197 protein-coding genes, 1 tRNA gene, 1 other RNA gene, 1 riboswitch and 1 other annotated feature (2 of these 201 running past the window's edge) are annotated in these 230,686 nt (G+C 28.8%); of the genes, 163 read left to right on the top strand and 36 right to left on the bottom strand.

Annotation, left to right across the window (positions count from 1 at the left end):
• Positions 1-883: the 3' portion of an RluA family pseudouridine synthase gene (locus tag GOM42_RS11715; protein ID WP_003455017.1), read on the top strand. 14 nt of this gene lie to the left of the window's left edge; 883 of the gene's 897 nt are visible here — the last part of the coding sequence; its start codon lies off the left edge, out of view; the stop codon is at positions 881-883.
• Positions 884-914: 31 nt separating this feature from the next.
• On the opposite strand, the gene GOM42_RS11710 is transcribed toward GOM42_RS11715, so the two are convergent.
• A complete protein-coding gene (locus GOM42_RS11710; RefSeq protein ID WP_003455081.1) occupies positions 915-2,249 on the bottom strand; it encodes a D-alanyl-D-alanine carboxypeptidase family protein in 1,335 nt (444 codons plus the stop codon).
• A 195-nt stretch (positions 2,250-2,444) separates the two neighbouring features.
• Between GOM42_RS11710 and GOM42_RS11705 the strand changes: the two genes are divergently transcribed.
• From GOM42_RS11705 to GOM42_RS11670, 8 genes are all read left to right on the top strand, one after another.
• Positions 2,445-3,209, top strand: a complete 765-nt coding sequence (locus GOM42_RS11705) for a ComEA family DNA-binding protein (protein ID WP_003454885.1) — start codon at positions 2,445-2,447, stop codon at positions 3,207-3,209.
• 44 nt (positions 3,210-3,253) lie between these two features.
• A complete protein-coding gene (gene selD, locus GOM42_RS11700; protein ID WP_011591056.1) occupies positions 3,254-4,285 on the top strand; it encodes a selenide, water dikinase SelD in 1,032 nt (343 codons plus the stop codon).
• 16 nt (positions 4,286-4,301) lie between these two features.
• Positions 4,302-5,690 (top strand): L-seryl-tRNA(Sec) selenium transferase, encoded by a 1,389-nt coding sequence (selA, locus tag GOM42_RS11695; RefSeq protein WP_003455025.1) that lies wholly within the window; start codon positions 4,302-4,304, stop codon positions 5,688-5,690.
• Positions 5,691-7,598, top strand: a complete 1,908-nt coding sequence (selB, locus tag GOM42_RS11690) for a selenocysteine-specific translation elongation factor (protein WP_003454944.1) — start codon at positions 5,691-5,693, stop codon at positions 7,596-7,598.
• Positions 7,599-7,784: 186 nt separating this feature from the next.
• On the top strand, positions 7,785-8,234 hold the full coding sequence (locus GOM42_RS11685; RefSeq protein ID WP_003454831.1) for an RDD family protein: 450 nt from the start codon (positions 7,785-7,787) through the stop codon (positions 8,232-8,234).
• A 27-nt stretch (positions 8,235-8,261) separates the two neighbouring features.
• Entirely contained in the window at positions 8,262-9,617 is a 1,356-nt protein-coding gene (rlmD, locus tag GOM42_RS11680) for a 23S rRNA (uracil(1939)-C(5))-methyltransferase RlmD (protein ID WP_110034814.1), read from the top strand.
• Positions 9,618-10,074: 457 nt separating this feature from the next.
• Positions 10,075-11,685 (top strand): S8 family peptidase, encoded by a 1,611-nt coding sequence (locus GOM42_RS11675; protein WP_110034815.1) that lies wholly within the window; start codon positions 10,075-10,077, stop codon positions 11,683-11,685.
• A gap of 1 nt (position 11,686) precedes the next feature.
• Positions 11,687-13,441, top strand: a complete 1,755-nt coding sequence (locus tag GOM42_RS11670; protein ID WP_252597660.1) for a S8 family peptidase — start codon at positions 11,687-11,689, stop codon at positions 13,439-13,441.
• Between the two features lie 124 nt (positions 13,442-13,565).
• On the opposite strand, the gene GOM42_RS11665 is transcribed toward GOM42_RS11670, so the two are convergent.
• Positions 13,566-14,987 (bottom strand): MFS transporter, encoded by a 1,422-nt coding sequence (locus GOM42_RS11665; RefSeq protein WP_110077256.1) that lies wholly within the window; start codon positions 14,985-14,987, stop codon positions 13,566-13,568.
• Between the two features lie 287 nt (positions 14,988-15,274).
• On the opposite strand from GOM42_RS11665, the gene GOM42_RS11660 reads away from it, so the two are divergent.
• From GOM42_RS11660 to GOM42_RS11635, 6 genes are all read left to right on the top strand, one after another.
• Entirely contained in the window at positions 15,275-15,724 is a 450-nt protein-coding gene (locus GOM42_RS11660) for a GNAT family N-acetyltransferase (protein ID WP_003473286.1), read from the top strand.
• 243 nt (positions 15,725-15,967) lie between these two features.
• On the top strand, positions 15,968-16,972 hold the full coding sequence (locus GOM42_RS11655) for a hypothetical protein (protein ID WP_243447917.1): 1,005 nt from the start codon (positions 15,968-15,970) through the stop codon (positions 16,970-16,972).
• 12 nt (positions 16,973-16,984) lie between these two features.
• Positions 16,985-20,230, top strand: coding sequence for a hemoblobin-interacting domain-containing protein (locus GOM42_RS11650; protein ID WP_110077252.1), 3,246 nt, complete (start codon positions 16,985-16,987; stop codon positions 20,228-20,230).
• A 170-nt stretch (positions 20,231-20,400) separates the two neighbouring features.
• Complete coding sequence (locus GOM42_RS11645) at positions 20,401-21,432, top strand: FAD:protein FMN transferase (RefSeq protein WP_110077251.1); 1,032 nt, start codon at positions 20,401-20,403, stop codon at positions 21,430-21,432.
• Positions 21,433-21,807 (top strand): NusG domain II-containing protein, encoded by a 375-nt coding sequence (locus tag GOM42_RS11640; RefSeq protein ID WP_003454934.1) that lies wholly within the window; start codon positions 21,433-21,435, stop codon positions 21,805-21,807. It begins immediately after the preceding gene.
• A gap of 17 nt (positions 21,808-21,824) precedes the next feature.
• Positions 21,825-22,340, top strand: coding sequence for a Gx transporter family protein (locus GOM42_RS11635; RefSeq protein WP_003482066.1), 516 nt, complete (start codon positions 21,825-21,827; stop codon positions 22,338-22,340).
• A gap of 204 nt (positions 22,341-22,544) precedes the next feature.
• On the opposite strand, the gene GOM42_RS11630 is transcribed toward GOM42_RS11635, so the two are convergent.
• On the bottom strand, positions 22,545-23,405 hold the full coding sequence (locus GOM42_RS11630; protein WP_087326442.1) for a 50S ribosomal protein L11 methyltransferase: 861 nt from the start codon (positions 23,403-23,405) through the stop codon (positions 22,545-22,547).
• Between the two features lie 262 nt (positions 23,406-23,667).
• Here GOM42_RS11630 and GOM42_RS11625 point away from each other — a divergent pair, with 262 nt between their 5' ends.
• From GOM42_RS11625 to GOM42_RS11590, 8 genes are all read left to right on the top strand, one after another.
• Positions 23,668-25,425, top strand: a complete 1,758-nt coding sequence (locus GOM42_RS11625) for a DEAD/DEAH box helicase (RefSeq protein ID WP_252597659.1) — start codon at positions 23,668-23,670, stop codon at positions 25,423-25,425.
• A gap of 11 nt (positions 25,426-25,436) precedes the next feature.
• Positions 25,437-25,727 carry a DUF503 domain-containing protein gene (locus tag GOM42_RS11620; protein WP_110077250.1) on the top strand — a complete coding sequence of 97 codons (291 nt, stop codon included), beginning with the start codon at positions 25,437-25,439 and terminating at the stop codon, positions 25,725-25,727.
• A gap of 132 nt (positions 25,728-25,859) precedes the next feature.
• Positions 25,860-26,255 (top strand): hypothetical protein, encoded by a 396-nt coding sequence (locus GOM42_RS11615; protein WP_003451775.1) that lies wholly within the window; start codon positions 25,860-25,862, stop codon positions 26,253-26,255.
• Between the two features lie 202 nt (positions 26,256-26,457).
• Positions 26,458-27,156, top strand: coding sequence for a response regulator transcription factor (locus tag GOM42_RS11610; RefSeq protein WP_011591050.1), 699 nt, complete (start codon positions 26,458-26,460; stop codon positions 27,154-27,156).
• Positions 27,146-28,594, top strand: a complete 1,449-nt coding sequence (locus GOM42_RS11605) for a HAMP domain-containing sensor histidine kinase (RefSeq protein WP_110077249.1) — start codon at positions 27,146-27,148, stop codon at positions 28,592-28,594. The genes GOM42_RS11610 and GOM42_RS11605 overlap by 11 nt, the downstream gene beginning before the upstream one ends.
• A 116-nt stretch (positions 28,595-28,710) precedes the next feature.
• Complete coding sequence (locus GOM42_RS11600; RefSeq protein WP_110077248.1) at positions 28,711-29,967, top strand: hypothetical protein; 1,257 nt, start codon at positions 28,711-28,713, stop codon at positions 29,965-29,967.
• Positions 29,968-29,985: 18 nt separating this feature from the next.
• A complete protein-coding gene (locus tag GOM42_RS11595) occupies positions 29,986-30,807 on the top strand; it encodes a hypothetical protein (protein WP_011591047.1) in 822 nt (273 codons plus the stop codon).
• Positions 30,808-31,313: 506 nt separating this feature from the next.
• Entirely contained in the window at positions 31,314-31,730 is a 417-nt protein-coding gene (locus tag GOM42_RS11590; protein WP_110077247.1) for a DUF86 domain-containing protein, read from the top strand.
• A 132-nt stretch (positions 31,731-31,862) separates the two neighbouring features.
• On the opposite strand, the gene GOM42_RS11585 is transcribed toward GOM42_RS11590, so the two are convergent.
• A complete protein-coding gene (locus GOM42_RS11585) occupies positions 31,863-32,642 on the bottom strand; it encodes an EFR1 family ferrodoxin (RefSeq protein ID WP_110077246.1) in 780 nt (259 codons plus the stop codon).
• Positions 32,643-32,814: 172 nt separating this feature from the next.
• On the opposite strand from GOM42_RS11585, the gene GOM42_RS11580 reads away from it, so the two are divergent.
• Complete coding sequence (locus GOM42_RS11580; RefSeq protein WP_003455090.1) at positions 32,815-34,323, top strand: ABC transporter permease subunit; 1,509 nt, start codon at positions 32,815-32,817, stop codon at positions 34,321-34,323.
• An 18-nt stretch (positions 34,324-34,341) separates the two neighbouring features.
• Complete coding sequence (locus GOM42_RS11575) at positions 34,342-35,079, top strand: amino acid ABC transporter ATP-binding protein (protein WP_003451387.1); 738 nt, start codon at positions 34,342-34,344, stop codon at positions 35,077-35,079.
• A gap of 46 nt (positions 35,080-35,125) precedes the next feature.
• On the opposite strand, the gene GOM42_RS11570 is transcribed toward GOM42_RS11575, so the two are convergent.
• The 3 genes from GOM42_RS11570 to GOM42_RS11560 all read right to left on the bottom strand — a co-directional run bounded on the left by GOM42_RS11570 (position 35,126) and on the right by GOM42_RS11560 (position 38,075).
• Entirely contained in the window at positions 35,126-35,431 is a 306-nt protein-coding gene (locus tag GOM42_RS11570) for a helix-turn-helix transcriptional regulator (protein ID WP_003451687.1), read from the bottom strand.
• Positions 35,432-35,794: 363 nt separating this feature from the next.
• A complete protein-coding gene (locus GOM42_RS11565) occupies positions 35,795-37,132 on the bottom strand; it encodes a peptidoglycan bridge formation glycyltransferase FemA/FemB family protein (protein ID WP_003471016.1) in 1,338 nt (445 codons plus the stop codon).
• A 265-nt stretch (positions 37,133-37,397) separates the two neighbouring features.
• Positions 37,398-38,075 (bottom strand): DUF624 domain-containing protein, encoded by a 678-nt coding sequence (locus tag GOM42_RS11560; RefSeq protein WP_003451348.1) that lies wholly within the window; start codon positions 38,073-38,075, stop codon positions 37,398-37,400.
• 221 nt (positions 38,076-38,296) lie between these two features.
• Here GOM42_RS11560 and GOM42_RS11555 point away from each other — a divergent pair, with 221 nt between their 5' ends.
• The 9 genes from GOM42_RS11555 (at position 38,297) to GOM42_RS11515 (ending at position 49,946) form a co-directional block, all read left to right on the top strand.
• Positions 38,297-40,033 (top strand): sensor histidine kinase, encoded by a 1,737-nt coding sequence (locus GOM42_RS11555; RefSeq protein ID WP_151233565.1) that lies wholly within the window; start codon positions 38,297-38,299, stop codon positions 40,031-40,033.
• A 4-nt stretch (positions 40,034-40,037) separates the two neighbouring features.
• The gene (locus tag GOM42_RS11550; RefSeq protein ID WP_003451481.1) at positions 40,038-41,561 is read left to right on the top strand and encodes a response regulator transcription factor; all 1,524 of its coding nucleotides are present in this window, start codon (positions 40,038-40,040) and stop codon (positions 41,559-41,561) included.
• Between the two features lie 339 nt (positions 41,562-41,900).
• Complete coding sequence (locus tag GOM42_RS11545; protein WP_061415896.1) at positions 41,901-42,392, top strand: MogA/MoaB family molybdenum cofactor biosynthesis protein; 492 nt, start codon at positions 41,901-41,903, stop codon at positions 42,390-42,392.
• Entirely contained in the window at positions 42,377-43,147 is a 771-nt protein-coding gene (gene modA, locus GOM42_RS11540) for a molybdate ABC transporter substrate-binding protein (RefSeq protein ID WP_110077244.1), read from the top strand. Before GOM42_RS11545 ends, modA begins: the two co-directional genes overlap by 16 nt.
• Positions 43,148-43,150: 3 nt before the next feature.
• A complete protein-coding gene (gene modB, locus GOM42_RS11535) occupies positions 43,151-43,807 on the top strand; it encodes a molybdate ABC transporter permease subunit (RefSeq protein ID WP_003455194.1) in 657 nt (218 codons plus the stop codon).
• A 38-nt stretch (positions 43,808-43,845) separates the two neighbouring features.
• Positions 43,846-44,322, top strand: a complete 477-nt coding sequence (gene moaC, locus GOM42_RS11530; protein ID WP_003470675.1) for a cyclic pyranopterin monophosphate synthase MoaC — start codon at positions 43,846-43,848, stop codon at positions 44,320-44,322.
• A gap of 229 nt (positions 44,323-44,551) precedes the next feature.
• On the top strand, positions 44,552-45,520 hold the full coding sequence (locus tag GOM42_RS11525) for an ABC transporter permease subunit (protein WP_003451252.1): 969 nt from the start codon (positions 44,552-44,554) through the stop codon (positions 45,518-45,520).
• Positions 45,521-45,537: 17 nt separating this feature from the next.
• Positions 45,538-46,494, top strand: coding sequence for a carbohydrate ABC transporter permease (locus tag GOM42_RS11520; protein ID WP_003451608.1), 957 nt, complete (start codon positions 45,538-45,540; stop codon positions 46,492-46,494).
• A gap of 317 nt (positions 46,495-46,811) precedes the next feature.
• The gene (locus GOM42_RS11515; protein WP_197908061.1) at positions 46,812-49,946 is read left to right on the top strand and encodes an alpha-mannosidase; all 3,135 of its coding nucleotides are present in this window, start codon (positions 46,812-46,814) and stop codon (positions 49,944-49,946) included.
• Positions 49,947-50,013: 67 nt separating this feature from the next.
• Here GOM42_RS11515 and GOM42_RS11510 read toward each other — a convergent pair whose 3' ends face one another.
• On the bottom strand, positions 50,014-50,508 hold the full coding sequence (locus tag GOM42_RS11510; protein ID WP_110077243.1) for a DUF308 domain-containing protein: 495 nt from the start codon (positions 50,506-50,508) through the stop codon (positions 50,014-50,016).
• Between the two features lie 384 nt (positions 50,509-50,892).
• On the opposite strand from GOM42_RS11510, the gene GOM42_RS11505 reads away from it, so the two are divergent.
• The 5 genes from GOM42_RS11505 (at position 50,893) to fabV (ending at position 58,908) form a co-directional block, all read left to right on the top strand.
• Positions 50,893-52,341: an ABC transporter substrate-binding protein gene (locus GOM42_RS11505; RefSeq protein WP_110077242.1), complete on the top strand. Its 1,449-nt coding sequence runs from the start codon at positions 50,893-50,895 to the stop codon at positions 52,339-52,341.
• Positions 52,342-52,481: 140 nt separating this feature from the next.
• Positions 52,482-53,375, top strand: a complete 894-nt coding sequence (locus GOM42_RS11500) for an ROK family protein (protein WP_110077241.1) — start codon at positions 52,482-52,484, stop codon at positions 53,373-53,375.
• Positions 53,376-53,423: 48 nt separating this feature from the next.
• A complete protein-coding gene (locus GOM42_RS11495; protein WP_252597658.1) occupies positions 53,424-55,664 on the top strand; it encodes a glycoside hydrolase family 31 protein in 2,241 nt (746 codons plus the stop codon).
• Positions 55,665-56,010: 346 nt separating this feature from the next.
• Complete coding sequence (locus GOM42_RS11490) at positions 56,011-57,501, top strand: amino acid permease (RefSeq protein ID WP_003451678.1); 1,491 nt, start codon at positions 56,011-56,013, stop codon at positions 57,499-57,501.
• Positions 57,502-57,738: 237 nt separating this feature from the next.
• Complete coding sequence (gene fabV, locus GOM42_RS11485; protein ID WP_078234091.1) at positions 57,739-58,908, top strand: enoyl-ACP reductase FabV; 1,170 nt, start codon at positions 57,739-57,741, stop codon at positions 58,906-58,908.
• A 169-nt stretch (positions 58,909-59,077) separates the two neighbouring features.
• Here fabV and ytaF read toward each other — a convergent pair whose 3' ends face one another.
• On the bottom strand, positions 59,078-59,701 hold the full coding sequence (ytaF, locus tag GOM42_RS11480; protein WP_110003021.1) for a sporulation membrane protein YtaF: 624 nt from the start codon (positions 59,699-59,701) through the stop codon (positions 59,078-59,080).
• A gap of 69 nt (positions 59,702-59,770) precedes the next feature.
• Positions 59,771-61,009 (bottom strand): UV DNA damage repair endonuclease UvsE, encoded by a 1,239-nt coding sequence (gene uvsE, locus GOM42_RS11475; protein ID WP_110077239.1) that lies wholly within the window; start codon positions 61,007-61,009, stop codon positions 59,771-59,773.
• A gap of 850 nt (positions 61,010-61,859) precedes the next feature.
• Between uvsE and GOM42_RS11470 the strand changes: the two genes are divergently transcribed.
• The 7 genes from GOM42_RS11470 to recJ all read left to right on the top strand — a co-directional run bounded on the left by GOM42_RS11470 (position 61,860) and on the right by recJ (position 73,266).
• Positions 61,860-63,260, top strand: a complete 1,401-nt coding sequence (locus GOM42_RS11470) for a glycosyltransferase family 2 protein (RefSeq protein WP_003451106.1) — start codon at positions 61,860-61,862, stop codon at positions 63,258-63,260.
• A 245-nt stretch (positions 63,261-63,505) separates the two neighbouring features.
• Positions 63,506-64,576, top strand: a complete 1,071-nt coding sequence (mnmH, locus tag GOM42_RS11465) for a tRNA 2-selenouridine(34) synthase MnmH (RefSeq protein WP_003454987.1) — start codon at positions 63,506-63,508, stop codon at positions 64,574-64,576.
• Complete coding sequence (locus GOM42_RS11460; RefSeq protein WP_003451434.1) at positions 64,566-66,512, top strand: DNA topoisomerase IV subunit B; 1,947 nt, start codon at positions 64,566-64,568, stop codon at positions 66,510-66,512. The genes mnmH and GOM42_RS11460 overlap by 11 nt, the downstream gene beginning before the upstream one ends.
• A 13-nt stretch (positions 66,513-66,525) precedes the next feature.
• Entirely contained in the window at positions 66,526-69,465 is a 2,940-nt protein-coding gene (locus GOM42_RS11455) for a DNA topoisomerase IV subunit A (RefSeq protein ID WP_110077238.1), read from the top strand.
• An 11-nt stretch (positions 69,466-69,476) separates the two neighbouring features.
• Positions 69,477-70,052 (top strand): DJ-1 family glyoxalase III, encoded by a 576-nt coding sequence (locus GOM42_RS11450; RefSeq protein WP_004457853.1) that lies wholly within the window; start codon positions 69,477-69,479, stop codon positions 70,050-70,052.
• A 212-nt stretch (positions 70,053-70,264) separates the two neighbouring features.
• The gene (locus GOM42_RS11445; protein ID WP_011591041.1) at positions 70,265-71,476 is read left to right on the top strand and encodes a pitrilysin family protein; all 1,212 of its coding nucleotides are present in this window, start codon (positions 70,265-70,267) and stop codon (positions 71,474-71,476) included.
• 11 nt (positions 71,477-71,487) lie between these two features.
• On the top strand, positions 71,488-73,266 hold the full coding sequence (gene recJ / locus GOM42_RS11440) for a single-stranded-DNA-specific exonuclease RecJ (RefSeq protein ID WP_011591040.1): 1,779 nt from the start codon (positions 71,488-71,490) through the stop codon (positions 73,264-73,266).
• A 120-nt stretch (positions 73,267-73,386) separates the two neighbouring features.
• On the opposite strand, the gene GOM42_RS11435 is transcribed toward recJ, so the two are convergent.
• Entirely contained in the window at positions 73,387-73,566 is a 180-nt protein-coding gene (locus tag GOM42_RS11435; protein ID WP_003451068.1) for an alpha/beta-type small acid-soluble spore protein, read from the bottom strand.
• Positions 73,567-73,750: 184 nt separating this feature from the next.
• Between GOM42_RS11435 and GOM42_RS11430 the strand changes: the two genes are divergently transcribed.
• The 8 genes from GOM42_RS11430 (at position 73,751) to GOM42_RS11395 (ending at position 85,660) form a co-directional block, all read left to right on the top strand.
• Complete coding sequence (locus GOM42_RS11430) at positions 73,751-74,824, top strand: undecaprenyldiphospho-muramoylpentapeptide beta-N-acetylglucosaminyltransferase (RefSeq protein WP_003451085.1); 1,074 nt, start codon at positions 73,751-73,753, stop codon at positions 74,822-74,824.
• 206 nt (positions 74,825-75,030) lie between these two features.
• Positions 75,031-75,456 (top strand): flavodoxin, encoded by a 426-nt coding sequence (locus GOM42_RS11425; RefSeq protein WP_003451301.1) that lies wholly within the window; start codon positions 75,031-75,033, stop codon positions 75,454-75,456.
• A 110-nt stretch (positions 75,457-75,566) separates the two neighbouring features.
• On the top strand, positions 75,567-79,076 hold the full coding sequence (gene nifJ / locus GOM42_RS11420; protein ID WP_025647475.1) for a pyruvate:ferredoxin (flavodoxin) oxidoreductase: 3,510 nt from the start codon (positions 75,567-75,569) through the stop codon (positions 79,074-79,076).
• Positions 79,077-79,777: 701 nt separating this feature from the next.
• A complete protein-coding gene (gene gadC / locus GOM42_RS11415; protein ID WP_003454789.1) occupies positions 79,778-81,196 on the top strand; it encodes a glutamate:gamma-aminobutyrate antiporter in 1,419 nt (472 codons plus the stop codon).
• Between the two features lie 119 nt (positions 81,197-81,315).
• Positions 81,316-82,371 carry a DUF2776 domain-containing protein gene (locus GOM42_RS11410; protein ID WP_011591039.1) on the top strand — a complete coding sequence of 352 codons (1,056 nt, stop codon included), beginning with the start codon at positions 81,316-81,318 and terminating at the stop codon, positions 82,369-82,371.
• A gap of 585 nt (positions 82,372-82,956) precedes the next feature.
• Positions 82,957-84,351: a glutamate decarboxylase gene (locus GOM42_RS11405; protein ID WP_003455061.1), complete on the top strand. Its 1,395-nt coding sequence runs from the start codon at positions 82,957-82,959 to the stop codon at positions 84,349-84,351.
• Positions 84,352-84,560: 209 nt separating this feature from the next.
• On the top strand, positions 84,561-84,935 hold the full coding sequence (locus GOM42_RS11400; RefSeq protein ID WP_003451221.1) for a DUF1292 domain-containing protein: 375 nt from the start codon (positions 84,561-84,563) through the stop codon (positions 84,933-84,935).
• 83 nt (positions 84,936-85,018) lie between these two features.
• Positions 85,019-85,660 (top strand): HAD-IB family hydrolase, encoded by a 642-nt coding sequence (locus GOM42_RS11395; protein WP_003454832.1) that lies wholly within the window; start codon positions 85,019-85,021, stop codon positions 85,658-85,660.
• 42 nt (positions 85,661-85,702) lie between these two features.
• Here the strand turns inward: GOM42_RS11395 and GOM42_RS11390 are convergent, their stop codons facing one another.
• Positions 85,703-87,352, bottom strand: coding sequence for a putative manganese-dependent inorganic diphosphatase (locus GOM42_RS11390; protein ID WP_003451432.1), 1,650 nt, complete (start codon positions 87,350-87,352; stop codon positions 85,703-85,705).
• Positions 87,353-87,596: 244 nt separating this feature from the next.
• On the opposite strand from GOM42_RS11390, the gene GOM42_RS11385 reads away from it, so the two are divergent.
• Complete coding sequence (locus GOM42_RS11385; RefSeq protein ID WP_057231911.1) at positions 87,597-90,146, top strand: calcium-translocating P-type ATPase, PMCA-type; 2,550 nt, start codon at positions 87,597-87,599, stop codon at positions 90,144-90,146.
• A 197-nt stretch (positions 90,147-90,343) separates the two neighbouring features.
• On the opposite strand, the gene GOM42_RS11380 is transcribed toward GOM42_RS11385, so the two are convergent.
• Positions 90,344-90,751 (bottom strand): hypothetical protein, encoded by a 408-nt coding sequence (locus tag GOM42_RS11380; RefSeq protein WP_003451377.1) that lies wholly within the window; start codon positions 90,749-90,751, stop codon positions 90,344-90,346.
• A 256-nt stretch (positions 90,752-91,007) separates the two neighbouring features.
• On the opposite strand from GOM42_RS11380, the gene deoC reads away from it, so the two are divergent.
• The 10 genes from deoC to holA all read left to right on the top strand — a co-directional run bounded on the left by deoC (position 91,008) and on the right by holA (position 100,694).
• Positions 91,008-91,682 carry a deoxyribose-phosphate aldolase gene (gene deoC / locus GOM42_RS11375; protein WP_003470931.1) on the top strand — a complete coding sequence of 225 codons (675 nt, stop codon included), beginning with the start codon at positions 91,008-91,010 and terminating at the stop codon, positions 91,680-91,682.
• Between the two features lie 200 nt (positions 91,683-91,882).
• Positions 91,883-94,168 carry an AAA family ATPase gene (locus GOM42_RS11370; RefSeq protein WP_061415876.1) on the top strand — a complete coding sequence of 762 codons (2,286 nt, stop codon included), beginning with the start codon at positions 91,883-91,885 and terminating at the stop codon, positions 94,166-94,168.
• Between the two features lie 133 nt (positions 94,169-94,301).
• Positions 94,302-94,637: an anti-sigma F factor antagonist gene (gene spoIIAA / locus GOM42_RS11365; protein ID WP_003451156.1), complete on the top strand. Its 336-nt coding sequence runs from the start codon at positions 94,302-94,304 to the stop codon at positions 94,635-94,637.
• A gap of 13 nt (positions 94,638-94,650) precedes the next feature.
• Positions 94,651-95,073 (top strand): anti-sigma F factor, encoded by a 423-nt coding sequence (gene spoIIAB, locus GOM42_RS11360; protein ID WP_003451402.1) that lies wholly within the window; start codon positions 94,651-94,653, stop codon positions 95,071-95,073.
• A 17-nt stretch (positions 95,074-95,090) separates the two neighbouring features.
• The gene (gene sigF, locus GOM42_RS11355; RefSeq protein WP_003454713.1) at positions 95,091-95,846 is read left to right on the top strand and encodes an RNA polymerase sporulation sigma factor SigF; all 756 of its coding nucleotides are present in this window, start codon (positions 95,091-95,093) and stop codon (positions 95,844-95,846) included.
• Between the two features lie 137 nt (positions 95,847-95,983).
• Positions 95,984-96,451, top strand: coding sequence for a stage V sporulation protein AC (spoVAC, locus tag GOM42_RS11350; protein WP_003454910.1), 468 nt, complete (start codon positions 95,984-95,986; stop codon positions 96,449-96,451).
• A 5-nt stretch (positions 96,452-96,456) separates the two neighbouring features.
• Positions 96,457-97,476 carry a stage V sporulation protein AD gene (gene spoVAD, locus GOM42_RS11345; protein ID WP_110034829.1) on the top strand — a complete coding sequence of 340 codons (1,020 nt, stop codon included), beginning with the start codon at positions 96,457-96,459 and terminating at the stop codon, positions 97,474-97,476.
• 55 nt (positions 97,477-97,531) lie between these two features.
• Positions 97,532-97,897, top strand: coding sequence for a stage V sporulation protein AE (spoVAE, locus tag GOM42_RS11340; RefSeq protein WP_011010735.1), 366 nt, complete (start codon positions 97,532-97,534; stop codon positions 97,895-97,897).
• A 51-nt stretch (positions 97,898-97,948) separates the two neighbouring features.
• Positions 97,949-99,604: a ComEC/Rec2 family competence protein gene (locus GOM42_RS11335; RefSeq protein WP_003455178.1), complete on the top strand. Its 1,656-nt coding sequence runs from the start codon at positions 97,949-97,951 to the stop codon at positions 99,602-99,604.
• A 43-nt stretch (positions 99,605-99,647) separates the two neighbouring features.
• Positions 99,648-100,694 (top strand): DNA polymerase III subunit delta, encoded by a 1,047-nt coding sequence (gene holA, locus GOM42_RS11330; protein WP_003454914.1) that lies wholly within the window; start codon positions 99,648-99,650, stop codon positions 100,692-100,694.
• 95 nt (positions 100,695-100,789) lie between these two features.
• On the opposite strand, the gene rpsT is transcribed toward holA, so the two are convergent.
• Positions 100,790-101,053: a 30S ribosomal protein S20 gene (gene rpsT, locus GOM42_RS11325; protein WP_003451389.1), complete on the bottom strand. Its 264-nt coding sequence runs from the start codon at positions 101,051-101,053 to the stop codon at positions 100,790-100,792.
• Positions 101,054-101,248: 195 nt separating this feature from the next.
• On the opposite strand from rpsT, the gene gpr reads away from it, so the two are divergent.
• From gpr to ppdK, 31 genes are all read left to right on the top strand, one after another.
• Positions 101,249-102,226, top strand: a complete 978-nt coding sequence (gene gpr / locus GOM42_RS11320) for a GPR endopeptidase (RefSeq protein ID WP_003455049.1) — start codon at positions 101,249-101,251, stop codon at positions 102,224-102,226.
• A 148-nt stretch (positions 102,227-102,374) separates the two neighbouring features.
• The gene (locus GOM42_RS11315; protein WP_004457777.1) at positions 102,375-103,460 is read left to right on the top strand and encodes a stage II sporulation protein P; all 1,086 of its coding nucleotides are present in this window, start codon (positions 102,375-102,377) and stop codon (positions 103,458-103,460) included.
• A gap of 54 nt (positions 103,461-103,514) precedes the next feature.
• Positions 103,515-103,877 carry a hypothetical protein gene (locus GOM42_RS11310; protein WP_011591032.1) on the top strand — a complete coding sequence of 121 codons (363 nt, stop codon included), beginning with the start codon at positions 103,515-103,517 and terminating at the stop codon, positions 103,875-103,877.
• Between the two features lie 120 nt (positions 103,878-103,997).
• Positions 103,998-105,800, top strand: a complete 1,803-nt coding sequence (gene lepA, locus GOM42_RS11305) for a translation elongation factor 4 (RefSeq protein WP_003455062.1) — start codon at positions 103,998-104,000, stop codon at positions 105,798-105,800.
• A gap of 256 nt (positions 105,801-106,056) precedes the next feature.
• Complete coding sequence (locus tag GOM42_RS11300) at positions 106,057-106,326, top strand: hypothetical protein (RefSeq protein WP_011591031.1); 270 nt, start codon at positions 106,057-106,059, stop codon at positions 106,324-106,326.
• A gap of 269 nt (positions 106,327-106,595) precedes the next feature.
• On the top strand, positions 106,596-107,729 hold the full coding sequence (gene hemW, locus GOM42_RS11295; protein WP_011591030.1) for a radical SAM family heme chaperone HemW: 1,134 nt from the start codon (positions 106,596-106,598) through the stop codon (positions 107,727-107,729).
• A 196-nt stretch (positions 107,730-107,925) separates the two neighbouring features.
• On the top strand, positions 107,926-108,945 hold the full coding sequence (hrcA, locus tag GOM42_RS11290; protein ID WP_003470958.1) for a heat-inducible transcriptional repressor HrcA: 1,020 nt from the start codon (positions 107,926-107,928) through the stop codon (positions 108,943-108,945).
• 30 nt (positions 108,946-108,975) lie between these two features.
• Entirely contained in the window at positions 108,976-109,602 is a 627-nt protein-coding gene (gene grpE / locus GOM42_RS11285) for a nucleotide exchange factor GrpE (protein WP_003461874.1), read from the top strand.
• Positions 109,603-109,658: 56 nt separating this feature from the next.
• Positions 109,659-111,518, top strand: a complete 1,860-nt coding sequence (gene dnaK / locus GOM42_RS11280; protein ID WP_061428997.1) for a molecular chaperone DnaK — start codon at positions 109,659-109,661, stop codon at positions 111,516-111,518.
• Between the two features lie 113 nt (positions 111,519-111,631).
• Entirely contained in the window at positions 111,632-112,795 is a 1,164-nt protein-coding gene (dnaJ, locus tag GOM42_RS11275) for a molecular chaperone DnaJ (protein WP_110077237.1), read from the top strand.
• Positions 112,796-112,974: 179 nt separating this feature from the next.
• Positions 112,975-113,667 (top strand): ABC transporter ATP-binding protein, encoded by a 693-nt coding sequence (locus GOM42_RS11270; protein ID WP_003451321.1) that lies wholly within the window; start codon positions 112,975-112,977, stop codon positions 113,665-113,667.
• Positions 113,660-114,481: a hypothetical protein gene (locus GOM42_RS11265; protein ID WP_110077236.1), complete on the top strand. Its 822-nt coding sequence runs from the start codon at positions 113,660-113,662 to the stop codon at positions 114,479-114,481. The genes GOM42_RS11270 and GOM42_RS11265 overlap by 8 nt, the downstream gene beginning before the upstream one ends.
• Before the next feature lie 15 nt (positions 114,482-114,496).
• The gene (locus GOM42_RS11260) at positions 114,497-115,675 is read left to right on the top strand and encodes a hypothetical protein (protein ID WP_110077235.1); all 1,179 of its coding nucleotides are present in this window, start codon (positions 114,497-114,499) and stop codon (positions 115,673-115,675) included.
• 1 nt (position 115,676) lies between these two features.
• A complete protein-coding gene (locus tag GOM42_RS11255; RefSeq protein WP_003451353.1) occupies positions 115,677-116,033 on the top strand; it encodes a GntR family transcriptional regulator in 357 nt (118 codons plus the stop codon).
• 225 nt (positions 116,034-116,258) lie between these two features.
• Positions 116,259-117,200 carry a 50S ribosomal protein L11 methyltransferase gene (gene prmA / locus GOM42_RS11250; protein WP_003451530.1) on the top strand — a complete coding sequence of 314 codons (942 nt, stop codon included), beginning with the start codon at positions 116,259-116,261 and terminating at the stop codon, positions 117,198-117,200.
• A gap of 22 nt (positions 117,201-117,222) precedes the next feature.
• Positions 117,223-117,975, top strand: coding sequence for a 16S rRNA (uracil(1498)-N(3))-methyltransferase (locus GOM42_RS11245; protein ID WP_110077234.1), 753 nt, complete (start codon positions 117,223-117,225; stop codon positions 117,973-117,975).
• Entirely contained in the window at positions 117,975-119,279 is a 1,305-nt protein-coding gene (mtaB, locus tag GOM42_RS11240; RefSeq protein WP_110077233.1) for a tRNA (N(6)-L-threonylcarbamoyladenosine(37)-C(2))-methylthiotransferase MtaB, read from the top strand. Before GOM42_RS11245 ends, mtaB begins: the two co-directional genes overlap by 1 nt.
• Positions 119,280-119,347: 68 nt before the next feature.
• On the top strand, positions 119,348-119,692 hold the full coding sequence (locus tag GOM42_RS11235) for a histidine triad nucleotide-binding protein (RefSeq protein ID WP_110077232.1): 345 nt from the start codon (positions 119,348-119,350) through the stop codon (positions 119,690-119,692).
• Positions 119,693-119,811: 119 nt separating this feature from the next.
• Positions 119,812-119,988 (top strand): 30S ribosomal protein S21, encoded by a 177-nt coding sequence (gene rpsU, locus GOM42_RS11230; protein ID WP_003451446.1) that lies wholly within the window; start codon positions 119,812-119,814, stop codon positions 119,986-119,988.
• Between the two features lie 49 nt (positions 119,989-120,037).
• Positions 120,038-120,487, top strand: a complete 450-nt coding sequence (locus GOM42_RS11225; protein ID WP_003451322.1) for a GatB/YqeY domain-containing protein — start codon at positions 120,038-120,040, stop codon at positions 120,485-120,487.
• Between the two features lie 223 nt (positions 120,488-120,710).
• On the top strand, positions 120,711-120,992 hold the full coding sequence (gene yqfC / locus GOM42_RS11220) for a sporulation protein YqfC (protein ID WP_003451079.1): 282 nt from the start codon (positions 120,711-120,713) through the stop codon (positions 120,990-120,992).
• A gap of 1 nt (position 120,993) precedes the next feature.
• Positions 120,994-122,130 carry a sporulation protein YqfD gene (gene yqfD / locus GOM42_RS11215; protein WP_003478501.1) on the top strand — a complete coding sequence of 379 codons (1,137 nt, stop codon included), beginning with the start codon at positions 120,994-120,996 and terminating at the stop codon, positions 122,128-122,130.
• Between the two features lie 36 nt (positions 122,131-122,166).
• A complete protein-coding gene (locus tag GOM42_RS11210) occupies positions 122,167-124,221 on the top strand; it encodes an HDIG domain-containing metalloprotein (RefSeq protein ID WP_003482023.1) in 2,055 nt (684 codons plus the stop codon).
• Between the two features lies 1 nt (position 124,222).
• Positions 124,223-124,729 (top strand): rRNA maturation RNase YbeY, encoded by a 507-nt coding sequence (gene ybeY, locus GOM42_RS11205; protein WP_003455166.1) that lies wholly within the window; start codon positions 124,223-124,225, stop codon positions 124,727-124,729.
• A gap of 27 nt (positions 124,730-124,756) precedes the next feature.
• A complete protein-coding gene (locus tag GOM42_RS11200; protein ID WP_003455106.1) occupies positions 124,757-125,455 on the top strand; it encodes a diacylglycerol kinase in 699 nt (232 codons plus the stop codon).
• Positions 125,456-125,498: 43 nt separating this feature from the next.
• Positions 125,499-125,897: a cytidine deaminase gene (locus GOM42_RS11195; protein ID WP_003461827.1), complete on the top strand. Its 399-nt coding sequence runs from the start codon at positions 125,499-125,501 to the stop codon at positions 125,895-125,897.
• An 8-nt stretch (positions 125,898-125,905) separates the two neighbouring features.
• A complete protein-coding gene (gene era, locus GOM42_RS11190; protein WP_011591023.1) occupies positions 125,906-126,796 on the top strand; it encodes a GTPase Era in 891 nt (296 codons plus the stop codon).
• A gap of 21 nt (positions 126,797-126,817) precedes the next feature.
• Positions 126,818-127,549, top strand: a complete 732-nt coding sequence (gene recO, locus GOM42_RS11185) for a DNA repair protein RecO (protein ID WP_136002319.1) — start codon at positions 126,818-126,820, stop codon at positions 127,547-127,549.
• Positions 127,550-127,554: 5 nt separating this feature from the next.
• Complete coding sequence (locus GOM42_RS11180) at positions 127,555-128,181, top strand: DUF4342 domain-containing protein (protein ID WP_003451685.1); 627 nt, start codon at positions 127,555-127,557, stop codon at positions 128,179-128,181.
• 204 nt (positions 128,182-128,385) lie between these two features.
• Entirely contained in the window at positions 128,386-129,018 is a 633-nt protein-coding gene (locus tag GOM42_RS11175) for a CBS domain-containing protein (RefSeq protein ID WP_003451073.1), read from the top strand.
• Positions 129,019-129,118: 100 nt separating this feature from the next.
• A complete protein-coding gene (ppdK, locus tag GOM42_RS11170; RefSeq protein WP_003455045.1) occupies positions 129,119-131,749 on the top strand; it encodes a pyruvate, phosphate dikinase in 2,631 nt (876 codons plus the stop codon).
• A 51-nt stretch (positions 131,750-131,800) separates the two neighbouring features.
• Here the strand turns inward: ppdK and GOM42_RS11165 are convergent, their stop codons facing one another.
• The gene (locus GOM42_RS11165; RefSeq protein WP_110077231.1) at positions 131,801-132,880 is read right to left on the bottom strand and encodes a CotS family spore coat protein; all 1,080 of its coding nucleotides are present in this window, start codon (positions 132,878-132,880) and stop codon (positions 131,801-131,803) included.
• A gap of 204 nt (positions 132,881-133,084) precedes the next feature.
• Between GOM42_RS11165 and GOM42_RS11160 the strand changes: the two genes are divergently transcribed.
• The 13 genes from GOM42_RS11160 (at position 133,085) to GOM42_RS11100 (ending at position 145,993) form a co-directional block, all read left to right on the top strand.
• Entirely contained in the window at positions 133,085-134,113 is a 1,029-nt protein-coding gene (locus tag GOM42_RS11160) for a deoxyguanosinetriphosphate triphosphohydrolase (protein ID WP_011591022.1), read from the top strand.
• 168 nt (positions 134,114-134,281) lie between these two features.
• A complete protein-coding gene (gene dnaG, locus GOM42_RS11155; RefSeq protein ID WP_110034833.1) occupies positions 134,282-136,069 on the top strand; it encodes a DNA primase in 1,788 nt (595 codons plus the stop codon).
• Between the two features lie 26 nt (positions 136,070-136,095).
• A complete protein-coding gene (gene rpoD / locus GOM42_RS11150) occupies positions 136,096-137,196 on the top strand; it encodes an RNA polymerase sigma factor RpoD (protein WP_003451215.1) in 1,101 nt (366 codons plus the stop codon).
• Between the two features lie 234 nt (positions 137,197-137,430).
• A complete protein-coding gene (locus GOM42_RS11145) occupies positions 137,431-138,318 on the top strand; it encodes a PH domain-containing protein (RefSeq protein WP_003454720.1) in 888 nt (295 codons plus the stop codon).
• A 13-nt stretch (positions 138,319-138,331) separates the two neighbouring features.
• Positions 138,332-139,021 (top strand): class I SAM-dependent methyltransferase, encoded by a 690-nt coding sequence (locus GOM42_RS11140; protein WP_003455116.1) that lies wholly within the window; start codon positions 138,332-138,334, stop codon positions 139,019-139,021.
• Entirely contained in the window at positions 139,021-139,809 is a 789-nt protein-coding gene (locus GOM42_RS11135; RefSeq protein ID WP_003455195.1) for a Nif3-like dinuclear metal center hexameric protein, read from the top strand. Before GOM42_RS11140 ends, GOM42_RS11135 begins: the two co-directional genes overlap by 1 nt.
• Positions 139,810-139,948: 139 nt before the next feature.
• Positions 139,949-139,993: riboswitch (PreQ1 riboswitch) on the top strand.
• Between the two features lie 329 nt (positions 139,994-140,322).
• Positions 140,323-141,303 carry a nucleoside hydrolase gene (locus tag GOM42_RS11130; RefSeq protein ID WP_057231873.1) on the top strand — a complete coding sequence of 327 codons (981 nt, stop codon included), beginning with the start codon at positions 140,323-140,325 and terminating at the stop codon, positions 141,301-141,303.
• Positions 141,304-141,321: 18 nt separating this feature from the next.
• The gene (locus tag GOM42_RS11125; protein WP_003451567.1) at positions 141,322-141,879 is read left to right on the top strand and encodes an ECF transporter S component; all 558 of its coding nucleotides are present in this window, start codon (positions 141,322-141,324) and stop codon (positions 141,877-141,879) included.
• Between the two features lie 17 nt (positions 141,880-141,896).
• The gene (locus GOM42_RS11120; RefSeq protein WP_003455144.1) at positions 141,897-142,586 is read left to right on the top strand and encodes a radical SAM protein; all 690 of its coding nucleotides are present in this window, start codon (positions 141,897-141,899) and stop codon (positions 142,584-142,586) included.
• Positions 142,587-142,748: 162 nt separating this feature from the next.
• A complete protein-coding gene (locus tag GOM42_RS11115; protein ID WP_003478491.1) occupies positions 142,749-143,006 on the top strand; it encodes a hypothetical protein in 258 nt (85 codons plus the stop codon).
• Positions 143,007-143,053: 47 nt separating this feature from the next.
• Positions 143,054-143,400, top strand: an RNA gene (gene rnpB / locus GOM42_RS11110) — RNase P RNA component class A.
• 516 nt (positions 143,401-143,916) lie between these two features.
• Positions 143,917-144,927, top strand: a complete 1,011-nt coding sequence (locus GOM42_RS11105; protein ID WP_003454874.1) for a phosphodiester glycosidase family protein — start codon at positions 143,917-143,919, stop codon at positions 144,925-144,927.
• Between the two features lie 16 nt (positions 144,928-144,943).
• Positions 144,944-145,993 (top strand): hypothetical protein, encoded by a 1,050-nt coding sequence (locus GOM42_RS11100; protein WP_003455008.1) that lies wholly within the window; start codon positions 144,944-144,946, stop codon positions 145,991-145,993.
• A gap of 212 nt (positions 145,994-146,205) precedes the next feature.
• Here the strand turns inward: GOM42_RS11100 and GOM42_RS11095 are convergent, their stop codons facing one another.
• Entirely contained in the window at positions 146,206-147,441 is a 1,236-nt protein-coding gene (locus GOM42_RS11095) for an aminopeptidase (RefSeq protein ID WP_252597657.1), read from the bottom strand.
• A gap of 82 nt (positions 147,442-147,523) precedes the next feature.
• Positions 147,524-148,039 carry a hypothetical protein gene (locus tag GOM42_RS11090; RefSeq protein ID WP_003455181.1) on the bottom strand — a complete coding sequence of 172 codons (516 nt, stop codon included), beginning with the start codon at positions 148,037-148,039 and terminating at the stop codon, positions 147,524-147,526.
• Between the two features lie 238 nt (positions 148,040-148,277).
• On the opposite strand from GOM42_RS11090, the gene glsA reads away from it, so the two are divergent.
• The 14 genes from glsA to GOM42_RS11020 all read left to right on the top strand — a co-directional run bounded on the left by glsA (position 148,278) and on the right by GOM42_RS11020 (position 165,769).
• On the top strand, positions 148,278-149,195 hold the full coding sequence (gene glsA, locus GOM42_RS11085; protein WP_003451262.1) for a glutaminase A: 918 nt from the start codon (positions 148,278-148,280) through the stop codon (positions 149,193-149,195).
• Positions 149,196-149,551: 356 nt separating this feature from the next.
• Positions 149,552-152,152 carry a DNA polymerase I gene (gene polA / locus GOM42_RS11080; RefSeq protein WP_087325612.1) on the top strand — a complete coding sequence of 867 codons (2,601 nt, stop codon included), beginning with the start codon at positions 149,552-149,554 and terminating at the stop codon, positions 152,150-152,152.
• 16 nt (positions 152,153-152,168) lie between these two features.
• Positions 152,169-152,768, top strand: coding sequence for a dephospho-CoA kinase (gene coaE, locus GOM42_RS11075; protein WP_003455198.1), 600 nt, complete (start codon positions 152,169-152,171; stop codon positions 152,766-152,768).
• A gap of 9 nt (positions 152,769-152,777) precedes the next feature.
• Positions 152,778-153,323, top strand: a complete 546-nt coding sequence (locus tag GOM42_RS11070) for a lytic transglycosylase domain-containing protein (protein WP_110016122.1) — start codon at positions 152,778-152,780, stop codon at positions 153,321-153,323.
• Positions 153,324-153,374: 51 nt separating this feature from the next.
• Positions 153,375-154,490: a glycosyl hydrolase family 8 gene (locus tag GOM42_RS11065; protein ID WP_110016123.1), complete on the top strand. Its 1,116-nt coding sequence runs from the start codon at positions 153,375-153,377 to the stop codon at positions 154,488-154,490.
• 59 nt (positions 154,491-154,549) lie between these two features.
• A tRNA-Leu gene (locus GOM42_RS11060) sits at positions 154,550-154,635 on the top strand.
• Positions 154,636-154,775: 140 nt separating this feature from the next.
• Positions 154,776-155,372, top strand: a complete 597-nt coding sequence (locus GOM42_RS11055; protein WP_003451414.1) for a hypothetical protein — start codon at positions 154,776-154,778, stop codon at positions 155,370-155,372.
• A 122-nt stretch (positions 155,373-155,494) separates the two neighbouring features.
• A complete protein-coding gene (locus GOM42_RS11050; protein WP_025648141.1) occupies positions 155,495-156,415 on the top strand; it encodes an alpha/beta hydrolase in 921 nt (306 codons plus the stop codon).
• A gap of 120 nt (positions 156,416-156,535) precedes the next feature.
• Positions 156,536-157,471 (top strand): tetratricopeptide repeat protein, encoded by a 936-nt coding sequence (locus GOM42_RS11045; RefSeq protein WP_011010716.1) that lies wholly within the window; start codon positions 156,536-156,538, stop codon positions 157,469-157,471.
• Between the two features lie 120 nt (positions 157,472-157,591).
• Entirely contained in the window at positions 157,592-159,478 is a 1,887-nt protein-coding gene (locus GOM42_RS11040; protein WP_011010715.1) for a HAMP domain-containing sensor histidine kinase, read from the top strand.
• Complete coding sequence (locus tag GOM42_RS11035) at positions 159,468-161,504, top strand: HAMP domain-containing sensor histidine kinase (RefSeq protein WP_110077230.1); 2,037 nt, start codon at positions 159,468-159,470, stop codon at positions 161,502-161,504. The genes GOM42_RS11040 and GOM42_RS11035 overlap by 11 nt, the downstream gene beginning before the upstream one ends.
• 45 nt (positions 161,505-161,549) lie before the next feature.
• Positions 161,550-162,047, top strand: coding sequence for a TspO/MBR family protein (locus GOM42_RS11030; protein ID WP_060670921.1), 498 nt, complete (start codon positions 161,550-161,552; stop codon positions 162,045-162,047).
• 162 nt (positions 162,048-162,209) lie between these two features.
• Positions 162,210-163,367, top strand: coding sequence for an amidohydrolase (locus GOM42_RS11025; RefSeq protein WP_060670920.1), 1,158 nt, complete (start codon positions 162,210-162,212; stop codon positions 163,365-163,367).
• A gap of 239 nt (positions 163,368-163,606) precedes the next feature.
• Positions 163,607-165,769: a type IA DNA topoisomerase gene (locus tag GOM42_RS11020; RefSeq protein WP_110016125.1), complete on the top strand. Its 2,163-nt coding sequence runs from the start codon at positions 163,607-163,609 to the stop codon at positions 165,767-165,769.
• A 68-nt stretch (positions 165,770-165,837) separates the two neighbouring features.
• Here GOM42_RS11020 and GOM42_RS11015 read toward each other — a convergent pair whose 3' ends face one another.
• From GOM42_RS11015 to asnA, 5 genes are all read right to left on the bottom strand, one after another.
• Positions 165,838-166,293, bottom strand: a complete 456-nt coding sequence (locus GOM42_RS11015) for a hypothetical protein (RefSeq protein ID WP_003451736.1) — start codon at positions 166,291-166,293, stop codon at positions 165,838-165,840.
• Positions 166,294-166,390: 97 nt separating this feature from the next.
• Positions 166,391-167,101 carry an LrgB family protein gene (locus tag GOM42_RS11010; RefSeq protein ID WP_003470678.1) on the bottom strand — a complete coding sequence of 237 codons (711 nt, stop codon included), beginning with the start codon at positions 167,099-167,101 and terminating at the stop codon, positions 166,391-166,393.
• On the bottom strand, positions 167,094-167,471 hold the full coding sequence (locus GOM42_RS11005) for a CidA/LrgA family protein (RefSeq protein WP_003451739.1): 378 nt from the start codon (positions 167,469-167,471) through the stop codon (positions 167,094-167,096). Before GOM42_RS11005 ends, GOM42_RS11010 begins: the two co-directional genes overlap by 8 nt.
• A 111-nt stretch (positions 167,472-167,582) precedes the next feature.
• The gene (locus tag GOM42_RS11000) at positions 167,583-168,401 is read right to left on the bottom strand and encodes a hypothetical protein (protein WP_003461934.1); all 819 of its coding nucleotides are present in this window, start codon (positions 168,399-168,401) and stop codon (positions 167,583-167,585) included.
• Between the two features lie 125 nt (positions 168,402-168,526).
• Entirely contained in the window at positions 168,527-169,537 is a 1,011-nt protein-coding gene (gene asnA, locus GOM42_RS10995; protein WP_003470951.1) for an aspartate--ammonia ligase, read from the bottom strand.
• A gap of 187 nt (positions 169,538-169,724) precedes the next feature.
• Positions 169,725-169,984 (bottom strand) — a binding site (T-box leader).
• Positions 169,985-170,126: 142 nt separating this feature from the next.
• On the opposite strand from asnA, the gene ppaX reads away from it, so the two are divergent.
• Positions 170,127-170,771, top strand: a complete 645-nt coding sequence (gene ppaX / locus GOM42_RS10990) for a pyrophosphatase PpaX (RefSeq protein ID WP_003467087.1) — start codon at positions 170,127-170,129, stop codon at positions 170,769-170,771.
• A gap of 54 nt (positions 170,772-170,825) precedes the next feature.
• Here ppaX and GOM42_RS10985 read toward each other — a convergent pair whose 3' ends face one another.
• On the bottom strand, positions 170,826-172,097 hold the full coding sequence (locus GOM42_RS10985; protein WP_003473714.1) for a D-alanyl-D-alanine carboxypeptidase family protein: 1,272 nt from the start codon (positions 172,095-172,097) through the stop codon (positions 170,826-170,828).
• A 178-nt stretch (positions 172,098-172,275) separates the two neighbouring features.
• On the opposite strand from GOM42_RS10985, the gene GOM42_RS10980 reads away from it, so the two are divergent.
• Together GOM42_RS10980 and GOM42_RS10975 are read left to right on the top strand one after the other, a co-directional pair.
• Positions 172,276-172,842 carry a hypothetical protein gene (locus GOM42_RS10980; RefSeq protein WP_003454815.1) on the top strand — a complete coding sequence of 189 codons (567 nt, stop codon included), beginning with the start codon at positions 172,276-172,278 and terminating at the stop codon, positions 172,840-172,842.
• Between the two features lie 169 nt (positions 172,843-173,011).
• Positions 173,012-173,167: a hypothetical protein gene (locus tag GOM42_RS10975; protein WP_164803959.1), complete on the top strand. Its 156-nt coding sequence runs from the start codon at positions 173,012-173,014 to the stop codon at positions 173,165-173,167.
• A 139-nt stretch (positions 173,168-173,306) separates the two neighbouring features.
• Here GOM42_RS10975 and GOM42_RS10970 read toward each other — a convergent pair whose 3' ends face one another.
• Positions 173,307-173,576 (bottom strand): acylphosphatase, encoded by a 270-nt coding sequence (locus GOM42_RS10970; protein ID WP_110077229.1) that lies wholly within the window; start codon positions 173,574-173,576, stop codon positions 173,307-173,309.
• Between the two features lie 95 nt (positions 173,577-173,671).
• On the opposite strand from GOM42_RS10970, the gene ndk reads away from it, so the two are divergent.
• On the top strand, positions 173,672-174,103 hold the full coding sequence (gene ndk / locus GOM42_RS10965; RefSeq protein ID WP_003451216.1) for a nucleoside-diphosphate kinase: 432 nt from the start codon (positions 173,672-173,674) through the stop codon (positions 174,101-174,103).
• A 254-nt stretch (positions 174,104-174,357) separates the two neighbouring features.
• On the opposite strand, the gene GOM42_RS10960 is transcribed toward ndk, so the two are convergent.
• The 5 genes from GOM42_RS10960 to GOM42_RS10940 are packed head-to-tail and all read right to left on the bottom strand — an operon-like array spanning position 174,358 to position 178,704.
• Positions 174,358-175,440 carry an ABC transporter substrate-binding protein gene (locus tag GOM42_RS10960; protein WP_060670918.1) on the bottom strand — a complete coding sequence of 361 codons (1,083 nt, stop codon included), beginning with the start codon at positions 175,438-175,440 and terminating at the stop codon, positions 174,358-174,360.
• A gap of 1 nt (position 175,441) precedes the next feature.
• A complete protein-coding gene (locus GOM42_RS10955; protein WP_003473666.1) occupies positions 175,442-176,242 on the bottom strand; it encodes an ABC transporter permease in 801 nt (266 codons plus the stop codon).
• Positions 176,236-177,081 carry an ABC transporter permease gene (locus GOM42_RS10950; protein ID WP_003461855.1) on the bottom strand — a complete coding sequence of 282 codons (846 nt, stop codon included), beginning with the start codon at positions 177,079-177,081 and terminating at the stop codon, positions 176,236-176,238. Before GOM42_RS10950 ends, GOM42_RS10955 begins: the two co-directional genes overlap by 7 nt.
• A gap of 2 nt (positions 177,082-177,083) precedes the next feature.
• Positions 177,084-178,133 carry a spermidine/putrescine ABC transporter ATP-binding protein gene (gene potA / locus GOM42_RS10945; protein ID WP_004457807.1) on the bottom strand — a complete coding sequence of 350 codons (1,050 nt, stop codon included), beginning with the start codon at positions 178,131-178,133 and terminating at the stop codon, positions 177,084-177,086.
• Between the two features lie 31 nt (positions 178,134-178,164).
• A complete protein-coding gene (locus GOM42_RS10940) occupies positions 178,165-178,704 on the bottom strand; it encodes an XRE family transcriptional regulator (RefSeq protein WP_003451138.1) in 540 nt (179 codons plus the stop codon).
• A 325-nt stretch (positions 178,705-179,029) separates the two neighbouring features.
• Here GOM42_RS10940 and GOM42_RS10935 point away from each other — a divergent pair, with 325 nt between their 5' ends.
• Together GOM42_RS10935 and GOM42_RS10930 are read left to right on the top strand one after the other, a co-directional pair.
• On the top strand, positions 179,030-180,106 hold the full coding sequence (locus GOM42_RS10935; protein WP_057231790.1) for a GNAT family N-acetyltransferase: 1,077 nt from the start codon (positions 179,030-179,032) through the stop codon (positions 180,104-180,106).
• A 47-nt stretch (positions 180,107-180,153) separates the two neighbouring features.
• Positions 180,154-180,546: a hypothetical protein gene (locus tag GOM42_RS10930; RefSeq protein ID WP_003470926.1), complete on the top strand. Its 393-nt coding sequence runs from the start codon at positions 180,154-180,156 to the stop codon at positions 180,544-180,546.
• 36 nt (positions 180,547-180,582) lie between these two features.
• Here the strand turns inward: GOM42_RS10930 and GOM42_RS10925 are convergent, their stop codons facing one another.
• Positions 180,583-181,983 carry an alanine/glycine:cation symporter family protein gene (locus GOM42_RS10925; protein WP_003451357.1) on the bottom strand — a complete coding sequence of 467 codons (1,401 nt, stop codon included), beginning with the start codon at positions 181,981-181,983 and terminating at the stop codon, positions 180,583-180,585.
• Between the two features lie 293 nt (positions 181,984-182,276).
• On the bottom strand, positions 182,277-184,769 hold the full coding sequence (locus GOM42_RS10920) for a PBP1A family penicillin-binding protein (protein ID WP_011591012.1): 2,493 nt from the start codon (positions 184,767-184,769) through the stop codon (positions 182,277-182,279).
• A 136-nt stretch (positions 184,770-184,905) separates the two neighbouring features.
• Between GOM42_RS10920 and yunB the strand changes: the two genes are divergently transcribed.
• The gene (gene yunB, locus GOM42_RS10915; RefSeq protein ID WP_011591011.1) at positions 184,906-185,595 is read left to right on the top strand and encodes a sporulation protein YunB; all 690 of its coding nucleotides are present in this window, start codon (positions 184,906-184,908) and stop codon (positions 185,593-185,595) included.
• Positions 185,596-185,628: 33 nt separating this feature from the next.
• Here the strand turns inward: yunB and hpt are convergent, their stop codons facing one another.
• Positions 185,629-186,153, bottom strand: a complete 525-nt coding sequence (gene hpt / locus GOM42_RS10910; protein WP_003451102.1) for a hypoxanthine phosphoribosyltransferase — start codon at positions 186,151-186,153, stop codon at positions 185,629-185,631.
• A gap of 106 nt (positions 186,154-186,259) precedes the next feature.
• Between hpt and hflX the strand changes: the two genes are divergently transcribed.
• The 29 genes from hflX to GOM42_RS10765 all read left to right on the top strand — a co-directional run bounded on the left by hflX (position 186,260) and on the right by GOM42_RS10765 (position 222,122).
• The gene (gene hflX, locus GOM42_RS10905; protein ID WP_110077228.1) at positions 186,260-188,074 is read left to right on the top strand and encodes a GTPase HflX; all 1,815 of its coding nucleotides are present in this window, start codon (positions 186,260-186,262) and stop codon (positions 188,072-188,074) included.
• A 111-nt stretch (positions 188,075-188,185) separates the two neighbouring features.
• A complete protein-coding gene (locus GOM42_RS10900; protein WP_011591010.1) occupies positions 188,186-188,659 on the top strand; it encodes a hypothetical protein in 474 nt (157 codons plus the stop codon).
• Positions 188,660-188,700: 41 nt separating this feature from the next.
• Entirely contained in the window at positions 188,701-189,603 is a 903-nt protein-coding gene (locus tag GOM42_RS10895; RefSeq protein WP_011591009.1) for a nucleotidyltransferase domain-containing protein, read from the top strand.
• Positions 189,604-189,617: 14 nt separating this feature from the next.
• A complete protein-coding gene (locus GOM42_RS10890) occupies positions 189,618-191,024 on the top strand; it encodes a PLP-dependent aminotransferase family protein (RefSeq protein ID WP_110016128.1) in 1,407 nt (468 codons plus the stop codon).
• A gap of 5 nt (positions 191,025-191,029) precedes the next feature.
• Positions 191,030-191,683, top strand: coding sequence for a YigZ family protein (locus GOM42_RS10885; RefSeq protein ID WP_003454954.1), 654 nt, complete (start codon positions 191,030-191,032; stop codon positions 191,681-191,683).
• Positions 191,684-191,808: 125 nt separating this feature from the next.
• Positions 191,809-192,546 carry a YebC/PmpR family DNA-binding transcriptional regulator gene (locus GOM42_RS10880; protein WP_003451771.1) on the top strand — a complete coding sequence of 246 codons (738 nt, stop codon included), beginning with the start codon at positions 191,809-191,811 and terminating at the stop codon, positions 192,544-192,546.
• Between the two features lie 426 nt (positions 192,547-192,972).
• Entirely contained in the window at positions 192,973-193,407 is a 435-nt protein-coding gene (locus GOM42_RS10875) for a globin domain-containing protein (RefSeq protein WP_003454969.1), read from the top strand.
• 474 nt (positions 193,408-193,881) lie between these two features.
• Entirely contained in the window at positions 193,882-194,880 is a 999-nt protein-coding gene (locus GOM42_RS10870) for a tyrosine-protein phosphatase (protein ID WP_003455155.1), read from the top strand.
• Positions 194,881-195,128: 248 nt separating this feature from the next.
• The gene (locus GOM42_RS10865; protein WP_252597656.1) at positions 195,129-198,776 is read left to right on the top strand and encodes a multifunctional 2',3'-cyclic-nucleotide 2'-phosphodiesterase/3'-nucleotidase/5'-nucleotidase; all 3,648 of its coding nucleotides are present in this window, start codon (positions 195,129-195,131) and stop codon (positions 198,774-198,776) included.
• A gap of 248 nt (positions 198,777-199,024) precedes the next feature.
• Entirely contained in the window at positions 199,025-202,552 is a 3,528-nt protein-coding gene (locus GOM42_RS10860) for a multifunctional 2',3'-cyclic-nucleotide 2'-phosphodiesterase/3'-nucleotidase/5'-nucleotidase (protein ID WP_003454851.1), read from the top strand.
• A 295-nt stretch (positions 202,553-202,847) separates the two neighbouring features.
• On the top strand, positions 202,848-203,441 hold the full coding sequence (locus GOM42_RS10855; protein ID WP_003454811.1) for a hypothetical protein: 594 nt from the start codon (positions 202,848-202,850) through the stop codon (positions 203,439-203,441).
• Between the two features lie 227 nt (positions 203,442-203,668).
• On the top strand, positions 203,669-204,274 hold the full coding sequence (ruvA, locus tag GOM42_RS10850; RefSeq protein ID WP_003451248.1) for a Holliday junction branch migration protein RuvA: 606 nt from the start codon (positions 203,669-203,671) through the stop codon (positions 204,272-204,274).
• A gap of 13 nt (positions 204,275-204,287) precedes the next feature.
• Positions 204,288-205,328: a Holliday junction branch migration DNA helicase RuvB gene (ruvB, locus tag GOM42_RS10845; protein WP_003451099.1), complete on the top strand. Its 1,041-nt coding sequence runs from the start codon at positions 204,288-204,290 to the stop codon at positions 205,326-205,328.
• A gap of 21 nt (positions 205,329-205,349) precedes the next feature.
• Positions 205,350-206,375 (top strand): tRNA preQ1(34) S-adenosylmethionine ribosyltransferase-isomerase QueA, encoded by a 1,026-nt coding sequence (queA, locus tag GOM42_RS10840; protein WP_003461896.1) that lies wholly within the window; start codon positions 205,350-205,352, stop codon positions 206,373-206,375.
• 23 nt (positions 206,376-206,398) lie between these two features.
• Positions 206,399-207,541 (top strand): tRNA guanosine(34) transglycosylase Tgt, encoded by a 1,143-nt coding sequence (tgt, locus tag GOM42_RS10835; protein WP_003451459.1) that lies wholly within the window; start codon positions 206,399-206,401, stop codon positions 207,539-207,541.
• Between the two features lie 38 nt (positions 207,542-207,579).
• Positions 207,580-207,849 (top strand): preprotein translocase subunit YajC, encoded by a 270-nt coding sequence (gene yajC / locus GOM42_RS10830; RefSeq protein WP_003468785.1) that lies wholly within the window; start codon positions 207,580-207,582, stop codon positions 207,847-207,849.
• Positions 207,850-208,044: 195 nt separating this feature from the next.
• Complete coding sequence (gene scfA, locus GOM42_RS10825) at positions 208,045-208,185, top strand: six-cysteine ranthipeptide SCIFF (protein ID WP_003451489.1); 141 nt, start codon at positions 208,045-208,047, stop codon at positions 208,183-208,185.
• Between the two features lie 69 nt (positions 208,186-208,254).
• A complete protein-coding gene (scfB, locus tag GOM42_RS10820) occupies positions 208,255-209,628 on the top strand; it encodes a thioether cross-link-forming SCIFF peptide maturase (protein ID WP_003451573.1) in 1,374 nt (457 codons plus the stop codon).
• Between the two features lie 97 nt (positions 209,629-209,725).
• Positions 209,726-210,985: a protein translocase subunit SecD gene (gene secD, locus GOM42_RS10815; protein WP_003468759.1), complete on the top strand. Its 1,260-nt coding sequence runs from the start codon at positions 209,726-209,728 to the stop codon at positions 210,983-210,985.
• Positions 210,978-211,847 carry a protein translocase subunit SecF gene (gene secF, locus GOM42_RS10810; protein WP_003451195.1) on the top strand — a complete coding sequence of 290 codons (870 nt, stop codon included), beginning with the start codon at positions 210,978-210,980 and terminating at the stop codon, positions 211,845-211,847. Before secD ends, secF begins: the two co-directional genes overlap by 8 nt.
• 199 nt (positions 211,848-212,046) lie before the next feature.
• On the top strand, positions 212,047-212,901 hold the full coding sequence (locus GOM42_RS10805) for a DHH family phosphoesterase (RefSeq protein WP_003451668.1): 855 nt from the start codon (positions 212,047-212,049) through the stop codon (positions 212,899-212,901).
• Between the two features lie 43 nt (positions 212,902-212,944).
• Entirely contained in the window at positions 212,945-213,463 is a 519-nt protein-coding gene (locus GOM42_RS10800; RefSeq protein ID WP_003451591.1) for an adenine phosphoribosyltransferase, read from the top strand.
• A 151-nt stretch (positions 213,464-213,614) separates the two neighbouring features.
• Positions 213,615-215,795: a bifunctional (p)ppGpp synthetase/guanosine-3',5'-bis(diphosphate) 3'-pyrophosphohydrolase gene (locus GOM42_RS10795; RefSeq protein WP_003468756.1), complete on the top strand. Its 2,181-nt coding sequence runs from the start codon at positions 213,615-213,617 to the stop codon at positions 215,793-215,795.
• Between the two features lie 14 nt (positions 215,796-215,809).
• A complete protein-coding gene (dtd, locus tag GOM42_RS10790; protein WP_003451157.1) occupies positions 215,810-216,259 on the top strand; it encodes a D-aminoacyl-tRNA deacylase in 450 nt (149 codons plus the stop codon).
• 159 nt (positions 216,260-216,418) lie between these two features.
• Positions 216,419-217,039: an MBL fold metallo-hydrolase gene (locus tag GOM42_RS10785; protein WP_003468751.1), complete on the top strand. Its 621-nt coding sequence runs from the start codon at positions 216,419-216,421 to the stop codon at positions 217,037-217,039.
• On the top strand, positions 217,029-218,471 hold the full coding sequence (locus GOM42_RS10780; RefSeq protein WP_011591001.1) for a coproporphyrinogen III oxidase: 1,443 nt from the start codon (positions 217,029-217,031) through the stop codon (positions 218,469-218,471). Before GOM42_RS10785 ends, GOM42_RS10780 begins: the two co-directional genes overlap by 11 nt.
• Before the next feature lie 31 nt (positions 218,472-218,502).
• Positions 218,503-219,750 carry a histidine--tRNA ligase gene (hisS, locus tag GOM42_RS10775; protein WP_003478447.1) on the top strand — a complete coding sequence of 416 codons (1,248 nt, stop codon included), beginning with the start codon at positions 218,503-218,505 and terminating at the stop codon, positions 219,748-219,750.
• A 20-nt stretch (positions 219,751-219,770) separates the two neighbouring features.
• Positions 219,771-221,564: an aspartate--tRNA ligase gene (gene aspS, locus GOM42_RS10770; protein ID WP_003451272.1), complete on the top strand. Its 1,794-nt coding sequence runs from the start codon at positions 219,771-219,773 to the stop codon at positions 221,562-221,564.
• A gap of 285 nt (positions 221,565-221,849) precedes the next feature.
• Entirely contained in the window at positions 221,850-222,122 is a 273-nt protein-coding gene (locus tag GOM42_RS10765; protein ID WP_003451077.1) for a metal-sensitive transcriptional regulator, read from the top strand.
• Between the two features lie 17 nt (positions 222,123-222,139).
• Here the strand turns inward: GOM42_RS10765 and GOM42_RS10760 are convergent, their stop codons facing one another.
• Together GOM42_RS10760 and GOM42_RS10755 are read right to left on the bottom strand one after the other, a co-directional pair.
• Complete coding sequence (locus GOM42_RS10760; protein WP_003451569.1) at positions 222,140-222,661, bottom strand: threonine/serine exporter family protein; 522 nt, start codon at positions 222,659-222,661, stop codon at positions 222,140-222,142.
• Positions 222,662-223,432, bottom strand: coding sequence for a threonine/serine exporter family protein (locus GOM42_RS10755; protein ID WP_003454759.1), 771 nt, complete (start codon positions 223,430-223,432; stop codon positions 222,662-222,664).
• 179 nt (positions 223,433-223,611) lie between these two features.
• Between GOM42_RS10755 and glyA the strand changes: the two genes are divergently transcribed.
• The 3 genes from glyA to GOM42_RS10740 all read left to right on the top strand — a co-directional run bounded on the left by glyA (position 223,612) and on the right by GOM42_RS10740 (position 226,906).
• Positions 223,612-224,844 carry a serine hydroxymethyltransferase gene (gene glyA, locus GOM42_RS10750; RefSeq protein ID WP_003468731.1) on the top strand — a complete coding sequence of 411 codons (1,233 nt, stop codon included), beginning with the start codon at positions 223,612-223,614 and terminating at the stop codon, positions 224,842-224,844.
• Positions 224,845-225,091: 247 nt separating this feature from the next.
• Positions 225,092-226,054, top strand: a complete 963-nt coding sequence (locus GOM42_RS10745) for a dipeptidase (RefSeq protein ID WP_078209949.1) — start codon at positions 225,092-225,094, stop codon at positions 226,052-226,054.
• 105 nt (positions 226,055-226,159) lie between these two features.
• Positions 226,160-226,906: an SDR family oxidoreductase gene (locus tag GOM42_RS10740; RefSeq protein ID WP_003468803.1), complete on the top strand. Its 747-nt coding sequence runs from the start codon at positions 226,160-226,162 to the stop codon at positions 226,904-226,906.
• Positions 226,907-227,158: 252 nt separating this feature from the next.
• Here GOM42_RS10740 and GOM42_RS10735 read toward each other — a convergent pair whose 3' ends face one another.
• Complete coding sequence (locus GOM42_RS10735; protein ID WP_003468780.1) at positions 227,159-228,682, bottom strand: HAMP domain-containing sensor histidine kinase; 1,524 nt, start codon at positions 228,680-228,682, stop codon at positions 227,159-227,161.
• Positions 228,682-229,353: a response regulator transcription factor gene (locus GOM42_RS10730; protein WP_003454882.1), complete on the bottom strand. Its 672-nt coding sequence runs from the start codon at positions 229,351-229,353 to the stop codon at positions 228,682-228,684. Before GOM42_RS10730 ends, GOM42_RS10735 begins: the two co-directional genes overlap by 1 nt.
• Before the next feature lie 94 nt (positions 229,354-229,447).
• Here GOM42_RS10730 and GOM42_RS10725 point away from each other — a divergent pair, with 94 nt between their 5' ends.
• On the top strand, positions 229,448-230,686 hold the 5' portion of the coding sequence (locus GOM42_RS10725) for a pitrilysin family protein (RefSeq protein WP_003451379.1). It continues 6 nt past the right edge of the window; only the first 1,239 of its 1,245 coding nucleotides appear in the window; it begins with the start codon at positions 229,448-229,450; its stop codon lies beyond the right edge, outside the window.

The following is a 230,686-nucleotide window of genomic DNA, read 5'->3' as shown; positions in this document are numbered from 1 at the left end:
AAGTAAAATAACTAAAGAGTATGATAAAAGAAAAATAAGAGAGTTTTTAAAAGAAGAGTTAGGATTATCTTCAAGATTAATAAGAAGTGCAGCCATAGACAAGAGAATTAAGGTAGATGGTGTTGCTGTAAAGATGAACTATGTTGTTAAAACTGGTGAAGAGATAAAAATCGAGCTTTCAAAAAAGGAATCTCAAAATATTGAACCAGAAAAAATGGATATAGAAATAGTTTATGAGGATAGTGACATATTAGTTTTAAATAAGAAACCTTTTATGGTTGTACATCCTACAAGAAGCCATCCTAATGGAACCTTAGCTAATGGTATATTATATTACTTTAAAGAGAGTAATCAAGATTGTATAGTTAGACTAGTTAGTAGATTAGATATGAATACTTCAGGACTTATAATCATAGGTAAAAATCAATATGCTCATATGGTTTTATCTAATGAAATGAAAACTGATAAATTTCAAAAAAGATATTTAGCTATAGTTCATGGAAATTTAGAAGAAAAAGAAGGAACTATCAATAGACCAATTTATAGACCAGCAGAGGATACTATAAAAAGGGTTGTAGATGAAAGAGGGCAAGAGAGCATAACTCACTACAAGGTTATAGAAAGTTATAAGGGTGCTGATTTAGTTGAATGTTTACTAGAAACAGGAAGAACACATCAGATAAGAGTGCATCTAAGCAGTTTAGGTCATCCTATATTTGGAGATTCTTTATATGGAACAGAGGATGAAGAGTTTATATCAAGACAGGCACTGCATGCTTATGGATTAGATTTTTATAGTCCAAAGACAAAGAAGCCTTTAAGCTTAAGGGCAGATCTTCCAGAGGATATGAAAGAGTTAATAAATAAATTAAAAAACAAGTAGTTTTAAGCATTGGCTTAAAACTACTTGTTTTTTAATTATAAAAATATGAATTACGTTTTTTTCTATTTCTTATTCTTTTTATAGTTGATATAAGTCTAATCATAAATAGTATTAAGATTATTAAAAATATTAAACCTATAACACCTAAAGCTATGTAAAATCCACTAAAACCCTTTAATTTAAACATAAGTTTTTCAAAACTTGTATAAGTTATATCATTACTATTTAAAAGATTTAAGGTTTTATAAGGAGTATTTCCAATCATAAGTGTTCCAGTAAAAGAATCAGTATCTTTTAATATGTCAGTACCCCTAGATATAGGTTTAGTTGCTTTTACTGAAAAGTCTATGTTTAAATTTTTCTTTATTTCATCTGTAGATAAGTTCTCTATTTCAGAGTTCTTAAATGTTTTATAAATATCTTCAGGAACTACTAAAGATAAGGTGTTCTTATCATCAATGTAATATTCTTTTACAACATCATTTTTAGAATATAATTTAACTAAAGAAAAATTATCAAAGCCATAATCTAAAAGATTTTTTGTATCTTCATAGTATTGATCCTTAGTGTCATAACCTAGTAGGGTAAGGATTAATTTTCTATCACCCCTTTTAGCTGCACAAGTAAATGTATGCCTTGATTTAGTTGTATATCCTGTTTTGTTACAAAAAATATCTTTATTATAATATGGGCTTGTTTGGTGAATAAGTTGATTATTATTATTTGCCCATATAGGTTCTCCACTTACAATGCTTTTAGGCATTTCATAAACTGTTTTTTTTGTAATTTCATCAATTATTGGATTTTTTGAAGCTACATTCATTATTAGAGCTAGATCATAAGGGGTAGTCATATGATCATCCTCAAAAAGTCCACTAGCATTAACAAAGTGAGTATTTTTAGCTCCTAATTCTTCTGCACGCTCATTCATAAGCTTTGCAAACTTTTCTTCAGAGCCAGAAATATGTTCAGCTAAAGCTACAGCAGCATCATTAGCTGATTGTATTAATAATGCATTAAGCAATTCTTCAACTGTATATTTATCTCCTTCTTGAAGACCAACACGGGTTCCTTCAGCTAAAGGAGGATTCTTTCCTATAGTAACAACATCATTTAAGTTAGCTTTTTCTACTGTAAGTAAAGCTGTCATAGTTTTAGTAGTAGATGCAGGAGCAAGTTTTTCATTAGCATTTTTTTCAGCTAAAACCTCCCCTGTAGTCCCATCCATAAGAACCATTCCTTCACCTTTAATTTCCGGTACATTACTTTCAGCAAAAACATTAGTACTTAAAATTAAAGAGAAGATAAAAGCCATAGATATTATAAAATTAAGTTTTATTTTTAAATTCTTAAACTTTATACTCATAGAGCCTCCAAAATTTTTAATTTTAATTGCAATAATTATTATAACAATAATAGAGTATATTTTCTATAAATTTGTATTAATTTGGTACTCAAAAATGGAGAAATTGTCAATAATGTTAAAGAAATATTAGAATTTATTGCTTTGAAACTTTAATTTTTTAATAAACCTTAAAGAATTATATAATATGGAGGGTTCATGAAGAGAAAAGAAAAAATTATAGGTAGTTTAATAATTGCTATAATAGCCATTTTGTTTTTATTTATTGGTTACTCAAAGACAAATGATAAAAAAATAAGTGATAGTGATATGGAAAAACTATTTTTAGATATAGAGGAATCAGAAGAGAATAATGAATTAGAAAAGTTTAATGAAAAAGAATCAGATTCGAAGAAAGAAGAGAGTAATAATATTAAAGAAGAAAAAGTTAGTGATATAGAAAGTGAAAAAGAAGAAAAAGAAACTAGCTTAGGTGAAGAAAAAATAGTTGTAGAGATTAAGGGCGAGGTAAAAAAGCCTAATGTCTATGAATTAAAAAATGGAAGTAGAATTTATGAGCTTATAGAAGAAGCAGGAGGACCAACTGATGAAGCAGATTTAAGTAATATAAATAGAGCTTTATATTTAAGTGACGGACAATGTATAGTGATTAAAAATATAAATGATGTTGAAAGTGAAGAGGCAAATTTAAATGAAAGTTTAAATACTGAAGTTGCTAATAGTATTCCTGCTAATTCATCAGGTGACAAAGGTGAGAAAAATGAAAGTTCAATTATAAATATAAATACTGCCTCTAAAGAAACACTTATGACCTTAAATGGAATAGGAGAAAGTAAGGCACAGGCCATAATAGATTATAGAGATGAAATTGGCGGATTTAAAAGTGTTGATGATATTACAAATGTAAGTGGTATAGGAGAAAAAACATTAGAGAAGATAAAAGATAAAATTTCTATAAAGTAATATGATATAATGAATATTATTATTTAGAAAAGAGGTGGAGTTTTATGATAGAAAAAAGACTAACTGAGCTATCAAAGACTTCTGGCTGAGCAGCCAAAATAGGGCCGGGGGCTCTTTCAGAAATTTTAAGTAAATTACCAAAGATGAATGATAAAAATTTGATTGTTGGAATAGATACATCTGATGATGCGGCAGTATATAAATTAAATGATGAAATGGCAACAATACAAACATTAGATTTCTTTACTCCAATAGTAGATGATCCATATACCTTTGGACAGATAGCTGCAGCAAACTCCTTAAGTGATGTTTATGCCATGGGAGGAAAGCCTATAGTGGCATTAAATATAGTTTGTTTTCCTAATTGCTTAAATATGAATATATTAGGTGAAATATTAAGAGGGGGAGCAGATAAGGTATTAGAGGCTGGAGCTGTAATAGTTGGAGGACATACCGTTCAAGATGATGAACCTAAATATGGTTTATCTGTTACAGGAATTGTTCACCCAGATAAAGTTCTTAAAAACTATGGATCAGAGACAGGTGATATTTTAATATTAACTAAACCAATTGGTCTTGGAATAATAAATACAGCTATTAAGGCTAAGATAGCTTCTAAGGAAGCTTATGAAAAAGCAGTAAAAGTAATGGCATATTTAAATAAGTATGCAGGTGAAATAATAACTGACTATAATATAACATCATGTACGGATATAACAGGATTTTCACTAATAGGGCATGCATATGAAATGGCAGAACCATCTAAAAAAACCTTTAGAATCTTTAAAGATGCAATTCCATTTATTAAAGAAGCTAAAGAATATGCTAGTATGGGATTAATACCAGCTGGGTGTTATGAGAATAAAAGATACTTAGAAGGAAAATATCTTCTAAATAATGTTGAAAGTTGGATGGAAGATATATTATTTGATCCTCAAACATCAGGTGGATTATTAATCAGTTGTAAAGAGAAAGATTACATAGACATACTAACTAGATTAGAAAAGTTAGAGGTAGAAAGTGCTGTTATAGGACGTGTTGAAGATTTCAATGATGCATATATAGTAGTAGAGTAATTTTTAGGAGGATAACATGACAAAAGAACTTCTTAGAGCTTTGCCTAAGATAGATGAAATACTTGGTATTTTTAATGAGGACTTTTTAAATGAAAATGGGAGAGAAACAGTTGTAAGTGCTTTAAGAGATATAATCAATGAAAATAGGAAAGCTATTCTAAATGAAGAGGTAGATTATGCCTTAACTAAGGAAGAAGCTAAGAGTAAATGTGAGCATAGATTACTTAAAAAAAGAGAAAGAAATTTAAAAAGGGTTATTAATGGAACAGGTGTTGTTATTCATACTAATTTAGGAAGATCTTTGTTAAGCAAAGAGGCCACTGAAGCAGTTGCTTTAGCCGCTTCAAGCTATAGCAATCTAGAGTATGATTTAGAAAAGGGAGAAAGAGGATCTAGATACTCCCTTATAGAAGGTATCATAAAAGATATTACAGGAGCTGAGGCAGCCTTAGTGGTAAATAATAATGCAGCGGCCATAATGCTTGTATTAAATTCTCTTTGTGAAAATAAAGAGGTAATTGTTTCTAGAGGGGAACTTGTAGAAATAGGGGGCTCTTTTAGAATTCCAGAAGTTATGAATTTTTCAAGAGCTAAGCTTGTAGAAGTGGGAACAACTAATAGAACACATTTATATGATTATGAGGATGCCATAACAGAAGAAACTGGAGCCTTTCTAAAAGTTCATAGCTCAAACTTTAAAATAGTAGGTTTTACTAAGAGTGTAAGTGCTAATGAGATATGTAACTTAGCAAGGGAAAAGGATATACCTGTAATAGAGGACATTGGAAGTGGTGTTTTAATTGATTTAAGCAAATATGGATTAGAAAAAGAGCCTACAGTAATAGAAAGTTTAGAAGATGGAGTAGATGTTGTAACATTTTCTGGAGATAAGATGCTTGGTGGAGCGCAGGCTGGGATTATTGTAGGTAAAAAGAAATTCATAGATAAAATAAAAAGGAATCAATTAACTAGAGCTCTAAGAGTTGATAAATTTACTTTAGCTGCTTTAGAAATTACTTTAAAACATTATTTAAATGAAAAAGAGGCAATTGAAAAAATACCAACTCTTCATATGATGACTTTAGATTTAAAGGAAATAAAAGAAAGAGCTAATAGACTTTATAAGAATTTAGAAAGATTAAATAAGTTCTATAAATTTTCTATAGAAGAAGGTGAATCAACAGTTGGTGGAGGTTCAATGCCAGATAGTAAATTAAGTACTTATTTACTTAGAATAGATTCAGATAGCATAAATGAAGTTAATTTAGAAAGAGAGCTAAGAGAATATAAAATACCTATAATAACTAGAGTTTATAAAGGGGCAGTTTATATAGATCTTAGAACAATCTTAGAAGATGATTATGAAGTCATATTTAATGCTTTAAAGGAAATAGGTGAAAAATAGATGAAACATGTGATTATAGGAACATCAGGGCATATAGATCATGGTAAAACAACTCTTATAAAGGCTTTAACAGGTAGGGAAACTGATAAGCTTGATGAAGAAAAGAAAAGAGGTATATCAATTAACTTAGGGTTTACTTTCTTTGATTTGCCTTCAGGAAAAAGAGCAGGCATAATAGATGTTCCAGGGCATGAAAAATTCATCAAAAATATGTTAGCAGGAGCTACATCACTAGATGTAGTTCTTCTAATTATTGCCCTAGATGAAGGAATAATGCCTCAAACAAAGGAACATTTAGAAATATTAGAACTTTTAGAAGTTAAAAAGTGTATAGTTGCTTTAACTAAAAGGGATTTAGTTGATGAAGAATGGGCAGAAATGATAAAAGAAGATATAAAGAATTATTTAAAATCAACTAGTTTTAAAGATGCAACCATGATAGAGGTTTCTTCTAAAACTAAAGAAGGAATTGATGAATTAATAACTGAGATAGATAGTGCAGTAGAAGAAATAGAGCAAAAGGATAAGGAAGGCCATTTTAGACTAGCTGTTGATAGAAGCTTTTCAGTAAGTGGATTTGGAACAGTAGCTACAGGAACTATATTAAGTGGAAGTGTAAAATTAGGCGATTTAGTCCAAATTAATCCAAGTGGAATAGAAGCTAGAGTTAGAAATATTCAAGTTCATGATGAGAATGTTGAAATGGGGGAAGCTGGTCAAAGATGTGCATTAAACTTATCAGGAGTTACTAAAGAGGAAGTAACTAGAGGAATGGTTGTGTGTACTTCTAATACCATTCAGCCATCTTACATGGTAGATTGTAAGTTTAGATACTTAAAGTCTAATGAAAAAAACTTAGTTAATAGACAGAGAGTAAGAATATATCATGGTACATCAGAGATATTTGGAAGAATAGTCCTACTTGATAAAGAAGAGGTAAAGCCTGGTGAAGAGGCATATATACAGTTAAGACTAGAAAGTGAAATATGTGCTCAAAAGGGTGATAACTTAGTTATAAGAAATTATTCTCCTATGACAACCTTAGGTGGAGGTAAAATAATAAATCCCGTAGCAAAAAAAGCTAAAAGGTTTAAAGAGGATTATTTAAATGAACTAAAGCTTATGGAAAAAGGAAGCATAGAGGACATAGTTGAAAATGTAGTACTATCTTTAAGTGAAACCTTCCCAAATTCACAAGAGGTTATAAAAGGATTAGGAAGAAATATAGAAAATATAGATTTTATATTGGAAAAGCTTTGTGAGGATAAGAAAATTATAGGAATAGATAATGGTAAATCAAAAGTATTTATTCATAATAAATTTTTCACTAAAAAGAGTGAAGAAATTTATGAAATTCTAAGAAGATTCCATGAAGAAAATCCATTAAAAGTAGGGATGAATAAAGAAGAACTTAGAAGTAAGAGTTTTTCAAATAAGATTAAGCAAAAAATATTCCAAAGTTTCTTAGAACTTATGAAGGAAAAAGAGATAATAAAGGAAGGGATTAATATAATTTCACTAAAGGATTTTGAGATAAAACTAACAAAAGCTCAAAAGGGGATTAGGGAAAAAATATTAAAAGCTTATTTAGAAAGTGGAATAGTTTCTCCAAAGATAAAAGAGCTCATTGAAGATAAAAAGTTAGAAAAGGAATATATAAAAATATATAACCTTTTAATTGAAGAGGGCACTTTAATTAAACTTCCAGAAGAGGTTGTAATGCACAAAGAGGTATTACAAGGTGTTAAAGAAAAAATAATAGAATGGCTAAATAAAAATGGTTCTATTACTTTAGGAGAAACTAAGGAGCTTTTAGGTGTTTCTAGAAAGTATTTAGTAGCAATTTTAGAGTATTTAGATAATGAAGAAATAACTAAAAGGGTAGAAGATAAGAGAGTTTTAAATTAAATAGAGAGTTCTAAAAGGGAAGTTTGGTCTTATAAGCTTCTCTTTCTTATATTCATAATTAAAATGTAATAGTTTTGCCATAATAATACACTATAATTAAATAGATTTGATTTACATAAGATAATAAATATAGTATATTTAATTAATGTATTTCAGAATAATATTTAATGCTTTTAGGAGGATATTATGGACGATAACAAATTCACTAAAGAGCAAGAAAATGCTTTAAAAAGTGATGAAACATCAGTAACAAATGAGAAAATGGACTCATATGAAAAAGAAGCAGCGGTATTAGAGAGTATATCATTAGATACCAATACTATGGCTATTGATGAGGAATTTATGAATAAACAAGATAAAGACAAAAAAGATATTGGTGAAAAAGGTGAGAAAGAGACTTCTTTCTTTAAAAGAATATTAGAAGGAATTATAGATCAAACAGTAGTATTATTATTATCTTTAGCAGCCTTCTTTATAGTAGATTTGCTAATGAGACCTTTTGGCTATAAGATATCTTTAGAAGGAAGAATTCCTTTTTATTTTGTAATATTTGTTATTATGAACATACTTTACAGAGCTATAATGGAAGGTAGAAAGTTCAAATTAACATTAGGTGAAAAAGTTTTTAGAAAATAAATAATTTATTAGTAAGGGAGACAACTAATGAGAAAAGGTAATGAAATAGAATTATTAGTAGAGGGAATAGAGTTCCCTGCTAAAGGATTCGGCTTTGTAGATGGATTAAAAGTTTATGCTAAAAATACTTTCCCAGGACAAAAAGTCTTTGGTAGAGTAACTAAAAAAAGAAAAGAGTATGCAGAAATTAGAGTTTCTGAAGTAAGAGAAAAAGCTAGTTATGAGGAAGACCAAAAGTGTCCACACTTTGGAGTATGTGGAGGATGTTCTTCTCAAACAATTCCTTATGAGAAACAATTAGAGCTTAAGGTTGAACAAGTTAAAGATTTATTTAAAGAGGCTGAGGTTCCAACAGGAGAGTTTTTAGGTATAGAAACTAGTCCAATTCAATGGGAATATAGAAATAAGATGGAATACACTTTTGGAGACGAAGAAAAAGGTGGAGAACTTACCCTTGGAATGCATATGAAGGGAAAATCTTTTGGAATAGTAAATGTTGATAAGTGTGTATTAGTTGATGAAGATTTTAGAAATATACTAGATACAACAGTTAAATATTTCAGAGAAAAAGGATTACCTTTCTATAAAATAATGCCTAGAACAGGGTATTTAAGATACCTAGTAGTAAGAAAAAGTGTTAAGACAGAAGAAATTCTTGTGAATTTAGTTACTACAACTCAAATAGATTTTGATTTAACAGAGTTTTCTGAGCTTATAAAAGGATTAAACTTAAAAGGAAAATTAAAATCAATAATACATACAGAAAGTGATGCTTTATCAGAGGCTGTTATACCAGAGAAAGTAAACATTCTATATGGTGATGATTTTATAACAGAAAATCTTTTAGGATTAAACTTTAAAATATCTCCATTCTCATTCTTCCAAACAAACTCACTAGGAGCTGAAAAGCTATATAGCATAGTGAGAGATTTTATGGGGGCTGCTGACAATAAAGTAGTATTTGATCTTTATTGCGGAACAGGAACAATAGGTCAAATAGCAGCAGGAAAAGCTTCTAAGGTTATTGGAATTGAACTTATAGAAGAGGCAGCTATGGCAGCTAATGAGAATGCAAAATTAAATGGATTAAATAATTGTAACTTTATAGCTGGAGATGTAGCTGAGGTTATAAAAACAGTTAAGGATAAACCAGATATAATAATTTTAGATCCACCAAGAAGTGGGGTACATCCAAAGGCATTAGACTACGTTATAAAATTTAATGCTCCACAAATAATATATGTTTCATGTAATCCAAAAACTCTAGTAACTGACTTAAAAGTTTTAGAAGCTAAGGGATATGAAATAGAAAAAACTTTACTTATGGATATGTTCCCTAACACTCCTCACGTAGAGACAGTTGTAAAATTAAATAAGAAATAAATTATTTTATAAGCATAAATAGAATGATTTGATAAATAAATTGCCACCAATTTAACTATATAAAAGTTCATTGGTGGCAATTTTTTGTTTGCAGAAATATTTTTATATAGTAATTTGAATTTAAAGTTTAATGTAAAATTTATAGGTTTTTTATAAAGGATTAGGCAGAGAGAAAAGAGTTATTTGTAACATTATTTAAATTATAGAGTAAATTAAAATAAGAGTTAATTTTAAGAGGTGAGGAGCCATAGAATCAGTACAATGTCCAAACTTTTTAAGTGAAGATTCTCCAGATTATTTAGTTGAATATAGAGGAAATTTAAAAGAAGAGTTAGAAAAAATTCCTTATGCATGTGGAGACGCGATTACTGATACCTTAGGTGTTGTTTCAACACCACCACAGTATTTAAAACAACTAAGAAAAGATGTTCCATCAATTCTTTATATACAGACAAGAGTGCCTTATGTTTTACAGGAGGTATCTCCACAAGAAACTGATAATATCTCCACAATTGTAAATAATCCTTATTTAGGACTTGATGGAAGCGGAGTCATAGTTGGAATAGTTGATACGGGAATAGATTATCTTAATAAGGAATTTATGAGAGAAGATGATACCTCTAGAATACTTACTATTTGGGACCAAAAGAGTACTAAAAAACCTAATGATTCAGTTTATGTAGGGTCCATATTTACTAATGAAGACATAAATAATGCTATTAAAAGTAAGGCAGATGGAGGAGATCCATATGATATTGTTGATAGTAGAGATGAGATAGGACATGGAACTAAACTAGCTAGCATAATAGGAGCCCGTGGATATAATAGGAATATTAAAGGTATTGCACCTAATTGTGATTTTGCTATTGTAAAACTATTAACTTCACTTAGCTATGAAAAAGCATTTAGAGAAAATGGAATAGAGGATGTTCCAGTTTATAATGAAGCTGAAATTATAGCTGGAATAGAATATCTTAAAAATTATGCATTTAGTCTTAAGAGACCACTAGTAATTTGTTTAGCAATAGGATGCACTGAAGCAAGTCATGATGGAAGAGGACTTTTTTCTAGATATTTAACTACAATTGGCTCAATAAGAGGAGTTGCTGTAGTTGCTGGAGTTGGAAATGAGGGAAGTGCACAAGGACATGCATCTGGAGTTATAGAACTTGAAAATAGTGTTGAAAAAGTTGAATTATCAATACCGAGAGAAATAAAAAATTTTAACTTAGCTTTCTGGATTCAAAGACCTAATATAGTATCCTTAAATATAAAATCTCCTAGTGGAGAAGAATCGTCATTTATAGATGCTAAAATTTCTCTAGAGAGATCATTTAAATTTATATTAACGGATACCAGTGTTAATATTAACTATTATGTTCCTGATACCTTTACAGGAAATGAACTTATTTATATAGATTTTAAAGATATTAAGCCTGGAATATGGACTTTTGAGTTAAGAGGAGATTATATAACTAATGGAAGATATGATGTATGGTTAGCTCCAAGCTCTTTATTGCCTGAAAATACAAAATTTCTTAGCCCTAATCCATTAAATACCCTTATGGTTCCATCTACTGCTAGATATATAATAAGTGTAGCCTATTATAATAGTCAAACTCAATCTTTATTAGCAGAGTCTGGAAAAGGTTTTAATATTAATGGATGGATAAATCCAGATATAACCACTGCAGGTAAGGATATTTTGACCATGTTTCCTGGGGGTAGAGTTGGAAGAATGTCAGGGAGTTCTCCAGCAACGGCAATAATTGTAGGGGTATGTGCCTTATTATTTCAATGGGGAATTATAAATGGAAATGATAGAACAATGAATTCTAGTAAGTTAAGAAGCTATTTAATATATGGTGCTACTAGAATTCCTGGGCAAACATATCCTAATGAATATACTGGATATGGATATTTAGATTTATATGAAATATTTAAAAATATAATAGCGGTTCCTTTAGCACCTTATAGAAGTGCTAAGGTTAATGAAGATTATACTGAGTATTATTGTGGAAGGATGTTAGTTAGCGTGCCTTCTGATTTTTATTATGGAGGGGAATAAAATGGAATTTAAGTCTTCAGCTCCAGAGAACGTATTTAATAATGAAAATTATTTAAATTATTTAGTTCAGTATCAAGGTGATATTATAGGAGAGTTTAGTGGTGAAGATGGAATATATGCAACCTTAATTAATAATAGATATGCCATAATAACTATTGATAAAAACTTACAGGAATATGAAAATGATATATCTATGATTAAATATAAAAAAGAAAATGGAAGAGATGTAGAAATAGATAGCATTACTTATATAAAAAATCCAGAAGGATATGTACTTCAGGAAATAAGCCCTTTAGAGGCAGCAAATGTTGAATATGTTCAAATACAATCATACTTTAATCTAACAGGTAGAGGGGTTATTGTTGGAATTTTAGATACTGGAATAGATTATTTAAACGAAGAGTTTATGGATTCAGATGGTAATACAAGAATTTTAGGAATTTGGGATCAAACAATTTCAAGTGAGAGTTCAAGTAATGATAATTTACCTTATGGAACTTTTTATTCAGAAGAAGATATAAATAGAGCAATAAGACTTAGTAGAGAAGGAGGAGATCCATATACAATAGTTCCATCAAAAGATGAAGTGGGTCATGGAACATCAATGGCAGGAATAATTGGATCATCAGGAAAAAATCCTAGGTTAAAGGGGGTTGCACCAGATTGTAAGTTCTTAGTTGTAAAGCTTGCACAGTCACTTTATTATAAAAAAGAGTATGAAATAAACATACCTATTTATAATATAACTGAGATATTTACAGGAATACAATATTTATATTCATATTTTTTAAAGGGATATCAAAGTATGATTATATATTTACCTTTGGGAACTAATAGAGGAAGTCATAAAGGAACAAGTATGTTAGAAGAATTTTTAGATTCTATATTGATAAATAGAGGAATTGCTTTAGTTACCGGTGCTGGAAATGAAGGAACTGCATTATTACACGGATCAGGAACTATAAAACCTGATGGTCAAGTAACTACCCATGAATTTAATATAGATGAAAATCAAAAAAAGATTATTATTGAAGTTTGGGTACAAATACCTAGTATTGCTTCCATAGAAATAGTTTCACCTACTGGAGGAACAACAGGAATAATTCAACCTTTTTTTGGAAAAGGAGATAGGTATGATTTTACAATTGAGCGTACTACAGTGTTAGTAAGTTATTATGTACCTGAAGAAATTTATGAAGATTCTCTCATATTAGTTATACTAGACAATGTTCAAGCTGGAACATGGAGTTTTAAATTTAGAGGGTTAAAGGAAATAGAGGGAAGATATGATATTTGGTTGCCTCCAAGGGGAGTAAGTAAAGCTACAACTAAGATGATACCTTCTGACCCATATGGAACAGTAACTGTCCCAGGTACTAGCTCATCAGTAATAACAGTAGCTGCATATAATCAATTAAATAATACACAGTTAAATTATTCAGGGAGAGGATTTCAGGATAATTATATTGATATAATAGATGTGGCAGCAGGAGGAGTAGATGCACTTACTGTTGCACCAGATAATAAGACAACTTTAGCAAATGGTACAAGTGTTGCAGCAGCTATAGTAGCTGGAATTTGTGTTTTACTTTTTCAATGGGGAATTGTTGAAGGAAATTATCCCTATATGTTCTCTCAAACTTTAAAAGCTTTTATTGCAAGAGGTACAAGAAAGAGAAAAGGGGATACTTATCCAAATCCAGAGTGGGGATATGGAATAGTTGATATATTTAATATGTTTAATCTTACTAATTAATTTACTTTATTATATAAAATATATTTTGAAAACTTATTATATTAGATTAGATAGGAAAAATAAAAAATACTCTGATTAAACTTATTCATAAATCATATGTTTAATCAGAGTATTTAATTTATAATTATTTTAAAGTTTCTTCTATACTATCATCTACAGAGGATACAGCTGTTTCGGCATCAGCTTCAATTACCTCAGAATCATTATTAGCTCTATTATATTTTTTAGTAAATACTATAAGAAGTAATATACTAGATATTAGATAAAGAGCACCTGCTATATAGTAAGCTTTTCCATAACCAGATTCTGTCTTTAATAAAGAATATCTTGTATAGATACCAGCTACAATTCCTATAAGTGAATTAACAACTAATATAAGTGAATTATAAGCTGAAACTAAATTTTTAGGAACAAAGGTTAATGGTAAAGAACTTTGTATTGGAGCAGAAACATTTGCTATACCAGATCTTAAAAATAGTATTATACCTACTATCATAGCAACATTACTTCCAAACATAGCACCGTTAGCCATTAATAACATAAGTGGTACACAAAGTATAGTAGTTGCGGCTATGGTTACTATTGAACCAAATTTTTTTTCTAGGTAAGGGGTACAGAAGTAACCGATTACCATAGATACTGTTTGGAATGTTATGATAGATGATACAGTACCTCTGCTTATATGTAAGAAATTATTTAAATAAATTGGGAAGAATGGTGTTACCAATAAAGCACCAAATCTTACTATTCCAAATATAAGAATCCATAAGATAACATATTTATTAGCGAATAATTTGAAGTCAAAGGCTTTTTCTCCTTTTCTAGCTTGAATTTCTTCAGGAGTTTCTCTATAATCTTCACTTTTTTCTTTTAAGAATAATAGAAAGACTGAAGCTATTACTGTTAAGGCTATTGCAATCCAAAGTACAAATTTATATGAATCTGAATATGCCATTAATTGAACAGAACTTAAGGCATCTTGATTTTCTGATAAAACAGAAGCATTACCATAAGAGACACCTAAAGATTTAGCAAATTTCCAAACAACAATTTTACCATTGAAAAATGTTAAAATTGATTGGCTAATAAGGTTACAGTACATAACTCTGGAGAACATTTTAGTTCTTTCTTTTCTAGGAGTATATGATGTAAACATTACAGGATAAATACAGTCAAACATTCCTAAACCAACATTGACAACTATATATGCAAAGGTTATGATTAAACCATTTTTGCTATATATACAAACCAATAAACCAACAACTGAAAGAATAGGTGCAAGTAATATTAATTTCTTGAATCCTACTTTATGAGTTAATAGTAAAAGCATTGCTATTATGAAGGTTCCAATTGATGCATAGGTAGGAAGTGCTTTAACTACATTAGGAACAGTGATGTTTAAATAAGATAAATAAGAGTCATTAGTTATTCCTGTGACAGCCCCCATGAAAATATAACATAATATAAACATTGCACAGTTATACTTCCATCTTTTGTCCCAGTTTTCATCTTTGCTTGTAATTAGATTAACTAAACCAGCTTCCATATAAATTCCCCCAATTTTATAAATTTGTTTAAATTTTCAATTTAATAATAACTCTTTATAGATAAAAAAATCAAAACAATAAAAAATACATTAAGAAAAAAATATATAGAATAATAATTAAAGTAATAATTGGATAAGTAAAAAATTAACATAAATAGAAAATTAATAAGTTTTTAAAATAAAATTAACATTTATTCGGAATTAATGTAAAAAATCGTTTTTTAAAGATAAATTTTAGTGTAATATATAAGAAAAGTAATATAGTTATAAACATGGGAGGAGAAGCTATGATAAAGAGTATTGATAATATAGAGTTGAAGAAGGATTTAGCATATAACTTAATAAGTGATTTTGAGAATGAAGTTTACAATAAAAATATTATTGAGAGAATTATAAAGAAAATAGAGCAAATTCCATTTTATGCATATATAGAAAAAGGGAAAGAAATAGGATTTCTTTCAATGAAATCTTTAACTGAGGAATCAGCAGATATTTATTTCATAAAAATGTTAGATGAATATAAAGAGAAGGGATTTGAGGAGGAGCTTATAAATAATGTAGCAACCTTTTACAAGGAAAAAGGTTATAAGCTTTTAAGAGTTAAGATATTAGCAGATGGTAAACATGATAAATTAATAAGTTTTTATAGGTCAGTTGGATTCTTCAAGTTAGAAGAAAGGGTAGAATCAGGAGATATAGAAAATAAAGTTTTGGTTATGATAAGACCCTTAATATAGAAATTACGAATAAGCGTAGATTAGCAATAGTGCTAATTTACGCTTATTTTTTTTGTTTATTAACATATAATTTCTAATAAGTTAAAAAACTTGACATATTTCCAAAGTGTAATATAATATTAATGAAAATCATTATCAATTAGGTAAAATTAAATTAGGGGGGAACAAATTAATTTTATAAAAATTTTAAGGGGGATAAACATGTCAAATAAAAATAAAATAATTATATGATTAGCCTCATTTTTGGTTTTAATTGCTGTAGGTTTTGCTGCTAAATCAAAAATGAATGTGAAAAATAATAGTGTTATGGAGGAAGCTGTTGTTTCTAGTGCCTCTGAGAATAGTGAAGAAGCTAATGAAAAAGATAAAGATATGACTAAAGAAGAAAATTCTAATGATGATACAACTAGCAGTGCATCTAAAAATGATGAAGATGTAAACGGTGATATTAAAAATAATACAGATAGTAATATAAAAGATGCCTTAAGTAGTGCATCAAGTAAGAATAATAGTAAATCAAAAATTTCAAGTCAAATAAATTCTAAAGGTATAACTTCAAGTAAAGATAAATCAAATGCAATAAGTAGTGCTTCAATAAAAACTAATACTTCTAAAAATAGATTTGAAGCTATAAGTCAAAGTCAACCTAGTTCTAGCAAAGTAAATAAAAATAATTCAAGTAAAGATGTAATAAGCAGTGCTTCTGTAAAGTCTAATAATTCTAGTAAAACAGATGGAGCTATAAATAAAGATCAGCTTATTTCTAAAAATTCAGATGAAAATAATGTGAAAAAAGATACAGTAAGTAGTGCTTCAGAAAATAATCATGGAACAAATTCAAAAGAAAATAACATAAATAATCAAGTGGTAAGTAAAGTAGAAAATAATAGTGGTAAGGATGCTATTAGTAGTGCCTCTAAAGAAGAAAAACATAATAGTATAAAGGATTTAATTAGTAACAATAGTACAAAATCAGGTTCTTTTATAGAAAAAGCTATAAATGAAAAATATACAAAATTAGTTGATTTAGGTTGGGTTAAGTATATAGTAGTTACTTTTAATCAAGGAACTATAAATGATTATGATTTATATGTTTTAGATAATGGAAATTACAAACCTATAAATCCAAGTAATGTTGATGACAGTGGAAAAATTGTTAAATGGGAAATAGATAAATTAGGCTACAATACAATAAAAGTTAAAAGTAAGAAAACTGGAGAAGAAGGAACTTATAAGTTTGTAAAGTAAGGGGTGAAGGTAATGAATAAGAAAAAACTAAGTATATTAACAGCTATTATAGCAATATCAGCGTGTTCAATTTCAAAAACAGCTAGTGCGGCACCAAGTAAAATATTAACGTTTACTAATATGCCTGTTTGGGATTATCATCAAAGAAATTATGATAAGCATGGAAATCTTAGAATTAGCACTGCAAAAACTACATTTAATTTAAATAATGAGGAAGAAAAGGCTAGTTACATTCCTATGTTTAAGGTGGATGAAGCTGAATTAAATTCACCAATAAATATTCAATGTGAATTAAAAACTGATGAACAAAAAGATTGGTTTGAAAAAATAAATAAAGTAACTCTTGAGGATGCAACAAAGAATCCAAGTTTAGAGAGAAACTTAGAATTTGAAAAGAGCGGAAATAAAATTATTATTAAGGGAAATCAAAAGGCTTTAGATAATAATAAATTACATACTATAAAAATATATTCAGAAGGAAAAGATTGGGCTTCAATTTCTGTTAACATAGTACAAGCTGAGCCAATTAAGGTTTTAGTATCTTATCCTATGAATCCTAGAACAGGAGAGGATGTAAGATTTAAGCTTGATAACTTTAACTATGCTATTTTAAATCCAGTTAATAGAGTATTTTTAACACATAACAATATTAGAAAAGAGCTAGTTAAGTTTAAGGATTATCATGTTATTTCAGAGTACCTTACAGTTTATGCTGAAAATGTAGATACTGAAGAAGGAAATCTTTTAGAGCCAGGCAAGTACACTTTAGAAATATATGCTGATGGATTTAAAAAAGCAGAGAAGGATTTTGAAGTAATTAAAAATGAAGTTATGGCATCAGAGAAAAATAATTCTAAGGATAATATTAAAATAAAACCTGTAACTTCAAAGATAACAAATAAAGAGATTAAGCCTTCATCTGTAGATACCCTAAGTAGTGCAAGTGTTGGCTCAAGTAAGGGAGCAGATAATTCTGGCTCTGAGGAAACATCAGGTGCAAGTATTATAATGCAAACAAATTTAATTTATAACCATGATTTACTTGCAAATGCTTTAATATTAAATGAATTAGGTCTTGGAACAGAGGAATCAGAGGGGATAGCTAAAAGATTTGAGTTGAATACTATTTCTTGGGATGCAGTAATGAATGAAGATGGAACTCACATAAATGATTTTAGAGATTATCTAAATGCCGTGAAGGATGCAGCTTTAAAAGGTGATTATCTAACTTATGATGAATACATAAAGAATGAAAATAGTAAGGAATATAAGAATAGACCATATAACGTAAAAGAAGTTTTAGAGGATAATCTTTTAGGTGATGCCCAAAACTTTAGAACTGTGCTTGGTTTAGAAACTCCAAGTTTAGAGGTTAAGAGTGCAGTTATGGATAAGGATTTAATTCTTGAAAGTAGTGATGCAAATTATTTAAAAAATATAAAATCCATAACAATAAATGGTGGCATAAAAGAATTAGATAAGAGTTTATACTCTATAAAGGACAATCAATTAATAATAAATAGTAAAGTTGTTAAAGGGGATAAAATAAAAATTTTAATTTCAGCTACTGGTTATAAGGATAAGGTTATTGAGATAAAACTTGAAAAAATCTTAGATGATATAAGCCTAAAATTAGAAAAAGAATATAAAACAGGGGAAGATGTAATAGTTACAGGTTTAAGTGAAGACTTTATTAAGAATATCAATAGTATAAAGTTAGATGGAAAACTTCTACTAACTAAAGAACAAGGGGGAAGTTCTGGAAATACATACTATGAAATTTCAGAGAATAAATTAACACTTAAATCAGGCTTATTTAAAGAAGATAAAAATTATAAGTTAGAAATAGACTCAAAATATTATGGTAAAAAGGAATTGGAATTTAACATTACAAAAGGTAATGAAAAAAGTAATGAAAAAACTGAGATTATAGAAGAGAAAAAAGAATTACCTAAAATAAGTGTAAAAATTGATAGCAAATCAACATTTATGAAGAAATATGATATTAAATTCTTAAATTCAGGAGAATGGATAAATAATATAATAGGTGTTTCTGTAAATGGAGTTGAATATAAGTCAGGTCTTGTATGGGGAGATTCAAAAGACCGTTATGCTGTATATAAAAGTGATAATAATATAGGAATAGGATATGAAGGCTTTAAACAAAATGAAGATAACATAATAAAAGTTAAAGCTAAGGGTTATAATGATTTTACTTTTATAATATCTAAGGATGGACAAATAGTATTAGATAAAGAAGAAAAAGAAAGTGCTAATATTGAAGAAAAATCAGACGTAGAAAAAGAGATAGATTTTACTAACAATATAAGCATAAGCAAAGAATCAATACTTATAAAGAAATATAATATTAAATTCTTAAATTCAGAAGAATGGTTAAAGAATATAACAGATATTTCAGTAAACGAAGTTCCATATAAATCAGGGCTTTCATGGTGGGAATCAAAAGAGCGTTATGCTATATATGAAGCTGATAAAACTTTAGCCATAGGATATGAAAGCTTCAATAATGAAGGGGAGAACATTATTAAGATTAAATCAAAGGGATATAAGGAATATGCATTTATTATTAAGGATGGAAAAATAACTTTAGTTCAGGATGAAAAGAAAGTTGAAAGTGAAGATACAAATAAAGAAGCAGTTAAAAATGAGGAAAGTAAAAAGGGAGAGAGTAAAGAAGAAATAAAAGAAAAAGAAGAAGCTCAAAAGGGAGAAAATAAAGAATCCTCAATAAACAAAGATGAAGCTAAAGAAGATGCTAAAGAAAAAGAGAATGGAAAAGTAGAAAATAAGGACGGAGATAAAGAAGAAGCCAAGGAAGTAGAAGAAAAAGTGGAAGTTAAAGAAGAGGATTCTAAGAAAGAAGCAGAGAAGCAAGACGTAGAAAAAGAAAATAAAGAAATTGAAGAAAATAAACAGTCTGCTGAGAAAGATTTCTCTGGTAATATTCCAACAATAACTAAAAGCTTTTTTGGTGATAAATACGATCTTAAGTTTTTAGGAGAGGATGAATGGCTTAAAAATGTAGAGAGTGTTTATATAAATGATGTTGAATATGAGAAAAAACCTTTAATCTGGGGAGATAGTGCAGGGCGTTACAATATATTAGAGAGCGATAGTACTATAGCCATAGGAATTGGTAATTTCAACAAAGATGAAAACATAATAAAGATTAAATCAAAAGGATATAAAGAATGTACATTTATAATAAAAGATGGAAAGATAAGCTTAGTTAAATAGAAATATTTTTGGAAGTTTAATAAAAATAGTTATGGTTATGAAGAAAAATAAACTTATTTAAAGATAAGTTTACTTAATTAGATTTAAAAGATGATTTTGCTTAATCAAAGTCATCTTTTAATCTAAATGTGTATTTAAATTTTAAGAGATATTTATTGGAGTCAAAATATATGTTGAAAAAGAGAGCAATTATTATTTTATTAGTTTCTATACTTTCTATGGGATTAATATCTTGTGATAATTCAAAAAGAGTGGAAAACAATAATAAAGAAGTTAATTCCTATGAAAAAACAGAAAAGATTTTAGGTACTGTAGTTAGTGGAATAGCATATGGAGATAATGCTAAGGAAGCCTTAGAAAAAGCTTTTAATAGAGCAAAGGACATTGAGAATATGATGTCAGTAAATATAGAGAATAGTGAGCTTAGCAAGGTAAATTCTGAAGCTTTTCATAAAAGTGTTAAGTTATCAGATGATTTATATTATGTCATAGAAAAATCTATATATTATGCCAATTTAACTGATGGAGCTTTGGATCCAACTATAGGACATGTAATTGATTCTTGGGGAATAGGAACAGAACATGCTAATATACCTGAAAAAACTTTAATTGATAAGTATAAAGATTTAAAAAACTATAAGAATATAGAATTAAATCCTCAAACTAAGGAAATAAGATTTTTAAATGAAAATATAAAATTAGATTTAGGAGCCATTGGAAAAGGATATGCTGGAGATGAAATGAGAAAAGTTTTAAGGGAAGAAGGAATAAATTCAGCATTACTTAATTTAGGGGGAAATGTTGTTGCCTTAGGAAATAAGATAAACAATGAAAATTGGAGCATAGGAATAAGAAATCCTAAGGAAGAGAATGAGATTTCAGCTTCTGTAAAAATTAATGATGAAGTTGTGGTAACATCAGGAAATTATGAAAGATATTTTATAAAAGATGGAGTTAGATATCATCATATATTAGATCCTAGCACTGCTTATCCAGCTGAAAAGGGACTTATAAGTTCAACAATAATCACTAAAAATGGAATAGATGCAGATGCCTTATCAACAGCTACTTATATTTTAGGGGCAGAAAAAGCTAAGAAACTTATTGAAGGATTAGATGGGGTAGAGGCATTATTTATAAAAGATAATATGGACTTCATAGAAACAAGCAACTTGGATAACAAAGGATTTAGGGGGATGTAAATGAATAAAAAAGTTCAAGTGGTAATAATTTTTACAATTTTATTGTTATCTACTTTGTTATGTTTTTTTATACATAATAAAAAGGTTAAAAATCCAGTAGCTAAGATATATAAAGATGGACAACTTATAAAATCTATTGATTTAAGTGAAGTAGAGAAGAGTTATGAAATTAAAATAGGGGATGAAGAGCATTATAATATTCTTCAAGTTAGTAAAACAGGAGTCAGGGTAATTGAGGCTACTTGTCATGATAAAGTTTGTATGGAGACTGGAGAAATACATGATTCTCTTTTGCCAATAGCTTGTCTTCCAAATAATTTAATAATAAAAATTGAAGGAGGAGAAGAAAATGAAGTGGATACAAAAACTTATTAAAGGAAAGGTGGATATTTATGAATAATATTAATAAAATAGTCAGATTATCAATATTAACCACCATTGCTTTAACTATATTTATGATAGAGCTTCACATTCCTCCTTTGGTACCAATACCTGGAGTTAAGCTTGGCTTGGCTAATATAATAACCTTGATAGTATTATATTTATATGGAATTAGAGAAGCTTCAACAGTTCTTATTATAAGAATACTTTTAGGAAGTATGTTTTCTGGACAAGTAGTAAGTTTATTATATAGTTTATCTGGTGGCTTAATGTGCTTATTAGTTATGATCCTTTTAATGAAAATAGTTGGGAAAGAGGGAATATGGTTTGTTAGTGTAGGTGGAGCAATAGCTCATAACATAGGACAAATTATTATAGCCATGATTCTTTTTCAAACAACAAGTGTATTATATTATTTACCAGTTTTAATTTTAAGTGGAGTAATAACAGGAGTATTTACAGGAATGTTAAGTAAATATATGATAACTAATAAAGTTATAAATAGATTAATATCAAATAGTTTGTAGTTTGTTTAGTACATATTTTTAGTAAAGAGGCTGTATCAAAATATAATAAAGCTTACAAACATATTTAGAGAATTACTAGGTTTCTCTTCATACTGTTTGTAAGCTTTATTAAAAGTTATTTGGATACACGCCCAATATAAAGTAAGATAGTAGATAATTTTCTGTAAAAGAAAAGATTATCTAATTTCCTTAATTTTAGTTATTTTATTTTGAGAATATTGCAGTACACCATTCATTTGTTTGGAATTTTTTATTTAATTTAAAGCCTTTATTCTCAACTTTTTCTTTAACCCAATCAAAGCTCCACTCAACTAAGCCTGAAACTAGAAGCTTTCCTGTCTTTTCTATGTGTTCTTCAATAAAATCCATAAACATTGCAGTTTCTTCTCCTCCAATATTTATAAATATCCAATCAAATTTTTCATCTAATTTATATTCTTCATGAAGAACATTTCCAACTACTACTTCTATATTTTCTAGTTCATTTAAAGAAGCGTTTAAAAGAACTTCATCTTCCACATCTCTTATATCTACAGCTACTATTTTTGAAGCACCTTTTACCCCAGCAGCTATAGAAAGTATTCCAGAACCTGTTCCTAAATCAAGAAGAGATTTTCCTTCAAAATCTTCTTCAACTATGAATTTTAATATGTCTTGAGTAGTTTCATGTAATCCAGTTCCAAAGGCACCTTGAGGAGTAAAGAAAATTTCTTTTTTATTTTCAAAGTTATCAGTTGGGGCACATAAAACCCATTGATCATTTAAATGAATTGGATCAATATAAAATTCTTCAAATTCATTTTTAACTTCATCTATTGAAGACGGTGTTTCTTTAAGTAATGAAGAAACTTGAGATTTAAAGTTTTCAAAGTCTTCTAAATTACCATCAAAGGCTACTTTTAAATCAACAATAACATTTTCCTTTTCTTTATAGCCATATCCAAACATATCTGTTGTTATGTCTAGTGGAGACTCATAATAAACATTAAATATATCATTGATTTGAAGTAATTCTATTTTTTCATCAACAAGTTCCTTTGGCATTTTATAAGTAATTATAAACATATATATGTATCTCCTTATATTAAGTTTTAATTATGTATAAGAAGATTATAGCATATTAGAATTAGTGAGGAGTTTTATTTAAGATTAAGCTTTCAATAAAATAAATATTTACTTTTATAAAGGGACTAATATTAAAATATATTTTGAAGAAAATAAGAAAAGGGAGAGAAAAATTTTAACTGTTTGAGATATTTATAGAAAAAGATTACAATGAAAATATATAGGTTAAATTATTATAGAATTTTAACTCGGAGGAATTTTAATGAAAAAAAATGCGGCTCAAAGGGAGTATAAAAAATTATCAGGTCAAATAAATCAAATAGAAAAAATAGTAAGACATTCAAAAGCAGGAGCACTTTTTGAACATGAATCAACCTTAAGAAAAAAAATATTACAATTAAAAGAGATGAAAGATCAAGGGTTAAAAGGATATGAATCTCTTTATGATAGATATGAAGAATTATTAGAAGAGGTAGGAAAGAGAATTCTAGAAAATTATAATAAGAAAAATGATACTAATTTTGATTTTTATGAAGTTTTAAGAAACAATTATAATGTATTTCTTAATTCAGGAATTATGACTCTTCTTGTAAAACATCATATTCCAGAGTTAATATCTAAGGAATTTGATGAGAAGTTTCCAGCAAATCCAAAGGATGAATATCTTCATACAAGAAGACTTAAAAGGAAGTTCTATCTGCATTTAGGAGAAACGAATACTGGAAAAACCTATACTGCTATGCAGAGACTTAAAGAGGTTAGAAAAGGTGTATATTTATCTCCTCTTAGAATTTTAGCTTTAGAGAACTTTGAAAGATTGAATAATGAGGGTGTTAAATGTAATCTTCTTACTGGAGAAGAAGAAATATTATTTGAAGATGCAACACATGTATCCTGTACCATAGAAAAAGCTAATATACATGAAAGATATGATGTGGCAGTTATAGATGAAATTCAAATGATAGATGATTCACAAAGAGGGTATGCGTGGACTAGAGCTTTACTTGGTTTATATTGTACTGAAATACATATATGTGGAGCCTTTAATGCTAAGAATATATTAAAAGAAATTATAGAAGATTGTGGAGATGACTATGAGATTATAGAATATCATAGAGATATTCCACTTATTGTAGAAGATGAAAGTTTTCATCCTAAAAATGTTCAAGAGGGAGATGCCTTAGTTTTATTTTCAAAGAAAAAAGTTCTTCAAATGGCTGAGCAATATTCACAGATGGGAATTAAATGCTCCATAATCTATGGAGATTTACCACCAGAGGTTAGAAAAAAACAGTATGAAGAATTTATAACGGGAAAAAATAAAATTTTAATAACAACTGATGCCATTGGAATGGGAGTTAATCTTCCTATAAAGAGAATTATTTTCTTATCAATAAGCAAATTTGATGGAGAACAAATGAGAGAGTTAACTTCTCAGGAGGTTAAACAAATTGCAGGAAGAGCAGGAAGAAAAGGCATATATGATACTGGATATGTAGCTACTTATAGAGATAATAAAGAATTTATTGAAGAGAGATTAGAGGAAGAGGATATTAGTATAAAAAGAGCAGTTTTAGGACCTTCAGATGCAATATTAGAAATTGATAATCTTCCTTTAAATGAAAAATTAGCTTTATGGAGTACAAAGAAATGTGAAGTTCCATACTACAGAAAAATGGATATAAGTGAATATTTAATAATATTAGAAAGATTAAAATCATATAAACTTCTTGAAGAAATTCAATGGGAGCTTTTAAAAATTCCTTTTGATATATCTAAAGATGACTTAATGAATCAATTTTTAAATTTTGTTGATCAGCTATTTATAAATGATCAAGAAGAACTATTTAAACCTCAATGTTACTCAGGAACTTTATATGACTTAGAAACTTATTATCAAATGGTAAATATGTATTATTCTTTTAGCAAGAGATTTAATTTGAATTTTGACTTAGAGTGGATTGAAAATGAAAGACTTACTGTAAGTGAAGAAATAAACAATATTCTTATGAGAATTTAATAGGTGATTTTATGAGAGTTTTAAATTTAAAAATAACTTTAAGAGCATCTTGGGTACATTCTTTAAAAGAAAAAAGAATGGTGGTTAAGAGTATAGTTCAAAGATTAAAAAATAAATTTAATGTTTCTGTAGGAGAGGTTCATGAGCAAGATATTCATCAGATTATAGTTATAGGAATTTCAGCAGTTTGCGGAGATCAAAAGCAAGTTGATTCAACCTTAGAGAATCTAATAGATTTTGTAGAAGAAAATACAGGTGCAGAAATTATAAACATAGAAAGTGATAATTATATATTTAAATAAAGTTAAGAAACTAAATTTCAAACTTATAATATATGCTGAAAATGGAAAAGTATATTCCAAAACTATATAAGTATAAGGCTTTTAGGTGAGGGGAAACTAAAATAAAATAAAAAAGAGTAGGAGGCGATTAGTATGAATCCATACGAAGCACCAGAAAATAACTATATTTTAGTTATGCCTGACGGAAGTGTAGTAGGCTTTGAAGAAAGTGATATGGCACAGGCATACATAAACAGATATTATCAAGAAAAAATCACTTCTTATTGTGATAAAGTAGATTATTCAGAATATGATATGACAGAGTGGAAATCAACAGAGAATATATGTACAGCTTTAGGAGCATATGAAGGTTTATGCATTTTATATAAGCTAGAAGACCTTATATGTAGTATTCAGCAATCATCAATATTTGAAGATGAAAAGAATGAATTAATAGCAAAATTAAGATGTAGAAATATAGATATAAATATAAATGATTATCAAATTGATGATATATTATCTAATATTGATGGAGTAATATATCAATAAAAGGATTAAAATTAAATTTAATAAAAGAGGCTTGTATCAAAAGCTAATAAAAAACTTACAAATAATATGAAGAGAATGCTTTTTAAGTTTTTTAAAATTTATTTGATACATGCCTTTTTTTTATTTTGGTAAAGAGTTGATAACAATTAAATTTGAAAAATATAGTAAAATTAATTTAACTATGTGGGTAGAGGAGAAAGAGATGGAAGAAAAGATTTTAATAATTGAGGATGAACCAGATATACAAAATATTTTAAGATACTCATTTATGAAAGAGGGATTTAAAGTTAGATGTGTTGATAAAGGAAGACAGGGTATAGATATATTTAAAGAGTTTAATCCTAGTTTAGTGATTTTAGATTTGATGTTACCTGATATTAGTGGATTTGATGTTTGTAGAGAGTTAAATAAATTAAATGCAAATATTATAATGCTTACAGCTAGAGATGATATTGTGGACAAGGTTCTAGGACTAGAGTTAGGAGCAGATGATTATATAACTAAACCTTTTGATATAAGAGAATGTGTAGCAAGAGTAAAGGTTGCATTAAGAAGAAAAGATAAATTTTTAAAGGAAAGCAATAAAAGTACAGTTAAAGATGAATTCATAATTGGCTCTATTAAAATAAAAAGGCAGTCAAGAAAGGTTTATTTAAATGAAGAAGAGATAAGATTGAAGCCAAAAGAAATAGAACTATTACTATATTTTTTAGATAATCCTAATATAGCCTTATCTAGAGATCAGATATTAGATGGGGTATGGGGAGATGAGTATTTTGGAGATTTTAGAACTGTTGATGTTCATGTAAGAAGATTAAGACAAAAGCTTAATAATGAGGAAATAATAGAAACTATTTTTGGATTAGGATATATGTTTAAAGGTGAAAAATATGAAAGTTAAACATAAATTCTCAGGAGGATTTTTAATAATATTTCTAATTGCCTTTATAATTTTAAATTGTTTTTTAGGTAAAGCTTTTATTAATTATCATGAAAATAAAATTAAAAATGAAATGGATTCTTTATATAAAAGTAGCTACAGTATTTTAAGGTTATATTTTCAAGTAAACAATTTGGAAGGAAACAAGGGGAATTTTAATAGATATATTCCTAAAATATCAAATGATATTAGTGAACAGGGAAAGTGTCAAATTGATGTTTTTAATGAAGATTTAGAAAAGGAATATAGTTATTATTTAGATGATTTTTCCTTTGATTACGAAAAGGATGGGGGCTATGATGTTTTAAAAGAAGCAAATAAGAATAAGGCTGCATTAAACATTTATAGAGATGAAAATGCTGTTAAAGCATACTTAGCTTTTCCAGTTTATGTTGATGAGAGTTTTTTAGGAAATATACTTTTAAGCAAGGATTATTCAAAGGAATATTTAGAGTTAAGAGATTTAATGAGCAATATAAAATTCATTGTTTCAATAACATTTTTACTTATATTAATTTTCACATACTTTCTTTTTGAGAGAATAATAAATCCTTTAAATTATATAAAAAATTCTTTTAAAAGAATTGGTGATGGTGACTTTAAAATAAACTTAAAAGTTAATTCAAAGGATGAAATAGGAGATTTAGCCTGTGGAGTAAATAAAATGGCAAATAAAATTGAGGAACAGATTGAAAAAATAAATGAAGAAAAGGAAAAGGTTTTAACATTAGAAAAAACTAGAACAGAGTTTTTTAATAATATTACTCATGAGTTAAAAACTCCATTAACTAATATTTCAGGATATGCTCAAATTATGAGTGAAGAAGATTTTCATGATAATGATTTTAGAAAATTTGCTTTAGATAGAATAAACAAGGAAAGCAAAAGAATGCATGAACTTATAGTGAGTTTGATTGAAATTTCTAAAAACAAAAGCGATATAGAAGGTGGAGAAATAGAAAATGTAAACCTAAAAACATTAATAGAGGATTTATGTGAAGATTTTAAAGTTAAGGGAGGTAAACAAGGGATATGCATTTCTAATAATTTAGAAGATATTGAGTTTATGTGTAGAGAAGATGAAATGAGAAGAATTATTATAAATCTTTTAGATAATGCCATAAAATATTCAATAAAGGATAGTGAAATAAAGATTAGTCTATTTAAAGATGAGGAAGAAAAATTTATAGAGATAGAGAATTTTAGTGATGAGATTAGTAGTGAGGGAGTAGAAAAAATATTTGAGCCATTTTATAGAGAGAATACTAAAAAATCTAGAGAGTTAGGGGGAAATGGTTTAGGACTTTATATATGCTCAGAGCTAGTAAAAAAATATGGAGGAGATATTTCATTTAATTATTCTAATGGTAAGGTAAAGGTTAGTATTATTTTTAAATAATTTATATATTTAATTTTGGAAATATTTTGGCAATAAGATTTAATTTTTTAGAAAAAACTCCTTTGTAAAATAAAAGCAAATAGTAATTTTATAAGAAGATTTTGAAAGGAGTATTTATGAAAAGGGGTAAAATTTTAATTTGGGTTTTAGCTGGGGTGGTTACTACAGGACTTTTAATAAGTTCCTTTATAAGTTATAAAAATACTAATAAGTATGGAGGAGATTTATATATACTATCTAATAATGCTGCTGAGGATTCTGAAAATAATAAAATAAAGGTTATTAAAGAGCATGATTTTAAATTAGAAGAAGGACTTTATGACTATGAAAGCTTATTAGTGAGGGATGAAAAACTTTATTTAGAAAGCAGAAATAGGGATGGAAAGCTCTTAAAAACAGAGGAAATTATTTTTGAAGGAAATAATTCTAAGAGGGTTGAAGTTGAAAAGTTAAAAGAAGCTCCAAATCTTAGAGATATTGAATTTATACTAGATAACTGTGAGTTTGAAGATTTAGGAAATGGCAATTGGAAGATTTTTAGTAAAGATTATGAAAAAGAAGAGGTAGTTAATATAGAGAAGTTTAATAAAAATAATTTTGCAGAAGAGACCTTAAAGGAATCAGAAGAATATTATGTTTTAGAAGATTATTTGATTTTTTTTATAAATAGAAGATTTGATTGGGGAGAAGGAATTTGGGATAAAGATGGAGATTATAAAGAAATAAGATGGTATGACTTTAACAATGAACTTTGGGATAGTATTGAAGTACCTAAAGAAGTTTATTTAGAGAGAAGTTTAATAGGTGTAGTAGATAATAAAGTTTTTATTTCAGGAAGTAATATGAAAGGTCAACAATTTCCAAGTAAAATATATTCTTTAGATTTAAAAGAAAAAGTTTTAAAAGATGAAGTTGATTTATTAGAAAAAGGGGAAGCTTACTATGATTTAGCTTTTTTAAATGATGAAAAAATTTTATTTCATTGTGGAAGTAGTGAGGGAGAAAAAGTTAAAATGATAGATTTAAGAAATAAAGTCACCACAGAATTATATAAATCTAATCTAGACGTAGAAAGATTCTTTTTATCTCAGAAAGTAGCTCCATTAGGAGATAAGATTTTTTATCTTTCTCAAAATGGAGGGAACATGGAGGTTAAGGTTTTAAAGATAGGGAATAACAAAACCATAGCTGAAGGAAAAGTTTATGATTATGAATATAATAAAGCTGCTCTTATAAAGGAGTATGGAGAGGATTATATTGATCCAACACCACAGATTTTATGGAATAATGATGGAAAATATTTAATTATAGGAGAAAAAGAAAAGGGAAGTATAAAAATATCAAATATAAAAGTTTTAGAATTAAGCCAGTAAAATTTGTGAGGGGATTTTATGAAAAAAAGAAAGGTTTTAGGTGGAGTTTTATTTAGTTTAGTACTAATAACATTAATTACTCTAATTATGTTTTTTAGAGAAAATATTATTAGTAAATTTGTAAATTCTGAAACCGTGAAAGAATTTACTAGTGAATGTAAGACTAAAAATGAATTGAATTTTAAAGCAGAAGATGAGGAATATTTTTCTTGCGAATTAGTTATTAATGATGAAAAATTATATCTACAAAAAAGAAATAATGATTATAAAATTGTAGACAAGTATGAAATAGTATTTGAAAAGGATGAAGTTAAAAAAATAAAGTGTAATAATTTAAAAGATGAAAGTATAAGAGATGAAAGTATAAAAGAGGATATAGATGAAAGTGAATATGTTAATGGCTATAAATATGAGGATTTAGGAAATGGAAAAGGGCAGTTTTTTGATTTAGCATATAATAAAAGGTTTAAAGTTGATTTAGACAAGTTTAATAAGGATGATATGGCTAAAAAAACTTATGGAGAATATAGTTATAGCAAGATAGTTAAAGATAAAATTTTCTTTTTTATTAGGAGAGATCCAGGAAAAATAAATTGGTTTTCAGAGGAGCATAGTAGATATAAGGAACTAAGATGGTATGATTTTAATGAGGAAATTTGGGAGAGTGTGAAGCTTTCAAAAAATCAACATGTTCAAAGTATTATAGGAATTGTAGATAATAAGATTTATTTAACTGGAACTGAAGAGTGGGGCAGTCAGTATCCAAGTAAAATCTATAGTGTAGATTTAAAGAAAAAGAAAGTAAAAGAAGAAATAAAATTAAAAGATTTATGTATATAAATTAATAAAAAGGACAATATAATAATGTAACGTGGAGGAGATAACTTAAAAATTTCTACCGAAAGTTACATTTAAAAAAATTTTAGTGTATGGCAAGGTAAGAATTATTTTTCTTACGGAAGTGGCGTAACTAAAATTTTAGAATATAAATCTTAATCAGAAGAGATAATTACTTTTACTGAACTAAGATTAGATATTCTAATAAAAAGCTCTTTGATATCTTATAGTAATCTTAGAGTTTTATCTTAAATAAAGGTATTAGGTAATTTAATTTACATGAGTTTGCTTAAGTTATTAGGTATTTTTATTTAAGAGAAGGGATAAGTTGTTTAATAACTTATCCCTTTTTACTTTTAAAGTTATTTTAAAATTAATACTCACTTAAAATAAATATAAATTAATAAAAATTTTTGTGATGAAAATTTAAATATTAATTACTTATAAAATAAATTTTAGGTTTATGATATATAATATATTTAACAAATACAAATGAGTAGGTGAAATACATGTCAGTAGATAAAAACAGAATAAATCAAGATTTAAAGTTTATTTGTGAAAATATTAAAAAGTTAGAAATATTAAATAGACTAGGAGAAGAGGCGTTTTTAAAAGATTTTAAAAATGTGGATAGTACAAAGTACTTATTAAGAAGTTCTATTGAAGCAGTTTTAGATTTATCAAACTATGCTGTTATTTCTAATGGATGGGATATGCCAGAGAATATAGAGAAAACTTTTAGAGTTCTTAGGGAAAAAAATATAATAAGAGATTTTGAATTTGAAGAGTATATGGAGCTTGTGAATTTAAAGGATAAACTTACCTTCATGTATGCTTCTATAGAAGATGAATTCATATTTAATGAGTTAAAAAAGACAATAATAAAGCTAAAAAATATAAAAAAATCCTTAGATAATTTAAAATAAAATTATATTTAAAATGAATATTGATTTCTAGACAGAGTTAGAGCTAAATTAATTTTTTATAGTTTTTATTCTTTATTAAGAAATTTTCTTACCCTTATCTAGAAATCAATATGAGCTTAAGAGATGTATTTCTTACTTTCTAAGAAGCTCAGAGGTTAATATATATGGATTTTTATATCTATTCTTCTTTTTAGTTTTATTTCCTATATTTATGCACTTATGAGGACAGTTATTTACACATCCCATACAATCACAACAATTTCCTTTCCATTTAGGGCCTTCATCTACAATTTCTATATTTTTATTTGGACAGATTTTAGCACAAATTCCACAAGCAGTACAAAATTCATTGGTGTTAAAATTCTTATCTTTATTTTTAAAACCATCTTTCCAAAGTTTATATAAAAGTAAATTAATTCTAGTATGTTTTTCCTTTAAGTCTTTAGATTCCCTATTTAGTATTGAAAGAGTAAAATTTTCTATTTTGAACCTGTTTGAATCAATTACTTTTTTGGCATCTTCTCCTACCTTAGGATTTCTACCCATTCTTACATAGTTTGAGTTAAGTAAAAACTTTTCCCCATTAGATAAACTTAAGTTCTTAGGATAAAGTAATTTATTTATCATAGAGAAGGTTATGCCTTTTCCGCCACCAGTACATTCAGCTGCAAAAATATATGAATCCTTATTTAATTGTAATTTAGAGATAAATTCACTTACCATAGGAGGAAGGCCAGAGGCATAAATAGGATATACAAAGCCTATGGTTTCTGCTTCATATCTAAACTCTTTTTTATAGAAAGCATCTACTATGGAGATTATTTCTGCATCCTTTAGATGTTTAGCTATTTCCTTAGCGGTGTAAAGTGAATTACCTGAGGTTGAAAAATAAAATATTAAATTTTTCTTCATATAATACCCATCCTTATTAAAAAATAATTCATTATATTCATTTTAATATTAAAAATACATAATTTCTATATAAAGGCTAAATATAATTAATACGAAATAAAAATCAAAGTTGACAATTTTGATGGGAATTAATATAATTGGAACTATATTAAAATGGAAAGAGGTTAAGCTAATGAAGAAAAAATTAATGTTATTATTTCTAACAATAAGTATTTTAATGATGGTATTAGTTGGTTGTAGCAATAATAGTAATAACATTCAAAAAAATAGCACTAATAAAGAAAAGATAACAGTAGCAACTTCAGGAACATATTATCCATTTACTTTTCTAGAGGGTGGAGAACTTAAGGGGTTTGAAGTTGATGTATGGAATGAAATAGGAAAGAGATTAGGGTATGATGTTGAGTTTAAAACAGCTTCTTTCAGCGGATTATTTGGAATGCTTGAAAGTGGAAAGGTTAATACAATAGCTAATCAAATAACTGTAACTCCAGAAAGAGAAGAAAAGTATTATTTCTCAGAGCCATATGTATATAGTGGGGCTCAAATAATAGTTAAAAAAGGCAATGATTCAATTAAATCCTTTGATGATTTAAAGGGCAAAAAGGTTGGAGTTGACCTTGGAAGTAACTATGAGAAAATAGTTAAAGATAAAGATGAAAATAATGAGATAAAAATATTAACTTATCAAAATACAGATGCTGCTTTCAATGAACTTTTACTTGGAAGAATAGATGCTGTAGTAATAGATAGGGTTTCAGCTATAGCTGCCATAAAAGAAAAAGATTTAAATTTACAGCTAGCTGGAGAACCAATAGATAAAATAGAAAATGCCTATCCTTTTGTTAAGGATGAAAAAGGCAAAGATTTATCAGAAAATGTTAATAAAGCTTTAGATGAAATGAAGAAAGATGGAACTCTTAAATCTATTTCTGAAAAATGGCTAGGAATGAATGTAAGTGTTCCTAATAACCAAGAAAATAGTAATAATATTATAGATAATAATAAAAATAATAGTATAGGTTTTGATTTTATGTATTCATTAGATTTAATACCTATGTTATTAAAGGCTATTAACGTAACAATATCTTTATCAGTATTCGGTATGATATTAGGATTAATAGTTGGTATAGCTCTTGCTATGATAAGGGTTTACAAAATTCCTGTACTAAAGCAAATAGCTGAGGTTTACATATCATTCTTTAGAGGAACACCTCTTTTAGTACAATTATTTTTACTTTATTTTGGTGTGCCACAGGTAATACCTTCACTTCAAAATATGAGTGCATTTACTGCAGCATTAATAGGTTTAGGACTTAATGCATCAGCTTACATAGCAGAAATATTAAGATCATCAATAGATGCCATAGATAAAGGGCAAATGGAAGCATGTCTATCATTAGGTATGACAAGGGCTCAAGCTTTAAAAAGAGTAGTTTTACCACAAGCATTTAGAATAGCAATACCTCCTTTAGGTAATATATTTGTAGATACAGTAAAAGGATCTTCATTAGCATTTACTTTAGGAGTTGTAGAATTATTAGCTAAGGCTCAAATGGAGGCGGCAGCTAGTTATAAATTCTTTGAAAGTTATGTGGTAGTTGCAATCATGTACTGGATAATCATAGGCTTCTTTAATTACCTACAAAAGATTTTAGAGAAAAAACTTTCAGTTTATTAAGAGGGGAGGAGAGAAGTCATGATAAAGGTTAAAAATCTTAAAAAGAGTTATAAAAATTTAGAAGTTTTAAAAGATGTTAACATGGAAGTTAAACAAGGTGAGGTAGTTGTTATAATAGGACCTTCAGGTTCAGGTAAGTCAACTTTCCTAAGATGTTTAAATTATTTAGAATCACCAGATAAGGGAGAAATCCAAGTTGGTCATGTGAAAGTAAATGCTGAAAAAATAAGTAAAAAAGAAATTAATGACTTAAGAAAACAATCAGCAATGGTATTTCAGCATTATAATTTATTCAACAACAAAACAGTTCTACAAAATGTTACGGAAGCATTGATTGTAGTAGAAAAAATGGATAAGAAAAAGGCAGAAGAAATTGCCTTAGAAAATTTAAAGAAGGTAGGTATGGTTGATAAAAAGGATAATTATCCAAATACCTTATCAGGAGGACAAAAACAAAGGGTTAGTATAGCGAGAGCTATGGCTATAAATCCCAATGTTACCCTTTTTGATGAACCTACATCAGCCTTAGATCCAGAATTGGTAGCAGAAGTATTAGCTGTTATAAAAGATTTAGCTAAGGAACATAAAACAATGATAATAGTTACCCATGAAATGAGTTTTGCAAGGGATGTAGCAGATAGAGTTGTATTTATGGATGGAGGAATAGTTTTAGAAGAAGGTACTCCAGAGGAAATTTTTAAAAATCCTAAAAATGAAAGAACAAAACAGTTTCTTGAAAGATTTATAGTTAATTAAAAAAACTATAGTGGTATAAGTTAATTTTCTATACCACTATAGTTTTTTATTTTATTTCTTTAAATAATTCAAATGCTTTACTTTTAGCTTCTTCTAATATCTCATTACCTTCTGATGTAATACTATAATATTTTCTTATCTTACCATCTATTAATCTATCTTTTCTTAGTAGTAAGCCATCTCTCTCCATATTATGAAGTATTGGATATAAAGTTCCTGGACTCATAGAATATCCATGTTCCCTAAGTTCTTCAATCATTTTTGATCCGAAAAAAGGTTCAACTTTTGCATGGTGTAATATATGGATATGTATAAAACCTAAAAATAATTTTCTTAAAACTTTTTCTTGCATGGGGTCATCTCCTATAACAAATAAATATATATATATAAATACGATATCGAAAATAGATTACTGTTAATGCTTTCTATTATATTATACTCCTTAATTCTTTCAAATCAAAAGATTAATATATGGTATTATGCTTAAAATTTAATGTAAAATGGTCTTGTAGTTTAATTAGATTATATAAAGTTAACTATAAGGAGTATTTGTTATAAATAGTTAAAATATTGATTAAAAGGTAGGGTTATACTAGGGAAAATAATGAAATTAGGAAATAAAAATTATTTAATTTTAAGTATGTATAGAAGCTTTTTTAGAGAAATTTTTTATATAAAGTTTTTAAATAAAAAAAGAATGCATAAGCATTCTTTTTTATTGTTTCTTATTCATTATAGCATTTCTTATTTTTTTGAATTGTGGGAAAGCTTTTTTATAAAGTGTGTATATTCCATTATCAACAACAATATCAAACTCTCCTATAAATTCTACGAAGTTTCCGTTAAATCCTTTTTTGAATTTATAAAGTCCATATAATGGATTTTCAGGATTTAAGTCTCCAGAAACACCTCTAAAGTCATATACATCACAACCTAGATCAATAGAGTCACAAATCATTGACCATTGCATAGCAAAGTTAGGCATTGTATCTCTTAATATATTTTCTGAAGCTCCGTAAAGATACCATGCTTTGTTTCCGTAGTATAAGTATATTGATCCTGAAAGATATATTTCTTGACCTTTGAAAGGTTCTATATCAGATATTTTCTTTTTAAATCCTTCTATTTGTCTTTCAGCTTCTTTAAGTCTCTTATCTTGGTCATTTAATTTCTTTTCAATTCTTGATTTCTTATCTTCATCAGTTTCAGCATCAAGCTTTACTTTAAGTTCTTCTATTTTGTTAATAGCCTTAGTTTTAGCTTCTTCTTGCTTGTTTAATTTTTCTGATAATCTGTTGAAGTCATTTTCGTAGCTATACTTAACCATGTATAATCTACAATGTGGATATAAGTAATCTATCATGTCCTTAAAATATTCTCTATGTCTTACTAAGAAGTTATCTCTCTTACCAGTTGTAACCATGATTTCATGGAATCTGTCTAATACATCTTCATTTAAAGTTTCTTTATCATAAACTTCAACTGATAATCCTCTTTCCTCAGCAACTTTTATATTATATCTAGTTTTACTAGAGAATTTTTTAAATACAGCCTTCTTAATATCCATTTTATTCCCTTCAGTTGGAAGTGGAAGTCTAAATACAAAGTTTGGTTGTATAGCTTCAAAGTTTTTACTATCTGTGTTTTTGTAACCTAAACTCTTAAGGAAGTTCTTTATTTCAGTACCTTCTGAAAGAGCCTCTTCATTTTCTTTTAAATGGATATCTGGATCTATTGTTATAAAGCTTATATTATTCTTTTTAGCAAACTCTCTTAGATATTCAGTAAATTCTATTAGTAATTTTTTATTGTTGTAGTCACATGTAAAACTTCTTGGAATATATCCCATATATTTATTTATGTATGGTGCTTTTCTTAAAAGTATAGTAGCTGTGATAACCATATTATTATCATTATCATATCCTGCTATAAATTTCTTCTTCCAATCTTTTTTTAATTCAGCCCAATAAGATGTTTGGAATATGTGACCCTTTCTATCAGATTCATTAAATTTATCAATTTCTGATGAATTTATTTCTACAAATTTATACAATTTAGTTTCCTCCTTAAACTTCATCAGTTCTAAACATATATATACATTAAGACATAATAAGTATATTGTAATATGAAATAATTTTCTGTTCAAGTGTAACATTGCTATTATACAGGAATATTAGGGCTTTATGTAAGCTTTGTAAAAAATAAAGATGCCATATCAAAAGCTAATAATAAAACTTACAGATGTATCAGGAAATTACTAGAGATTTCTTAATACTATTTGCAAGTTTTATTAAAAGTTATTTTGATATAGCATCTTTTTAAGCTTGTGAACTCTTGGTTTCTAAACTTTCTAAAAGATTTTTATTTAAAAACATTATTAAATAAGATACTATGCTTGCCATAAAAATTACTGTTGTTCCAGGACTAATTTCAAATAGCATAAGTGAAAATAAAAATATAACTATATTTCCAATAGAAACTACTGGTTTAGTAAAAGTTAAAATTACACTAGCTCTTAAAATATCCATTGAACTCATAGAGAATCTTGAGATTAATACAAAAATATATGTTGTAGTTAATAGTGTTAAGACCATTAATACTATAAATACGCAAGTAAGTGGTAAACTATAGTAAACAGTTGAAAATATTCTTAAGTTAAAACTTAAAAGGAATATTAAAAATAATTCTCCACACCACATTAAAGTAGATTGTTTCCAATTATATTTTAAACCCTTAATAAAGTCACTAAATAAATCTAAATCTTTATATTTCACTAATTTTCTCATGCAGTAAAGCAGTGCTGTAAAACTTGCTCCAAAAGGAATTAGAGAAACTAAAAATAAAGGTAAATATGTTGTTATATTACTAAGTCCTACAAATAAGAAGAACAAGATTACAGGTATATTTAATATAGAGAAAAATATATTAAGCATAAAAAACCAAAAGATATAATTAAAAAAAGTAAGTAGTTTTTCAAGATTAAAAAATTCACTCATTTTTATCACTCCATAAAATAATGTAATGGTTTAACTAATTTGTAATTATAGTTTAAGATAAGTAGAGGGTAAAAACAATTTAAATATGCATGAATTTTAAATGAAACCATAAAAAATACATAAAAACAATAAAATATCATAATTTGATAAGCTTTTCAGATAGGATAGAATATGATTTAATAAAAATTGACTAAGGTAATGTGGGTGAAGAGGGGAATTAAATGAAGTTTAGTAAGTCAAATCTTTATAAGAGACTGTTTATAACATATACAATAGTTATATTATCCGTAGTTAGTATTTTATGCATTTACTTCTTAAGTAAAACTTCTGAAGAGATTAAGAGAAATAATCTTTATTTAAATGATAAAATACTGCAAGATGTAAATGAAACCCTAGAGTATAATAGCAGCACATCGAGAAGAATAATGAATATGCTCTATGAAGATGACTTTAGGTTAAATGATGTTATAAAGTATTTAAATTCAGATTTAGTTGATTATATAAAAGGCAAATTAGATTACTATAGTGCAAGTGATAAACTTTATTATAATGGTATAGAAAGTTTTGTTAAGAGTTCATTTCAATTAAACAACTTTTTAAAAAGTATATCCTTTATAAGTTATTCTAGAAATGAAATATCAGTTTTTAATAGAAAGGGAGAAATAAAGACCTATCCTTTTAATTCAAATGAATTATTAGACAAAAAGGATATTGAATATGCAATCTACAATAAAAATGAGATTAGTATAATAAATGAAATAAGAGATGCAGCTTCTTTAAAGCCAGAAGGAATGCTTATGACTACTTACGATGTAGGGGTAATTAGTGATGTTATAAAAAAATATAAGGATACAAATTCAGAGGTTCTTATATTAAATAAAGAAGGAATGGTTTTATATGACTCAGAAAATAAATATGATTATGAGTATTATCCATACTTTGATAAGCTTAAAGTAGGGCGTCATGAGATTTTATTAGAAGATAGTTATTATGTAGATATATTACCAGATAACAATGGATTAATGTCTGTAGTGAGAATAAAAGTAAGCAATGCTACTAAAGTACCTCTTCTTTTTAAAGTTTCAGCATTCTTAGTTAGTTTATTCTTATTTATAATTGCAGAGTGTATTCTTTATATAAAATTTAAAAATTTAAGTAGTAGAATGGATTCTCTTGTTTTAGCCATGGAAAAGGTTGAAAAAGGAGATATAGATGTTCATATTCCTTTAAGTAAGGATAGAGATGAAATAACATTTATTGCAGATAATTTTAATAAAATGTGTGAAAAGTTAAATGATCATATAAGGAAGAGCTACTTAGCAGAATTACGCCAAAGAGAGGCTGAAATTGTAGCCCTTCAAAATCAAATTAATCCACATTTTCTTTATAATACACTAGAGTCAATAAGGATGAAGGCAATATGTAATGGAGATAAAGAAGTAGGGAAAATGCTTTATAGTTTAGCATTTTTATTTAGAAGCCAAGTAAAGGGAAATCTTATAGTTTCAATAGATCAGGAAATAAAATACTGTAATAAATATTTAGAGCTATTTAAGTTTAGATATGATGAGAAATTTAAGTTCAAAATAGAATGTGAAGAGGATTTATATGATAAGGGAATTGTTAAATTTACTCTTCAACCTTTAATTGAAAACTATTTTGTTCATGGTATAAGGTTAGAAAGAGATGATAATGAATTAAAGATATATATCTATAAACATTTAGAAGATATAGTTGTGGAAGTAATAGACAATGGTAGGGGAATTCCTAAGGAGAAATTAGATGATATAAATAGAAGAATTAGGGAATGCGATCATTCTGGTAAATCAATAGGGATGCTAAATGTTCATGAAAGGATTAAAATTAAATATGGGGAACCTTATGGGTTAACTGTTACTAGTGAGGAGAATAAGGGAACTAATATGATTTTAAAATTCCCGCTTAGAGAGGTGGAGTAGTAATATGTACAAGGTTATGCTAGCTGATGATGAGAATTTAATTTTACAAGGACTTGAGAATATAATTGAATGGGAAGAACTAGGGTTAGAAATTGTAAATAAGGCAAGTAATGGTCAAGAAGCCATAGATAAATTTAAGGAAAATCCAGTTGATATAGTGGTAACTGATATTAATATGCCACAGGTTACTGGATTGGAGTTATTAAAGGAATTAAAGAAAATTAATTCTGATGTTAAGTTTATAATATTAAGTGGATATGATGATTTTTCTTATGCTAAGAAAGCAATAGAATTAGGTGTTGAAAACTATATATTAAAGCCTATAGATGAAGAAGAATTAGAAAAAACTTTAAAAAATACAATAAATAAAATAAAACAAGAAAAAGAAGAAAATAAATCAAGTTTAGGAAAACATAATATTCTTATTAAACTTATAAAGGGTAAATTGGCTCAAGGTGAAATAGAGGAAAACAAAGAAGGCTTTTATATGAATTTAAATTCAGAAAGATATTCTCTATGTATTATAAACACTAGAAGTAGATATGATAGTGAGGAAATGTTACATAATATAGTTAATGTAATAAAGGAAAACACTCAAAATAACTTTGAGATAATATATACTTTAGATGAAGAACTTATTTTAATAAATTCTTGGGATGAAGCCTTAAGTAAAAAAGAGATTAAAAAATATTATGATAAGTTAAAAGAACAAATAATAAATGAATATGGAATAGATGTATTTTTAAGTGTTGGAGAACCTGTTTGTGATCTTTATAAAATTAGTTCAAGTTATAAGGAAGCAAATAATTTAAAAAAATATGTTCTTACCTTAGGATATAATAAGTGTATAACAACAGAGGATGTTAAGGATATAAATGAGAAGAATATAAACTTTAGTGAGGTTTTAGATAAATTAAATAAAAGAATAATTGCTAAAGATATAGAAGGGGCAGAAAAAATCATTGAGGAAACTGTTGAGGATAAAAAATTAAATCCGAGAAATATATATGATTTATCTGTAAAAATTCTATTTTTATTAGATGGTATTGTGGAAGAATTTAAAGTTGAAAAACAATATACAGGAAATAGCTTAGGAGAGGAAATAGTTGCTCTTTGTAGTGAAGATACAAGGGAAGATATTAAAACCTTATTATGCAGTGAAATTAGGGAAGTTATAGAACTTATGCACCCAACAACTATAAAATATAGCCCTGTAATTCAACAAATAATAAGTTATGTAAATGAAAACTATTATGAAGAGGTAAGCCTTAAGACCTTAGCTCAAAAATATCATATAAATACTTCTTATTTAGGTCAAGTATTTACAAAAGAAGTGGGATGTTCATTTTCTGAGTATTTAAATAAAACTAAAAATATGAAAGCTAAAGAGCTTATATTAAATACAAATATGAAGATAAATGATATAGCTAAAAAAGTAGGATATTTAGATACTAGTTATTTCTATAGAAAGTTTAAAAAGTACTATGGAGTTTGTCCATCAACCTTAAGAAATATAAAAAATTACTAATTATAAAGCTTGAGAATATTAAGCTGTATTCAAAGATAAATTTTGAGTACAGCTTTTTTTATGAAACTTTGTTAAAAAAATAATATTTAAAACAAGAATTAAGCAAATAATAATAAAGCGTAATATAATATTTAATTATAATTCTCCTTAAGTTTTATATATTGTGTGATAAAAATCACATTTTCCAAAGTTTTGGAATGATAAAATTTAAACAATTGAAGGAAGTTATTATATTAATAATTGTTTTAGGTAAATGTTGACTTCTAGCTATATATTTAGAAATCAACAATAGTTAAAATAGACTTTTTTATTAAATTTAAAAGGTAGGTGATTAAAAGTATGTATAAATTAGGAATAATAACTAGCAGTGATAAAGGATATTCAGGAGAAAGAAAGGATGAAAGTGGATTAGTAATAGCTCATATTGCAAAGGAAAAAGGATTTAAGGTAGAAAAGTATATAGTATTACCAGATGAAAGAGAAATGCTTAGAGATGAGATGATTAATATGGCCGATAATCTAGGGGTTGATCTTATACTTACAACTGGTGGTACTGGATTTAGTAAAAGAGATGTTACTCCAGAGGCAACTAAGGATGTTGTAGAAAAGGAAGCCTTAGGAATACCAGAAGCTATAAGAAGTTATAGTATGACAATAACTAAAAGAGCCATGCTTTCTAGAGCTACTGCAGGTATAAGAAAAGATACTCTTATTGTTAATATGCCTGGAAGTCCAAAAGCCTGTAGAGAAGTTATGGATTATATTTTAGATGATTTAAAACATGGAATAGATATTCTGAAGGGAGATGCTAGAGAATGCGCAAGAAAATAAGCCTATCTATAATAATGGCAATAGGAATGTTATCATTATTATTTGTAGGATGTACTAATAATAAGGAAGAGAAAACTTTAACAGTTAGCATTGCTGCAAGTCTTCAAAAGCCTATGGAAAAAATTGCTTCTAATTTTGAAAAGGAAAATGGAGTAAAAATTCAATATAATGTAGGTGGATCAGGAACCTTAAAAAAACAAATTAGTGATGGAGCTGATGTAGATTTATTCTTTTCAGCAAATACTAAATATGCCAAAGAACTTATAGATGAAGGCCTTGTAAATAAGGATGAATCCTATAAGATTTTAAATAACCAATTAGTTTTAATTGAAAACAATGATTATAATAAACCTATAAATTCTTTAGAGGATTTAAAAAATGTAGAGGGCAAAATTGCAATTGGTGAAATCTCAACAGTTCCAGCAGGACAGTATGCTAAAGAAAGTTTAGAAAAAGTAGGAGTTTATAAGGATATTGAGGATAAATTAGTTTTTGCTAGAAGTGTAACAAATGTTAAGACATATGTTGAAAATGGGGAAGATAATTTAGGGTTTGTATATAAGACAGATGCTTTAGATTTAAAAAATAGTAAAATAGTTTATGAGGTACCTAATGATTATCATAAACCTATAGAATATGAACTATGTTTATTAAAAAATAGTAAAAATAATAAAGAAGCAAAGAAGCTTATTGAGTACCTAAAAGGTGAAGAAAGTAAAAAGATATTTAATGAGTATGGTTTTGAGGTGAACTAAAAAATGATATGGGAAGCCTTATTAATATCCTTAAAAGTTGTATTAGTATCAGTGTTTTTAAGCTGTGTTTTAGGAATATTACTTGGCTATTTTATGGTGGAAAAAAATTTTAAGTTTAAATACATTATTGAAACAATAATAATATTTCCTATGTTTTTACCTCCTTCTGCTGTAGGATATTTAATTCTTTTAATATTAGGCAAGAAGGGAGTAATAGGTGAATTTCTATACAATAATTTTGATATGAGTATTATATTTACTTGGATAGGTGCCGTTATAGTAGGGATAGTTGTTTCAATACCTATTATGTATCAGAGTTTAAAGACATCCTTACTTAGTGTTAATGAGGATGTGAAAAATGCTGCTAGGGAAATGGGCGCAATAAACTTTAAACTTTATAGACTTATAAGTTTACCTCTTTCTAAAAAAGGATTATATACAGGTATTGTACTTAGTATAGCTAGAGTTTTTGGAGAATTTGGAGCTACTATTTTAGTTGCTGGGAATATTCAAGGAAAAACTCAAACAATACCTATGGCTATGTATTATGCCATTGAGAATGGTGATTCAGGTTTAGCAAATAAGATATTAATACTTATAGTTTTAATATCGGTGATTTTAACTTTTTCTTATAATAAAATAATTAAGAGAATAAAATAGAATTTTTAAAGTTTAGAGAAGAGGAGAGAGTAACATATATGGATAATAAACTTACTCATTTCGATAATAAAGGAAATGCAGTTATGGTAGATGTAAGCAATAAAAATGAAACTGAAAGAATAGCTATTGCAACAGGAACTGTAAAGGCATCAAGTGAAACTATAGAATTAATAAAATCAGGTCAAATAGGAAAGGGAGATGTTTTAGGTGTTGCTAGAGTTGCAGGTATAATGGCAATGAAAAATACTAGTAATTTAATACCTATGTGTCATCCTGTTATGATTACAGGATCTAGTATTGATTTTGAAATTGATTCTGAAAAAAATGAAATAAGGATAACAGCTACTTCAAAGGTAGTTCATAAAACAGGAGTTGAAATGGAGGCTCTTACAGGAGTATCTATTGCAGCCCTTACTATTTATGATATGTGCAAAGCTGTAGATAAAAGAATGGTTATAGGAGATATACACCTAGTAAAAAAACTAGGTGGAAAAAGTGGAGAATTTAATTTTTAAATTGTTTATGTGAAAAAGTGAGTTAGAGTTTAGCCTCTAACTCTTTTTTTTATTATAAATATAAGTATATAAATTATATATTTTATGGACTTTCTATTGTTATTAAACTTTTTTAATATTTGTAATTGAAATTTATACAGTAAAACTAAATATTTTCAACTTTTCCCAAAACACATAAAATGATAAGATTTTATTGTAAGAAACGTTTACAACAAAAGGGGGAAGAAGTGTGAAGAGTAAAGCTAAAAAGCTTCCAAAAGAGAAGCTTACAATGAAAGATAGAATGAAACGTTTTAGAAACAATAAAGAATTATTACTACTTACTATACCAGGGGCAATATGGTTTTTAGTATTTGCTTACTTACCAATGTTTGGAGTAATTGTAGCATTCAAAAGATGGAGAATCCATGGAGGCTTCTTTGAAAGTTTAATGAATAGTAAATGGGTTGGATTTGATAACTTTAAATTCCTATTCCAAAGTAGTGATGCTTGGCTAATAACTAAAAATACAGTTTTATACAATATTGTATTTATAATTTTAGGAATAGTACTTCCAGTAACATTAGCAATTTTATTAAATGAATTATTAAATAAAAAGTTAGCTAAGTTCTATCAAAGTAGTATGTTCTTACCTTATTTCTTATCATGGGTTGTTGTAAGTTATTGTTTATATGCATTCTTAAGCCCAGAAAAAGGATATGTTAATGGTATTTTACAATCTATGGGTGGAAAAGGAATTTCATGGTATACAGAGCCAAAATATTGGCCATTTATCATAATTTTCATGAGTCAATGGAAAGCAGTTGGATACGGAACAGTTGTTTATTTAGCTTCAATATGTGGTATAGATAAGAGTTACTATGAAGCAGCAATGATAGATGGAGCAAGTAAGTTCCAGCAAATAAAATATATAACAGTTCCATTATTAAAACCTGTAATGATCATAATGTTCATAACTTCAATTGGTGGTATGTTCAGAGGAGACTTAGGTCTATTCTATCAATTACCAAAGGATTCAGGTGCTTTATATCCAGTAACAAACGTAATCGATACTTATGTATATAGAGGTCTTATGAACTTAGGAGATATTGGTATGAGTTCTGCAGCAAGTTTATATCAATCATTTGTAGGATTAATACTTATAGTAACTTCTAACGCTATAGTAAGAAAAGTAGATGAAGAAAACGCATTCTTCTAAAAAAGGTGGTGTAATGTGTGTTAGAAACTATTAAACAAAAAAGACTTCAGAAAAAAGCTGAACCAAAAGAAGAAGTAAACAAGTTTAATGCTGTCTCAAAAAAGAGTAACTTTTTATTAAATGTTTTATTCGCAATATTAGCTTTCTTAGCAATAATGCCCTTCGTATTTGTTATAGCTATATCATTAACAAATGAGCAATCATTACAATTAAATGGATATAGATTCATACCAGAAGAGTGGAGCTTAGAAGCTTATAAATATATATTCTCATCTGGTAGCCAGATTTTAACATCATATGGGGTTACAATTACTGTTACAATTGTAGGTACTTTAATTGGACTAGCTATAATGTCAATGTATGGATATGCTTTATCAAGAAAGAGCTTTGCTTACAGAAAGTTCTTTACTAAAGTAATATTTGTACCAATGTTATTCTCAGGTGGTATGGTTGCTTCATACCTAGTAGTTACAAGATTTTTAGGATTAAAGAATACAATATGGGCTCTTATACTTCCAATGTGTGTAAGTTCATTCCATATAATTATTTTAAGAACATTCTTTAAGACATCAGTACCAGACGCTATTATAGAATCAGCTAAAATAGATGGAGCATCAGAGTGGAGATTATTCTTAAGAATAGTATTACCAATCTCTCTTCCTGGTATAGCAACAATAGGATTATTCTTAACTTTAGGATACTGGAATGACTGGTTCAACGCTATGTTATATATTGATGAACCAAACTTAATACCATTACAGTACTTATTAATAAGACTTGAAAACTCAATGGAGTTCTTAGCAAATAATGCAACATCACTTGGTGCAAATGCTATAGAAGCTACTAAGAGTATGCCAAAGGATACTGCTAAGATGGCTATAGTTGTTATTTCAACTTTACCAATTATATTTGCTTATCCATTCTTCCAAAGATACTTTGTAAATGGATTAACAATTGGAGCAGTTAAAGAGTAATTAAATAGAATGATATTTTAAAGGGTTGTATCAATAGCAACTTAAAATAAAACTTATAAATATATTTCGAGAATTATTGGATTTAGCTAAGAATTTATAGTCATTACTCCGAAGAATTTACTAAAGTTTCGAAACTTGCGATCCTTCGGACAGTCTCAACTTTTTAACGTAAACTCTTCTACGTAATGGCTTAAATTCTAAAGCTTATCCAAATATTCTCTTCATACTATTTATAAGTTTTATTATTTTAAGTTTTGATACAACCTTTTTGTTAAAGTTTGAGGTTTGTAGAAAATAAGGATAAGGAGAAAATTAGTATGAGATTTATATCAGAAAGAATAAGAAAGACTTATGAAGAAATAGGAAGACATGTTTATTCTAATACTTTAAACATAGATAATTATAAATTTATAGCAGGAAAGTATGATAATATAGATGAAATAAAAAATGCACCTGAAGAAGGATGGATAGATTTTAAAACAGGGGATCTTTGGGGAGAGGAAAGTCATGGATGGTTTAAAACTTCTGTTAAGGTTCCAGAGGAATTTGCAGGACAAACTATTGCTTTAAGCTTTCATACTTTTTTAGGAGATTGGGATAATACTACAAATCCACAGTTTATCCTTTATGTAAATGGAGAACATATTCAAGGGTTAGATGTAAATCATCAGGAAACAATATTAACTCATAATGCTGTGGCAGGAGAAGTTTATAATATAGACTTACATGCACATATAGGAAGAATTGAGGACAAAAAATCAACTTTACATGGTAAGCTAGTAACAATAGATGAAGAAGCTAGAAAATTATACTTTAATTTAAGTGTTCCTCACATAGTAGCAACTAAATTACATGAGGAAGATAAGAGAAGAATAGACATGTTAACTGTGTTAAATGACACAATAAACTTAATTGATTTAAGAAGACCATTTACAAAAGAGTACAATGAAAGCCTAAAAATTGCTAATAAATATATAGAAGAAAATTTCTATGATAAAATGTGTGGACATGAAGATATGGTAGCTACTTGTGTTGGTCATACTCATATAGATGTGGCTTGGCTTTGGACTGTAGCTCAAACAAGAGAAAAGGTTGCAAGAAGTTTCTCAACAGTATTAAAGCTTATGGAGGAATATCCAGAATACATATTCATGTCTTCTCAACCTCAACTTTATAAATTCTTAAAAGAAGATCATCCAAAGGTTTATGAGAAAGTTAAAGAAAAAGTAATAGAAGGGGTTTGGGAGCCAGAAGGAGCAATGTGGCTTGAAGCTGATTGTAATGTAACTTCAGGAGAATCCTTAATAAGACAAATATTACATGGAAAAAGATTCTTTAAAGAAGAATTTAATGTGGATAATGAAATACTTTGGCTTCCAGATGTTTTTGGATATTCAGCAGCACTTCCTCAAATATTAAAAAAATCTGATGTTAATTATTTTATGACAACTAAGATTTCATGGAATCAAATTAATAAAATGCCTTATGATACTTTTATGTGGAAAGGAATAGATGGAACAGAAATATTAACTCATTTTATAACTACAACTTACCCAGATCAAGATCCATTTAAGGAAACTATGACAACATACTGTGGAAATATTCATCCAGGTTCAATAATGGGAGCATGGAATAGATATCAGCAAAAAAATATAAATAATGATGTTTTAGTTGCCTTTGGATTTGGAGATGGTGGCGGTGGTGCTACTTATGAAATGCTTGAAAATGGAAAGAGACTTTCTAAGGGAATACCAGGAGCACCTAAGGTTAAAATAGGTAAGGCTAAGGATTACTTTAAGAAATTAGAGGAAACTGTAAAAGATAATAATAAACTTCCAAAGTGGGTTGGAGAATTATATCTTGAGTATCATAGAGGAACTTATACTTCAATGGGAAGAAATAAGAGAGATAATAGAGTATGTGAAAATCTATATACTTCAGCAGAGAAATTTAACTCAATGGCTATGTTGTTAGGAAAAAACTATCCTTTAGCTGATTTAAATGCTGCTTGGGAAACAATACTTTTAAATCAATTCCATGATATTTTACCAGGTTCATCAATTAAAGAGGTTTATGATGTAACTAAGGAAGAATATAAAGATTTAATTGAAAAAGGAAATAACTTTGTAGGTTCAGCTTTAGATAATATAACATCAGAAATAAACTTAAAGGAAAGAAGTGTTATTGTATTTAACTCTCTAGGATTTGAAAGAGATGATATAGCTACTTTTGATGTTCCAGAAGATATAGAAAATCCCGCTGTATTAGATGGAGAGGAAGAAATTATTTGTCAAAGAATAGATGATGGGGAAAAAGCAATTTTCTTTGCTAAAGGAATACCTGCAAATGGATATAAGAGCTTTAAAATAATAGAATCTACCAATAAAGAAGTAGAGTATGTATCTCTAAGTGAAAAAGAAGCTGAAAATGACTTCTTAAGAATTAAATTCAATGAAGAAGGAAATATAGTTTCATTATTTGATAAGAGAGCAGAAAGAGAAGTATTAAAAGAAGGAACTTTAGGAAATAGACTTCAAGCTTTTGAAGATAAGCCTATGGAATATAGCAACTGGGATATAGATATATACTACAAAGAAAAAATGTGGAATGTTGATGATGTTCAAAACATTGAAGTGGTGGAAGAAGGTCCAGTAAGAAGCACATTAAGAATTGAAAGAAAATTCTTAGAGTCTACTATAGTTCAAAATATTTATGTTTATAAAGATTTAGATAGAATAGATTTTAATTCATATGTTGATTGGAAAGAACATGAAGTATTATTAAAAACTTCATTCCCAATAGATTTAAATGCTACAGAGGCTACTTATGAAATTCAGTATGGTAATGTTAAGAGACCAACTCATAGTAATACATCATGGGATGAAGCTAGATTTGAAGTTTGTGGACAAAAATGGGCTGACCTTTCAGAGGGAGACTTTGGGGTATCCTTATTAAATAATTGTAAGTATGGTCATGATATACAAGATGGAGATATGAGACTTACTTTATTAAAATCAGGAACACATCCATGGACTGAAACAGATCAAGAGGAGCATTTCTTTACTTATTCTATTTATCCTCATATGGGTACATGGAAAGATGCTCATACAGTTCAAAAGGCTTATGAATTAAATCAACCTTTATATACAAAGGTTTGTGAAAAACATGAGGGAATATTAGAGGATACTTTAGGCTTAGTAAAAGTGAATAAAGATAATATAATGATTGAGGTTATTAAAAAAGCTGAAGATACAGATCATTTAATAATTAGGATGTATGAATTCTTTAATAGTAGAACTAAGGCTACTTTAGAATTCTCAAGGGAAATAGAAGAAGCCTTTGAATGTAACTTGATGGAGAGAAACTTAGAAGAAGCTAAATTTGAAGGAAAGAAAATAGAGTTTACTATAAATCCATTTGAAATAAAAACATTTAAGGTTAAATTAAAATAATAAAAAAAGAGGCTATATCAAATTGAAGTAAGTTCATTTTTGATATAGCCTCTTTCTATGTTTATTTTTATAGCTTAAAGCCTAAGTAAATTTCAAATACAGCGATTATAATAAAGTAAATACCTATTATAAATGGTGTAGCAATTAAGAATGAGATTGGCTCAAATAATATTAATAATCCTAATATTATTAATAATATAGAATAAAGTGTTGTAGCATTGAAACCAAAGCTTTTATAAGTAAACTCACCAACAAGCAAGAATATACCGTTAACTAATGCCCAAGAACCATAGAATATAACTAATACGTCAATACTTTCTAGTGGAACAAAACATAGCATTAAACCAAATAATACTGATATTATACCTGTAAAAATATATAAGCCTTTTCTTGAAGATTTAAAAGCTTTAATTATTGTAAATATACCTGAACCAATTATTAATATACCTGCTACTATTGTGAAATATAGTAATGAGTCCATTGGTTTAATAAAGAATAAGATACCTACAATTGCCATTAGAATTCCTTCTAATATACAAAATATTTGTGCACTTTTTCCCATTTAAATCACTCCTTAATTTTTTAAAAAGTTTGTTATATAGAAATTTAAGAAATATTACTATAAGTAAATAATAACATTTGTTTAAAAAATGTTCATATTTTAAATTTAACATATATTTTTTTATTGGCATATAAATTTGATACTTTTCAATTAAAGCAATAAAAAAAGTAATAATATTTCTGATGAAAAGGTATTTATTAGAAAAAATATGAAATGTTTTAGGGGAGATAATAAAGTATATAATTTTATTAAATTTATAAATAGAGAATGTCAAATAAATATAAAAAAACTCCACTATGAAAATGTTTAGATGGGCTATATAATAAACCTGTAAACGATATTAAGGGATTTGAAAAACAAAGGTTTAATAGGGAGGAAAACGTAATGTTAAAATTCAAGAAACTAATAGCTTTAACAGCTTGTGCAATGTTAACTACTTCAGTTGCATTAACTGGATGTGGAGCAGACAAAACAGCAAATGCTGGAGAGGGAGAAACAGTAAAACTTACTTGGTATACAATTGGACAAACACCAAAAGATTTAGACATGGTTCAAGAAAAAGCTAATGAATATTTAAAAGAAAAGATCAATGCTACTATTGATATGAAATTTATTGATTACGGTGATTACACTCAAAAAATGGGAGTTATAATAAATTCAGGAGAACCATATGACTTAGCATTTACTTGTTCATGGGCTAACCCATATCTAGAAAATGCTAGAAAAGGAGCTTTCTTAGAAATAGACGAATTATTAGAAACTAAAGGTAAAGAAATGAAGTCTGTTATAGATGAAAGATTCTGGGAAGGTGCTAAAATAGATGGTAAAACATATGCAGTTCCAAACCAAAAGGAAATAGGAGTTGCACCTATGTGGGTATTCACTAAGGAATATGTTGATAAATACAACATACCATATCAAGATATCCATACTTTAGAAGATTTAGAGCCATGGTTAAAAGTTATCCATGAAAATGAGCCAGATGTTACACCTTTATACATAACAAAAGGATTCTCAGCACCAGCTTACTTCGATCAATTAGTTGATCCAGTAGGAGTTGAGTACGGAGATGAAAGCTTAAAGATTAAAAATATGTTTGAAACAGATAAAATGAAGAGCGAATTAGAAACTTTACAAAAGTACTATGATGCTGGATATATAAATGCTGACTCAGCTACAGCTAAGGATGATAAAGCAGTTAAGAGATTTGTAACTAAAGCTGATGGACAACCATATGCTGAGGGATTATGGTCAAAGGATCTAGGATATGAAGTAGTTGCATCACCAATAATGGAAACTCATATTACTAATGGTTCAACTACAGGTTCAATGATAGCTATTTCTAAGACTTCAGAGCATCCAGAAAAAGCTATGGAATTCTTAAACTTATTAAACACTGACGTATATTTAAGAAACTTACTTAACTATGGTATAGAAGGTACTCACTATGAAAAAACTGGTGATACTCAAATAAAATTAACTGATAAAGCTAAAGACTACTCAGTTGGATACTATACTTTAGGTAACTTATTCATAACTTATACTTTAGATAACGAACCAGTTGATAAATGGAAAGAATTCGAAGCATTTAATGATGCATCAGTTGAATCACCTGCTTTAGGATTCAAATTCAACACTGAAAAAGTAAGTAATCAAATAGCTGCTATAAACAACGTTCTTGAAGAGTTTAAATCAACTATATACAGTGGATCAGTTAATGAAGCTGAATATTTAGATAAAATGAACAAGAAATTAAAAGAAGTTGGAATAGACGAAGTAATTTCAGAAATGCAAAGTCAAATAGATGCATGGAAAGCTGAGAATGGAAAATAATATAATTTAAAAATAAGTGTAAACTCTATGCCAAGCATAGAGTTTACTTTTATAAAAATATAAATAAAAAATTAGGAAAGTATTCTTACATAATCTAAGGAGTAGATTATAAGTATATGCATAGCGGGGGATGATTTTATATGAAAAAATATGTTGTTATTGATATAGGAGGCACAAGTATAAAACATGCTTTGATGACTGAAAGTGGAGATATTTTAGAAAAGGGAAGCATGAAAACTGAAGGGGATAATATAAATCTTTTTATTGAATCCATAGGAAAAGTTGTTGATTCATATAAAGAAAAAAATGAGGTTTTTGGATTAGCATGTAGTTCGCCAGGTGCCGTAGATGTTAAAACAGGATTTATAGGGGGAGGAAGTGCAATTCCGTGCATACATGGTCCAAATATAAAAGAGCTTTTAGAAAAAAGATGTGGTTTAAAAGTTTCTATAGAAAATGATGCAAATTGCGCTGGATTAGCAGAAGGATGGCTTGGATCAGCTAAAGGAGTAGAAAATTATGCATGTATTGTAATTGGCACAGGAATAGGTGGATGCATAGTTATAAATGGAAGAATTTTAAGAGGAAAGCATCTTCATGGGGGAGAATTTGGTTATATGTTTACTAGAGATAGTGAAGGATTAACAGATAGAATTTGGAGTGAAGTTTCCTCTACAAATGCTTTAGTTACAAGGGTATCTAAATTAAAAGGAATAGAAAAATCAGAACTTGATGGCAAGAAAGTTTTTGAAATGGCTGAAGATGGAGACGAGGAAGTTAATAAGGAAATAGAATCATGGTATATGGACCTTGCAAGAGGAATATACAATATTCAATATATAGTTGACCCTGAAAAAATTGTTATTGGTGGAGCTATAAGTGCTAGGGATGGATTTGATAAGAAAATAAATGAAAAACTTGCTTTACTAAAAAGTGATATAGCAACTTTAGATATAAGTGTTGAAAAATGCAAATTTCAAAATGATTCAAATTTAATAGGAGCATTATATAACTTTCTTTTTATTAGAAAATAAATCTTATTATTTAAAGAAAAATCATATAGATAAAAAGGAGAGAATATTATGACGCAATTAAATTACAGAGAGAACTTAAATATGAAATTTAAAGCTTATAATGGTGGATTAAGAGTTTTTAAAAATTATGAGATTAATGATAATAATATAAATATTTATTTTTCAAATATTAAAATAACTCTTACTATATTTGAAAATGATATAGTTAAAGTTTTTATTGGAGACAAATGCGAGGAAAGCATTTCAACTAATGGTGTAGTAGGTGATTTAGGAAAAGGTGAATTTATAGTAGAAGAGGATTCAAACTTTTTAGTTATAAAGGGAAAAAAGGTTTTAACCTTTGTAGATAAAAATACTACAGAGATAAGTTTTAGAGACTTAGAAGGAAATATAATAAATGAAGATTTTCAGCCGAGTTTTAAAGATGAGAAAGGAAATGTGTACATATCAAAGGTAAATGATTGTTTAGCATATTATGGACTTGGAGAAAAGGGTGGAGATTTAAATAAAAAGGGATGTTATACAGAAAATTTTAATACTGATGATCCAGAGACTGATGATGATTCCGTAACTTATTACAAGACAATTCATTTTTATGTTGCCTTAAAAGAAGAAGCTACCTATGGAATATTCTTTGATAATAGCTTTAGAAGTTATTTTGATATGGGAAAGGAAATGGGAGATAGGATTTTCTTTGGAGCAATAGGAGGACAAATTCAATATTACTTTATTCCAGGAGAAAATATTAAAGAGGTAGTTAAGAATTATACTGCTTTAACAGGGAGAATGGAGATGCCACCTCTTTGGAGCTTAGGATATCAACAATGTAGATTTAGTTATTTTAGCCAAGAGGAAGTAAGAGAGTTAGTAAAAACCTTTGAAGAAAAAGATATTCCATTAGATGTAGTTTATTTAGATATAGATTACATGGATGGATTTAGAGTTATGACTTTTAAAACTCCTAATTTTGATGATGCAGCTGGTCTTATTAGTGATTTAAAAGAAAAAGGAATAAGAACTATTACTATTATTGACCCTGGTGTTAAGGTGGATGAAGAGTACCCTGTATTTAAAAGAGGGAAAGAAGGGAATCATTTTACTAAGAAGCTAGATGGAGAAATATTTATTGGGGCAGTTTGGCCAGGTGATAGTGCTTTCCCTGACTTTTCAAATAATGATTGTAGAGAATGGTGGAAAAGTGAACTTAAAAAATTCATAAGTGAACATGGCATGGATGGAATTTGGAATGATATGAATGAACCTTGCGTGTTCAATAATGATCATAAAACAATGTTAGAAAGCTGTCTTCATAATAGTGATAATGGAGTTATAGAACATAAGGAGTTTCATAATAGATATGGCTTTGAAATGAGCAGATGTTCTAAGGAAGCGCAAGAAGAACTACATCCTAATGAAAGAGAATTTTCAATGACTAGAGCTACTTATGCTGGCGGGCAAAGATATTCATCAGTTTGGACTGGAGATAATATGAGCCTTTGGAGCCAAATGAGAATGTCAATATCAATGAATGCTAATTTGGGAATCAGTGGATTTTCTTTTGTTGGAAATGATGTTTCAGGTTTTGGATTAGATTCAAGTGAAGAATTATTTATAAGATGGATGGAAATGGGGCCATTTATTCCTATATTCAGAAATCACTCAAATATGTATACTAGAAGACAAGAACCATGGGCTTTTGGACCAAGAGCTGAAAAAATAGCAAAGAAATCTATTGAATTAAGATATGAGTTACTTCCATATATTTATGATTTATATTATATATCACATAAAGAAGGACTTCCTATATTTAGACCTATGATAATGGAATATGAGAAAGATATGAATCTTTTAAATATAAGAGAACAATTTATGTTAGGTGAAAATATGCTTGTTGCACCAGTATTATATGAAGGGGAAAGAAGCAAAACTATATATTTACCAAAGGGAAGTTGGTTTAATTATTTTACAATGGAGAAGTTACAGGGAGGAAAGTGGTATAAGCTTCCTTGTGAATTAGATGAAATTTTAGTTTTTGTTAAAGAAGGATCAATAATACCAACATATAATAAGAAATTTAGAAATGTTAAAGAAAGACCAAAGAATATACTTCTTAAGGTTTTTGGAGAGAATGCTAAGGGATTCCACTATAATGATGATGGACATACTATGGAATATTTAGAGGGAAAATATACTTATATGGACATAAAAGTTGTAGATGGAAAAGAAGAACTTAAGCTTATTAATAATGGATATAGTATAGAAGATATAGAAATTCAAATAATAAAATAATCTATAATAAATTATTTTTATATATACTCATGTTTATTTAGATAATAGGCATGAGTATTAATTTTTATTTTTTTGATAAAATTATTTTAATGTTAACATTTGAAATAAAAGTAAGTTATTGCAAGAAAATGGAAGTTGTGGAGAGTTAAATTTAGCAGATCTATCTTAATAAAGAAATTTCACTATATTGCTTTAATTTTAATAGGATGTTAAAATTAATGGGTAATATTTAACGTTAAAATAATTTATGACAAGTTTTCTATGAATTCTTTTAAAAATAGACAAGTATTTTTAAGAAAATTTATATGAAAGCTACTAAAATTTAATGATTAGGAGGGAAAAGTACATGGGTAATAGTAATGACGGAAAAAAACTTATGTGGTATAACCTTGGTTTAATGGCCTTTGTATCAGTTTGGGGCTTTGGTAACGTAGTAAATAACTTCGCAACTCAAGGGTTAACCGTAGTAACTTCATGGATATTAATAATAGCTTTATATTTCGTACCATATGCACTTATGGTTGGAGAATTAGGCTCAACTTTTAGAGATAGTAAAGGTGGAGTAAGTTCATGGATAGGTAAAACAATGGGACCTACATTAGCTTACTTAGCAGGTTGGACTTATTGGGTGGTACATGTGCCTTATTTAGCGCAAAAACCACAAGCAGTACTTGTTTCATTAGGATGGGCAGTATTCCAAGATGGAAGCACTATAAAAGGTATAGATTCTAAAATTATTCAATTAGTATGTTTAGTAGTATTTTTATTCTTTGTATGGATTGCTTCAAGAGGAGTAAATTCATTAGGGAAAATAGGTACAATAGCAGGAACAGCAATGTTTGTTATGTCTATTCTTTATATAATACTTATGTTAACAGCACCTGCTATTACAGGAACTTCTATAGCAAGTCCAAATATGACTTCTATAAAAACCTATATACCGAAATTTGATTTTGCCTATTTTACCACTATAGCTATGTTAGTATTCTCAGTTGGAGGAGCTGAAAAGATATCTCCATATGTTAATAACATGAAAGATTCTAAAAAAGGTTTCTCAAAAGGTATGATAGCCTTAGCTATAATGGTTGCAGTTACAGCACTTCTTGGATCAGTAGCAATGGGAATGATGTTTGATGCAAATAATGTTCCTGATGACTTAATGTTAAATGGTGCTTACTATGCATTCCAAAAGTTAGGTAACTATTATGGAATAGGAAATTCTTTATTAATATTATATGCATTAGCAAACTTTGCAGCTCAAGTTTCAGCATTAGTATTCTCAATAGATGCTCCATTAAAAGTTTTATTATCAGATACTGATGCAAGATATGTTCCAATAGCATTAACTAAGACTAATAAGAATGGGGCTCCAATAAACGGATATATAATGACTTCTATTTTAGTTGGAATATTAATAATAGTTCCAGCTTTAGGAATTGGAAACTTCAATGCTTTATTTACTTGGTTATTAAAATTAAATGCTGTTGTTATGCCAATGAGATATTTATGGGTATTCTTAGCTTACATAATGTTAAGAAAAGCTATAAAAGGAAAGTTCAAATCAGAGTACAAATTTGTTAAAAATGATAAATTTGCAATGTTAATAGGTACTTGGTGTTTTGTATTTACAGCATTTGCTTGTATCTTAGGTATGTTCCCAACAGATGTTAAAGCATTCTCAGGAGAATGGATTTTCAGAGTAGGAATGAATATTGGTACACCTTTAGTATTAATAGGATTAGGTTTAATCTTACCTAAGATAGCTAAGAGAACTAACGGACAAGCATACGAGGATGCAGTAAGAGAAGCTACAGCAACAAAGTTAGAACTTAATTAGTAAAAAAAGGCACTCTATAGAGTGTCTTTTTTTTATACAATTATATAATTATATTTGGTGATTTTATTAGATTAATTATAATGACAAAATATATGAAATATGATAATATGATAATTACAATATATTTTGATAATCAAACAAAATATTGTCAGAGATTAAAAAGAATAGATAAAGGGCTAAAGAAAATATGAGCCTTTAAAAATAATAAATGGAAAAGAAGAAGGGAGAGAAATCTTAATGATAGTAGAACCAAAGTTTAGAGGATTTATATGTACTACATCACATCCTACAGGTTGCAAAAAAAATGTTGAGAATCAAATAGAGTACGTAAAAGAAAATGGAAAGATAGAGGGAGCTAAAAGAGTACTTGTATTAGGGGCTTCCACTGGATATGGATTAGCAAGTGCTATTGTGGCTTCAGAAGCATGTGATGCGGAAGTTTTAGGTGTTTCATTTGAGAGAGAGGCAAAAGGGAAAAGAACAGCTTCAGCAGGTTGGTATAACATAGAATCATTAAAGAAATTTTCAGAAGGTGAAGGAAAGAAATTCATATCAGTAAATGGAGATGCTTTTTCTAATGAAGTTAAAAATGAAGTTATAGATTTAATAAAAGAAAATATGGGAAAAGTAGATTTAGTTATATATTCCTTAGCAGCTCCAAAGAGAAAGGATCCTGTTTCAGGAGAAGTTTATAGTTCTTGTTTAAAAACTGTAGGAGCTCCATTTACTAGTAAAACTTTAGATTTCCACACAGGAGAAATACAGGATATTACTATTAATCCAGCTACAGAGGAGGAAATAGAAGGTACTAGAAAAGTAATGGGTGGAGAAGACTGGATGCTATGGATTGAAGCATTAAAAGAAGCTGATGTTTTAGAAAAGGGCATTAAAACAATAGCTTATTCATATATTGGACCAGAAGTTACCTATCCAATATACAGAGAAGGAACTATAGGAAGAGCTAAAAATGATTTAGAAAAAACTGCAGGAGAGATAACTAAGGTTTTAAAATCATTAGATGGAGAAGGATATATATCTGTAAATAAAGCTTTAGTAACACAAGCTAGTTCAGCTATTCCAATAGTATCTTTATATATTTCAATTCTTTATAAAGTTATGAAAGAAAAAGGTACTCATGAGGGTTGCATTGAGCAAATATACAGAATGTTTAAAGAGCTTTACGAAGGAAACTTAAATTTAGACTCAGAAAATAGAATTAGAATAGATGATTTAGAGATGGCTGAGGATGTACAAAAGGCTATTGAAGAAATATGGCCACAAATAACTAGTGAGAATGTTTTTGAATTAAGTGATGCAGAAGATTTTAAAAAGGAATTTTTCAAGTTATTTGGATTTGGTTTAGAGGGAGTAGATTACTCAGAGGATGTTGATATAACAACAGTTTAATACAAAAATATTATTTAAATAATTTTAAAAAATATGAAAAGGTCATACTTTAGTTAATTTACTAGAGTAAGGCCTTTTATATTTTATTTAAAGTTAATTTATTTAAGAATTTATAGTTGCTTTTTGTATGGCAATGTATTTTTATATTTTGAATAAAACTTAATTGTATCTAAAAAATAATAAATAGTGATAATATAATGATTATTATTCCTGCAATTAAGTTACTGTTTTTTGAAATATTTTTACTTTTTATTGTTTTTGATAAATAGAAGCCTAAGGAGATAAATATCAATGAAATAATAAAGGTTGATATTGTTGTAAAGGCAATATTAAGTCCAGAGATGCTGGCACCTATTCCTAAACCAAAGTTGTTTAAAGCTAAGGCCAAGGATAAAGCTAGGGATTCTTTAAAATCAATATTACCAGACTTATCTTTATCTGCAACTTCTGGATTTTCTAATATAAAGGTGGGAGAGGAATTATTCTCACTATTATGTGAGGTTAGGATTTTTTTCTCTTTGAAATAAGAATATATAGAATAAAAACCTAATAAAAGAAGAACTAAACCACCTATAATATCTCCTAATTTAACAGGAATTAAATCCACTAAAAATTTTCCAAGTATCATTGAAATAAAAGTTCCTAAAGCAGATATGGATGCTATGACAAGGGTACTTGAAAAATTTATTTTTATGTCTTTTAAACCATATGCTAAAGAAACAACAAGTATATCTAAACTTGCAGCAATTACAAAAAGAAGTATACTTAAAAAGCTCACTTTTTCTGCCTCCAAAATTTTACTGTTAATTCCAATATATTTTATTAATATATAAATTGTGACAATTTTGGAGGGGTAGTAAGTTTAAGGCTGAGAAATATAATAAGATAATTCCTTAGGGGGAAACTCTATTTTTTTTACTAACTTTGTTAAATAAACTTTAGCTTTTTCATATTCTTTTTCATTAATGAGCTTTTTAAAATATAGGCTTTCCCTATTACTTATGTGATCTTTTAAAATATTAAAAGCTAGTTCTAAAGAGTATTTAAATCCTATTATATCTTTAGGAGATAGTAATAAGTTATCTAAATAATTATAAAATTCTATTAAACCTTTAGAAAAGGAGTTAAGATTTTTCTGAAAGTCTTTATCGTATTGAAGCAAAAGTAATTTATAATTTTCTATCTCTTCCCTATAAGCTTTAGAGTTTAATGTTTTATTTATTTCTTTTAAGGAGTTTATACACTTAATTGCAGAAACATCCTTATCCTTAACCTCTAACATTATGTCAGGAGAAAACTCTTTAACCTCCTCATAATATTCTAAAAAACTATTTATAGAAATTGAAGGAGAGTGGGACCCTTTCTTTTTAAAAATATCCTGCTCACTATAATGTACTTTCATATTTCCATCTAACTCTTTATTCCATGTTTTAATAATAAGTGAGTAAATTTTTTTTAAACTATAGGAATTATCCCCATAGCATATATTATGTAAATTATCAAATATAACAGGAATGTTTAATTTACTAGAAATATCTAATACATCATCTAGAGAAAAATTTCTCTCATCATTTTCTATGACTAATCGCTTTTTAGAAGAATCTGAAAGTTTCTTAAATCCCTTTAAAAAGTTTTCCTTTGCTAATTTTTTATCTCCATATACCCCTCCTATATGAAGTATTATTTTATTTTTATAATCTACATTTAAGGAGTCTAAAAACTCACAGTGATACTCAATATCCTTTATAGATTTGTATAATACATCCTCTTTAGGGGTGTTTATTACTGTATATTGACCAGGATGCATAGAAACTCTAATTTTATTATTTTTAATAAAAGTTCCTATGGTTTCTAATTCATATTTAAATTCTTTTTGCCAGCTTATATTATTTATTTCATGGGAACCTAAGGGGATAATGTCTGAGCCTATTCTAAATAAGTAAATATTATTTTTAATATTCCATTCTAATATTTTTTGTAAATCATCTAAATTTTGCTTTGTAATAGAAAGGAATTTATCCTTAGAAAAATCCTTTAGTAATATTCTACGATTTGTTCTAGCATTTGTAGTTATTGGAGTACAAGCATATCCTATTTTCATATATAATCAATCCTTTTCAAAATATTAATTATATATTTTGCATTTAAATAAAAAATAAAACAAAAAGTTTTAGAAACGTATTAACTTTTAAGTATTACTTTAATAATTAAATATAAAGAATTATTATAATATAGATAGTAAAATTATTCTAAATTAACAAAATATAAAACTACAGTAATCATTGCTTTTATTTATAAATTAATAAATTTGTAATAATTCATAAGGGGGTTATATGGCAAAATTATATTATGAAAAAAGATATATTTAGATTTAAGGATATATAAGAAGTTTGTAAATTTGGTTTATTGTAATTAAATATATAAATTTAAATTAAATCTAAAGGACAGTGATGTTAATGTAACTATAGGGTATATGAAAATCTTTGTAAAAGGTTTAAAAGATGGGGTGAAGTTTTAGACTTAGATTAATACACTGAAGAACATGACGATTATATGGTTAGTAAAACACTATTAATTAAATGCTAATAAGAAAGAAATTTAAAAATTTCTTAGGAAAATTCAAGAGGAACCTTTATTAAATAATGGTTGTTTACAATAAAAAGATTATTTCAAAAAATATGGAGCTAAATTTTTAGAGGTTTAAAACATATAAAATAGATGAATAGTAATATTTTAAGTTTTGGTGCAATTGATTCATAAAATATATTTTGTTTTATGAATCAATTGCTATGAAAATTTTACGATGATATTTATTCTAAATTGATGATTTTATTCCATTTATCATGTTTTTTTGATAATTTATTAAAAAATAACAAAAAAATATATTTTACAAAATATATAAACAACTGTTATAATGTCAGAGGTTAATTTAAATTATAGGAGTGGAATTTATGGAAAAGTATATATTTTGGGTAACAGCTATTTTTCAAATAGGCGTATTTGCTCTAATGCTATACTATTTATTCATAGCGTTATTTGGATTCTATAAGAAAAAAGATACAAAGACTTTTGAGCCTCAAAAGAAATTTGCAATGCTTGTAGCAGCCCATAATGAAGAAGTAGTTATAGAAAATCTAGTTGAAAGTTTAAAACATTTAGATTATCCAAAAGAATTATATGATATATTTGTTATTGCAGATAACTGTACTGATAATACTGCTAAGATTGCAAGAGCAGCAGGGGCAAATGTATTTGAAAGATTTAATAAAGAGAAGAGAGGTAAGGGTTTCGCATTAGAATGGATGTTTGATAAAATATTCAAAATGGATACTCATTACGATGGAATAGCAGTTTTTGATGCCGATAACTTAGTTGATAAGAATTTCTTAAAAGAAATGAACAATAAAATGTGTGAAGGATTTAAGGTTGTTCAAGGATATATAGATTCTAAGAATCCACAAGATTCATGGATAACAGAATCTTATGCCATAGCATTTACATCAGCTAATAGAATGCTTCAATTAGCTAAGAGTAATATAGGGCTATCAGCTCAAATAGGTGGAACAGGATTCGTTATAGATACTGCAACTCTTAAAAAGTTAGGATGGGGAGCTACTTGCTTAACAGAAGACTTAGAGTTTAGTTGTAAGCTTATATTAAATGGAGAAAAAGTAGGTTGGGCACATGATGCCATAATATATGATGAAAAACCATTAACTTTAAAAGCTTCATGGAACCAAAGAAAGAGATGGATGCAAGGATTTGCAGATGTTGCTACTAGATATGGAATGAAACTTTTAAAGAAATCTATAAAAGATAGAAGCTTAGTTGCTTTTGACTGTACTTTATATGTAATGCAACCATTTGTTACTTTAGCAACTGGATTAGCTGGTTTATTAACTTTTGTACAAATAAGAGCAGTAGATGGTCTTGGAATATTCGTTATAAGTTATTTATTTAATGCCACAGTATGGCAATTATTCTGTGTATTCCAATTCTTATTAACACCATTTGCTTTATTATTTGATAAAAAGATGAGCGGAAAGTTATTCGTAGTTTTAGGACTATATGCATGTAACGTATTTATACAACCATACTTAATAAATCAATTAGGTATATTAGACAATATAATGTTATTAACATTATTCAATGTGGCTTATATAGGAATATTCTTAATAGGAACATTATTATTCCTAGGAAAGAGAAATTTCCAAATATTCTATAGATATTTAATTTATCCATTATACATATTAACTTGGATACCAATAACAATCCAAGGTATAATCGATAAAGATAAAAAAGAATGGTCACATACTAAACACGTTAGACAAATCGGAATATACGAAGTTTAATTATTATAAGACATCCATTAATGGATGTCTTATATTTTTGCTGTAAAAATGATTACGAGAGTATAAAGTTGACAATATTATTAGAAGATATTTATTTAAATAAGGTAAGTTTTTGTATTTTAAAATCTTTTGATATAATTAATAATCGTGAAGTACTATAAAGATATGTTCGATGGGAACAAATGTTTGACAATGTATTTTTAAAGAATTATACTATTTTAGTAAATTGAAAGGATGATATATAAATGTTTGGATTAATAAGTTATGAGGAGATATATGGACATGAGGACGAGTATATCTTTATAGATGTTAGAAGCCAAAAGGAAGCCTTTGAAGAGCCTATGATAGGGTCTGTAAATATCCCAGTGCTTTTAAATGAAGAGAGAGATGTAGTCGGAACTTTATATGTTAGAGAAAGTGCAGAGGCTGCAAAAGAGCAAGGAATAGAATTCATCTCTAGAAGATTGCCTGAAATATTTAAACAAGTTCAAGAGCTTTATAGAAATAAGCATGGTAAAAAACTTGTTATTTTTTGTGCAAGAGGTGGAATGAGAAGTGGAAGTCTACATTCATTACTAAATAGTTTAGGAATAAATTGTTATAAATTAGAAGGCGGATATAAAGCATATAGAAGTTTTATAATAAATAAAATAGAAGAATTCTCAAAGGAAATTGATTTTATAGTATTATACGGAAATACTGGTGTAGGAAAAACAGAAATGCTATATAAATTAGAAGAAAAGGGATATGATGTTTTAGACTTAGAAGGATGCGCAAATCATAGAGGTTCAATTCTTGGAGGAGTTGGATTAGGTGATTGCAATACTCAAAAGAGATTTGATGCATTAGTTTATGATAAACTTAGACATAGAAATTCTAACATTGTATTTATTGAAGGAGAAAGTAAAAGAATAGGAAGAATTCTAATACCTGATCCTTTATTTGAAAAGATGTATGAAGGTGCAAAACTTAAAATAAGTGCAGATCCAGAGATTAGAGCAGAGAGATTAGTTAAGGAATATACTGCCTTTGAAAATGTAAATGAACAATTAGATGAAGCTTTAGGAGTTCTTAAAAAGCATATAAGTCAAGAAAGAGTGGAACAATATAAAGACTTAGTAGCCAAAGGTGACTATAAGAAAGTAGCCTTAGAACTTATGGAAAAATATTATGATCCTAGATATGGAACAAGTGCAAAGAAAAAAACATTTAGAAATGAATTAGAGATAAATGACATAGAAAATGAATTATTTAAATTAGAGGAAATATATAAAGAGATTTCAGAGGAATTAAGGGAGGATGTATATGAGCAATAAAAATAACAATTATGATGTTACCTCTTTAACTTCTTTAGAAAAGTTAGAACCAGTAAGAGTAAGACCAGGAATGTACATAGGTTCTACAGGAAGCAAGGGACTTCATCATTGTATATGGGAAATATTAGATAACTCTATAGACGAAATATCAAATGGATATGGAAATAAGGCTAAGGTTATTTTAAATAAAGATAAAAGTGTAACTGTAATAGATAATGGAAGAGGAATTCCTACGGGAATGCATCCAATAAAGAAAAAAACTGGTGTTGAAATGGTATTTACAGAGCTTCACACTGGTGGTAAGTTTAATAACCAAAACTATAAGACTTCTGGAGGACTTCATGGTGTTGGAGCAGCCGTTGTTAATGCCTTATCAAGATGGCTAGAAGTTGAAGTAAAACAAAATGGAAAAATATATAGACAAAGATTTGAATATGCTTATGACAAAGAGCTTAAAAAAGATATGCCAGGAACACCAGTAACTCCATTAGAAGTAGTAGGAGAATCTAAGGAAACTGGAACAAAGGTTACTTTTTTACCAGATAGAGAAGTATTTTCAACATCAGATTTTAAATTTGACATAATAGATGAAAGATTACAAGAATTAGCTTTCCAAAATAAAGGAATAAGATTAGAACTTATTGATAATAGAAAAGAAGAAAGCGTAAGTAAAGAATATTACTCTGAAAGAGGACTTTTAGACTTTATAGATTATTTAAATGAAAGTAAAACCCCTCTGCATCCAACTCCTGTTTTATTTGAAGGAGAAAAAGAAGTAAATAACATACAAATGTATGGAGAGATATGTCTTCAATTTACTGATTCAACAACAGAGAATATAGTTAGTTACGTAAATAATATTCCTACTACAGAAGCTGGTACTCATGAGACTGGTTTTAAAACAGGAATGACTCGTGCTTTTAAAGAATGGGCTAAAAAGCTTAACCTTATAAAAGAAAAAGATAAGGAATTTGAAGGTGATGATTTAAGAGAAGGTATGACAGCTATTGTCAGAATAAAAATCACAAATCCAGTCTTTGAAGGTCAAACAAAAACTAAGCTTGGAAATAATGAAGCTTACACAATGATGAATGATTTAGCTTACACTAAGTTTGGTCATTGGATAGAGGATAATAAAGAAGTTGCAACTATGATTATAAATAATGCCTTAGATGCAGCTGCTAGAAGAGAAAAAATTAAAAAGATTAATGATGCAGAGAGAAAGAAAATAGGAAAAGGAACAGCACCTTTAGCAGGAAAGGTTGCAGTATGCACATTAAAAAATAAAGAAGCTAATGAATTCATAGTAGTTGAGGGAGATTCAGCAGGTGGATCAGCTAAGCAAGCTAGAGATAGAAGATTCCAAACAATAATGCCTTCAAAAGGTAAAATAATGAATACAGAAAAACAAAAGTTAGAAAATGTTATAGCTTCTGAGGAATTAAAAATCTTTAACACTGCCATAGGTACAGGAATTTTAGATAATTATAATGAAGAAGATTTAAAATATGACAAAATAATAATAATGAGTGATGCTGACGTAGATGGATATCATATAAGAACTCTTTGGATGACATATATCTATAGATACATGAGACCTCTTATAGCTAATGGTCATCTTTATTTAGCACAACCACCTCTTTATAAAGTTGCTAAATCAGGTAAGGGTAAAGATAAGATTCTTTATGCTTATAGTGATGACGAATTAGAAGAAGTTAAAAAGAAGGTAGGAAAGGGAGCAACTATTCAAAGATTTAAAGGACTTGGAGAAATGAATCCAGACCAATTATGGGAGACAACTTTAAATCCAGAAACAAGAACTTTAGTACAAGTTACTATAGAAGATGCCGCTAAGGCTGAAAAAATGGTTTCTTTATTAATGGGTGATGTTGTTCAGCCTAGAAAGAACTATATGTATAAGTATGCTGAGTTCTAAAGGAGGAGATTAAATGGCTAAGAAGAATATTGAAATACCTAAGGATAATAATATTATTAGAATGCCTCTTGAAGAGGTTATGCCTGATAACTATTTACCTTATGCAGTAGAAGTTGCTAAGGATAGAGCACTTCCAGATGTAAGAGATGGATTAAAGCCTGTACACAGAAGAATTTTATATGGTGCATATATGTTAAAGGCTTTTCCAGATAAACCTTATTACAAATCAGCTAGAATAGTAGGGGATATACTAGGTAAATATCACCCACATGGAGATAGTTCAGTTTATGATGCCATGGTAATTCTAGCTCAAAATTTTAGTACAAGAGCTCCCCTTATTGATGGACACGGAAACTGGGGAAGTATAGATGGAGATGGAGCAGCGGCTATGAGATATACAGAGGCTAGACTTTCTAGTATATCTATGGAGATGCTTAGAGATATAGAAAAAAATGTAGTAGATATGGTTCCAAACTACTCAGATTCTGAAATGGAACCTAAGGTATTACCAGCTAGATATCCAAACCTTTTAGTAAATGGTACTTTTGGTATAGCAGTTGGACTTTCAACTAATATACCACCACATAATTTAAGAGAAGTTATAGATGGTACTTTAGCTTATATAGATAATAATGAAATTACTACTAGAGAATTAATGAATTATATAAAAGGGCCAGATCTTCCAACAGGAGGAGTTTTAATTGGTGAGAAAACTCTATTATCTGCTTATGAAACAGGTGAAGGAAAAGTAACTTTAAGAGCTAAGGCTAAAATTGAAACTTTAGAAAATGGAAGACTTGGAATAGTAATAACTGAATTCCCTTATAGAAGAAATAAGGCTAGAATACTTCAAACAATATCAGATATGACTGGTGACAAGAGACATGCTAAAGCTTTAGATGGAATAGTGGATATTAGGGATGAGTCAGATAGAACTGGTATAAGAGCCGTAATAGAATTTAAGAAGGCTGTAGATCACGATATGGCTGATAAGGTTCTTAAGTATCTTTATAAGAAAACTGATCTTCAAGGTAACATAAGCTTTAATATGGTTGCCTTAGCAGATGGAAAGCCAGAGACTATGGGATTAAAAACAATAATATCTCATTATGTAAACCATCAAAAGGATGTTGTTACAAGAAGAACAAAAAGAGAGTTAGAAGTAGCAGAAAAGAGATTCCACATAGTTGAAGGTTTCATAAAGGCTATAGGAATAATGGATGAAGTTATAGCTACAATTAGAGCTTCAAAATCAAAGAAAGATGCTCATGAGAATTTAGTTTCAAAATTTGGATTTACTGACTTACAGGCAGAGGCAATTCTAGAATTAATGCTTTATAGATTAACTGGATTAGAGATAAAAGTATTCCAAAAAGAGCATAAAGAGTTATCAAAGAAAATAAAGGCACTTAGAAAAATTTTAGAAAATGAGTCAGTTCTTTTAGGTGTTATAAAAGATGAATTAAAAGAAGTGGCTGAAGTTTATGGTGATGAAAGAAGAACTGCCTTAATAGAAGATGAAAGCGAAGCTAAGATAGATTTAGAAGAGTTAATAGTAGCAGAAGATGTTATGGTTACTCTATCAAATGAAGGATTTATAAAGAAGCTTCCTCTTAAGACTTATAATCGTTCAAATGTTGATGAAAATGAAATTGAATATAGAGAAGGAGATTATTTAAAATTCCTTATTAAATCAAATACTAAGGATACCTTAGCTATATTCACTGATAAGGGAACTGTTTATCAAATAAAATGTAATTCTGTAGCAGATAAGAAATGGAAAGATAAAGGAGAAAGACTTGAGGATTTAATAAGAGGATTAAGTTTAGAAGATGAAAAAATTATTGCTCTTGAATCAATTGAGAATTTCCTTCCAAACAAATGCTTTAAGTTTATAACTGCTAATGGATTAATAAAGAAGACTACTTTAGATAAATTTGTTACTGCTTACTCAAAGCTGATGGCTATAAAGCTTAAGAATGATGATTTATTAGCAAGTGTATCTTTAATAGATTCACAGGATGAAGAAAGATTTGTTGAAATTGAAACAACTAATGGATTAAACTTTGTTGTTTCAGAACCAGAATTAGAGTTTACAGATAGAAATATACTAGGAGTTCAATTGGTACCATTAAAGAGTGGTAATCAAATTAAGAGTATAAGATTTGTAGATAACTATGAATATAAAGAATTCATCATAGGAATAAATAAAAAGGGAAATATAAAAACTTTCAGCAATATGAATAGCAATTCTTATGAAAAGGTAAAGGTTAATTCCTTTAGAAATATAATTGCTTTCTCAAATAAAGGAAAGGTATTTAAATTCCCAGCATACTTACTTCAAAATACAGAAGAAAGTAATATTTCAGACTTAGTAGATGGATTTGAAAAGGATGAACTTATAATAAAAGTAGCACCTATAAATGAGTTTGGAAAAATAGGTGAAGATTTATTTGTTTACTTCTTCTCAAGAGAAGGATTAGTTAAAAAGACATCTTTAAGAGAGTTCTTAGGAGAATTTAATAATCAAATAGCTTATAAGTTTAAAACTCCAAAGGATGAATTAGTAAATGTAGATATAAATTTTGAAAATGCTACAGTAATCTTAGTAACTAAGAATGGTATGGGAATTAAATTTTTAGCTACAGCTATTAATCCAATGGGAAGAGTAGCTTCAGGGGTAACAGGAATAAGCTTAAAAGATGATAATAAGGTTATATTTGGTAAGGTTATACCACCATCTGAAGATATTGATGATAAAACTTTAGAGGCGTATAATGACTATAAAAAAGAATTAACTAGTAATTATGAAAAACTTATTTTAGAGTCTAAGCAAAAAGAAAAGGCTGAAGTCAATATTGAAGATATTAAACTACAAAATAGAGCAGGAAGAGGAAGTAGTTTAATGATTTTAGTATTGGAAGACTATATAAGGGACGTAATTATTAAGTAGGAGGTATGGTCATGAAAAAAGTATTAGTATTTTTAGCAGAAGGTTTTGAGACTATAGAAGCATTATCTGTTGTAGATGTTTGTAATAGGGCTAAGGTAACATGTCATGCATGTAGCCTTACAGAAAATAGAACTGTTAATAGTGCTCATGGAACAATGGTGCTTTGTGATAAATTAATATCAGATAATGATTTAGAAACTTATGATGCAATTGTACTTCCAGGTGGAATGCCAGGATCAACAAATCTTAGAGATAATGAGAAAGTACAATCATTAATAAAGAAATATAATAAAGAAAATAAAATTGTGGCTGCAATATGTGCAGCTCCAATAGCTTTAGCTAAGGCTGGAGTTATTGAAGGAAAGAAGGTTACAAGTTATCCAGGGTTTAAAGAGGAACTTGGAAATGTTAATTATGTAGAAGAGGACACAGTAGTTGTGGATGGAAACATAATAACTAGTAGAGGACCTGCAACTGCCTTAGTATTTGGATTAGAAATATTAAAAAAGTTAGGATATGAAAAAGAAGCAGAGGAAATAAGAGAGGGAATGCTTATTAACTTTTTCTTAGAAAAAGAAGGTAAGTAGAACTTTTATAATTTAAAGAGAGTTGTATCAAAATAACTTACAAATAAAATTTATAAACATATTTGGAAAATTACTTAGTTAATCTAAGAAGTTTATAGTAAATATTCCATTTATAAATTTTCTTTTGAGTTTTGATACGGCTCTTTTTTTTTTTACAAGCTTATTAGGTATGTTAAAATATAATAAGATTTAATATATTTGGAGGGAAATATATGCAAAAAATAGTTTTAAATAATGGTGTTAGATTATTATATAAATTTAAAGATATAGAACATACATCTTTTTGCATAAGCTTAGAGAGCGGAGCTAATGTAGAACATAAAGATGAAATAGGAATGGCACATGCCCTAGAGCATATTTTATTTAAAGGAAATGAGAAGCTTAAGGAAGATGAGATAAATGAAAAATTAGATGATTTATTTGGATTTAATAATGCTATGACTAATTTCCCTTATGTTATTTATTATGGAACTACTGCAAAGGAAGATTTTGAAGAAGGATTTTCTTTATATGCAGATATAGTTTTAAATTCAGATCTTCAGGAATTTGGTTTTTCAGAAGAATTAAATGTTATAAAACAAGAAAGTGATGAGTGGAAAGAAGATTTAGAGCAACATGTAGAGGACCTTGCTTTAATGAATGGCTTACCAGATGAAAGAATAGGAAACTTAATAATAGGAGAAAAAAATCATATAGAAGCTATAAGTTTTCAAGGGTTAAAAGATTTTTATGAAAGAAATTATCTAAGTGAAAATATGATTGTCTCAGTTGTTTCCTCTCTTTCTTTAGAAGAAGTAAAAGAGATTGTAGAGAAAAATTTTAATAGAGCAAAGAGAGGAAAAATATCTAAATATAATTTAGAAAGAAATATTAATTGTGGCATATTCTCTAAAAAGATAGAGGGAAATACTGGGGCAAAAATATGCTGTTTATTTGATATAAATGATTTAAGTATGGAAGAGGTAACTTTACTTAAGGTATTTAATCTTTGGTTTGGTGAAGGGGTAAGCTCCGTATTATACGATGAAATTAGAACTAAGAATGGACTAGCTTATGAAGTTTATAGTGAAGTTAAGTATGAAAAGGGAATAAGATTATTTAAAATTTATTTAGGAACCTCTAAGGAAAAGGAAGAAGAAGCCTTAGGACTTATTGAAAAGTGTATATCAAAGGCTATGGATATAGAAGATTATTTAAGTGAAGAGGGATTAAATAAACTAATAAAGAGATTTAAGCTTAAAAATTCATTAGATTTAGAAAAAAGTATAGTTCTTGCTAATAGAATGGCTATATATGAAACTATGTTTAATAGAGGAGAATATATTTTTGAAGAATTAAACTTAGTTGAAAACTTAAGTTTAAAAGATATGAAAAATTTAATTAAAAGAGTTTTAAAGAAATCCATTGTGCAAATAATTAACTAAGAGGTGATGGCGTGAGAGAGCAGTGGCTACTTAAACAAAGAAAAAGAGATGAAATAGAAAATTTAAAGGAAGAATTAAATATAGATTTATTAACATCTATCCTTTTAGTGAATAGAAATATAAAAGATGAAAAAGATGCACGTGAATTTTTATTTGGTGGAATTGAAAATTTAAATAACCCTTATCTTATGAAAGATATGGAGAAAGGGGTTAAAAGGGTAAAAGAAGCCATAGAAAAGGGAGATAAAATAACCATATATGGAGATTATGATTGCGACGGTGTATCAAGTACTTCAATTCTTTATAAAGGGTTAAAAAGATGCAATGCTAACTTTAATTATCATATTCCAGATAGGGAAGATGAAGGGTATGGTATGAACTCTAAGAGAGTTAAAATTTTAAAGGAAGAGGGCACTAAGGTTATTTTAACTTGTGACAATGGAATTGCAGCCTTTGAAGAAATAGATTTAGCTGAGAATTTAGGCATGGATGTAATATTAACAGATCATCATGATATTCCTTTAGTTAAAGATGAAAATGGAGAGATAAATAAAGAAGTTCCAAAGGCTTATGCTGTTATAAATCCTAAACAAGAAGACTGTAATTATCCATTTAAATCCCTATGTGGAGCAGGAATTGCCTTTAAATTTATATGTGCATTATATAAAGAACTAGGGATTCCACAGAAGGAAGCTTTAGAATTATTAGAGATTTGTGCAATTGCTACTGTGTGTGATGTAGTTGATCTATTAGGAGAAAATAGAATAATAGTAAAAAATGGCTTAGAAATGCTTAATAATACTAAAAATAAAGGATTAATAGCTTTAAAGAAATATACAGGTCTTGAAGGAAAGGAAATGGCACAATATCACTTAGGGTTTGTTATAGGCCCTTGTATAAATGCCACTGGAAGACTTGAAACAGCTGACTTATCTGTTGAATTGCTTTTAGCTGAAGATGATGAAAGGGCAGATACTTTAGCTAAGGAGCTTTTTGAGCTTAATCAAAGAAGACAGGAATTAACTAAAGACAGCGTTGATATGGTAATAAAGCAAATAGAAGATAATAATATGGAAAATGACAAGGTTATTTTAGTTTATAATCCTTATATACATGAAAGTATTGCTGGAATTGTAGCAGGGAGAATAAAAGAAAAATATAATGTTCCTACAATAATAATGACTAAAGGAAAAGATATGCCTAAGGGATCTGCAAGGTCTATAGAGGAATATAATATTTTTGAGGAATTATCAAAATGTAAAGAGCTTATAAGCAAATTTGGAGGACATCCAATGGCTGCTGGTTTATCTGTTGAAGAAAAAAACATACCTATATTAAGAAATATGTTATTAGAAAACTGTAAATTAACAGATTATGATATAATACCAAAGGTTAGAATAGATGTTAAATTACCTTTAGAAAGTTTAAATTATGGATTAGTAGATAGTTTAGATAAGTTAGAACCCTTTGGAAAAGGAAATTCTAGCCCGCTTTTTGGAGAGAAAGATGTTAAAGTAAGCAGAGTTTGGATAATGGGAAAAGAGCAGAATGTAATTAAGTTTAGATGTAAATTAAGAAATAGTTACAAAACCATAGATGCCATAGCCTTTGGAAATAAGGTTGAGGAATTTAAAGAAGATTTTGCTAATAAATATGGAGAAGAGGAATTATTAAGAGTATTAGATGGTGGAAATTGCAACTTTAGCGTTGATTTAATTTATTACCCAAATATAAATGAGTTTAATGGGAATAAATCTATTCAAGCTAATGTAAAATACTTTAGATTATAAAATTAAAGGAGCAATATTTTAAAATATTGCTCCAATGTTTTGTATATAATTAGGCATAAATTAATCATATACAATATTAATATTTAATTTTATTTAACAGTAGACTTTAATAGGTTCAGGTTAAATTCCTTTTTCGTATTGTTCTACCATTCTTTTAACCATTTCTCCACCAACGCTTCCGCATTGTTTAGAACTTAAATCTCCATTGTAATCTGAGAATGGTACTCCCATTTCAGCTGCTACTTCATTTTTGAATTTTGATAATCCGTTTTTTGCTTCTGGTACTAAATGTTGTGACATTTTTCATTCCTCCTTAGTTATTAATTGAGTTTGTATTACTATTAATTGAGTTTGCATTTATATATTGTGCAGAATAGAGTAAAATATGAGAGGGAATTATAGGAGTTATTACAAAAAAATATTTATAAAACCATAGTTTATTTAAAATATTATAAAATCACATTTTATTAAGGGAGTTGATTTTTTGAAAAAGTATAAAATAATTATGACTGGTGGAGGTTCTGCAGGTCATGTTACCCCAAATTTAGCTTTAGTTCCTAAATTAAAAGAGTTAGGGTTTGAAATAAAATATATAGGAAGTAAAAATGGTATAGAAAAAGAAATAATAACTAAGGAAAATATACCTTATTATTCAATATCATCAGGTAAGCTTAGAAGATATTTTGATATAAAAAACTTTACAGATCCTTTTAAAGTATTAAAAGGTGTTATGGATGCCTCAAGAATACTTTCAAAAGAAAAACCAGATGTTATATTTTCAAAGGGTGGATTTGTTACAGTACCTGTAGTAATAGCAGCCTCAATGAAAAAAATTCCTGTGGTATCTCATGAATCAGATTTAACCCCTGGATTAGCAAATAAAATAGCATCACCATTTTGTGATACCCTGTGTGTTACATTCCCAGAAAGTTTAAAATATATAAAGGATAATAAAGGGGAATTAACAGGAACTCCAATAAGAGAAGACCTTTTAAAGGGAGACAAAGAAAGAGGAAGAAAGTTCTGTAACTTCAAAGAAAATAAAAAAGTTCTTATGATAATTGGTGGTAGTTTAGGTTCAAAAGTTATAAATGAAAGCGTTAGAAAAATTTTAAATGAGATATTAAAAGAATATAATGTTATACATTTATGTGGAAAAGGAAACTTAGATGAATCATTAAAGAACTTAGATGGATATAGACAATATGAGTATATATCAGAGGAACTTCCAGATTTAATGGCTTTAGCAGATTTAGTTATATCTAGAGCAGGAGCAAATACAATATTTGAATTATTAGCTCTTAGAAAGTTAAATATATTAATACCTTTATCAGCTAATGCTTCAAGAGGAGATCAAGTTTTAAATGCTAATTCCTTTGAAAAGAGTGGATATTCTATGGTCATAAAAGAAGAAGAGCTTAATTCAGAATTATTATTAAAATCAATAAAGGATTTAGAAAAAAATAGAGAAAAGTACTTAAATTCCATGAAAATGAGCAAAATAGGCAATGGTGTTAATAATATCATAGATATAATAAAAAAATCGGCACATATGTAAATTTTTATAGTTAATTCTTAGCATATGGTAGAAGTTTTACAAGAATTAAGAATAAACTATAAAAATATGTTTCAAAATATCGGAATATGAAACTTGAAAAATTTCTGTCAAAGAGTATAATTATTAATGTCGAGTAAAATTAGTTTTGTATCAAATAATATTGGGCTTTAAGATAAAATATATTATCAAGTATAAGAGGTGTTTTTATGAGTAAAGTATCAGTAATATATTGGAGCAATGGTGGAAATGTTGAAGTATTAGCAAACACTATTGCAGATGAGTTAACAGATTTAGGAGCAGAGGTTTTAATAAAACATGTTTCAAACGCTAAAGTAGAAGATGTGCTAGAAGCCGATGCAGTAGCTTTAGGCAGCCCTTCAATGGATAATAATAGAATAGAACAATACGATATGGAACCATTTGTTAATCAATTCAAATTAACTCCAAATAACAACAAAAAAATGATCTTATTTGGATCATATGGTTGGGATAATGGAGAATTCATGGTTGAATGGGTTAAAAGAATGAAAGATTATGGATTCGACGTTGTTGGTAGCTTAGCTGTAAATGAATCACCAAACGATGATGAAATTAATTCAGCAAAAGAATTAGCAAAAAAATTAATAAAATAATACTTATGCTAATAAGTAATTTTAATTAATTACTTTAAATATATTATAATTTTTAAGATTTTAATTTATATATCTACAAAATTAATGAAAGAGAGGTCATCTCAATGGCAATGAGAAAAATGAAAACTATGGATGGTAACACAGCTGCCGCTTATATATCATATGCGTTCACTGATGTTGCAGCAATATTCCCTATCACTCCATCATCACCAATGGCAGAGTGGGTTGATGAAAACAGTGCAAGAGGATTAAAGAACATATTTGGTCAACCTGTAAAAGTAATGGAAATGCAATCAGAAGCAGGTGCTGCTGGAGCAGTTCACGGTTCATTACAAGCTGGAGCTTTAACTACTACTTACACAGCTTCACAAGGTTTATTATTAATGATACCAAACATGTACAAAATAGCTGGTGAATTATTACCATCAGTATTCCATGTATCAGCTAGAGCATTAGCTACTTCAGCATTAAACATCTTCGGTGATCACCAAGACGTTATGGCTGCAAGACAAACTGGATTCGCTATGTTAGCAGAAGGATCAGTTCAAGAGGTTATGGATTTATCAGCAGTTGCTCACTTAGCAGCTCTTAAAGCTAGAATACCTTTCGTAAACTTCTTCGATGGATTCAGAACATCACATGAAATACAAAAAGTTGAACTTTTACAATACGATGAATTAAAAGAATTAGTAGATATGGAAGCTGTAGAAGAGTTCAGAAGAAGAGCTCTTAACCCTAACAAGCCTGTTACAAGAGGTACAGCTCAAAACCCAGACATCTACTTCCAAGAAAGAGAAGCAGTAAACAAATTCTACGATGCAGTTCCAGAAATAGTTGAGAGCTACATGAAAGAAATCACTAAGTTAACTGGTAGAGAGTACAACTGTTTCGATTACTATGGAGCAGCAGATGCTGAAAGAGTTATCGTAGCTATGGGATCAGTTACTGACTTAATAGAAGAAACTGTAGACTACTTAAACGCTAAAGGAGAAAAAGTTGGTTTAATCAAAGTAAGATTATTCAGACCATTCTCAAATGAAAGATTAATAAAAGCAATGCCAAAAACTGTTAAAAAGGTTGCTGTTTTAGATAGAACTAAAGAACCAGGTGCTGCAGGAGAACCTCTATACTTAGAAGTTAAAAATGCATTCTACGGATTAGAAAATGCTCCTGTAATAGTTGGTGGTAGATTCGGATTAGGATCAAAAGATACTGTACCAGCTGATATCGTTGCTGTTTACGAAAACTTAAATAAAGAGGATGCTAAAAATGGATTCACTTTATCAATAGTTGATGACGTAACTAACACTTCATTAGAACCAGTTGGAGACATAGATACTACTCCAGAAGGAACTAAAGCTTGTAAGTTCTGGGGATTAGGATCAGACGGAACAGTTGGAGCTAACAAGAGTGCTATCAAAATCATCGGAGACCATACTGACATGTATGCTCAAGGATACTTTGCATATGACTCTAAAAAATCAGGTGGGGTTACAATTTCTCACTTAAGATTCGGTAAACAACCAATAAAATCACCTTACTTAATAAACAAAGCTGATTTCGTTGCTTGTCATAACCAATCATATGTTAACAAATACTTCGTTTTAGATGGATTAAAGAAAAACGGAACATTCTTATTAAACACTATCTGGACTCCAGAAGAAGTTGCTGAACATTTACCAGCAAGCTATAAGAGATTCTTAGCTGAAAACAACATTAAGTTCTATACTTTAAATGCTGTTAAGATAGCTCAAGAAGTTGGATTAGGTGGAAGAATCAACATGATCATGCAATCAGCATTCTTCAAACTAGCTAACATAATACCAGTAGAAGACGCAGTTAAATACTTAAAAGATGCTGTTGTAACTTCATACGGTAAAAAAGGTGAAAAAGTTGTTAACATGAACCACGCTGCTATAGACAAAGGAATCGACGCTATCGTTGAAATCACTGTTCCAGCTGAGTGGGCTAACGCTAAAGATGAAGTTGTTGAAGCTAAAGAAGTTCCAGCATTCATCAAAAACATTGTTGAACCAATGAACAGATTAGAAGGAGATAAACTTCCTGTATCAGCATTCAACGGAATGGAAGATGGTACTTTCGAACCAGGTACTGCTGCATACGAAAAGAGAGGAATCGGTATAAACATACCAGAATGGATAGCAGACAACTGTATCCAATGTAACCAATGTGCTTACGTTTGTCCTCATGCTACAATAAGACCATTCTTATTAACTGAGGAAGAAGCTAAAAATGCTCCTGCTTCAACTAAGTTAGTTGCTGCTAAAGCATTAAAAACTGAAGAGCCAATGCAATTCACTATGGCTGTAAGTACTTTAGACTGTACTGGATGTGGAAACTGTGCTCAAGTTTGTCCTGCTAAGGAAAAAGCTTTAGTTATGAAACCACAACATACTCAAGAAGATCAAATAGAAGCTTGGGATTACTGTGTAAATGATGTTGCACCTAAGAAAAACCCAATGAACAAAAACACAGTTAAAGGTAGCCAATTCGAGCAACCATTATTCGAGTTCTCAGGAGCTTGTGCTGGATGTGGAGAAACTCCATATGCTAAACTTATAACTCAATTATTCGGAGATAGAATGATGATAGCTAACGCTACTGGATGTTCATCAATCTGGGGTGGATCAGCTCCTTCAACTCCATACACAACTAACCACAATGGTCATGGACCAGCTTGGGCTAACTCATTATTCGAGGACAACGCTGAATTCGGATTAGGTATGTTCTTAGGAGTTAAAGCTATAAGAGAAAGATTAGTTGATCTTGCTGGAAAAGCAATTGAAGCTGGTGTTAAACCAGAAGCTAAAGAAGCTTTAGAAGCTTGGATAGCTGAAGTTGACAACGGAGAAGGAACTAGAGATAGAGCTGACGCTGTTGTAGCTGCATTACAAGGTGAAACTAACGAGTTCGCTAAAGAAATATTAAAAGATCAAGACTACTTAGCTAAGAGATCACAATGGATCTTCGGTGGAGACGGATGGGCTTACGACATCGGTTACGGTGGAGTTGACCACGTTTTAGCTAGTGGAGAAGATGTAAACATACTTGTTATGGATACAGAAATCTACTCAAATACTGGTGGTCAGGCTTCTAAATCAACTCCAACTGCTGCTATCGCTAAATTCGCTGCTGCAGGTAAGAGAACTAAGAAGAAAGATTTAGGAATGATGGCTATGAGCTATGGTTATGTATATGTTGCTCAAATAGCTATGGGTGCAGATAAGAACCAAACTCTTAAAGCTATAGCTGAAGCTGAAGCATACAAAGGACCATCATTAATAATAGCTTACGCTCCATGTATCAGCCACGGATTAAAAGCTGGTATGGGTAACTCTCAATTAGAAGAGAAGAGAGCTGTTGAATGCGGATACTGGGCTATGTATAGATTCAACCCAATGTTAAAAGAAACTGGTAAGAATCCATTCTCATTAGACTCTAAAGAACCAACTGGTGATTTCAGAGAATTCATAATGGGAGAAGTTAGATACGCTGCATTAGCAAAAGCATTCCCAGAAGCTGCTGAAGCTTTATTCGAAAAGACTGAAAGAGATGCTAAAGAAAGATTAGAAAACTACAAAAAACTTGCTGCAAACTAGTAAGTAGTAGATAACTAATTACGTTTAATATATATTGATTGAAGTATAAAGTAATATAAGAGTTAGAGTATTTATGCTCTAACTCTTATTTTTTTGTTTAAATTTATTTTCATATGATAAGTGTATTGGGGTTATATAATTAAGAAAGATAATTTATAAAGTAAAAATAATTAATAATCTATTTTTATAAAAGATAAAACTATAAATATCAATTTAAAATAAGAATTAAATATCTTTGTATAGATATGAATATTAATAATTTTGTATAGGGATAAATATTAATAATTTTTAAATATAAAATTATTATATGGTCAATTAGAAAAAATAAAATTTTAAATAAATAAATATTCTTTTTTATATTTATTCAATAAATTTTTAATAAAATGTTAATTAAATAACTCTCTTGATGATATTAAGTTAAAGAGGAAGAAAATAAAAGAAAATTGAAGTATTTTAGAGAAAAATAAAATTAATAGAATAAATTAATAATTAATACAGAAAAATGAAAGAATGAAACTTTTGAATAAATTGTTAACAAAGGTTATTATTTAAATATAGTTGGTAGCTATTATTCAAGACAAAAATTTAGAGCGTGATAAATTTTTGTCTTAGGTAATAGTTGTTAATTGTTAAAGCTTAAGTATTAAACTTAAGTTTCTAAAATTATAAATTAAACAATAACAACAGAGGAGGCGTTTATTATGCCAAGTAAATCAAGTGCAAATGCAAAAACACTTACTTTGTTTGGGTTCTTTGCTATGACAGCATCAATGGTAATGACAGTATATGAATACCCTACATTTGCAACATCAGGATTTCATTTAGTATTTTTCTTAATCGTAGGCGGACTTTTATGGTTCTTACCAGTTGCATTATGTGCAGCAGAAATGGCAACTGTAGATGGATGGGAAGAAGGCGGTATCTTTGCTTGGGTAGGTAATACTTTAGGTGAAAGATGGGGATTCGCAGCGATCTTCTTCCAATGGTTCCAAATAACAGTTGGATTTGTTACAATGATTTATTTTATATTAGGGGCTCTATCTTATGTGCTAAATTGGCCAGCATTAAATAGTAATCCATTAATAAAATTTATAGGTGTTTTAATCATATTCTGGGGATTAACTTTCTCACAATTTGGAGGAACTAAAAATACAGCTAAAATAGCTAAAGCAGGATTTGTTTTCGGAGTTGTAGTTCCAGCAATTATATTATTTATATTAGGTATAATGTACATAGCAAAAGGTAATCCAGTACACGTTGATTTAAGTGCACATGCTCTTATACCTGACTTTACAAAGGTAAATACATTAGTTGTATTCGTATCATTTATATTAGCATACATGGGAGTTGAAGCATCAGCATCACATGTTAATAAATTAGAAAATGCAAGCAAAAACTATCCATTAGCTATGTTTATACTTGTTGTATTAGCAATAGTTCTTAATACAGTAGGTGGTTTAACAGTAGCAGCAGTTATTCCTGCTGAGCAATTAAACTTAAGTGCTGGTGTTGTTCAAACATTCCATCAATTAGTAGTTGTAAACTTAGGTGAAAGTTTTGATTGGATAACAAGAATAGTAGCTTTACTATTAGCTTTAGGAGTTATGGCAGAAGTAAGTTCATGGGTTGTAGGTCCTTCAGAAGGTATGTATGCAGCAGCTAAAAAAGGATTATTACCTAAAAAATTAACTGAAGTTAATAATCATGAAGTTCCAGTTCCATTAGTATTAGTTCAAGGTTTAGTAGTTACTATATGGGCAGCTGTTTTAACATTTGGCGGTGGTGGAAATAACGTTTCATTCCTTACTGCAATATCATTAACAGTTGTTATATACTTAGTTGGATATTTATTATTCTTCATAGGATATATTATTTTAATATTAAAACATGGAGATTTAAAACGTGCTTATCATGTACCAGGTGGAAAAACATTTAAGATGATAGTAGCAATAGCAGGATTCGCTGTATCAGTATTTGCTTTAGTTATTTCATTCGTACCACCATCACAATTAACAGGAAAAAGTGTATCAGAATATTTAACTATACTATCAATAAGTTTCATAGTAACAGTTTTAATTCCATTTATAATTTATGCTTTACATGATAAATGGAATAAATAGCAGAAATAAATTAGAGTTATATTTGAAGTAGCCTAAAAGTATAGGCTACTTCAAACATTTTATAGAGAAATAATTAAAAGTTTTGAAATTTTAACTATGTAATAAAAGAGGTGAGAGGTATGAATTATTATATAAGCATATTATTTAGAGCCATACCATTATTAATGGGAATAATATGCCTTACTTATGGATCATACATATATACACTTGGAGATAAATTTGGCAATGGATATATAATAGCTAGTCATGTAATAATATTTTTTACTGCCATATGTATAGCTTTATTTACTACAGCAGCAACAATAATAAGACAATTAATAAATAAATATAATTCATTTTTTAAGTTTATTCTCCCTACCATTGGATATTTATGTGCAGCCATAAGCATGGTAGGAGGATTGTATTTTGCTTTAAACAATGGAGGAAATCCTGCATATTTTGTGGCTGGAAACATAGGCTTTGGTGTGGGACTGATATCATGTTGTGTATCTACAGTGGCATTATCATCAACAAAGTTTTTGCTTATACCAAGTAATAGTAAAAATTTAAAAGAAGGTGAAAAACCTAAGGGATGTTTTAGTAAAGAAATGTCCTATGTACTTATAGCTATTCCTATAATATGCACTTTAATAGGACTAATATTTTCATTTAATCTCTTAAGACATACAGATAAGGTACCTAGTTTGGTAGCTGGATTTGTACTATTTGGCATATCTTTAGTTTGTGGAAGTTTAATATCATTAGTAGCTAGTGTTTGTAGACAAATACAAAATACTTTTACTAGTAAGGAGCGTTGGAAATGGTCTATATTAGTTATTGTATTAGGAAGTATAAACCTTATATTAGGAGTATGTGTGCTTTTATTTAGTAAAAATCAAACTTTTATAGCACCGGGATATGTATTAATAGGTTTAGGGTTAGTATGCTATAGTATTTCAAGTAAGGTATTATTACTTGCTTCAGTGTGGAGAAGAAAGAGCAAGTTATCTAAGAGAATTCCTTTAATACCTGTTATAACAGCCTTAGCTTGTTTATTTTTATCAGCATATTTATCAGAGGCTGAATTAGTTAACATGGCATATTTTGTACCAGCCCATGTCATGGTTGGATTAGGAGCTATATGCTTCACATTATTCTCCATAGTGTCAATATTAGAGAGTGGTACATCAAATTAAATTTATGTATTTTATGGAAGTGAATTTTTAAGGATTCACTTCTTTTTTTATAAATATTTAATGAAAATAAAGGTTTATAAATATTGAATCTATTAAGGTGTTATTGAAAAGAAATTTTTTACTTAAATATTTAATAAAATGTTAATGAAATATAAATTTTAAAATATATTTTATATAAGGATATATTTAATCAACATTTTGTTATATATGCATTATTTTATTAAAATATGAAATAATAAGTTTGTTTGAAATAAAATAATTAAAAATATGGAGCTTATTTTAAGTATTTATTAATAAAAATCATTCTAAAATATTTTATAGAGAAAAAAAGAGGAAATTGAAGAAATTAAGAGCATTAGAGAGAAAATTTAAATGTTAATAAATAAATAATAAAATATTAACAAAATGTAACGAATTGACGAATTTAAATATTATACCAAAAGGTGTATTATATAAATAACTTGATGAGGTAGTCATTAAGGCAATATAGATAAAATGATTTATATAACTAAAAATTACTCTTAATTTCTTGAAAGTTATGAAGAGATTAAGAGTGGTTTTTAGCTAAATTAGGAGGTATTTAAAATGCTTTTTGGAAAAAATGAATTAGGTAGTCAATTTGAAACACCAATATTTGGTACTGTGGAAAGTAATGAATCTATTCCTAAATATGAATTAGCTAAAAAATCAATTGCACCTCAAGTTGCATATAGATTAATTAAGGATGACTTACTAGATGAAGGTAATGCTCGTCAAAACTTATGTACTTTCTGTCAAACTTACATGGATGATGAAGCTGTAAAATTAATGGCGGAAACATTAGAAAAAAATGCTATAGATAAATCAGAATATCCTCAAACAACTGATTTAGAAAATCGTTGTGTAAATATATTAGCAGATTTATGGCATGCACCAAAGGATGAAAGTTTCATGGGAACTTCAACAGTTGGATCATCAGAAGCTTGTATGCTTGGTGGTATGGCTATGAAATTTAGATGGAGAAATAGAGCTAAAGCTTTAGGTATGGATGTTACATCAAGAAAACCAAACTTAGTAATTTCTTCAGGATACCAAGTATGTTGGGAAAAATTCTGTGTTTACTGGGATATAGAAATGAGATTAGTTCCAATGGACGAAGAACATATGAGCATAAATGTAGATAAAGTTTTAGACTATGTTGATGATTATACAATTGGTGTAGTTGGAATACTAGGAATTACTTACACTGGTAAATATGATGATATTAAAGCATTAGATAAAAAACTTGAAGAGTATAATAAAACTGCAAAATTAACAGTTCCAATGCATATAGATGCTGCTTCAGGTGGTATGTTTGCTCCATTTATAGAACCAGAACTAGAGTGGGACTTCAGACTTAAAAACGTTGTTTCAATAAGTACATCAGGTCATAAATATGGACTAGTTTATCCTGGTATAGGTTGGGTATTATGGAGAGATAAAGAATACTTACCACAAGAATTAGTATTTGACGTAAGCTACTTAGGAGGAAAAATACCAACAATGGCAATTAACTTCTCAAGATCAGCTAGCCAAATTATAGGTCAATATTATAACTTCTTAAGATATGGATTTGAAGGATATAGACAAATACATCAAAGAACAAAAGATGTTGCTATGTTCTTAGCATCTGAACTTGAAAAAACTGGATTATTCCAAATATACAATAATGGTGAAAACTTACCAATAGTTTGTTATAAATTAAGAGATGATGTAAATGTTGATTGGACATTATATGATCTAGCAGATAGATTATTAATGAAAGGATGGCAAGTACCAGCTTACCCATTACCAGCAGACTTACAAGATACAATAATTCAAAGAATTGTTTGTCGTGCTGACCTTAGCCATAATTTAGCTGAATTATACTTAAGAGACTTAAAAGCAGCTATAGAAGATTTAAATAACGCAAGAGTTTTAAATCAAAAATCTAAAACAGGAGTACAAGGATTTACTCACTAGTATATAATAAAAAACTCTCCTTAAAGTAAAAACTTTAGGAGAGTTTTTTCTATTAAGAAGTATATTTACTAGAAATATTATTTTCTATTGATTATAATATTATATTATGTTAAGAATATAATTAAAGATTATAAAGAAAATGCTTTTATTATTTTGTATTTAAGGTTACAATTAATATAAAGTAAATTTTCCACAAGGGAGGAAAGATTATGTCAGATAAAGATTTAAACAAATGCTGCGGAGGTAACTGTGGTTGCGGAAGCGAAAAAGAAGAAAAGCATGAAGGATGCGGATGTGGTGGACACGGTCACGATCATGGACATGACCATCATGAAGGATGCGGATGCGGAGATGAACATTTAGAGCATTTCGTTGTAGATTTAGAAGATGAAGAAGGAAACACAATAACTTGTGATGTTATTGATGCTTTTGAATATAAAGATGAAGAGTACGTTTTAGTACAACATCCTGATGAATCAGTTTACCTATTCAAATCTCAAGGTGAAGAAGGAGAATTAGTTCTTCCTTCAGAAGAAGAGTTTGATGAAGTTGTTAAATTCTACGAAGAAAATGTAGCTGAATAATAAAAAAAAGATGATGTTTTACATCATCTTTTTTTTAGTTTATAATATTTTTTATAAATTTTATTTGAAGTGTGGTGTATGACATGGAGAAATTAGCTATATTTGATGTTGATTTTACTTTAACTAGTAAGGAAACTTTACTACAGTTATTTAAATTTTTAATAAAAGAAGATAAGAAAAACTTAAAATTTTTACCAAGGGCTGCTTTTTCAGGACTTATGTATGGATTAAAGTTTTATGATGAAAAAAAGGTTAAGCAATCATTTCTTAAATTTATAGATGGAGTAGAGGAGAAGGATTTAAAAATCCTTGTGAAAAAATATTATGATGAGGTTTTAAGTAAGATAATTTATAAAGATTCTATTGATATGATGAAAAAGTTAAAATCAGAAGGATATAAAATTTACTTAATATCAGCTTCGCCAGAATTTTATTTAAATGAACTTTATAATATAAAAGAAGTGGATGTTATAATAGGAACAAGGTTCTCATTTAATGAAGGAAAGTTTGAAAGAAAAATGGTAGGGGAGAACTGCAAAGGGGAAGAAAAGGTTAGAAGACTTAAGGAATACTTACAAGAAAATAATATAGAGGTAGATTATAAAAATTCATATATGTTTTCAGATTCCCTTTCAGATAAACCTTTATTAGATCTAGTAGGAAATGGCTACTTAATAAATTATAAGAAAAATAATAAGGATTATAAGATTTTAAATTGGAAATAAAAAGCAATCTCTATTTAGAGATTGCTTTTATCTTAATTAAAATTATTTACTAACTCTTGTTGTGATTATTTGAGTTAATGGTGGTACAACTTGTTTCTTTCTTGAAAGAACTCCAGGTAAGAAAGTAGTTGAGTCCTCTAATTTAACTTTGAATGCTTCTTCAGCTATTTCAGGACTTCTTCCAGCCACTAATATTTGTGAACCTTCATTTATTATGTCAGTAAGTAATAACATAATCATTTCTAATCCCATTGATTCAGCTTTTTGATTCATGTAATCTAACATTTCACCTTTTAAAGGCATGAATCCTTCTATGTCCATTGTGTTAACTTGAGCAACACCTACTTTAACACCTTCAATTGTGAAAGGTTTGAAGTCAGCGTTGAATATTTCTTCAATAGACTTTCCTTTTAATGAAGTACCAGCTTTAAACATTTCTTTAGCAAATGTTTCAGGAACTATTCCTGCTATTTCAGCAAGTTTTCTGCACATTTTCACGTCTTGTGGAGTACAAGTTGGTGATTTAAATAATAATGTGTCTGAAATTATAGCTCCACATAAAAGTCCAGCAGCTTCTCTTGATGGTCTGATTCCATTTTCGAAGAATCTCTTAGCAACTATTGTTGAAGTACTTCCAAGAGGTTCATTTCTGAAGTATATAGGGTTACCAGTTTGGATATCTGCAACTCTATGATGGTCTATGATTTCTAATACTTCAGCATCTTCTAAACCATGTACTGATTGACCTCTTTCGTTATGGTCAACTTGGATAACTTTTTTCTTATGAGTAGAAATTAAGTGGAATCTTGCAATTGAACCAACTACTTTGTTATTTTCATCTATTACAGGATAGTTACTGTATCTAGTTTCACTCATTGTTACTTTTACATCTTCAACTAAATCATCAGTAGATACAGCTACTAAGTTATCTTTAGTCATAACATAGTCTACTGGTAAACTTTGAACGATTAATCTTGATGCAGTGAATGAATCATGAGGAGTTGTAATAACAGTTATGTTATTTTTCTTAGCAAGTTCTATTATTTCTTTAGAAGGTGTATGTCCACCTGTTACTATTAATAAAGAAACTTTTAACTCTATTAATTCAGCTTGTATTTCAGCTCTATCTCCAGCTATAGCTATGTCGCCTTCGCTTATGAATTCTTTTAAAGATTCAGCTTGCATAGCAGCAACTACAACTTTTCCTGGGAATACTTTTCTTTCTTCATTTATGTTTTGAGCTTCAGCAGATAATGTATCTAATATGTTATCTAATGAAGTAGCACTTTTAGCAAGAATATTGCTATCCCAAATATCCATGTATGTTGCAGTTATGTTTGATGTTGATAACATTCCAAGTAAGTGGTTATTTCCATCAGCAACAGGGATTGATTTTAAGTTTTTATCTCTCATTATGTTCCAAGCCATTTTTAATGAAACTTCTGGAGCTAATGGAGCTATTTTATCCATTTCTAAATCTTCAACTTTTAGTTTAACTGTTTCTAAAAATTGAGGTGCTTCTACACCAAAATAATCAAGTATGTATTGAGTCTCTTGGCTAACATTTCCTAATCTAACTGGTATAGCAGGAGTGTCTTGAGTTTTGTTTTTAAATTCAGCATATGCTAAAGCAGCACATATTGAATCTGAATCAGGATTTTTATGTCCTGTAATGTATATAACATCCTTCATTTAGGTTGCCTCCTTTGTTATTCGAAATTTTTTAATTCATGAATATATTTTAATTCCTAAATTATGAAAAGTAAAGTTTAACAACACTCATTTTATCATAGTTTAATAGAATTTTCTATGAGGTAAAATTTAAGAATTATTCTTAATATAGGGTGTTACATAAGAAATTTTTTAGTTCTAAAAGCAAGTTGTTTAAACATATATTACAATAGATTGCTAGGAAAAGAAGGAGGAACAAGAAGTTATGCATGAGAAAGAACTCTTTAGAGGGTTAACAACTCAAGAAGCTAAACAACGAATAGAAAAATTTGGATTAAATGAAATAACAGAAAAGAAAAAGGTATCTGCTATAAAAATATTATTACAACAATTTAATGATTTTATAATATGGGTTTTAATTGGAGCTACTATTATATCAGGACTTATGGGAGATGTTGCAGATGCTATTACCATATTTGTTATTGTTGTAATAAACGGAATTTTAGGATTTGTACAGGAATTTAAGACGGAAAAATCTTTAGATGCATTAAAATCCTTAGCAGCACCTACTTGTAAGGTATTAAGAGATGGGAATATTAAGGTAATTAATGCTAATGAATTAACTATAGGGGATGTTGTAATATTAGAGGCTGGAGATAGAGTTCCTGCTGATGGAGAAATCTTTGAGTGTACAAACTTTATGATTGATGAGTCATTACTTACTGGAGAATCAGTTGGAGTTAACAAAACAAATAATTCTAAAGAAGCTTCTTTAATTTACATGGGGACTAAAGTATTAAAAGGTAAAGGAAGATTTAGAGTAACAGCTATAGGTATGAGTACAAAAATGGGGTCTATAGCAGATATGTTACAGGACATAGAAGAGGAAAAATCTCCTCTTAAAGAGAGATTGGATGGATTAGGGAAAATTTTACTTGTATTATGTTTAGCTATATGTGCTTTAGTTACTATATTAGGTATTATAAGAGGAAATGATTTAACAGAAATGTTTTTGCTAGGTGTTAGTTTAGCCGTAGCGGCTATACCAGAAGGATTGGCGGCTATAGTAACAGTTTCTTTAGCTTTAGGAGTTTCTAGAATGTTAAAAAGAAATGCCTTAGTAAAGAAATTACCAGCTGTTGAAACACTAGGATGTACCTCAGTTATATGTAGTGATAAGACTGGTACCTTAACTCAGAATAAGATGACTGTTAAAGAAATTTTTGTAGATGGAAAGCATTGTAGATTAGATGTGGATAAAATTCCAAATTCACCTATTTTAATGAAAGCCTTTGTTTATTGTAATGATTGTAATTATGACTTTTCAAAGGATAAGTTAGATGATGTATTAAATGGTGATCCTACAGAAACAGCCTTAATAAAGGCATATTTTAATAATGTAGATGTATTAAAAAATACAGTATCTAATGTAAATAGAGTTTTTGATATACCTTTTGATTCAAGCAGAAAAATGATGTCAGTTATAGTTAAGGAGAATGGAAGAGAGGCTTGTTATGTAAAAGGTGCTCCAGAAAGACTTATAAATAAATGTAGATATATACATGAAGAAGGAAGAGTTAAATTACTAACTTCTCAAAAGAAACAACAAATATTAAATGTTGTGGAGAATATGAGTAATAGGGCACTAAGATGTATAGGAGGAGCATATAGAGTAGATAATTTAACTAGAAGTGAAAGTCTTGAAAATGAACTTATATTCCTTGGAATTGCAGGGATAATAGATCCACCTAGACCAGAGGTTAAGGACTCAGTTATAAAATGTAGATTAGCAGGAATAACTCCTGTAATGATAACTGGTGACCATAAAAACACTGCTTTTGCCATAGGAAAAGATTTAAATATTGCTAAGTCTCAGGATCAAGTAATAACTGGAGAAGAATTAGACAAATTAGATGATAAAGAACTTAAAAAGAGAGTTAATAAGCTGAGAATATTTGCTAGGGTTACTCCTAATCATAAGCTTAGAATAGTTAAGGCATTTAAGCAAAATGGAAATATAGTTGCTATGACTGGAGATGGAGTAAATGATGCTCCAGCTATAAAAGAAGCTGATATTGGGGTTGCTATGGGAATTTCAGGCACTGATGTTACAAAGGAAGCTTCATCAATGATTTTAATGGATGATAACTTTGAAACCATAGTATCAGCAGTAGAAGAGGGAAGAATAATATATGATAATATAAGAAAATTCATAAGATATTTATTGTCATGTAATTTAGGAGAGGTTTTAACAATGTTTTTAGCTACCATATTCTATCTTCCAACTCCTATGTTACCTATACAAATACTTTTTGTAAATTTAGCTACAGATGGACTACCAGCAATAGCCTTAGGAGTAGATCCTGCTGATAAGGATATAATGAATCAACAGCCTAGAAGTAAGAAAGAAGGTATATTTGCTAGGGGACTTACTGAGAAAATTTTAGTAAGAGGATGTTTAATTGGAATATGTACCTTACTAACCTTTATTGTTGGTGGATTATATGGAATGGATTTAAGTACATGTAGAACTATGGCTTTATCAACATTAGTTATGTCTCAATTATTACATGTTTTTGAATGTAGATCAGAAAGACATTCAATTTTTGAAATAAAATTATTTACTAATATGTACTTGGTAGGTGCAGTAGCAATATCAATACTTATGTTATTAAGTATTATTTACATTCCTTTCTTTAGTGGAATATTCCATACCACAGTACTAGGTATAAATCATTGGTTAATAGTTTTATTCTTCTCAACAATAATATTCTTTATAAATAGCTTATACTTATTTATAAAAGTAAAGAAATAAATTTAATGAGATATATAAATTATTATTTTTTTAATATAAAAATGGTGTGTATCAAAATAATTTTTTATAAAACTTACAAAAAATATGAAGAGAATATCTAGATAAGCTTTAGAATTTAAATTATTAGCGAAATCTAGTAATTTTCAGAATATGTTTGTAAGCTTTAAATAAAAAAAGCTGTATTAATATACAGCTTTTTATCTTTGTTTAAATTGTTGTTGTCTAGCTTTCTTTAATTGTGAATGGTCTACAGGTACTAAATCTTGTTTAGTAGTTAAGTTAAGTATGTTATTTAGAGCAATATACTCTTTTTCATTTTCCTTATTTGATTTAAGTCCTTGAACTATAACATTATTTCCTTTTTTCACACTTATGAAAGTAGGTTTTTTAAACCAACGATTCTTCTTATATACGCATTTTATTATTTGCTTACTTCTCTCAGGTTTAACTATTAAAGTAACAACTAATTTGTGGAATATCCAAAGAATAGTTTTTTCTTCGATTTTTTCAGAAATTACGCTTCCTTGAAATTGAGCCATTCTATCGCCGTATTTTTCAAGATAAGAATCAGTGTAATATTTAGATAATTTTTCTTTGAAACCCATAATTATAACTCCTTTTAAGTTGACGAATTTACATTTATTATTACTATAAATACATATTATATGATAGATAGTATTATAACATAATATTAAATATATTAAAATACTTTGATAGTGTCCAAAAGCCCATAGAATAAGAATTTTATATAAACATGTAGTGTTAAATTTATTCAATGTAAATATTTAAATTATAGACTTATTAGAATTTATATTCTATAATTAGATATGTAATGAAAATGTTATCTTAGGAGGAAGTATTATGGATAAACAACAATTAGCAAAAATGATAGACCACACTATATTAAAACCAGAAGCTGATAAGGCATCAATAGAAAAGCTTTGCAAAGAAGCTTTAGAATACAATTTTGCTTCAGTTTGCATAAACCCTACTAATGTAGAATTAGCAGCTAAACTTTTAAAAGGCAGCGAAGTAAAGGTTTGTACAGTAATAGGTTTCCCTTTAGGAGCAAACACTATGGAAGTTAAAGCTTTTGAAACTAAAGATGCAATAGCAAAAGGTGCAGACGAAGTTGATATGGTTATAAACATAGGAAGATTAAAAGATAAAGATTATGAATATGTAGAGAAAGATATAAAAGCTGTTGTAGATGCGGCTGATAAGAAAGCGCTTACAAAAGTTATAATAGAAACTTGTCTTTTAACTGAAGAAGAAAAAGTTAAAGCTTGTGAATTAGCTAAAAAAGCAGGAGCAGATTTCGTTAAAACATCAACTGGATTCTCAACAGGTGGAGCAACTCCAGAAGATATTAAATTAATGAGAGAAACTGTAGGACCAGAAATGGGAGTTAAAGCATCAGGTGGAGTAAGATCAATAGAAGATGCTGAAGCTGTAATCAAAAATGGTGCTACTAGAATAGGAGCATCAGCTTCAATAGCTATATGTGAAGGAAAAGTTTCAGATTCAACATATTAATATATAACTAAATTAAATAAGATATTTACTTAGTAAAGCCTATAGAAAAATTTCTATAGGCTTTTTTGTCGAAGAAAAAAATAAATAAAAAATAGAAAATGATGGCTAATTTTAAAGTTATAGAATATTAATATAATAAAGTACTTATAAAGAGGAGGTTACTCTATTAAAGCTAAGATTAGTTTTATGAGTGAATTTTTATGAGAAGAGAGTTAACTCCAAAAGAAGTAATTTATAATGAAGATTTTACTAGTGGGATAGGTGAGAAAGAATCCTATGGTAATGAGTATCAAGGGGTTTTTAAGAAAATTGATGAAGCATTAAGCATAAATAAAGAAGGATTTAATGTTTACCTAATTGATGAATTTTCAAAACAAAAGCTTAAAGACATAATGGTACATCTAGAAGATAAAATGAAAAGTAGAGGTAAGCCTAAGGATATATGTTATGTTACCTTAGAAGATATTAGGGTTCCTAAGGTTATATTTCTAGAAAATGGAATGGGAGAAAAGTTAGATGAAACTTTAGAATATCTAAAATCTTTTTATTATGATGAAATATATGCTTTTTATAATTCTTCAATAAATAAAGAAAAGGAAGAGATTATAAATGATATACAAAAAAAGAGAAATTATTATATAGGGGACTTAATAAAGAGTGCAAAGGAAGAAGGATTTGATTTAAAAGCAACTTCTTCAGGCTTTGCATTTATTCCTTTAGTAGATGGAGAAGCTATGACAGAAGAGGAGTTTGATGATCTAGAAGAGAATAGTAAAGGGGATATTTCTGTAAAGGCTGACAAGTTAAAAGAGGGAGCAGAAGGAGTTCTTGAAGAATTAAAAAATATAGAGTTAGATTCCATTGAAAAATTAAAGGGGATACTTAGAACCTATTTAGAAAATGAATCAGCAAGTGTTAAAGAAAAAATAAAGGATAATTTTAAAGATGAGAATGAAGCTTATAACTATCTTATAGATGTTTGTGAAAGTTTAGAAAACCTATTGATTGATAATTACACAATAAACTTTGATGATGATGAAGAAAAGATAAATGAGATTATTTCAAAGTATGTTTGTAATATCATAAAAAACAGCAAGGGGCAAGAGGCTCCTAAGGTTATTTTTGAAGAAGATCCAAGCTTAAATAATCTTTTAGGAACTATAGAGTATGAAAATCATAATGGTGTGTATTCAACTGATGTAAAACTTATAAAATCAGGTTCATTACTTGAAGCAAATGAAGGGTGCATAATACTTAGGTTAAGTTCTTTAGTTAATAATGCAAATAGCTATTATTATTTGAGAAGGGCGTTACTTCATGGAAAGATAAATTATGATTTTAATAGAGGATATTTAGAAGTGCTTTCATTAAATGGGTTAAATCCAGATCCAATACCTATTAAGGTAAATGTAATTTTAATAGGAGATTTTGAAAGTTATGATATTTTGTATAACCATGATGAAGACTTCAAGAAAATATTTAGGATTAGAGCTGAATTTTCAAACTTAATAGGAATAGATGAAAATAAAAAATCTTTGGTAGATCTTGTTGATAAAGTCATAATAGATAATGATTTAATAAAGATCTCTACTTCTGGAATCAATGCTATTGGAAAACAATTAGCAAGAAAAGCTGGAACAAGGAAGAAAATTCTTTGGGATATTGATGAAATAGAGAGAGTATTACTTCTTGGAAATGAAGAGGCAAAAAATAATAATAAGTCATTGATAGATAAGGATTCAATAGAAGCGGTTGTAAATCAATGCAGTGAAATTGAAAAAGATTATTTAGAAATGTATGAGGAAAAGAAGATAATTTTAGATATAGAAGATAGAATTATTGGAAGTGTAAATGGATTGTCTGTTATAGATTTTGGTTATATGAGCTTTGGAAAGCCTATGAGAATAACTTGTACTTGTTATAAAGGTAGCGGAAAAATTATGGATGCACAAAGAGAAAGCAATTTAAGTGGAAACATTCATAATAAATCTTTAAATATTCTAAGAGGCTTTTTAAGTAGCTTCTTTAATTCTTATGAAGCTTTACCTGTTGACTTTCAACTAAGTTTTGAGCAGCTTTATGGAAAAATAGAAGGAGATAGTGCTTCTGTGGCAGAAGTAATTGCTATGATTTCTTCTTTAAGTAAAATACCTGTAGATCAAAGCATTGCAGTAACAGGTTCATTAAATCAATTTGGACAGGTGCAACCAATAGGTGGAGTAAATGAAAAAATAGAAGGATTTTTCAATGTATGCAAAAAAATTGGCACTTATATTGGAAAAGCTGTTTTAATACCAGAAAGCAATAAAGATGAGCTTATATTAAATAGTGAAATAGAAGAGGCTGTGAGAAAGGGTGAATTTAAGATATATCTTATGAAAGATATAAATGAAGCTCTTAGTACATTGCTTCTAAATGACACTATGCCTCTTGAAGATATAGGAAATAAAATTAGTGAAGAAATTAAAAAATTTAAGGACAATTAATATCTTATTAAGCCTATAGAGTTTGTTTCTATAGGTTTAATTTATTTTAGTATTATTTGACATAAATAATTAAAATATGTTAAAATATGGAAAAGAAGCTGTGTGGGAGGTGTAACTCTATAAGAGTGATTGTATGTGGTTAGATTTTGAGAAAATAGGAAATGTTTTAGTTGTAAGTTTAATTGGAGAATTAGATCATCATAGTGCAGAAGAAGTAAGAGTAAAAATTGATGATAGGATTAGTAGAGAAAATATAAGAAAGCTTGTATTGGATTTTTCAGGTGTAACTTTTATGGATAGTTCAGGAATTGGTGTTATTATTGGAAGGTATAAAAAGATAAGTATGCGTTCAGGTGAAGTTAACATAATATCTGTAAGTAAAAGCATAAAAAGAGTTTTTGAGTTATCTGGAATATTTAAGATAATAAAGTATTACGAAAATTTGGATGAAGCTCTAAAAGTGGGTTAATGGAGGGTTAGATATGGATAATAAAATGAGATTAGAGTTTTTGGCTAAATCTGAAAATGAAGGATTTGCAAGGGTGAGTGTATCAGCTTTTATTGCTCAGTTAGATCCAACTATTGAAGAATTAACTGATATAAAGACTGCTGTTTCTGAGGCTGTAACAAATGCTATAATTCATGGGTATGAATGTGATGAGAGCAAAGTGGTTATTATTGAGGCTAGTATTTGTGAAGATGAAATAAGTATAACTGTAGAAGATAATGGTATAGGAATAGAAAATTTAGAAGAAGCAAGAGAACCCTTATATACATCTAAACCAGAATTAGAGAGATCAGGTATGGGATTTACTGTTATGGAAACATTCATGGATTCTTTAGAAGTTTATAGTGAAAAGGATAAGGGTACAAAAATAATAATGAAGAAAAAAATGAATACATAGGCAGGTGAATAAAGTCTATGGATATAAGTAGTATTGAGAAAGATAATTTTAATTATGACAAAAATACAACTCTCATAGTCATGGCTAAAGAAGGAAATAAGGAGGCAATGAATAAGCTTATAGAAGTTAATACTCCTTTAGTTTCTTCAATATGCAAGAGATTTACAAATAGAGGGTATGACTATGAGGATATATTTCAGATTGGGTCAATGGGATTAGTTAAAGCTATAAACAACTTTAATGATAGTTTTAATGTTAAATTTTCAACTTATGCTGTGCCTATGATTATAGGTGAAATAAAGAGATTCTTAAGGGATGATGGAATAATAAAAGTAAGTAGAAGCACTAAGACTTTAGCTAAAAAGCTTCATTACAATAAGGAAGAACTAATAAAAAAATTAAATAGGGATCCTACTGTAGATGAATTAGCTGAATACTCTGGTGTTGATAAGGAAGAGGTAATAGTAGCCTTAGAATCAGCAAGCAGTATGCAATATCTATATGACACTATACACCATGATGAAGGAACACCGGTTCTCTTAATAGATAAACTTAGTGAGAAGGGTGAAGATGATGACATGGTTAATAAAATAGCTTTAAGAGAGGCTATTAGTTCATTAGATTCAAAGGGTAAGCAAATCATAATGCTTAGGTATTTCAAGGATAAAACTCAAATTCAAGTTGCAAAAATGCTTGGTATAAGTCAAGTTCAAGTTTCTAGAATAGAGAAAAAGGTACTAAAAATTATGAAAGAAAAATTAGAAGAGGATTGATTATAAATGAAATGTTTTAGGAGCATTATTTTATGTGAAAGTAATCATATAAAATAATGCTCATTTTTTTGTATAGATTAAAAATAAGAACAAATAATATAAGTATATTTTAATAGAAAAGGGTGATTAATATAGCTATGTATGAAAATGACAAAAAAATAAGGACTAAGTTTGATCAACTTGAACAACAAATAAGACCAAAACCAAAGCTTCTTAGAAATTGTATAATGGCATTTATAGTAGGTGGATTAATTTGTGTAATAGGACAATTTGTGAGAAATACTTTTTTATACTATGGCTTCACAGAAGAACAAGTTAGTAGTTTAACACCTATGACTATGGTTTTTTTAGGGGCTCTTTTAACAGGTCTTGGAATATATGATAGAATAGCTGCTAAGGCTGGAGCAGGTACTATAGTTCCTATTACTGGTTTTTCAAATGCCATGGTGTCACCTGCCATAGAATTTAAAAAAGAAGGATTTGTAATGGGAGTAGGTGCTAAAATGTTTACTATTGCAGGTCCTGTTTTAGTTTATGGTACAGGAACCTCTGTAATAGTTGGACTAATATATTACTTATTACTTAGATTTGGAATTGTGGGGTGATAAGAATGAGTAATGATACAAAAAGAGTAGGATCTCAAACAATAGAATTAAAAAGTAAACCTAGAATAATAGCTACATATAGTGTGGTTGGTCCTAGAGAAGGTCAGGGGCCTTTAAAAGAATATTTTGATAAAATATTGCAAGATGACTGTAATGGATGTGAAAGCTTTGAAAAGGCTGAAAGTAGTTTAATGATAACTGCTATAGAGGGAGTAATTAAAAAGGGTAATGTAAAAGAAGAGGACGTAGATTATCTTTTTAGTGGTGATTTATTAAATCAGTTAACGTCAACAAACTTTGTTGCTAGAGAATTTAAGATTCCTTTTTTTGGAGTGTATGGAGCTTGTTCTACTATGGCTGAATCATTAAGTTTATCATCAATGATTATGGATGGTGATTTTGCAAAGTATGCAATTGCTTCTACATCCTCTCACTTTAGTTCAGCAGAAAGACAATTTAGATTTCCTTTAGAATATGGATGTCAAAGAAAAGAATATTCACAGTGGACTGTAACTGGTTCTGGAGCTATACTTTTAGGAAAGTCAGGAGATTATCCTTATGTTACCCATGTAACCACAGGAATTGTTAAGGACTATGGAATTAAGGATGCAGATAATATGGGAGCTGCTATGGCACCAGCTGCTGTAGATACCATATATAAGCATTTTGTTGATACAGGAAGAAAACCTGAAGATTATGATGTAATAGCAACTGGAGACTTAGGTTCTGTAGGAAAGAAATTAACAGAGGAATTATTAAAAGAGTATGGATATGATATTAGTAAGGTTTATATAGATTGTGGAGAAAAGATATTTGATAATGAAAAACAAGGAACTTTTGCAGGAGGAAGTGGATGTGGATGCTCAGCCGTTGTAGCCTGTGGATATTTATATAGAATGTTAAAAGAGAAAAAGTTAAAAAGAGTTTTATTGGTTTCCACAGGAGCTTTATTAAGTTCTACATCTGCCTTACAAGGAGAAAGCATACCAGGAATAGCTCATGCTGTAGCTATAGAATATATTTAAAATAAGTTAGCTATTTTGTGTGAATATTTTGTTATAGAAATTTAATAATGAGGAGATGAGAATTTTGCAAGATTACATAAATGCTTTTTTAGTAGGTGGTGCAATCTGTGTAATAGGACAGATATTAATAGATAAGACTAAACTAACACCAGCTAAAGTATTAGTTGCCTTTGTTTCAATAGGAACAATATTAGGAGCTTTAGGAATATATGAAAAGCTAGTTCAAATAGGTGGAGCAGGAGCCACAGTTCCATTACCTGGTTTTGGGTATGCCTTAGCTAAGGCAACTATAAAAGAAGTAAATGAACAAGGATTAATGGGAGCATTTACTGGTGGATTAAAGGGTGCAGCAGGTGGAATAACTGCGGCTATTTTCTTTGGTTACTTAATGGCATTAATATTTAATCCAAAAACTAAATAAATGATTATAATTTCTATAAAAGGTCAATAATTTTTTCAAAGGAGAGATTCTATGAAAAAGTTTGAGAAAGTTATTGTAAATAGATCTTTAGGATTAATTTGTATTTTTACTATTTTAGGAATTATAACATACTATTTTGGTAGTTTTAACTTAATAGGTACAGCTTTTTTAGTTGTACCTTTAATTTTGTTTAGCTATCTTTTATTAGATATAGAAAATTTTAATATAGGCATAATATTTTTCCTTATAGTTATTTTAAGTTGCACCATTTATTATGAGCCAAAATTTCAACAAGAAGGGGTTCAAGAAATAAGGATAATAGAAGTTACAGATAAAGTTATACTAGGGAAGATAGATGGAAGAATAGTTGAAGTAAGAAACCAAAGTGGAAGTGAACTTGAATATGGAGAAAAAATATATGGAGTTTGTAAATTTAAGAGAAATATTAATTTAGATAGAGGTCATGTTGGACAGGTTTTCTTAAAAAAAGTATTAAAAAGAGAAAATGACTTAATATATAAAATAAAAAATATACCAAAGAAGTATTATGAAAACTTAAGTGAAAACTTTTCATCCTCTGAAAGTGCACTTTTAAATGCTATCCTATGGGGAGATAAAGAAAATTTAACCTATAATCAAAAGGACTTTTTATCAGACTTAGGAGTAATTCATTTAATATGTATATCAGGGTTTCATATAGCCTTACTTTTTTCAATAATTTATAAAAAGTTTTCTTTTAAGATAGCTTTAAGTATATGTACTATTTATGTAATTTTAGTTGGGGCATCTAGTTCAGCATTAAGAGCTTTAATTATGATAACTTTATTAAAGTCTTCTAAAAGGCTATTTAAGACCTATGACCCATTAAGTTCTATATCCTTAGGAGCAGTAATACTACTTATTTATAAACCTTATAACCTTTTTAGCATGGGATTTTTATTATCCTTTGGTGGAACCTTAGGCATAATTTTATTCTATAAAAAATTATTAGAGGGATTTTATATGTTACCACCAAAGTTAAATGAATACTTAAGCTTAGGACTGTCTGCACAAGCTTTTATATATCCTATTTTGGTAATTGCTTTTGGAAAATTTTCTATTAACTTTTTAATATCAACCTTTTTAGTAACTCCAATAATAGTAATATTATTACAGATACTATTAATTTCTATTTTAATTGGTGGAAATTTAATTGGAGTTATAGTATTTTTAATAAATATAATATTCATGGTATTTAGGGGGATTTTAGTATTTTTAGATAAGGTGGTATGGGTTACCCCTTATTTATCCCCAGTATTTGCAATTGCTTATATGACTATGTTTTTATGGATTTACATGAGTCTTAAAGGATTTAAAAAGTTTAAAATAGGAGTTTATTTAGTCATACCTGTTTTGCTTTTAAATTTATATGTATTTGGAGCTAAAATTAGAGTTGTTGAAGATAAATGGAATAAGGCTATAGTTATAGAATCTGGATTTAAGAAAGTTGCCTTAGTAAATAATAATAGTGATTATTTTAAAAAATCCATAATGAAAAAGGAATATGTTAATGAGGTTATTCATTTGAAAAAAGAGTCTCAATTTGAACTGACAAAAAGATATTCAATATCCATAGAAGATAATTTTAATACCATAACTTTAATGCCAGAGAATAGTGATTATGATATAATTGATTTGATTCAAAAGAAAAGTGCGTATATACTTTAACTTATGTAAATAAGTAGCTGGGATTTGAAAGGTTGATATTTTAATGATAGATTTAGACGGTTTATATGAAAATTTGAAAAAAGGAAAGATAGAAAAAAGTTATATATTAGTTGGATTAGATGAGCTTTTAATTAAAGAAGGTATAGAAAATATAATTGATAATGTATTAGATGAAGGATTTAAGGATTTAAACCTAATTAGATTAGATGGGAATAACCTTAATTTTGATGATTTCATGAATGCTTGTGAAACATTGCCTTTTATGAGTGATAAAAAAGTAGTAGTTTTAAATAGAACTAATATATTTAGGGATAAACAAGATAAAGAAACTGAAAAATTATATAAGCAATGTGTAGAATATTTTCAAAATACACCAGAACATTGTGTTTTAATAGCATATACAACTTTAAAGGATAAAAGGGATAGAGTTAATAGATTAAGCAAACTAAAAAAGCTTGAGAAGAGCAGTTGTATAGTTTCTGTTGAAAAGTTAAAAGGGGCAAAACTGCAACAAAAGGTAGGAAGAATCTTTCAAAGATATAATAAAAACATAGGAAAAATAGAATTAAAGTACTTTTGTGACTCAGTAGAAAATAACTTTGATGTTATAGAAAGAGAAGTTGATAAAATAGTAAACTATGTAGGGGAGAGAGAAATAACTAGAAAAGACATAGATTTACTACTTCCTCCTAGGTATGAGGACGACATATTTGATTTAGTTGAGCTTATTTCAATTAAAAGAGCAAAGCAAGCCATAGACTTAATGGATGAATTAATAGGCAGAGGACAAGATCCTATATTTATACTAAGTCAAATCAGAGAGCAATTTCAAAAGTTACACAGGGTTAAAATAAGACTTTCTGAAAAGTATAGAATTGATGAAATAAAGAAAGATTTTTTAGAAGCTAGCAGGGTAAATTTACCTGACTTTGTAATAGAAAAATTTATTAATCAGAGTAAGAAGTTTTCTAATAAACAGCTTAATAAATGTATTAATCTATGTCTATATACAGAAAAGAAACTTAAGAGTAATTCAAACTTAAATAAAAAAACAGAGTTAGAACTTATGATTGTAAGTACTGTAATATAAAAAATCCAGATTAGATAATTCTAATCTGGATTTTTTACTTAAAGAAATACTTCTAATAAAAGAAAATGGTGTTAGAAATTCTAACACCCATATAATTAAGCCATAGCGTTTAACTTAGCAGCTAATCTTGATTTCTTTCTAGCAGCCATGTTTTTATGAACTACTCCTTTAGAAGCAGACATATCTAAAGCTCTAGCAGCTTCAACGTATAAAGTTGCAGCTTCTGCTTTGTTATTAGCTTCAACAGCTACTTCAAACTTCTTTATAGCAGTTTTAAGAGCTGACTTAATCATCTTATTTCTTAAAGTTTTCTTTTCAGTAACTTTTATTCTTTTCTTTGCTGATTTAATATTTGCCATTCTAGTTCACCCCCTTCAACTTTTATAGCGTATCTGCAGTTTTGGGGAATCTGCGTACGAGTTCATTATTAACAAAGGTAATTATAACATCATAAATATATAAGTTCAAGTCTTTTTTCGTGTTTATCGACATAATTATCATTTTTAAGGAGATTATATATAATATATCAATTTAAATTAAAAAGAGGTGGAAAAATGTACAATGTAAGAACTGATTTAGCTGTTGAAAGTAGAGAGATTTATAAACATAGATATAATAGGGAAATTGATGGGGTAGTTTTTGAAGAAAAGACTGTGGAAGAAGATATTAAAGTTACAAATGTTGACATATTAAATGAGGAAGGTGCTAAAGCTATGGGAAAACCTATAGGCAGATATGTTACCATAGATATCCCTGAGTACACTCATTATGATGGTGGCATTATGGATGAGGTTTCTCATGTGGTAGCAGCCTCCTTAGAAGAACTTATTAATTTACCAGAGGAGAGAACGGCTTTAGTAGTTGGGCTTGGAAACTGGAATGTTACACCTGACGCCATAGGACCTAAGGTTGTAGGAAAATTAATGGTAACAAGACATTTAAAGAAGGTTATGCCAGACATAATAGATGATTCAGTAAGGCCAGTTTGCGCTATAGCTCCTGGAGTTTTAGGTATAACAGGAATTGAAACTGGAGAGATAATAAAATCATTAGTTGAAAAGATAAATCCAGATTTAGTAGTTTGTATTGATGCCTTAGCTTCAAGAAAACTAGAAAGAGTGGCAAGAACTATTCAAATAAGTAATACTGGAATATCACCAGGGGCTGGAGTTGGAAATCATAGAATGCAAATAAATGAAGAAAGCTTAGGTATCCCTGTTATTGCCTTAGGAGTACCAACTGTTGTGGATGCAGCTACTATTGCAAATGATGCCATGGATTTAGTTTTAGATGAAATGATAAATCAAGCAGATGCTGGCAAAGAATTTTATAATATATTAAATAACATAGACAAGAATGAAAAGGGAATGATGATAAAGAGCCTTTTAGACCCTTATGTAGGAGACTTAATGGTTACTCCAAAGGAAATAGACGATATAATAGAATCAGTTTCAAAAATAATAGCAAATGGAATCAATATAGCCCTTCAACCTAATATGGTATTAGAGGATATAAATAAATTTTTAAACTAAGACTGAGTTTAAAATTAAAAGTTTTATTAAGATATTTTTTAGAATTATGAGTGAATTTGAAGAAGAATAAATTAAATATTTACCTAAAGAGAGTAACATAATATTTAACTTAACCTCATATAAATGAAAATATGAGGGAGGGGATAATGTGAGAGGTATTAATAAAAGAGAGATACCCATAGGAGTGATTGTTCTTTTATCTTTACTTATAATATTTATGTTTAGATTTATGAAGATTGCAGCAAGTAAAGACATGAGAGAAAATTTATCATATATACAACTTTTAAATGCAGGAATGCCTGTTGCAAAGGGAACATATTACGATGAGAATGCTTATTTAGAAAGTAATATTACATTAAAAAGTTTAGCCTTAGAAACTTTAAATATAAAGCCTCTAGATCCGATAGAGTTAGTAATGAATGAAGTGCCTTACTTTGGTGCAGTAAATAAAATAGCTTCAATTGATAAAGTTAATTATGTTTCTGCTGAAAAAGTATCTTCATTTGATTTAAATAAAGATAGTATAGATATAGTTTCTGAGGAAGAATCTAAGGAAAGTGCAGAATTAGAAGCTAGTAAAAATAGTGAAGTTTATGATCCAAGTTTAAAAAAGGAACTAGATCAGTCTAAGCCAGAGGTGCTTATTTATCATACTCATAATTCAGAGGGGTATACTGAGGAGAGAACTTCAAACAATGAAGAACATAACGTAGTTGGAGTAGGAACTTTAGTTGCAAAAGAACTTGAAGAAAACTATGGTATATCAGTTATTCATGATAAAACAAATCACTCAGCTTCATATGAGCAATCTTACAATAAATCTAGAGAGACAGTTAAAAAATATATTAATGAATATGATGATTTTAAGATGGTAATAGATATTCATAGAGATTCTGTTGGAGAGCATAACAAAAAGAATTTAACTGCTAATATAAATGGAGAAAGTTTAGCTAAGATTATGTTTGTTACAACTAAGAATAGCCAATATTTTAATGATGCTGAATCCTTGGCCTATAGATTTATTAATAAAGCCAATGAGCTTTTTCCTGATATTTTAAGAAGACAGGAAACCTTTAAGTATGATAGGGGAAAAAATGCGTTTAACCAACAATATAATAAGAATTCAATGCTTATTGAAGTTGGTGCAGAAGTAAATACTTCTAAAGAGGCTCAAGCTACAGCAAAGTATATAGCTAGATTAATAGCAGAAGAATTAAACAGAAAAAGTGAATAAAATAAAAGAATTTTGAACATCCTTATAGATAGTAATCTATGGGGGTGTTTTATTTTGAAAAAATTTATGACTATTCTAACTCTTGGCATAATAGTTTTTTCTATAATTTCTTGGGGGCTTATAGGTGTTAATATAGAAAATACAGAGGCATTTAATAATCAAAATTATGAATTAAGCGAAAAAGTTGATTATGATAGAATAAAAGAAGAAACAGGTATGGATTTAACTATATTTAGTGAAGACAATAGTCCTGTAAAAATATATGAAAATAAAGACGAGGTTTATTTAGTTTTTAAAGAACATACTTTAAACTTAAGTAAAGGCTTATTTGGTAACATACTAATTGGTACCTTTAACCTAGTAAATAAATTAATAAATGATATTAATCAATTTATAGGAAACTATATAATAATGTAAAGTAAAGTATATTGACAGTTTAATGGCACATTGTGATATAATGTAACTTGACTTATTCTACAATGTGGGGGTGAAAACTGTTCAAAAACTTTTTAAATAGTTTAGAGAGCAGGTTTAGATATGGATAAAAAGAAGTATATAAGAAACTTTTCAATCGTAGCTCATATAGATCATGGTAAATCAACATTAGCAGATAGACTTTTAGAGAAAACTGGAACATTAACTCAAAGGGAAATGGAACAGCAAGTATTAGATACTATGGAGCTTGAAAAAGAAAGAGGAATAACAATAAAGTCTCAAGCAGCAAGACTTATCTATAAGAGAGAGAACGGCGAAGAATATATATTAAATCTTATAGATACTCCAGGTCACGTAGACTTTACATATGAAGTTTCAAGAAGCTTAGCAGCTTGTGAAGGTGCTATTCTTGTAGTAGACGCTACTCAAGGGATACAGGCTCAAACTTTAGCAAACTGTTACTTAGCATTAGATAATGATTTAGAAATAGTACCTGTTATAAATAAGGTTGACTTAGCTAGTGCTAGACCAGATGAAATAAAGCAAGAAATAGAGGATGTTATTGGAATAGAAGCAGAGGATGCACCTTTAGTATCAGCTAAAACTGGATTAAACATAGAAGATGTTTTAGAAGAGATAGTTGAAAAAGTTCCAGCACCAGAGGGAGATGAAAATGCTCCACTTAAAGCTTTAATATTTGATTCATACTATGATAGTTACAAAGGAGTTGTATGTCATATAAGAGTTAAAGATGGTAAAGTTAAGCCTGGAACAAAAATTAAACTAATGTCAACAGACAAGGTTTATGAAGTAGTTGAAACAGGAGTATTTACACCAGCTTTAATGCCTTTAAAAGAAGGATTAAGTGCAGGGGAAGTTGGATACATAACAGCTTCAATAAAGAATGTTAGAGATGCCAGAGTAGGTGATACTGTAACAGAGGCAGCTAGACCAACAGAGGAGGCATTACCAGGATATAAACCAGCTATACCAATGGTTTACTCAGGTATATACCCAGTTGATGGAGCTAAGTATGAAGAATTAAAAGAGGCATTAGAAAAGCTTCAAATAAATGATGCTGCATTATCATTTGAACCGGAAACATCAGTAGCTTTAGGATTTGGATTTAGATGTGGATTCTTAGGATTATTACACATGGAAATAATTCAAGAGAGAGTTGAAAGAGAATTTAACTTAGATATAATTACAACTGCACCATCAGTTATATACAAAGTAACTAAGACAAATGGAGAATCTTTTGATTTAACAAACCCAACAAACCTTCCTCCAATGACAGAGATTGCATACATGGAAGAGCCTGTTGTTAAGGCTTCAATTATAACTCCAACTGATTACACTGGAGCTGTAATGGAATTATGCCAAGATAGAAGAGGTAAATTCATAGATATGCAATACTTAGAGGAAACAAGAGTTGTTATACATTATGAAATTCCATTAAATGAAATAGTATATGACTTCTTCGATACTCTTAAATCAAAAACAAGAGGATATGCTTCATTAGATTACGAATTAAAAGGATATGAGCAATCAAAACTTGTTAAGTTAGATATTTTATTAAATGGAGACAACGTAGATGCTTTATCTATGATAGTTCCAGAAGTTAAGGCTTATCAAAGAGGTAGAGCTATAGCTGAAAAACTTAAAGAAATAATTCCAAGACACATGTTTGAAGTTCCAATTCAAGCAGCTGTAGGTTCAAAAATTATAGCTAGAGAAACTGTTAAAGCTATGAGAAAAGACGTATTAGCTAAGTGTTATGGTGGAGATATTTCAAGAAAGAAAAAACTTCTTGAAAAACAAAAAGAAGGTAAGAAGAGAATGAGACAATTAGGAACAGTTGAAGTTCCTCAAGAAGCATTCATGTCAGTTTTAAAAGTTGACTAATTAATTTCTTTATATAGAGGCAATGATGAATAGTATTAAGTATTTATCATTGCCTTTTTTTTAATACTAAATAATAGGAATTAAATTTTTTTTGTTATTTTTATAAAGGTTTTTAAATATTTTAGAATTAGCTTATTTTTAGATACATTGAATTTAAATTTCTAAAATAAATATTTTTTATTTAGTCATTAAAAAGAAATCTCCTCAATATATTTATAGTAAATTAATAAAAGTTATGTAGAGGAGAGGTATTCTTATGTTAAATGCTAATAAAAGAGATGTTAAAATTAAGTGCAGAAAGTTTAGAAATAATAGGAAGGCAACTGGTGTTATAAATAGAAAAAATGGAGATAATATTTCTATCAGTGTTAAAATTTCTGATTTAGATAAGTTTTTAGCTAAGCATGGAGATCATAGTGATTTAGAGATAAACTTAGAGGGTGAAGTAATAAACACTTCAATTATAGAAGTTCAAAGAGATTTATTAGTTCACAATGTTATAAATATAAATTTAAGAGAGATATAAAGCTAAAAATATTTTGAGTAAACTTATTTATATTTTAGTAAACTTATTTAAATGGCAATATTAATCTTAAATTTTAAAATTTTAGTTTTATCTAAAGTTAGATATTTAATTTTGTGAAAGAATCATATAAAAGTCATGGGTTTATTCACTCATGACTTTTTTTATTGTAATATGAAAGAAAGACTCATAACTAATAATTTGTATTTAACTACAAAATTTATTTTATATTAGTTAAAAAGTTTATTTATTTTACATGGAGGTAAGTAACTATGGACAAAATTTCTTTATATATACACATTCCTTTTTGTGCACAAAAGTGTCTTTATTGTGATTTTCCTTCCTTTGCCAGGAAAGATCATTTAAGAAAGGCCTATATAGAAGCTCTAAATAAGGAAATAATAAATTTAAGAGAGAAACATAATAATCTAGAAATAAACACTATATTTATTGGAGGGGGAACACCAAGTGTTTTAGAATCTAATGAATTAGAATGTTTATTAAAAGAAATAGCTAAACTTAATATGGCAAAAGATATAGAGTACTCTATGGAGTGTAATCCAGGAAACTTAACAGAAGAAAAGCTAGAAGTTATGAAAAAGTATGGTGTAAATAGGATCAGTATGGGGCTTCAAGCTAAGCAGGATAATCTTCTTAAAGGGCTTGGAAGAATACATAACTATAAAACCTTTAAAGAAAATTTTTTATTAGCAAAAAAGGTTGGTTTTAATAACATAAATGTTGATTTAATGTTTGGTTTACCAAATCAAAGATTAAATGAATGGGAAGAGACTTTAAGAGAGATAATATCTTTAGAGCCAGCACATATATCAGCATATAGTTTAATTATAGAAGAAGGCACTGCTTTTTATAATTTATATGAAAATGATAAGTTAAAGCTACCAACAGAAGAAGAAGAGAGAAAAATGTACCATTTAGCAAAGAAAATTTTAGAGGAAAATGGATTTAATCAATATGAGATTTCTAATTATGCTAAAGAGGGAAAAGAATGTAGACATAATTTAGCATATTGGAATATGGATAACTGGATAGGAGTAGGATCAGCAGCAGCTTCTTATATTAATGGAAAAAGAATTAAAAATATAAGTAGTGTTGAGGAATATATAAATTCTATCAATGAGAAGGGAGAAGCCGTAGAAGAAATAATAAATAATTCAAAAAATGATAATATGGAAGAATTTATGTTTATGGGGCTTAGAAAAATTAATGGAATAGATGAAAATGAATTTAAAAAGAGATTTAGTATGAATATAAATGATGTTTATGGAGAAATACTAAATAAGTATATAGATGAAGGGCTTTTAATAAGGGATTCAGGAAGGATTTTTCTAAGTGAAAAAGGCATAGAAATATCAAATATAATAATGGCTGATTTTCTATTATAAAATTAAAAATAGGTTATGGTATAAATTGAAGCAAATAAAAGAAAAATAAAGATATTAAAGAATAAATAAGGTAAAATTCAAAATTTTCATTTGAAATGATAAAAAATGGAATTGACAAAAAACTTGGTAGGTAATATATTAATAGTGTACTAGTTAGCACTCGTTCAGAGTGAGTGCTAATAAAGAGGTGAGATTAGTGATAGATGATAGAAAGCTTCAAATATTAAGAGCTATAATTCAAGACTATATATCAACTGGAGAGCCTGTTGGTTCAAGAACTATCGCTAAAAAATATAATCTTGGAGTAAGTTCAGCTACCATAAGAAATGAAATGGCTGACTTAGAGGATATGGGATTTTTAGAACAGCCTCATACTTCGGCAGGAAGAATTCCATCAAGCAGAGGATATAGATTATATGTTGATAGAATGATTGAATTCGAAAGATTGTCCTCTGAAGAGGAAGGGCTTATTAGAAGTTCAATAATAGATGGTACCTTGTACGAAGTTGATAAAATAATCAAACAAACTAGTGCTCTTCTATCGGAACTTACTAAAATGACTTGTATAGTAAAAGCACCTTCAGTACATAAGAGCTTTGTAAAATCAATTCAGCTTTTAAAAGTTGATGATGTAAGTATTTTATGTGTTTTAGTAACTGATAATGGTGTAATAAGAAATACAGTCATAAAAGTAAAGAGTGTTCCTATATCTGAAGAACTTATTAAAATTAGTAAGATAATAACTGAAAGGCTTAAAAACCTTACTATTGAGCAAATAAACTTAGAGGTTATTAGCAATCTCAATAGAGCTTTAAGCGGATATGAAGATATAGTAAATGCGGTTTTACCTGCTCTTTATGAGAGTTTAAAAGGTGATGAAACTTCTGAGGTATTCTTAGAAGGAACAATTAATATATTCAATTATCCTGAATATAATAATATTCATAAGGCAAAAGAGATTTTAGAGCTTTTACATGATAAAAAAAGTATTTCAGAACTTATAAGTGATAGTGATGATATGACTGTAAAAATAGGTGATGAAATATTTGTACCAGAAGCAAAGGAATGTTCCATAATATCAGCTGGATATCATGTAGGAGATAGATCTTTAGGTACAATAGCTTTAATAGGTCCTAGAAGAATAAATTATTCTAAAGTCTTATCAATCATGACTGAAGTTATGAAAGAGTTAAATGAAACTTTAAAGAATAAGTAAGTAAAAAAAGAGAAGAGGTGTGGCTGCTTTATGGTGGATAATAAAGATTTTAACGAAGAGTTAAAGGAAAATATCCAAGAAGAATTAGATAACGAAACAAAAGCTGAAAATCCTAATATTGATGAAGAGGTAGAAGAAGTTTCAGAAGATATTAAGGCTGATGAAAAAGTTATTGATTTTGAAGAATTAAAGGCTTTAAAGGAAGAAAATACTATGTTTAAAAGTAAAACAAAGAAATTAGAAAATGAATTAGAGGCCTTAAAAGATAGATTATTAAGAATATCTGCAGAGTATGAAAATTACAGAAAAAGAACAGATAAAGAAAAAGAAAGAATATATACTGATGCATGTGAAGATGTTTTAATCAAAATGCTTCCAGTATTAGATAACTTAGAAAGAGCCTTAGCTGTAGATGGAACTGTTGAAGATCTTAAAAAAGGTGTTGAAATGACAGTAAGACAATTTGAGGATGCTTTAGAAAAACTTCAAGTTGAAGAAATATCTACAGAAAATGGTTTTGATCCAGAATTACATCAAGCAATGATGGTTGTGGAACAAGAAGGCGCAGAGCCAAATCAAGTAGCTCAAGTATTCCAAAAAGGATACAAGAGAGGGGATAAGGTTATCAGACATTCAATGGTAACTGTAACTAAATAATTTAATTAGCATTTAACAGGTTTAAATTATAGATATTGTTAGAGGAGGAATTAACAATGAGTAAAATAATCGGTATAGATTTAGGAACAACAAATTCATGCGTAGCTGTTATGGAAGGTGGAGAACCAGTAGTTATCACTAACTCAGAAGGTGCTAGAACAACTCCATCAGTAGTTTCATTCCAAGCAAATGGAGAAAGATTAGTAGGTCAAGTTGCTAAAAGACAAGCAATAACAAATCCTGACAAAACAATAATGTCAATCAAAAGACACATGGGAACTGACTATAAAGTTAATATAGATGGAAAAGATTATACACCACAAGAAATATCAGCAATGATACTTCAAAAATTAAAAGCAGATGCAGAAGCTTACTTAGGAGAAAAAGTAACAGAAGCTGTTATCACAGTTCCAGCTTACTTCAATGATGCTGAAAGACAAGCAACTAAGGATGCTGGTAGAATCGCTGGTTTAGATGTTAAAAGAATAATAAACGAACCAACAGCTGCATCATTAGCTTATGGATTAGATAAAATGGATAGTGCTCATAAAATCTTAGTATATGACCTAGGTGGTGGTACTTTCGACGTATCTATCTTAGACTTAGGAGATGGAGTATTTGAAGTTGTATCAACAAACGGAGATGCTAGATTAGGTGGAGATGACTTCGACCAAAGAATTATAGATTATATAGCAGAAGACTTTAAAGCTCAAAACGGAATTGATTTAAGACAAGATAAAATGGCTCTTCAAAGATTAAAAGAAGCTGCTGAAAAAGCTAAAATTGAGTTATCATCATCAACTCAAACATTAATTAACTTACCATTTATAACTGCTGATGCAACTGGTCCAAAACACATAGATATGACATTAACAAGAGCTAAATTCAATGAATTAACTCATGACTTAGTTGAAAGAACAATCAACATAATGAAAGAAGCCTTAAAATCAGGTAATGTTTCATTAAATGATATAGATAAAGTAATCTTAGTTGGTGGATCAACAAGAATACCAGCAGTTCAAGAAGCTGTTAAAAACTTCACTGGAAAAGAACCTTCAAAAGGAGTTAACCCAGATGAGTGCGTAGCAATGGGTGCTGCTATCCAAGCTGGTGTATTAACTGGTGATGTTAAAGACGTATTATTATTAGATGTTACTCCATTAACATTAGGAATCGAAACTTTAGGAGGAGTTGCAACTCCATTAATCGAAAGAAATACAACTATCCCTGCGAGAAAGAGCCAAATATTCTCAACTGCAGCAGATAACCAAACTTCAGTTGAAATTCACGTAGTACAAGGTGAAAGACAAATGGCAGCTGATAACAAAACTTTAGGTAGATTTACTCTATCAGGAATTGCTCCAGCTCCAAGAGGAATCCCTCAAATAGAAGTTGCTTTCGATATAGATGCTAACGGTATAGTTAAAGTTTCAGCAACTGATAAAGCTACTGGAAAAGAAGCTAACATTACAATCACAGCTTCAACTAACTTAAGCGATGCTGAAATAGATAAGGCTGTAAAAGAAGCAGAACAATTTGCTGAAGAAGATAAGAAGAGAAAAGAAGCTATAGAAGTTAAAAACAATGCTGAGCAAACTGTTTACCAAACAGAAAAAACTTTAAATGAACTTGGAGATAAAGTTTCAGCTGAAGAAAAAGCAGAAATAGAAGCTAAAATCGAAGAAGTTAAAAAAGTTAAAGATGGTGACGATATAGAAGCTATCAAGAAAGCTATGGAAGATTTAACTCAAGCATTCTACAAAGTATCAGAAAAATTATACCAACAAAATGGTGGAGCACAAGGTCAAGGATTCGATCCAAACAACATGGGTGGAGCTAATGCTGGAGCAGGTGCTACAAACAACAACGATGACAATGTTGTAGACGCTGATTTCGAAGTTCAAGATGATAAATAATAATTAAAACTATCACAAGACTTAAAGCTTTGATATAATATAAAAAGAATTAATAGAGGGAAGGCTCAATAGTCTTCCCTTTTTATAAGTAAACTTATAGGTGGTGAATAACAGTGGCTAAAAGAGATTACTATGAAGTGCTTGGGCTTCAAAAAGGTGCCTCAGATGATGAGATAAAAAGAGCTTTTAGAAAAATGGCTATGAAATATCACCCGGATAGAAATCCAGGAGATAAGGAAGCGGAAGAAAACTTTAAAGAAGTAAATGAAGCATATGATGTTTTAAAAGACCCTGATAAAAAAGCTAAATATGATCAATTTGGTCATGCTGCTTTCGATGGAAGCGGTGGCTTCGGTGGTGGCGGATTTGGTGGCTTTGATGCTGGTGGATTCGACTTCTCAGAAATGGGTGGATTTGGAGATATTTTTGAATCATTCTTTGGTGGAGGATTTGGTGGCGGATCATCTAGAAGAAGAAATGCTCCACAAAGAGGTGCTGATTTAGAATATAGATTAAATATAACATTTGAAGAAGCTGTATTTGGATGTGAAAAAGAAATATCTATAACTAGAACTGAAAATTGTGAAACTTGTCATGGTACAGGGGCTAAAGAAGGTACATCTCCTAAGACTTGTCCAAAATGTAACGGTTCAGGTCAAATAAGGGTTCAAAGACAAACTCCTTTAGGAAGCTTTGTATCTACAACAACTTGTGATCAATGTGGTGGAACAGGTAAAGTAATTGAAGATCCATGTCCAGATTGTAAGGGAAAAGGAACTGTTAGAAAGAATAGAAAGATAACAGTTAAGATACCAGCAGGTGTAGATACTGGAAATATAATACCTTTAAGAGGACAAGGTGAGCAAGGTGCTAATAATGGTCCTTCAGGAGATTTATATATAAGAGTAAATGTTGCTCCATCTAAGATATTTAGAAGAGAAGGTTCAGATATTTACTATGATTATAAGATAAGTATGGCTAAGGCTGCTTTAGGAGCTGAAATCACTGTTCCGACTGTAGACGGAAATGTTAAATATAAAGTTCCAGCAGGTACTCAACCAGGAACTAAGTTTAGATTAAAAGGAAAAGGTGTTCCTCACGTTAATGGTGGAGGAAGAGGAAATCAATACGTTCATATGGTAGTAGAGGTTCCAAAACATCTAAATAAAGAGCAAGAAGAAGCATTAAAAGCCTTTATGAAGGCATCTGGGGAATCAGTTGATGATATAGATGAAAAAGATGAAGGATTCTTCTCAAAATTTAAAAAGAAAAAATAATTGATTTTAAATACTCTAGTCAGAAATGACTAGGGTATTTTTTTTTGTTTATATAAATTTAAAAAAAGTAAATGATTTACAAGAGAGTGTATTAGTGATATAATACACTTAAGGTTAGTGTATTAATGAAGTAATACATAAGTACAAAAATATATTAACATAAATCTAGGGGTGATTAAATGATAGAAGTGGTTGGTGTTAAAAAGAAATTTAGAAGAAAAAAAGTTTTAGAGAATATTACTTTTAATGTAAAGAAGGGAGAAATAACTGCTTTACTAGGGTTAAATGGAGTGGGAAAGTCTACTCTTTTAAAGATAATTATGGGCCTTGTTAAGCAAGATGAGGGGGAAGTGCTTTTTAATGGAGAAAAGCTAAATTATAAGACCTATGAAAATATTGCCTTTGTACCTGATGTTTTAAATACTTATGGTGATATGAAAATAAAAGATGCCTTTGAATATATGAGTATGATGTATGAAAAGTGGGATATGGATAAAGCTTATGAAATGCTAAAAGATTTTAAATTAACTGATGACTTAAAAATAAATAAACTTTCTAAAGGGAATATAGCAAGGGTAAAACTTATACTAGGTTTTGCTAGACACCCAGAATATTTACTTTTAGATGAACCTTTTTCAGGTATAGATATTTTTACAAGAGAGAAGTTTATAGAATCTTTAATTGGCTATATGGATAACGATATTGGAATTTTACTAACAACTCATGAATTAAAAGAGGTTGAAAATATAGTTGATAAAGTTGTCTTTTTAAGTGATGGAAATATTAAAATAGAATTTTATGTTGAAGATGTAAGAGAAAATGAAGGATTATCAATGGTAGAGAAAATAAGGGAGGTACATGAAGGTGAGTAAGGGGAATTTTAAAAAGTTAAGTTATCTTTTAAATTTACAGATATTAAGAGATTTAAAAATAACAATAGGATCAGCTGTTGGAATTATGCTTTTAAACATTGCCTATTTTAGTTATAGTTTAAGTGATGAATTAAAGATTTATTTAGAAAAAACAGAGAATATAGGTGCTATTCAAATGTTTTCGCCTATGGAGCCTTTTAGCAGTTTTGTTAGTAGGATAAATGGTAGGATATTAACTCTTCTAATATTAGGATGCTTTTGTTTATATTGTTGGTATCTATGGCTTGGTGAGTTTAAAGGAGAAAATAAAAGTGCTTACACTCTTTTAACATTGCCATTGCCTAAAAAGTTTATTATTATATACAAGTTTTTATCAGCGTGTTTTTATTATTTTTCTTTAGTTTTCTTTCAAATAGTAGCATTACTTATAAATTATATAATATTTAATATTATGGTTCCAACTGATGCTATAGTAAAAGAAAGTTTAATTACCATATTATCTAGTTCAATAAGTAATTTTTATGGATTGATTCCAGTTAGTTTTGTTAATTTAATAACTAATGGCTTATTTTTTATAGCAATGATAATATTGACTTTTTTATTTGCAATATTAGAGAGAAGTTTTGGAGTAAAGGGTGGAATATTAGGGGTAATATTAGGATGTTCTTTTCTTTTCTTAGTTTTAATCTTCCCAGGAAAAATGGATTTTTATATGTTTGAAAAATTTATTTGGTTTGTTTTCATAGCAATCTTATATGATTTGTTTGGATGGTTTTATTCAAAGTATTTGCTTGAAAAAAAGGTTCATGTGTAAGGAGGAGTAGAAATTATGAAAAAAAGAGTACCTTTGGTATTAACAGTAATATTTTTTAGTGCATTTATAGTTTTTTCTGGAATATTTATTTACACAAATTGTTCACCAATAAAGTTTAAAGATATATATGGAAGTAGAAGTGAGCTCGGAGATGTTGACTTAGTTTTTTATAAAGATAGAGATATTTTTGGAGAAGAAATCACTGTTGGATCTGAAACAATTAATAGAAAAAATGTTATTAATGAGAGGCGTTTTGATGGTATTGATGTGCTTAAAGATAAGAAGTTTTTTAGAGGAATTTATCCAACAAGAGATACTTTCTTTGAGGATGACGATGTAATGGTTGATGTTACTAATATATACGGTAATGGTATTCAAAAGCTTGAAGTTAGATTTAAGGATAAAAAAACTAACACTTATGAAACTTTTAAGGTTAAAGTAGATGAATATATTAGAAATAATAATATAGATAAAGTCACTTATAAAGATGGAAAAATAAATATATTATTTTCAATGAATTACGAGGAAAATAATATAGTATTTGGAGAAATAAATTTATCAGATAAGAAGTTTAATATAGTTGATATAATAAATTTAGATGAGAAATTAGATTTAAATAGAGATTATTCTCATATAAATTCAGTAAGACAAAAATTTGGAATGTTACCAAGTACTGAAGAAGATAAGGTATATTATAAATTAACTGAGCTTGATAATACTGATAAGAGAGGCATATATAGTGATGAGAGCATTATTGAATTAAATGTAAATACTAGAGAAATAAAAAGATACAATCCTAATGATGAAATACGAGATGAGATGAAAAAATCTTATTTTGATGCAAATGGAAAAGGTGGTACAATGTTTGAGGCATATGGTGAAATATACATTACCCAGACCTCAGATGAGAAGACTTCAGTATTAGTATTTAACACTAAAACAAAAGAGTTTAAATTTTATAAGGACCTTATAGAAAATGAAAGATTAAAGAGATATGGAGTAAATGTTAGAAGTTTAAGTGAATTTATAATTGTAGAAAATAAGGTTATAGCTAATTTTGTTAAGGTTAGAGATGATGGTTTTGTAAGTGGAGCTTATTTAGCAGTTATAGATATACCTAGTAAAAATCCAGTTTATATAGGTGAGTTAGAATATGGATATTTAAGTGATATTAAGATATCAGGAGGTAAATAAAATGTTTTTTGAAGTAAATGATAGAGAACCAATTTATCTCCAAATAATAAGACATATAAAACAATCTTTAGTTATTGGAAATTTAAAGCCAGGGGATCATATACCATCAAGAAGGGAGCTTGCAGAAATGTTAAAAGTAAATCCTAATACAGTTCAAAGAGCATATAGAGATATGGAGACTATGGGACTTATAGAAACAATAAGAAATAAACCAAGTACTATAACAGAAGATGAAGAAATATTAAAAAACATAAGAAAAGAACTTGTAGAGGATGCATTAGATGGATTTATAGAAAGTATGAAAGCTATAAAATTAACTAAGGAAGAAGTTTTAGAAATTATTAGAGAGAGATATTAAATATTTATAGAGGTTAAATAAGATTAAGTTTAAAGGTTATGTCAATAATAGACTATAGCCTTTATTTTTTTTATGTGTGATAATAAAAATAATGATAAAGAGTTTATCTTAGAAATTTTAATAAATCATATGAAACATAATAATGCTTATAAGCTAGACAGATACTACACTAAAGTGTAAAATAAATTATTAGTCAAAGTAGCATAAGAAAGGATTGATACATAAATGGAAGGAACTTGGATTGAAGTTAGAGTAATAACTAAAAGTGAGGCATTAGAACCTATATCAGGAATATTTTACGGATTAGACTGTAAGGGTGTTGCTATAGAGGATCCAAATGATATATTAGGAAGAGAACAAGGACCTTTAACTTGGGATTTTGCAGATATAAACATATTAGAACATAAGGGGAAGGTTGCCGTTGTTAAAGGTTATTTCTCAGAAGAGGATAACATTGATGACGTAATAGCTTATGTTAAGGAAAGAGTAGAAGAGTTAAAAGAGTCAGGATTAGATGTTGGTGAAGGAACAGTTGAAGCAGAAAAAATGTTTGAAGAAGACTGGGCTAATAACTGGAAGAAATACTATAAACCAATAAAGATTGGAGAAAAAATAGTTATAAAACCAATATGGGAAGAGTATGAACCTACTGGAGAAGAAATGGTAGTAGAATTAGACCCAGGTATGGCTTTTGGTACTGGAGATCATGAAACTACAAGAATGTGTGTTCAAGCTTTAGATAAATATGTTAAGGCTGATACTACTGTATTTGATATTGGAACAGGTTCAGGAATACTTGCTTTAGTTGCTTCTAAACTTGGTGCAAAACATGTTGTAGGAGTTGACTTAGACCCAGTTGCTGTAGATTCAGCTAAGGAAAATATATCATTTAACAATGTTGACAACATAGAAGTATTATATGGAAATCTTTTAGATGTTGTAGATGGAAAAGCTGATATAGTTGTTGCAAATATAATAGCTGAAATAATCTGCATACTAGTTGATGATGTTAAAAAAGCATTAAATAAAGATGGAATTTTCATAACTTCAGGTATAATACATGAGAGAAGACAAATGGTTATAGATAAATTAGAACAAGAAGGTTTTGAGGTTATGGAAGTTAACAAAGATGGAGAATGGAACTGTATTGTTGCTAAGTTAAAATAATTTAGTAAGGGAGTATAAAATTATGCATAAGTTTTTTACACCAGCGCATATGTTTTCAGACACTCATGCCACAATAACAGGGGAAGATGTAAAACATATTTATAAGGTTTTAAGGGTAAAACCAGGTGAGAAGGTTGTTGTAAATAACCTTGAAAGTGAAGAGTTTTTAGGTGAGGTAGAAGAGGTTAATAAACAAGAGGTTTCTATCAAAATCTTAGAGAAGCTTGATGTAAACAATGAAAGTAATTTAAATATTACTTTATTTCAAGGAATGCCAAAGGCTGCAAAAATGGATTTAATAGTTCAAAAATGTGTAGAACTTGGTGTTTCAGAAATAATTCCAACAATCACTGATAGAGTAGACGTTAAATTAAAAGGTGAATTTAAAAAATTAGATAGATTAAATAAAATCGCTTTAGAGGCATGTAAACAAAGTAAAAGAACGGTAATACCACAAGTATTAGAACCAATGGACTTTAAAGGGGTTTTAGAAAAGATAGATGAATTAGACCTTATGGTTATTCCTTATGAAAATGCTACAGGATACGGAATAAGAGCTATGGTTAACTCTATAGAGGATAAAGATAGTATAAAAAATGTTGGAATAATGGTTGGGCCAGAAGGCGGATTTGAAGAAAGTGAAATAGAAGCCCTAAAAGAAAAAGGAGCTCATATTGTAACTTTAGGACCAAGAATTTTAAGAACAGAGACAGCAGGATTTACCTGTATTTCTCTTATTCAGTATGAGCTTGGTGATTTAGGAGGAAATATTTAATGAAAGTTGCATTTGCTACACTAGGGTGTAGAGTTAATACATATGAATCAGAAGCAATGACTGAAAAATTTGTTAGAGAAGGCTATGAAGTTGTAGATTTTAATGAAATGGCAGATGTGTATGTAGTTAATACTTGTAGCGTAACTAACATGGGAGATAAGAAATCAAGACAAATAATAGGAAGAGCTAGAAGACAAAATCCAGAGGCTATTATAGCTGTAGTTGGATGTTATGCTCAAATAGCACCTACAGAGGTTTCAGGAATTGAAGGCGTAGATGTAGTTTTAGGTTCAAGAAATAAAGGTGAAATAGTTTATTATGTAAATAAGGCTAGAGATGAAGGCAAGCAACAAGTTAAGGTTGGCACTGTTTTAAAGAATAAAGTTTTTGAGGACCTAAAAATTGAAGAGTATAATAATAAAACTAGAGCTTTCTTAAAAATACAAGATGGATGTAATAGATTCTGTGCTTATTGCTTAATTCCATATACTAGAGGTTCTGTTTGTTCAAAAGACCCTAAGAAGGTTTTAGATGAAATAAGAAGTTTAGCAGAGCATGGATTTAAAGAAATAATATTATCAGGAATTCATACAGCATCTTATGGTGTTGATTTAGATGAAAAAGTAACATTAGTTGATTTACTAGAAGAGATAGAAAAAATCGATGGAATAGAAAGAGTTAGAATAGGTTCAATAGATCCTACGTTCTTTACAGAGGATGTTGTAAGAAGAATCTTAGCTCTTAAAAAACTATGTCCTCATTTCCACTTATCACTTCAAAGTGGATGTGATGCTACTTTAAAAAGAATGAATAGAAGATATACTGCTAAAGAGTATGAAGATATAGTAAATCTTTTAAGAGATAAAATAGAAGATGTTTCTATAACAACAGACGTAATTGTTGGTTTCCCTGGAGAAACTGATGAAGAGTTTGAAGAAACTTACGAATTCTTAAAGAGAATAGCTCTTTCAAAAACTCACATATTCAAATATAGCCCTAGAAAAGGTACTAGAGCAGAGAATATGGAAAATCAAGTTGATGGAAATAAGAAAGACGAAAGAAGTAAAAAGCTTATTGAATTAAATAGAATTAATGAAAAAGCCTTTGCTGAAAAATATATAGGTGAAGTTATTGATGTTTTATTTGAGGAAGAAGTTGAATTAGGAAGTGGAGTTTACACTGGATATACAAGAAATTATATAAAGGTAAATGCTAAGGCTGATTGCAACGTTTCAGGTAAAATATTAAATGTAAAAATTAATTCTTTTGAGGGAGAAGTAGCAAAAGGTGAAATAGTATTATAAAAAGAAGATTTTTACATTCAAAATGAGTTATAATAGATAATAGATTCATTGCTTAGGAGGTGAAAATCATGTCAGATTGTATTTTTTGCAAAATAGTAGCTGGAGAAATTCCAAGCAAAAAGATTTATGAAGATGATAAAGTTTTAGCTTTTCATGATATAAGTCCAGAAGCACCAGTACATTTTTTAGTTATTCCTAAAGAACACATAGCTAGTTTAAATGAAGTTAATGAAGAAAATACAGAAGTATTTGCACACATTTTCAAGACTATTAATAAACTAGTAAAGGAACAAGGAATTGCAGAGGATGGATACAGAGTTGTCACTAATTGCGGAGAGCAAGGAGGGCAAACAGTAGGACATATCCATTTCCACGTTCTTGGAGGAAGAAATTTAAATTGGCCACCAGGCTAAAATTTAGATTTAACTTCTTGACATTAAAGAAAACTATGTTGTATAATATAGCGTGTGTTATTTAGCCCATGGCTGTGAATTACATTAATAATTTACGCTAGCGGAGGGAGGGATAAAGAATGTCAGAAATCAGAGTAAAAGAAAACGAATCATTAGAGCAAGCATTAAGAAGATTTAAGAGACAATGCGCTAGAGCTGGAGTTCTTTCAGAAGTAAGAAAAAGAGAACACTACGAAAAGCCAAGCGTAAAGAGAAAGAAAAAATCAGAAGCTGCAAGAAAGAGAAAATTCAAATAGTTTTTGGTTTAAATTTATAGAATAATTTCTTTTGAAAGAAGGTATACAAATGCCAACTATTAAAGAAAGACTTCAAGAAGACTGGAAGCAGGCTTTAAAGGCTAAGGATAAGTTCAAGGCTGGAGTTTTAAGTACTGCTAAGTCAGCAATACTTTTAGTCGAAAAGACTGACGGTGTTAAGCTTGAGGATGAACAGGTTATAGAAATATTAGCAAGAGAAATCAAGCAAAGAAGAGAAGCTGCGCTTGAATTCGAAAAGGGAAATAGACAGGATCTAGTTGATCAAAACAATAGTGAGATTGCAATCTTGTTAGATTACCTTCCTCAGCAGTTAAGTGAAGAAGAAATAAAAGATATCATAAAGCAAGCAGCTGAAGAAGTGGGCGCAAATAGCATGAAAGACATGGGAAAAGTTATGTCAAAGGTTAGACCGCAAACAGTTGGTAGAGCTGATGGTAAACTTGTAAGTCAATTAGTTAAAGAATATTTAAATAAGTAAGAGAGTTCATTAGAACTCTCTTTTATTTTTATAATTTTAAAAAGATATTTTATTAATAGTTAGAAGTTTTTAAAGAAAATTTTTTGAATTGTTTTAAAAGGCATATACATAGCTAAAAGGGCTATTTATATGCCTTTTATATTTCTTAGTTTTTTTATATAAGAATAAAAAAATATAAATTTTCATAGATTTAGTATGAAAATATTTTATGGGAGGTATAGTTGTGGGTGATAAATTAAGACAAGTCACTAATAGAATTGCAGAGGAATTAGATTTACCTAAGGAGATAATAAATGGTGAGCCTAAAATAGTTGTACACGGAAAAAGTGAAATTATTATAGAAAATCATAAGGGTATAGAGGTTTTTAAGGAAAATGAAATTAAGATTAATAGCAATCTAGGTGTTATTATAATCGAAGGAACAAAGTTAGAGATAAGATTCATAGGTACTGAAACTATTGCCTTAACAGGAAGACTTAAGAATTTAAGTTTTGAGGAGGCGTAAGATGAATTTGGAGTTTTTAAAAAAGGGACAAGTAAAGGTTGAAATAAAAACTTTTGATATAAATAAACTTTTAAATGTTTTATGGAGAAATGGTATAAATGTTGAAAATGTAAGGAAAATAGATGTAGTAACTGTAACTTTAAATGTGGATTATTCTGATTATGGAAAATTAAAAAGCTATGTTAAAAGACTTAATGGAAAGGTGAAAATAATATCATCAAAGGGAATGATATTTTTCTTATCCAGAGCTAAAAAGTCTATAAGCATATTTGTAGGAGTTTTAATATTTTTAGTAGGCTTATATATCTATTCTGGTTTTATATGGAGAATAGATATAGAGACAAAGAAAAATATAGCTCCTTTTGAGATAAGAACCATGTTAAATGATTTTGATATTAAACCAGGAGTTAAGAAAAGTAGTGTAAATGTTTATGGATTAGAAAGAAAATTAGAAAATGGACATGGAGACATAATGTGGGTAAATGCTCGTATAGAGGGTGGAACTTTAAAAATAAAGGTTGAGGAAAAGGTTAGTCCAAAAATAAAAGAAGAAAATGAAAATAAAGAGTTTAAGAATATAGTTGCATCTATGGATGGGGAAATAAAGAGAATATACACAACTTCAGGTACAGCTGTTGTAAAGGAAGGAGATGTGGTTAAAAAGGGAGATATTTTAATAATACCACAGCAAGGAATAGAAGGCGGTGAATATGAAGTCGATGCTGAAGGAGAGGTTACTGCGAATACTTTTTATGAAAAGACTATAGAATTGCAAGTTCAGGGTAAAAAAGAGGAGAGAACAGGAGAGGTAGACAGTGATATTTACTTAGAAATAATGGGAAAGAAAATTTATCTAAAAAAGCCTACTAAAGAGTTTGATAAGTATGATAAAATAGAAAGTACAGGAAAGTTTATAAATAGAAACTTATACTATGAGAAAATAGATAAAGACATAGTTGATGATAAGGAAACCATAATAAATAAAGCTGTTGAGTTAATGAAAAACTCAATAAACAAAGAAATAAGTAAGCAATCAAAAATAGTTGATAATATAATTACAACTGAGGATTTAGGGGAAGGGAAGATTAGATTAAAGGTTCTTTTCGTAGTAGAACAAAATATAGCTTTAAGTTACTAGATAAATTAGGACCTAATGAGGAGAAGATGAGTAATTATGGGGAAATTGAAGGAAAAAACATTTGATATATTTAAAGATTACAAAAAAATAATCTTATATATAATAACCTTTATAGTTTTATACTGTACTTTGATGACTGGTATAATAACAAGAAAGTATGATTTAAAGGTAGGAGATATACCTAAGTCAGACATTAAGGCACATAGAGAAATTATTGATGAATCAGCTACTGAAGCAAGAAAAAAAGAAGCTGAAGAAAAGGTTGATAAACAATATTCTCTAAGGACGGATGTTCAGAAGCAAAGTGAAGAAAAGATAAAGGGTTTCTTTTCTTCAGTTGAAAAAGTTTTAGCTCAAGATAAGCCAGAAGAAGAAAAGGCTAAGCTTATTCCTAGAGCACCCTTTAAAATAACAGATGCACAGGCAAATAAAATTGCCTCAATGAATGAGCAAAGCACTAAGAAATTAGAAAGCGTATGCATAGATGGTCTAAATAAGGCATATGAGGCTCCAATTGAAGATGGAAATGAGCAAGACTTAAAGGAAGCTAAAAAAGAATATACAGATTTTATATCTTCCAGTGATTTAAGTGATTCAGAGAAGGCTATTGCATTAAATTTTGTTAATGTAGTAGAACCAAATTTTTTCTATGATAAAGAAAAAACTGATGAATTAATAAAAGAAACCTTAAAGCAAGTTCCGCCAGTTATGATAAAGAAAAATCAAATAGTAGTAAGTGAAGGTGAGCCAGTTACAGCACATCAATTAGAGCTTTTAGGAACTTTAGGCTTATTAAGCGACTCAGCTTCAGCGCTATATATTTATATTGCTCTAGGAGTTTTAGTAATAATAGTTATGTATCTTCAATATGGATACATACATAAATATTATCCAGCTATAAATAAAGAGTTTTCCAAAATAGTTATGATAAGCATATTAAATGTATTTCCAGTAATACTAGCTAGGCTTTTTGGCATGATGTCAAACTATATAATACCACTAGCATGTATGCCTATGCTTATAACACTTCTACTAAATTACAAAATATCACTAGTATTTAGTATGTTAAATGTAATTTTAATAGGAGGAGCAGTGGGATTTAATCCTAATATAATAATCCTTGCTATTTTAAATGTTGTTTTAGGAGGAACATTGCTTAGAAAAATGCAACAGAGAAATGATATATTATATTCTTCAATAACCGTTGCAGTTTTAAGTTCAATATTAACTTTTAGTGTTGGTACTTTAACAACTAATAACTTTATGGAAATACTTGCAGATAGTACATTTGCAGCGGCAGGAGCTATACTTTCTGGAATACTTACAATAGGTGTTTTACCATTCTTTGAGTCAACATTTGATATAGTAACTAATGCTAAGTTATTAGAATTATCTAATCCTAATAATCCATTACTTAAAAAATTACTAATGGAGGCTCCAGGAACATATCATCATAGTATTTTAGTAGCAAACTTAGCAGAGTTAGCTGCTGAGCAAGTAGGAGGAAATCCGCTATTAGCTAGGATAGGAGCTTATTATCATGATGTTGGTAAAACTAAGAGACCATATTTCTTTAGAGAAAATCAGTTTGGAAAGAAAAATCCACATGATAGGTTAAAACCAGAAGTAAGTAGTAAAATAATAATATCTCACGTTAAAGATGGATCAGAATTAGCCAAGGAATATAATTTACCTAAGACTATACATGATTTTATAGTTACCCATCATGGGGAGACTTTAGTTAAATATTTTTACTTAACAGTAAAAAATAACTCTGAAAATCCAGAAGAGGTTAAGGAAGAGGATTTTAAATATCCAGGACCAAAACCTATGAGTAAAGAACAAGGAATTGTTATGCTAGCAGATTCAACAGAGGCAGCTGTAAGATCAATTAATGAACCTACTGAAGAGAAAATTGAAAAAATGGTCAATAATATTATTGATGATAAGTTAGCATCTGGACAACTAGACAATTGTGATCTTACTCTTAGAGATATAAGTAAGATAAAAAAATGTTTCCTAAAGGCATTAAATGGAATACATCATGAAAGAATAGAATATCCAGATGATAACAAGAAGGAGAAAAAATAAAATGATATTCATAGATAATAGACAGAATAAATTTGAGGTTACGGAAGAATTAACTAAGAAGTTAGAAGAAGTTATTTCTTTTGTGCTAAAAGAAGAAAAAGTTAAAGAGGATTGTGAAGTTTCTTTAGTCTTTGTAGACAACGAAGAAATTAGAGGAATAAACAATGAAACTAGGGGAATAGATAGAGCAACTGATGTTTTATCATTTCCAATGATTGATTATCCAGAGGATAAAGTTTATAAAGATGTTTATTTAGAACATGAATTTGATAAATGCTATTTTGATGGAGATGAACTTATCTTAGGAGATATAGTTTTATCTCTAGAAAGAACTAAAGAACAAAGTATTGAGTTTAATCACTCATTTGAAAGAGAGGCTTGCTACTTAGTAACTCACTCAGTTTTACATCTTTTAGGTTATGACCATATGGAAGAGGAAGAAAAGGCTAGAATGAGAGGAAGAGAAGAGGAGTTACTTGGTAAGTTAAATATAACAAGGGAAAGCTAAGGTATGAGAATGGTTTAGGAGAATATTATGAAGGTAAGAAAACTTATTGATAGCTTTAATTATGCAATAGATGGTATAATATATGCCTTAAGAACTCAGAGAAATATGAGAATACATTTTATAGTAGCTTTAATTATATTATCAGCTTGTTTTGTTTATGATATAAGCAAAATAGAGTTTATAATACTAGCCATAACAATAACCATGGTAATAGCAGCAGAATTAGTTAATACTGCTATAGAAAGCGCTATAGATCTAAGTACAAATTACTATCATCCTTTAGCTAAAGTAGCTAAAAACACAGCAGCCGGGGCAGTACTTATAACTGCAATAAATGCTGTCTTAGTGGGGTATATTATATTTTGGGATGAGCTTACCAATATAACTTTTAGAATTATGGATAGAGTAAAAGAAACAGAGCCTTATATTATATTTATTGTATTAGCCATAGTATGCATAGTTGTGGTTGCTGCAAAGGCTTATTTTGGAGAAGGAACCCCATTAAAGGGTGGAATGCCTTCAGGACACAGTGCTATAGCCTTTTCTATAGCTACGGCTATATCACTTATAAGTAATTCTCATATTATAATTATACTTAGTTATTTAATGGCTTTAATAACGGCTCAGAGCAGAGTGGATTCAGAAGTCCATAGTGTATGGGAAGTTATTGCAGGAGCAATATTAGGAACGCTTATAACAATTTTAATTTTTAAAATATTTAGTTGATAAATTTTTAGTGTCTAGATTTTAGGATGGAGGATGAATTATTATGAAAAAAGAACTTATAAAAAAAGCTTTAGAGGCAAGAGAATTAGCATATTGTCCATATTCAAATTTTAAGGTAGGTGCAGCTGCTTTATTTGAGGATGGTAAAATATATACAGGATGCAATGTTGAAAATGCATCATTTGGAGCAACAAACTGTGCTGAGAGGACTGCTATATTTAAAGGGGTTTCAGAAGGAGCAAGAGTCTTAAAGGCTATGGCTTTAGTAGGAGATTTAAATTCATACACATATCCATGTGGTATATGCAGACAAGTAATAGTAGAGTTTGCAGAGGATAAAGATATAAAAATATTCATAGTAAAAAGTGAAGATGATTATATAGAGACAACATTAGATGAAATTTTACCTGGATCTTTCACTAAAAAGGATCTGGAAAAATAGGAGGAAATATGTTTAAATCAGGATTTATAACAATTGTTGGTAGACCAAATGTAGGTAAGTCAACATTAACAAACTTATTAATGGGAGAAAAACTTTCAATTGTTTCTAATAAACCACAAACAACAAGAAATAACATTCAAACAATATTAACTGGAGAGGACTATCAAATGATTTTTGTTGATACTCCAGGGATACATAAGCCTAAACATAAACTAGGTGAGTATATGGTAAATAGTGCTACAGATTCTATAAAAGATGTAGATTTAGTATTATTTTTAAGTAATCCATGTGAGGAAGTTGGTAGAGGAGATAAGTTTATAATAGAGCAACTTAAAAATCAAAAAGCTCCTGTTATATTCGTATTAAACAAAGTTGATGAGAGTTCACCAGAAAAGGTTGCTAAAACTTTAGAATTATTCTCAAAAGAATATGACTTTGCAGAAATGATTCCAATATCAGCTATGAAAGCTAAAAACACAGATAAACTTTTAGAACTTATGGTTAAATATTTACCAGAGGGTCCTAAATATTATCCAGATGATATGATAACAGATGTTCAAGAAAGATTTGTTGTAGCAGAGATAGTTAGAGAAAAGGCTCTTAAAAATTTAAGCCAAGAAGTTCCTCATGGTATTGCTGTAGATGTTATACAAATGAAACAAGATGATAATGGTAAGTATAACATAGAAGTAGATTTAATATGTGAAAAAGCATCTCATAAAGGAATAATAATTGGTAAAAATGGTCAAACACTTAAGAAGATTGGTTCTACAGCTAGATATGAATTAGAAAGATTCTTAAGAGCAAAAGTAAATATAAAAATATGGGTAAAAGTTAGAAAAGAGTGGAGAGATAATACTTCACTATTAAAGGAATTAGGTTATAAAAAACTTAAATAGGAGGGATAGCTTCTGGCACTTATAGAGAGTGGTGGAGTTATCATTAAGGCTCAAGATTATAAAGAGAACGATAAATTGCTTTGGATTTTTACCGAGAAAATGGGTAAGATAACAGCTATAGCTAAGGGTGCAAAGAAAAGTAAAAGTAAACTCTTTTCATTAACGCACCCTTTATGCTATGGCGATTATTTATTATTCAAGGGAAAGGGTTTATATAGGTTATCTGAAGGAAAAATAAGAACTTCCTTTCAGACATCTTTAACTGACCTAGAAAAGCTTACTTATGCATCTTACTTATGTGAGCTTATTGATATATCACTACAGGATGAAGAAGAAAATTTTAATTTATATAAAGAGTTTATAACCTGTCTTTATTTAATAAATACTGAGGCTATAAGTTATGAACTATTAATAAGAGCTTTTGAGCTTAAATTATTAAAATACACTGGGTATGGATTAAGATTTGATAATTGTGTATTTTGTAAAAATAAATTAAGTGTTTCAAACTACATTAGTTTAAGATATTTTGGAGGCGTTTGTGATAAATGTCCCAAGGAACATGGGCTTTACATAAATAAAGCCACATATAATGCCTTAAGATTCTTAAATAATACTTCTTTGGATAAAGTATATAGATTAACATTAACAGAAGAGGTTAAAGCAGAACTTTTTAAGGTTACTAGTTTTATAATATCTTCTGTATATTCAAGAAAACCTAAAAGTTTAGAAATGTTAAAGTTTATAAAGGAGTGATTTACATGAGTGAAATAACATTAGAAAAAGTAGACCAGGTAATAGAGAGAACATATGCTACTTACGCAGAAGCTAAAGAGGCATTAGAAGCTTGTGATGGTGATGTTGTTAATGCATTAATATATATTGAGAAAAAAAGAGAAGAAGAAAGTAAAGTAGAAGAAGAAAAGGTAATGGAAGAAAAGGCAGAAAGCTTTGAAGATATAAAAAAATTCTTAAAGGATTTAATTGATAAGGGAAATGTATCTAGAATAAGAATTCTTAAGGATGAAAAAGTATTAACTGATATGCCAGTTAATGCTGGGATAGCTGCAGGGGCCATTGCCGTAATATTCCCAAGTATATTAGCACTAAGTGTGGTAGCCGCTATTGCAACAAAGATTACAATAGAAATAACTAAGGCTGATGGAAGTGTTGAGATTGTTAATAAAATAGTCAAAAATGCAGCTAATGATATTAAGGGGAAAGCATTTGGACTAAAGGAAAAAGCTTTTAGTGTAGCAAATGACATGAAAGAAAAAAGAGAAAATGGAAAAACAAATGAGAATAAAATAAACAAATTTCATAAACATAATAAGTTGGAAAATGAAACAAGTTTTACATATACGGTAAAATTTGATGATGTTGACTAGCAAATAAATGTAAAATAAAGGAATATGGAATAAAGAGGAAAAAACTATATGATTTTAAGTGATAATTATCAGATTTGAATGATTTTTCAGAAAATTTGCTATACTAAAAAGATTTAGGTTGTGTTACAATTAATATATAAAAAAATCACTTTAATATAAAAAATCCTTTTTGTTCCTAGTTTATTTAAGGAAGGAGCATTCAAATTGAAATTAACACCGAGGCAGGAAGAAATAGTTAGACTTGTAAAAGAGGGTCAACCAATAACTTCAGAAGCTTTAGCAGGAAAGTTAGGGGTTACAAGAGCAGCCTTAAGACCAGATCTTGCAATACTTACAATGATTGGCGTATTAGATGCAAGACCAAAGGTTGGGTATGTTTATTCAGATAAACCTTCGAACAGTTTCATCTATGAAAAAATAAAAAATATAAAGGTTAAAGACATAATGTCTAAACCGGTTACAGTATGTGAAGAAACTATGCTTCATGATGCTATAGTACATCTATTTTTAAATGATGTAGGAACTATGTTTGTAGAAAATGGAGGAGTTCTAACAGGAGCTGTTTCCAGAAAAGACTTTTTAAAGGTCGCTATAGGAGGAACAGATATTTATAAGGTTCCTGTTGGTGTTATAATGACAAGAATGCCTAACATAGTATGTGCTGTAGAAGAAGATTGCGCTTTTGATGTAGCAAAAAAGATAATAGAACATGAAATAGACTCCGTACCAGTTGTAAAAAGAATTGAAGAAAATGAGGGAAAAGAGAGATTAGAGATCATAGGAAAAATTTCTAAGACTAACATAACAAAGTTGTTTGTTAAGCTTGGAGAAAATTAAATTTATGGTTAAAAAGAAAGATTAAATGGGTAACTATCGGGGGTAATACTCTGTTAGTATATAAAAATTCAACTATAGTATTGAACGGAGGAGTATTGAGATGGAAAAAAAGCAGTATGTTTATCTTTTTAATGAAGGTAACGCAAGTATGAAAAATTTATTAGGTGGAAAAGGTGCTAACTTATCCGAGATGACTATTTTAGGAATACCAGTTCCACAAGGATTTACAGTAACAACTGAAGCATGTAATAAGTATTATGAAGATGACAAAAAGATTTCTCAAGATATTATTGAAGAGATTGAAAATAAAATGTCTGAGTTAGAAAAAATAACTGGCAAAAAATTTGGTTCTCTTGAAAATCCATTATTAGTATCAGTTAGATCTGGTGCAAGAGTTTCAATGCCGGGTATGATGGATACAATTCTAAACCTTGGATTAAATGATGAATCAGTAGAAGCTATGGCTAAATTAACAAATAATCCAAGATTTGCTTATGATTCATATAGAAGATTTATTCAAATGTTTGCTGATGTTGTAATGGGTGTTGAAAAAAGACTTTTTGAAGATTTACTAGACGAAGTTAAGGAAGAAAAAGGTTATAAAATAGATACTGATTTAACAGCAGAGGATTTAAAAGATTTAGTAGTAAAATTTAAAGCGCTTTATAAAAAGGAAAAGGGAGAAGATTTTCCAAGTAATCCAAAAGAACAACTTATAGAGGCAGTTACAGCTGTATTTAGATCATGGAATAATCCAAGAGCAATTGTTTATAGAAGATTAAATGATATTCCAGGAGAATGGGGTACAGCAGTTAACGTTCAAGAGATGGTATTTGGAAATAAGGGAGAAACTTCAGGAACTGGAGTTGCATTTTCAAGAAACCCAGCTAATGGGGATAATGAATTATATGGTGAGTATTTAATGAATGCTCAAGGTGAGGATGTTGTTGCAGGTATAAGAACACCAGAGCCAATAAGCCATTTAGAAGCTCAAAACCCTACAATATATAAGCAATTTACAGATATAGTTAATACATTAGAAAAGCATTATAGAGATATGCAAGACATGGAATTTACAATAGAAGATGGAAAGTTATATTTCCTTCAAACTAGAAATGGTAAGAGAACTGCTCAAGCAGCTTTAAAAATAGCTGTTGATTTAGTTGAAGAAGGAATGTTAACTAAGGAAGAGGCTATATTAAAAGTTGAGCCTAAACAATTAGATACATTACTTCACCCTGCTTTTGCATCTGATGGCTTAAAAGAAGCTAAAATAGTTGCAAAGGGATTACCAGCATCACCAGGAGCTGCATGTGGTAAAATAGCTTTCACAGCTGAAGAAGCTAAGGAAAGAAAAGCAAATGGTGAAAAGGTTGTATTAGTAAGATTAGAGACTTCACCAGAAGATATAGAAGGTATGATTGCTGCAGAAGGTATCTTAACTGTTAGAGGAGGAATGACTTCTCATGCAGCCGTTGTAGCAAGAGGAATGGGTACTTGCTGTGTAGCAGGATGTGGAGAATTAAAAGTTAATGAAGAAGCTAGAACTTTAGAAGTTAATGGACAAGTATTAACCTTTGATGATTATATCTCAATAGATGGTTCAACAGGACACATCTATGCTGAACAAGTTAAGACAGTATCTCCAGAAATTACAGGACATTTCGCTACATTTATGGGATGGGCTGATGAAATAAGAAAGTTAAAGGTTAGAACTAATGCTGATACACCAAGAGATACTAAACAAGCTGTTGAATTTGGTGCAGAAGGTATTGGATTATGTAGAACAGAGCATATGTTCTTTGCTGAAGATAGAATTTTAGCTGTTAGAGAAATGATTTTAGCTAAGAATGAGGATAGTAGAAGAGTTGCATTAGAAAAACTTCTACCAATGCAAAGAGAAGACTTTATAGGAATATATGAAGCTTTAGAAGAAAGACCAGCTACAATAAGATTCTTAGATCCACCTCTACATGAATTCTTACCAAGTGAAGAGGAAGATATAAATGCCTTAGCTAAAGAAATTGGAGTAAGTCCAGCTGAGATTAAGAATGTAGTTGCTGAATTACATGAATTTAACCCAATGATGGGTCATAGAGGATGTCGTTTAGCAGTATCTTATCCAGAGATAGCTGAAATGCAAACAAGAGCTGTCATAGAGGCTGCTATAGAAGTTAAAAAGAATAAAGGATACAATATAGTTCCTGAAATAATGATTCCTTTAATAGGTGAAATAAAAGAATTAAAATATGTTAAAAATGTAGTTGTTGAAACAGCTAAGACAGTAATGGAAGAGAAAGGTGTTCAATTAGATTATAAGGTTGGAACAATGATTGAAATTCCAAGAGCTGCTTTAACAGCTGATAAGATAGCAGAAGAGGCTGAGTTCTTCTCCTTTGGAACAAATGACTTGACTCAAATGACCTTTGGATTCTCAAGAGATGATGCAGCTAAATTCTTAAAAGATTACTATGAAAAAGGAATATATGAGCAAGATCCATTTGCTAAATTAGACCAAGAAGGTGTTGGAGAGCTTATGAGAATTGCTTGTGAAAAAGGTAAGGCAACAAGACCTGATATTAAATTAGGTATATGTGGAGAACATGGTGGAGATCCTTCATCTGTTGAATTCTGTCACAACTTAGGATTAAATTACGTAAGTTGTTCACCTTATAGAGTTCCATTAGCAAGACTTGCAGCTGCACAAGCACAAGTTAAAAATAAAAGATAATAAATAAGATTATATAAAATAAAGGAGTATTCATTATGAATACTCCTTTATTTAAACTTTAATTTTAAATTCAGTAGAAAACAATGTTCTAAGTTCTCCAACAAATCTAACCTGAGCATAGGTATCTAGTGAAACTTCCTTAAGAGATTCTACAAACATTGATTTATTACATTTTTTTATGTTATTATAATAGTCCTTTGATAAGCGCCAATATTTTTGTGGAAATACTAGATATGAAAAAACATATTTGAAGTCATCCTCTGTAAGAGGAGCAATTGAATTATATGTTTTAATTATCTTTCTTGTTAAGTCTATATCCCAATTAGTATTTGATCTTTTTAATAAACGTCTCATAAAATAACATAAATCATACATAGAATAATTTAAGGATGCTTTATCAAAATCAATTACCCAAACATCAGTATTATCAATTAAAATATTTTTATTTACATAATCTCCATGGCAAAGAGATCTACTTAAATTTTTGTCATTAATAGAACCTGAAACTAAGAGAGCTTCTTTAGCTAGATAAATATTTTCATCAAAAACATCTAAAAATATTGATGAAAACTTGTCCTTATGTTTCATTTTAGTTGCAGTATTAAATGATGAAAGAATCTTATTAAAGTGTTTTAATGTGGATATGTAGAGACTATCAAATCCAGTTTTAATTAAACTACCTTCAATTGCTTTAAAGTTTCTTGAACAATTATGCATTTTAGCTAGATTTTCTATGGATAGTAAGATATGTTGTAAGTTATCGAAGTTACATTTTTCACCTTTAACCCATGGACAGAGCATAAAAAGCATATTATTTGCTTTAACAAATCTACCATTAAACTTTGAAGGGAGCATTTTTGGAAGCTTAATTTCATTTCTAGCAAACCATTCCATAACTGAATATATGAATAAGAGAGTCCCTTCATCATAATAAACCTTTTTTAAGCAAAAGGTATTTTTAGGATTATTAATATCATCAATTAATTTATAAACAGCTCTATTTTTATCTGTATTTTTAAATTTTATATTCTCTATAGAATAGTTTTCTAAATTATACATAGGTAAAACTATGGATTCTACAGCATTAAAAATTTCATCAGCTTCATTAAACTTTTTAGAATGCTTTCCCATGATTAACCTCCTAATAAAAAATTCCTTATTATAAGCATATTATGATTAACTTTAGATTATACTTTAAAATGTGAAATAGTTTGATTTAAAGTCAAAAAAATTCATTTAGAGTTTGCTTTATAAAAATATATATAAAGTTGTAAATCTCTAGAATTATAAAAGGATTTTAAATAGGTGCATAGAATATATATAGTAGGTGATGCTATGAAAATAAGAGAGAATATTGAAATTTTCGAAAGAATAAAGTTAAATAAAGTCGCAAAGTTTTCAGATGAATCCAGAGGAAGAGAGCGCTTAGAAGAACCAGATGAGATAAGAACCTGTTTTATGGTAGATAGGGATAGAATAATTCATAGTAAATCTTTTAGAAGATTAAAAAGAAAGACTCAGGTTTTTATAAGAACTTATGGGGATCATTATAGAACAAGGCTTGTTCATACTTTAGAAGTTTCTCAAGTAGCAAGAACGATAGGAGTAGCTCTATCATTAAATGAATATTTAATAGAGGCTATTGCTTTAGGTCATGATTTAGGGCATGCAGCTTTTGCTCATATTGGAGAGGATATTTTAAATGATTTTCTTCCAGGAGGGTTTAAGCATAATGAACAAAGTGTTAGAGTAGCAAAAAAAATAGAGAAAAATGGTTTAGGTCTTAATTTGACTAAAGAAGTTTTAGATGGAATATTAAATCATAGTGGTTTTTCAAATGTGAGCAAGGTAGCAGGAACTTTTGAAGGACAAGTAGTTAGATTTGCAGATAAGATAGCATATGTAAATCATGATATAGATGATTCAATTAGAGCGGGAATTTTAAAAGAAGAAGATTTACCTAAGAACATTATTGAAATCTTAGGCGCTAGTGGCAGTGAAAGAATAGATACCTTAGTTAAAGATTGTGTTTTTAATACAATTGATAACATAGATAAAGGAGAACCTAGGGTATCTTTAAGTAATGAAATAGGAGATGCCTTTATTCAGCTTAGAAAATTTTTGTTTGATAATATATATTTAGGGAAATACTTAGAGGATGAGAGGAAAAAAGCAGAATTTGTACTAAGTAAGGTTATAGAATATTATTACAAAAATTGGGGAGAAATGCCTGAACTATATAAAAATATATGTGAAGAAGAAGGAATACATAGAGGGGTTACGGATTACGTCGCAGGAATGACAGATGATTACTGTACAAATGAGTTCAATAAAATATATATTCCAAAGTTTGTGATGTATTAAATATTTTTGGAATAATTAGGGCTAAATATTGCTAAAATATAATTATTATGCGTTTACACTTGAAAAATATTAAAAAAAAAGTTATATTTAAAATTTGAGAAGGATTTTATCAATTGATGTCGAATAATAATTAATTGTCAAAAAATATTAAGAAGGTGAGTAGATTTCTTGCGAATTTCAGAAGAAATTATAGAAAAAGTTAAAGAGCAGAACGATATTGTTGATGTTGTTTCTGATGTGGTAAGACTAAAAAGAACTGGAAGAAATTTTTCTGGTTTATGTCCATTCCATAATGAAAAAAGTCCATCTTTTAGTGTTTCTCCTGACAAACAAATATTTAAGTGCTTTGGGTGTGGGGAAGCTGGAAATGTAATAAGTTTTGTTATGAAAACTAAAAATTTAAATTTTGTAGATGCAGTTAAAGAGTTAGCTGATAGGGCTAATATAATAATACCAATAGAAGATGGTAAGCAAAGCGAATCGCAAAAGAAAAAGCAGGTTTTATATAACATAAATAAGCAAGCTGCTAGATATTACTTTTCTAATCTTCAAAATAATAAGGAAGCTAAGGAATATTTTTTAAGAAGGGGAATAAAAGAAAATATATTAAAAAGCTTTGGTCTTGGATACGCTAAGGATGGATGGCAAAATACCATAAACTATCTTAGAAAACAAGGCTTTAGTAATGAAGCTATTGAGGCAGCTGGATTAGGGATTAAGAGTGAAAAGGGAACTTTTTATGATAGATTTAGAAATAGAGTTATTTTCCCTGTATTTGACTATAAAGGAAGTGTAATAGGTTTTGGTGGTAGAGTTTTAGATGATTCTAAGCCAAAATATTTAAACTCTCCAGAAACATTAGTCTTTCACAAAGGAACTAATCTATATGCTTTAAATTTTGCTATAAAGCATGGATTACAGGAAAGAACATTAATAATAGTTGAAGGATATATGGATTGTATATCACTTCATCAATATGGAATTACTAATGTAGTTGCTTCTTTAGGTACTGCATTGACAGACAATCAAGCTAGATTATTAAAAAGGTATGTAGACAGAGTAATAATATCCTATGACGCAGATATTGCTGGGCAAATGGCTACTATACGTGGACTTGAGATATTGCAAAATGCAGGATTAGATGTTAGAGTACTAACTGTACCAAAAGGCAAAGATCCAGATGAATTTATAAGAGCTAATGGTAAAGAGGCTTTTATAAAGTTAATTCAATCTTCAAAAAAACTTATAGATTATAAGCTTCATAGGGCTAGAATTGGTATAGATTTTTCAGATAATAATGGATTAATAAAGTATGCTGAAAGAGTTGTTAATATACTATCAGATTTAAATCCTATAGAAAAAGATGTCTACATAAAGAGGATTTCAGAAGAAACATCCATAAAAGAACAAGCATTTTATGATTTATTAAATAAAAACTTAATAAATAGTAATAAAAACCATGAAAATGTGAATAATAAGGAAGAATATGGAACAAAATTATATGTAGAACCTCCTTATGTTAAATGTGAAAGAAGTGTTTTAAAACTTCTTTGTATGGAGGAAAACCATTCATTAGTAAAGAAATACTTAGAAGAGGATGATTTAATATCTCCTAATATTAAATCCTTAGAAGAGATAATCAATGATTCAATTGAGGAAATAGGATTTAATAACTTAGGAAAACATGTAGAAGCTAAGTGTGAAGATCCAAAAGTTTTAAAGGAATGGTTAGAAGTAAAAGACTTACTTATTCTAGATCATTCTTCTAATATAGAAGTTCTTGTTAAAGATTATATTAATCTTATTAGAAAATATAAGTTAGAACAGGAGCAGACTACTGTACTTAAAGAATTAAAAAGATGTGAACAAAACAATATGTTTAAAGAGTCACTTGATTTAGTAAAAAGAGCTAAAGAAATAAGTGATAAATTAAAAGAACTAGAAAGGAGTAAGTAGTTTTAATGGCGGAAGGAGGTAATAAAATGAAAGCTAAAACAACAAAAGCAAAAAAAGGTGAAGGTAAAGAAAAAGTTGACAAAATGGTCTTAGTAAAAAGACTTATAGATAAAGGTAAAAAAAGCGGTTCATTGACTTACAAGGAGATAATGGATGAGCTTGATGAAATAGAATTAAACCCAGAACAAATAGAAAAAATCTATGAGGTTCTAGAATCAATGGGTATAGAGGTCATAAGTGAAATAGAGCAAGAAGAGGAAGAGGAGGAAGAATTAGATCTTTCTGTTCCAGAAGGTATTGCTATTGATGACCCTGTAAGAATGTACTTAAAAGAAATAGGTAAAGTGCCACTATTATCATCAGAGGATGAAATAGAGCTTGCTAAAAAAATAGAAGAAGGAAGCAACTATGCTAAGAAAAAATTAGCAGAGGCTAACTTAAGACTTGTTGTAAGTATAGCTAAAAGATATGTTGGTAGAGGAATGTTATTCCTAGATCTTATACAAGAAGGTAACTTAGGTCTTATAAAGGCTGTTGAAAAATTTGATTACAGAAAAGGGTATAAGTTCTCAACATATGCTACATGGTGGATAAGACAGGCAATAACTAGAGCTATTGCTGACCAAGCAAGAACTATAAGAATACCAGTTCATATGGTAGAAACTATAAATAAACTTATAAGAATACAAAGACAATTAGTTCAAGAGTTAGGAAGAGATCCATTACCAGAGGAATTATCAAAACAAATGGATATGCCAGTAGATAAGGTAAGAGAAATCTTAAAAATAGCTCAAGAACCAGTTTCATTAGAAACTCCAATTGGTGAAGAGGAAGATTCACATTTAGGTGACTTTATACCAGATGATGATGCTCCAGCACCAGCAGAGGCAGCAGCCTTTACAATGTTAAAAGAACAATTAATAAATGTTTTAGATACTTTAACTCCTAGAGAGGAAAAAGTATTAAGATTAAGATTTGGATTAGATGATGGAAGAGCTAGAACTCTTGAAGAAGTTGGTAAAGAATTCAACGTAACTAGAGAGAGAATTAGACAGATTGAAGCAAAAGCTTTAAGAAAATTAAGACATCCAAGTAGAAGTAAAAAGTTAAAAGATTATTTAGATTAGTATCTTAAGATTAGTGCCTTAAAGGTGCTAATCTTTTTTTAGTTAATACTTTAAAAGTTTTAATGTTATATAAGATGAGAAGTTTAAAATTATATGAAAAGATTCTGAGTTTAAGGAAATGAATAGATAAAAATTATGATTCATATAAAGTATAGAGGTAATAATAAAAGCTAAGAGCTAGTTTCTGAATAAAGCTTTATTTTATGATATAATTACAATGAGGTGAAGTAGTAAATGACAAAATTTAAGGCTAGAAGAGGCCATGGCGTATTTGAAGTCTTGGCATATCTTTTATTAGGAAATGCACTATTAATCATATTGAATAACATAGTGAATGGTTATTTAGAGAGGAACTTAGTAATAGTATCAAGCTTTGTTTATAGCATTGTATGCATTTATTACATTTTACTTGATTTATCCTTAGTTTACGAAGTTAATGATGATTACATTGAAATAAATTGTTTTAAAGGATTAAAAAAATTTAGGATAAATTTTAAAGATGTAAATGGTTTTTTAGAACAAGATAAAGTTATAAATGGATTTAAATTATCTGGTTTTGGAAAACATAAATATTGTTTTGGTAGATGTGTTGTTCATAATGTAGGAATTGCTCGTATGTTTGTAACTTCTAGTAAGAGGGTTATATATATACATACAGAGGATATAAGTTATGGATTATCTCCAGATGAATTTGAAAAGTTTAAAGAGTTAATAGTATCAAAGGGAATAAAGGAAGAAAGTTTCAAGGTAAAAGTTAATAATGCAAGAGCAATAATAAGGGATAAGGGATTTTATATTCCTTTTATAATAACATCCTTATTAATATTAGGCATTATACTAATACCTTCTATATTATATTTATCAGGAGCTATGCCTGATAAAATGCCAATTGATTTTAGTGCACATTTCATACCTTGTACTATTGGAAGTGCAAAGGATTTTGTAGGAAGACAAATTATATATGGAATAATGAATATGATTCTGTTAGTATGTATTTATTATGCAAGTCATTTTTGTGCTAAATATGATAAAAAGTTAGCTCAAAGATATATTTATTTGTCTTTAATAATATCATTGGTGTTTTTAGTTTCTCAAATACAAACACTGGTAAATTATTTGTAGAAAGTGGGATAATATGGAGTTAAGTAAGAGATTAAAAAGAATAGCAGAACATGTTGATAAATGTGAAAGTGTAGCTGATATAGGTACAGATCATGGATACATACCTATATATTTAGTTAAAGAAGGAATATGCAAAAAAGCAATAGCTTCAGATATAAATAAAGGACCTATAGAAAAAGCAAAGGTTAATGTTGCTTTTGAAGGGGTTTCAAATAAGGTTAAATGCCTTTTAGGACCAGGGCTTAATCCTTTAAAAGTAGGAGAAGTAAATGGAGTTATATTAGCTGGAATGGGTGGAAATCTAACTAGAGATATTTTATTAGCTGATATGGATAAGGTAAAAAAGTATGATTTCATAATATTACAGCCAGCTCAAAACCCAGAGGTTTTAAGAGAGTTTTTATATAAGAATGATTATGAAATAATAGATGAAGATTTAATTAAAGATGAAGGCAGATTTTATGAATTATTTAAAGTAAAATACAATGAAAATTCAGAAAAACTAGTATTTGAGGATGGATTATATTACGAAGTAAGTCCTTTATTAAGAGAAAAAAATCATCCATTATTTAAGGAATTTATAGAAGAAAAAATAAATAGATGTGAGACTATATTAAGTTTTATAAAAGAAGATACAGAAGCGGCTAAAAAGAGAAAAAGTGATTTAGAAGAAAAGATAAATAAACTTAAGGGGATGTTATAATGAAATTAAATGACATTATAAATATAATAGAAGATATTGCCCCAGTTAATTTAAAAGAAGGCTTTGATAATGTAGGCCTTATGGTTGGGGATAGAGAAAAAAATATAACTAAGATTTTATTAGCTTTAGATTGTACTGAAGAGGTTATTAAAGAGGCTAAGGAAATGGGTGCAGAGCTTATTTTAACTCATCATCCACTTTTATTTAGAAAGCCAAGTACAATAACAACAGATACTCTATTAGGTAGAAAAATTATAAGCTTAATAAAAGATGATATAAATCTTTATTCAGCGCACACTAACTGGGACTCAGTTAAAGGTGGATTAAATGATACCTTAGTTGAAATCTTAGGATTTAATAAAGGAATCATAATGGATAAAAGCCCAGTTGATTCTGAGGCTGGAATTGGTAGAGTAGTAGAGTTAACTAAGGAAATGACTGTCCTAGAAATAATAAACCTTATAAAATCATCTTTAGGTATTAAGAATTTAAGATATGCAGGAGATTTAAATGAAGTTATTAAGAAAATTGCTATTGTAAATGGTAGTGGGCAAGATTTCTTTGGAGATGCAAAAAAACTTGGAGCAGATCTAATAATAACTGGAGATACAACATATCATTTTGTTTCAGATTATAAGGAAATGGGATTAAATATTCTAGACATAGGACATTTTAATTCAGAGTGGCCTGTTTTAATTAAGGTAAGTGAAAAAGTAAAAGAAAGATTAGATTCAGACGTGGAATTTATTGTTTCAAAAGAGGCTAAAGATCCCTTTGAATTCATATAATTTTTTTGGTATATAATATTACAATTAAAACATAATATTGGATAAATAACATTATTTGAATTTATGTGATTTTATTATATAATAGGTATGGTGTGGTACTTCACCATACCTAAAATTTTATAAAAAAATCCAATGTAATTTGGTAGAGGTTCGTAACCATCCCTCTATAAAAAACTAAGGGCTGTAACTGTATTATAGGATAGTTATACTCTTTAGTATGCCTGTAATATAGTTTTTATTATTTTTAGGCTGAATTTATAAGCTTTTTTGTAAGTAAATATGAATTTTTAAATAGCTATTAATAACTAACTTAAATTTTAACTAAGATTATTAAAAAGTATAAATGAAGAGTTAAATTATGTTTTTAATAGGTGATTAATTTTTTTTTAGGATTATTATAAAGCTTAGTAAGATTAGTTTTAAAATTTATCTTAGCAAAAAGATAGTTATAAGGAAGCTTAAAGATAATAACAGTTCCTTTTGGTGAAGTTAAATCAAAGGGAGGAAATTAAAATGGATAAGAGAAAGGTAATTGTTGATTGTGATCCAGGGATAGACGATGCTTTAGCCATTATTCTTGCATTAAAGTCAAAAGAGATTGAGGTTATTGGAATAACCACCGTATCAGGAAATGTTAAAAGTTTACAGGGAGCTAAAAATGCCTTAAAGGTACTTAAGCTTTTAGGTAGATTGGATATTCCTGTTTACTTAGGAGAAAGTAAGCCAATTAAAAGAGAGCTTGTAACAGCACAGGATACTCATGGGGAAGATGGCTTAGGAGAAACTTTCTTAGAAGAGGTTTCTAGTGAGTATATTAGAGAAAATAGTGTTGATTTTATTTTAAATACTTTAAAAAATCATGAAAATGTTAGTATTATTGCTCTTGGACCACTAACAAATCTATGCAGAGCTATAGAGAAGGATTCAGAAACTTTTCATAGAGTTAAGGAAATAGTTTCTATGGGTGGAGCTTATAAGAGTCATGGAAATTGTTCACCAGTAGCTGAATTTAATTACTGGGTAGATCCTCATGGAGCAAGGGAGTTTCTAAAAAAGTTTAATGGTGAATTTACCATGGTTGGTTTAGATGTTACAAGAGAGATAGTTTTAACACCAAATTTAAGAGAAATGATACATCAATTTAAAGATGAAATTGGTGATTTTATATATGATATTACTAGATTCTATGTTGATTTCCATTGGGAACAAGAGAGAACACTTGGATGTGTTATAAATGATCCCTTAGCAGTAGAGTATTTTATAAATAGAGAGCTTTGTGAGGGTTTTAAGGCTTATGTGGACATAGCTTGCGAAGATATATCAATGGGACAAAGTGTTGTTGATGTTGCAGATTTTTATAAAAAAAGAAAAAATGTATTTGTTTTAGATAAAGTTAATAGCAAAGAATTTATGGTAAGTTTTCTTAATAAAATATTCCCAAGCCATAAAGAGGATATTAAAAATGTACTTAATAATCCAAAGTATGGTATTTAATAGGGAGGGAATATTAATATGAGAAATTCAAAAAGTTTAAAGTTAACAATAATGGGAATAGGAATAGCATTAAATATAATTGGAGCTTTTATAGCCTTAAATTTAAGATTACCTATTTATTTAGATTCTATAGGTACAATTATGGTTGGATTTGTATTAGGGCCTGTTTATGGAATGGCAACTGGAGTCTTAGGAAGTGTGGTTAGTGGAATAACCTTTGATATATATTCTTTATATTTTGCACCAGTTCAAATATTTACTGGATTTTTTGCAGGATATTTTTATGAAAAAGGGCTTATGAAAGGAAAGAAATTATTTTTAAGCGTCTTTGTAATGACTCTATTTGTAAGTTTTACAGGAGCTTGTTTAACTGCCTATATATTTGGTGGTATTACTTCATCAGGTTCTAGTTATATAATAGTTATTTTAAATAATTTAGGGGTTAACCCTGTGGTAAGTGCTTTTATAACACAATTTTTAACAGATTATTGTGATAAATTAGTAGCAGTTTTAATAATGTTACAGGTTGTTGTAAGATTGCCTAAAAATATTTTGTTAAGAGTACAGAATAATTAAATGGAGATGAAAAAAATTTGGATAGATATAATGTTATAGATAATAAAAATAATAGAGAGATAGTTCTTCTAAAATCTTTTCCTTGTGTATGGGGAAAGTGTGCCTTTTGTGATTATATAGAAGATAACTCAAAAAATACTGAAGAGATAATAAAATTAAATAAAGAAGTTCTTAGCAATGTAAAAGGAATTTATGGAGTTTTAGAAGTAATAAACTCTGGAAGTGTTTTTGAACTTCCGAAGGAAACCTTAGAAGAGATAAAAAGGATTGTTGTTGAGAAAAATATTAAAAAACTTTTCTTTGAAGCACATTGGTGTTATAGAAATAGATTAAAGGAGATAGAAGAATACTTTGGAGTTCCTATAATATTTAAAACTGGTATTGAAACCTTTGATAATCATTTTAGAAATGATATTTTAAACAAGAATGCTAGATTTAATGATGTAGAAGAAGTAAAAAAATACTTTAAGTCAATATGCTTAATGGTTGGAATAAAGGGACAAACTAAGGATATGATAAAGAGAGATATGGACATACTTTTAAATAATTTTAAGTATGGAACAGTTAATATATGGACTGAAAACACAACTTCTTTCAAAAGAGACGAGGAGCTTATTAAATGGTTTGAAAAAGAGTATTCTTTCTTAAAGGATAATAAAACCATAGAAGTATTATTTGAAAATACAGACTTTGGGGTAGGAGATTAGTATTTTTAGATATAAACACATTAAATTATTATAAGAATATAAATAAATATAATATATAAACATAATTTTATAATAAACTTTTAGGAAAAAGAGCTTGTTTTATGGAGAAAACAAGTTCTTTTTCATATAATGGTGTATAAGTAATACTTAGGGTGGAGAATTATGTGGTCCAATTTTGGAAATAGATTTAATGGAGACTGCTTTAAAGACTTAAGGAGAGATTTCAATAGATTAATGAGAAATTTTAAGAGAAATGCTTGTAAAAGATGTCTTATTAATAATTGCTATTTCAGAAATGCCTTAAAGTGGGGGGCTGTAGGTGGCATATTAACCTTCCTTATAATAAGTCAAATAGGAGTTCCTTTAGCAATTGTTTGTATTGGAATAGTAGCAATATTTGTGATTTGTAATAAATGGTAGAAAAAATAATTTGAAAAAAATAAGTATATATGTTAATATTAATCTTGCGAGTAAGCCAGACAATCGCTGCTAGTCTTAGAACTAGGAGAGGAAAGTCCGAGCTCCATAGGGCAGGATGCTGGATAACGTCCAGTGGAGGTGACTCTAAGGATAGTGCAACAGAAATAAACCGCCTAGATTTATCTAGGTAAGGGTGGAAAGGTGAGGTAAGAGCTCACCAGGGTATAGGTGACTATACTGCTATGTAAACCCCATCTGGAGCAAGACCAAATAGGAGGACATATAGGGGCTGCCCGTCCCGTCCTCGGGTGTGTCGCTTGAGCCTATCGGCAACGGTAGGCCTAGATAGATGATTGTCAAATACAGAACTCGGCTTATAGACTTATCTCGTATTTATAAAACACTAGGTTATAATACCTAAGTGTTTTTTTATTTTACAAAAAAATATACTGATAGTTTGTTTCCTTATTAACTTTAATCTTACAGTATTAATTTAATTTTATTGGATATATCTAATAGAGGAGATTATAAATTTGAAAGGAATTCGTAATTTAGAAAAATATGAATTCATAACTAATAAATTCATAAGTGTTTTGTAAGAATTTAAAGGAGTTGAAACAAATGAGAAAAGTATTTGAGATTATAAAAGTTATATTTTTTGTTTTATTTTTAGGCTATGATGAAAGAAAATTTAATTTATAGATAAAAGTTATATTAATAGTTATTTATGAATTAATTATGAGATTTTAAAAAAAATAGATAATTTTAATAAATAAAATAGAACTTTGTAATAATATTGTATTAAAAATAATGTATAATAGATAAGTGATATTTTAAAAACAATAGAATGTAAGGGTTAGTTGGTTTAGATTACAAAGGAAATTTAATTATTTTAAATTAAGGAGGAAAAATGGGGAGAGATAGTAGAAAGAAGAGGAGAAGTAAAAAGAAGTGGAAGACTATAGCGATATTTATTGCTTTTGAATTCATATTCACTGCTGTTACAGCGCCTTTTATACTTTTATATGGACCATTTGAAAATGCTAAAAGGACTTATGTAGGAGCAGCCATGACTAGTTTTAGTCATCAGTGGATGGCAACTACATTTTTATCAGATGAAAAAATTAATGAGATATTAAATTCTAATATTGAGGATACAAATACAAATCATAAAAATACAAATATAAAGACAAATGTTAATTTACCAACTAAACATGATAATAGTATAGAATTATACTCTTTTGAAAACTTTAAATATAGTGGATATTATATAGTGGTAAAAGATCCTACTAGAGTAAAAATAGGAGTTTCTAAATATCTTGGAGAAGAAGGACAAACTACTTCTGAAATAGCTAGGGAATACAATGCTGTTGCGGCTGTAAATGGAGGAGCTTTTACAGATAAATCTAGTACTGCTCAATGGACTGGTAATGGTGGAACTCCTGCTGGAATAGTTATATCAGAGGGGAAATTGGTTTATAAAGATGTACCAGACGATGAAAAAATTGAGTTAGTTGGCATAACAAAAGAAGGAAAAATGATTGCAGGTATGTATTCATTTAATAATCTTAAAGAATTAAATGTTAAAGAAGCTGTAAGTTTTGGACCTGTTTTAGTTAAAGAAGGAGAACCTACACCTATGAAAGGTGATGGTGGATGGGGAGTTGCTCCAAGAACTGCTATGGGACAAAGAGCTGATGGATCAATAGTAATGTTAGTTATTGATGGTAGAAGTTTAACAAGTGGAGGAGCTACTTTAAAGGAATTACAGGAAGTATTATTAAATACTTGTAATGTAGTTACTGCTATAAACCTTGATGGTGGTAAATCAACTACTATGTACTTAAATGGAAAAGTAATAAATAATCCAGCATCAAATGTAGGGGAGAGATCTATTCCTTCAGCTATAATAGTAAAATAACAAAGAGGAGAATTTTATGGATAAATTAAAGCAATTTTTAAAGTGGGGACTATTGTCTGTAATTTTACAATGCTTAGTTTTATTTGTTTTTGATAAATTTTATTTTAAGTTAAATTCTGATGTAAATGTAAAAGCTATAGATATAGCTAGCCAACATACAAAAGAGAATAATGATGTAAAATTACCAGGGAATATGATGGATAAAAAGATATCTTATGATGGAGAATATATAGCATATTTAAACAATAATGATGAACTTAAAGTCTTTAATACTCTTAAAGATGATGAAAGTCATGTTGATATAGAAAATGAAAAAGCATCTTATTATACTTGGCTTAGAGATAGAAATAGACTTATTGTAATTACGAATATTAAATATAATAATAAAAAGAATACAGTTAATTTATATTCTATTGATGTAGATACCAATAAAACTAAGAAAATTGAGCTTGGTAACATTAATTCTTCTTATAAAGTTAATGAGATAACAGTTTCAACTAAAACAGGAGTTATATACATTGAATTTAAGAATGAAGATACAAAAGAGTCTATAGTTAAGAGAATAGATAATAATGATGATATAACTGATGTAAGACTAGTAACTGATTCACCAGGAAATATTGAAGTAATGCCAAGGGCAGATAGATTAGTATATGACAGTGAAAAAGAATCAGGAATATATCTTACACAGCCAAATAAGAAATTAGGAATTAATCCAATATATAAAGTTAGACTTTTAGGTGTTGATGAAACTGGAAATATATACTTTGGAGAAATAAAAGATAATAAAGTATTTAAAATAGTTTATGGAAATGTAGAAAAGTCAATTGATACTTGGAATAAAATACCTCTAGAAAAAAGCTTAGAGTTAAATAAGATCTATATAGGAAAAGATGGAGAAATATACGTTTTAGAAGAAGAACAAAAGATTGTTAAAGATGTTAAAAATGGAAAAGAGTACAAATATGAAGGTGACTTCTTACAAATGTATTCTAATGGATTTGCAACAATTATAAATGGAAATAAACTTCATAGAGTATATTTTGATTCATCTCAAAATACTTAGTGGAAATATTATATAGAACATAAAATGAATTTAAAATAATTTATATAAAAAAGGCAAAGAATAATTTACATTAAAATAAGTTATTCTTTGCCTTTTAATTTAAATTAGCATATGTTTTTAAAATTATATTTAAAAATAAATATGGATTTAAAACATGTGTTTATTTTTTGAAGGTTTAATCTAATCATATATTTAAAATATATTTTTAAATATTAAAATGCCCAGTTACCATCTTTAAATACTGGAATTTCAACATTATCATGAGTTAAACCTGTGATCTTTAAATCTTTAGTTCCTATCATGAAATCTACATGAGTTAATGAATCATTAGCTCCAGCTTTTTCAAGTTCTTCATTAGTCATATTTTCACCATTTTTTATGCATAGAGAATATGCTTTACCAAAAGCTAAATGACAAGAAGCATTTTCATCATATAGAGTGTTGAAGAAAATTATTCCTGAGTTTGATATAGGAGAATTATAAGGAACAAGAGCCACTTCTCCTAAGTATTTAGCACCTTCATCAGTATCTAGAAGATGTTTTAAAGTATCGTATCCTTTTTCAGCTGAGAAATCAACAACTTTTCCATCTTTAAAAGTAACTGAGAAATTATCTATTAAATTTCCACCGTAGTTTAAAGGTTTAGAACTAAATACTGTTCCATTAACTCCAAACTTAGAAGGCATAGAGAATACTTCCTCAGTAGGCATATTAGCTATGAATTCAACCCCACCTTGAGTATATTCAGCTCCACCAGCCCAAAGATGATTTTCTGGTAATTCTATAGTTAAATCAGTTCCAAGTGAATTTTCAAAATGAAGTGATTTTAAATTCTTTTCATTTAAGTAATCCATATGGTATTTTAATATTTCTTTATGTTTATTCCAAGCTTCAACAGGGTTCTCTGTATCAACTCTAACTATTTTAAAGATTTCATTCCATAATTTATCTACTGCTTCTTCTTCAGGTAAATCAGAGAAAACTTTTTTAGCCCAAGCTTTAGTTGGAATAGAAACTATTGACCATGCATTTTTATTGCTCATTAACAGTTCACTAAATTCTTTTAAAGCTGTACTTGATGATTTTCTAAAGGCTGCTATTTTTGCAGGGTCTATATTTTTTAGAAGTTCAGGATCAGAGGCAGAAATACTTAAGAAGCAAGCTCCTTCTTTAGCATAGCTTAATCTTGATTCTTTCATCCAATCTGGGAAGTTTTCAAAAACTTCTAATGGAGAGTGTTCATATTTAATTTTGCCGCATATTTCATCATTCCATTGAACAACAACATCCTTTGCTCCCTTTTCATAAGCAGATTTAACAAGCATTCTTGTAAATTCTGCACATTCTACAGGAGAAGATATAACAAGGGTTTGACCCTCTTGAACATTTACTCCTATATGAGTAGCTAACTTTGCATAATTTTCTAACATGCTTTCAAATTTGTTCATAATATCAGTCCTTTCTTTACAAATTCTTACCATTATTATAATGCAGTAAAATTTATAAAACAATTAATTAATAAAGATTATTTTATAAAAGTCCATTTGTTTTCATAAGAAGGTCGTAATATAAGTCTCCTTCCTCAGAAGTGCAACCATAATCTATTAAATAATAGGTATCATTTATAATTCCCCAAGAACTGTGAACATATAAATCTTCTTTAAATAGAAAATATTTTTCTCCAAGGGTATAAATATCTTCTTCTATAGAACTTTCTTCACGCAATTTTTTTAAATCAACAAAAGTTTTTCTTCTTATGTTAGGGAAAACTTCTGCTCTAGGCATTATTAAAATCCTTTTATTATAAAGAAGTACAGGACATAAATATCTTTTAAGATTATATGGAGCATTTTTAAAAATATAGGATTCAACAAAATTTTGATGAAGCCCATCTTCATCCTTAGCAACTTTAACCACTAAATTTTTATTTAAAGAAAAAACTTTTCTTGCTATTCCTTCTCCTAAAAAGGTAAATTTCTTTTTATATTCTTTCATTGGAAGATTGCTTAGATATTTCACAAGTATATTAATATCATCTATATCCATAATAAAAAAACCTCAAAGCTTTTTATTATATATTCTATGAAGGAACTTTAATAAAAGTTGATTGAAGTAATATATTATTTAGATAATAAACATAAATTACTAATATTTTTTCTGATATTACATATAGAACATAAAAGTATTTTAAAAGATTTATAATAATTCGTTGAAAATGTTATAATGTTTATATATTAATTATTAATTTATTGAATAAAAAAATTAAACTAAGGAGCGAACAAAAGTGAAAAATTTTCTTGAGAGTTTAATAGAAAATAATAGACAATATGTTGAACATGGAAAACTGGCATCTTATATTCCAGAATTAGAAAAAGCTAATAAAGAAGATTTAGGTATATATATAGTTACTCTTGATGGAAAAGAAGTAGGGGCAGGAGAGTATGATAAAAAGTTTACTATTCAGAGTATATCAAAAGTAATAACTTTAATGCTTGCAATATTAGATAATGGAAAAGATAGAGTCTTTTCAAGAGTAGGTGTTGAACCAACTGGAGATAGCTTTAATAGTATAGTAAGTTTAGAGAGAAAGCCTTCTAAAAAACCTTTTAACCCTATGGTTAATTCAGGAGCAATATTAACAACATCTTTAATTGAAGGTGATAGTGAAGAGGAAAAGTTTGAGAGAATTTTAGAATTTACTAGAAAAGTAACAGGAAATGATGATATTCAATTAAATGAAGATGTTTATTTATCTGAAAAGGAAACTGGAGATAGAAATAGAGCCTTAGCATACTTTATGAAAAGTAATGGAGTTATAGAAGGAAATATAGATGATATATTAGATTTATATTTCAAACAATGTTCTCTAGAAGTTAATGCTAAAGATTTAGCTAGATTTGGTGCTATGCTTGCTAATGATGGAGTATTACCTTGGAATGGAGAAAGAGTAATATCTAGAGAAATTTGCAGAATAATAAAAACAATAATGGTTACTTGCGGTATGTATGATGACTCAGGTAAATTTGCTGTACATATAGGAATTCCAGCAAAAAGTGGAGTTGGTGGCGGAATAATGGCTGCTGTTCCAAGAAGAATGGGAATAGGTATTTTTGGACCTTCTTTAGATGATAAGGGAAATAGTATAGCAGGAACACATGTTATGAAGGATTTATCTGAGGAATTAGATTTAAGTATTTTCTAAAATGTGTTAATATTATTAGAACTAATGGGAAAAATCATTAAAAGAGATGATTGTTTAAAAACTTTAAAAATAAAATTATAAATATATTACGAGAATTACTAGATTTCATTAAGAATTTATAGCAATTACTTCTAATAATTTGCTAAAGCGAAAAAACTCCCTTCGGTCAAACAGATTTCGCTTATTAACGCAAATTATTATACGTAATAGCTTAAATTCTAAAATTCATCTAGATATTCTCTTCATATTATTTATAATTTTATTTTAACTACTTTTTACAGAGTAGATTAGAAGTGAAATTTATTAATAGTAAAGTTTTTTGTTAGATTAATAGAATAATATATTGGAGGATTAGAATGAAAAGATTATTGATATTAGACGGGAACAGTCTTTTAAATAGAGCCTTTTATGCTGTGCCTTTGCTTAGCAATAGTGAAGGAACTCATACAAATGCTATTTATGGTTTTACAAATATGCTTTTTAAGATGAGAGAGGATATAAAACCTGATTATATAGTTTGTACTTTTGATAAAAAAGCACCAACTTTTAGACATTTAGAGTATGGGGATTATAAGGCTGGAAGAAAGAAAATGCCTCCTGAGTTAGCAGAGCAGTTTCCTATTGTTAAGGAAATGCTAAAGTTATTTTCAATAACAACTTATGAATTAGATGGATTCGAAGCAGATGATATTATAGGAAGTTTAGCTAAGGTGGCTGAAGGTGAAGGAATCGAAGTTTATATTATGACTGGAGATAAGGATGCCCTTCAACTAGCAGCTAAGGATATAAATGTATGTATAACTAAGAAGGGTGTTTCTGAAATAGAAGTTTATAACTATGATAGAATGGTTGAAGAATATGGAGTTACTCCTACTCAGTTCATAGATGTTAAAGGACTTATGGGAGATAAATCTGATAATATTCCAGGGGTACCAGGAGTAGGAGAAAAAACAGCCTTTAAATTAATAAAAGAGTATGGTTCAGTAGAGGCAGTTTTAGAAAATATAGATAACATAAGTGGTAAAAAGTTAAAAGAAAATTTAACTGAGTACAGCGAACAGGCTATATTCTCTAAAAAGTTAGCTACTATTATGACTAATGTTCCTATAGATTTTGATTTAGATGAGATTAAATCAAAGGATGATTATAATAAAGATCAGCTAAAAGCTTTATTTACTAAGCTTCAAATGAAATCTATATTAGATAAATTATCAAATGGGGAAGAAGAAGAGCCAGAAATAGAAGTTAAAATAACTAATATAGAAAGTAATAAAGAATTAGAAGATTTATTTAAGAATATAAACGAAGAAGTCTATATTAATTTTACTTATTTAAATAAAGAAAAGTATTCTACTATAGAGATTGATAAAATATTTATTAATTATGATGAGAAAAATTATTTAATTAACTTTAAAGAGTTAGTAAAAGAAGAGGAGAATATTAAATCCTTTAAAGAATTTTTTGAGAATGAAGATATATTAAAAAATGGCTATAGTATAAAAAATGCCTTAACAGCTTTAAAAAAATTAGGAATAGATTTTAATGGATTAGCCTTTGATTGTGAATTAGCAGCATATTTAATAGATTCATCTAAGGGAGAATATACTCTTTTATCCTTAATAAATAACTATCTTTCAAAATTCCCTAATGTAAAAGAGGGGGAAGAAGACTTAGTTGGAATTTCATTTATGAAAGAGTTGACTTTAGTTCTAAAGAAAAAGATAGAAGAAGAGAAAATGGAAAGACTTATGTATGATATTGAGCTTCCTTTAGAAACAGTTTTATCTTCTATGGAATCAATAGGATTTAAAGTAAATAAAGATATTTTAGATGAGCTATCTATTAAGTTTAAAAGAGAGTTAGAGGAAACACAAAAAGAGATCTTTGAACTTGCAGATGAAGAGTTCAACATAAATTCTCCAAAACAATTAGGTAAGATATTATTTGAAAAATTAGATTTACCAGTTATAAAGAAAACTAAAACTGGCTATTCAACTAACGCAGAAGTTTTAGAAAAGCTTAAGGACAAACATCCTATAATAGAAAAAATAACATATTTTAGACAGCTTTCAAAAATATATTCAACTTATGTTGAAGGATTAAAGTCTGTTATAGATACAGATGGTTCTATACATTCAACATTTAATCAAACTGTAACTACTACAGGTAGACTTTCATCAACAGAGCCTAACCTTCAAAATATACCTATAAAATACGAAATGGGTAGAGAAATAAGAAAGGTATTTATACCAAAAAAAGAAGGAGATTTATTAATATCAGCTGACTACTCACAAATAGAACTTAGAGTTTTAGCTCATATTTCTGGTGATGAAAATATGATAGATGCATTTAATCATCATTCAGATATACACACTAAGACTGCTTCTGAAGTATTTAAAGTGCCAGTTGAAGAGGTAACTCCATTAATGAGAAGTAGGGCTAAGGCAGTAAACTTTGGTATAGTATATGGAATAGGAGATTTTAGTCTTTCTCAGGATTTAAATATTTCAAGAAAAGAAGCTAAAGAATATATGGATATATATTTTGAAAGATATCCAAAAATTAAAGAGTATATTTCTAAGGTTATTCATGAAGCTCAAACAAAGGGATATGTATTAACTATGTTAAATAGAAGAAGATATATACCTGAAGCAAATGCTTCAAATAAAATAGTAAAAGCTTTAGGAGAAAGACTTGCAATGAATGCTCCAATACAAGGAACAGCAGCAGATATAATAAAACTTGCTATGGTAAATGTATATAACAAGTTAAAAGAATTAAATTTAAATAGTAAGTTAATATTACAGGTTCACGATGAACTTATAATAAATGTTGTCAAAGGAGAATTAGACATTGTTAAGAAACTTCTAAAAGAGGAAATGGAAAATACAATTAAATTAAGTGTACCATTAGATGTTGATGTTAATGTTGGAGAAGATTGGTATAAGTTAAAATAAGGAGGGTACTGATTCTATGATTAAAGTAGGCCTTACAGGAGGAATATGCTCAGGCAAAAGCACTATTTCTTCTATGATAAAAGAGGCAGGAATCCCAGTTATAGATGCAGATATTATTGCAAGAGAAGTATTAGAAAAATACCCAGATATACTTTTAAGGGTAAGAGCTACTTTTGGAGGTCATTTCTTTGATTGGAGAGGTGATTTTAGAAGAAGAGAGTTTGGAAACCATATTTTTAGATTTCCAAAGGAAAGAATAAAGTATGAAGAAATCATAATGCCTTATATAAAAGAGGAAATAGAGATTAAACTTAAAGAATATGAAAAAATAAATACTAAGCTTGTAGTTGTAGATGGAGCAACCTTAATAGAAAATGATATGCATAAGGATATGGATATGGTTGTTCTAGTTTGGGTAGATAAAAGTAGCCAAATAGAAAGAATGGGGTTTAGAGATAAGCTTAGTAAAGGGGAAGCTATAAATAGAATAAATTCTCAATTAAGTCTTGAAAGAAAAAAAGATTATGCTAACATAATAATTGATAATAGCGGTAATTTAATTAAAACAAAGGAACAAATTGATGATTTGTTAGAATTTTTTACTTTATACCAGTAGGAGAGTTATATGAAGAAAATTATAAGGCTAGTTATAATTGTTTTAGCCATATATTTACTATTTTTAGGGAGTGGATATATATTAAAAAATGTTATATTTCCACTAAAATATATGAATTATGTAGAGAAATATAGTAAAGAATATAATTTGGATCCTTATTTTGTTATGGCGGTTATGAAAGCAGAAAGTAACTTTGACGAAGATGCTAAATCTAATAAGGATGCAAGAGGGCTTATGCAAATTACCACCTCTACTGGAAAGTGGATAGCTGAAAAACAAGGGATTATTGATTTTGATACCAATTTATTATTAGAGCCAGAAGTTAATATAAGGTTTGGATGTTGGTATTTAAATAATCTTCATAAAGAGTTTGGAGATTGGGACCTTGTAATTGCAGCTTACAATGCAGGAAGAGGACGGGTTCAAGAATGGCTTAATAGTGCTGAACATTCTGAAGATGGAAAAAATCTTACTTATATACCATTTAAAGAAACTGATAAATATGTTAAAAAAGTAAATGTTTATTACAATATATATAGGTCACTTTATTCTTAAGTGACCTATGTATTTTAATATACTATGGATAAAGCTTTGGGAGGGGATGTTTTGAAAAAATGGCTAATAGCTATAGGTGGTATTTTAATAATTGCTATTTTTATATTATTTTTTAATAGAGAGTATTTAAAACCAGTACATATGGATGTTAATTGGAATGATAATTTTAATCCACCAGAAGAAAAAATGCTTTTTGATTTTATAGAGAAGGATTTAAGTAAAAGTGGATATGGAATATATACAAATTATATAGATAAAAGTTCAGAAGGAGATATAACTAAGGGTCACTCAGTATTATCAGAGTCAGAGGGGCTTATGATGTTATATTCAGTAAATGCTAATAATAAAGAACTATTTGATGAGCATTTTGACATAGTAAAAGAAATGAGATTAAAAAATGGACTTATTAGTTGGAGAAAAGAAGGAGATGAAAATTCACCTTCCTCTGCAACCATAGATGAACTTAGAATAATAAAAGCTCTTCTTTTAGCCAACAACAGATGGAATAGTTTTTATTATAAATTTTATGCTATAAATATTGCTAACTCTTTACTTAAACATGCAGAAGAAAATGAAACTTTAGTAGATTATATAGATAACTATGGAAAAGGTAATACAACCACTTTATGTTATTTAGACTTGCCTACTATGAAATTATTGAGTCAAGTAGATAAGAAGTGGGAAGGAATTTATGAAAAATCTAACAGTATAATAGAAAATGGAAAAATATCTGAAGAGGTTCCTTTATACAGAAAAGTATTTTATGAAGAAACTCAAAAATATGATGAAGAAGAAAATATTGATTTCTTATTATCTACAATAGTAATTTTAAATAGAATTGAAGCTGGAGAAAATGAGGAGTCATCTATTAAATGGATAAAAGAAAAGTTTAAGAAAGATGGATTCTTAGTAGCTACATACAATGGTAAAAATGGAGATGCTACATCACAGATTGAATCTCCATCAATATACTCTAATGTAGCCTTAATAGCAAATCACATTGGAGATAAAGAGTTATTTAATAAGGCCATAGATAAATTAAAATATTATCAAATAAAAAATAAAGATAGTGTACTTTATGGGGGCTTTGGAGATGAAAAGACAAATAGCGTATATTCTTTTGATAATTTAAATGCCTTACTAGCTTTTCAAAAATATAAGGATTAAAATAATAAGTAATAATATAAATAATATTGTTCATATACTTAAAATGGGCAATATTTTATGCAGATATGGTGGAATGGCAGACACGATATCTTGAGGGGGTATTACTTTTAGGAGTGTGCGGGTTCAAGTCCCGCTATCTGCACCAATTTGGTATTAAAGAATAGTATAACTTAAATTTTTATATACCTATTCAATGTGACTAATTTCTTAATTAAGAAATTAGTCATTTTTTATTATAAAAAATGTATAATATAGTATTAAGCACTTATTAATAAGAGGGGTAAAATGAGTAAAAATTTTGATTATAGCCTTAAAGATATAAGTAGTAATTTAGAAAAATCTTTAAAAGAAGCAGAATTATTAGGGGAGGGACATAATGGTGTTGTATTTCTCCTTAAAAATAATAAAGCAATAAAAATTTTTAGAAGAATGAGTGTTTGGAAAGATGAAAGCAGTATATTAAAACGAGTTAGAAAGTCTAGATTTTTTCCAAGGATATATGAAGCTAAGCCAGGATATATTATACGGGAATATGTTGATGGGGTTAGATTAGATAAGTATCTAAGAAGAGGAAATCTAGATGAGGATCTTTGCAAGGAATTATATTTAATGATTTTAGAATTCGAAAGATTGGGATTTAAAAGAATTGATATAAGGTGTAAAGATATATATATACAAGATGATTATACTCTTAAAATAATAGATCCTAAAAATAACTATAAAAAGAGGGTATCATTTCCTAGACATCTTTTTAAGGGGCTTTTTAAAAGAGATGAGTTAAATAGATTTTTAAATTATGTAGCTGAAATTGATGAAAAAAGAGCTCATATATGGAGAGAAAAGTTTGAAATTTATGCAGAGGATAAAAATTTGTTAATATAATATTAATAAGTTAATAAAAAATAGTAAATCACTTAAAGTATCTGTTTAAAGATTTTAGATTAAGTAGTATCTTAGTATTAAGAAGATTTTTATACTACATAGTCTAAAAGGAGTTGATAGATTTGAGAGAGAATTTTATATTTAAAGATGATGAAGGATTAGAATTACAAGGATATAAATGGAGTAATGGTAAAGAATTTAAGGCAGTTATTCACATATTACATGGAATGACAGAGGATGCTATTAGATATGATGAATTTGCAGAAAAACTTGTTGAAGCAGGATTTTTAGTTTATGCTCATGACCATAGAGGGCATGGATTTACAGCTAAGGATTTAGATTCTTTAGGATATCAAGCAGAAAATGATGGATTTCAATGGATGATTGATGATGCCAAAACTTTAATAGAGTCCTCTAAAGAAAAACATAAAGGATATAAAATAATACTTTTTGGACATAGTATGGGATCTTTTGTAAGTCAGAGGCTAGTTCAAGAATATAATGATTTAGTAGATGTTTTGGTTTTATCAGGAACTAATGGGGAGCCAGATAAGTTAGCTCCACTTGGAGAATTTGTAGCTCAAGTAGAAATGTCATTAAAGGGAAGAGAACATAAAAGTAAACTTATGGACAAGTTGATTTTTGGAGGCTTTAATAAGAATTTTAAACCAAATAGGACAGATTTTGATTGGCTTTGTAGTGTAGAAAGTGAAGTAGACAAGTATATAGAAAATGAAAGATATGGTTTTATATGTTCAAGTTCCTTTTATTACGATTTGTTAAGAGGGGTAAGAAGCATACATAAAGCTGAAAATATGAATAGAATAAATAAAGAAATGCCTATTTATATTTTTGGAGGAGATAAAGATCCAGTAGGTAATTTTGGTAAAGGTGTAATCAACTTAAAAGATAAATTAGAAAAAGTAGGAGTAAAAAATATTCAGTATAAGCTATATGAAAATGGAAGACATGAAATGTTAAATGAAAAAAATAAAGTAGAAGTTATGGAAGATACTATTCAGTGGCTGTTGAAAAATATTTAAAAGATATATATAATTAATTAGAGTATTAATTAGGAGTGTGTCAAAATTTTGATACCTCCTTTTTGCTTTATGTAAGTTAACATGATTTTGATATAATAGATTAGAAAAATAGGAGAAGATATGGATAATAACTATAGAATTATAGATAATTATATACGTAGTGGTGATAAAGCTCATGATGAAGGGAATTTAATAAAGGCCTTAAATTATTATTTAAGAGCTGAGGAGCTTCTAGAAGGAGAAAGAGATATTGATTTAATAATAAGTATAGCTTTAATGCTAGATGAGTTAGGAGATACTGAAAAGGCCAAGGAAAAATATGAAGAAGCCTTAAGTATAAATAGTTTTGAAGTTAGAGCTTATTATGGATTAGCAGTTATTTATGATGAAAAAGAGGATTATGTAAAGGCTATAGAATTATATAAAAAGGCTATAGATATAAATCCTGTTTATGATAGAGCTATATTCTTCTTAGCAAATGCACTAGATAATGTGGGAGATAAAGAAGGGGCAATAGAGTATTACAAAAAGACAATAGAGGTTTGCAAAGAAGACTTTTGGGCCCATATAAATTTAGGATCTATATATGAAGAAAGAGATATGCTTCAAGAGGCCTATAGAATGTTTTCTAAAGCTCTTCAAATAGATGGAGAGCACTATTTAGCTCTTTTTAATATGGGAGTAATATATAAGAGATTAAATGTATATGATAAGGCTAAGAAATTTTATGAGAAAGCCATTAAAAAGAATTTTGGTTATGCTTTTTCATTCTTAAATTTGGCAGTTATATATAAGGAAGAAAATAATATAGAAAAAGGAATAGAGATATTATCACTAGGTTTAAGATTTAATCCGGAAAATCATTTTTTATATTATAATAGAAGTTGCTTTAAGGCTATTTTAGGAAAAGATTTAGAGGATGCCGCAGAGGATTTAATTAAAGCTGTTGAATTTTATCCAGAATTTATAAAATATATAAATAAAGATAATGATTTAATTGAGGTAAGAAACAGTAATAAGTTTAAAAGTTTCTTAGAGACCTTAGATATTGGTTAATTCCAATATTTAAGGTCTTTTAAATTACAATTAAATACAATAGTTTACAAAAATTAAATAATTTCCTCTCTTTTTTATGATAATGTATATTTATATGGTTATATTTAAGGGGGAAGTATATTGGAGTACATAGAAAATGACTATATGTATTTGAAACTTAGTAAAATTAGAAATTTAGTTAATATTATTATATTTATAGCAATTATTTTATATACTGTATATTTTTTTAATCCACGTACAGCTCTTTATTTATCTACAATTATTGAAACTATATTAGTGTTTACTATAACATTTATTGCTACAACTGTATTTAAGTTTTCTAATAAAAAGATTTTTAAATTAATAGGTATTTATTTATTATTAGTTGCCATATTCAAGTTTGATATACTTGTTTATTTAATAGCCTTTTGGAGCGAAAAAGAAATAATTCAATGTTTAGATTTAAAACCAGTAGCTATTTGTACTGTTTTAGAAAGTGTATATTGCTTTATGATAATAGCATATGTAAAGTCAGTAGATTTAAATATAAAATTAATAGTTTGTTTTTTTAGCATAGTGTCATTAATCAGTATATTTTTTTATGATATAAGTGTTTTTTGGGGGATATCAACAGTCCTTCTTTTAATAATTTTATGTCTTTTAAGAAATTTTAAACTTTTTAAAAATAATTTATTAAATTATTTAAAGTTATTTGTGCTAATAAATTTATCTATAGTAGTATTAGATATTTTATCATATAGTTTAGGTTTAGAGTCACTTATACTATTAGGTGATATATTAAAAATATCAATCTATTTAATTATATATGTTTGGATTTCAGAAATGCTTATTATAAAACCATATAAAACTCTACATGAAGATATAATTGATAAAAATAAAAAACTTAAAATATTAAATAAGAAAATGGAAGAGAGTAATAATGAGTTTAAAGAATTTAAGAAAAAATTAAGAGATAATGAAATTTATTTTAGGAACTTTTTAAATAATGCACCTATGTCTATAGCGATTTTAAATAATGATAATCATAGGATTTTTGCTGTGAATAAAAGATTTTCACATGAATTAAATTTAAAAAGTAATAGAGAGGTAATAAATAAGAACTTATTTAAAATAATAAATATTGAAAATAAAGAGGAATTCTTAAGAACAAAAAAGGGAGAAGCTTCATTTGTTACTTCTGGAATAGAAGTTTTTTGGGAGTTAGATATTTTACTACAATCAAAGGGTTACTTAATAATATCAATGAAAAATATAACTGAACTTAAGTTTTCAGAAAAGATAAAAGATAATTTAAGAAAAAGAACCTTATCAGAACAAATAAAAAATGATTTTTTATCAAGTATTTCTCATGACTTAAAAACTCCTATAAATGTTATATATTCATCAGTTCAAGTGCAGGAGAAATTTTATAGTAATGAAAATATTAAAAAAGTTGATTATTATAACCAAGTTAATAAGGAAAATTGTATGACCTTACTAAGGTTAGCTAACAATCTAATTGACTCATCCAAAATTGATTACGATTATTTAAAACCAAACTTTAAAATTTATAATATAGTAACATTGATTGAAGATTCTATAGGAAATTTAGCTGAATATATAAAAGAGAAAAATTTAACTTACGTATTTGATACCAATGAAGAAGAAGTATATGTTAGGTGCGATCAAGAATTTATTCAGAGAATTATTTTAAACTTAATTTCAAATTCAATAAAGCATACAAGGGAAGGTGGAATTGGAGTAGAGATTAAGGCAAAGAAAAGTAAAGTTATTATTAGTTTTACAGACACTGGTGAAGGCATGGATAAAGAATTTATAGAAAAGGCTTTCTTAAGATATAGCAAGGGAAATAAAAAAGGAGTAAAAAATAAAAGTACAGGAATTGGATTATATATTGTTAAGAATTTAGTTGAATTGCAAAATGGAACTATAAATATAAATTCAATTAAGGATACAGGAACAAATATAAGGTTGGAATTTAGTAGGGAGAAAAGTTGTGGAATATAAAGTAGAATATGAAAATCCTAAATTACAATATTATATATTAAGAGTAATATATATATTAATAATACTATCAGCAGTATTGTTTATAAGAAAAGAAAAATATATTATGTTTTATAAATTTTTAGACTTGTCTTCAGTAATAATGTTAGGAACCTCATTATTAATAGGAATAAGCAGTAATGTAGATAAGGAAAAAAACTTAGTTTCTTATACTAATATGGGTATATTTTGGATTATTATTCCTGAGGTTTTTTCTTCATTTGTTTCCTTGGAGTTATATGTAGTAGATAAGATGATAGCTTATAAAATAATAGGCATATTATTTCAGTATTTTATTACCTTTGTAATAGTTTTAGGGAAGAAAAAGGACTTAGCTTTTAAGAAGATAAATAAAATTTTTCTATTATTAAATATTATCTTTAACATTATTTATCTCATAGTAATAAATAATACAAAATTAATGAGAGCTTTTATTAAAGGTGTATATATAAATAATTTTATGTTTATATTTGTTATTATTTTATTTGTAATATTACTAATAGTAATTGTTGCTGATAAAGAAAATACATCTGATAAATTCTTTTATTATTTAATTGCTTATATATTAGTATTCTCCATAGGAAATATTATTTTCTTAAACAATTTTCATAATTTAAGAAATACTTATTTATTAGGAGTTTCCTTTAGTCAAATACTAGACTTCTCAGCATATTACATTTTAGTAGAAGGTATAATAAGATTTTCTTTAAATAAGAATTTTAATAATATAAATAGGATAATGCTCTTAAAAAGAGGTGAATTTAAGAGAAATAAAAGGTATTTAAGAAAAAAAATAGAGGAGCTAAAAGAATTAGAGAATCTTTTAGATAGAGAAGAATTGTTGTTTAATAATATTACTTCAGCCATTGGAGACTATATATTTATTTCTAAGGATGAAAAATTATTTTATTTAAACGACGAAGCCTTGGAATTTTTAGAAGTTGAAAACAAAGAATCCATATTGTTTGAAAGTATGGAAGTATTATATGAAAAAATACTAGAAAAGCAAGTTTATTTAAAAGAGAAAGGAAGTATGGATTCTTATAAAGAAATAATTTTTAAAAATATTAAGGGAGGCTACTCTAATGGAGAATTTTACACAATACCTTTTGGAGATAATTATAAAATTATAATTATAAATGATATTACTAAAAAAAATAATGCTTTAAGATTAAATAAGTATTTAAAAGATAAATTAGAAGAAGAAAATATAAAGGGAGAATTTTTTACAAATATATGTCATGAGTTAAGGACTCCTATAAATGTAATAAGTTCAGCTCTTCAATTAAATAATTTAAATATAGAAAATAGAAATCTTAATTCTATAGAAAGAAATAACCTAGTAATTAAACAAAATTGTTTAAGACTTATAAGGACAATAAATAATTTCATTGATGCTAATAAAATATCAGAGGGACAGATAGAAACAAATATTATGGTTCTTAATGTAGTTGAAGTTGTTGAAAATATATTAGATGCCTCTTCAGAATATATAAGTAAGAAAAAAATAAATTTTATTTTTGATCCTGATTTTGAAGAAATATTCATAGCTATTGATAGTGAGTTTTTAGAAAGAATAATATTAAATCTATTATCAAATTCAGTTAAGTATGGAAGTGAAAATGGAAACATATATGTAAAAATATATTTTGAAGGAAAAGATCTTGTAATAATGATAGAAAATGATGGAATAGCTATAAGTTATGATGAACAAAAATACATTTTTGATAAATTTACTAAAAGTAATAAGGCTTTAAATAGAACACAAGAAGGAAGTGGTTTAGGGCTTTATATAAGTAAATCTCTTATGAAAATGCAAGGAGGGGATTTAAAGGTTGATATATATGAGGGACATGGAAATAGATTTAAATTATATTTTTATGATGTAGATTTATTTAAGGAAACTGATAGAACTGAACATATTTTTAATAACAATTATTACAACTTAAAGGAAAGAGCTGAAATTGAATTTTCTGATATATACATATAATATATATCAAAAGGAATACATATAATTACCTGAGAGGTGATTTATGTGAATATATTCAAGGTTAATGGAAAATTTAATTTAGGTGATTTAATAATAAGTTTGTTAATAACTTTAGGTGGAGGATATGTTATTGGAAAGTTTACTCAGGAGAGTGTACAAGTATATGGCACTTTAAATAAACCTTGGTTTAGTCCACCAGCCATAGTTTTTCCCATAGTATGGACTATTTTATATATACTTATGGCAATAGCAGCCTATAGAATATTTTTAAGGCATAAGCAAGGAGAAAAAACAAAGTCAGCCCTTTGGTTTTATATAATACAACTTGTATTAAATTTTGCTTGGAGCATAATATTCTTTCGCTTTAAGTTATACGGATTAGCATTTATAGAACTCATCATATTATTAATATTTATAGTTATAACCACAATTAAATTTTTTAAGTTTGATAAAATAGCAGGAATTCTTATGATTCCTTATATAATATGGGTTTCTTTTGCTGGAGTATTAAACTTTTTTGTATGGATGTTAAATGAAATGTAATTTAAAAATCCCTCTTATTTTAATAGAATAAGAGGGATTTTTTATTTAGTGCTATAATTATATAGAGATATTTAATAAAAACTTTCTTTAAAATAAAGTATGATTTAAAGAATAGCTAAAGGTAATATTTATTAAACCACATAAATAAAAGGGGGATAAAAAATGTTAATTAAAAATGGGAAAATATTTACCTGCGAAGAAGGTAAAATATATGAAAAAGGTGATATTCTAATTAAGGATGGAAAGATAAGTAGAATTGGGGAAGATTTAAGTCAATACATAGGAGAAGAAGAGGTTATTGATGCTAAAGGACTATTAATATTTCCAGGATTTATTGAAGCACATTGTCATTTAGGACTACATGAAGAAGGAAATAATGGGGCAGGAAATGGAACCAATGAAGCTAGTGAGCCTATAACCCCACAAATGAGATCTATAGATGGAATAAATCCCTTTGATGGAGGATTCCAATCTGCAAGGGAAGCAGGAGTTACCACAGCTGTAATTGGGCCTGGAAGTGCCAATGTAATAGGAGGACAGTTTGCCGCTGTAAAAACAAGTGGAATATGTATTGATGACATGATAATAAAGGAACCTGTAGCAATAAAGGTTGCCTTTGGAGAAAATCCAAAAAGGGTTTATTCTGGAAAGAATAAAATGCCTAATACAAGAATGGCTATTGCAGCTTTATTAAGAGAAACTTTAACAGAGGCTGTTAATTATAAAAATAGAAAAATTGATGCTGAAATAGAGGATAGGGATTTTAGTAAGAATTTAAAATATGAGGCTTTACTTCCATTAATTAATAGAGAAATACCTATGAAAGCTCATGCCCATAGGGCAGATGATATTTTAACTGCCATAAGAATAGCTAAGGAATTTAATCTTAAATTAACTTTAGATCACTGTACAGAAGGACATTTAATAAGTGATTATATTAAAAGAGAAAACTTAGATGCTATAGTTGGGCCAACTTTAAGCTTTAATGGAAAGGCTGAGACTTTAAATAAGACCTTTAAGACTCCAAAGGCCTTAATAGATAAAGGAATTAAAGTGGCAATAACTACAGACCATCCAGTGGTAACAATAGACAATCTTCCTCTTTGTGCAGCTATGGCTATGAAAGAAGGAATTACTTTTAATGAGGTCTTAGAAGCAATAACAATAAATCCAGCTGAAATAATAGGTATTGATGAAAGAGTTGGAAGCTTAAAGGAAGGAAAGGATGGAGATTTAGTAATTTTAAATGGAAGTCCTTTTGAAATAGCTACAAAAACTATTTATACAATTATAAATGGAGAGGTAGTTTATAAAGACTAGGAATAAAAGCAATTTTATATTATAATAAATAATGTTTGAATTTGATTTTTAATATATTTTAGATAAATTAATGGAGCTGTATCAATATAACTTAGTAAAACTTATAATTAAATGCTAAGTTTTGAGACAGCCCTTATTATTTTAATAAGTGAAATAAATTTTTAAATCTGTCAAAGATATAGAAGAGGAGAGAATATAGAAGTTAATATAACAAAAGGATTATAATTAGGAGTGATACTTTGAAAAAGGTAATAATTGCAGAAAAACCATCTGTTGCTAGAAATATTGCAGATGCTTTTAATATAAAAAAGAGAAAAGATGGATACTTTGAAGGCGAAGAATATCTTATAACATGGGCTTTCGGACACTTATTGCAGTTATTTGATGCAAAGGATTATGATGAGAACATGAAGGGATGGAGAATGGAGAAATTCCCTTTTATCCCAGAAGTCTTTAAATATAAAATAAAACAAGATTCTTTAAATAGAAACATCATTGATAAGGGTGCGGAAAAGCAAATAAAGATAATAAAAGGTCTTATAGATAGGGAAGATGTAGATGGAATAATTTCTGCTACTGACTTTGATAGAGAGGGACAAGTAATTGCAGATGAAATTTTCCTATATTTTAGTGAAAAGAAACCAGTATATAGACTTTTATTAAATGAATGGACACCAGATGAAGTTAAAAAAGGAATGGAAAAGTTAAAACCTAATGAGGAAATGCAATCTCTTCAAGATGCTGGTATAGGAAGACAGTGGGCAGACTGGATAATAGGTATAAATTTAACTTCTGTGACAACAATCAAATATAAGCTAAATGATGGACAGATTTTAAATATAGGGAGAGTTCTTCTACCTACTTTAAAAATAATTTATGACAGAGATAAAGAAATAGAGAACTTTAAATCAAGTGCATATTACAAACTTAATGGTACTTTTAAGACTTCAAAAAATGAGGAGTTTGAAGGAACTTATTATGAAAATAATTCAGAGAAGTTTGAAGATAAAAAGGTTTTAGATGAGATTAAAGAAAAGATAAAGGATAAAAATGCTGAAATAATTGAAAAGCAAACAGAAAGAAAAAAAGAATATCCACCATTTTTATTTAATCTTTCTAATCTTCAAGGATACATAACAAGTAAATACAAAGGATGGACTTCAGATAAGGTTTTAAAAGTAGCTCAGTCTTTATATGAAAAGAAGTTTATAACTTATCCTAGAACAGGAAGTATGGCTCTAGAGGAGAGTTTAGTTGATAGAACTAGAAATGTTTTAGAAAAGCTTAAGGTAGGATTACCTTATGAGGAGCAAGTAAAGTTTGTTCAAAATAAAAGGGTTTTTGATAATTCAAAGGTTGAGAGCCATAGTGCCATAGTTCCAACTTACATGAAACCTAATAATTTAACTCAAGATGAGAGAATAGTTTATACAGCAGTTAAAAATAGATTTATTATGCAATTTATGCCTGTAGCTGAATTTGAGGAAACAAAAATAACTTCTAAGGTAAATGATAAAGAGGTTAAGGGCGTATTTATTTCAAAAGGAAAAGTTCAGCTTGTAGAAGGATGGAGAGTTGTTGAAAAAATAGATAGTAAAGATACAATTCTTCCAATGGTAAATGAAAAAGAAGTAGTAGACTTAGTAGATAGTAAAATAAATAAGGTTACTAAAAAACCACCTAAAAAGCATACTGAGAAGACTTTACTTAGGGTAATGGAGACTTGTGGTAAGAGTTTTAAAGAGGATGCAGAGGAAGATAGTGAAGAAATGATGGCTTCAATACTAAGTGGATTTAGTATAGGAACACCTGCTACTAGAGCTGAAACAATTAAAAAGCTTAAGGATGTAGGATATATTACTACAAAGGGAAAAAGTTTAACTTGTACAGAGCTTGGTAGAACCATAGTTGAAATATTCCCTGTTAAGGAACTTTTAGATTTAGAATACACAGGAAGACTAGAAAAAACTCTTTCAGATATAGAAAGAGGGAAGGTTAAAAAGGAAGATTTCTTAAATCTTATAAAAAACTTTACTATAGAGGGAGTTAAGGCTATAAAAAATGATGATTCCATGGCAAAACACTTTAAAGTAGAGGCTCCAGAGGGAGTAGAGGTTTTAGGAAAATGTCCTAACTGTGGAAATCCTGTTATAGAGGGAGAAAGAGGATTTGGATGTGTTAACTGGAAAAATGGATGTAAATATACCATATGGAAAAATGACAAGTATATAGCTTCCTTTGGAAAACAAGTAACACCTCAGATGGTAAAACTTCTATTAGCTAATGGAAAAGTCGGATTTAGAAATTTAAAAAGTAAAAAGGGAAATACCTTTGCAGCATACTTCATATATGAAAAAGATGAAGAAAAAGGTTATTTCACATGGAAGATGGAATTTATTTAATGAAATATATTTTGGAGTTGTATTAAAACAACTCCTTTTTGTTTGGTTAAGAGGAAAGGTTTAAAATTTTAATTATAATCAAAGGTGAATTTGTAAGATAATTTTGATAAATCTTTTTCTTGTAGATTAAAAAACTCATTTTCTATGGGAAATAAAATTCTTCTTCCATGTTGTGGAGGAAGTCCCTTAGGGATAACAACACTTTTAAAGGTTTTATTTAGTACCTCTTTATTATTGGTATCACAAACTGAGATATTAAAATTTTCTAAGTTTTCAAAAGTAGTGTTTTCAGTTGTATTTAAAAAATAAGCATCTATAAATAGAGTATTATCTTCTTTAAACAATTGATTTATTATTAAGTTAAGAGTGTTTTTTTCTGTGGTGAAGGCTGTAATATCATATAAAATTTCTTTGTTTTGAATTTGATCTTCTTTAGAAAAAGTGCTTGCATCTAAGGTTAGAGTATTTGGATTTAATAGAACTGCTAAGGCAAAAAAGCCTAGAATTTTTTTATATATTTTCATTTTAATTCTCCTTAATTATAGATTTATATTTTTAGTATTTCTATAATTAAGAAAATATAGTCATAAAAAGAAAAAAACAGTGAAATTTTATCACTGTTTAGACAAATTTTAATATTAATGCAGATAGCATATATATTGGTGGAGCAAGGAAAACTGTTATTAATCCAGCAACACCTATAGATAATGAACTCATAGCACCATGAGTTTCACCAATTTCTAAAGCTTTAGTAGTTCCAACGGCATGGGCAGCTGTTCCCATAGAAACTCCCATAGCAACTTCATGATCAATCTTAAGTAATTTACATACCATAGGAGCTATGATTGCACCTGTGATACCAGTTATTATTACTGCTATAACTGTGATTGAAGGTATTCCACCAAGTCCGCTAGCTACTTCAACCCCGATTGGTGTAGTAACTGATTTAGGAACTAAAGAAGCAATAAGTTCATGATTTACTCCTAAGAAATATCCCATTATTATAACACAGCACATAGAAGCAAAACTTCCAACTATTATTCCTGTCATTATTGGTACAAAATGATTTTTTAAAAGTTGTAACTGTTTATATAAAGGTACTGCTAAAATTACAGTTGCAGGTCCTAAAAATGCATTTATAAAACTACCACCAATATTATAAGTTTCAAAACTTATATGGCATGAAACTAAAACTGCAATTACAAGAGCAATTGCTATTAATAAAGGGTTTAGTAGTGGAATTTTAGTCTTCTTGTATATGGTCATACCAATTTCAAATGCAAAAAGAGTTAATAAAATTCCGAATAAAGGGTTATTAACAATGTTATTCATTAACTTCATCTCCTAGTAGTTTTTTTTCTTTTCTTCTTATTAAAGCTTGAACAACTAAACCTGTAACTCCTATTACAACAAAAGTTGAGGCTATACAAATAAATAATAATTTAAGAACATTTCCTTCTAATAATCCAACAGATGTCATAAGTCCAACCCCTGCAGGAACGAAGAAGAAGGCTAAATGATCTAAGAAGAATTGAGCAACACAGTCAATAGATTCTACTTTAACAACTTTAGTACATAGTAAAACTAATAATATTAACATTCCAATAATATTTCCAGGTACACTATGTATAAAACTTTTAGAAATAAATTCGCCTAAGAAGTATATAAACACTACAATAAGCATTTCTCTTAAAAGCTTCACTAGATAATCACTTCCTTTTTTTATTAAAAAAATATAAGGAACTATTTTTTAAGTTCCTTATACATTATAGAATGAATTTAAAATTAAAGCTATAATCAAATATCATAATAATTAATGATTTATACTTATTAAAGCGTTTTCTATATCATTTTTTGATAGGTTGCTTAGAATAGACTCATCATACTTAAGTGCTTTATTTAAAAATTCTTTGGCTTTATAAAAATCCTCTTTTTCTTTTGATATAATTCCCATAAAATAGTAGGGTTCTGAAAAATTTACACATTCATCTATTAATTCATCAAAATAAAAGCAAGCTTTTTTTATATCCCCAATTTTATAGAAAATCTCTCCTAAATTAGCTCTTATTATTTGGCTTAATTCATCAACTTTTAATCCTTCATTACTTATTGAAATTGCTTTTTCAAAATCTTCATCTTGAATCAAAACATATCCATAAACTTCATAAAAATCTAGAGAGTTAAAATTATTAGCTTTTAAATCATCTAAGATTTGAAGGGAAGTTTTTATATCATTTAATTTCCAATAAAGTATTGCTTGAAGTAAATCAAGTTGATTTGCATCTTCAGGTAAAAATTTTCTTTTAGATACTATGCTTTTTAAAGTTTCTAAAGCTTCAGTATAAGATCCTATTTTAAGTTCTAAGAAAACATAAGTTTTTATAGCTTTTACATTAGAACTATTACATAGAGCAGCCTTTCTATAAAGAGATAAAGCTTCTTCTAAATTATTAGCCCTAAGTTTTTTAGCACCTTTAAACATATAAATTAAATGCTTATTTATAGTTAATTTAAATATTATAAATGATAGAAGTAGTATGCTCCCCATAGGCACACTTACCTTAATCATTAAGAAAACTATAAAAATTATTGCAAGGACATTCAATAATGTATTTAAAATAGACCTTTTCATAATAATTATCCCCCTTTTAAATATTAGTTTATTAAAGAAATTATACTATATTTATAAGAGGGATAATATTGAATTTTTTAAAGTTAAAGTTAAATTAAATAAAAATCAAAATTTTAATATAACTTTTATAATAAATGTATGTTGTTTTCTTCACAAGTTCTTATCATATCTTCATCCCACATAGATGCTTGAACTTCTCCAATGTGAGCTTTTCTAAGGAAGAACATACATATTCTAGATTGACCAATTCCACCACCTATAGTATATGGTAATTTTCCTTCAAGAAGCATTTGATGGAATGGTAGTTCTTTTCTTTCTTCACATTCTGCTATTTTTAATTGTTTTAAAAGGCTTTCCTCATCAACTCTTATTCCCATTGATGAAAGTTCTACAGCCTCATCAAATAGAGGGTAGTAGAATAATAAATCTCCATTTAATGTCCAATCATCATAGTCTGGACTTCTATCATCATGTTTTTCACCAGAAGCTAATTTTCCACCAATTCCTATTATGAATACAGCGCCAAATTCTTTACATATAGCAGTTTCTCTCTCTTTAGAAGTAAGATCTGGATAACGATCTTCTAATTCCTGTGATGTTATAAATGTTATATCTTCAGGAAGAATTTTTTCTATGTGAGGGTATTTTGCTACTATAAAATCTTCTGTTGCTTTAAAAGTACCATATATTGATTTTACAGTTTCTTTTAAAGTTTCTAAATTTCTTTCTTCTTTATCTATTATTTTCTCCCAATCCCATTGGTCAACATAAATAGAGTGAATGTTATCTAAATCTTCATCTCTTCTTATAGCGTTCATATCAGTGTAAAGACCTTCACCATGTTCAAACTCATATCTATGAAGAGCTAGTCTTTTCCATTTAGCTAGAGAATGAACTATTTGAATGTTAAACTCTGGCATAGCTTTCATATCAAAACTTACAGGTCTTTCAATTCCATTTAGATCATCATTTAATCCTGAACCTTTATTTACGAAAAGTGGAGCAGAAACTCTTGTTAAGTTTAAGTTTTTAGCTAAAGAATCTTCGAAAAAGTCTTTAAGTTCTTTAATAGCAACTTCTGTTTCTCTAAGTGATAATAAAGGTTTATAGCCCTTTGGTATAAATAATTTTTCCATTTTAAACAACTCCTTAATTTTAAATGTAGATATATTTTTTGCTACATATATTTTTTTATAAATTTGTTTGGCCCCAAACAGGTTATTAAAATTTCTTTAAATGTTTTGATTTATACGTATAGTTAAAATAATAAAATTTAAAAATATATTATAAAAGACAATAAAAAAAGCCATCATCCTATATTTTTAATAGGACGAAGGCTGTATAATCATCTCCGCGGTACCACCTATGTTAGTACAAAAGCACTCACTTAATAACAGTGCATCTTAACACTGTCCTTCTTTTAACGGAAAGAAACCCGTCTAAGTCTACTGTCCAAAATAAATTTTGAAGTTCGGTTAGAAGCTCAAGGATGTTCTTCATCAAAGGTATAGTATGAGGCTTTCACCATCCCTCAATCGCTAAAACTCTTTCCAAAGATTACTTTTTCCCATCAATGCTTTGTACAACTTATTTATTTAATAATTAATATATACTAAAAATCTTAATTTGTGAAGGGGTTTTTTAAAATTTTTTTAAATTTATGATATAATTATTAAAAATATATATATTTTAAAGCTGATTTTTAAAATAATAAAGGAGAATTTTATGATAAAAGCAGTATTGTTTGACCTAGATGGAACATTGATAAATACTAATGATTTAATACTAAAGTCATTTAAACATACATTTAAAACTATGTTAGATTTAGAGCCAAGTGAAGAAGAGATTACTATGAACTATGGTAGACCATTGCAGGAAATTTTTAAATCCTATGATGAAAATAGAATAGAGGAAATGATTAATTGTTATAGAAAAATAAACTTAGAATTACATGATGATGAATGTAAAGAGTTTGCTGGCGTCGATTTAATGCTAAAAACATTAAAGAGTAAAGGAATTAAAATTGGAGTTGTAACTTCAAAGAAAAGTGATATGGCAGAGCGTGGTGCTAAACTAATGGGTATATTTAAGTATTTTGATACTTTTATAACTCCTGAAATTACTACAAAACATAAGCCAGATGGGGAGCCGGTTTTAAAGGCTTGTGAAAATTTAGGAGTATCTCCTAGTGAAGCTCTTATGGTAGGTGATTCACCTTACGATATTTTAGCAGGTAAAAATGCTGGGGCTAAGACCTGTGGAGTTAAATACACAGCATTGCCTCTTGAAAAACTAGGAGAGAGTAAGCCAGACTTTTATGTAGATAAACCTTTAGAAATTTTAGAGCTTGTTGAAAAATTAAATTCTTAATTTAATAGGTTTGTAATAAAAAAAGATTTAGTCTAAGACTAAATCTTTTTTTTATTAAAATATATTTCTTCTACGTCTTCTACGTTTTCTTAAATTTATTGCTCTTATAATAAGTAATATTAATACAATCGCAACAACTACTAGAACAATTATTCCTAAATAACTTAAGAAATTAGCTTTTATAAGAGTAAAAGTACCTATATCAGCTTTTACTGGATAATCCTTAACGTAAGCTCTTTGAGTAACAGTAACAGCAGCTGATTCAGGATTAGAAGCTAATTGCCAAGCGTTCATATCATTTAAGTTTATTGATTTTGATGTTTCTTTTTCATTTACATAATTTTTATAATAATCTATGTTTTCAGTTGCAACAAAAGGAACGTCGATTTTCTTAGTTGGTCCAAACCATCTAAAAAGTTTATATTCAACTGGAATAGTATCTATTGTTGTACCAGCCTTTATGTATGGAACTTTATCTACAGAGTAACTGTAATCAATAATTTTATTCATATCATTAAATACAATTTCATCCTTAGCATCATATTGAGAATTTAAAACAGCACCTATTATTTTTCTACCATTTCTTTCGTATACTGATACTAAACATCTTCCAGCAGGAGTTGTAAATCCAGTCTTTCCACCAATATTTCCGTCGATACCAAGTTCTTTATTTCTATTTTCTAAAAGTACTTTTTTTCCGTTTACAGTTATGTCGCTATCCTTAAGTGCCATAGTTTCGCTTACCCAAGGATTTTTATAAGCATTTTGTAAAATAACAGCTAAATCGTAAGCTGTTGAATAGTGATCATCATTATGTAAGCCATTTGGAGTAACAAAGTGAGTATTTTTTAATCCTAATTTTTTTACTTCGTCATTCATCATTACACTAAATTTTTCAGCACTTCCAGCCACCCCGTCTGCAATTACAGCGGCAGCATCATTAGCTGAAAACATAAGTAAAGCTTTCATTAAATCATTAGCATTCATTCCTTCACCAACAGGTATTGGTCCAAAGCTATTGTTTAATGTATAAGGTTGTTGAGCTTTTGCATCTGCTGTATATGGAAAAGAATCATTCTTTGAAGCATGTTCAGCAAATAAAAGACTTGTCATTACCTTTGTTGTACTAGCAGGATATGCTTTTTCATCAATTCCCTTTGCATAAATAATTTCACCAGTGTCATAATCTAAAGTGACAGCATACTTTCCAACTATATTAGGTTGGGAAATTTCGGCAGCCTGAACAGTAGCTTTTGTTGGCGTAAAAAGTGATACTGATAAAGCAATCAATATTGAACTTAAAAGCTTTTTCTTAAATTTAATCAATTTTCATCTCTCCTAATTTCAAAGTCTCATTAAACTTTTTTTATTATAACATCTATAGGGCATAATAACAATAATAATAAAGAAAGAGATGTAAAGCTTTAATTGTGGTATTTACAATACATATCTTATATAATATAAGGTATTTGAAGCAATTAATTAATATTTAGGATGTGATAATATGGCAGCTTTAACTGTAGATGATATTTTAAAAGAAAGTGAAGTTGGAACATTAATTCCACTAATAGTAGAAGTAAATGATAAAGTAGTACCTATAATTTTTGTTAAAGATTATTTAGAAGCTTTAAAGGATATAGGTGATAATGTCTTAGTTGCCTTAAAAAGCAGCATTATAAGCAATAAAAAATTAGACTTGCTTTTAATTATGATTAGGTTTGACGAAAGAGAGGAAAATACCTATGATCTATGGTTAAACTATGGATTTAATTGGCACTTTGACTTTTTAAATGGGTTAATTAACTTAGACAAAATACTTATAGATTTTAGAGATGAAGACAACAATAGAATTAAGACTATTGAAGTTTGTAATACAATTAAAAAGGATTTAGAAAAATACAAAGAGTCCTGTGAAGATTCTATTTTAATTAAAGAAGGAAAAGAAGAAAACATAATTAAAGTAGTAAAAAGAAAAAAATATGAATCTTGGAACAATGAAGATGCTTTAGATTTAATTGATGAAGTATTAGATGATTATAGTAGCATACAAGATATGTGGGAGAACTTATAATATAAGTAAAAATTTTTAAGTCAATAGGTAGAAGTAAAGACTTTGTTCATATAAAAACTTATAATTTAAGTAAAAAATTTATCAAACTATAATATATATAATCAACTTAAAAATAGAGTATATAAATAAGCCTGCCTTGAAATAATAAATTTAAAGGTGGGTGATAAATATGAAATATAATAAAAATAATAAGAATTATAATAATAAAAAACATAAAGATCATGAACCTGATGATGGTACATTTATTTCATACAAAGAAAATGAAGAGTTTAATAGCAATGGAAGCTCAAGATATGGATATGAACAAGATAGCTGTGACTTATAAAAAGCTATAGAAAGGAGTAGGGGCTTTTAAAAATTTAAGAACAAAATTTATAAACTATATTATAATAATTAGTGAATAACATTTATTATATATTTATAAATTTTAAGTTTGATAATAGCCCCATTTCCTTTACCTATAATTAGTATGTAGAAAATCTTTTTTCGAGGGTATCAACAGTTAAATCCTTCTCATCTATAGAAATAACTCTTGAAAAACCATTACCGTTTAAAATCTTACTTTTAAATTTTCTTATTGATGATTCATCACCTTGCACCTGTATAAGTACTTGGCCATCATCTAAATTTTCAGCATAACCAGTTAAATATAATAAGCTTGCCTGATACTTACAAAAGAATCTGAAACCTACTCCTTGGACTCTACCACTTAATAGAAATTCTTTTCTAATCACAGTAAACACCTCCTATATTTATTATAATTACAATACTATATAAAAGGCACTTATTTCTCTAACTAAGGTGGAAATAATATTGAGGAGGAATTTCAATGAGGTTAGAAAAAAGTCTTGTTTTAATAAAACCTGATGCCGTTGAAAGAAATTTAATAGGTAAGATATTAGAGGTTTATGAGGGAGCAGGATTAAAGATAAAGGCTATGGAAATGAAGCAAATAAATAAGGAATTTGCTGAAAAACATTATGAAGAACATAGAGATAAGCAATTTTTTAATTCTCTAATAAAATATATAACAAGAAGTCCTCTTGTAGCTTTAATTCTTGAAGGAGAAGATGCTATAAATAAAATAAGATCTCTAAATGGGGCAACAAATCCAGAAAAGGCTGAGTTTGGAACAATAAGAAGAAGGTTTGCCTTAAGTGGAACAGAAAACTCAGTTCATGCATCAGATTCAATAGAAAGTGCTGAGAAAGAAATTAAGCTATGGTTCCCAAAAGTATTTTATGAAGAAATTTGTGGATAATATAAAAAGGTCTCTATCAAAATAACTTTTTATAAAACTTACAAACATATTCCGAGAATTACTAGATTTCGCTAAGAATTTATAATTATTACTCCGAAGATATTACTAAAGCTTCAAAACTTGCTTCGCTTCGAACAGTTTCAGCTTCTTAACGTAATATCTTCTCAGTAATAATTTAAATTCTAAAGCTCATCTAGATATTCTCTTCATACTGTTTGTAAGTTTTATTTGTTATATTTTGATAAAGACCTTTTTTAATAAACACACTTGATTTCTAACCAAGCTTCATCATATTTTCTAAGTATTTTAGAAGGTAAATCTATAAATACCTCACAATTTTTTAATGACTCTTCATCTGGGTATGCAACTTTATCATCTCTTATATCCTCAGGTAAAAGGTCATATGCAGCTGTGTTTGGAGTAGAGTATCCTATATATTCTACATTTTGCTCAGCATTTTCAGGATCGCAAAGGAAGTTTATAAACTTCTCAGCATTTTCTTTATGCTTTGCATTTTTAGGAATTGCTATTGCATCAAACCATTTATTTGATCCTTCCTTAGGAATAGCATAAGCTAAATCAGGATTTCTCTCTATCATTGTTACAGCATCTCCAGACCAAGCAACAGCAAGGGAAGCCTCTCCACCAACCATGGCATCTTTAACTTGGTCAACCATGTAAGCTAAGATTAAGCCATCTTTCTTTTGAGTCATAAGCTCCTTTTTAGCAGCTTCTATTTGATCTAGGTTTTCTGTATTTAATGAATATCCTAATTTTTTTTCTGCAACAGCCATAGCATCTCTAACACTATCTGGCATTATAACTTGATCCTTATATTTAGGATTCCAAAGAATATTCCAACTATCTACAGGATCACTAACTCTCTTTGTATTATATATTATTCCAACTGTTCCCCACATGTATGGTACTGAGTATTCATCAGTTGGATCATAAGCTAATTTTTTAAATTGTTCTCCTATATATTTATAATTAGGTATATTAGAAAAATCTATTTTTGCTAACATATCTTCGTTTTTCATTTTTTCTATCATGTAATCAGAAGGAATTACTATATCATAAGATACATTACCACTATTAAGTTTTTGATACATTATTTCATTAGTATCATAAACATCGTATTTAACATCTATTCCAGTTTCTTCTTTAAATTTAGTAAGTAGTTCTGGATCTATGTAATCTCCCCAGTTATAAACATAAAGAACGTTATTGTTTTTATCTTGAGTAGCTTCCTCATCCTTTTTTGGTCCACAACCAAGAAAAAGAGATGATAAAAGAAGTGTTGAACAAGTTAATGCTAAAAATTTTTTTAATTTCATATTAACGTTCCCCCTTTACTAAAGATTGTTTTCTATTAGCAATAAGAAGTAATGCTAAGACAACTATAAACATTAATGTTGAAAGAGCATTTATTTCTGGAGAAATACCTCTTCTAGCCATAGAATAAATTTCTATAGAAAGGTTAGAAACACCAGGACCTGTAGTGAAGAAACTTATAACAAAGTCATCTATTGACATTGTAAATGCTATTAAGAATCCTGCAGCTATACCAGGTATTATTTGAGGAATTACTACCTTTCTTAAAGCGTAAGATGGTTTTGCTCCTAAATCTAAGGCCGCATCAGTTAGATTTGGAGGTAATTGTCTTAGCTTAGGTAAAACAGATAATATAACATAAGGAATATCAAATGTTATGTGAGCTAAAAGCATAGTCCAAAAACCAGGTTTTAAATTAAATAAAACTCCACCAATAGCGAATAAAGTCATTAATGAAATACCTGTAACTATATCAGGATTTAATACTGGTAAATAGTTTACGTTTAATAATAAGGTTCTAGGACCTTTTTTCATATTATTAATTCCTATAGCACTTATAGTTCCTATAACTGTAGCAACAACAGAGGCTATTACTGCTATTAAAACTGTATAATAAAGAGCTGCTATTATTCTATCATTTTCAAGTAGGGAGCTATACCAATCAAAAGTAAAGCCACCCCAAACAGCCATAGATTTTGTTTTGTTAAATGAAAATATCATAAGTGTTACTATTGGTGCATATAAAAATATAAATACTAAGGCTAAATAAAATTTAGAAATAAAATCACCTAACTTTTTTACCATAGCTGTTTACCTCCTTCTTTTCCGTTCTTTTCATATTTAGACATAAAGGCCATTGAAATTAATATTAATATCATCATAAAGATTGATAAAGCAGAACCGAAGTTCCAGTTACCGATAGTAGTAAATTGTTGTTCTATAAGATTACCAACTAACATGTATTTTCCACCACCTAGAAGGCTTGGGATTACGAAGTTTGAAACAGCTGGCATAAATACCATAGTTATTCCAGAGATTATTCCAGGAATACTAAGTGGTAAAATAATTTTTCTAAAAGCTTGAGCTTTATTTGCACCTAAGTCATAAGCTGCATTAACTAAGTTTTTATCAATTTTTATAAGTACAGTATATATTGGTATAACCATAAATGGTAAGAAGTTATATACCATTCCAAGTAAGATTGCTCCGTCAGTATATAGCATTTTAATTGGACCTATTCCTATATAACCTAAAAGAGTATTAATAAGTCCATCTCTACCAAGTATAGCCATCCACGCATATGTTCTAAGTAAGAAGTTCATCCACATTGGTAATATGAATAAAAGTATTAACATATTTCTTCTTTTTATAGGTAATTTAGAAATTATATAAGCTATTGGATAACCTAAAATTAAACATGAAACTGTTGATAAAACGGCAAGCCATATAGAACGTATAAAAACAGTAAAATATATTGGCTCAAATAATCTTTGGAAGTTTTCAAAAGAGAAAACAAATCTTCCATCAACTTTACTTGTAAAACTAAAGAAAACTATTAAAAGTAAAGGGATAACTATGAATATAGCACTCCATACAACGTATGGATAAGCTGCAAATGATAAATTTTTATTTCTATTTTTCATCTTTAAACATCACTCTCTTTTTTCATTATGTGTATGCTTTCTGGATCAAGAGATAATCCTATTTTAGATCCTATTTCAGCATGTTTTGTATTGTGTAATATCCAAGTGTGGTTTTCATCCTTTACTTCTATTTCATAGTGAACACCTTTAAATATAACTGAAGTAACAGTTCCTTTTAACATACCTTCTTCATATTTAACCATTTCAAAATCCTCTGGTCTTATTACAACTTCAATAGCTTCGTTCTTTTCAAAACCTTTATCAACACAGTTAAATATTCTTCCAGCAAATTCAACCTTAAAGTCATCTAACATAGTTCCATCAACTATATTACTTTCACCGATGAATTTTGCTACAAATGAGTTAGCAGGTTCATTATATATATCTTCTGGGCTTCCCATTTGTTGAATTTCACCTTTATTCATAACAACTATTGTATCTGACATTGTTAAAGCTTCTTCTTGATCATGAGTTACAAATATAAATGTAATTCCTAATTTTTGTTGAATTCTCTTAAGCTCTATTTGCATTCCTTTTCTAAGTTTCATATCTAATGCACCAAGTGGCTCATCTAATAAAAGTACCTTTGGTTCATTTACTAAAGCTCTAGCTATGGCAACCCTTTGTTGTTGACCACCACTAAGGGCTTCAATATCTCTGTTTTCATATCCTTCAAGGGCAACTAACTTAAGCATTTCCTTAACTTTTTGATCTATAACATCTTTAGGCATTTTTTTTAGTTTTAATCCAAAAGCTATATTTTCATATACATTCATATGAGGGAATAGAGCATATTTTTGGAATACAGTATTTAATTGTCTTTCGTAAGGTGGTATATCGTTAATAATATTATTTTCAAAGACCACCTGGCCACTATCTGCCGTTTCAAAGCCAGCTATAATTTTTAAAGTGGTTGTTTTACCACATCCACTAGGTCCTAAAAGAGTTAGGAATTCATTCTTTTTTATATTTAGGGAAAGATTATCTAAAATTGTATCTTTTCCATATGATTTAGTTATTCCTTTTAATTCAATAATATTATTATCTTTCAAATCTAACACCTCTGCTTTCTAAATGTTTATACTAAAATGATGGTGGAGTACTTATCCATATAACCTTTGCAGAAATTTTTCCTGCATTAGAAATATAATGATTAGCCTTGGGCTTAAAGTAGAAACTCTCGCCTTTTCTTACTTTTACTTTTTTGTCTCCTAGATGAAGATATATTGCTCCAGATAGGACATACCCAAATTCCTCACCCTCATGAGGCTCTTCTTCAATATATTGTCCTCCAGGTTCAAGCGTTATCATTATAGGTTCCATATCATTCTTTTGAGCATTTGGAACTAACCACATAAGGTTATATTTTAATTCTTCATTTTCAGTTTCAAACATATCATCCTTAGAGAAGGCTATCTTTTCATTAGTATCTTCACTAAAGAATTCCGTTAAATTAGTTCCTAATATATCTAATATATCTATTAATGTAGCTATAGATGGAGAAGTAAGGTCATTCTCAAGCTGAGAAATAAATCCCTTAGATAATTCACATCTATTTGCTAATTCTTCTTGAGTCAACTGTTTGGCCACTCTGAGACGTCTAATTTTATCTCCTATTTCCAAGTTTTACACCTCAATTTCATTACTATAAGTTTTACTAAACTTTAAGTTTAAAATTACTAAACAAACACAAATAATTATAAATACTTTTAAAATAAAAATCAACAAAAAATTAAAAAAATATATTAATATTTAAATGTTGCCTTAAAATAGTGATTTAGCAACTTTAGAAGGAAAAAAATGTTATGGAGTTTAGGCTAATCTATTATTAAATTTAGTATAACTAAACAATAAAATAACAATTAATAAATAATGTATAAAAAATTTCACAGTTTGTGGTAATTTATGATAAAATACTCTTGAATTAATAAATGATTGGTGTGGTAATGTGATACAAAAAAGAAACTGTTATAGGAGAGAGGGAAGAAAAGTTTATATAAGAACACCATATTTAGAAGAACTAGGGTATACTGAAAAGCTATGGGGAGATATGGAGAGTATGACCGATGTAGGCAAAACAATATCTTTTCCAAGGTATAAGTGGGATAGTTTTTATAAAAAGATGGTGAGTCCTACAGATGGAAGAAATCTGTATTGCTTGGTTTTTGATTATAATGATAATCCAGTGGGGGAAGCAAGCTTTCATGGATATGACTCTATAACTAAAACTGCTAGGTTAAATGTTAGGATAGAAAATTCACATAGGGGAAAAGGTTATGGAAGTGAATCGGTACATCTTATCTTAGAATGTTTTTTCAATGAATTTGGTGGCTTATATATGCTAGATACGGTTTCGTTAGATGAGAACAGAGAAAGACTTGAAAAAATTGGTTTCAAGATTATGTATAAAAATAAAGATGGTTATTCATATAGATTATCTAAGGATGATTTTAATAGTCAAATCAAAGACTTAAAAGAGAGAAAGTTTGGAATATTTATTTATGATAAGATGGTAGTAAGCACAGTAATATCTTTCTTAGAAATTTTTCATGATATAAATAAATCATTAGATAAAGAAATAATTTCAGTAGAGTTAATAGGGACACAACGTAATATAATAAAAGATAAAATATATGATATCAAATTTGAAAATATAAAATCTGTAGAAGAAGTAGATTTAGATGTTATAATTGTTCCAGGAAGTAAGAGCAATAAGTTCTATGAAAATGATGACTTTGAAAAACTTTTAAATAATATCAATGGATGTGAAACTGTTTGTGTTCTAGGAAATAGTATAATTCCATTTATAAAAAATAAATTTTTAAGAGGTTTAAAAGCGTATTATTCTAAGGAGTGGGTTGAATTTATAAAGGAAGAAATCGCCTTAACATCTTATTCTGATGAAGATATTATTGATAATGGAAGACTTATAATGGTTAAGAAAAAATCCTGTGAAATAGAAGGAATAAAATACATAATTAAAAAGTTGTTTGGAGAATCTGTATTAAATAGATTTGATTTATAGATTTGATGCTATATTTTATAGTGTTATGAATAGGAGTTGTTTATTATATGATAAACATAAAATTAGATGAAGACAAAAGAGGAAAAGTTATATTTAGAGCAAATATAGATGAGTGTCATAAAGATAACAGGATATTAAAAAGAGCATTGTTTGAGAGTAGAGTAGTAAACAATGAGTTTAAATATAATATACCAATGAAATATTTTTGGCCAATAATAAATAATGTTCATAAAGAATTAATAAGTTTAAGTGAGGATAGTAGACTTGAAGTTTTAGAATTTTCAGATGAATATGAAGAAGTTTATTATTATAATTATAAAGCTACACCAGCTTATATGAAGAAATGGAGAGAGGAAGGTTGTCCTCCAATTTTTAAAATAACAATAAATCCTAAGGATTTAAGTGTTGAGAAAAAAGTTATATTTGAAAGATTAATATAAAAAAGCTTTGAGAAAAAAATCTCAAAGCTTTTTTTATTATTGCCATTCTTCTACATTCTCTAATCCAGGAATAGAAGATGCTTTAAATACTGGCTCTTTAATTCCTGCTTTCTTTTGAGCTGTATAGTCCTTAAGTGCAAGGAAAGAATATTTACCAAGGAATAATATAGTTATTATATTTAGTATAGCCATTAATCCCATGAAAAGATCCGCTAAATTCCAAACTAAATCTACTTTTGCTATTGAACCAAATAATACCATACCTATAACAAGTATTCTGTATATATTTAATAATACCTTATTAGTGTGTATAAACTCTATGTTTGTTTGACCGTAATAGAAGTTACCTACAATAGAACTAAAAGCAAATAATAATATACAAATTGCTATGAAATAAGCTCCGAAAGGTCCTATTTGAGATACAAGAGCTTTTTGAGTTAATTCTATACCTGTTAGAGAACTATCAGCGTATTGACCTGAAAGAAGTATTATAAATGCTGTGCAAGAACAAATTAATAATGTATCAGTAAATACTCCTAAAGTTTGAATTAAACCTTGTTTTACTGGGTGAGTAACATCTGCTGTAGCAGCTGCATTTGGCGCACTACCCATACCAGCTTCATTTGAGAATAAACCTCTTTTAATACCTTGCATAACAGCGGCACCAAGTCCACCGGCAGTTAATTGTTTTATTCCAAAGGCTGATTCAAATATAAGTTTGAAAACTGATGGAATTTCAGTAATATTTAAAATTAAAACTATAATAGCAATAAGAATATAAAGAACCGCTAAAATTGGAACTATTATTTCTGAAACCTTAGCAACTCTGTGAATACCACCGAAGATAACTAAAGCAGTTACTATTGCTAATATTATACCAATTGCTCCTCTTGAAAGTCCGAAAGCACTATTGAATGCAACACTTACTGTGTTAGCTTGAACTGCATTAAATACGAATCCAAAACAGATTGTAATAAGAATTGAGAATATAATTCCTAACCATCTCTTTCCAAGTCCTTTTTCCATGTAATAGGCAGGACCACCTCTAAAAGAATCTTTATCCTTAGTTTTATATATTTGAGCTAATGTACTTTCTACGAAACTAGACGCAGAACCTATTAAGGCTATAAGCCACATCCAAAAAACAGCCCCAGGTCCACCAACAGCTACGGCTATGGCAACACCCGCTATATTACCAGTACCAACTCTTGAAGCTGTACTTATACAAAATGCCTGAAATGAAGAAACTCCGCCTTTTTCTTTATTTGACTTTCCTATACCGTCTCCTAATAAACGGAACATTTCTTTTATATATCTAAATTGAACAAATTTAGTTTTAAAAGAAAATAGAAGGCCTGCACCTATTAATAAAATAATTAATATGTAGCCCCAAAGAAAATCATTAAAACTAACTACTAAGTTATTAAGTATTTCCATAAATTCCTCCTCCTGTTGATAAGTTTTTTATTTTTTTGCGTCACACTTTATATCTAATTTTAATATGAATAATAAAAAAATGCAAGAACTAATATTGCTTTATTCATATGTGAGATATTTGAATGGAAAACATAGAAGTTAAATGTTAATAAAAAGTAAATAGTGTATATTAGTGAAGAGTAGTGTATTACAAAGCTATAGAGGGCTAATTATCAATAATAAAGCCACTATGAAATAAAAAATTCATAGTGGCTTTGTTTTGAATAAGGTCAAAATGCAAGAAGGACTTCCTTCTATTGCGTAATGTTGTTGTTTTGACCGTTTTGATTTTGGTTATTTCCAGCTTGAGGTGGAGTAATAACTCCATTATTTGTATTGTTTTCTGTTTGATTTTGAGGAGGAGTCACATTTCCACCTCCGTTATTATTAGTGTTATTATTACCATTAGCTGGTGTATTATCAGGCTTATTATTTGGATTTTGTTCATTTGGTTTATTATTATTATTTTCGTTAGGTTTAACTTCTTCAGGTTTAGTTTCTTGTTGTTTATTTCCTTCATTTGCTCCAGAATTATTATTATCATTTGTATCAGGAGCATTTACATGTAAATTTGTATGATAATTACAATATTGAGTAGGAGCAGAACCATTAATAAACCAATCATAATAAACTCTACTGCCTCTAGGGTCTTGAGTACAAAGGGAAGTAGGTTTAAGACCAGAATCCATACATACTGCAATCTTGCTTATTCCACTAGGTTGTTCAACCTCTTTGTACTGTAAGTCTTTATGAGCTAAGCCCATTATTTTTCCGAAAATAGGAGAGGTAACAGTACCACTACTAGTTCTCATTTCTCTAGGCTTATCATATCCAATCCAAATAGCCGCAGAATAATATGGAGTTAATCCTGCAAATAAATAGTCTTTATCTCCAGTGGTAGTTCCTGTTTTACCCGCCACAGGAATATTACCAAATTTAGCAGGTTTTGCAGAGCCACTTTCTACTTGATCCTTAAGCATATCATAAACTATATAAGACGCTTGAGGACTAAATATTTTAGTTTCTTCTGGAGTACTTGTATCAAGAATTACATTTCCATGAGAATCTAATACCTTTGTATATAATTTAGCATTTGTTTTAACACCGTTATTACCAAAAACACCGAAGGCTGAAGCTAGAGTATAAGTATTTCCTCCATCAGGATTATTAGGGTCATTTTGGAATTGACCTAAGGCTGTTGTGGAAATACCTCTAGAATGAGGTCCATAAACAAGACCTAATTTTTCTCCATAAGCTATAGAGTTTGAAACACCTACTTCGTTAGCAACTTTTATGGCTGCTAAGTTACTAGAGATTTTAATTGCTTCTCTAAAAGTTAAAGGACCTCTATAACTATTGTATTCATTCTTAGGTTGATCTTTATATCCTGTAGAAGATAATTCTTTATTACTTAATGGAGAATCATTTACTACAGAGCCAGCGCCACCAAGTCCTAAATCAATAGCAGGACCATAAACTGTTAATGGTTTTGTTGCAGAACCTATAGATTTTAAATCATAATAAGCTCTATTGTGAGACATAGCAGGTTGTTCCCCTCTTCCTCCAACTAAAGCCTTAACATGGCCTGTTTTATAGTCTATTATTGTGGCAGATGCTTGTAATTTATAAACACCATCTTCATTTTTTTCATTAGGATTATTAGTTATAGCTTTATAGTTATTTGGATCATCTAAAACTTTTTGAACATTATTTTGAAGATTTCTATCCATAGAAGTATAGATTTTTAATCCACCATTAGCTATAAGTTTGTCAACTTCCTCTTGTGTATATTTATATTTATTCATTAAGTCTTGTTTAACTTGAGTTATAGCTGGTCTTGTGAACCACTCAAAGTTAGTTTTACTTAATTTATTATTTGGTGTGAATTTTATACCATTTGTGTCAATTTCATTTATTGCGTCATTATATTGTTCACTTGAAATATATCCAAGTTCATGCATTTTAAATAGTACAGATTTAGTTCTATTTAAATATCTACTTGGATTTTCTTTATTTGCCTCTGAAAGACCATCATAAGAAGTTGGTGCTTGAGTAAGTCCTCCTAAATAAGCGCACTCAACTAAATTCAAATCTGAAACATTCTTACTAAAAAATCTTTGAGCAGCTGCGCTAACCCCATATTGGTATCCACCCATAGGAATTGTATTTAAATACGTAGTAAGGATTTCATCTTTTGAAAGGTGCTTTTCTAATTCCAAAGCTAAGTACATTTCTTTAATTTTTCTTTCATAACTAACTTCATTAGTAAGTACGGCATTTTTTATAAGTTGCTGAGTTATAGTTGAAGCCCCTTGAACCGTATTACTTCCTGAAAGTTTACCTTTAATATTAGAAGCTATTACCCCAAAAATTCTTTTAATGTCTATTCCTTTATGCTCATAAAATCTTTCGTCTTCAATAGCTACAAAAGCCTTTTTTAAGTTATCAGGTATCTCTTCAGATTTAACTACATAACGTTGTTCACGAGTTATAACATTATCCATAAAGTTTCCCTGATCATCGTAAAGAATGGATGGCTGATTTAGAGATTGAATTGCCTGAACATCTAACTCTGGAGATGAACGTATAATAGAAAGAACGTAAATTCCAACTACTGTTACGGCAGTTATCCCTAGAAGCAGAATCCCTATAAAGAACCATTTCAAAAATTTTGTTACTTTCGATTGATTTTTAGGTGAATTTTTCTTCTGCTTTCTATCTTTATGCTCTCTTTTTCTTTCAGTCATTTTTTCCTCCTATCATAATAAAACTTTCTATTTCTAAAAAACTACATAATTATATTATTATACATTTAAAGAAATATTATATTATATTATAGCATAATAATATTAAGAGTAAACCAAATTATAAGAGGTGTAGTCTTTGTATTATGTAAATAAAAATAAACGTAAAAATATAGATTTTAAAAAATATTTAATAATTACTTTATTAATGATTATTGCCTGTTTTTTAATTTTCATATATGTTTTTGATAAAATAATTGCACCTACAGTTTTACTTGTTTCAGATTCAGAAATGCAAGCTAAAACTTTAGATATTATAAACACTAATATTGCTGAGGTTTATACAGAAAAATTTAATTATAATGATGTAATAAAGGTTCAAAAAGATTCATCTGGGGCAATAAAAATGATTAATGCTGATACTATAAAATTAAATGAGTTAGCCACAGAGGTTGCCATAAAATCACAGAGGGATATAAAGGAAGTTGGATCCATAGGTGTAAAGATGCCAATTGGATATATAACAAAAAATAATATAATGTCTTATTGGGGTCCTAGTATAACTGTTAAAATGGAGCCTATAGGAAGAGTGGTAGTTACTTATGAGTCCTTATTTGAAAGTGCAGGAATAAATCAAACAAGGCATAAAATTTTAGTTAATGTAAAAACTAATCTTAAAATAATATTACCACTTCAATCAAAAGAGGTTGAAGTGGTAAATCAAATTCCAATTTCAGATACTGTCATAGTTGGAGAAGTTCCAAATAGCATGTGGGGTGGAAATATGCTACAAGGTATTAATGAAGAAAGTAGAGAAGATACAAATTAGCCTATTAAAAAAGGAGGAAATTCCTCCTTTTAATTATTTTTCCCAGTTAAATATGTAAGGGATATTTCTATAATGATCACCATAGTTTAATCCGTAACCAACAACGAATAAGTCCTCTATTTCAAAACAACAATAGTCTGGTTTTAAATCAACTTTTCTTCTAGAAGGTTTGTCTAAAAGAGTGCAAGTTTTAACTGATTTAGCTCCTAGTGATTTAACATGGTTTATAACAAAATCCATTGTTATACCTGAATCTATGATATCATCAACGATTAAGACATCTAAGCCTTCAATATTATCAGGAATATCATTTACAACTTTGACTATACCAGTACTTTCTTCACCATGGCCATAACTTGAAGTAGTCATAAATCCTATTTGAGCTTTAGTATCTATTGCTCTAACTAAATCCGCTGCAAATATGAAACTTCCTCTTAATAAAGATAAAACATAAAGGTTTTTATCCTTATAATCTTCAGTTAATTTTTTACCTACAATAGCTATTTGTTCTTTAATTTGCTCTTCAGAAAGTAGTATATTTCTGTTCTTATCTTCCATTATTTTCTCCCCTAACTATTCCGTATTATTTACAATATTGTATTTATAGTATAAAATTAAATGAAAATTGTCAAGAAACATAATAAATATCACGAGGTGGTAATATATGATACATGGAAATACTGATGGAATAAGGAATTCAGTACTTAAAGAATTAGAAGAACTTTATAAAATAAATGTACCAAAGTATAGTGTTTGTACAGAGGATATGATAAATATTATTTCTAGATTATCTTCTCAAATAGAAAGAGAAATTAGTGTAGGAATAAATAGAAAAGGAAAGGTAATTAGTGTAGCTATAGGAGATTCTTCAAGTGTAGAGATTCCATTAATAGATATACACGAAAAAAGATTATCTGGAGTTAGAATAATACATACTCATCCAAGTGGGGTTTCTAGACTTTCTGCTTTAGATATATCTGCCCTTATGAAATTAAAGCTTGATACAATAATGGCCATAGCTGTAGAGGAAGGCAAAGCTAAAGATGCTTCTTTAGGATTTTGCTATGTAGAAAATGAAATTCTTATAAGTGAAGAAGCACCTCATTTAACTATAGATAAGTGCTTACAAATTAATATTTTAGATAAGATTAATCATGTTGAAGAAGTTATTAAAACAAGCAATGTTGAGGAAGATGATAGTGAAAGAGCTATTTTAGTAGGATGTGATACAAGAGAAAGCTTAGATGAGTTAGAGGAACTTGCTAAGGCTTGTGATATTCCTACATTAGAAAAAGTATTTCAAAATAGAAGCAAAATAGATGCTTCTTTTTATATAGGAAGAGGTAAAGTTTTAGAAATTGCTAACATAAGACAATTAACAAGGGCTAACTTAGTAATTTTTGATGATGAATTATCAGGAGCACAAGTTAAAAACCTTGAAGCTAACTTAGGAGTTAAGGTAATTGATAGAACAACTCTTATTTTAGAAATATTCTCAAGAAGAGCTAAGACAAGGGAAGCTAAAATTCAAGTAGAACTTGCTCAACTTAAGTATAGAGCAGCTAGACTTATGGGACTTGGAACTGTTATGTCTAGAACTGGTGGTGGAATAGGAACAAGAGGACCAGGGGAAAAGAAACTTGAAATAGATAGAAGACATATAAGAGAAAGAATATACGATCTTCAAGCTGAGCTTAAAAAGATAAAGAAGATAAGAGAAACTCAAAGAGAGAGAAGAAGTAAGGATAAAACTTCACAGGTTTCCTTAGTTGGATATACTAACGCAGGAAAATCTACTTTAAGAAATACTCTATGTGCAGAATCAGCTTCAACTTTAGCTACTCAAGCTAAGGATAAGGTTTTTGAAGCAGATATGCTTTTTGCAACTTTAGATACTACAACAAGGGCTATAAAACTTCCTGATAATAGGGATATAACATTAACAGATACTGTTGGATTTGTAAGCAAACTTCCTCATGAATTAGTTGAAGCTTTTAAATCAACTTTAGAAGAAGTTATATACTCAGATCTTTTATGCCACGTTGTAGATGCTTCTTCAGATAATGCACAAGAAGAAATTATAGCTGTAGAAAAAGTTTTAGGTGAATTAAAAGCCTTAGAATCAGCAAAAATATTAGTTCTTAATAAAATTGATAAGGCTGATGAAGAAAAGCTAAATGAATTAGAAGCAAAATATTCTTCAATATATAATAAGGTAGTAAAGATTTCTGCTAGGGAAAGAATAAACTTAGATGATTTATTAGAAGCAATAAGTGAAGAATTGCCTTATACATTAAAAAGCAAGGAATATATAATTCCTTATACAGCTCAACAAGTTGTAGCTTATCTTCATAGAAATGCTAATGTAAGTGAAGAAGAATATAGAGAAGAGGGAACTTATATAAAAGCAGAAGTGGATGAAGAAGTAGAAAATAAATGTAGAGAATACGAGTTTATAATAAGAGTATTAAATTCATGAGTAAAAGCTAAATTCAACAAGAATTTAGCTTTTATTATTACAATTGTCACATCATAAATTATAATATATATAAGTATAATAATAATGATACTAATTTTTAGGATGTGAATCATGGAAACTACGGATACTTTAGATCGTGGAAACATAAGAGGTCGTAGAGAAAGATCAGGAAACTCTAATGGACAGGAAGATCTTTTTGCAGCTCAAGCAGCTGCAAGTGATAATCAAAGTACTAATAATGTATGTACAGATGATTTTAATAAGGCATATAATCAGTTACAGGATATTTTATTAAAAGCAGCTACTATTCAAGCAAGTGTAGCTACATTAAATATAGGTGACGAATATAAAATGTATTATGATAGGGTGGTTAAGCCAGCTTTGGACATTATTTATTTTTTAAGTTTTGCAATACAAAATACAGCGGCAGCAGCTAACCTTTATCAATCTAATACCTATGGGAAAAAAGGAGAAGGAAAAAAAGCTTTAGATATTTCTTATGACATGTTAGAACAGATGGAAGTTGGAATTTGTTTATTGAAAGAGTCTTTAAAAATTTTGGTGGAAAAAGGGAATTGTTTATAGATATTATTTAATTAATGGGAGTTATTAAGGAGGAAAAAAATTTGAGTGAAATAATATTGAAATATCAAAATTCTTTTAAATCAGTTATAAATGACCTTCAAAAGAATGAGGATGTTATTGGAGTGACGGCATTTGGGAGTATAATAAATGGAGATATATGGGAAGGGTCAGATATAGATTTATTTGTTATTGTAAATGGAGACTTTAAAGGGGTAAAGGATGTTTATGGTGAGGAACTAGGCGTATCTTTACATTTAAAAATAGTATCTAAAAAGTTTCTAGTTAATTTCTGTCAAGAAGAAATAACAGGAAGCACAATACATAGAAAATTTATATCTTCAAAATTAATTTTTTGTAAGGACCAAGAAATATCAGATAAATTTACTTCAATAAAATATTATACAGATGCTCATAGTGAAAAGTGGAATCTTGTTTATTTAAGTGAGCTTTTACAAGATATGAATTTATATAAAAAATGTATTCATAATGAACATTTCTACGCTGCCTTTGAGGCTCTTATGTATTCAGTGGATAGTTTTAGTAGGCTGTATTTAAACTTTAATGGATATTTAATAACAAAAAGCTCTACTGGTATGCTTATGAAATTAGATGAAAACTTTGAGAAAATGGTTAATGGAATATTCAAAGCAGCAAATAAACAGGCTTTAGAATATGTACATTTTTATATTGAAAGCTTCTTAGAGAGAAATATTAGAGGAATAATAAGAGCTTTAGTTGATTTTATGAAAAAACAAAAGGATTATTTAAGCTCAGAAGAAATAAAAAAATCAGAAGAATTCCAAGGCTTTAAAATAGATTTTGAGGAATTATTAGGATATCTTTATAAGAAAAATATAGTTAAGAAAAGTGGAAGAGAGAAATTCTCACCCTGTGGACAAAAGCTTACAACAGAAAAAGTATATTTAATAAAAGATAATGTTTAAATAAGGTGTAAGAGATGAATAAATTTAGTGTGGTTTTTAAAGAGGGTTTATGTAAATACTTAATAATATACGATAATATTAAAAGTTTAATTGAAAATGGGAAAATATCAGAAGGAGAAAAGTTACCAACTATAAGAGAACTAGCAGACTTTTTAGAAGTTAATAAGGTAACTGTTATTAATGCTTATAAAAAGCTTGTACAAGAAGGATATGCATATCAAGCTCAAGGAAGTGGAACTTATGCTAAAAATAAGGATGTAGGAAAAAGTTTTAAGCATGATTATAATGATTTATTTAGAAAAATAGCCTCTGGAGATTTGAAGAATTGGATAGACTTTACTGGAGAAACTACTAGTGCAAACTTCTTCCAAGTAGAAAAACTTAAGAAAGTTTTAGATAATGTATTAGTTAGAGATGGTGTAGAGGCATTAATGTATAGTGACCCTTTAGGATATTTAGAATTAAGAAGAAGTATAAATGAAGAGTTCTGGAATGGAAAAAATAATTTAGATAATATACTTATAATTTCTGGAGCACAACAAGGTATTGATATTGTAGGTAAGTCCTTAGTAAATATAAATGATAATATTGTAATAGAAAGGCCAACTTATGGAGGAGCACTTTTAGTATTTAAGCTTAGAAGAGCAAATATATTAGAAATTCCAATGGAGAAGGATGGTCCTAATATTGAAAAGTTTGAAAATTTATTAAAGAGAAATAAAATAAAGTGTTTTTATACTATGAGCTATTTTCAGAACCCTACAGGTATAAGTTGTTCTTTAGAAAAAAAGAAAAGAATAATAGAGCTAGCACATAAATATGATTTTTACATACTAGAAGATGATTATCTTTCAGAATTAGTTTATTCTAATGATTTAGAGTATATACCATATAGGAGTTTAGATTCTGAGAGAGTTATATATATAAAAAGTTTCTCTAAAATATTTCTACCAGGTATAAGAATGGGATATTTAATAGCACCAGATAAATTTAAAGAGGAATTTCAAGCTTTAAAATTTAACACTGATATAGCTACCTCAAGTTTAATGCAAAGAGCTCTTCAGGATTACATTGTAAAGGGATATTGGAAAGAGCATATAGCAAGATTAAATGAGGAATATTCAAAGAGATATAATTTTATAAAAGAACTTATAGATAATAAATTAGGAGATATGGTTTCTTATAGAGAGCCTAAGGGCGGACTTAATTTATTCTTAAATATAAATAAGAACATAGGCATAACTTCTAAAAAGTTATTTTATGAACTGAAAGATAGACAAACTATAATTACTCCAGGAAGCATATTTTTTAAAAATCCTAATGATGGAGATAAAAGCTTTAGAATTGGATTTTCCCAAATAGATTATAGTAAGATAGAAAAAGGAATAGATAATATATACGATGTATTAAAAGGTAGGTAGATATTATGAATTATATAACGGTAAAAAAAGCAGCTGATGATAGATTTGAGGAGAAAAAATCAGTTTTTATAGGCTATGTTAAAAGAGTTACAACAGAGGAAGAGGCTAAAGAGTTTGTAGCAGAAATAAATAATAAACATAAGGATGCAAGACATAATTGCTATGCCTATGTTATAGGACAAAATATGGGAATACAAAGATATAGTGATAATGGTGAGCCACAGGGGACAGCAGGTATTCCAATATTAGAGGTAATAAAAAAACAAGGAATAACAGATTGTGCCGTAGTGGTAACTAGATACTTTGGAGGGATATTATTAGGTACAGGGGGACTTACTAGAGCCTATACTAAAGGGGCAGCCATAGCTATAAGTGCAGCAGGTGTTGTAGAAAAAGTAGAAGGAGCAATGCTTTGTACAGAAATAGATTATGATCTTTATGGAAAGATTCAATATATATGCGGTCAAAATAATTGGCACATAGAGGATACAGAGTTTACTAATAATGTTAAGATATATATATTAGCAGAAAAAACTATGATAGATGAAATAGAAAAAAGCTTTACAGAAGTAACAAATGGAAAAGCTATAATGAGTACTGATTTAGAAGGAGTATATTTTAAAGAAGGAAATAGACTTTATGAAAGTTTTGATGAGTAAGCTTTAACTACAGAAAAGAGCCAAGTTGAAGAGAAAAAATCTCTATGATATAATATTTAGGTGTTATTTCAAGATATTTAAAGAAATTTAAACTATAGTTCACATATATGTTAGGAGGAATAAGGATGTCAGGACATTCAAAGTGGCATAATATACAAGCTAAAAAAGGTAAAATGGATGCCAAAAGAGGAAAAATATTCACTAAGATAGGAAAAGAGATAGCTGTTGCAGTTAAAGAAGGTGGAGCAAACTTAGATGGTAACTCAAGATTAAAGGATGCTGTAGCAAAAGCTAAGGCTGCAAACATGCCAAATGATAACATTCAAAGAGCTATAAAGAAAGCTGCTGGAGAAGGAGATTCAGTAAACTATGAATCAATAGTTTATGAAGGATACGGACCATCAGGAGTAGCTGTAATGGTTGAAGTATTAACAGATAATAAAAATAGATCAGCTGGTAACGTAAGAAGTGCTTTCACTAAAGGTGGCGGAAACATGGGTACATCAGGATGTGTTGGTTTCATGTTCCAAAAGAAAGGTGAAATAGTAATAGAAAAAGCTGAGTTAGATGAAGATGAAATAATGATGATGGCTTTAGATGCTGGAGCAGAAGATTTTGCATCAGAGGAAGAAGTATTCATAGTTACAACTTCACCAGAAGATTTTGGTACAGTAAGAGAAGCTTTAGAAGCTGAAGGATTAGAATTCTTAGAAGCAGCAGTTAAAATGATACCAGATACCGAAACTGCTATAAACGAAGACGATGCTAAGAAGTTCCAAAAAATGCTTGACTTACTTGAAGATGACGACGATGTTCAAGAAGTGTATCACAATGCTGAATTCCCTGAAGGATGGGATGAATAATACGTTTTAAGCATTTTAGAAAATCAAAAAAATAATAGATAATGACATACAAAAGTAAGAGAACACACTTTTAATGTTAATATAAAATAATAATTTTATATATACATTGAAAGTGTGTTTTTTGTATTTTCAAATTTTATTTAAAGTTAATAAAAGTTTAGTTTTACGGTATATTATTAGGTTTATAGATTAGGGTGTATTTTATTAAATTTACTTATATAGATAATACTAGTTATAGTTTTTGTTTAATAAAATAGTATAGTAGATTTAAATATTGGTTTGTAATTTATGATTTTATATTATTAGTTATAAGTTAACATTTTACTAAAAAAATATTTAATATTTTTAACTTGAAAAAATTTTTAATTATTATATAATTTAATCAATAATAATTATTAATTAGAAATAAATATTATGGAGGAAAATATGTTAGATCAAAAGACAATAGATATAATAAAAAGTACAGTACCAGTTTTAAAATCCAATGGATTAGAAATAACAAAAACTTTCTATAAAAATATGTTTGAACAAAACCCTGAAGTAAAACCTTTGTTCAATATGAATAAACAAGAATCTGAAGAGCAACCAAAAGCTTTATCAATGGCAATATTAGCAGTTGCTCAAAATATAGATAACTTAGAAGCTATAAAACCTGTAGTTAATAGAATAGGAGTTATACACTGTAATGCAAAAGTTCAACCAGAACATTATCCAATAGTAGGTAAACACTTATTAGGAGCAATAAAAGAAGTTTTAGGTGATGGTGCAACTGAAGATATTATCAATGCGTGGGCTAAAACATATGGAGTTATAGCTGAAGTATTTATAAATAATGAAAAAGAGATGTATGCTTCAAGATAGAATAATATATAAGATGAGCTGTTAAATCAGCTCATCTTTTTATTTTATTTTTAATGAAGTAAAAAATAAATTTTAATATAGTTATTTCTTAGTTTCTCTTAGTGAGGTTGAAAATGCAGTCATAAGCATTATTAAAAAAAGCAATATAAATAATAATTCCATGGGACCTCCTTAAGCATAAATAAAATAGATTTAAATATAATAAAAAGTTTAAATTATTTATTACTATAGAAAAATAAATCTTATTATATCTAAAAATATATAAATAATAAGGTTTACATCTTATAATAATATCTTATCATACATAATATGGAAAAACATTAATTCTTTGAAAAAATTTCTTTAAACTTAAGAGATTTAAGAAGTTTATGATAAAGAGAAAATATATATAAGGTTTAATAAAAGTTAACAATTTATAAAAATAAGTAGTATAATTAAAAAAAGGATTTGGGTTATATTAGGAGATGATGTTTTATGAGAAGCTTAAATGGAAATTTAATAAGAATCTCTGGAGAATTGTTGAAAATAACATTAAATAAAGAAGTTACTGGAACTTTATATTACTCTGAGAAACTTAATGGAGAGTTAAAGTTTATTAAACATATAGAAAAAGAAAATGAATTTGAATTTAAGGATCCAGAGCCTAAGAATAGAACTTTTTATTTTATAAAATGTGAAAATGAAGAGTTGATTTTAGCAGAGAGACTTGTACCGCTTAAAAGATTTTGCAATTTTAGAGATTTAGGTGGATATGAAACAAAAGATGGAAGAAAGGTTAAATGGGGATTATTCTATCGCTCAGAAGCTTTAAATAAATTAAAAGGAGAAGATTTAGAATATTTTAAAACCCTAGGAATTAAATATATTTTTGACTATAGATCCTTAGAAGAAGTTAAATTAAGCCCAGATAGAAATGTTGAGGGAACAAAAAATATAAATATATCTGCAATGAGAAATTTAGATAATCAAAATCTAAATATGGAATCCTATTTAAAAGGAATTTTATCAAAGGATAGCAATCAAGAACTTCCTGAAAAGATACTTATGGATGGATATAGTGAGATGCCATTAAATAATTTAGCTTTTAAGGAGCTTATAAAGATAATAGAAAATCCTAAAAACCTAGCTGTATTACAGCATTGTACATCAGGAAAAGATAGAACAGGTTTAGGATCAGCCTTAATATTATTGCTTTTAGGTGTGCCAGAGCAAAAGGTAATAGAAGATTATATGTTAAGTAATGAATATAGAAAAGGGGAGAATCATAGAATACTTCAAATTTATGAAAAGCATGTATCAAATGAAACCATAAAGGAATTAATAGAGGGGATTTTAGGAGTAAAAAAGAAATTTATAGAACTTAGTTTAAATAAGATAAAAGATACTTATGGTAGCTATGAAACATATTTTTTTAAAGAATACGGATTAACTAAGGAAAAAATAGAGTTTTTAAGAAATGAATATTTATATTAGTTAAATAAATTTAAGAAATCTTACAACCTTTATTTAATATAATGTGAAATAATATTTAGATTAATTTTAAAGAAAATAGGATTTGTTATGATGGAGTTTAAAAAATCTTTCATAATAAATCCTATTTTATTATTTATATACTTTTTTTGAATTTTTATAACAAAATATTGAAAAAATATTAATATATGTTACAATTAGTATGTATAAAATTAACTTTTATAACAAATAAAATTCAAGGGGGATAATTTATGTTAAAGAAGTTTAGTAACAAAAAAATTACTGCTTTAATGGTTGTATTAGCAATGGTCTTTAGCTTTATACTACCAATACCAGTTAAAGCTGCTGAAATTTCTGAAACAAAAAATTCAAATGTAACAGAAAAGACAGATAAAAAAACTGTCAATATTCAAATACTTGCCACTTCTGATTTGCATGGTAAGTTTATGGATTATGATTATGCACAGGGAGAGGAATCTGTTGGTGGATTAAATCAAATAGCTACTGTGGTTAAAGAAGCTAAAAAGGAAAATCCTAATACTCTAGTGCTAGATAATGGTGATACTATTCAAGGAAATTACAATCACCTATTTATGAATAAAGAAAATCCTATGATACTTGCTATGAACACAATAGGATATGATGTTTTTTCATTAGGAAATCATGAATTTAATTTTGGAATGGACAAACTTCATAATATTATTGGTCAAGCAAATCCAAATCTTCATGTCTTATGTGGAAACCTTTACAGAAATGGAGAGAGAGTTTTTAATCCTTATACAATTAAAGATGTAGATGGAATAAAGGTTGCAATAATAGGAGTAGTTACTCCACATATAATGCAATGGGATTCTCAAAACTTAAAAGGTTATGAAGCTAAGAATCCGACAGAAGAAGTAAATAAAATAATAGGAGAAATAAAGGCAAATGGAGGCGCTGATGTCTATGTAGTAACTTCTCATGCAAGTTTAAATGGAGAATATGGTGATGGAGATAGTGCTGCTGGAATAGCTGAAGCAAATCCAGAAGTAAGTGTAGTAGTTGCTGGACATAGTCATGATACAGTTAAATCAGAATTAAGAGGAAACGCTATAATTAGTGAACCTGCAAGTAGAGCAAAATATGTTTCTAAATTCAATTTAACTGTTGAAAAAGATGAAAGTGGAATAAAAGTTCTTGATAAGAATGCAGATCTTATAAGCCTTAAAGGGGTACAAGGAGATCCTGAATTAACTGAGAAACTTAAGCCTTTCCATGAAGCTGCTATAAATGATGCAACAGCTAAGATTGGAGAATTAAAAGGTGGAGATTTAGCAAAACCTGATGAAGTAAAAGGTATTCCACAATCAATAGTTGAAGACCAAGGGGTTACTGATTTTATAAATGAAGTACAATTATATAATAGTAAAAAGTTTTTACAAACTAAAGGAATAGATTCAAATAATGTGTACATGGTTTCATCAGCAGCTTTATTTAGTCCTAAGGCTAATCTTAAAGAAGGTCCTATAAGCAAGGCTGATGTTTCAAATATATATAAATTTGATAATAAATTATATGTTATAAAAACTAATGGAAAACAATTAAAGAAATACATGGAAGAAAACTCTAAGTTCTTTAATAAATATAAAGATGGAGATTTAACTATATCTTTTGATGAAAATGTAAGAATGTATAAGTATGATATGTTTGAAGGCGTTAATTACGAAATAAATATAGCTAAAGATCCAGGTGAAAGAATAGAAAACTTAAAATTCTCTAAAGATGGTAAACCAGTTGAAGATTCAGATGTAGTGTACCTATCAGTAAATGATTATAGATATAATTCAGGGTTAGCTGCAGGAATAATGGATCCAGGTGAACATGAAAAAATATATGATACAGTAAATGATGATATATCAGCGATAAGAGATTTAATAAGTGATTATATAATTAATGTTAAACATGGAGTAATAAATAGAAATGTAGATGGAAACTGGAAAATAACAGGTAACAATTGGAATCCAGAACAAAGAGCTTTAGCAGTTAAACTTATTAATGAAGGAAAAATAAATCTACCAACTTCATCAAATGGAAGAACTCCAAATGTTAAATCTGTTACTTGGGATGAAGTATCAAAATTTGCAGAGGCTTTACCAGAAGAAAAGAAAGAAGTTGAAATTCCTATTTTAACATTCAATGATTTTCATGGTTCTTTAAAAGAATCAGGAGGAAATCCTGGAGCTGCTAAATTTGTTGGGGAATTAAAGAAAGTAAAAGAAAAAAATCCTAACACAATAGTAGTAAGTGGTGGAGATATGTATCAAGGAAGTGCATTATCTAACCTTTTAAAAGGAAAGCCAGTTAGTGATATGAATAAAGCTTTAGGTGTTCAATTTTCATCTGTAGGAAATCATGAATTTGACTGGGGTTATGATTTAATTCCAGGATGGGCTAAAGATGGTGGATTTGAATTCTTAGCTTCTAATATATATGAAAAAGCTACAGGAGAACCTGTAAAATGGGCTAAACCTTATGGAGTTGTTGAAAAAGGTGGAAAGAAAATAGGATTTATAGGCCTTGCAACACCTGAAACAGCATATAAAACAAATCCTGATAATGTAAAAGATTTAGAATTTAGAGACCCTAACACTGAAGCAGAAAAATGGGTTAAACATTTAAGAGAAGTTGAAAAAGTTGATGCAGTAATTGCTTTAACACACATTGGAAGTCAACAAGATAGAAAAACTGGAGAAATAACAGGTGAAGTAGTTAATCTTACAAAGGTTCCAGGCTTAGATGCAATTGTATCAGCTCATAGTCATATGCCTGTTAAAGGAACTGTTAACGGAGTTCCAATAGTACAAGCTTATAAAAATGGACGTGCTATTGGCCTTATAGATTTAAAATTTGATAAAGATGGAAAATTATCTGTTGAAGCTCAACGTATGGATATTTCTAAAAATATTAAAGATTTACCTGTAGATAAAGAAATGGAAGAAACATTAGGAAAATATGAAAAAGAATTATCACCTATCTTAGATGTTAAGGTGGCTGATTTAAGTGAGGATCTTCCACACAATAGAGATGCAGGGGTAAGCCCAATGGGAGCAACTGTTACAGAAACTATGAGAAAAATAGTAGATGCAGATATAGCTATAAACAATGGTGGTGGAGTAAGAGCTCCATTAAAGAAAGGTGTAATAACAGTAGGAGACATGTACACTATACTTCCTTTTGATAATACTATAGTAACAATGGATATGAAAGGTTCAGATATTATTAAAGTATTAGAACATGGAATTGCTCCTAAAGATTTTGGATGGGGCCAACATGCTGGTCTTAAATTCTGGTATAATCCAGATGCTGAACCTGGAAATAGAATAACTTCTGTAAGATTATTAGATGGAAGTAAGCTAGATCCAAATAAATATTATAAATTAGCGACTAATGATTTTATGGCAGCTGGTGGAGATGGATATGATTTCTCAGCAGCTAAGAATATTAAAGACACTAACAAAGTTTTAAGAGAAGGCATAAGTGATTATTGGAAAAACCATGGTATAAATCCTATAACTAACTTAGCAACTCTTATTGAACCTGGAGAAGATAAGGGAGAAGTTGTTAAACCAGTAGAACCAGAAAATCCATCTGTAGATTCAAACAAACCAGTTGAACAAGAAAAACCATCTATAGATACAAACAAACCAATGGATCCAACTATAGATGATATTAATACAGATAAGCCTGAAATATCTAATCCAGATAATAATTCAAATAATGAAGAAAATAAAAAGGATGATTTAATTAAATTACCTAACACAGGAAATCCTTTTGGAGCTGAAGTTTTTGCAGCAATGGGAGTTTTAGCTACTATAGGCGGTAGCATAATTCTAAAAAAGAAACATAATGATGCAGCTTAATTTAAAATGACTAAAAAAGCAGTAAAGAAAATTTCTTTACTGCTTTTATTATTTAAGAAGATTAATTTATTATTAATTTTAAATTTATTTAAGCATAGAATTTACTAGGAATTAAAAAAATAAAAAGTTAATTAAAGTTAACGAATATTTAACAATAAAAGATTGAAAAATATTCGCCAAATAATGTACAATACATATGTATAAAATTTACTTTTATAACAATAGTAAACTAAATGAGGGGGAAAAATATGCTTAAAAAAGTAAGGGATAAGAAATTTACAGCATTAGCAGTTGCTACTTCAATGATCTTTGGAATTGCAACACCGTTAACTACTGTAAAGGCTACTGAAAATTTAGCACCGGAAAACCTAGAGAAAAAAGGAGAAGAAGCTAGTTTAGAAAAAGAAGGAGATGTAACTATTCAAATTTTAGGTACATCAGATCTTCATGGTAGATTTATGAATTATGAGTATGCTCGTAATCAAAAATCTGATGGTGGATTAAATCAAATATCCACTTTAGTTAATGAAGCTAGAAATGAAAATCCTAATACAATAGTGGTTGATAATGGAGATACTATACAAGGAAATTTCAATCACTTATTTAAAAATGGTCCTAATCCTATGGTTATGGGAATGAATGCTATAGGGTATGATGTTTTCTCTTTAGGAAATCATGAATTTAACTATGGAATGGACAACCTTAATGATGTTGTAAGTCAAGCTAATGATAATTTAGATGTATTATGTGCAAATCTTTATAAAGATGGTAAGAGGGTTTATGAAGGATATACAACTAGGGAAATAGAAGGCGTTGAAGTTGCTCTAATTGGAGTTGTAAGTCCTCATATAATGAAATGGGATTCAGAAAATTTAAAAGGATATGAGGCTAAAAATCCTGCAGAAGAAGTTGGATTTGTAATAGATGAAATAGAAAATAGACCTGAGGGTGGCGCTGATGTTTATGCAGTAGTTTCACATGTGGGATTAGAAAGTGAATATGGTAATGGAGATAGTGCTAGAGCCATAGCTGAAATGAACCCAGAGGTATCTGCCATAGTTGCAGGACATAGTCATACTAATGTACCAGAAGAAAAAATAAACAATGCAGTTATAAGCCAACCTACAAGTAATGGTCAAATGGTTTCTAAAATAGAATTAACTGTTAGAAAAAATGGAGAAAAAGTAGAAGTTGTAGATAAAAAGTCTAAATTATTAAGCACAAAGGGTGTAGCAGAGGATCAAAAAATAAATGATTTACTTGCTGATTTTCATAACACAGCAATTGCTGATGCAACAGCACCTGTTGGCGAAATGGTTGGAGGAGATCTTGCTGATAAAAATGAAATAAAAGAAATTCCACAATCATTAGTTGAAGATCAAGGTATAACTGACTTTATAAATGAAGTTCAATTATATAATAGTAGAAAGCATTTAGAATCAAAGAATATAAATCCAGATGAGGTTTATATGGTTTCTGGAGCAGCTTTATTTAGTGCTTCATCAAACTTATATGAAGGAAATATAAGCAAAGCAGATATTTCAAATATTTATAGATATGATAATAAATTATATACTATAAAAACAAATGGAAAGCAACTTAAAAAGTATATGGAAAAAAATGCTGAGTATTATAATACTTATAAAGATGGGGATTTAACAGTATCTTTCAATGAAGATGTTAGAATGTATTTATATGATATGTTCGATGGAGTAAGTTATGAAATAAATATATCTAAAGAGCCAGGTCAAAGAATTGAAAACTTAAAGTTTGAAAAAGATGGTAAGCCAGTTGAAGACTCAGATGTAATTTACTTAACAGTAAATGATTATAGATATAATTCTGGATTAGCTGCTGGAATAATGGATCAAGGTGAGCATGAGAAAATATATGATACAAATAATGATCAAATATCAGATATGAGAGATTTAATAGTTGATTATATTCAAAATGTAAAAGGTGGAAAAATCACTAAAAACGATGATAATAACTGGAAGATAACAGGTAATGATTGGGATTCAGAACAAAGAGAATTAGCTGTTAAACTTATAAATGAAGGTAAAATAAAAATACCTGTATCAGAAGATGGAAGAACTCCAAATGTAAAAGCTGTAACTTGGAATGATGTTTTAGAAGCTTTAGGAACTAAGGAAGTTGAAATACCAATAGTTACTTTCAACGATTTCCATGGATCTTTAGCAGAATCTAAGAGTGATGTTGGAGCAGCTAAGTTAGTTGGAGAAATAAAGAGAGTAAAAGAAGAAAATCCAAATACTGTAGTTGTTACAGGTGGAGATATATATCAAGGAAGTGCTATGTCAAATCTTTTAAAAGGTGAGCCAGTTACTGCTATGCTTAAGGAAATGGGCTTAGAATTTTCAGCAGTTGGTAACCATGAGTTTGACTGGGGATATGAATATATACCAGATTGGGCTAAAGCTGGAGAATTTGATTTCTTAGCATCAAATATATATGAAAAAGAAACTGGAGAACCAGTTGAATGGGCTAAGCCTTATGGCGTTGTTGAAAGAGAAGGAAAGAAAGTTGGATTTATAGGACTTGCTACTCCTGAAACTGCATACAAGACAAAACCAGATAACGTTGCTCATTTAGAATTTAAAGATCCTGTAGAAGCAACTAAGACTTGGGTAGATTATTTAGAAAATGAAGAAAATGTAGATGCCGTTGTTGTTTTAAGCCATTTAGGAAGTGAACAAAATAGAGAGACTGGAGAAATAACTGGTGAGATTGTTGAAGTTGCGGAAGTACCAGGAGTTGATGCTATAATATCAGCTCATAGTCATCAAAAAGTTGAAGGAAAAGTTAATGGAGTACCAGTTATACAAGCGTATAAAAATGGTAGAAATTTAGGATATGTTAACTTAAAATTTGACTATAATGATGAATTGGTAGTTACAACTAAACTTGACGATATTTCTAAGAGAAAAGATACTCTTCCAGTTGATAAGAATATGGAAGATATATTAGCAAAATTTGAAGCTGATTTAGCTCCTATAATGAATGAAAAAGTTGCTGATTTATCAGTAGATTTACCACATGATAGAGATACTGGAGTAAGTCCTATGGGGGCTACTGTAGCTGAAACTATGAGAAGAATAGTTGATGCTGATATAGCAATAACTAATGGTGGAGGAGTAAGAGCCCCATTAATGGCTGGAACAGTTACTGTTGGAGATATGTACACAATACTTCCATTTGATAATACTTTAGTTACAATGGAAATGAAAGGTTCAGATATAATAAAAGTTTTAGAGCATGGAATAGAACCAGATAACTTTGGATGGGGACAACATGCTGGTGTTAAACTTTGGTACACTCCAGGGGCTGAAAGAGGAGAAAAGATAACTTCTGTTAGATTAGCTGATGGAACTAAATTAGAAAATGACAAGTATTATACAGTAGTTACTAATGATTTCATGGCTGTAGGTGGAGATTCTTATGATTTCTCAGCTGCTAAAAATGTAGTGGATACAAACTTAGTTATAAGAGATGAAATGGCAAATTATTGGAAAGAAAATGGAATAGATCCTATAACTGATTTAGCTACTTTATTAGAAGCTGGTGAAGATACAACTGTTGATTCAGAAAAACCTGAAAATCCAGGTAACCCAGAAACACCAGAAAATCCTGATAATGGTGAAAACTTACCTAACACAGGTATGCCATTTGGAACTGGAGCAGTGGCTGCTATGGGTACAGTATTAACAATTGGTGGACTAGCTGTATTAAGAAAGAAAAAGAATAATGCTGCATAATAATTAATTATTTTGGGAGTGAATTTTAATCACTCCCTTTTTATTTTATGATATACTTTAACCTAATTTTGATCTTAGATATAAAAATAGAGATTTTTTTAGTTTAACCATGAATATTTTTATTTGATTTTTTTAGATAAGATAGTAAGAATTTAATTACTATAGGAAGGTTATTGAACAAAAGCTAGGGAGATTTAGATAGAATATTAATATTAAAAGTGTTTGAAAATAAAAAAACATAAAATGTGTGTATAAAAAGAGAAAATATGTTAATAATCACCAATGAGGTGATGATATGAATTTTAATAATATAAAAAATAATGATAAAATCAAAAACTTAATATTTATTCTTTTAGGCATATTTATATTTGCAAGCAGTTATATGATAACTTACTTTTATAATAGTAGAAAAATTCAACAAACTAATATGAAGGTTACAGAGAAAAAAGGTGAACTTCTTTTAGCTGAGAATATGGATGTAATATTTACAAGAAGAACTTTAGATGACCATGTTGTAGTTGATTATAAAACTACTATTGGAGAAATGGTTAAAAATGATGAAATCAAGGGAGAAAATATGGATGAGTTAATTTCTGCTGTAGAAAAAGATGGGTATGAATTAGTTTCATCAACTTCAGGAGAAATAATTTTCTTAAATGATATGGGAATATTAGAAGCTGGTAAATATTATATAGGCGAAAAAGATGGATACATAGCAATGTTTAAGGCTGGTGAAGATGGAAGACCATTTATTGAAAAACCAGAAGATGTTAGCACAAAGAAGATAGAAGATTTGCCAGAGGTTGATAGAAGTAAAATAAGTAATTTTGAAAAGAAATATGATACAAGAGAAGAGTGTGAAGAAAATATAACAAATTATATAAGTTAAAAATGTAAGTAGATTTATCATTTGAAAAAATATATATAATCAATAGCTATGTCTTAGTAAGATGTGGCTTTTTTTATTACTTAAATGAAAGTATGACCTAGGAAAATAGAGAGTTTAGAGTGTTTTTAATGAATAGTAAATTTTGTGTAATTCATTGATAATATTCCCTCTTCATGTTAAAGTATTATATAGATTTAAAGAACTTATTATACATAGGAGCATTAAATATGTACGAATATATAAGAGGCCAATTTCAAGGGATAAGTAAGGATTATGTTGTAATAGAATTAAATAATATAGGATATAAAATTTTCACATCTGGAAATACAATGTCTAATATGCCAAAAGTGGGAGATGAAGTTCTTCTATATCTAGAGCAGATCGTTAGAGAAGATTTCATAGGTCTATATGGATTTACAACAAGAGAAGAATTAGAAATGTTTAAGCTTTTATTATCCATAAATGGAGTAGGAGCAAAAGCTGCTTTATCACTTTTATCCATTAGTACTGTTAATAATTTAAAGTACGCAATAATGATGGGAGATGAAAAGCATATAACAAGAGCACCTGGAATAGGAAAGAAAACGGCTCAAAGAATTATTCTAGAGCTTAAGGATAAGTTAAAACCAGATGAACTTACTTCTGAAGAGGGACAATTAATAGAAGGAATTAATGATAATTCTGATTATAGTTTCAATATAAATGAAACATTAAGTGCCTTAATGGCATTAGGATATACAGAGAAGGAAGCTCAAAAAGCTTTAGAAAAAGTTGATAAGACATTATCTATAGAAAATATGATAAAGGAGTCTTTAAAACTTTTAATGCGTTAGGAGGTGTAATTAAATGAGTGAAAGATTAGTTACCTCTAATGAGATTGGAATAGATTCAACTAATGAATACAGTTTGAGACCAGAGAAAATAAATGAATATATAGGTCAAGATAAAGTTAAAGAAAGACTAAACATATTCATAAAAGCTGCTCAAAGAAGAGAGGAAGCCTTAGATCATGTAATTTTATATGGGCCACCAGGTCTTGGAAAGACAACATTAGCTAATATAATAGCAAATGAAATGGGTGGAAATCTTAAAATAACATCAGGGCCTGCTATTGAAAGAGCAGGAGATTTAGCGGCAATATTAACAACCTTAAACACTAATGATGTTTTATTTATTGATGAGATACATAGATTAAATAGAAGTGTAGAGGAAATACTATATCCTGCCATGGAGGATTATGTTTTAGATATAATTATTGGTAAAGGGGCTGCTAGTAAATCCATAAGACTCGATTTACCTAAATTTACTCTAATAGGTGCCACAACTAGAATTGGTATGCTTAGTTCACCTTTAAGAGATAGATTTGGGGTTTTATGTTCTATGGAATATTATACTGATGAACAATTAAAGGAAATAATAATTAGAAGTGCTGAAATTTTAGGATGCCATATAACTGAAGAAGGGGCCTTTGAAATTGCTAAAAGGTCAAGGGGTACTCCTAGAATAGCAAATAGACTTTTAAAGAGAGTAAGAGATTTTGCAGAAGTTTTATATGATAATGAAATTACAGAAGAGGCTGCAAAAAAATCCTTAGAGATTTTAGAAGTTGATGGAGAAGGCTTTGATAGAATTGATAATAAAATTCTAGAAGCCATAATAGATAACTTCAATGGAGGGCCAGTAGGGATAGAAACCTTAGCTTACTTCGTTGGAGAGGAATTAGATACTATAGAAGATGTTTATGAGCCATATCTTCTACAAAAAGGGTTTATAGTTAGAACTCCAAGGGGAAGAATGGCAACAGATAAAGCATATAAACACTTAGGAAGAGTTAGATTTAATGAATCTAAGATAGATTCTAAACAGTGTACGTTATTTGAAAAATAAAATAGAGAAGGTGTAATTAAAATGAAAGTAAGTGATTTTTATTTTGAGCTACCAGAGGAACTTATAGCTCAATATCCACTTGAAAAGAGAGATTCTTCAAGATTAATGGTTTTAGATAAAAAAACTGGAGAGATTGAACATAGAAAATTCCATGATATATTAGAGTATTTAAATGAAGGAGATACTTTAGTTTTAAATAATACTAGAGTATTACCTGCTAGACTTATAGGAGAAAAAGAAGAAACTGGTGGTAAAATAGAATTTCTTCTTTTAAAGAGAATAGAAGGAGATAAGTGGGAGTGTTTAGCTAAACCAGGAAGAAAAGCTAAAGTAGGTACAGTTTTCACTTTTGGAGAAGGTAAACTTAAAGCCATAGTTAGAGAAATTGGTGAAGAAGGAAACAGAATAATAGAGTTTAAGTATGATGGTATATTTGAACAAGTTTTAGATGAATTAGGACAAATGCCACTTCCACCTTATATACATGAAAAATTAGAAGACAAAGAAAGATATCAAACAGTTTATTCTAAAGAAAAGGGATCAGCAGCAGCACCAACAGCTGGATTACATTTTACTGAGGAATTATTAAAAGAAATTAAAGATAAAGGTGTTAATATAGCATATTTAACTTTACATGTAGGACTTGGTACATTTAGACCAGTAAAGGTTGATGATGTAAATAATCATGTTATGCATTCAGAATATTATCATTTAGATAAAGAAAATGCAGAGCTTATAAATAAAACTAAGGAAGCTGGAAAGAGAGTAATTGCTGTAGGAACAACATCTTCAAGAACTTTAGAAACTATTGGAGATGAAAATGGAAGAGTTAGAGAACAAAGTGGATGGACAGATATATTCATATATCCAGGATATAAGTTTAAAATAGTTGATAATTTAATTACAAACTTCCATTTACCTGAATCAACTTTAATAATGCTTGTTTCAGCTTTAGCTGGTCAAGATAACATAATGAATGCTTATAACACTGCAGTAAAAGAAAAATACAGATTCTTCTCATTTGGAGATTCAATGTTTATAAAATAAAAAGCAAAGGAAGGACTTTTTTCATGACTAAAAAAAGATATACTCTTTTAAAAAAAGACGGAAAAGCTAGAAGGGGTGAGTTTGTAACTCCTCACGGTACAATTCAAACTCCTGTTTTTATGAATGTAGGAACTTTAGCAGCTATAAAAGGTGCTGTTTCTTCAATGGATTTAAAAGAAATAGGATGTCAAGTAGAGCTTTCTAATACATACCATTTACATTTAAGACCAGGAGATAAGATTGTAAAGCAAATGGGAGGCTTACATAACTTTATGAATTGGGATAGACCAATCTTAACAGATTCAGGTGGATTCCAAGTTTTCTCATTAGCAGGAATGAGAAAGATAAAAGAAGAGGGAGTTTATTTTAACTCACACATAGATGGTAGAAAAATATTCATGGGACCAGAAGAAAGTATGCAAATACAAAGTAATTTAGGTTCAACAATAGCTATGGCTTTTGATGAATGTATTCCAAATCCATCAACTAGAGAATATGTAGAAAAGTCAGTTGCAAGAACAACAAGATGGCTTGAAAGATGTAAAAAAGAAATGGATAGATTAAATTCATTAGATGACACTGTTAATAAAGAGCAAATGCTTTTTGGTATTAACCAAGGTGGAGTTTATGAAGATATAAGAATAGAACATGCTAAAACTATAAGAGAAATGGATTTAGATGGATATGCTATTGGAGGATTAGCGGTTGGAGAAACTCATGAAGAAATGTATAGAGTTATAGATGCTGTAGTTCCTCACTTACCAGAGGATAAACCAATATATTTAATGGGGGTTGGTCTTCCATCAAATATATTAGAGGCAGTAGAAAGAGGAGTAGACTTCTTTGATTGTGTTTTACCTGCTAGAAATGGAAGACATGGTCATGTTTTCACTAAGGAAGGTAAAATAAACTTAATGAATGCTAAGTTTGAATTAGATGCTAGACCAATAGATGAAGGATGTCAATGTCCTGCATGTAAAAATTACACAAGAGCATATATAAGACACTTATTTAAGGCTAAAGAAATGTTAGCTATGAGATTATGTGTTCTTCACAATCTATACTTCTATAATAAGCTTATGGAGGATATAAGAGATGCTATAGATGGCGGATACTTTGCAGAATTCAAAGCTAAAAAGTTAGAAGAATGGAATGGAAGAGCTTAATAATATAAAATTTACATAATAAGAAGGGAGTGGCTAGTATGAATTTTCAACAAATAGCAACAATGGTATTACCTTTTGTTTTAATGTTTGGTGTATTTTATTTCTTACTTATCTTACCAGAAAAGAAAAGAAAGAAAAAATATGATGCTATGATAGATGAGCTAAAAGTTAATGATAAGATCATAACTAGAGGCGGAATCATAGGTAGAATAGTAAAATTAAAAGATGATAGCGTTATAATAGAGACTACTCAAGATAGAACAAAGATCGAGTTTTCAAAACAAGGCATAAGTTCAAAAATTGATTAGTATAATTTAAAGAAATAGTTATTTTAATGTATTTTATGCATTAAAATAACTATTTTTTCATTTTAGGTATTGAATTTTACATTATAATGTGAAAGAATAAGGGTGGTAAATCAAATTAGCTTTTTAAAAAGAACTTTAAAATTAAACCTTAACATGGTATAATATTAAAGATAGTTTTGATTGGAGGAAGAGTAAATGAAGCGTATAAAAACAGTAAACAAGTCAAGCTTAAAAAAGAGCTTATGTAAACCAGCAGATTGCAGAGAGTGTGCTAACTCATGCCAATCAGCTTGTAAAACATCAGCTACAGTAGCAAACTTAGCTTGTGAAAATTAATTATAAAAATTCTTAAGTGGCAGTAACTTTTAAAGTTGCTGCCATAGTTCTTAGTTAGGAGGAAATATTGTGGCATTAATTCATAAATTTATGCAAGGTGGAGAGTATTACGTAGTAGACGTAAACTCAGGAAGTGTTCATATTGTTGATGACCTTATTTACAATATGATAGATAATGATAACAAATTAAGTAGTAAGGAATCTTTAATTGAAAAGTTAAAAGATAAATATCCAGTTGAGGAAATTGAAGAGGCTTATGAAGATTTACTTCAATTAGTAGAAGAAGACGCTTTATACTCAGGAGATTTATATGAAGAGGTTGCTAAAGAAAGTGACAAGGCACCTTCATACATAAAAGCATTATGCTTAAATGTTGTACATGACTGTAATTTAAGATGTAAATATTGTTTCGCTGATGAGGGAGAATACAAAGGATGTAGAAAACCAATGAGTGCCGAAGTTGGTAAAAAAGCTATTGATTTTGTATTAGCAAATTCAGGTGGAATAAAGAATATAGAAGTTGATTTATTTGGTGGGGAACCACTAATGGTATTTGATACTATAAAAGAAATAATAGATTATGGCAAGAAAAGAGGACAAGAAGTAGGCAAAAATGTAAGATTTACTATGACTACTAATGCAACTCTTTTAAATGATGAAAGAATCGATTATATAGATAAAAACATCGGAAATATAATTCTTTCAATAGATGGAAGAAAAGAAGTTAACGATGCTGTTAGAATAAGAGTTGATGGTTCAGGAAGTTATGATAGAATACTTCCAAACATAAAGAAAATGGTTGAAAAGAGAGATCCAAGTAAACAATATTATGCTAGAGGAACATTTACAAGAAATAATACTGACTTCTTCCAAGATGTAATGGCTCTTGCTAATGAAGGATTTACTGAGATTTCAATAGAGCCAGTTGTTCTTCCAGATGAACATGAATTATCTTTAAGAAGAGAAGATTTACCAACTATCTTTGGAGAGTATGATAAATTATACAATGAAATGGTGAGAAGATTAGAAGAGGGAGATAACATATTCAAATTCTATCACTTTAACATTGATTTAAATGGTGGTCCTTGTGTTTATAAGAGAATAGCAGGATGTGGAGCAGGTCATGAGTATATTGCTGTAACTCCAGATGGAGAAATATATCCATGTCACCAATTCGTTGGAAACACTGATTTCTTACTAGGAAATATCTATGATGGAGAAATCAGAAAAGATCTTTCAACAGAATTTAAACAAGCTCACATATATAATAAACCAAAATGTAAAGAATGTTGGGCAAGGTTCTACTGTAGTGGTGGATGTCAAGCTAATAACTTTAACTTTAATGGTGATATTCATGTTCCTTATGAAGTTGGATGTGAAATGCAAAAGAAAAGAATTGAGTGTGCTATTGCATTAAAGTCAAAGACTATGGACGCTGAATAAAAATATAATATTAATAATTGTTGCCATATATTGACTATGTGGCAACATATTAATATAATTTAGTTTATCAGAGAAATTTTTACAGAGGGGGATAACCATGAAATCAAAATTAGGTAGCTTCATATTATTTTTTATCTCCATAGCAGTGATAAGTTTTTTAGCTCTAGCAGGGTTCAAAGGATTTACCTTAGGGGACTATCAATTTAAAACGTTTAATGAGGTTATAACTAAAGGATTGGATTTACAAGGTGGAGTTTCTGTTCTTATGGAAATCCAAAGTGATGATGTAACAGTAGATCAATTAAACACAACAAAGGAACTTTTATCTTTAAGGGTTAACAAGGTTGGAGTTTCAGAAACTGTAGTAACAACAGAGGGAAATAATAGAATAAGAATTGATATTCCAGGACAATACGATTCAAAAACTATAGTAGATTCTCTTCAACAAACAGGAGAGTTAACATTTGTAGGTCCTGAGAATGATGTTATTTTAACAGGAAAAGATGTTGAAAAGTCAAGTGTATATATAGACCCTCAAACAGGTAAGCCAGTTATAAAATTAGAGCTTAACGAAGAGGGTAAGCAAAAGTTTGCTGAGGCAACAAAGAAATATAAAGGTCAAAAAATAGCTATAAAAATGGATAATGAAACATTAACAGATCCAGTAGTAAATGACATAATTTCTAATGGTGAAGCTATTATTTCAGGAAATAGATCAATGGAAGAAGCAGAAAAGGTATCTGGAATAATAAATGCTGGTGCATTACCAGTTCCAGTTAAGGCAGTTTCAGTTGAGACTGTAGGTGCTCAATTAGGTGCAAATGCTCTTCCAAATGCCATGAAAGCAGGAGCAATAGGTGTAGCTATAATATTCTTATTTATGATACTATACTATAGAGTTCCAGGATTCATTGCATGTATGTCACTAAGTGTTTATATATTATTAGTGCTTTATATATTTGCATTAGTAGGAGTAACTCTTACTTTACCAGGTATAGCAGCTTTCTTATTAACAGTAGGTATGGCAGTAGATGCTAACGTACTTATATTTGAAAGAATCAAAGAAGAACTTGGAAATGGTAGAAGTATAACATCAGCTATGAAAATAGGTTTTAGCAATGCTTTAAGATCAATAATGGATTCTAATATAACAACCCTTATTGCTGGTTTAGTATTATACTTCTTTGGATCAGGACCAGTTAAAGGATTTGCTTTAACATTATTAATAGGTATTGTAATAAGTATGTTTACCGCTATAATAATGACAAGATTCTTTATGAATTTAGGATTCAACATGGGAATATTAAATAAGCCTTCAATGTTTGGTCGTATAAAAGGAGGTAGACATAATGCTTAAAATTGTAGAGAAGAAGAAAATATGGTTTACTATATCAATTCTTATAATTGTTATAGGTTTTGGATTTATGTTTACTAAAGGTATGAACTTTGGAATCGACTTTAGAGGGGGTACTCAGGTTGTAATAAACATGGGTACAGATTTTAATAAAACCGATGTTGATAAAATTGTAGATGAATATTCAAAGGATGCCGTTACAAATCAAGTTAATGGTACTGAACTTCAAATAAAAGCAAAAGAGTTAAATAGTTCTCAAGTTAATGATATCTTTAAGGCTCTTAAAGAAAAATATGATTTAAAAGATGATGCCTTAGTATCACAAAATGAGATTGGGGCTTCAGTAGGAAGAGATTTAACAACAAATGCCATAGTAGCTCTTGTGATAGCCGTAATAGGTATGCTTATATACGTAGTTATAAGATTTGAATTCTCTTTTGGTATTGCAGCTATAATAGCTCTATTACATGATGTACTAATAACTATAAGTGTTTATGCTGTATTTGGAATAACAATAAACACTCCATTTATAGCGGCTATACTTACAATAGTAGGTTATTCTATAAATGATACAATAGTTATATTTGATAGAATAAGAGAAAATAGAAAAAAACTTAGAGGAAAATCTGTAGAAGAGATTGCAGACATGAGTATAACTCAAACAATGTCAAGATCTATAAATACAACACTTACAACTTTAATCACTATAGTTTGTGTTTATATATTTGTTCCTACAGTTAGAGATTTTGCTTTCCCATTAATAGTTGGTATAGCATCAGGAGCTTGTTCTTCAATATTTATAGCAAGTCCAATTTGGTGTATTTTAGCTAACAGACAAAAAAATAAAAAGGCAAGAAATAAGTAATAGTATAAAAATGCTAAAAGTTTTATAACTTTTAGCATTTTTTTTATTTTAATTAGAATTTTTATTGTTTTTTAAGAAAAATAGGAGAAAAGTAATAAAAATGACTAATGAATACGTATTTATTTGAAAAGTATTTGTCAAAAAGGTAATTTTAAATTATAATATACTTGTTTTCTTAATTTTATGGAGGAGTTAAATTATGCAGAAGGCTTGGAAAAACATATATTGCACTAATTACATATCTGGGTATAGCCCTTTTAACATTAAAAATATGAATAAAGCAATAGAAAGACTAGCATCTGCAATTAACAATAGAGAAAAGATAGTTATATATGGTGGATGTGATTTAGATTCCATATGTGCAATATCATCTTTAATGCTTATACTAAAGTATTTAAATGCTGATGTTGAATATTGTGTAAGTTCAGAACATGAAGAGAAAAATTATGATATAGATGAATATACTTTAAGAGAAGATATTGCTTTTTTAGGTGCAGAACTTTTAATAACAGTAGGTTGTGGACTTAAAAATAAAGAGGTGGAGAATCTCTGTAATAGATTTAATATAGATTTAATAATAATGGAAAATAAACGCACAAAATGCATATATGATTCAACATATATAAACCCAAGTGAAGAAAAGTGTTCATATAGATATAAGGATTTGACTAATTCGGGGTTAACTTTTAAGTTAATGCAAGCTATTGCTATATATTATAACATGAAAAGAATAAATAAGTATTTAGATTTAATACTTATAGGTAGTGTTTCAAAGAACGTTAAAAATAAAGGGGAAAATGGAATAATATTAAAGGAAGGCATTCAATATTTAAGATATACTAATAGTATAGGATTGAATGCTATTAAGAGTTTCTTTAATATTAGTGATATAAATATAGATAGTATTAATAAAATAGTTAATGAGATAACTCCAAGAGAAGGTGCCATTAGCAAAAAAGATAACGCGAAGATAATTGTGGAGTTATTAACTACAAATGATAAGGACAGAGCGGAGCAAATAACTAAATATATTTATAATGAAAAAATAAGGTAGTAATTAAAATTTATATATATTTATTGATTTTGGAGGCAAAGTAATGAGTTTAAAGGATAAAATAAGAGTTATAGAAGATTTTCCTAAGAAGGGAATAAGTTTTAAAGACATAACTACTTTAATAGCAGATGGAGAAGGCTTAAGAGATTCAGTTGACCAAATGGCAGAATTCTTCAAAGATAAGAATATTGACGTTGTAGTTGGACCAGAAGCTAGAGGATTTATATTTGGAGTTCCTGTAGCATATGCTTTAGGTGTTGGATTCATTCCAGTAAGAAAGCCAGGTAAACTTCCAGGGGATACAGTTAGAGTAGAATATGATTTAGAGTATGGAAAAGATGCTTTAGAAATACACAAAGATGCTATAAAACCAGGTATGAGAGTTGCTATAGTTGACGATCTTTTAGCTACTGGTGGTACAATAGCTGCTGTTGCTAAATTAGTAGAACAAGCTGGTGGAGAAGTTGCTGGATTAGCATTTACTATTGAGTTAACAGAATTAAAAGGAAGAGATAAATTAAAAGGATACGAAGTAACATCATTAGTTGATTATGATGTTTAAAATTCTTTAATTTTGTAAAAAATTATAATAGAGTTTAAAATGGCTGGTTTATTGACCAGCCATTAATTTTATTATTGGTTTATTTTATTTTTTTGTTATATAATAATATAATATATTAAAAGAAATTTTAAGTAGGGGAGAATAATCCAGTATGTTAGAAGAACTAATTTCTAAAATAAAAGCTAATGGGAACAATGTTGATATAGATTTAGTTAAAAAAGCATATGATTTAGCTTTTGAAGCACATAAAGAACAAAAAAGAGAATCAGGAGAGCCATACATAATCCATCCTATTAGCGTGGCTATGATATTAGCTGATATGGGAATGGACACAAATACTATAGTTGCAGGACTTCTTCATGATGTCATAGAGGATACGGATTATACTTATGAAGATATAAGTAATATTTTTAATGTTGAAGTAGCTAACTTAGTTGATGGCGTTACTAAACTTGGTAAGATAAAATATAAAAGCAAAGAAGAACAACAAGCTGACAATGTAAGAAAAATGCTTTTAGCAATGGCTAAAGACATAAGGGTTATAATAATAAAACTAGCAGATAGACTTCATAATATGAGAACACTTAAATATATGAAGCCTGAAAAACAGAAGAAAAAAGCTCAAGAAACTTTAGATATATTTGCACCTTTAGCTCATAGATTAGGTATATCTAAAATAAAGTGGGAATTAGAAGATTTGTGTTTAAGATATATTCACCCAGAAGAATATTATGACTTAGTAAATATGATAGCTGAAAAAAGAGTGGAGAGAGAAAAATTTATTTCTCGTATAATTGAAGAGCTAAAAGAAAATTTAGATAAAGCTAATATAGATAGCGATATAGAAGGAAGACCAAAACATTTCTACAGTATATATAGAAAAATGGTAAATAAACATAAGAGCATAGAACAAATCTTTGATTTAACAGCTATAAGGATTTTAGTTAATACAGTTAAAGATTGCTATGCAGTACTAGGTATAGTACACACGATTTATAAGCCAATACCAGGTAGATTTAAAGATTACATAGCAATGCCAAAACCTAATATGTATCAATCCTTACATACAACAGTAATAGGAAGTGAAGGAAAGACTTTTGAAATTCAAATAAGAACTTTTGAAATGCATAGAACGGCTGAGTACGGAATAGCAGCTCACTGGAAATATAAGAGTGGTGTTACTGGAACTGATTCAAAAGATATGACTTTTGAAAATAAGTTAACATGGCTTAGAGATATACTTGAGTGGCAAAAGGAAGCTGTTGATGCAACTGAATTTATGGAAGGATTCAAGCTTGACTTATTCTCAGATGAAATATTTGTATTTACTCCTAAGGGGGTAGTTATAAATTTACCAGCGGGAGCAACTCCTATAGACTTTGCATATAAGATTCATACAGATATAGGGAATAAGTGTGTAGGAGCCAAAGTTAACGGAAAGATAGTAACTTTAGATTACAAGCTTAAAACTGGGGAAATAGTAGAGATATTAACATCTTCATCATCTAGAGGACCTAATATAGATTGGTTAAATATAGCTAATAGTAATCAAGCTAGAAGTAAAATAAAACAATGGCTTAGAAAAGCAAGAAGAGAAGAGAACTTAGAAAGAGGAAAGGAAATGCTTGAAAAGGAATGTAAAAAGCAATCCTTATTATTTTCAGATCTTTGCAAAGGGCCACTATATGATAAATTATTAAAGAGATATCATTTAAATAATGTTGAAGAAATATATGTAGCCGTAGGAGAAGGAGAGTTACTTTCATCTACCGTAATATCTAAGCTTAAAGAAAATGTTGTAAAACAGGTTACTGAAGAGGAATTAAATAAGAATATTGAAGAACAAATAGCTAAAACTGAAAGACAAACAAAGAAAAAACAAAGCTATGGAGTAACTGTTAAGGGATTAAACAATATAATGGTTAGATTTGCAAGATGTTGTAATCCTGTACCTGGAGATGATATAGCTGGGTATATAACTAAGGGAAGAGGAGTTTCTGTACATAGAAAAGACTGTTCTAATTTTAAAGCTATAGTAGAAAAACAGAGAGAGAAAGTTGTAGATGTTAGTTGGGGAACTGAAAAGGGAACTGCATATGTGGCTGAACTTGAAGTTAAAGCAGAGGATAGAATGTGTTTATTGTCTGATGTTATGTTAGTTATAACTGACTCTAATCTTAGCCTACTTTCTTTAAATGCTAAATCAGGTAAAAATGGAGTAGCAAATATAAATATTCAAGTAAAAATTGATAATATAGAACAATTAAAAGAATTAATGAAGAAAATAAGAAGAATACAAGGAATATTAGACGTTTATAGAGTAAATAAATAAAAGGGGGCATAACCGTGAGAGTTGTAGTTCAAAGAGTAAATAAATCCTCTGTTAAAGTGGATAATGAGATAGTTGGAAGTATAAATAAAGGCTTTAATGTATTAGTTGGAATTGGTAAAGAGGATACTATTGAAGACTTAAAATATATGAAAGATAAAGTTTTAAACTTAAGAGTTTTTGAAGATGAAGAAGATAAAATGAATTTATCTTTAAAGGATGTTTGTGGAGAACTACTTCTTATATCACAATTTACCCTTTATGGAGACTGTAGAAAGGGAAGAAGACCAAACTTCATGAATGCTCTTGGAGGAGATGAAGCTAAGAAACTTTTTGATGAGTTTGTAAGCATGTGTAGAGAAGAGGGCATAAAAGTTGAAACTGGAGTCTTTGGTGCCCATATGGTAGTTGACATAGAAAATGATGGGCCTGTAACTTTAATCTTAGATAGCAAAAAGAATTTCTAAACAAATATTACTATTTTGTGTATAAAGCATTATAATAAATATAGGCTTTTAGAAAAGTTAAACATTGAAAGTTTTTATAGGAGTTTAGCTTAATAAGTTAGACTCCTATAAATTCGGTTAAAAATATAAATTAAACTTCATTTTTTAGGAGGGATTGATATGTTAATAAAAACAATTCCAGTAGGAATGTATCAAGCTAATTGTTATGTTGTTATAGATGAAGAAACTAAGGATTGTATAATAGTAGATCCAGGTGAAGAAGCATCAAGAATTGAAAGTGTAATAGAATCTTTAGATGCAAAACCAAAAATGATATTATTAACTCATGGACATTTTGATCATGTGGGAGCTGTACAAAAACTTTCAGAAAAATATAAAATACCTTTTTATATAGATAAAAAAGATGAAGATATGATAGAAAGAAATGTTGATGTTTTTGGAAAACTTCCAAAGGCAGATGGATATTTAAAAGATGGAGATATGCTTAAGTTCTCAGATAATTATGAAATAAAATGTCTAGAGACACCAGGACATACTCCAGGAGGAGTATGCTTCTTAATAGATAATTGTCTTTTTACAGGAGATACTCTATTTAGAGAATCAATTGGAAGAAGTGATTTTGAAGGGGGTAATCATGCTACTCTTCTTAAGAGTATAAATGATAAACTGGTTCCATTAGGTGATGACATAGCAGTATATCCAGGACATGGACCAAGTTCAACTATTAAACACGAAAGACAAAGAAACCCATTTTTAGCAGGAGATTTTTATGTATATTAAAATATATCTTAATGACTTAAAGTATAGATATGACGTTTATCAAATGTTTAATATATTCTATACTTTTAAGGAATTAAAGTTTGTAAATAAAGATGAAGAGAGAGACTACGATGTCTTTATATCTGAAAATATGGTTAAGATTTCAGAGGGAGACAATAGTTTTTCTTATGAGTTCAAAGAAGGATACGGATTTAAAACAGAACTTAAAAAGGGAATATTCAAATTTTTATCTGAAACTCTTAAGGATGAATATCCTTGGGGAACATTAGTTGGAATAAGACCAAGTAAAATAGCCTTATCTCTAATAAGAGAAGGAAAATCTGAGGAAGAGATAATAAAATATTTTGAAGATAATTATATGGCTAGGGAAGAAAAAGCTAAACTTTGCATAGAAGTTGCAGAAAGAGAAGAAAGTTTTGTAAATAAAGAGGAAAAAAACATAAGTATATATGTTGGTATGCCTTTTTGCCCTACAAGATGCCTTTATTGTTCCTTTGCAGCAAATCCTATAGCTGGATGTAAGAAAGATATTGAGCCTTATTTAGAAGCTTTAAGTAAAGAAATTTCAGCTATAAGTGATTATGTATCAAAGAAAGGCTTAAAGATAGAAACTGTTTATTTTGGTGGAGGTACTCCAACCTCAGTAAATAATGAACATTTTGAAGTATTAATGAAACATATATATGATAGTTTCGTTAATAATAAAGGAATAAAGGAGTTCACTGTTGAATGTGGAAGACCTGATTCTATAACTGAAGAAAAATTAAAAACTATGAAGAGATATGAAGTATCTAGAATATCTATAAATCCTCAAAGTATGAACGATAAAACCTTGAAATCAATAGGTAGAGGGCATTTAACAGAGGATGTAGTGGATAAATTCAATTTGGCAAGAAGCTTAGACTTTGATAACATAAATATGGATATTATAATAGGTCTTCCAAATGAAGATATTTCAGAAGTTTCTAAAACATGCTCTATGATAAAGGATCTTAATCCAGATAGTTTAACTATTCATGGGATGTCTATTAAAAGAGCATCAAGACTTCATGAAAATTTAGTTTTACATAACACTATAACTATTGCAGAGCAAAAAAATCTTAATAAGATGTATGAAATGAGTAAAGTTTTAGGTAGAGAACTAAATATGCATCCATATTATATGTATAGACAAAAAAATATGGTTGGTAACATGGAGAATGTGGGATATTCAAAAGATAACAAGGAATGTATCTACAATATTCAAATGATTGAAGATAAGCAGACTATAATTGCATTAGGAGCAGATGCAGTTTCTAAGGTAGTATTTTTAGAAGAAGATAAAAATCGTATAGAAAGATTTGCAAATGTTAAAGATGTAAAGGAATATGTAAAAAGAATAGAGGAAATGGTTGAAGGTAAGATAGAATTACTTGATACTTTATATAAATAAAAAATTTAATATTATGTAGGAGGAGTTGTTTATGGCGATACAAGCTCAAAAGGGTACAAAGGATATGTTACCTAATGACGCTTATAAATGGCATTATATAGAAGAAAAGTTAAGAAAAATATCAGCTGAATATGGAATTAGAGAGATCAGAACTCCTATGTTTGAGGCAACTGAACTTTTCAAAAGAGGAGTTGGAGAAACTACTGACGTGGTTCAAAAGGAAATGTATACTTTTGAAGATAAAGGTGGAAGAAGTATAACTCTTAAACCAGAGGGGACAGCTCCAGCTGTTAGAGCATTTATTGAAAATAGTTTATATGCTGATGCTCAGCCAACAAAAATGTTCTATTTTACTCCATGCTTTAGATATGAAAAAATGCAAAAAGGAAGATTAAGAGAATTCCATCAATATGGAATAGAAGTTTTTGGTTCACAAGAAGCTTCTATTGATGCAGAAATCTTATCTTTAGTTATGAGAGCATTAACAGAGGATTTTGGAATAAAAGGATTAAGCTTAAATATAAACAGTTTAGGATGTCCAAAATGTAGAGCAAAATTCAATGAAGCTTTAAAACAATACTTAAAAGAGAACTATGATAATCTTTGTGAAACTTGTAAAACAAGATTTGAAAAGAATCCTATGAGAATCATAGACTGTAAAGAAAAGAGATGTAAGGAAATAGTTAAGGAAGCTCCTTCAATACTAGATTACATCTGCGAAGAGTGTAGTGATCACTTTAGCAAGTTAAAAGCTTACTTAGATGTTATGGGAATAGAGTATAACATAGATCCACAAATAGTAAGAGGATTAGATTACTATAGTAAAACTGTTTTTGAAGTTATAAAAGATGGATTAACAGTTTGTGGTGGAGGAAGATATGACTACTTAGTAGAAGAAGTAGACGGTCCTAAAACTCCAGCTATGGGATTTGGATTAGGTTTAGAAAGACTTCTTTTAATATTAGATGAGGAAGGAATAGAAATTCCTGAACCTGTTAGATGCGAAGTTTATATTGGCTCAATGGGAGACAATGCTAAGCTTGAAGCTATGAAATTAGCATTTAATCTTAGAAAAGCTGGCATAAAGGCTGAAATAGATCACTTAGGAAAGAGTGTTAAGGCTCAAATGAAATATGCTAATAAAATAGGAGCTAAATATACTTTTGTTATAGGTGACTCTGAAATAGAAGAAAACAAAATTAAAATTAAGAGAATGAGCGATGGAGAACAATTCGAAGTCAGCTTAGATATAAATGAAATAGTAAATATAGTTAAGTAGTAGACAGGAGGAGAATTAAAATGGGTGAAGCTTTAAATGGATTAAAGCGTAACATAATGTGTGGCGACGCTAGAGAAAGCCATATTGGACAAAAAGTAACCGTAATGGGTTGGGTTCAAAGAAATAGAAATCTTGGAGGTCTTCAATTTATAGACTTAAGAGATAGAGAAGGAATTTTACAGGTTGTATTTAATGATGATTTAGGAGAAGAAATCCTAGAAAAAGCAAAATCAATAAGACCTGAATATTGTATTGCTGTAACAGGTGAAATAGTTAAGAGAGAATCAGTAAATCCAAACATGCCAACAGGTATGGTTGAGTTAAAAGCTGAGGAATTAAAGATTTTATCTGAATCAGATACTCCTCCAATATATATAAAAGAAGATTTAGATGCTGCTGAAAGTATTAGATTAAAGTATAGATACTTAGATTTAAGAAGACCAGATATGCAAAATATCTTCAAAATAAGACATAAGACAACTAAAGCAATAAGAGATTATTTAGATCAAAATGGTTTCTTAGAAATGGAGACACCAATACTTACAAAGTCAACTCCAGAAGGAGCTAGAGACTATCTTGTTCCATCAAGAAACTATCCAGGAATGTTCTATGCATTACCTCAATCACCACAATTATTTAAACAATTATTAATGGTATCAGGTTTTGATAGATACTTCCAAATAGTTAAGTGTTTCAGAGATGAGGACTTAAGAGCTAATAGACAACCAGAGTTTACTCAAGTTGACTTAGAAATGTCATTTGTTGAGCAAGACGACGTTATGGCTTTAAATGAAGGTTTAATAAAGCATGTATTTAAAGAAGTTTTAGGAGTAGATGTAAAAACTCCAATAAAGAGAATGACATTTAAAGATGCTATGGAAAAATACGGTTCAGATAAACCAGACTTAAGATTTGGAATGGAAATTACAAACTTAAGCGATGTTGTTAAAGAATGTGGATTTAAAGTATTCACAGACGCTGTAGCTAATGGCGGTTCTGTTAGAGGTTTATGCTTAGAAGGCGGAGCTTCTATGGGAAGAAAAGACATTGATAGATTAGGAGAGTTCGTTAAAACTTTCAAAGCTAAAGGATTAGCATGGATTCAATTAAAAGAAGAAGGTGTTAAATCACCAATAGCTAAATTCTTTAGTGAAGAGGAGCTAAACAAAATAATTGAAACTATGGGAGCTAAAACAGGAGATTTAATTCTTATAGTTGCTGATAAAAACTCAGTAGTTTTAAAAGCTTTAGGAGAATTAAGATTAGAGCTTTCAAGAAAATTTGATTTAGTTAAAGATAAGAGTGAGTTTAACTTCACATGGATAACAGAGTTTGATCTTCTTGAGTACGATGAAGAAGAAGGAAGATACTTTGCAGCTCACCATCCATTTACAATGCCAATGGATGAGGATATAAAGTACTTAGATACTGATCCAGGAAGAGTTAGAGCTAAGGCTTATGACTTAGTATTAAATGGAGAAGAGTTAGGTGGAGGATCTATAAGAATACATGATACTAAGCTTCAAGAAAAAATGTTTGAAGTATTAGGATTTACTCAAGAATCAGCTTGGGAAAGATTTGGATTCTTATTAGAAGCATTTAAATTTGGACCACCACCACACGGCGGATTAGCTTTCGGTTTAGATAGAATGATAATGTTCTTAGCAGGAACTGAAAATATCAAGGACGTTATAACATTCCCTAAAAACCAAAATGCATTCTGTTATTTAACTGAAGCACCTAATATAGTAGATGAAGAACAATTAAAAGAATTAGGAATTGAAACAATAAAGAAAGAAGATACGGCAGAATAATTTTTGAGCAATCTAAATTGAGATACTAAAGTAAACTTAATTAGCGTGGGTTTTTACTCACGCTAATTTTAGTCAATTTATATGGAAAATGAGTAAAAAGGCTTACACTTTATAAGTTAAGAGTTTTTATTACTTTACCATTTAAAAAGTAAATCTTAATTATAGATTGCTATTTTTATTGACTTTCAATTAGGAATTAAGGTATATTAAGTAATTAATATGAAATAATAATATAAATTAAAAATATTATATATTAGATTACAATAATGGTATGAGGTGTAAATTTTGAATGATAATGAAGCTTTAAGAAAAGATATACTTGTAAGATTAAGAAAAATAGAGGGGCAAGTAAAAGGAATTCAAGGAATGGTAGAGAAGGATGTTTGTTGTAGGGATGTATTAACTCAAATATCTGCCATAAGAGCTGCTATAAACAAAGTTGGGGTACTTCTTATAGAAAACTATGCTAGAAATTGTATGGGTATAGGAGAAGAGGATAAAGAGGAATTAGCAGGATTAGAACAATTAATAAAAACATTAAATAGTTTTGTAAAATAATAGACCACCTTTGTGGTCTATTTTTTTGTATGAAAATCTATATTGCTTTTGTTTTTTAATTTTTTAAATAATAATATGTTTTTAGGATTTAATGATCCATGAGTATATTGTTTTTTTCTATTGTTTATTAAACGAGTGATTGTAGATACAAATAAAACTCCTAAGGCTAATGCGCCTGAAGATGAAATTGTCATTATGGCTTGATTCCAAGTTGACATAGCATCTCCCTTTATAGCTTCGTACATAGTATTATACATGCCCCCTCCAGGAACTAAGGGGATTAAGGCACAAACAACTATTGTGGTTACTGGAGTTTTTAAAATTCTTGCATATATTTCAGAATAAGCACTAAAGGCAATTGCTGAAAAGAACATTGATAATATGACACTTAGTCCAAAATATAATCCTATTTTATAAACTAGCCACCCTAAGGCTCCACCTATTCCGGCAAAGAATAAATTCTTTCCGTGAATATTAAATAATACTCCAAAAGCTATAGTAGCTATGAAGGTAGCTAGAACTTCTTTAATTAAAACCACTTATATACCACCTCCAAAGTAAATCCAAATACTCATAACCATACCAGTTCCAACAGCTATAGAGATAGCTACTAAGAAGGCCTCAGCTGCCCTTATAAGGCCTGATATTAAATCACCAGCTATTGTATCTCTAATAGCATTTGTAATAGATAAACCAGGAACTAATAGCATTATACTACCTATTATCATTGTGTCTAAATTACTTCCAACTCCTAAGCTATAGGCTATTAAGGATAAGAGAGCAGCGATTGCTCCACCTAAAGTATTTATAAAAAAGGCGTTTATTCCTAATTCCCCAGCCTTAAAGGTAGCTAGTTTTACAAACATTCCAACAAAAAATGATACTACGCAGTCTTCTATATTACCTCCTAATATAGTGGTGAATCCAGCAGCTGCTATGGCTGAAAATACTAGATTTGTTCTGAAATCGTATTTAGGACAGTTTTCATTTATATCTATTAATTTTTCTAAAACCTCATCAAGAGAATATTTTTCCGTATAAAGTTTTCTTGAAAGTTCATTAACCAAGTGGATTTTCTGCAAATCAACAGTTCTATTAGTAACTCTTTTTACTAAAGTAGTTGTATAATTATTCTCATCGTAAACAGAAACCATAATTCCAGTTGGGGTAACAAAACTTTCAGCATATCTAATACCGTAAGCTGCACAGATTCTACAAATAGTTTCCTCAACTCTGTAAGTTTCTCCACCGCTTTCTAGTATTATTCTACCTGCAAAAGTTGCAATATGTAATACTTTGTCAAAATCCATATTATTCTCCCCTATGTAAATTTATAACCAATATAGTAATTATAACATATGAAAAGTTAAAATAAGCTATACAAACTCATATTAGTTTAATCAAAATATAAACAAATTATTTTTTGTTGCTAAAAATAATTAATAAATTTATAATAAGTAATATACATTTTACGTTTGGGGTGAAGAAAATGAATTTTGACAACTTAGAAAGAGAAGATGAGCAAATTGCACATCTTGTTCAAAAGGAAAAGGAAAGACAAGAAAATAGTATAGAGCTTATAGCTTCAGAAAACTTTGTTAGCAAAGCTGTTATGGAAGCTATGGGATCATATTTAACAAATAAATATGCTGAGGGTTACCCTTCAAAAAGATACTATGGTGGATGTCACGTAGTAGATGAGGTTGAAGATTTAGCAAGAGAAAGAGTAAAAAAATTATTTGGGGCTGAGCATGCTAATGTACAACCACATTCAGGATCACAAGCTAATATGGCTGTTTATTTTTCAATATTAGAGCCAGGTGATACTGTATTAGGAATGGATTTAAGCCATGGAGGACATTTAACTCATGGTTCACCAGTTAACTTTTCAGGTAGATTATTTAATTTCGTGTCATATGGTGTAGATAAAGAGACAGAAACAATAAATTATGAAACTGTAAGAGAATTAGCTCTTAAACATAAACCTAAATTAATAGTTGCAGGAGCTAGTGCATATTCAAGAATTATAGATTTTAAAACTTTAAGAGAGATAGCAGATGAGGTAGGAGCATACTTAATGGTTGATATAGCTCACATTGCAGGGCTTGTAGCTACAGGCTTACATCCATCACCAGTTCCTTATGCTGATTTTGTTACATCAACAACTCATAAAACTTTAAGAGGACCAAGAGGTGGATTAATACTTTGTAAAGAAAAATTTGCAAAAGCATTAGATAAGAATATCTTCCCAGGAATACAAGGTGGTCCTTTAATGCATATAATAGCTGCAAAGGCTGTTTGTTTTAAAGAAGCATTAGAACCAAGTTTTAAAACATATATGGAGCAAGTTGTTAAAAATGCACATGTTTTAGCAGAAGCTTTAGAATCTTATGGATTTAAATTAGTTTCAAATGGAACTGATAACCATTTAATACTTGTTGATTTAACTAATAAAGATATAACTGGTAAAGATGCAGAAATTCTTTTAGATAGCATAGGAATAACTTTAAACAAAAATACTGTACCAAATGAAACAAGAAGTCCATTTGTTACTAGTGGTGTTAGAATAGGAACTCCTGCTATAACAACTAGAGGATTTAAAGAAGAAGAAATGAAAGAAATAGCTTCTATAATAAATGATGCTATTAAAGAAAAAGATGGAGATTTAGAGCCATTAAAAGCAAGAGTTAAAGCTTTATGTGCTAAGTATCCTTTATATTAATAATTAAAAAATAGTTTTTAAGGTAGTACTAATTTCCCTTTGGTGAATTTAGTATTCTCTTTAAGAAATACTGAATAAAGAATTAAAGTCATGTTGCAATTTAAATTTGTAACATGGCTTTAATTTTTTAATAATAATAGTATTACAAGAGAATAATTTAAAAAGAGAAAATTTTTTGATATAGTTTATATTGTGAAAATATTCATATTAGTAGTTGAAAGAGGTGAACTTTCATAGGAATTTACCTATGAAGATTTTTATGAGATTTATAGATTTTCATTGTGATACAGCATCACGTATGCTTCAAGAAAATAAAAAGCTTTTTAAAAATGATTTAAAAGTTGATATAAATAAATTAAGAGAAGGGGAAGCTTTAGCTCAATTTTTCGCTTTGTTTATAAATAAAGAATGTAATTCTGATACTTATTCTTATTGCAAAGAAATGCTACAGAATTTTAAAAGAGAAATAAATGAGAATTCAAGAGATATAGTCTTATGCAGAAATATAAGTGATTTAGAAAGGGCAGAAAAAGAGGATAAAATAGGAGCCTTTATAACTATTGAAGAGGGAGATGCTATTAAGGGTGACATTGAAAAGTTAAGGGAGTTTAAAGAAGATGGAGTTTCTTTAATAACCTTAACTTGGAACTATATAAATGACTTAGGATATCCAAATTATGAGTTTAAATATAAGGATAAGGGTCTTACTAAAAAAGGTATAGAAGTTGTGGAAGAAATGAATAGTCTAGGAATGTTAATAGATGTTTCTCATCTTTCTGATGGAGGATTCTATGATGTAATAAAATATTCAAAGAGTCCAATTATAGCATCTCATTCTAATAGTAGAACAAAGACTAATCATAGCAGAAATTTAACTGACCATATGATTAAAGAGCTAGCTAATAATGGTGGGGTAACAGGAATAAATTTTTGCAATGCTTTCTTAAAAGAAGAGTGGGAAGAGGATTTAAATTTAGCTTCCATAAGAAATATGGTTAGACATATAAAACACATAAGAAATATTGGGGGAATAGATGTTATTTCCTTAGGATCTGATTTTGATGGTATAGAAAATGAGGTTGAAATTAAAGATTCAAGTAAGATGAGCTTATTATTAAATGCTTTGGAGATGGAAGGCTTTAAAGAGGATGAAATAGAGAAAATATATTATAAGAATGCAAAGAGAATAATAAGAGATGTTTTAAGATAGTCTTATAACTTAGTTATATAATGGTTTATGAAAATAAGTTTTAATAAGTTATTTTGATACAACTTTTAAGAATTTTAATATTGTGCAGAAAAGGATGAAGGATTAATGGAGAAAAAATTATTAGGCAAGATAGTATATATAACAGGAGCTTCAAAGGGAATTGGAAGAGGAATAGCAAGGGAATTTGGAAAGGCTGGAGCTTTTGTTTTAGTTGGATATAATAGTGATTTAGAAGGGGCTAATGAAACCTTAAATATGATTAAAGAACTAGGTGGTTCAGGAGAAATTTTAGGTGGAAATGTAGCAAATAAGGATGAGAGAAATCATATAATAAGTTCTATTAAAAATAAATTTGGAAAACTTGATGTATTAGTAAATAATGCTGGAATTTCAAAAATAGGATTATTTATGGATGCTAGTGATGAAGAGATAGATTCTATTATGAATGTTAACTTAATAGGTGCTATGAAGCTTACAAGGGATTCTATGGACTTATTAAGAGAAGGAAGTAATTCATCAATTATAAATATATCATCCATATGGGGGAATGTTGGGGCTTCCTGCGAAGTTTTATATTCAACTACTAAGGGAGGAATGAATTTATTTACTAAGGCCTTAGCAAAAGAAATAGCTCCTTGGGGAATAAGAGTAAATTGTATAGCTCCAGGTGTAATAAATACAGAGATGAATTCATGGCTTAGTAAGGAAGAAAAAGAGGGGCTAGAGGAAGAAATTCCTATGAATAGATTTGGAGAGGTTGAAGAGATTGGAAGAGTGGCAAAATTTTTAGCTTCAGAGGATTCTTCATACCTAACAGGACAAATATTAACTGTAGATGGTGGAATGCTTTAAAAAAACTAAAAGATTCTGTATAAAAATATAATAAAGCTTACAAACAATATGAAGAGAATATCTAGATGAGCTTTAGAATTTAAATTATTATGTAGAAGATATCACGTTAAAAAGCTTAGACTGTTTGAAGCGAAGCAAGTTTCTAAGCTTTAGTGATATCTTCGGAGTAATAATTATAAATTCTTAGCGAAATCTAGTAATTCTCGGAATATGTTTGTAAGCTTTATTAAAAGTTACTTTGATACATGACCTTTAGATTTCTTCTACTTCATCTATTTCTTTAGATTTTTTTAGGGTAAAGTAGAATTTAACTCCGTTTTCTGTATTCATAACTCCGAATTCACTTTCGTGAGCTTGAAGTAGATTTTTAACTATGGATAGTCCCAGTCCCGTACTTCTAGAGCCTCTATTTCTTGAGGTATCTCCTCTATAAAATTGAGTCCAAATCTTATTTATATCTGAATCAGGAATATGGGCACCGGTATTTTCAATTGAGAAGTATATTTTATCTTCCTCAACTGGTTTTATATCTATTATTATTTGGTTGTTAGGTTCAGAATATTTTATAGCATTGGTAACAAAATTAGTTAGTACCTGTTCTATTTTAAAGTCATCTCCTTGAACATATAAATCTTCAGTAGGAGAATAATTTTTTACTACAGTTAAATTATTTTTATTTATGTCAACAGAATTCTTTACTAAAACTTCCTCAGTAAGTTCAGTAAGGGAAAAATCTATTATATGTAAATCAATTTTTCCAGCTTCAAGCTTTGAAAGTTCAAGCATATCCATAACTAATTTGTTCATTTTTTCTGCTTCATCAATTATTATATCTAAGTAAACTCCTTGATCCTTATGATCCACTATACCGTCTTTTATTCCTTCAGCATATCCAGATATTATACCAATAGGAGTTTTAAGTTCATGGGATGCTCCAGCAATAAAATCTTTTCTAAGTTTTTCTAGTTCTCTTTCTTTTTCTATATCTTCTTCTAACTTTTTATTTTTTATTTTTAAATCATCTAAGGCATTAGATAGATTTTTAGACAAAAAGTTTAAAGTTTTAGCTAGATTTCCTATTTCATCTTCACGTTCTATATCACACTTTTCAGAGAAGTCCATAGCACTCATTTTCTTTGCAGATTTATTTAATTTCACTAGAGGTTTAGAAATTAAGTTTGAAAATACATAGGATAAAATTAATCCAATCACTATGACTATAAGAATTATGTATTTATAAAAATCCTTTATTAAGGCGCTTGCTTCTTCAATTGCTTGGAATGATGTTATGGCTATAATAATAGAATCGTTCTTAGAATTAAGAGAAAATGGCACCATATAAACAATATATTTTGTTGAGTATTTTCTGCTTTTAAATTCTGTAGTTACTCCAGAATTTGAATTTAATAAGGTTTTTGCAAAATCCTGGTCACTATATAACTCATTAAAAATATCGTTTAATAAATCTACAGCCTCTGAGTTTTTATTAGCTGGATCAGGAACATATTTTGGTGTACTATCTATGGAATAAATTCCTATTTTAGCGTTGTTTTCAAGTTCAAAAAGGCTTAAAGCCCTATATAAAGAGTCTGTATTTTTTATGTCATAAGAATATAGAGCTCTAAACTTTAAAACTGCATTGCTTAAATCATTACTTTTTCTTTTATAATAAAATTCTTGGAAAAATGTAATTTGGAATATCATTGTAAACAAGGTTAAGAATATTATTATACCAAAAGTTATTATAAATAATCTTTTTGAAATACTTTTTTTCACTATTTCACCTCAAACTTATAGCCACTTCCCCTAACAGTAGCTATATAATTAGCTTTATCTAGTAATTTCTCTCTAAGTCTTTTTATGTTCGTATCAACTGTTCTTATATCTCCAAAATAATCATAGCCCCAAACATTATCTAGAATTCTATCCCTTGATAAAGCTATTCCTTCATTTGAAGAAAGGTAAATAAGTAAATCATATTCCTTAGGAGATAGTAATAGTTCTTCTCCATTTAGTTTTACTTCATGAGATAGTTTATTTATTGTTAATCCATTAAAATCTAAAATGTTTTTATCATTTAATGTACCTGTTCTTCTTAATAATGCTTTAGCTTTTGCTAATAAAACCTTAGGGCTAAAGGGTTTAGTCATATAATCATCAGCTCCAAGCTCATAACCTAAAAGTTTATCTTCCTCTTGGCTTTTAGCTGTTAATAATATTATAGGAGTATTTGAAACTTCCCTTATATTTCTACAAACAGCAAGTCCATCTAATTTTGGCATCATTATATCTAATATTGCTAAATCAACTATATTTTCAGAAAATATCCTAAGAGCTTCCTCACCATCAGAAGCTTCTAACACATTAAATCCCTCTTTCTTGAAGTAATCTCTTACAAGAAATCTTATACGTATTTCATCTTCTACAATAAGTACCGTTTTATTCATATAACCACCAACCTTTAAAAAATATTGTTTTAACTTACTTAATATTATACAATGAAAACTAAGGTTTATATAAATAATTTTAGGGGAGTTTTTAATGAAAAGATGGACATTTGATGAAAATACCATAATTTTACCCAATGGGCTAAAAGTTATAACAATAAAAAAAGATACAAGGTTAGCATCTATAAATATTGGTGTTAATATAGGATCTTTATATGAAGACGAAAAAGAATTAGGCATGAGCCATTTTGTAGAGCACATGCTTTTTAAAGGAACAAAGAATAGAAGTAATGAACAATTAAATAGAGAATTAGAATTTTTAGGTGGAGATTATAATGCATATACAGATTATATTTCAACAGTATATAGCATTACTTGTCTAGATGAAGAATTTGAAAAGGGAATAGAACTTTTAAGTGATATGGTTTTAAATTCTTCCTTTGATGAAAAAGAGATGAAAAAGGAAAAGGGCGTTGTTTTATCAGAGATAAAAAGTGATAAGGATGATATTGAAGATTTAAGTATTAGCAGAACTCATGAATATGCCTTTGATAAATCAGCACTTAGAAATTCTATTGCAGGAACTGAAGAACATGTTAAGGGCTTTAAAAGAAAGCAGGTTTATGATTTTTATAAAAAATATTATACTCCTGATAATTGTGTTATTGTAACTGTAAGTGCCTTTAGTCATGAACAAATGCAAAAAATAATAACAGACTTATTTGGAAAGTGGGAAGGAAAATCTCATAAAAAGGCTAAAATAATAAAAGAAGAAAATAAAGACATAGTAAAAACAACTTACAAATCTCAAATAGAGCAAGGAACTGTTACTTATCTTTATGCATTTAAAGAGGTTTGTGAAAAAGATAAACTTCCATTAAAGATATTAAGTTATAAACTAGCTGAAAGTTCAAACTCAATATTATTTAGAGAGCTTAGAGAAGAACGTGGATTAGCTTATGATGTATATAGTCAAATGGATTTAGACGAAAATGTAAATACAATGAATATTTTTACCTCAGTTAGAGAAGAATCCATAGATGAGGTAATAGAAGTAATAGACAAAGCTATATTAGACATAAAAAATAAAGATATAAACTTTGATGAAGATATGCTTTGTATGATGAAAAAGACTCATAAGACAGGAGTAGTTTCTACTTTAGAAGATTGTAGCAGTTTATGCAGTTATGTATTAGTTCAAAGCTTAGCTGGAAAAGATATAACTGAGTTTATAAATAGCATGGAAGAACTAGAAACTTTAACTGGAGAAGATATCTATAGGGTTTGTAATAAATATTTGAATAAGCCTACTATACACATATTAAAACCAATG

Origin of the sequence: Clostridium sp. 16K-1-R1 (genome assembly GCF_023921145.1) — a bacterium.
GTDB lineage: Bacteria > Bacillota > Clostridia > Clostridiales > Clostridiaceae > Sarcina > Sarcina perfringens.
Note: the sequence above shows the minus strand (reverse complement) of the source record. Positions and strands in the feature narration are given on the sequence as shown.

Coding starts and splice junctions, on each gene's coding strand:
- GOM42_RS11710 (WP_003455081.1), bottom strand. CDS start 2,249: ATGAGTATAAAGTTTAAGAATTTAAAAATAAAACTTAATTTTATAATA.
- GOM42_RS11705 (WP_003454885.1), top strand. CDS start 2,445: ATGAAGAGAAAAGAAAAAATTATAGGTAGTTTAATAATTGCTATAATA.
- selA (WP_003455025.1), top strand. CDS start 4,302: ATGACAAAAGAACTTCTTAGAGCTTTGCCTAAGATAGATGAAATACTT.
- selB (WP_003454944.1), top strand. CDS start 5,691: ATGAAACATGTGATTATAGGAACATCAGGGCATATAGATCATGGTAAA.
- GOM42_RS11685 (WP_003454831.1), top strand. CDS start 7,785: ATGGACGATAACAAATTCACTAAAGAGCAAGAAAATGCTTTAAAAAGT.
- rlmD (WP_110034814.1), top strand. CDS start 8,262: ATGAGAAAAGGTAATGAAATAGAATTATTAGTAGAGGGAATAGAGTTC.
- GOM42_RS11670 (WP_252597660.1), top strand. CDS start 11,687: ATGGAATTTAAGTCTTCAGCTCCAGAGAACGTATTTAATAATGAAAAT.
- GOM42_RS11665 (WP_110077256.1), bottom strand. CDS start 14,987: ATGGAAGCTGGTTTAGTTAATCTAATTACAAGCAAAGATGAAAACTGG.
- GOM42_RS11660 (WP_003473286.1), top strand. CDS start 15,275: ATGATAAAGAGTATTGATAATATAGAGTTGAAGAAGGATTTAGCATAT.
- GOM42_RS11650 (WP_110077252.1), top strand. CDS start 16,985: ATGAATAAGAAAAAACTAAGTATATTAACAGCTATTATAGCAATATCA.
- GOM42_RS11645 (WP_110077251.1), top strand. CDS start 20,401: ATGTTGAAAAAGAGAGCAATTATTATTTTATTAGTTTCTATACTTTCT.
- GOM42_RS11640 (WP_003454934.1), top strand. CDS start 21,433: ATGAATAAAAAAGTTCAAGTGGTAATAATTTTTACAATTTTATTGTTA.
- GOM42_RS11635 (WP_003482066.1), top strand. CDS start 21,825: ATGAATAATATTAATAAAATAGTCAGATTATCAATATTAACCACCATT.
- GOM42_RS11630 (WP_087326442.1), bottom strand. CDS start 23,405: ATGTTTATAATTACTTATAAAATGCCAAAGGAACTTGTTGATGAAAAA.
- GOM42_RS11625 (WP_252597659.1), top strand. CDS start 23,668: ATGAAAAAAAATGCGGCTCAAAGGGAGTATAAAAAATTATCAGGTCAA.
- GOM42_RS11620 (WP_110077250.1), top strand. CDS start 25,437: ATGAGAGTTTTAAATTTAAAAATAACTTTAAGAGCATCTTGGGTACAT.
- GOM42_RS11615 (WP_003451775.1), top strand. CDS start 25,860: ATGAATCCATACGAAGCACCAGAAAATAACTATATTTTAGTTATGCCT.
- GOM42_RS11610 (WP_011591050.1), top strand. CDS start 26,458: ATGGAAGAAAAGATTTTAATAATTGAGGATGAACCAGATATACAAAAT.
- GOM42_RS11605 (WP_110077249.1), top strand. CDS start 27,146: ATGAAAGTTAAACATAAATTCTCAGGAGGATTTTTAATAATATTTCTA.
- GOM42_RS11600 (WP_110077248.1), top strand. CDS start 28,711: ATGAAAAGGGGTAAAATTTTAATTTGGGTTTTAGCTGGGGTGGTTACT.
- GOM42_RS11595 (WP_011591047.1), top strand. CDS start 29,986: ATGAAAAAAAGAAAGGTTTTAGGTGGAGTTTTATTTAGTTTAGTACTA.
- GOM42_RS11590 (WP_110077247.1), top strand. CDS start 31,314: ATGTCAGTAGATAAAAACAGAATAAATCAAGATTTAAAGTTTATTTGT.
- GOM42_RS11585 (WP_110077246.1), bottom strand. CDS start 32,642: ATGAAGAAAAATTTAATATTTTATTTTTCAACCTCAGGTAATTCACTT.
- GOM42_RS11580 (WP_003455090.1), top strand. CDS start 32,815: ATGAAGAAAAAATTAATGTTATTATTTCTAACAATAAGTATTTTAATG.
- GOM42_RS11575 (WP_003451387.1), top strand. CDS start 34,342: ATGATAAAGGTTAAAAATCTTAAAAAGAGTTATAAAAATTTAGAAGTT.
- GOM42_RS11570 (WP_003451687.1), bottom strand. CDS start 35,431: ATGCAAGAAAAAGTTTTAAGAAAATTATTTTTAGGTTTTATACATATC.
- GOM42_RS11560 (WP_003451348.1), bottom strand. CDS start 38,075: ATGAGTGAATTTTTTAATCTTGAAAAACTACTTACTTTTTTTAATTAT.
- GOM42_RS11555 (WP_151233565.1), top strand. CDS start 38,297: ATGAAGTTTAGTAAGTCAAATCTTTATAAGAGACTGTTTATAACATAT.
- GOM42_RS11550 (WP_003451481.1), top strand. CDS start 40,038: ATGTACAAGGTTATGCTAGCTGATGATGAGAATTTAATTTTACAAGGA.
- GOM42_RS11545 (WP_061415896.1), top strand. CDS start 41,901: ATGTATAAATTAGGAATAATAACTAGCAGTGATAAAGGATATTCAGGA.
- modA (WP_110077244.1), top strand. CDS start 42,377: ATGCGCAAGAAAATAAGCCTATCTATAATAATGGCAATAGGAATGTTA.
- modB (WP_003455194.1), top strand. CDS start 43,151: ATGATATGGGAAGCCTTATTAATATCCTTAAAAGTTGTATTAGTATCA.
- moaC (WP_003470675.1), top strand. CDS start 43,846: ATGGATAATAAACTTACTCATTTCGATAATAAAGGAAATGCAGTTATG.
- GOM42_RS11515 (WP_197908061.1), top strand. CDS start 46,812: ATGAGATTTATATCAGAAAGAATAAGAAAGACTTATGAAGAAATAGGA.
- GOM42_RS11510 (WP_110077243.1), bottom strand. CDS start 50,508: ATGGGAAAAAGTGCACAAATATTTTGTATATTAGAAGGAATTCTAATG.
- GOM42_RS11505 (WP_110077242.1), top strand. CDS start 50,893: ATGTTAAAATTCAAGAAACTAATAGCTTTAACAGCTTGTGCAATGTTA.
- GOM42_RS11500 (WP_110077241.1), top strand. CDS start 52,482: ATGAAAAAATATGTTGTTATTGATATAGGAGGCACAAGTATAAAACAT.
- GOM42_RS11495 (WP_252597658.1), top strand. CDS start 53,424: ATGACGCAATTAAATTACAGAGAGAACTTAAATATGAAATTTAAAGCT.
- GOM42_RS11490 (WP_003451678.1), top strand. CDS start 56,011: ATGGGTAATAGTAATGACGGAAAAAAACTTATGTGGTATAACCTTGGT.
- fabV (WP_078234091.1), top strand. CDS start 57,739: ATGATAGTAGAACCAAAGTTTAGAGGATTTATATGTACTACATCACAT.
- uvsE (WP_110077239.1), bottom strand. CDS start 61,009: ATGAAAATAGGATATGCTTGTACTCCAATAACTACAAATGCTAGAACA.
- GOM42_RS11470 (WP_003451106.1), top strand. CDS start 61,860: ATGGAAAAGTATATATTTTGGGTAACAGCTATTTTTCAAATAGGCGTA.
- mnmH (WP_003454987.1), top strand. CDS start 63,506: ATGTTTGGATTAATAAGTTATGAGGAGATATATGGACATGAGGACGAG.
- GOM42_RS11460 (WP_003451434.1), top strand. CDS start 64,566: ATGAGCAATAAAAATAACAATTATGATGTTACCTCTTTAACTTCTTTA.
- GOM42_RS11455 (WP_110077238.1), top strand. CDS start 66,526: ATGGCTAAGAAGAATATTGAAATACCTAAGGATAATAATATTATTAGA.
- GOM42_RS11450 (WP_004457853.1), top strand. CDS start 69,477: ATGAAAAAAGTATTAGTATTTTTAGCAGAAGGTTTTGAGACTATAGAA.
- GOM42_RS11445 (WP_011591041.1), top strand. CDS start 70,265: ATGCAAAAAATAGTTTTAAATAATGGTGTTAGATTATTATATAAATTT.
- GOM42_RS11435 (WP_003451068.1), bottom strand. CDS start 73,566: ATGTCACAACATTTAGTACCAGAAGCAAAAAACGGATTATCAAAATTC.
- GOM42_RS11425 (WP_003451301.1), top strand. CDS start 75,031: ATGAGTAAAGTATCAGTAATATATTGGAGCAATGGTGGAAATGTTGAA.
- nifJ (WP_025647475.1), top strand. CDS start 75,567: ATGAGAAAAATGAAAACTATGGATGGTAACACAGCTGCCGCTTATATA.
- gadC (WP_003454789.1), top strand. CDS start 79,778: ATGCCAAGTAAATCAAGTGCAAATGCAAAAACACTTACTTTGTTTGGG.
- GOM42_RS11410 (WP_011591039.1), top strand. CDS start 81,316: ATGAATTATTATATAAGCATATTATTTAGAGCCATACCATTATTAATG.
- GOM42_RS11405 (WP_003455061.1), top strand. CDS start 82,957: ATGCTTTTTGGAAAAAATGAATTAGGTAGTCAATTTGAAACACCAATA.
- GOM42_RS11400 (WP_003451221.1), top strand. CDS start 84,561: ATGTCAGATAAAGATTTAAACAAATGCTGCGGAGGTAACTGTGGTTGC.
- GOM42_RS11395 (WP_003454832.1), top strand. CDS start 85,019: ATGGAGAAATTAGCTATATTTGATGTTGATTTTACTTTAACTAGTAAG.
- GOM42_RS11390 (WP_003451432.1), bottom strand. CDS start 87,352: ATGAAGGATGTTATATACATTACAGGACATAAAAATCCTGATTCAGAT.
- GOM42_RS11385 (WP_057231911.1), top strand. CDS start 87,597: ATGCATGAGAAAGAACTCTTTAGAGGGTTAACAACTCAAGAAGCTAAA.
- GOM42_RS11380 (WP_003451377.1), bottom strand. CDS start 90,751: ATGGGTTTCAAAGAAAAATTATCTAAATATTACACTGATTCTTATCTT.
- deoC (WP_003470931.1), top strand. CDS start 91,008: ATGGATAAACAACAATTAGCAAAAATGATAGACCACACTATATTAAAA.
- GOM42_RS11370 (WP_061415876.1), top strand. CDS start 91,883: ATGAGAAGAGAGTTAACTCCAAAAGAAGTAATTTATAATGAAGATTTT.
- spoIIAA (WP_003451156.1), top strand. CDS start 94,302: ATGTGGTTAGATTTTGAGAAAATAGGAAATGTTTTAGTTGTAAGTTTA.
- spoIIAB (WP_003451402.1), top strand. CDS start 94,651: ATGGATAATAAAATGAGATTAGAGTTTTTGGCTAAATCTGAAAATGAA.
- sigF (WP_003454713.1), top strand. CDS start 95,091: ATGGATATAAGTAGTATTGAGAAAGATAATTTTAATTATGACAAAAAT.
- spoVAC (WP_003454910.1), top strand. CDS start 95,984: ATGTATGAAAATGACAAAAAAATAAGGACTAAGTTTGATCAACTTGAA.
- spoVAD (WP_110034829.1), top strand. CDS start 96,457: ATGAGTAATGATACAAAAAGAGTAGGATCTCAAACAATAGAATTAAAA.
- spoVAE (WP_011010735.1), top strand. CDS start 97,532: ATGAGAATTTTGCAAGATTACATAAATGCTTTTTTAGTAGGTGGTGCA.
- GOM42_RS11335 (WP_003455178.1), top strand. CDS start 97,949: ATGAAAAAGTTTGAGAAAGTTATTGTAAATAGATCTTTAGGATTAATT.
- holA (WP_003454914.1), top strand. CDS start 99,648: ATGATAGATTTAGACGGTTTATATGAAAATTTGAAAAAAGGAAAGATA.
- rpsT (WP_003451389.1), bottom strand. CDS start 101,053: ATGGCAAATATTAAATCAGCAAAGAAAAGAATAAAAGTTACTGAAAAG.
- gpr (WP_003455049.1), top strand. CDS start 101,249: ATGTACAATGTAAGAACTGATTTAGCTGTTGAAAGTAGAGAGATTTAT.
- lepA (WP_003455062.1), top strand. CDS start 103,998: ATGGATAAAAAGAAGTATATAAGAAACTTTTCAATCGTAGCTCATATA.
- GOM42_RS11300 (WP_011591031.1), top strand. CDS start 106,057: ATGTTAAATGCTAATAAAAGAGATGTTAAAATTAAGTGCAGAAAGTTT.
- hemW (WP_011591030.1), top strand. CDS start 106,596: ATGGACAAAATTTCTTTATATATACACATTCCTTTTTGTGCACAAAAG.
- grpE (WP_003461874.1), top strand. CDS start 108,976: ATGGTGGATAATAAAGATTTTAACGAAGAGTTAAAGGAAAATATCCAA.
- dnaK (WP_061428997.1), top strand. CDS start 109,659: ATGAGTAAAATAATCGGTATAGATTTAGGAACAACAAATTCATGCGTA.
- GOM42_RS11270 (WP_003451321.1), top strand. CDS start 112,975: ATGATAGAAGTGGTTGGTGTTAAAAAGAAATTTAGAAGAAAAAAAGTT.
- GOM42_RS11260 (WP_110077235.1), top strand. CDS start 114,497: ATGAAAAAAAGAGTACCTTTGGTATTAACAGTAATATTTTTTAGTGCA.
- GOM42_RS11255 (WP_003451353.1), top strand. CDS start 115,677: ATGTTTTTTGAAGTAAATGATAGAGAACCAATTTATCTCCAAATAATA.
- prmA (WP_003451530.1), top strand. CDS start 116,259: ATGGAAGGAACTTGGATTGAAGTTAGAGTAATAACTAAAAGTGAGGCA.
- GOM42_RS11245 (WP_110077234.1), top strand. CDS start 117,223: ATGCATAAGTTTTTTACACCAGCGCATATGTTTTCAGACACTCATGCC.
- mtaB (WP_110077233.1), top strand. CDS start 117,975: ATGAAAGTTGCATTTGCTACACTAGGGTGTAGAGTTAATACATATGAA.
- GOM42_RS11235 (WP_110077232.1), top strand. CDS start 119,348: ATGTCAGATTGTATTTTTTGCAAAATAGTAGCTGGAGAAATTCCAAGC.
- rpsU (WP_003451446.1), top strand. CDS start 119,812: ATGTCAGAAATCAGAGTAAAAGAAAACGAATCATTAGAGCAAGCATTA.
- GOM42_RS11225 (WP_003451322.1), top strand. CDS start 120,038: ATGCCAACTATTAAAGAAAGACTTCAAGAAGACTGGAAGCAGGCTTTA.
- yqfD (WP_003478501.1), top strand. CDS start 120,994: ATGAATTTGGAGTTTTTAAAAAAGGGACAAGTAAAGGTTGAAATAAAA.
- GOM42_RS11210 (WP_003482023.1), top strand. CDS start 122,167: ATGGGGAAATTGAAGGAAAAAACATTTGATATATTTAAAGATTACAAA.
- ybeY (WP_003455166.1), top strand. CDS start 124,223: ATGATATTCATAGATAATAGACAGAATAAATTTGAGGTTACGGAAGAA.
- GOM42_RS11200 (WP_003455106.1), top strand. CDS start 124,757: ATGAAGGTAAGAAAACTTATTGATAGCTTTAATTATGCAATAGATGGT.
- GOM42_RS11195 (WP_003461827.1), top strand. CDS start 125,499: ATGAAAAAAGAACTTATAAAAAAAGCTTTAGAGGCAAGAGAATTAGCA.
- era (WP_011591023.1), top strand. CDS start 125,906: ATGTTTAAATCAGGATTTATAACAATTGTTGGTAGACCAAATGTAGGT.
- GOM42_RS11180 (WP_003451685.1), top strand. CDS start 127,555: ATGAGTGAAATAACATTAGAAAAAGTAGACCAGGTAATAGAGAGAACA.
- ppdK (WP_003455045.1), top strand. CDS start 129,119: ATGGAAAAAAAGCAGTATGTTTATCTTTTTAATGAAGGTAACGCAAGT.
- GOM42_RS11165 (WP_110077231.1), bottom strand. CDS start 132,880: ATGGGAAAGCATTCTAAAAAGTTTAATGAAGCTGATGAAATTTTTAAT.
- GOM42_RS11160 (WP_011591022.1), top strand. CDS start 133,085: ATGAAAATAAGAGAGAATATTGAAATTTTCGAAAGAATAAAGTTAAAT.
- rpoD (WP_003451215.1), top strand. CDS start 136,096: ATGAAAGCTAAAACAACAAAAGCAAAAAAAGGTGAAGGTAAAGAAAAA.
- GOM42_RS11145 (WP_003454720.1), top strand. CDS start 137,431: ATGACAAAATTTAAGGCTAGAAGAGGCCATGGCGTATTTGAAGTCTTG.
- GOM42_RS11140 (WP_003455116.1), top strand. CDS start 138,332: ATGGAGTTAAGTAAGAGATTAAAAAGAATAGCAGAACATGTTGATAAA.
- GOM42_RS11135 (WP_003455195.1), top strand. CDS start 139,021: ATGAAATTAAATGACATTATAAATATAATAGAAGATATTGCCCCAGTT.
- GOM42_RS11130 (WP_057231873.1), top strand. CDS start 140,323: ATGGATAAGAGAAAGGTAATTGTTGATTGTGATCCAGGGATAGACGAT.
- GOM42_RS11125 (WP_003451567.1), top strand. CDS start 141,322: ATGAGAAATTCAAAAAGTTTAAAGTTAACAATAATGGGAATAGGAATA.
- GOM42_RS11115 (WP_003478491.1), top strand. CDS start 142,749: ATGTGGTCCAATTTTGGAAATAGATTTAATGGAGACTGCTTTAAAGAC.
- GOM42_RS11105 (WP_003454874.1), top strand. CDS start 143,917: ATGGGGAGAGATAGTAGAAAGAAGAGGAGAAGTAAAAAGAAGTGGAAG.
- GOM42_RS11100 (WP_003455008.1), top strand. CDS start 144,944: ATGGATAAATTAAAGCAATTTTTAAAGTGGGGACTATTGTCTGTAATT.
- GOM42_RS11095 (WP_252597657.1), bottom strand. CDS start 147,441: ATGAACAAATTTGAAAGCATGTTAGAAAATTATGCAAAGTTAGCTACT.
- GOM42_RS11090 (WP_003455181.1), bottom strand. CDS start 148,039: ATGGATATAGATGATATTAATATACTTGTGAAATATCTAAGCAATCTT.
- polA (WP_087325612.1), top strand. CDS start 149,552: ATGAAAAGATTATTGATATTAGACGGGAACAGTCTTTTAAATAGAGCC.
- coaE (WP_003455198.1), top strand. CDS start 152,169: ATGATTAAAGTAGGCCTTACAGGAGGAATATGCTCAGGCAAAAGCACT.
- GOM42_RS11070 (WP_110016122.1), top strand. CDS start 152,778: ATGAAGAAAATTATAAGGCTAGTTATAATTGTTTTAGCCATATATTTA.
- GOM42_RS11055 (WP_003451414.1), top strand. CDS start 154,776: ATGAGTAAAAATTTTGATTATAGCCTTAAAGATATAAGTAGTAATTTA.
- GOM42_RS11045 (WP_011010716.1), top strand. CDS start 156,536: ATGGATAATAACTATAGAATTATAGATAATTATATACGTAGTGGTGAT.
- GOM42_RS11025 (WP_060670920.1), top strand. CDS start 162,210: ATGTTAATTAAAAATGGGAAAATATTTACCTGCGAAGAAGGTAAAATA.
- GOM42_RS11015 (WP_003451736.1), bottom strand. CDS start 166,293: ATGAAAATATATAAAAAAATTCTAGGCTTTTTTGCCTTAGCAGTTCTA.
- GOM42_RS11010 (WP_003470678.1), bottom strand. CDS start 167,101: ATGAATAACATTGTTAATAACCCTTTATTCGGAATTTTATTAACTCTT.
- GOM42_RS11000 (WP_003461934.1), bottom strand. CDS start 168,401: ATGAAAAGGTCTATTTTAAATACATTATTGAATGTCCTTGCAATAATT.
- asnA (WP_003470951.1), bottom strand. CDS start 169,537: ATGGAAAAATTATTTATACCAAAGGGCTATAAACCTTTATTATCACTT.
- ppaX (WP_003467087.1), top strand. CDS start 170,127: ATGATAAAAGCAGTATTGTTTGACCTAGATGGAACATTGATAAATACT.
- GOM42_RS10980 (WP_003454815.1), top strand. CDS start 172,276: ATGGCAGCTTTAACTGTAGATGATATTTTAAAAGAAAGTGAAGTTGGA.
- GOM42_RS10975 (WP_164803959.1), top strand. CDS start 173,012: ATGAAATATAATAAAAATAATAAGAATTATAATAATAAAAAACATAAA.
- ndk (WP_003451216.1), top strand. CDS start 173,672: ATGAGGTTAGAAAAAAGTCTTGTTTTAATAAAACCTGATGCCGTTGAA.
- GOM42_RS10960 (WP_060670918.1), bottom strand. CDS start 175,440: ATGAAATTAAAAAAATTTTTAGCATTAACTTGTTCAACACTTCTTTTA.
- GOM42_RS10955 (WP_003473666.1), bottom strand. CDS start 176,242: ATGGTAAAAAAGTTAGGTGATTTTATTTCTAAATTTTATTTAGCCTTA.
- GOM42_RS10950 (WP_003461855.1), bottom strand. CDS start 177,081: ATGAAAAATAGAAATAAAAATTTATCATTTGCAGCTTATCCATACGTT.
- GOM42_RS10930 (WP_003470926.1), top strand. CDS start 180,154: ATGATAAACATAAAATTAGATGAAGACAAAAGAGGAAAAGTTATATTT.
- GOM42_RS10925 (WP_003451357.1), bottom strand. CDS start 181,983: ATGGAAATACTTAATAACTTAGTAGTTAGTTTTAATGATTTTCTTTGG.
- GOM42_RS10920 (WP_011591012.1), bottom strand. CDS start 184,769: ATGACTGAAAGAAAAAGAGAGCATAAAGATAGAAAGCAGAAGAAAAAT.
- hpt (WP_003451102.1), bottom strand. CDS start 186,153: ATGGAAGATAAGAACAGAAATATACTACTTTCTGAAGAGCAAATTAAA.
- hflX (WP_110077228.1), top strand. CDS start 186,260: ATGATACATGGAAATACTGATGGAATAAGGAATTCAGTACTTAAAGAA.
- GOM42_RS10900 (WP_011591010.1), top strand. CDS start 188,186: ATGGAAACTACGGATACTTTAGATCGTGGAAACATAAGAGGTCGTAGA.
- GOM42_RS10890 (WP_110016128.1), top strand. CDS start 189,618: ATGAATAAATTTAGTGTGGTTTTTAAAGAGGGTTTATGTAAATACTTA.
- GOM42_RS10885 (WP_003454954.1), top strand. CDS start 191,030: ATGAATTATATAACGGTAAAAAAAGCAGCTGATGATAGATTTGAGGAG.
- GOM42_RS10880 (WP_003451771.1), top strand. CDS start 191,809: ATGTCAGGACATTCAAAGTGGCATAATATACAAGCTAAAAAAGGTAAA.
- GOM42_RS10875 (WP_003454969.1), top strand. CDS start 192,973: ATGTTAGATCAAAAGACAATAGATATAATAAAAAGTACAGTACCAGTT.
- GOM42_RS10870 (WP_003455155.1), top strand. CDS start 193,882: ATGAGAAGCTTAAATGGAAATTTAATAAGAATCTCTGGAGAATTGTTG.
- GOM42_RS10865 (WP_252597656.1), top strand. CDS start 195,129: ATGTTAAAGAAGTTTAGTAACAAAAAAATTACTGCTTTAATGGTTGTA.
- GOM42_RS10860 (WP_003454851.1), top strand. CDS start 199,025: ATGCTTAAAAAAGTAAGGGATAAGAAATTTACAGCATTAGCAGTTGCT.
- GOM42_RS10855 (WP_003454811.1), top strand. CDS start 202,848: ATGAATTTTAATAATATAAAAAATAATGATAAAATCAAAAACTTAATA.
- ruvA (WP_003451248.1), top strand. CDS start 203,669: ATGTACGAATATATAAGAGGCCAATTTCAAGGGATAAGTAAGGATTAT.
- ruvB (WP_003451099.1), top strand. CDS start 204,288: ATGAGTGAAAGATTAGTTACCTCTAATGAGATTGGAATAGATTCAACT.
- queA (WP_003461896.1), top strand. CDS start 205,350: ATGAAAGTAAGTGATTTTTATTTTGAGCTACCAGAGGAACTTATAGCT.
- tgt (WP_003451459.1), top strand. CDS start 206,399: ATGACTAAAAAAAGATATACTCTTTTAAAAAAAGACGGAAAAGCTAGA.
- yajC (WP_003468785.1), top strand. CDS start 207,580: ATGAATTTTCAACAAATAGCAACAATGGTATTACCTTTTGTTTTAATG.
- scfA (WP_003451489.1), top strand. CDS start 208,045: ATGAAGCGTATAAAAACAGTAAACAAGTCAAGCTTAAAAAAGAGCTTA.
- secD (WP_003468759.1), top strand. CDS start 209,726: ATGAAATCAAAATTAGGTAGCTTCATATTATTTTTTATCTCCATAGCA.
- secF (WP_003451195.1), top strand. CDS start 210,978: ATGCTTAAAATTGTAGAGAAGAAGAAAATATGGTTTACTATATCAATT.
- GOM42_RS10805 (WP_003451668.1), top strand. CDS start 212,047: ATGCAGAAGGCTTGGAAAAACATATATTGCACTAATTACATATCTGGG.
- GOM42_RS10800 (WP_003451591.1), top strand. CDS start 212,945: ATGAGTTTAAAGGATAAAATAAGAGTTATAGAAGATTTTCCTAAGAAG.
- GOM42_RS10795 (WP_003468756.1), top strand. CDS start 213,615: ATGTTAGAAGAACTAATTTCTAAAATAAAAGCTAATGGGAACAATGTT.
- GOM42_RS10785 (WP_003468751.1), top strand. CDS start 216,419: ATGTTAATAAAAACAATTCCAGTAGGAATGTATCAAGCTAATTGTTAT.
- GOM42_RS10780 (WP_011591001.1), top strand. CDS start 217,029: ATGTATATTAAAATATATCTTAATGACTTAAAGTATAGATATGACGTT.
- hisS (WP_003478447.1), top strand. CDS start 218,503: ATGGCGATACAAGCTCAAAAGGGTACAAAGGATATGTTACCTAATGAC.
- aspS (WP_003451272.1), top strand. CDS start 219,771: ATGGGTGAAGCTTTAAATGGATTAAAGCGTAACATAATGTGTGGCGAC.
- GOM42_RS10755 (WP_003454759.1), bottom strand. CDS start 223,432: ATGGATTTTGACAAAGTATTACATATTGCAACTTTTGCAGGTAGAATA.
- glyA (WP_003468731.1), top strand. CDS start 223,612: ATGAATTTTGACAACTTAGAAAGAGAAGATGAGCAAATTGCACATCTT.
- GOM42_RS10745 (WP_078209949.1), top strand. CDS start 225,092: ATGAAGATTTTTATGAGATTTATAGATTTTCATTGTGATACAGCATCA.
- GOM42_RS10740 (WP_003468803.1), top strand. CDS start 226,160: ATGGAGAAAAAATTATTAGGCAAGATAGTATATATAACAGGAGCTTCA.
- GOM42_RS10730 (WP_003454882.1), bottom strand. CDS start 229,353: ATGAATAAAACGGTACTTATTGTAGAAGATGAAATACGTATAAGATTT.